We start from the raw sequence: 230686 nt of genomic DNA on the forward strand, positions 1-230686 counted from the left end.
TACATCGACGGGCCGGTGCAGACCCTGATGCGCCACACCGGACCTGCGCTCTCGCCGTTCAACGCGTGGACCCTCCTCAAGGGACTCGAGACGCTGAAGCTGCGCGTCGACGCCTCGGTGGCCTCGGCGCTGCGGATCGCGGAGTTCCTGGACGCCGACCCGCGCGTGCGGTGGACCAAGTACCCGTTCCTCACCTCGCACCCGCAGTACGAGCTGGCGACCGCGCAGATGTCCGGCGGTGGCACGGTGGTGACCTTCGAACTCAACGATCGCGACGGCATCGACGGCAAGGAGCGCGCCTTCGAGGTCCTCAACGCGCTGCGCGTCATCGACATCTCGAACAACCTCGGTGACTCCAAGTCGTTGATCACGCACCCGGCGACCACCACACATCGGGCCATGGGTCCGGATGGGCGCGCCGCAATCGGGTTGAGCGACTCCGTCGTTCGGCTCTCGGTGGGTCTCGAGGGGATCGATGACCTGCTGACGGATCTGGATCAGGCGCTGGGGTAGCTCGGCGTGGGGGTGTCGTGGGTGGAACTGGTCGGGCGCAATGCGGCGTCCGGCTCGGTGACGGTCTCGGGAGTCCTCAGATCTCTTGGCTCGGATCGCGGAACCGAACTCGACGAGTCCTATCGGTTCTGGCACGCTCCGACCAATCGGTGGCGTATCGAGATCGATGGTGAGCCGGTGTATCTCAGCGGTCGCGACAGATCGCTGGTGCGCATCGACGGCCATATGACGCTGCTGGACGGCGACATCAGGTTGCCGATACTCGGTCGCGGGGTCAGCCCGTTGCAGCTGCTCGGTCAGAACTCATTGCTGCACAGTATGAGTCGTGACGTCGTCGTTCGCGACGAGCCACGAGCATTGGATGTCGGTGACCGTCGCGCCTGGGCGGTTGTGCTGGGGGACCGCTCCGGGAAGAACGGTGAGATCTCCATCGACGAGTCGACCGGGGTGATCGTGCGGCTTTCGATGTCCGGCGGTTCGGGATCGTCGGAAGTCGTCGAGCTCACCGAGCATGCCTCGCTCCCGGACGGACTCTTCGAGTGGGATGGACTGGTCGTCGAAGCGCCTTCGCCGCGCGGGCGCCGGGCACGACCGGATCCTGGGGTCGAGAGGCAGGAACGATCAGAGGTGTTGCGTGCCTGCGTGACAGCGCTCGATCGTTCGGCAGATGTTCTCTCGCTCATGCAACGTGCGGAATCCGAGGAGGACGCAATCCGGCGACTGGTGTCGGAACTCGGCGTGACGACAGTCGGAGCGCAGGCGATCGCGGCGATGCAGATGTCGAGGTTCCGACCGGATATGGCGGACCAGCTTCGTCGAGCGCTGGCCGACGACGAGAACAACCGTCGACACTGATTCGCCGAGCCGCCGACGCGCTCCCGGTGGGGCGGGTGCACGGGCGTTCGGAGGACGCGCTGAGCATTACACCTTGACGACGAACCTCGACCAGCGGGGGAAGGCGCCCATCCTGGTGGTCGAGGTGCCGAGGAGCGCTAGCGACGAGCCTCGAGACCTGTTGTGCTGAGCGGTTTCTGGTCCATGGTGGTACGGTTCCAGCCTGCTGCAAGCGGTCTCGAGGCTCGCCGCACGCGGCTCGCACCTCGACCAGCGGGGGAAAACGACTCGCCGCGGACGGATGTTGATGCCTTCCTGCCCGACGATCGGATACTCGGACGCTCCCCACCCCGATGGTCGAGGTGTCGAGGAGCGCCTGCGACGAGCCTCGAGACCCCTTGTGCCGATGGGCATCCGGTCCACGGTGGCCCGGTTCCAGCTCTGCTGCAAGTGGTCTCGAGGCTCGCCGCACGCGGCTCGCACCTCGACCGTCGGAGGGTCGTTCCCACCCCGGGCGTCGTGCCCGATGGCCGTCCCATCCCGATGGTCGAGGTGCCGAGGAGCGCCTGCGACGAGCCTCGAGACCCCTTGTGTCGACAGGCTTCCGGTCCACGGTGGTTCGGTTCCAGCTCTGCTGCAGGTGGTCTCGAGGTTCGCCGCACGCGGCTCGCACCTCGACCATCGGGTGGTGACCCCCGCCCTCCGGGGGTCACCACCGTGGGATTTCACTATGGAGTTCTCAAACAACAGATGCGGTCCCGGCCGGCCGGGTGCAGGAATCAGGTAGTGGGGCAGCGTAGGTCAGGCTGCTGTGTCGTCGAGTGGCATGGTGCGTCGGTGATAGGACGGTACGGGTTGTCGTTTCGGGTCGATGCTGGCGGGTGGGATCAGCCAGGGGTGTCGGTCGTATCCGATGATGATGTCCCAGCCGTGGTGGTGGACGTCGTCGTGGCAGCTGGTGCAGAGTAGGCAGCCGTTGTCGAGGTCGGTGGGACCACCGTCGGCCCAGTGGTGCACGTGGTGTGCTTGGCAGCGGCCGGCGTGGGCACCGCATGTGATGCATCCGCGATCCCGCACCAGCAAGGCTTTGCGTTGGCCGGGTGTGAAGAAGCGTTTCTCTTCACCAACACTGAGCGGTACACCGTTGGGGTCGAGCACGATTTTGGTGATCGTGGTGTCGCACGACAACAACTTGGCGGTCGCTTCGGTGATCGGACCCATGTTCTGCAACTCGCCGCCGAGGGCCGGGTTGTCGGCCGACCAGGTCCACAACAACCCGTTGGTGGGTTTCGTCGAGAACGTGGTGTCGGCCAAGCCTTGTGCCGCGAGTTCGACGATCGTTTCGAACGCGGCGGCACAGATCTGTTCGGGTGTCCGCGGATCGGGTGACCCGTCGGGTTGAGGCTTGGGCGCCGACAGGGTTTCCATCAGGGTGCGGGTCTTTTCCCCGGCGATGATGTCGAGGTTCGCCGAGATTTCCAGCCGTCCGTCGTCGGTGATGCGGTCGGTGTAGGAGTTGATGTTCTTGTCCTCGGCGGCTGGTAACCCGCCAGGTGTGTCGGCCGCCAACTCGTTACCCAGCTGCCGTGCGTAGAGGTTGATTTCGGCGGGGGTGAATCCGGCGAAGTAGTGTGACAGCAGTTTCCGGAGATATTCACACCGGTGGACGGTATCGAGGGGTTCGGGGCATCGGGTGTCGATGTGGGCCAACCCGCGGACGATGGCGTCGGTGTGTTCGAAGGAGATGGACCCGTCCGCGGCATGCGCCAACAACAGATCGACATCGGTAGTGGCCGAGATTCGCACGTACCGACCTGCGACCGAGGGTGCGAAGCCCATGCTGATCAACAGTTCTCGTAGCCGGGTGGTTTTGTGGTCGGCGACGCCCAGTCGGTCCAGTTCGCCGGCGAGGGTGGTGGCGTGGTGATCAACCAGGTTCCGCAACAACAGGACTTGTTTCATCGCACCGAAGGCTTGGGGTCCGGTCATCTCCGGGTTCCATTGCAGGTCGCCGAGTTGGGTGACGATGGTGGCGAAGACTGCTTCGGCGTCAACGGTTTCCGCGTCAAGAATGGTAGTGGATTCGATCATGGGCCCCTCCCCGGTGGCTGATCGGTGTGAGGGGTCCAGTGTACATCGCCAGGGTGTTCGATGCAAGGGGTATTTTGGTCAATTCTGGTTGTGGACAACGTGTTTCGGCGCCGATTTTCTGTCGGTGGGGTGTGGTAGGGGGTGCGGGTTTCGTTTGCCAAGCTGTCGATGTGGTTGGGGGGCTTGTTGTCTCGCCGGGTCTCGAGGCTCGCCGCACGCGGCTCGCACCTCGACCATCGAGGGGGAAGGGTGCTCGACCATCGGGGGGGGGTGACTGTCGGGATTGATGAGTTCGCGGCTCCACTGTGCGGACGCGGCTGGTGCAGCGGGGGCGTTTGCGAATTCGACTCGCGTTCAGGTCGTGCGACGGTCGATGGGGAGGGGTTGCTCGGGTACGGGGGTTGTGCGTATGGATCATCGATGGGGAGAGGATGCTGAGTGTGGGGGCCTGGATCGTCGATGCGGCGGGGATGTCCGGGTGCGGGGGTGCGCATGGACCATCGATTGGGGGGGATGCTCGAGCAAGCTTCGACCACCGGGGGAGGTGGCCTGCTGATCAGCGGTTGTCGATTCCCAACGCCCGCAACACCGTTTGCAGTTTGGCAGTGGTCTCGGCGAGTTCGGCTTCGGGATCGGAGTCGGCGACGATGCCGCCACCGGCCCACGTGCGAAAGGTTTGTCGGTCGGCGTCGAGTTCGAGGCAACGAATGGTGACCATCCACTCGCCGTCGCCGTGTGCGTCGGCCCAGCCGACGGCGCCGGCGTAGAGCCCGCGGGGTTCCTCGTGATCTCGGATGAACTGCGAGGCAGCCTCGGTCGGTGTTCCGCACACCGCGGGGGTGGGGCTCAGGGCGAGGGCCAGGTCGAGTGCGCCGACATCCGGATCGGTGAGCCGGGCGTGTATCGGTGTGGCCAGATGCCACATCTCGCCGGTGGAGAGCAATTGAGGTCGGGTCGCGACGGAAAGTTCGTCGCTGATCGGCGCCAACCGTTCACGCAGATGCTCGACGACGAACGAGTGCTCGCGATGATCCTTGTCCGACGCGGCGAGTTTCTCCCGGGCTTCGCGATCGGCTTCCGGGTCCGACGAGCGAGGAGCCGAACCGGCATACGGATGACAGGTGACCTCGCGGCCGCTCTTGTGCAGCAACAACTCCGGGCTCGCGCCGAGCAGCCACGAGTGGCGGGTGTCGACCACGAACGCGTTGCGTTCGGAATTGCCGTGCGCCAGCGCCTCGAGGAGATCGCCGATCTCGACCGGTGAATCAAGAACCGCACCAACGGTTCTCGCGAGCACCACCTTGTCGAGGTCGCCGACACCGATGGCGGCCACCGCCCGGCGCACCCGCTCCCGATGTGTGGCGGCGTCGGGGATCTCGACGAGGTGGGTCAGTGAATGACGGACGGGGGCGCGCCCACCCAGCGCCTGTTCCCGACGCAGCCGCGTGGGTGCGAACAGCGCGGCCGGATCGGCGGGGTCGAACGGGAGTGCGCCGACCACCGACGCCACCGCACCGGATCGCAGTGCCTCGGCGGCGTCGGAGACCGCGGTGAATCGTCGCGCAACGCCCTCGGCCCGAACCGCTCCGTGCGGACGCGACAACACGAACGGGGCAGGCCCCGTTCCCTCATCTCCCACAGGTTCGCCGCTCACCCGACCAACCTAGCGCCGGACGACGCCGGGATTTCGCCCACGCTGAGTGAAAATTGACACCCTCGGACGTGATAGGCCACCCTTGGTGCAGGTCATGAGTGCCAGTGACAAGCCCCGGCTCGCTGGTCGGCAACCCTCCTCCGCGGTGGGGTGCTCCGGGTGACGACCTGGCCGTGTACCACCCGGACACGGCAAGCGTGGATTCCCAAGGAGATTTTTCGATGACTGCTGTCGTCACCCCCGCATCGATCGCCGCCACCGTGTGCGCAGATCCGTCGTCCTTCGAGCCGCTCGCCGAGGTCGTCGGCGCAGGACAGCCGGTGCAGCTCGCCGACTGGAACGAAGTGGCCTACGCCAACCTCGACTACGCCGCGAGCGCCCCCGCCCTGACCGCGGTCGCCGACGCCGTCGCCGCGTCGCTGCACCAGTACGCCAGCGTCCACCGCGGTGCGGGCCATCTGTCCCAGGTCACCACCCGTCGCTACGAGCAGTGCCGGGAGACGGTGCGGCGCTTTGTGCGTGGGCGTGCCGACGACACCGTTGTGTTCACCCGTAACACCACCGACGCCATCAATCTGGCGGCCCACTGCACCCCCGGCGACGTCGTCGTCCTCGACATCGAGCACCACGCCAATCTGCTGCCGTGGGTCTCGCGCGACTCCGGGACTGCCCGCATCGTGACCGCGCGTCCGGGTATCGAGGACACCCTCGTCGCGCTCGAATGTGAACTGGCCGCGGCACCCGCGGCGTTGCTCGCGGTGACCGCGGCCTCCAACGTCACCGGTGAGGTGCTGCCGATCGGTCGCCTCGCCGCCATCGCGCATCGACACGGCGCGCGCATCCTCGTCGACGCAGCCCAGCTCGTCGCCCACCGGCCGGTGTCGATGGTCAGCCACGGTATCGACTACCTGGTGTTCTCCGGTCACAAGGTCTACGCGCCGTTCGGGGCGGGAGTGCTCATCGGACGAACGGACTGGCTCGACGCCGCCGACCCGTATCTCGCCGGCGGTGGCGCCTCGGCGCAGGTGAGCGTCGTCGACGGGCCCGACGAGAACTGCGCGGCCACCGCCTGGCACACCGGTGCCGCGCGGCATGAAGCAGGGTCGCCGAATGTGTTGGGCGCCATCGCCATCGCCGCGGCCTGCGAGGCGATCACCGAGATCGGCTTCGAGGCGATCGGCCTGCACGAACACGAATTGCGTTGCCGTCTCGATGACGGTCTCGCGCGGATCGACGGCGTCGAGGCACTCCGCATCTTCGACGACATCACCGATCGCGTCGGGATCGCCGGGTTCGGCGTCGACGGCATTGCACCGCGCGCCGTCGCCGAATACCTCAGCGACGAACACGGCATCGGCGTGCGCGACGGAAAGTTCTGCGCCCACCCGATCCTCACTCGCCTCGGCCATCCCGACGGCGCCGTGCGCGCGAGCTTCGGCCTCGGCACCGGGGCCGCCGACATCGACCGCTTGATCGACGCTCTGGCACAACTCATCTCGACCTCACCCGGAGGGAACCCGGCATGACCATCGAACTCGATCGCATCAGCATCGGACGGCCGTCGCTGCGGGTCGCGCTCGCCGACGACGTTCCTGCCGAGCCGTCGGCCATCGTCGTCCGTCGACCCACGCTGCGTGACGCCCAGCGGGCCCGCTCGCTGCTGCGGGCCGGTACCCGCGACACCGCGAACTTCTCCGTCGCACTCGAGGTGGAGGTGGCGATCGCGCCCAGCGCCGCGTCGGCGCGGGCGGCGGTCGCACACATTCCGGACGAGATCAACGGCGGCACCGTCCGCTATGTGGGTACGCCGAGCGGTCTGGTGACCCTCATCCGCGACATCTACGCGGCCGAGGTCGCCGACGCGGTGATCCTGGTGCCTCTCGACGGCTCGGCGACGAGTCGCCGTGTGCGCGAGCTGGTGTTGCCGTCGTTCACCGATCGGCGCGCCGCCTGAATCAACCGGCGCTGACCGACATCCCGGCGGCCAGGCGTGCTCAGGCTTCGCCGCGCTCCCACTGCTCAACGAGTTCGGTCTGCGCCTCGTCGGTCAGCAGGCCGTACAGCTTGACTCGGGCCATCCCGCCGTCGGGGTAGACATCGATGCGCGCCTCGGTCATCGGGCGGTCGAGATCGATGACGAACCGGTGCCGGGTGTCGGGCTGTAAGTCGGTGCGGCCCAACACCTCGAACCACTCGCCGTCCTCGCCGTCGCGGCCGCGGACCATCGCCGCGCCGGGCGCGTTGCCCAGGAAGTAGCTGGTGTCGAGTTCGACGAGACTCACCCGGCCCTGTCCGGCCAGGCGTACCTGCACCCAGTCGTTGCCGTCGTCGCGCCGACGCGAGGTCTCCCACCCCTCGCCCATGTGCCGTGCACGGCCGGGCATGAGCAGGTTGTTGGGCGAGCTGTAGAACATGTTGGAGCAGGCCGTGATCAGGCCACCGTTCTCCAACGCGGCCAGGTCGAAATGGCCGTAACGGAAGAAGTGCGGGTTGGGTACGCCGCGCCCGTGCACCCGGAATCGGGCCACACCGCCGTCGGGATGCATCGTCAGGCGCACGTGGGTGAAGCGATCCTTCGCGTCGACCCGGAACGGATTGCGGGTGTCGCCGTCGACGGGGCTCTTCTCGACGATGGTGACCCACTCGGTGTCGGTCAGCAGTTCGTCGACGGAGACGACGCCCTCCTTGGCGGCGGCCTCGACGGAGATGAACGGCGGATAGTTGCCCCTGAACCACGCCGTGTCGACGACGACGCCGTAGATGACACCCGGCGCGCCGAGCCGCACGATCGCCTGATCGACTCCCGCTTCTCGACGCCGTCGCGTCTCCCAGCCGTCGTAGATCTGTCCCTTGTGGCCGAACGTTGCGGGCTGATACTGCGCCGGGGGCGTCTTGATCAGGTTCTGCGCCTCGGCGAAGAGATCGTCGTTGGTCCACACGACGGCGCCGCCCAGGTCCCGTAAGGCCAGGTCAGGCATGGAAGTGAAGTGTGGACGGCTACCCGATGACGTCGGTGGGGGTACAGGGGTCACGACCGTCGATCCTAATGGGATTTGCCATGACGACGAACTCGAGCGCATACTTGCGGCCGTCAACTACATGCACTCAGCAACTAGTTGTACGCGGCAAGGAAATCGGACATCCTCATCGATCGGGGAATCGGCATGCTCGACGATCGCGACATCGATCAGCTCTTCGACGCACTCGCGCGCTACATCCGTATCCGCGACCGCGCGGTCCACACGACCTTCCGCACGCCCGACGGTGAGTTCGAGACGGCGGCCTTCAAAGGCCTGTTCCATCTGGTCAAACGCCCGATGCGCTCACGAGAGCTGGCCGCGGAACTCGGCGCCGATCCGTCGACGGTCAGCAGACACGTCAGTCAGCTCGTCGATCTCGGGCTGATCCGGCGCGAAGCCGACCCGCACGACGGACGCGCGACGCTGCTGGTCGTCACCGACGCCGGACGTGAACGCGTCGAGTCGATGCGGTCGGGGCGCCGCACGGCGGTGAACTCCGCCATGAGCGAGTGGTCGTCCGACGAGCTGGCGACGTTGGTGACGCTTCTCACCCGCTTCGTCGATGCCACCGAGACCCTGGTGCCCCCGGCGTGCGAACGTCGGCCATCCGAGACGGCACCGGCGTCCGAATCCCCACGTATCCCCCCAGCCCCTACGACCTCGAGGACCCCATGACCAACGACAACGTCACCGCCTCGGCGGTGAGCCCCCCGGAGGAGCACGCCGGAGCGGGACTCTCGCACCGGCAGATCCTGACCGTTCTGGCCGGTCTTATGCTCGGCATGTTCCTCGCGGCACTCGACCAGACGATCGTCTCGACCGCGATCCGCACGATCGCCGACGATCTGCAGGGCTACGACATGCAGGCGTGGGTCACCACCGCCTACCTGGTCACCTCGACCATCGTCACACCGCTCTACGGCAAGCTCTCCGATCTCTACGGACGTAAGCCGTTCTTCCTGCTGGCCATCTCGATCTTCGTGATCGGTTCGCTCGCCTGCAGCATGGCGACCTCGATGTACGAGCTCGCCGCGTTCCGCGCCTTCCAGGGCATCGGTGCCGGCGGTCTGTTCACCTTGGCGCTGACGACCATCGGCGACATCGTCCCGCCCCGCGAACGCGCCAAGTACCAGGGCTACTTCCTGGCCGTGTTCGGCACCTCCAGCGTGCTGGGACCGGTGCTCGGCGGACTGTTCGCCGGCCAGTCCTCGATCCTCTGGGTCTCCGGCTGGCGCTGGGTGTTCCTGGTCAATGTGCCGATCGGCATCCTGGCCCTCGTCGTGGTCTACAAGGTGCTCAACTACGACCAGAACAAGGGCATCGGCGGCCGCACCGACTACTGGGGTGCCACCGCGCTCGCGGTGACCGTCGCGCCGCTGCTGATCGTCGCCGAACAGGGTCGCGAGTGGGGATGGCTGTCGGGCTGGTCCTGGCTGTGCTACATCGTCGGCGCCGTCGGGCTCGCGGTGTTCGTGCTCATCGAGCACCTGATGGGTGAAGACGCGTTGATCCCGTTGCGCGTCTTCAAGAATCGCGTCTTCGCGCAGGGCATCGTCGTCTCGATGATCGTCGGTGCGGTGATGTTTGGCGGCATCTCGATGCTGCCGCAGTACTTCCAGGTGCTGCGCGGGTCGAGCCCGATGGTCGCCGGCCTGCAGATGCTGCCGATGGTGCTCGGGCTGATGACCGGGTCGGTGCTCTCGGGTCAGCTGATCTCGCGGACCGGGCGGTACAAGATCTTCACCATCGTGGGCTCGATCCTGATCACGGTGATGATGTTCCTGTTGCACACCGTCGGACTGTCGACACCGGTGTGGCTGGTGATGATCTACGCGTTCTTCCTCGGCTTCGGACTCGGCAACCTCATGCAGCCCATCACCCTGGCCATGCAGAACATCCTGCCGCCCAAGGACATGGGACTGTCGACGGGTACCGCGACCTTCTTCCGGCAGATCGGAGCGACGCTCGGTGTGGCCGTGTTCTTCTCCATGCTGTTCAGCCTGATGGGCCCCAACATCAAGGACGAGATGGTTGCCGCGGCGGCGGCACCGCAGTACCGCACCGCGGTGATGACCGCCGCGTCGAGTCCGGACCCGCAGGTCAGCGGATTCGCCAAGGGCCTCATCAGCGCGTCGCAGAATCCGGGTGGCGGTGGCGGCTCGGCATCGGAGAGCGTGATGTCGGATACCTCGGTGATCAGCAAGCTCCCCACCGAACTGGCCCAGCCGATCAAGCAGGGCTTCGCCAACTCGATGGACCGGGTGTTCCTGACGGTTTCGATCATCTCGCTGCTCGCGATCATCGGCACCCTCACATGGAAGGAATTGCCGCTGCGCAAGGGCAAGCCGCTCGGCGACCCGGAATCCACCGGCCCGGGGCTGTAGATACCGGCATCACGAAAACGGCGCCCGCCCCCGCGATCGGGGGACGGGCGCCGTTTCTCGTATTCGCCTGACCGCGGTCAGCCGCGTGAGGGCTCGTTGGCCTCGTGCGGCTGCTTCGCGAGACGTTCGATGGCCTCCTGGGCCACCTTCTCCGCCTCGGCCGTACCGACCCAGCCACCCGGGTTCACGTGCTTGCCGGGCTCGAGGTCCTTGTAGTGCTCGAAGAAGTGCGCGATGGCCTTGAGCTCGTACTCGGGGACGTCACCGACGTCCTGGATGTGATCCCAGCGCACGTCCTTGGCCGGGACACACAGCAGCTTGTCGTCGCCGCCGGCCTCGTCGGTCATGGTGTACATGCCGACGATCCGGGCACGCACGATCACCCCGGGGTACACCGACTCCGGCAGCAGGACCAGGGCGTCGAGCGGGTCGCCGTCCTCGCCGAGGGTGTTGTCGATGTAGCCGTAATCGGCGGGGTAGCCGAACGCGGTGTAGAGGTAGCGGTCGAGATAGATCTTGCCCGTCTTGTGGTCCACCTCGTACTTGTTGCGGCTTCCCTTGGGGATCTCGATGGTCACATCGAATTCCACGCGTCCTCCTTGATCGTGGCACTGTCGTTGGGGTGAGCGCGGCCGCCGCTGCCCGAAACGCCGGATGCAGGTATCGGCTCATCGTGCGAGTCGGCGGCGCGAATCGCCTCAACGATACTGTTAGGGCCACACGAAGGAACGTCGAGACCCGGAGGTTGTGTGGGTGCACATCACGGAAGCGCTGCGGTGAACCGGCCGCGGACGCGTCGTCGGCGCCTCATCTGGTCGTTGCTCTCGGTCGTTCTGGTCGCGGTCATCGCGGTCGGCGGGGTGTTCACCTACCTGCAGCTGACCAAGCCCGACCCGCTTCCGCCGGGCACCCCCGGCCGGCCGGCCCCGATCGCCTTCACACCCGCCATCGATCCGGTGTCGGCGAACGCGCCCGAACCGACCGCGGCCGGCGTCCGGCGAGCCATCGCCGCGTCGCTCAAGGCGCCCGCACTGGGCACCCTCACCGGCCAGATCAGTGACGCGCTGACCGGAACCGTGCTGTGGTCGCAGGGCGCCGATGAGCCGCGCACCCCGGCGTCGAACGCGAAGATCCTCACCGCGGCGGCGGTCCTGCTCGCGCTGCCCCACGATCAGCGCATCACCACCACCGTGCTTGCCGGGCCCGACGGGCAGATCATCCTCAAGGGCGCAGGCGACCCGACGCTCAGCGCCCAGCCGCCCGGCACCGACACCTTCTACACCAATCCCGCCCGGATCTCGCAGCTCGCCGACCAGATCAAGAACGCCGGGATCGACGTGCGGTCGGTGGCCGTCGATGTCAGCGCGTTCACCGGACCGTCGATGGACCCGACGTGGGATCGCGCCGACATCGCCGGCGGCGACATCACCCCGATCCAGCCACTCATGGTCGACGGTGGTCGCACCGCGCGTCCGCTCGACGAGTACTCGCCGCGCGTCGCCGATCCGGCCATCACCGCGGGCAAGGCGCTCGCCACGGCCCTCGGGGTGTCGACCGACGTCACCGAGACGACCGCGCCGGCGGGTGCGCAGACCCTCGCGAAGGTGTCCTCGGCCCCGCTGCTCACCCGCGTCGACGACATGAACCGCTTCTCCGACAACGTGATGGCCGAGGCGCTGTCCATCGAGTTGTCGGTGTCCCAGGGTGGTCCGGCCACCCTGTCCGGCGGTGCCGCAGCGGTGGTGAAAACTCTGCGGGACAACGGTTTCGACACCTCCGGGGTGACGCTGCACGATTCGTCCGGGCTGTCGTATCAGAACAAGATCCCGGCCGCGTTCCTCGACACCCTGATGGGCGCCATCAGTGGTCCCGACGATCCGAACAGCCCCAACGGTGCCCGCAATGCCAAATTACGTCCGATCCTCGAGGGCCTGCCGATCGCCGGTGGCACCGGGACCCTCGCCGATCGCTTCGACGAACCGGACAACCCGGGAGCGGGCTGGGTGCGGGCCAAGACCGGAACTCTGACCGGCGTCAGTTCGTTGACCGGCATAGTGCAAACCGTCGATGGGCGGGTGTTGTCGTTCGCGTTGATGTCGGGGGGAACCTCCCCGGCCGACGCCCGCCCGGCACTCGACGCCATCCCCGGCGACCTGAGGGAGTGCGGATGTCGATAGATCACGCAGAACACGATCTGGAGTCGGTGGGCGCCAGGATCGATTGGGATCTCGCGTCGACGGTGGGCAAGAAACTCTCGCGCCCCGGACCGAAGATGACCGACTACACGCGGATGGCCGCCCGAGTCGAGCTCGCCGACGCCGCGGTGCGCGCCGAGGCGCCGGTTCGCGAGGTCACCGGTCTGGCCGACGGGCTCGCCGTGCCCGCGGCCCGCGTGCTCGAACGCGACGAATGGATCGACGCCGCAGGACAATCCATGCGATCGATGCTCTCGGGGCCCGGTGACGCCGACGCCTCGCCCGGGCTGAGCGGGCGCATCGGCGGACTGCAGGCCTCGGGTCTGCTGGCCTTCCTCTCCACCGCGATCCTCGGACAGTACGACCCGTTCTCGCCGCCGGAGGAGCCGGTGTCGGGGACCGCCGACGACCCGGGTGTGTTGATGCTGGTGCTGCCCAACATCGTCGGCGTCGAGCGGACGCTGAAGGTGGTGCCCTCGGACTTCCGGCTCTGGGTCTGCCTGCACGAGGTGACCCACCGGGTGCAGTTCTCGGCCAACCCGTGGCTGCGGCAGTACATGCTCGACAACATCGAGGTCCTCACCTCCGACGCCGGCGAGTCGATCTCCGACGTCGTCGAACGCATCACCGGCGCACTCAAGGGCGGCAAGCCGCGGGAGAAGGGCGTGATCGGTGCGATGCAGTTGTTGCAGACGCCCGAACAGTACGACGCCTTCAATCGGATGCTGATGCTCGGCACCCTGCTCGAGGGTCACGCCGATCACGTGATGGATGCCGTCGGTCCCGCGCAGGTGCCCACTGTGGCGTCGATCCGTGCGGCCTTCGACAAGCGGCGCACCGGCCCGAAGAATCCGGTGCAACGCATCATCCGTGCCCTCATCGGTATGGATGCCAAACTGGCCCAATACATTCGGGGTAAGGCCTTCGTCGACGAGGTGGTCTCGACGGTGGGTATGGAGCGCTTCAACGCGATCTGGACCTCGCCGGAGACGATGCCGTTGCCCGCCGAGATCGACGAGCCGGCGAAATGGATAGCGCGGGTGCTCTGACCCGGGCGGTCGAGCGATTCGCCGCCGACCACCTCGACGGACACCGGCAGGTCTGCGTCGGACTCTCCGGCGGTCCGGATTCGCTGGCGCTGACCGCGGCCGCCGTGCGCGCCGGGTTCGAGGTCCGTGCGCTCGTCGTCGACCACCGGCTCCAGCACGGTTCGGCGCATGTCGCCGACGCCGCGGCCGAGGCGGCGCGCGGGCTCGGTGCCCGCGCGCAGGTGATCGAGGTGAGCGTCGGTACCGCGGGCGGGATGGAGGCAGCGGCCCGGGCCGCCCGCTACGACGCGCTCGAGGAAGCCCGGGACGGATGCCCGGTGCTGCTCGGCCACACCGCCGATGATCAGGCCGAGACCGTTCTGCTCGGACTGGCACGTGGCTCGGGTGCCCGCTCGATCGCCGGGATGCGGGCGTGGTCGGCGCCGTGGGGTCGGCCATTCCTGGGCATCCGGCGTGCGCAGACCGTCGGTGCCTGCACCGAACTCGGGTTGGCTCCGCATGCCGATGCGCACAACCGTGATCCCCAGTTCACCCGGGTGCGTCTGCGTTCGGAGGTTCTGCCGCTGCTTGACGACGTCCTGCACGGCGGTGTCGTGGAAGCGTTGTGCCGCACGGCCGATGCGTTGCGCGTCGACACCGACGCGCTCGACGCGCTCGCCGAGGAGCATCACCGTGCCGCTCGCACGGCCGAGGGCCTGGTGATCGCGCCGGTACGCGATCTCGCCACCGCGTTGCGCACGCGGGTGATCCGGCGGTGGCTGCTCGACGTCGGGGCCACCGAGCCGACGAGCCGGGTGATCGGTGCCGTGGACGCGTTGGTCGTCGATTGGCACGGTCAGGGCGGCGTCGCGGTCGGCGGCGATGGCGGGTCCCGACGTGAGGTCGCCCGGGTCGGCAACGTTCTCACGGTGCGGGACTCACCGCGCTGACGTCGCCGGACCCGGGCGTGCGGGGTTGGACCGGCTCACTTCTGGGGTGGGCTGGTCCGGGGTGGGACGAACGGGGAGTTGATGGTCTGCAGGTACTGGATTCCCGCGACGACGAGGGTGCCGCCACCGCCGACGATCGTGCCCGCGACACCGCCGAGACCCGCTGCGGGGACGACCGCCACCAGGCAGCCGATGACCGCGGCGGCCAGTCCGATCGCGCAACCGATGACGCCGCCGACGATCGCGCCGATGATGGTGCCGATCAGCGTCCCGACCGTGGTGCCTGCGCCGAGGATTTGCATGAATTGCGCCAATGCCTGATTGTCGCGTTCTTGTCGGGTCGTCGGGGCGTCGACGAGTTGCTTTCCGGCGGCGACGCGAACGGGTTCCACCAATTGTGGATCGATTGATCGTGAATCGGCCACGCGGCGTGACGGAGTGAGTGTCACCGAATTGCCGGAGATCTGCGCCGCAATCGGGTACTCCCGGTCCTCGAGGCGGTAGCTCAATGGCATTTGGAAAACCGCCGAACCGGCATTGTCGACGATTGCCAGGGTGTTCTGGCCGCGCTGGAATGTGCCGTGCTGCAACGTCAGGGTCAGCGAGGTGCTGGTACTCGACAGCGTGTAGCCCACGGGGGTCGATGGGGCTGCATTGGCCGGAGTTCCGCGCGAAATCAACACCAGTGCAAGAGAAATGGCGACCATCAGGATGATCCCGCGGTGCCGAGATCTGCCGCCGGGGCTCCTGCGGTCGGTGGGTGACGGCGATGAGGTGTGCATGGGGTATCCATTCGGCGGGTCGGTCCGATCCGGGCGACGAGGAATGCCGGGGTGGCACCCGTGGACGTCATCGTCCGGGCGGAAGTATGAAATCCGGACGCTGCCGAGGCGAGTCCGGGTTTTCGGTGCACAGGGTCTTCTTACTGCTGTGAAGATTGTTCAACTTGAATGCGTCAGAAGTCCAAAAAAACGCGTGAGTTGTGACCGCTGTGGCGTCGCGTTATCGAGTTGTGATGTTTTGTCATCGAATGACGGACAAAATGCACGCCCGCGCCATTCTTCATCGGCGTTGGACGGCGCTCACCGACGTCGGATCCACTCAGGCTGCCGGGCATGACAAGCTAGAGGCCGTGGCGAACGAGATCGAACACCTTTACGGCGACGACATCGAAGCGGTGCTTATCACCGAGGAACAGATCAAACAGCGCACCGCCGAGCTGGCCGAGTCGGTGGCTTCGCGCTACGCCGACATCGAGGACGATCTCGTCCTCATCGGTGTGCTCAAGGGCGCGATCATGTTCATGACCGACTTCGCGCGGGCGTTGCCCATCCCGTCGCAGATGGAGTTCATGGCGGTGTCGAGCTATGGGTCGGCGACCTCGTCGTCGGGTGTGGTCCGCATTCTCAAGGACCTCGACCGCGACATCGCCGGTCGGGACGTCCTGATCGTCGAGGACATCATCGACTCCGGCCTCACCTTGTCGTGGCTGATGAAGAGTCTGGCGACCCGCTCGCCGAAGTCGTTGGAGGTGTGCACGCTGCTCCGCAAGCCCGAGGCGGTTCGCTCGCCGGTCGACGTCGCCGAGGTCGGCTTCGACATCCCCAATGAGTTCGTCGTCGGGTACGGCCTCGACTACGCCGAGCGTTATCGCGACCTGCCGTTCATCGGCAGGCTGCGCCCGAGCGTCTACCAGGGCTGAGCACGCAGTTGCTACGCCGGAGCGCACACCGTGGTCCGCGTTCGGGCCGGCGAGGAGCACAGCGACAAAGCCCCGCACCTGCGACGCCGGAGGCGGCGCCAACAAACAGGGAACGGTTTTCCCTGCGCGATCGTTGACCGGTAGCCTTATCACAACGATCACGGTCGATGCTCGGCGTGCGTCTGCACGTTTTGTCCGCGTCAACTCGGCTTGTTGTGGTCACGAATCGATGGGAAGGACCAACGGGACCGGTCGGGTGTCACCACCGCCGACCAACCCCTCACTGGCATGAACCGCAAGACAGTCTTCCGCAATCTCGCCATCGTGGCGGTCATCGTGCTCGCCTTTTGGGGCTGGAGCGTGTGGCGCGACAATGATCGCGACTACACGGCCGTCGACACCTCGGTCGCGTTGACGCAGCTCAACACGAAGAACACCAAGTCGATTCAGATCGACGATCGTGAGCAGCAGCTGCGTATCGAGACCAATACGCCGGTCAAGGTCGGCGACGACGAGTCGACCAAGATCTCGACGAAGTATCCCTCTGCGGCGAGCGAGGAGATCTTCAACGATGTCAAGGCGACCGGTGCGCCGTATCAGACGAATGTCAACGAGCAGTCGGTGTTCTGGCAGATCATGATCTTCCTGCTGCCGATGTTGTTGCTGTTCGGTTTGTTCTTCTTCGTGATGAGCCGCATGCAGGGTGGTGGTCGCGGCGGCGTGATGGGCTTCGGTAAGTCGCGTGCCAAGCAGCTGACGAAGGACATGCCGAAGACCACGTTCTCCGATGTCGCCGGCGCGGATGAGGCTGTGGAGGAGCTCTACGAGATCAAGGACTTCCTGCAGAATCCGACGCGTTATCAGGCGCTCGGCGCGAAGATCCCGAAGGGCGTGTTGCTCTACGGCCCGCCGGGTACCGGTAAGACGTTGCTGGCTCGGGCGGTCGCCGGTGAGGCCGGGGTGCCGTTCTTCACGATCTCGGGTTCGGATTTCGTCGAGATGTTCGTCGGTGTCGGTGCCTCTCGTGTGCGCGATCTGTTCGAGCAGGCCAAGAACAACAGTCCGTGCATCATTTTCGTCGACGAGATCGATGCGGTCGGACGTCAGCGTGGTGCGGGTCTCGGCGGTGGTCACGACGAGCGCGAGCAGACGCTCAACCAGCTGCTCGTCGAGATGGATGGCTTCGGTGACCGGCAGGGCATCATCCTGATCGCGGCCACCAACCGTCCCGACATCCTCGATCCGGCGTTGCTGCGGCCGGGTCGGTTCGACCGGCAGATCCCGGTCGGCAATCCCGACATGGCGGGGCGTCGCGCGATCCTGCGTGTGCATGCCAAGGGCAAGCCGATCGATTCCGACGCCGATCTCGATGGTCTGGCGAAGCGGACGCCGGGTATGTCGGGTGCCGATCTGGCCAACGTCGTCAATGAGGCGGCGTTGCTGGCCGCGCGCGAGAACAAGCACACGATCACCGCGGAGATGCTCGAGGAGGCCGTCGACCGTGTGATCGGTGGGCCGCGACGCAAGAGCCGCATCATCAGTGAGCACGAGAAGAAGGTCGTCGCCTATCACGAGGGTGGGCACACGCTGGCCGCGTGGGCGATGCCCGATCTCGACCCGATCTACAAGGTGACCATCTTGGCCCGTGGGCGTACCGGCGGTCATGCGCTGGCCGTTCCCGAGCAGGACAAGGACATCATGACCCGCTCGGAGATGATCGCCCGGCTGGTGATGGCGATGGGTGGTCGTGCCGCCGAGGAGTTGGTGTTCCACGAGCCGACGACGGGCGCGTCGTCCGACATCGATCAGGCGACGAAGATCGCGCGCGCGATGGTCACCGAGTACGGGATGAGCGCCAAGCTCGGTGCGGTCCGGTACGGCCAGGAGCAGGGCGATCCGTTCCTTGGCCGTTCGATGGGCAACCAGACCGATTATTCGGCCGGGGTGGCCGGAGAGATCGACGAGGAGGTGCGCCGGCTGATCGAGGCCGCGCACACCGAGGCGTGGGCCATCCTTTCGGAGTACCGCGACACCCTCGATGTGCTCGCCAGTGAGTTGCTGGAGAAGGAGACGCTGACCCGCAAGGATCTGGAGAAGATTTTCTCGCAGGTCGAGAAGCGGCCGCGGATCACCACTTTCAACGATTTCGGTGAGCGCACGCCGAGTGACAAGCCGCCGGTGAAGACGCCGGGTGAGCTTGCGATCGAGCGTGGTGAGCCCTGGCCGCCGCCGGAGCCGGTGAAGGTTCCCGAGCCGGTCGGTGCGGGCGGTCCTCCCGGAGGGCAGCCCGGTGCGCCGGCGTATCCGCCGCAGGCAGCGCCCGGATATCCGCATCCGGGTCAGTTCCCGCCGCAGCAGAATCCGTATCCGCCGCAGTCCTATCCGCCCCAGTCCTATCCACCGCAGTCGTATCCGCCCCCGTACCCGCCGCAGGGGCAGCCGCAGCCGGGTCATCAGGCCGGTACGTGGCCGGATTATGGCGCCCCGCGTGATTGGTCGGCGCCGGGTTGGCCGCCGCGCGAGCAGGGCCCCGGGGTCAACGGCGGCACCGAGCCCAATGGCGCAAACGGCTACGGGGGCAACGGGAATGGCTCGGGAACGAACGGGCATTCCGGGACGCCGGGCGAGACCGGCAAAGATGTGAACGGTACCGGCGCCTGAGTCCGGTGACGACTCGAGGCGATCGAAGGGGACGGAAGTGACGACACTCGACCAGCGGGGTCCGGAATCGGCTGCGGAGCCGGTGCGGGAGTTCGATCAGGCTCGGGCCGAGGCCGCGGTGCGCGAATTGCTTCTCGCGATCGGCGAGGATCCTGATCGGGAAGGGTTGCGGCGCACCCCGACCCGTGTGGCGAACGCGTATCGGGAGATGTTTGCCGGGCTCTACACCGATCCGTCGGAGGTGCTCGCGACGACGTTCGACGAGGACCATGACGAGCTGGTGCTGGTCAAAGACATCCCGCTGTATTCGACGTGCGAGCATCACCTGGTGTCCTTTCACGGGGTGGCACACATCGGTTACATCCCGGGTGTCAGCGGTCAGGTCACCGGCCTGTCCAAGTTGGCGCGATTGGTCGACCTGTATGCCAAGCGTCCGCAGGTGCAGGAACGTCTCACCAGTCAGGTCGCCGATGCTCTTGTGCGACGGCTCAATCCGCGCGGTGTGATCGTCGTGATCGAGGCCGAGCACCTGTGCATGGCCATGCGCGGCATCCGTAAGCCGGGGGCGCGGACCACCACGTCGGCGGTTCGTGGCCTGTTCAAGACCAGTGCGGTCTCGCGGGGCGAAGCGCTCGACCTCATCACCCGGTGAGTTCCGCGCCGACCCAGGTGATGGGCATCATCAACGTCACCGCCGATTCGTTTTCCGACGGTGGCCGTTACCTGGATCTCGACGCCGCGCTCGCGCACGGGCAGCAACTGCTCGATGACGGTGCCGATCTCATCGATGTGGGCGGTGAGTCCACCCGGCCCGGCGCTGTTCGCGTCGATCCGGAGATCGAGACGGCACGGGTCGCGCCGGTGATCTCCGCGCTGACCGATCTCGGGGCGACGGTTTCGGTCGACACGATGCGCGCCTCGGTCGCCGCGGCTGCGATCGAGGCCGGTGCGCGCATCGTCAACGACGTCTCCGGTGGCCGTGCCGACGCCGACATGGCCCGTGTGATGGCTGATGCCGGACTGCCGTGGATTCTCATGCACTGGCGTCCGGCCGGGGACGATTCCGACGCCGGACGTCGCTTCACCCACCGGGTCGATGACGTGGGTGGCTATCACGATGTGGTCGCCGAGGTCAGCCGCGAATTGCTCGGTCAGGTCGATGCCGCCGTCAGTGCGGGCGTCGATCCGGACCGCATCATCCTCGACCCGGGTCTGGGGTTCGCCAAGACCGCCGATCACAATTGGGCGCTGTTGCACGCGTTGCCGACGTTCGTCGGTCTGGGCTTCCCGATCCTCATCGGCGCCTCCCGTAAACGATTTCTGGGCACGTTGTTGGCTGTCGGCGGCGCCGACCGGCCACCTGCCGGTCGGGATGTCGCGACCGCAGCGGTGTCGACTCTCGCCGCGGCCGGTGGGGCGTGGGGGGTGCGGGTCCACGATGTCGCGGCGAGCCGTGATGCCGTGCTCGTGGCCGCGGCCTGGCGAGCAGGTCGATGCGGGCGGGTACACGCCCACGTACAGGCAGGGGAGCGCTGATGGCCGATCGGATCGAGCTGAAGGGCCTGCGGGTCCGTGGCAATCACGGTGTCTTCGAGCATGAACGCGTCGACGGTCAGCTCTTCATCGTCGATGCCACATTGTGGGCCGACCTGCGTGCCGCGGCGGCCAGTGACGACCTCGCCGACACCGTCGATTACGGTGCTCTGGCTCATCAGATCCACTCGATCGTCGCAGGCCCGGCGCGGAATCTGATCGAGACGGTCGGCGCCGAGATCGCCGATGCGGTGATGGACGACGAGCGAATCCTGGCCTGCGAGATCGTCGTTCACAAGCCGTCGGCGCCGATCCCGTTGGCCTTCGACGACGTCGCCGTGGTCACCCGTCGGTCACGGAAGTCGGTCAAGTGACCGTTCTTCGGACTCCGTTACCGGCAGGCCACAGCCGTGCGGTGCTGTCCGCGGGGTCCAACGTCGGTGATCCGATGGCCACTTTGCGGATGGTGCCCGATGGGTTCGCCGCGGCCGGCCCCGATATCCGCGTCGTCGCCGTGTCCGACGTGTACGCCACCGCACCGTGGGGCGGGGTCGAGCAGGACGATTTCTGCAACATCACCGTGGTGGTGGAGGGCAAGCGCGAGCCGCGCGACTGGCTACGGATCGGTGCCGGGTTGGAGCAGCGCGCGCACCGCACCCGCGAGGTGCGATGGGGGCCCCGCACCCTCGACGTCGACGTCATCACCGTCGAGACCGCCGACGGGGCCGTCCGCTCCGACGACCCCGACCTCGCGCTGCCGCATCCGCGAGCTCATCAGCGGGCGTTCGTGCTGCTGCCGTGGCTGCAGATCGACCCCGACGCCGAACTCCTCACCGAGACCGGTTCCCGGCGGGTCGACGAGTTGTCGGCTGCGCTGCCCGCCGACGAGCGTGACGGGGTCCGCCGGATCGGGCCGCTGGCGAGAAGCGAAGTGCGATGAGCGAGCCCTCTGCCCCCAAGAAGGACGACGACGAGCATCAGGGGATGGGTCCGACCAAGCCCCTCGATCTGGCCCTCGTGGCCGTCATCGTCGGCGTCACCGCGTGGATTCTGGTGCGCTACAACTACTCCAGCGTCCCCCCGATCCCGGCGTTGGCCGGCATCGTGCTCTATGTCCTCGCTGTCATCGAGGCGGTCACCGGGTTCATCGTGCGCGCGCGTGTCGAGGGCAAGCAGGTCGGCCGGGCCCGAGGGCAGTTGCACCCGCTGACCGCGGCGCGGGTGGTCGCGCTGGCCAAGGCATCGGCGATTCTCGGGGCGATCGCCACCGGATTGTGGGGCGGGATGCTCGTCTTCCTGCTGAATCAGACCGGCGTGACGGCAGCCGAGCACGACACCCCGGCCGCGGTCGTCGGACTCATCGGGGGTGTGCTGCTCACGGTCGCCGCGCTGTGGCTCGAATACTGTTGTCGTGCGCCCGACGACCCCGACGACAATTCCGTCAACGGCAACGGTCACACGCGACCGGGCCCGGCCTGACAGTCCCCGGCGGCACCGGCGTGCGCGACGGGTGACGGTCACGCCGCCATAGCGCATCGACGATTCGTGACTCTCCGCCGGGCTTGTACACCCAAAGACAGGTCAACGGGTAAGTTGCACAGATATGACGACCTCCACCGGCCGCTCCTCGGACACCCGGCGCGCCGGCCGCTCGGTCGGCCAGTGGCTGCTGGGGCTGCTGATCGTGCTGGCCCTGGCGGCCAGCATTCTGATGATCTTCACCGACAATCTGTCGATCTCGGGCAGCCTCGCGGTCATCGCGGCACTGTGGGCCGCGGTCATCGGGGCGATCCTGGTGACCCGATTCCGCAAGCAGGCCGAGACCGCCGAGGCCAAGAGCCGTGATCTGAGGCTCGTGTACGAACTCCAGCTCGAACGGGAGATCGCTGCGCGTCGTCAGTACGAACTGGACGTGGAGACCACCATCCGCAAGGAGGTCGCCGCCGAATCCGGTGCCGAACTCGCCTCCCTCAAGGAGCAGGTGATTTCGCTGCGCGCCAGCCTCGAACGGCTGCTCGGCGAGGCACTTCCCGATGACCAGGTCGCGCTGCCCAACGAGAAACTGCGCGAACTCGCTTCCGGCCTCGGTGGCGGCGGGCTCGACCCCAACCAGTACGCGGCACCGTACGGGAATTCCGGACGTGGTGACTCGGCCTTCGGCGGCCATGGTGGCGCCTACGGCTCGCAGGGGTATGTGCCGGACCAGTACCGTCCGGAAGGCTTCGGCGCCGCGGACTTTCACGCCCGCGACGACGGTGTCGTCGCCGCACGCGACTTCGCCGAGACCGTTCCGGCCGCCGACGACGGCCGTCACGTGGAGCGCACTGCCGACCCCAACGAGATGACCGAGGTCATCCCCATCGTCACCGACGACCCGCTGTCGGGGCGGTTCGGCACATCGACGGCCGACCGCGGACAGGAGTCCGCGACGTCGGAGCAGTCCGGTCCCGATCAGCCGGGTCCCGAGCAGTCCGGTCAGGAGGCTGTCGCAGAGCCCGCGGCGTTCGTCGACGAGACCCCGACCGACGAATGGGATCGGCCCGCCGAGGTGTCCACGCCCGCGGCGGGGGCTGCCGAGGCTCCCGGGAACCGGGCTGCCGATGCGTCCGGCCCGATTCCCGCGTGGTCGCCCGGTCGGCACGAAACCGCCGGCACGGCAACCGCATTCGGTGGCGGAGGGCGCCGACGACGCCCCGAGGAGCAGCCGGAGCCGGTGGCTGTCGAGGATCCCGCCGACGACGCGGACAGCGCGCATTCCAACGGACTTCCGGTGTCGGAACTGCTCAAGCAGCTCCGCGACACCGACGCCGCGGGCGGCGGGCGTCGCCGTCGTCGCGACTGATCGCGTTCTCCGCAACACCGCGCCTGTTGTTCGACTCCGCGCGGTGAGCCCCGTCACACGAGATGGATCCGGGCTGTCGAGAACGCCTACCCTGACTCTGCAACGTCCGGTACCCGGCCGTCGCGGCACCCCACACCCGCTGTGGATGCCGCCCGGCAGCCCTCGGGACTGGAACGACCCGGAGGACAGTGGTGACCTCGTCGAACGATGACGCCCGTGCGGCGTCTGCCGACCCACCCGGATCGAGAGGATCCGGGCACGCCCACCACAGCGCCCCGATACCCGGGATCAGCAACCTCCCCACCCCCGCCCGACTGACCGTCGGCATCGTGTCCGCCGGACGAGTCGGCACGGCGCTCGGGGAAGCGCTCGAACGTGCCGGACACGTGGTCGGTGCCGTCGTCGCGCGTTCACCGCAATCGCGCCGCCGGGTCGAGCAGCGGCTGCCGGAGTCGGCGATCCTCGACCTCGCCGACGTGGTGTCCCGGTCCGAACTCCTCCTCATCTCGGTGCCCGATTCCGTCCTGCCGACCGTGATCGCCGACATCGCCGCCACCGGAGCGTTGCGTCCGCGCACCCTGGTGGCCCACACCGCGGGGGCGCACGGCGTCGGCATCCTCGCCCCGCTGACCGCGCTGGGCGCAACCGGACTCGCGATCCACCCGGCGATGACCTTCGTCGGCACGGCCGACGACACCTCGCGGCTGGCGCGGGCGTGCTTCGGGATCACCGCGGGCGACGAGGTCGGTGACGCGATCGCCGCGGCCCTCGTCATCGAGATGGGCGGTGAGCCGGTGCGGGTGGCCGAGACCGACCGCACCCTCTATCACGCGGCGCTCGCCCACGGTGCCAACCATCTGGTCGCACTCATCAGCGATGCGGTGACCGCTCTCAACCACGCGATCGCCGGTCCCGCGGGCACGGGACAGTCGACTGCGACCGTCGATGGGAACCCGGTGCGCCTGGCCGAACGCATCCTCGGGCCGCTGGTGACCGCGTCACTGCACAATGTGCTCGACCTCGGTGTGTCGGCGTTGACCGGCCCGGTCGCGCGCGGGGACGCCGCCGCCGTCGACGCACACCTCGCGGCCCTGCGGGCACTGCCCGGTGCCGATTCCGATGCCGACGGTGCAGTTACCGAAGACGATTCGATCGCGGAGGCCTACCGCGTACTGGCCCGCCGTGCCGCCCACCAGTCGGATGCGCCGCAGGCGGTCTTCGATGCCCTGAGGCCCAGATGAATACGGAGCAGCGATGAGTGCCCATGTGATCGCCGACGAGGCGAACCTCTTCACCCCCGGAACCCTGACGGTGCACCGCGATCCGGCGGCGCTGCACCGGGTGAGCGCAGCACTGCGCAGCACCGGACGCCGTGTCGCCCTGGTGCCGACGATGGGTGCCCTGCACGCCGGGCACCTCGAGCTGGTCCGCACGGCCAAGGAACGCGGCAACACCGTCGTGATCGTGTCGATCTTCGTCAATCCGCTGCAGTTCGGCGCCGGCGAGGACCTCGACGCCTACCCGCGGACCTTCGACGCCGACCTCGAGCTCCTGGCGCCGCTGGGGGTGGAACTGGTCTTCGCCCCCACCGAGGCGGCGATGTATCCCGACGGCCGGCGCACCATGATCCATCCCGGACCTGCCGGTGACATCCTCGACGGCGCCTCGCGCCCAGAGCATTTCGCCGGAATGCTCACCGTCGTCAACAAACTTCTGCACATCGCGTCGCCACACGCGGCGTACTTCGGGGAGAAGGACTACCAACAACTGGTGCTCATCACCCAGATGGTCGCCGACCTGAACATGGACGTCGAGATCGTCGGCGTGCCCACCGTCCGCGAGGCCGACGGCCTCGCGATGAGTTCCCGCAACCGCTACCTCTCCGCCGAGCAGCGGGAACTCGCCACCACCCTGTCGGCCGCGCTGACCGCGGGCTCGCACGCCGCACCCAAGGGCGCCGACGCCATTCTGGCTGTGGCACAGGAGGTTTTGTCTTCGGTGCCCGACATCGAACTCGACTATCTCGCCCTGCGGGGCCGTTCGTTGGAAGAACCGCCGGACAAGGGACACGGGCGGTTGCTGGTCGCGGCCCGCCTCGGCGCGGCGCGGCTGATCGACAACGTCGGCGTCGCGATCGGACTGAGCCTCGAAGAACGCGAGGCCAGGTCCGAATGACCAGTCGACAACCGTTCTGACACACGAGATCCCGTCTCTGACACCCCTGCCCACGACTCCGGAGGAACCGCACATGCTGCGCACCATGATGACCTCGAAGATCCACCGCGCCACCGTGACCCAGGCCGACCTGCACTACGTCGGATCGGTGACCATCGACGCCGACCTGCTCGAGGCCGCCGACCTGCTCGAGGGTGAGCAGGTCACGATCGTCGACATCACCAACGGGGCCCGCCTCGAGACCTACGCGATTGCCGGTGAACGCGGTACCGGGGTCATCGGGATCAACGGGGCCGCAGCACATCTCGTCCATCCGGGCGACCTGGTGATCATCATCGCCTACGGCATCCTCGACGAGCGGGAGGTCGCCGAGTACGCACCGCACGTCGTCTTCGTCGACGAGCACAACCGGGTTCTCGAGCAGGGCACCGACCCGGCCCGCGCACCCGAGGGATCGGGATTGCGTGATCCCCGGCATGCCGACGACCTCGCCGCCACGCATGCGTGACGTCGGCCACCTTCTGACGGTCGGCACCCGCTGATGCTGCTCACCGTCGAGATCGGCAACACGAATACCCATCTCGGTGTGTTCGCCGGCGCGGGCGCTCATGCGCGGTTGGTCCGTGACTGGCGTCTGCACACCGAACCCGCACGCACCGCAGACGAATTGGCGTTGCTGATCCAGGGGCTCCTCGGCTCCGACATCGAGCAGGTCACCAGCGTCGCGGCCTTGTCGACGGTTCCGTCGCTGCTGCGCGAGGTGCGGGTGATGGTCGGCCGGTACTTCGACAACCCGCACAACGTCATCCTGGAACCCGGTGTGCGCACCGGGGTTCCGCTGCTGGTCGACAATCCCAAAGAAGTGGGGACCGACCGCGTCGCGAATTGCCTTGCGGCCTATCACACCTACGGCGGGCCGACCATCGTGGTGGCGTGCGGGACGGCGACCGTGGTCGACGCGGTGTCGGTCAAGGGCGAGTTCCTCGGGGGCGCCATCGCACCCGGCGTCGACCTCGGAGTCGAGGCGCTCAGCGAACACACCGTCACCGTGCGCAAGGTGGAGTTGATGCCGCCGCGCAGCGTCCTGGGCAAGAACACGGTCGAGGCCCTGCAGTCGGGCATCCTGTTCGGATTCGCCGGTCAGATCGACGGCCTGGTGAACCGCATCCGCAGCACGGTCGCCGGTTTCGACGGCGACGACGTCACCGTCGTGGCGACCGGTTATCTGGCACCGCTGATGTTCGACGAGTGCTCGACGCTGACCACCCACCACACCCATCTGACCCTCGAGGGCCTGCGCCTGGTGCACGAACGCACCAAGGCGGCCGTGCGACGCAAATAGCGCCGACGGCGCCCACCACAGCGCCGACGGCGCCCACCACTGCGTCGACAGCGCCTACCACAGCGCCGACAGCGCCCGTCACCCCGTCGACAGCGCCTACGCGAGGCAAGCAGATCGACTTTTGCTCGCCCGGTGCACAAAACCCCGCTGACCCTGGACCGCCGGCGTTCACTGTGGCAAACTGTCCGACGTGATCAAGAGCTGTCAGGAGTGTTGTCAGGGCTGAGTCCGCATCTGCGGCCGCCCTCCTTCGCGCTCCCCGCTCACTTTTCGATCACTCGAGGTTTTCTCACCATGACCGCATCGGTCCAGGTTCTCGCACCCGTCTCTGCCCCCGCACCCAACGGTCCGCTGTCGCTGCAGGTCAGCCACTATGCCGAGGCTGTCGCATCGGGAGCTGTTCCCGTCGACATCCGCAGCCACCGCAAGCGTCAGGCCGACGGGGCATTGATCGGGGCACTCGCACTCGACGCCGCCGAGGCACTCGATCTGCTCACCCCCGGATCGCCGACGGCACTGCGCTCGGCCACCCACGACGCCCGCTGGATTCTCGTCTCCGACGACGGCCACGAAGCCGAATGGCTGAGCTGGCATCTGCAGGCGCGCGGGGTGAGCGGAGCGGTCTTCGTGGTCGGCGGTCACCGCGGCCTGCGACGGGCCGGGATCAACGGCCGGATCAGCCAGGCCGAGCTCGACATCTTCTCCGTGCACTGACAGCGGGGCACTGACAGCGGGGCCCTGATGGCGGGCGCACCGAACGGGCAGCTCGCCGAACTTGGTGGACGCCACCGCCACCGAATACGCTCACGGACGTGAGTGACGCGCCCGACGAGACGATTGCCGACGAGCAGACCCCCGAGCAACTCCGCATCCGGCGGGAGAAGCGGGAACGGATTCTCGACGAGGGCCGTGAGGCCTACCCGGTGGCGATCCCGCGCACGCATGCACTTTCGGAGATCCGTGCACAATTCCCCGACTTGGAGGCCGGCACCGAGACCGGTGAGATGGTCGGCGTCGCCGGCCGCGTCATCTTCCTTCGCAACAAGGGCAAGCTCTGCTTCGCCACGCTGCAGGAGGGCGACGGCACGCAACTGCAAGCGATGATCTCCTTCAACGGCGTCGGTGAGGAGTCGCTCGGGCGCTGGAAGGCCGAGGTCGACCTCGGCGACATCGTCTTCGTCCACGGTCAGGTGATCAGCTCCCGCACCGGGGAGCTGTCGGTGATGGCCGACGCCTGGGAGATGGCGTCGAAGTCGTTGCGTCCCTTGCCCGTCGCGCACAAGGAGATGAACGAGGAGACCCGGGTGCGGCAGCGCTACGTGGACCTCATCATGCGGCCGGAAGCGCGCTCGATCGCCCGCACCAGGATCTCGGTGATGGCCGAACTGCGTGCAGCCCTGGGCAAGCGCGGATTCCTCGAGGTTGAGACGCCGATGCTGCAAACCCTGCACGGTGGCGCCGCGGCCCGGCCGTTCGTCACCCATTCCAACGCCTTCGACATCGACCTCTACCTGCGGATCGCGCCGGAACTGTTCCTCAAGCGCTGCATCGTCGGCGGTATCGAGCGCGTTTTCGAGATCAACCGCAACTTCCGCAACGAGGGCGCCGACTCCACGCATTCGCCGGAGTTCGCGATGCTCGAGACCTATCAGGCCTACGGCACCTACGACGACGCCGCGGTCATGACTCGTGAACTGGTCCAAGAGGTTTCGCAGGGCGCCTTGGGAACGCTGACGCCGACGATGGCCGACGGCGAGCTCTACGACCTCTCCGGCGAGTGGACGTCGTTGCAGATGTATCCCTCACTGTCGGAGGCGCTCGGGCAAGAGATCGTGCCCGACGGTGGCGCCGATCATCCCGGCACCACCGTCGACGAGCTGCTGGACATCGCGGCAAAGGTCGGTCTGGAGATCCCGAAGGGCAAGGGCTACGGGCACGGCAAACTCGTCGAGGAGTTGTGGGAGCACATGGTCGGCGAGAAGCTCTCGCAGCCGGTGTTCGTCCGTGACTTCCCGGTCGAGACCTCGCCACTGGTCCGTGCGCACCGTAGCGTTCCCGGCGTCGTCGAGAAGTGGGACCTCTACGTCCGCGGATTCGAGCTGGCCACCGGCTATTCCGAGCTCGTCGACCCGGTCATCCAGCGTGCGCGCTTCGTCGACCAGGCACGTCTGGCCGCCGCCGGCGATGACGAGGCCATGCGCCTCGACGAGGAGTTCCTCACCGCCATGGAGTACGGCATGCCGCCGACCGCGGGCACCGGCATGGGCATCGACCGGCTCCTGATGGCGCTGACGGGTCTCGGCATCCGTGAGACGATCCTGTTCCCGCTGGTCAAGCCGATCAGCTGAGAAGTAGGGGAAGAGTGTTCTTCCCCTATTCTTTCGTTCGTCCCCGGGAGATTTCCTGCGGACGAACGGAATTCTTCAGGAAGAACGACGGGTCGGCGTGCGCGTCGACGTGGGTCCACTCATCCGGCGGTTCGAGTGTCGCGGTCTGCCGCCTCGCCACTTCCTCGTCGGCGTCGGAGGCGTCGGGTCCTCGATCGACGATGCGGGAGATGCGTTCGGCCTCATCGAGTTCCAGCCACCATCCGGTGAAGTCGACGCCGGTCTCGGTGGCCACCGCGGCGATCGCCCGCTGCTGGGCGGCACTGCCGAAGACGGCGTCGGCGACGACGCTCATGCCGCCTGCGAGATCCGTTGTGGCCAGCCGGTTCAGCTCGTCGTAGACCGCCGCCCGGGCCTGCGGTGTGTAGGCCGAGTGCGGGAGCTTTTCGGTCTCGCCGACACCGGCGAGCCGCTTGCGCAGGACGTCGGTGCGCAGGATTCGTACACCCGGCGCGGGCTCGAGATCGCCACCGATCGCGCGGGCGACGGTGGTCTTCCCGGTGCCCGACCCACCGCCGATCGCCATCAGCCGCGGCGCGACCGGCTCGGTGAACCCCAGGGCGAGCGACAGGTAGCGCGTGACGTCGTCGACGGCGTCCGCGGCCGCGCTGACGTGCGCACGGACCGTCGCCCGCACGGCGAGCATGATCGGCAGCAGACAGAATCCGTCCTCGTCGTCGGGGGAGCGGTCCAGGTACTGGTTCACGACGACGTTCGCCTCATGTCGTAGGTCCCGCGCCCACAGATCCATCAGCAGAAACGCAAGGTCGTAGAGGACGTCGGTGGTCGCCATCTCCTCGTCGAACTCGAGGCAATCGAAAGGGACGGGACGGTCATCGATGATCGCGATGTTGCCCAGGTGCAGGTCACCGTGGACACGTCGCACCCGCCCTTGGCGGGCCCGGGCGTCGAGAATCGAGGAGCGCTCGGCGATCATCGCGGTGATCCGGCCCGTCAGACGCTGCGCCGCAGCGGGATCGATGACGTCGGGGAACGCCGACATGCTCGCCAGGTTCCCGTCGACGACCTCCTGCAACCGGGCTGTACCGTGCGGATCGCCACGGATCGGTGAGGTCGCATGGAGGTCGACGACGCTCTCGGCGAGGGTTCGCAGAAAGGCGTCGTCGAGGTTGCCGGGCGCGGCCCGGTGGACCAGAAGTGCGTCGTCGTCGAAGCGCGTCATCTCGAGGACCCAGTCGACGGTCTCGCCGGGTCCGTCGAGCGTCACCGACCCGTCATCGGCACGTCGGATCGCATGCACCGCCCGATAGACCTCCGGCGCGAACCGGCGATTGAGCGTCAGCTCCTGCTGCAGGACGTCGTGGCGCAGTTCAGGGGTGGAGAAGTCGAAGAACCGCAGGCGCACAGGGCGTTTGATCTTCCACGCGCGGGTGCCGTTGAGGAAGACGACGGCGCCGTGGGTGACGATCCGATTGGTGGGCAGGTCGGGGTCGAGAGCGCCTGCCGCGGTGAGGAGCTCGGTCGTGGGGTCGGGGTTGGTCGACACAGTCCCATCCGACCACAGTCGCTCGGATCGTGCCGAGCGGGCCCTCGCGCGGTTCTTCCCCTACTGTTCGGTTCTTCCCCTGGAAATCTCCAGGGGAAGAACTGAAAGGTAGGGGAAGAACCCTCACCCCAACTCGCGCTTCAGGATCTTCCCGGCCGCATTCCGTGGGAAGGCGTCGAGGAACACCACCGACCGCGGTACCTTGAAGTTCGCCAGATGTTCACGGGCGTAGGCGATCACACGGTCGTCGTCGAGGTCGGCGTCGTCGCGGACGGTGAGATAGGCCCGGCCCACCTCGCCCAGTCGGTCGTCGGGGACGCCGATCACCGCGGATTCGGTGACACCGTCGAGGCGGGCCAGGGTCTGTTCGACCTCGGCCGGATAGACGTTGAAGCCGCCGCAGATGTACATGTCCTTGAGGCGGTCGGTGATCCGCAGGTTTCCGCGCTCGTCGATGGTGCCGATGTCACCGGTGTGCAGCCAGCCGTCGGCGTCGATCGCCTCGGCCGTCGCCTGGGGGTTGTCGAGGTAGCCGCGCATGACCATCTTTCCGCGCGCGAGTACCTCACCCTGCTCTGACACCGCGATCTCCATGCCCTCGAAAGCGCGCCCGCAGGTGGTTGCGACGGTCTCGTCATCGTCGTCGGGGGTGCAGGTGGAGACGAACCCGCTGGCCTCGGTCAGCCCGTAGGCGGTGATGACGGTGTTGACGCCGAGGTCACGCTGGATGCGTTCGACGAGGACCACCGGAACTATCGCGGCGCCGGTGACCACCAGCCGAAGTGACGAGAGATCGAGGCTCTCGCGGGCGGGGTCGTCGAGGATGGTCTGGAAGATCGTCGGCGCTCCCGGGAAGACGGTGATCCGTTGCGCAGCAACCTGCTTCATCGCCTCCGCGGGCGAGTACACGGCTTGCGGGAACATCGCCGACCCGAACAGCACGCATGGCAGGATGCCGGCCTTGTAGCCGAAGGTGTGGAAGTACGGGTTCACCATGAGGTAGCGGTCGTCGGGGGACAAGCGGCCGTTGGCGCCCCACGCGTGTGAACCCGCGATGGTCTGCTGATGTTCGGCCAGTACGCCTTTGGAGATGCCGGTGGTTCCCGAGGTGAACAGGATGTCGGAGAGGTCATCGGGTGCGACGGCGTCGGCGCGCGCCCGGGCCTGCGCGCGGGTCTCGTCGGTGGCGAGGTCGAGGAAATCGTCCCAGTCGAGTGCGCCGTCCGGCGCGGCGTCCTTGTCCGACAAGCCAATCCGGACCACGAGCGCGGGCATGGCGTCGCGATGGGTGGTCATGAGTTCGGCGGCGTGATCGGCTCCGAGGAACTCGCCGGAGACGACGACGGCACGCACCCCTGCCCGCGCGATCACGTCGACGGCCTCGCCGGCGGTGTAGCGGGTGTTGAGTGGCACGAGTACCGCACCGGCGTAGTGGATGCCGAGCGCCGCGACCGGCCAGTGATGACTGTTGGGTGACCAGACCGCGACCCGATCCCCGTGCTCCACGCCCGACGCGATCAGGGCGGCGGCCGTATCGACGACCCGATCGTGCAATTCCGACCACGAGTACTCGACCGGACTGCTCCACTGGGTATCGACGAGGGCGAGACGATCCGGCCACTCGCGGGCCGCCCGACGCAGCGCGGACGGGGTCGTCGAGACGCTCTCCATGCTCCCCAACCTAGCACTTGCTTGGTGGGTTATGCTAGCGGCCATGACCTCGATCGATCTCGCCGACAGATCCCTGGATCTCGGCGAATGGGCAGCTCGGACGCCCGACGCCGACGCGGAGTTCGCCGCGGCGGTCCGGGGGTGGCTCGAGGCGAACCTCGTCGGGAGCTTCGCCTCGTTGCGTGGTCGGGGTGGTCCCGGCAGTGAGCATGAGTTCTTCACCGAGCGCCTCGAGTGGGATCGTTACCTCGCGCGCGCCGGATGGACCTGTCTGGGCTGGCCGACGCGCTACGGCGGGCGCGGTGCCACGCTGGCCCAGCGCATCATCTTCCACGAGGAGTACGCGCGCGCCGACGCGCCCGCCCGGGTGAACCATCTCGGCGAAGAGCTTCTCGGGCCGACGCTCATCGAATTCGGGACCGAGGAGCAGAAACAGCAATTCCTGCCCGGCATCGTCGACGTGACCGAACTCTGGGCGCAGGGCTACTCCGAGCCGGGCGCCGGCTCGGATCTTGCCGGCGTGGCGACCACGGCGAGTCCGGCCGACGGACGGTGGCAGATCAACGGACAGAAGATCTGGACGTCCTTGGCGCACGTTGCGCAATGGGCGTTCGTGCTGTGTCGCACCGAGCCCGGCTCGACGCGGCACAAGGGGCTGAGCTTTCTGCTCGTCCCCCTCGACCAAGAGGGAATCACCGTCCAGCCCATCCAACAACTCACCGGCACATCGGAATTCAACGAGGTGTTCTTCGACGACGCGGTCACCGATGCCGACAACATCGTCGGCGAACCCGGCGACGGCTGGAAGGTCGCCATGGGGCTGCTGCAATTCGAGCGCGGCGTCTCCACGCTCGGCCAGCAGGTCGGTTTCGCGCGCGAGCTCGACGCCGTCACCGATGTCGCGCGCGGCAACGGTGCCCTCGACAACCCCGAGATCGCCACCCGCATCGCGCGCGCCGGTATCGGCCTGCGGGTGATGCGAGCCCATGCGCGGGCGGTGCTCGACGGTGTCCCCGGTGCCGACTCGGTCGGAAAACTCTTGTGGTCCAACTGGCATCGCGATCTCGGTGAGCTGGGAATGGCCGTGCGCGGAGCGTCGGCGTTGATCGGACCCACCACGACAGCCGAGGGTGCGACCAACGACCTCACCGATCCCGAACACGTCGAACTCGACGAATGGCAACGGCTGTACCTGTTCACCCGCGCCGACACGATCTATGGCGGCTCGAATGAGGTGCAGCGCAACATCATCGCCGAGCGCGTGCTCGGTCTACCGCGAGAGGCCCGTGCATGACCACCCCGGACACCGAGAACCGTCGTTCACCGTTGGCCGACCCGCCGGTGGAGACGCCCGGACACGGACTCCTGTTGGGCCGCAAGGTCGTGGTCACCGCGGCCGCGGGGACCGGCATCGGATTCGCCACCGCCCGAAGGGCACTGCTCGAAGGCGCCGACGTCCTCCTCAGCGACTGGCACGAACGCCGGCTCGGCGAGGCCGCCCAGAAACTGTCCGAAGAGTTCGGCGACCGGACGGTCGCGCAGGTGACCTGCGACGTCTCCGACACCGCGCAGGTGGACGCGTTGATCACCCATGCCGCAGATGAACTCGGCCGCATCGACGTCCTGGTCAACAACGCCGGGCTCGGCGGCGAGACGCCGGTCGCCGATATGACCGACGAACAGTGGGACCGCGTCGTTGACATCACCCTCAACGGCACCTTCCGCGCCACTCGTGCTGCCCTGCGCTACTTCCGGGCCGTCGAACACGGCGGCGTCATCGTCAACAACGCCTCGGTACTGGGCTGGCGTGCCCAACGCGGACAAGCCCACTACGCCGCCGCCAAGGCCGGTGTGATGGCACTGACCCGTTGTGCCGCAGTCGAAGCCGCCGACTACGGGGTGCGCATCAATGCGGTCGCGCCGTCGATCGCCAAGCATCCCTTCCTGGCGAAGGTCACCAGCGACGAACTGCTCGACGAGCTCGCCGCGCACGAAGCCTACGGGCGTGCCGCGGAGGTCTGGGAGGTCGCGGCCACCATCGCGATGCTCGCCAGCGACTACACCACCTATCTCACCGGCGAGGTCGTCTCGATCTCCAGCCAGCGAGCCTGAACCCCGATCACATACCAGGAGAACCGATGTCACCCCAGGCCTACATCGTCGACGCCGTCCGCACGCCGGTCGGCAAGCGCAACGGCTCGTTGGCCAAGACCCATCCCGCCGACCTCGGCGCCCACGTCATCACCGCGATCCTCGAACGCACCGGCATCGATCCCATGATCGTCGACGACGTCGTCTTCGGATGCGTCGACGCCATCGGGCCGCAGGCGGGCAACATCGCCCGCACCGCGTGGCTCGCCGCCGGTGGGCCGCTCGCCATCCCGGGCACCACCGTCGACCGGCAGTGCGGATCCTCGCAGCAGGCCATCCATTTCGCCGCGCAGGGCGTGATGAGCGGTACCCAGGACGTGGTGCTCGCCGGCGGCGTGCAGAACATGAGCGCCATCCCGATCAGTCAGGCCATGATCGCCGGCCAGGAGTTCGGATTCACCACGCCGACAGCCGAATCCGTCGGCTGGCGGGAACGCTTCGGTGACGCCGAGATCTCACAGTTTGCTGGCGCCGATGCGATGGCGGAGCGCTGGGACATCAGCCGCGAGGACATGGAGGCGTGGGCGCTGCAGTCACATCAGCGTGCGCGAGCGGCCATCGCCGCGGGTCATTTCGACAACGAGCTCGCGCCGCTCGGTGACTGCGTCGTCGACGAATGTCCGCGCGAGACGTCGCTGGAGAAGATGGCCGGACTCGCGCCGTTGGCGCAGGGCTCGCGCCTGACCGCCGCCGTCGCCTCGCAGATCTCCGACGGCGCGTCGGCCGCGCTCGTGGTGTCCGAGAAGGCGTTGGCCGACTACGGGCTGACCCCGCGGGCCCGCATCCATCACCTCTCGGTGCGCGGCGACGACCCGGTGATGATGTTGTCCGCACCGATCCCAGCGACCGCATACGCACTGGAGAAGACCGGCCTGTCCATCGACGACATCGACGTCGTCGAGATCAACGAGGCGTTCGCCTCGGTGGTGCTGGCCTGGCTCAAGGAGACCGGCGCCGACCCGGCGAAGGTCAACCCCAACGGCGGTGCCATCGCCCTCGGCCATCCGCTCGGAGCGACCGGTGCCAAGCTCGTCGCCACGCTGCTGAACGAACTCGAACGCACCGGCGGCCGCTACGGCCTGCAGACGATGTGCGAGGGCGGCGGCACGGCCAACGTGACCATCATCGAGCGGCTGGGCTGACCCGCAAACCCGCCCGACCCGCCGACAGCGCCCGCCACGACGCCGAGAGCGCCCGCCACGACGCCGAGAGCGCTTTGCTGGGCGCTGTCGACGCCACGCCGAGCGCTGTCGGCGCAAACTCGAGCGCCGTGGGCGCAAAATCGAGCGCTGTCGGCGATGTGAGGAGCGCTGTCGCGAGGGATCTGGGAACACGTGTAGCCACATCACTGTGACGTGACGCATACTATGGAGGAACGAGCGAGCGAAAACGTCTCAGCGACGGTCGCGAGACGCCGCTCGACCTTGGGAGGGTGGCGAATGACCAAACCTGCTGACGTGACCAGCAAGATCGAGGGACGTGTCTCGTCCGAAGCGCATTCGATGACCGAACTGCTCGAGATCCAGCGTGCGGCCTTCCTGCGGGACGGCATCCCGGACGCGGCGACCCGCATCGACCGCATCACCCGGCTCTCGTCGCTGCTGCTCGATCACGGTGACGAGATCGCCGAGGCGCTGACCGTTGACTTCGGTTCGCGGCCACGGGAACTGAGCATCGCCGCGGACGTCGCAGGCTGCATGATCGACCTGACCCACCAGCGCCGCGGGGTCAAGGAGTGGATGGCCGATTCGGTCTCGGCGCGGGTACAGGGAGCTCTCGGCTTCAAGCAGCGGGTGCGTCATGATCCGCTGGGCGTCGTCGGCATCATGGGCCCCTGGAACTTCCCGCTGCAGCTGACCTTCGTGCCCGCGGCGTCGGCGTTCGCGGCCGGTAACCGTGTGCTGATGCGGCCGTCGTCGATCACCGCGCGCACCACCGGCGTGATCGCCAAGTACGCCCCCGACTACTTCTCGATCGAGGAACTCGCGGTCATCACGCCCAAGCACGGGTCGGGATCGGATTTCGCGAAACTCAAGGTCGACCACATGTTCTTCACCGGCTCGCCCGAGGTCGGTTCCTCGGTGGCCCAGGAGGCCGCCAAGAACCTGGTGCCGGTCACCCTCGAGCTCGGCGGCAAGAACCCGGCCGTCGTCGACGTCTCCGCCGACATCGACAAGGCGGCGAAGATGCTGGCCGACGCCCGCATGGTCAATGGTGGTCAGGTCTGCCTGTGCCCCGACTACGTCTTCGTGCCGGAGGCCAAACTCGGTGAGTTCACCGACAAGGTGATGGCCCGCTGGACCGCCAACTTCGCGACGATCTACGACAACCCCGAGTACACCTCGACGATCAACCAGAAGAACTACGAGCGGATCGTCGGGCTGATCGACGACGCGGTCTCACTCGGTGCCGAGAAGCGACAGGTCGTCCCCGGTGGCGAACCGTTGCCGTCGGCCGAGCGTCGCAAGATCCCGCCGACCCTGCTCACCGGGGTCAAGTCGGGGATGAAGATCACCGAGGACGAGGTCTTCGGTCCGGTGCTGACGGTGTACCCGTACCGGGATCTCACCGAGGCGATCAGCTACATCGCCGGCCACCCGCACCCGCTGACGATGTACTGGTGCGGCGACGACAACGACAACTTCGCGCGGCTGGCCGACAACACCCGCAGCGGGTCGATCAACGGAAACGATTTCGCGCTGCACATGTTCGGTGCCGAGCTGCCGTTCGGTGGCATCGGGCGCAGCGGGATGGGCAGTTATCACGGCAAGACCGGTTTCGAGACCTTCAGTCATGCACGCGCCGTGGCCTTCTCGACGATGCCGTTCACCGTGGCCGAGATGATGTCGCCGCCGTTCACCAACCGCGACAAGAAGATGGCCAACGGCCAGCTGAAGCTGTGGACCAAGCTCAACGCGCGAGCGCAGAAGAAGGTGCGCAAGCGCTGAAACCTCTCACGGGAGCCACCCTCGTACCCAAGCGCTTGCTAGGGTACGGGGGTGGCGCCACGTAACGGAACTTCCCGACGCGACGAACTGCTGACGACGGCGAGTCGGATGTTCGCGGAGCAGGGTCTGCGGTCGACGACGGTGCGCGACATCGCCGATGCCGCAGGTATTCTCTCGGGGAGTCTCTATCACCACTTCGATTCCAAGGAGTCGATGGTCGACGAGATCCTGCGTGGCTTCCTCGATGGTTTGTTCGCCCGCTATCAGCAGATCGCCGACGCCGATCTGTCGGCCGCCGAGACGTTGCGGCAGTTGGTGATTGCCTCATTCGAGTCCATCGACGCAGATCACCATGCGGTGGCCATCTATCAGGACGAGGCCAAACGGCTTGCGCCGCAAGACCGTTTCTCCTATATCGGTGACCGCAATGAGGAGTTTCGCGGTCTGTGGCATTCGGTGCTGACGCGCGGGGTGGCCGATGGCGAGTTCCGTGCCGATCTCGACGTCGAACTCGTCTACCGCTTCTTGCGTGACACGGTGTGGGTGGCGGTCCGCTGGTATCGGCCGGGCGGATCGCTGAGCGTGGAGCAGATCGCCGACCAATACTTGTCCGTGGTCCTCGACGGGATACTCCCGCGCTGAGGCTCCCTCTCAACTTAGGTAACCCTTGCTCCGGGCGTCGGTCCGCGTTAACGTACGCGTATGACAACGGTGGAGGGGTCCACGGAGGACCGGACGGAGCTGGACCGGAGCGCGCTGCGTGAGTTGTTGCAGCCTGTACGCGCCCGCATTCGGGTGGCTCAGCTGCTGCAGGTGATCGCCTCGGCGGCAACTGTCGTCCCGTTTGTCGGGATCGTCGAACTGGGTCGGACCCTGCTGCTCGACGGACCGGTGCAGACCGCGCGGGTCTGGTGGATCGTGGCGATCGTGATCCTCGGCCTGATGGCACGGGCGGTGTTCGGCGGTGCGGCGCTCGGTGTCACCCACTACGCCGACGTCGACCTGCAGGTGATACTCCGTCGTCGGATCACCGCCAAGCTGGGTCGGCTCCCGCTCGGCTGGTTCGGGACGACGAGCTCGGGTCGGGTGCGTCAGACCGTGCAGAACGACGTCGGTGAACTCCACTACCTCGTGGCCCACGCAGACGTGGAAACCACTGCGGCAGTGGCCACCCCGTTGTTCGCGCTCATCTACTGCTTCGTGCTCGACTGGCGTCTGGGCCTGCTGGCCGTCGCGACCCTCCCGCTGTATGCGATCGCGTACGCCTGGATGGTGCGCGACATGACCACGCAGCAGGCCAAGATGAACGCAGCACTGGCCCGCATCAGTTCGACCATCGTCGAATTCGTCACCGGCGTCGCCGTCGTCAAGACCTTCGGCCAGACCGGACGGGCGCACAAGGCGTTCCTGCGCGCCGCCGACGAGTTCAACGACGACTTCGCGGGGTATGTGGGGCCGATGCTGCGTATCGAGGCGCTCGCGGCGATGATGCTCTCCGCGCCGCTGATCCTGCTGGTCAATCTCGCCGGTGGGTACTGGTTCGTGGACGCGGGCTGGGTCGGGGCGATCGACGTCCTCGGTGCCACCCTCATCGCGATGGTGCTGCCGTCGACACTGATGGCGGCGATGATGGCCATGCACAGCAGGCAGGGCGCGGCGGCTGCGGCCGGCCGCATCGTCGGATTGCTGACGTTGCCCGAACTTCCGATGACCACCGAACCGGCTGTGCCCGAGAGCAATCGGATCGAGATCGACGAGGTGCACTACTCCTATCCGACCGAGGGATCAGCCTCCGGTACGCGCGCCCTGCAGGGCGTGAGCATGACGCTGGAGCCCGGCACCCTGACCGCGCTGGTCGGTCCGTCGGGGAGCGGCAAATCGACTCTGGCGACCCTGATCCCGCGGTTCGTCGACCCCGACGCCGGGGCGGTACGCATCGGTGGGGTCGACGTCCGTGACATCGACCCGCAGGTCTTGTATCGACATGTCGGCTTCGTGCTGCAGGATGTCGCGCTGCTCGACATGAGCGTCGCCGACAACATTGCGCTCGGTCGTCCCGACGCCACCCGCGCCGAAGTGGAGTCGGCGGCGCGCGCGGCGCGGATTCACGATCGGATCACCGAGCTGCCCGGCGGCTACGACACCCGGGTCGGTACCGACGCCCACTTCTCCGGCGGTGAGGCACAGCGTGTGGCGATCGCGCGAGCACTGTTGTGCGACACCCCGATACTGATCCTCGACGAGGCCACCGCGTTCGCCGACCCCGAGTCCGAAGCCGATATCCAGCAGGCGATCTCGTCGTTGATCGCCGGCCGGACGGTACTCGTCATCGCGCACCGGCTCGGCTCGATCACCCACGCCGACACCATCGTCGTCCTCGACGAGGGTCGGATCGTCGAGCGGGGACGTCACGACGATCTCGTCGCTGCCGGTGGCACATACGCCACCATGTGGCGGGCCTGGCAGGGCCACCCCGCATCAGGCCCTGCAGGCACTGCCGCGACAGAACCGACAAGAGCTCTCCGATGATCCGTGGTTACCTGCGCATTCTCGGTGACGAGGCCGGGCGCATGTATGTCTTCCTCGCGTGGGCGATCGTCTACGGACTCGCCCAGGGCGCAGCGATGTTGCTGATGGTCCCCATCGCCCGCGACCTCTTCGACGGTGACCTCGCCGGCGCCGGCCACTGGCTGTTGGTATTGGTGCCGGTCGTGGTGATCTGTTGCGTCACCTTCTATCTGCAGTCGCTGATGGCGATGCGGATGGCAGTACACACCATGCGTTCCCTGCATCACCGGCTCGGTGATCATCTGGTGACGTTGCCGCTGGGGTGGTTCACCCGCGACAAGACCGGATCGGTCTCGCAGATCGCGGTCAAGGGAACGATGTTCGTCGGCAGCGCGGGTGCGCACCTGATGACGCCGGTCGTCACCAACCTCGTCGGGTCGGCGACCGTCGTGGTCGGCTTGTTCTTCTTCGACTGGCGTATCGGAGCGACCGCCGCGCTCGGCGCGGTGGTCCTGTGGGTGGCGGGCCTTCGTGCGAGTGCGATGATCGCCGACGCCGAGGCGCAGAATCACGGCACCGCGGTCGAGGTCAACAACCGGGTTCTCGAACTCGCCCGGTATCAGCCGACCCTGCGTGCGTTCGGGGCGGCGGGCTCGGACTACCAGCCCCTCGAGGACGCGCTGGACCGTCAGCATCGGGTGGGCCGGAAGATGATGGGTCGCTCGGTCCCCGGTCTGCTGCTCAATGGTGTTGCCGTACAGGCGGTGTTCACGACCATCCTGATCGTCGGCGCCGCTCTCGCGGTCACCGGTCACGTCGAGGCCGCGTTGCTGATGGCGGTGTTCGGGTTGGCCGCGCGCTTCACCGACCCCATTTCCGAACTGGCCGAACTGGGGTCGGCGATGCGGATGTCGACCGCCGAGATCCGGCGCATCACCGACATCCTCGACACGCCGCCGATGCCGGCGCCGCCGAGCCCGGTCGCCCCCACCACGCGGGGGTCGCTCGAATTGTCCGGCGTCGATTTCGGTTACGGCAGTGCTGACGACGACCGGTCCCCGAAGACGTTGCACGGCATCAATTTCCGAGTTCCGGCCGGATCGATGACGGCGCTGGTCGGCCCGTCCGGGTCGGGTAAGACCACGATCACCCGGCTGATCGCACGGTTCTACGACGTCGACGCGGGAACGGTGCGGGTCGGTGGCGTCGACGTCCGAGAGCAGGACACCGCAACCCTGATGGCGCAGCTGGCGTTGGTCTTCCAGGACGTGTACCTCTTCGACGACACCCTGTGGGAGAACATACGTGTCGGACGGCCCGACGCCACCGACGACGAGATCCGGGCGGCCGCAACGACTGCCGGGGTCGATTCGGTGGTGGACCGTCTTCCCGGCGGCTGGGATACCCGGGTCGGGGAGGGTGGCTCGGCGCTCTCCGGTGGCGAGCGCCAGCGTGTGTCGGTCGCCCGGGCGTTGGTCAAGAGCGCACCGATCGTGCTGTTCGACGAGGCCACCAGCGCGCTCGACCCGGAGAACGAGGCGCATGTGGCGGCATCGATCCGTGAACTCGCCACGCAGAGCACGGTTTTGGTGATCGCGCACAAGATCTCGACCGTACTCGCCGCCGATCAGATCGTGGTGCTCACCGCAGACGGTCGCGTCGACGACATCGGCCGCCACGACGAACTGTTGGCGCGCGGTGGCACCTACGCCGAGTTCTGGACGCGACGCAACGCCGCGGCGGGGTGGACGATGACGGTCTCAGCCGACGTGTGAGTTGCCGGCGGTCACCTCGTCGAGCCAGGCGCGGGTGACCTTTCCGGTTGCGGTGCGGGCGATCTCGCCGACGAAGACGATGTCGCGCGGGACACGTGAGCGCGACAGTTCCCGGCCGATGTGTTCCTGGAGCGCCGCGTCGTCGACGTCGTGGCCCGCGCGGCGGGCGACCACCGCCGAGAGCCGTTGACCGAAGTCGACGTCATCCACGGTGAAGACCGTGGCGTCGGCGACACCGGGGTGGCGGTGCAGTGCGAGTTCGACCTCTTCGGGGTAGACGTTCTCGCCGCCAGAGACGATCATCGAGTCCGATCGACCGCGGATGTACAACCGGCCGGCGCCGTCGAGGTAACCGGTGTCGCCGGTGGCAACCATGCCGTCGACGCTGTGTGTGGAGCTTCCGTCGGTATACGAACGCATCTGGGCTCCGGTGCGAACGTAGATGTCGCCGACCCGTCCGGGGCCGACGGGCGTGCCGTCGATGAGGATCGCCACCCGGACACCGAGCGGAGCGGACCCGGCGCAGGACGGGTCGTGCGCGAGGTCGGCGGGGGTGGCGATGGTGATGTAGGAGACCTCGGTGGCGCCGTAGAGGTTGTGCAACACCGGGCCGAACCGGTCGGTGACGGCGGTGACGAGATCGGGGTCGAGTCGTGCGCCGCCCGACCCGATGATGCGCAGACGACCGGAAAGTGGTTGCAGGACCGCGTCGTCGAGATCCATGATCCGCTTCAGCATGGTCGGTACCGCGACGAAGGCGGTGCAGTTCTCGGCGAGCATCGTTGCCACGGCACGCTCGGCGGAGAACCGCCCGTCGAAGACGAGGGTGGCGCCGGCGAGGAGGCCGGTGAGGGTGGCGATCAGGCCCCATCCGTGAAATGCCGGTGGCGCCAGGTAGATCACGTCGGATCGCTGTAGCGGGATCTTCTCCAGCAGGCCGGCCAGTGTCGAGAGCATGGTCAGCGGAGAACTGCTGCGGGCTGCGCCGCGGGGTACACCGGAGGTCCCGGAGGTGAGGATGACCAGCTCGGGATTGCCATGCGCGCGTGGGGGAATGGAGTCGTCGGCGGCGGCGAGCACCGATTCGAGGTCTTCGGTGCGGATGGTGCGTACTCCCGTGAGTTGAGAGAGCCGGCCGGTGAATTCGTCATCGTGGAGCAACAGATCGATGTGCTCGCGCTCGCATACGGTCGTCAGCTGCACAGAACCCATGTCGGTGTTGAGAAAGACCACCCGAACACCGCCGGCGAGAGCTCCGAGCAGGGCGATCACCAGCTGCGCGCTGTTGCGGCACATGATGCCGACGGTCGGGCGGTTGCCGGTGGTGTCGAGCTCACGCAACACCGTGATCCACCGGCGGGTGGCGGTGGCGAGGTCGCGGTAGGTGAGCGGAACCCCGCGGTCGACGACGGCGACCGAATCGCCGTACCGGGCGGTGAGCACCTCGGTCAGCATCGCCCCACCTCCGGTGCGCGCGGCTCGCAGTGTGGCGGGTAGCTCGGCCGGGCCGGGCAGGATGCCGGCGCGGGCGAGCCTGCCCGCGGCGCGGAGTTCGACGGCGATCCGGCGCAGGCCGGCGAGGCTGGGGGTCACCGACAGAATTCTGCCTCAAAGAAACGAATCGATCAATGTGTGCCAACGATGGAGCGGATGGATGGCGATCGGTTCCCCATGGTTGGACGACCTAGTAATTTGTGAGGTCGACAACACCCCGCGGGCAACGGAGGCAGTGATGGGACCGGAATTCAGCGAATCGACCGAGGCGGCGATCCGGACGGCGCGCGAACACTCGATCGGCGCGTTGCTGCATCGCAGCGCCCAGCGCAGCCCCGACAAGATCGCGATCATCGACGGGGACACGGAACTGACGTTCGCCGAGTTCGATGCCGCGGTGAACCGGTGCGCCAACACCCTGACCGCGCGGGGTCTGCTACGCGGAGATCGATTGGCGCTGATCAGCCACAACTGCTGGCAGTTCGGCGTTCTCAACTTCGCGACCGCCCGCCTCGGGGTGATCCTGGTACCCATCAACTTCGGGCTCGGCGCCGAGGAGATCGCGTTCATCCTGACCCACAGCGGGGCACGCGGCGTCGTCGTCGAGGACGCTCTCGGACCGACGGTCACCTCGGCGATCGACCTCGCCGCCGCCGCGGTCGACATCCGCGGATGGATCGCGCTGTCCGGTGCCGCGCCGGCACACGGCTGGGAGGACGCGACGGCGTGGATGACCACCGGCGACGCGACGGCTCCCGGCATCGTCGTCGGCGACGACGAGCCGGTGCGGATGATGTACACCTCCGGCACCGAGTCCCGACCCAAGGGGGTGCTGCTGTCCAGCAAATCGCTGATCACGCAGTATGTTTCGTGCATCATCGACGGTGGCATGTCGGGTGAGGACGTCGAGATCCACTCGCTGCCGATGTATCACTGCGCGCAACTCGACTGCTTCTTCTCCACCGACATCTACCTCGGGGCGACCAGTATCATCCTGCCCGCGCCCGATCCGGCGACGATCCTGGCGACCATCGAGTCCGCGCGTGTCACCAAACTGTTCTGCCCGCCGACGGTCTGGATCTCGCTGCTGCGTCATCCCGACTTCGACACGCGCGACCTGTCGTCGCTACGCAAGGGGTATTACGGCGCCTCGCCGATGCCGGTGGAGATCCTGCGCGAGTTGTCACGCCGGTTGCCCGAGGTGTTGTTGTGGAATTTCTACGGCCAGACCGAGATGTCGCCGCTGGCAACCATTCTGCAGCCGCATGAGCAGATCGACCGGGCCGGGTCGGCCGGGCGGGCATCGGTGAACGTCGAGACCAAGGTCGTCGATGATGACGACAATCCGGTGCCGGTGGGGCAGGTCGGCGAGATCGTACACCGCAGTCCCCATGCGGCACTGGGCTATTACCACGACGAGGAGAAGACCGCTGCGGCATTCCGCAACGGCTGGTTCCACTCCGGCGACCTCGGCGTCATCGACGCCGACGGCTACCTCTCGGTGGTCGACCGCAAGAAGGACATGATCAAGACCGGTGGGGAGAACGTCGCCTCACGGGAGGTCGAGGAGGCCATCTACCTGCTCGACGGCGTGGCCGAGGTCGCGGTCTTCGGTGTGCCACATCCGAAGTGGATCGAGGCGGTCACCGCCGTCGTCGTCCCCAAGGACGGCGCGACCCTCACCGAGGAGGCCGTCGCGGCCCACCTCGAGCCGATCCTCGCCGGATACAAGCGGCCGAAGTACATCGTGTTCGCCGACGCCCTGCCGAAGAACCCGAGCGGCAAGATCCTCAAGAAGGATCTGCGCGTCGAGCACAACGCGATCGCGTCGGCGTAGCACCAAGGGTGATCGGGCCCGGGGCCGGCTCACCTGTCGGGACGTTGATGTGCCAGTTCGCGTTTGACGAGCTTGCCGGTGGGTGTGCGGGGTAGTCGGTCGGTGAACTCGATGCGTCGGGGAAGTTTGAACCCGGCCACCTGCGTGCGTAGGTGATCGGTGATCGCCTCGGCGAGTTGCTCGGTGTCGATCTCGTCGACCGGAGTCACCGGCTGGATCACCGCGACGACGGCTTCGCCCAGGTCGGGATCGGGCTCGCCGATCACGGCCGCGTCCAGCACATCCGGATGGGTGATGGTGGCGTTCTCGATCTCCTGCGGATAGATGTTCACCCCGCCGGAGATGATCAAGAAGGTGCCGCGGTCGGTGAGGAACAGGTATCCGTCGTCGTCGAGGTACCCGACGTCGCCGGTGGTCGTCCAGGTCGGATGGTCGGGATGGATTGCTGCCCGGGTCTTCTCGGGATCATTGTGGTATTCGAAGGGCAACTCGTCGCGTTCGAAGTAGATGGTTCCGATCGTGCCGGGCGGAAGTTCGGCGCCGGATTCGTCACAGATGTGGGCGACACCGAGGACGGGTGTCCCCACCGTCCCGGGCTTGGCCAACCGTTGCGGTGTGTCGACCAGGGTGAGTCCGTTGAGTTCGGTGGAGGAATAGTATTCGGAGAGAATCGGTCCCCACCAGTCGATCATCTGGTGCTTGACCTCCACCGGGCACGGCGCAGCCGCGTGGACCGCCACCGCAAGACTCGAGACATCGTACCGGTCACGCACTGCTGCAGGAAGTGTGAGCATCCGCACGAACACCGTCGGGACCCACTGGCTGTAGGTCACCCGATGGCGTTCGATGTATTCGAGAGCCTTCTGGGCGTCGAATCGCGACATCACCACGACGGTGCCGCCGAGAGCCTGCACGGCGGCACAGGTCCGCAGTGGGGCAGCGTGATACAGCGGTGCGGGCGAAAGATACACCGTCTCGGCGGACACGTGCCAGATCGTCCGGTTCATCTCGATCATCGTGTCACCGGCGTCGCGGATCTGCCGTGCCGGCAGTGCGGGTTTGATTCCCTTGGGGCGTCCGGTCGTTCCCGACGAATACAACATGTCCGCACCGCGGGGCTGATCGTCCGGTGGTGTGTCGGACTCGCGGGCGGCAGCCGCATCGAGATCGTCGTACCCGTTCACCGTCCCGCCGAACGACAGTCGGACACCGACTTCGGGAATCGACGGGACGAGCGTGGTCGCGACATCGCCGAGTGCGGCGTCGACGATCAGGGTCGACGCGCCGCAATCGTTGACGATGTAGGCGATATCCCCGGGCGTGAGATGCCAGTTGACCATCGTCAGATAGACGCCGGAACGCATGGCCGCCCAATAGATGTCGAACACCCGGGCCGTATTCGTCGCCAGAACGGCCACGTGCGCTCCGGCGCGCACCCCGCGCGTGCGAAGCGTGCGGGCAATCCGGACGGACTGCGATTCCAGTTGGGCGAACGTGGTGACGACACCGGTGTCGGCCATGATGACGGCAGGTTTGTCCGGGGTGTCGAGGTGCGCGCCGGGGTACATGGTCGGGGCTACTCCTGGTGGGGGTGCGGTGGGCGAGGGATCGGGACAGGTTGAGAAATCAGTAGAGGTAGTCTTCGCCGCTGGCGCGGACGGTGACATCGGAGAGGCTGATACCCCACGGCTGATCGATCACGTGGACAACCGCATTCGCGAGATCGTCCGGCGTGATCAACCAGTACCGGATCGAATCGACGTCGGACAGCTCGGCCGACAACCGCCCCTCGGTCAACGCGGTGACATGCTCGCCGTATTCGGCCGCACGCTGCCCGACGAGACCGAAGATCGCCGAGTCGTTGACGATCCAGCTCGCCAGATTGGTGCCGGTGACGCCGGTGGGCTTGACGGTGGTCACCTTGATCTTGCCCTTCGACTCGATGCGCAGGGAATCGGAGAGCACGGTGACGGCGGCCTTGGTGGCGCTGTAGACGCCGGACCCCGCGATCCCCGCGTTGCCGTAGATCGATGAGATGTTGACGACCTGCCCGCGTCCCTGCGCGATCATCTGGTCGTAGACCGCCGAGATCCCGTTGACAACACCTTTGATGTTGATGTCGATGGCGCGGTGCCACTTGTCGGCGGCCCGTTCGTGATCTGCGAAATACGCCAGCGGCATGACTCCGGCGTTGTTGACGAGCACGTCGATGGCGCCGTAGGCCTCGACGGCATGCTGTGCCGCCGAACGCATCTGGGCGAGGTCGGTGACGTCGGCGGTCTGTGCCATCGCGTCATGACCGGCGTCGCGGATCTGCGCGACAACGGAATTCAGGTCGTCGGCGTTGACATCGATCCCGACCACATGTGCACCTCCGGCAGCGCACTTCTCGGCGATGAGCTTTCCGAAGCCACTGGCCGCGCCGGTGACGATGATGGTCTTGTCCTTCAGATGTTCGGACATGCGTGATCTCCTGTGAGTGTGTGGGGCAGTGAATGGTTGGGGCACCCAGCGAGGTGGGGTGGGAGCAGGGTTCGGGATCAGACGATGTCGATACGGTCGAGCACCCCCGCCACACGCGCGCGGTCTCCGGTGATGTCGACGGCGGAGCGCCAGGCAGTCCGGCGAGTGGCCCAGCGCGTGAAGTCGAGTGCGTCGCTGTTGGCGACATGGTCTGGGAGGTCTGGGGTTTCGGTGACAACCACGCCATCCTCGATCCGCTCGATCCGGAAGCTGCGATCGGTGACGCCGGTGAGGTGGAGCCCGACCGGGGCGTCGAGCGCAGCGGTCAGCACATCGCCACACATGGCGGGTAGCCCGGCCATCATCCAGTCGATCGCCGGGTCGATCGCCGCGCCCACCGCAATGGCGAGGTCGGTGCTGACCGGACCGAACGGAGCGAGGAGATCCGCGGTCAGGTGGACGAGATGGTCGAAGGCCAGCGCATCGGCCAGCTGCGCCAGATGATAGGTGCCGAGATCAAGCAGATCGACTGTCGCCGAACTCATCTCGGGTGCCGGCAAGGCTTCGAGTGCGCCGAGTCCGGCCGCCGACTGAACCCGGTAGTACTCGACGACCTCGGCGGGTTCCCAGTCCGCGCGTTCGATGACCGCGGCGTCGTTGAGACGCTCGGACCGGCCGCTGGGATTGTCCGGCAGGTCCAGCGTCGGATCGGCGATGAAGTTGAAGAAGAAGCCCATATGGCAGATCAGATCCTGGACCCGCCAACCACGGCACGCGGCGTCGGCGGCCCAGTCCTCGGGATCGAAGGTCGTGATGAGATCGGTGGTGACTGCGGCCAATTCGCGGGCCGCGGCAACTCCGGCGTCGGACATGATGAATTCTCGCTCTCTGGTGATCAGGCTGTGAGGAAGACCGACTTGGTGCGCTGGTAGGCGGCGAGCCCTTCCGGGCCGAGTTCGCGGCCGATGCCGCTGGCCTTCACCCCGCCGAACGGTGAGCCCCAGTCGAGATTGAAGGTGTTGACCCCGAACGATCCGGTGTCGACGCGACGTGCGACGTCGAGCCCGCGCTCGTCGTCGGACGTCCATACCGTCCCGCCGAGCCCGTAGTCGGAATCGTTGGCCATGGCGATCGCCTCGTCGACGTCGCGGTAGCCGAGTACGGTCAGTACCGGGCCGAAGATCTCCTCACGGGCCAGGGTGCTGGTGTTGTCGAGACCGCTGAAGACGGTCGGTGCGACGAAGTATCCCTGGTCGATTCCGTCCGGAGCCCCGCCTCCGGTGGTGACGGTTCCTCCGTCGGCGCGGCCGCGTTCGATGTAGGAGAGCACCCGGTTGCGCTGTGTGTCGCTCACCAGCGGCCCGATGGCGGTGTTCTCGTCGAGTGGATCGCCGATCGGTAGTGCGGCGGCCATGGCGCTGATCGCATCGACATATGTCGGATAGATGTTGTGGGGAACCAGGATTCGGGTCGACATGTAGCAGGTCTGGCCGGTGTTGAGCAACGACGCGGTGGCCAGGCCGCCGACGGTGGTCTCGATGTCGGCGTCGTCGAGGACGATGGCGGCCGATTTTCCGCCGAGCTCGAGTGTCACCGGACGGATCATCTCCCCGCACACCCGGCCGATCTGTCGTCCCGCCGCGGTCGACCCGGTGAAGGCGACCTTGTCGATGCCCGGATGTGCCACCAGGTATTCGCCGACCGCGGCACCTCCGGTGACGATGTTGAGTACCCCCTCGGGCAGCCCGGCGTCGATGGCGGCCTCGGCCAGTACGTAGGAGTCCAGCGTGGTCTCGGGCGCCGGCTTCAGCACCACGGTGCAACCGGCGGCCAGTGCCGGGGCGATCTTGAACATCGACAGGATCGCGGGGAAGTTCCACGGTGCGATGGCGGCGACGACGCCGACCGGTTCGCGTCGAACAACGGTGGTACCCGGCATCGGTTGGCTGCTGCGTCGCTCCTCGACGGGCAGGGTGCCGATCAGGCCCGCGTAGTAGCGCAGCAGTTGCACCGGCGCAGCACCTTCGGCGAAGCGGGAGAGAGTGATGGGCATGCCGTTCTCGGTGCTCACGGCGGTGGCGCGGGAGTCGGCGCGGGCCTGAAGTGCGTCGGCAAAACGGTTGAGGATCGTGGCTCGCTCCGCCGCGGGCATCGACCTCCACCCCGACGACGCGAACGCGGTACGGGCGGCGTCGACCGCGGCGTCCACATCGGCGGTGATCGACTCGGGAACGGTGCCGATCTGCTGCTCGGTCAGGGGTGAGATGACCGGAAGGGTTGCGGTGGAGGCGGGGGCGCGAAAGCGCCCACCGATGAACAGCTCCGTACGCGTGGTCGGTTCGACGGTCGTCATGGGTGCCTCCTCGTTGAGGCGGTGTCGCGGTGGTGAGACCGCCGCGAGTGTGTGTGGCGGATCGGTGTGAACCACCTACTGTGTCCATCGTCATAGCTGACTGCCGAAAATTCTTGACATCTGGTGACGACTTTTTTACTTGTGGACACACGTGTGCTACGGGAGATCTGCGGTGGCGAGTGATCTCATCAGTGCTGCACTCACGCAGATGCAAGAGCTGGTCACCGAACTCGGAGGGGATCCTCGTGCGCTGGCCGACCGGGTCGGCATCGATCTCGCCGTGGTCGGCGCGCACGATCGCTTCGTCGCGTTCAGCGCGGTTGCGGCACTGCTCGGGCTCGCCGCCGCGGAGCTGGGTGTGGACGACTTCGCGTTGCGACTTGCCGGTCGCCAGAGCCCGGACATCCTCGGACCGGTCGCGATCGTGGCGCGCAACACCGCGACCGTGGGCGCGGCGTTGCAGTCGATCATCGAGTACTCACACGTCTACAGTCCGGCGATGGCGACACATCTGCACCGCCATCCGACCACGGTTGAATACGAGTTCCGTACGTTGTTGCGTCGCTTGCCATTTTGTGAGCACATCGTCGAACTTGCGCTGGGTGTGACCCTGTCCGCGTTCACGATGCTCGCGGGGCCCGGATTCCATCCGGCACGGGTGACATTCGTTCATCCGCCGTTGTCGGACCGCTCGGTGTACACCGACCGCTTCGACTGTCCGGTCGACTTCGAGCAGGAACGCAACGCGATGTACTTTCCCCAGGGTCTGATGCACCGGGCCCTACCCGATGTCGACCCACTTGCCCGCGATCTCGCCGTGCGCTTCATGGCCGGCTCGGACCGCCGGGATTCGCTTGCCGACGCTGTCGCCGAGGTGGTCAAACGGTCGCTGCCGGTCGGTGCCGCGACGCTCCCACGGGTGTCGCACCTGATGGCAATGCACCCGCGTGCTCTGCAACGCCAATTATCGGAGTCCGGAACGACTTTCGAGGAGATCGTCGACCAGGTCCGGCGAGACATGGTCGACGGTCTCCTCGCGAATCGTTCGGTGTCCCTGTCGGCGATCGCGCGGCAGCTCGGCTATACCGAGCAGAGTTCGCTGACCCGTAGCGTGAAGCGGTGGTTCGGCACCACCCCGATGGCCCGGCGCCGCGAGTTGCGGGACAATCCCGGGGTCAGTACAGGTAGTCCTCGCCACTCGCACGCACGGTGACGTCGGAAAGGCTGATGCCCCAAGGTTGGTCGATCACATGGACGACGGCGTCGGCGAGTTCGTCGGGTGTGATCAACCAGCACTCGACGGAGTCGGAATCGGTGAGTTCGTCGGGAAGCGTGCCCGCGACCATCTGCTTGGTGTGCTCGGCGTACTGTGCCGCGCGTTGCCCGACCATCCCGAAGATGGCTGCGCCGTTGACGATCCAGCTGGCCAGGTTGGTGCCGGCGACCCCGGTGGGGCGCACCGTGGTGACCTTGATCCTGCCCTTGGTCTCGATGCGCAGAGAATCCGACAGCGCGTTGACCGCCGCCTTGGTCGCGCTGTACACCCCGGACCCGGCGACGCCTGCGTTGCCGTAGATCGACGAGATGTTCACCACGTGGCCGCGGCCCTGCTCGATCATCTGGTCGTAGACCGCCGAGATGCCGTTGAGCACGCCCTTGATGTTGATGTCGATGGCCCGATGCCAGCGGTCGGCGGCCCGCTCGTGGTCGGCGAAGAACGCCAGCGGCATCACGCCGGCGTTGTTGACGATGACGTCGATCGCCCCGAACTCCGCGACGGTTTGTGTTGCCACATCTCGCATCTGGGCGAGATCGGTCACGTCCGCGCCGATCGCCAATGCCTGCCCGCCGGTGGTGCGGATGCCGTCGACAACGGCTCCGAGGCCGGCCTCGTTGACGTCCACCCCCACGACGCGCGCGCCGCCGGCCGCACACTTCTCGGCGATGAGCGCGCCGAAGCCGCTTGCGGCACCGGTGATGATGATGACCTTGTCGGTGAGATGTCCGGACACGCGAGCCCCCTCTGGCGCCGACCGAGTTGCCGCCGATGCGGCAAATCGGTTCGGATGCTACACCGGCACCGCGCCTGGGCGTTTCGGGCCCTCGGCGGTTCGGCACTCGGTGCAACCGGCCGCCCGGGCCGCCCGGGCCGCCGGAGAGGCCGTCAGTGCCCGGTGGTGAATCGCTTGCGGACGTGCGCGCGCTTCTCGATCTCGTCGACGAAGGCGAGTGCGTAGTCGGTACCCGAGATCTCCGAGCTGCCATCGTCCTTGGTCACCAGGAGATCGTCGTCGGTGCGATAAGTGCCGGTGGTCTCGCCGGGTGCCCAGGACCCGAACAGGGCGGCCGGGGAGACATAGAACCAGTCGAGTTCGTCGGGGCCGGCGCGCAGTGCGTCGAGCACATCCGCGTGGGCCAACGCCTCCGGCTTCCATTCGTCGTTGAAGTCCGGAGTGTCGACCAGTCGTGGGCCGCCCTCGGCGACCAGCGAACTACCGGCGCCACCGACCACACCGACACGTGTGTGGTGCGCAATTGCTGCCGCGGTCACCGCCGGGATGAGGTCGACGAGTGGTTTCCCATCGACGTCGGCGCCGTGGACCGCGATCACCACGACGTCGGCGGTCTCGGCGACGCGATTGACCAGATCGGTATCGGCGAGCGATCCGACGTCGTAGGTCACGCCGTCGACGGGGTCTGCGGTTGCGCCGTTTCGGCTGTAGGAGGTGACCCGATGACCGCGGCGAACGGCCTCTGCGGCGATGTGACCACCGGCGTACCCGGTGCCTCCGAAAATGGCGATGTGAGAACTCATACCGGGTGCAACCGGACCGTGGTCCGGAGTTATTCCGGCGGGTCCGAGACGTTGCACCACGCGGTCGGTCATCCGTCCGACATGACTGGGCGGGTCGAGTACGGCGCCCTACGCTGACCGTCGTGACCTATGACGATGCCGAGTGGCACACGGATTCGGTGATCGACCTCGGCCTCGATGAGTCCGCGGCCGCCATCCACATCGCGGCCTTCATGGGCTGGGCGTGTAGACGCGGGTTGGTGCCCGCCGACGGCCATGCCGACGCGATCGCCGACGCCATCTCCAGAACCGATCACCCCACCGGGTTCGTGGCGACACACTTCGTCTCGCAGATCAACGTCAACAACCTCACTCCGCGTGGAAATCTCTTCGCCGAGCAGTGCTACGACGCGTATCTCCGGGCCTTACCCCACACCGAGCTGATGGCCCGGTACGACAACGACTATCGCGTACCCGACACCTGGGACACCGTGGAGGAGATCGGCGCGCTGCTCGACGAGTTGTACGCGGCGTGGGAGTCACCCGGCGGCGGACTCGCCGAGCGTTGACAGTCTGCTCGTCACGCGGGCCCGCGACATGGGATCCATTGCGGCGCAATGGCCGAATTCTGTTCTGTTGAGCGCACACTCGATGTTCAGTTCCGCCTCCTGGTCATAGAGGATGTCGACGAGGTGGACGAAGCGACGGGCACTCTGGCGGTCGGTTGTGGCGAGACCGGGAACGCCGCTGACGGTCCACGAACGGTATCGGTGAGCAAGGCGAAGATAGTCGGCGGCACCGAGCGGGCGGCCACAGATCTCCTCGAACGTCACCCCGATGTGGTCGCGAGTCGAGTCCCACACGGAGATGGTTCGTCCGTTGACCGACGTGGGCTGCGAGACCCGTTGTGGTGGTGTGCCGTTCACGGTGATCCACAGACCGCCAGCGAAGCCGTGGTCGCGGCGCGCGTTCGGACGGTGAATCGTGCGGTAGTCCGTACCGCCATCGAGTTCTATCGCCATGCAGTGTGTTTCGATGAAGTCGATGGTCGGCAGGAAGGTGGCGTGCAACAGCGGGTGGGGCATCAGAGCCGAAGGCCGGTGATTGGACGTGATGATCAGGCGGACGCCGCGCTCGATCGTTCGCCGGATCACCGCGTCGACGTAGATCCCGTCGGCGCGGTCGTCGACGCTCAATTCATCGAAACACAGGACCCGGATACCCGACGTGATCGTCGCCAGTGCTCCCTCGACGCCGTGATCTTTGATCAACGCATCGAGATCACGCCCGAACTCGTGCCAATGCAGCCGCCGTACCCACTTCGGGGGCAGTGCGCCGAGGTAGGTGTCGACAAGCCACGTCTTCCCTCGACCCACCGGCCCGGAGACATACAGATGATCACGGCCCGAGAGATGCTGTGCCGCAACGAGTTGGGTTGGATCGAGTCGAAAGCCGGCCCGGGTCGCGGCCTCGACGACAACGTCGTCACCCACCAGCGGCGCGGACTGCTTTCGGCGACCGAACATTCCCAAACTCTATCATCATAGAGTCTGGCTATCATGTGACGTGTGCCCCGTCCCGACCGCCGCCCACGAATCGCCGATGCCGCGCTGGAACTCGCGGCGTCCGGGGGTACACACGCGCTCACGCATCAGGCGATCGATCGTCGGCTCGACTTACCGAAGGGATCGACCTCGTATTACTTCCGCACTCGCGAAGCGCTCTTGTTGGCCGCCGCCGACCGGCTGATCACCATCTCCCGTGAGCGGTTCCGCGGCACGCTCGAAATGTCCGCCGGACAGACCCATCCGGTTGAGGTGATCAGCGACTACGTGACCGAACTCGTCACCGACCGCGTGGCCGAGGTGAGCGCGCGTCAGGCGCTGTTGCTCGACGCCGAAATCGGGGATGACGTCCGCGGGCGCCTGCGCCGCTGCTTCTTCTCCGAGGACGCTGCCGCAGGGCTGATGCAGTCGCTGGGGTCCGCGCAGCCGCAAGCCGCAGCCCGCAGGCTGGTGACCGTCCTGGAGGGAGTCGTCCACAGCCACACGCAGGGTCTTTACTGCGACGAGCCCCAGTCCTCACGGCGCGAGCTCGTCGCCGATCTCGTTGAGCGAACGCTCCTCACACTGCGCTGACCGGTGCGGCGAGTGCGTGTAGACGCTCGTGGGCCTGCGTCATGACCGACTGGATCAACTCGTCGCAGCTGGGCAGGTCATCGATCATGCCGACGACCTGACCCGAGGCGAGGACCCCCGCGCGGGTGTCGCCCTCGACGAGTCCCGCGCGCAACAACATCGGGGTGTTGCCTGCCATGATGATCTGCTGCCAGGTGCGTTCCCCGGAGCGTCGCATGGCGCGCCCGTCGCGCAGCATCGTCGTCCAACGCATCCCGGTCAGCTGCTTGAACTCGTTGGCGTTACGGGCGGCGGCGACAAGGGCTTTGACGGCGCTACCGCTCTCCAGCGCCTCGACGAGCGGGGTGCGCAAGACCCGATGCGGCATCCCGTCGACCTTCACCGACACCACCGTGTCGCCGAGGCCCCGGGCCAGATACTCCTGCTTGACGGCGTCGGGCACCGCCGAATCCGAGGTCAGCAGGAACCGCGTCCCCATCGCCACACCCTGCGCGCCATACGCCAGGGCCGCGGCCAGCCCGCGACCGTCGAAGAAGCCGCCGGCCGCCACCACCGGCATGTCGGAACCGTTGTCCGCGAGGGCATCGAGTACCGACGGCAGCAGCAACGTGGTGGCCACCGGTCCGGTGTGTCCGCCGCCCTCGCCGCCCTGCACGATTACCGCGTCGGCGCCCCAGGAAGCCACCTTCACCGCGTGTTTGGCTGCACCAATCGACGGGATCACCACCACACCATGCTCTTTGAGCTTGGCGATCAGCTCCTTCTTGGGCGCCAACGCGAACGACGCGACCTTGACGCCCTCGCGGATCAGTAGGTCGATCCGCTGCGGTGCGTCGGTGGCGTCGGCGCGGATGTTGACGCCGAAGGGCTTGTCGGTCAACGCTTTCGTCTTGGTGATGGCGGTCTCGAGCTCGTCGTAGGTCATCGTCGCCGACGCCAGGATTCCCAGTCCACCGGCGTTGGCCGTCGCCGATGTCAGCGACGGCCCCGACACCCAGCCCATCCCGGTTTGTACGATCGGGTACTCGACGCCGACGAGGTCGGTGAAGCTCGTCCGCAGGGGCGCGGCGCGCCCAGCGTCCGTTGTGTCAGAGCCGGTCATCTCATCGCACCTCTTTGGCGCGAACAACCTTGGGGTCGAGCACATCCCGGATCAGGCCGAGTTCCTCCTCGGAGGGTTCCCGGGTCGCCGGCGCCTCGTCGAGCCCGGCGATCTCGAAGGAGCTGTTCTCGGCGACCTCCTCGGCACTCACCCCGGGATGCAGCGACAGTGCACGCATCGTGTGGTCGGGCCCGCCGAAGTCGAAGACACCGAGATTGGTGACGACGCGAGCGATGTCGACGTCGTCGAAGGCGGGATTGTCGGGGTCGACCTTGTCGAAGCCGAGTCCGCAGACGATGTCGACGGCGTCGACGAACACGCGTGCCGAATGCCGGGGCACCCAATAACTCGTCGGATGGTTGATGGTGTTACCGGGCGCGCCCCGGGCGCCGAACATCTGTCGGGTCGGGTGTTGCAACGGGCCGAACGCCGACAGGTTCTGATTGCCGAAACGGTCGATCTGGTTGGCGCCCATCACCACATGGCGCCGGCCCGAGGCCACGACGTCGAACACCTTGGAGAACGGCATCCACCCCTCGATGGGACCCGTCTTGCCGATGGCCGGTGTGTCGGCGAGGATCAGCGCCTCTCCGTCGGTGATGAGCAGATCGGGCGCGAAGCTCAGGCGCGCCAAGCGTGCTCCGAGCAGCGGGATCGGGGCCATCGGCGACGCCATGATCTCGCCTGCGCCACGGAAGATCTCGGCGCAGGAGACGACGCAGTACTCGGCCCGGGTGACTTCGGTGGTCGCGGTGGTCACTTGCGGTCCTCCTGTTCGGCACGCCAGGCGGCGACCTCACGTTGGTAGGTGGGTTCGTCGACATCGAGGAAGCGCGTGCGGAACGCGGCCCAGGCGTCGGCGTCCTTGGCCTGCTCGACGTAGAACCGCTGGAACGCGTCGTCACGACCGTAGTCCCCGGCGAAGGAGTGGTGCGCGCCGTTCGGCGTGTGCACCACCCGGTCGACATTCATCCTGTTGAGCAGAAGACGTTGCACAGGAACGGATTTGACGAGAACCTCGGTGTCGACCAGCTGATCGGTCTCCAGATACCGGCGCGCTGCGGCGGCACAGAACAGGTCGTCCATGTACGGGTCGACACCGGTGTAGGCGGCGTTGCCGCGAGTATCGGCGAGATCGAGGTGGACGAAGGCGGCGTCGAGTCGCAGGGCGGGCATCGCGATGAGTGTCTGCGTGCGGCCGTCGGGGTCGGGATACGGGGACTCGATGGTCTTGAGCTCGCCCTCCCAGAACGCCGGCACATCGGAGCCGAGTCCGGCCCGGATCGGCAGGAACGGCAACCGGGCCGCGGCGGCCTGCAGCCCGCACTTGATCATGCCCTCGTCCATCTCGCGTGCCTCGATGGCGCCGGTGGTGCGGGCGTGGGCGAACCAGGGATCGTAGAACGGGGCGGAGTCCAGGGAGACGAAGCCGTAGTAGGCGCGCCTGACTTTGCCTGCAGCACAGAGTAGTCCGAGATCGGGCCCGCCGTAGGTGACGATGGTCAGGTCGGTCACCGCAGAGCGGGCCAACGCGCGGACGAGTGCCATCGGCTTGCGCCGCGAACCCCAGCCGCCGATACCGATCGTCATCCCGTCGCGCAGCTCGCCGATGACGTCGTCGAGCGTGCTCGTCTTGTCGGTGGGTGTGGCTGCAGTGGGTGTGGCTGCCATGTCAGGCGTGTCCTCCCGTGTTGAGGGCCTTGCCGGTCGCCACGAACTCATCGCGGTGTTCGTCGGCGACGCCGGCCAGATTGAGTTCGAAGGTGTATCCCTGCTCGAGGCGGTAGCTGGCCTTCACGTCCACCGGGTCGATGTGGTTGATCGCCGACTTCGCCGCGCGGATCACCCTGGTGTCCTTGGCGGCGATCTTCTCGGCGACATCGAGTGCCGCGGCATCGAGGTCGTCGGCGGCCACCACGCGATGGACCGAGCCGAAGTGCAGGAGTTGTTCTGCGGTGACGTTCTGGGCGGTGTAATACAGGGTGCGCATCATATGCTGGGGAACCAGACGTGCGAGATGTGTTGCGGCGCCCAGTGCCCCGCGATCGACCTCGGGAAGACCGAACACGGCGCCCTCGGAGGCGACGATCACGTCGGCGTTGCCGACCAGCCCGATTCCGCCACCGACGCAGAAGTTCTTGACCGCGACGACCACCGGGACGGCGCAGTCGTAGACCGCGCTGAACGCCGCGGTGCATCCGTGGTTGGCGGCGATCAACGCCCCGAATCCCTCGGTGGCCTGCATCTCCTTGATGTCGACACCGGCGTTGAAACCGCGGCCCTCCGCCCGCAGGATCACCACGTGTGTTTCCGGGTCGTTGCCCGCGGTGGTGATGGCGTCGGCGAGGTCGAACCACGCCGACGACGGCAGCGCGTTGACCGGCGGGTAGTCGACGGTGACGGTGACGACCCCGCCATCGGTGCGGGTAGTGGTGATCGGCACGCGTGCTCCTCTCGGCGAAGCGCTCGAAAAACCAACCAAGCAATTGCTTGGTTATTTGGTAGGGTAGCACCCATGACGACGACCGCACAGGTGACCGGACGGCCGGGACGCTACGACCTCGGGCTCGCCGGACGGGTCGTGTTGGTGACCGGTGGGGCCCGAGGTGTCGGGCTCGGCATCGTTGCCACCCTTGCCGACCTCGGCGTGACGCCGGTGGCCTGTGCTCGGCATTCGAACGACGAGCTCGAATCCATTTCCGCGGCAACATTTCTTCCGTGCGATGTGCGCGACGAGGACGCGGTGGCCGCCACTCTCGCGCGAATCGTCGAGACCCACGGGCGGATCGACGGCGTGATCAACAACGCGGGCGGGTCGCCGTTCGCACTGGCGGCCGACGCCTCGCCGCGCTTCGCGAGCAAGATCGTCGAGCTGAATCTGCTTGCCCCGCTGATCGTCGCGCGTGCGGCGCAGGCCGTCATGCGGGGTCAGGAGGGCGGTGGCGCGATCGTCAACATCTCGAGCGTGAGTGGCCGCCGCGCGTCGCCGGGAACGTCGGCATATGGGGCCGCCAAAGCCGGACTCGACAGTCTCACCGCCTCACTCGCCGTCGAATGGGCGCCCAGGGTTCGGGTGAACTCCATCGTCGCCGGACCGGTCGAGACCGAACAAGCGCACCTGCACTACGGCGACGACGCGGGTATCGCCGCGGTCGGCCGGACGATTCCGATGGGCCGCATGGCCCGCCCCGCCGACGTCGGCGCCGCCGCGGCCTTCCTGCTCTCACCGCTGGCCGGCTACATCACCGGCGCCACCCTGACCGTCCACGGCGGAGGCGAACTCCCGGCATTTCTCGCCGCCGCCAATGCCGGCAACGACGTCTGATCTGCAACCGAACGAACCGCGAGCTGTGAACCGAAACATCTGAGAGGACAACAACAGTGGCTGAGAGTGCGTCCAATGCCGGTCGTGTGGTCGTGGTGACCGGCGCCGGGCAGGGTATCGGCCGGGCGCACGCCCTGGCCTTCGCCGCCGACGGTGCCAAGGTGGTCGTCAACGACTTCGTGGCCGAGGCCGCGGACGCGGTGGCCGACGAGATCCGCACCGGTGGCGGTGACGCCATCACCGCCGCCGGCGACGTCGCCGACTGGGACACCGCGGCCGGCATCGTCGCCACCGCCGTCGACGAATTCGGCGCGCTCGACGCCCTGGTCAACAACGCGGGATTCGTGCGTGACCGCATGCTGGTCTCGATGGCCGAGGACGAGTGGGACGCCGTGGTCCGGGTACACCTCAAGGGCCACTTCGTGATGTTGCGCCATGCCGCCGCCCATTGGCGTGCAGAGGCCAAGGCCGGCAACCCGCGCATCGCCCGCGTCGTCAACACCTCGTCCGGGGCCGGCCTCTACGGCTCGGTCGGGCAGGGCAACTACGTCGCCGCCAAGGCCGGTATCGCGGCATTGACGGTCCAGGCCGCCGCCGAGATGGGCGGTTACGGGGTCACGGTCAATGCGATCGCACCGGCGGCGCGCACCGCGATGACCCTCGGTGCCGGCGAGGCGATGGCCGCGCAAATGGCCGCCCCCGACGACGGCTCCTTCGACGCGATGGATCCGGCGAACATCTCACCGCTGGTGTGCTGGCTCGCCTCTCCGCAATCAGGGGAGGTCACCGGACGGGTCTTCGAGGTGGAGGGCGGCAAGATCTCGATCACCGACGGCTGGCAGCGTAGCGTCGAACGCGACAAGGGCGCGCGCTGGGAATCGTCCGAACTCGGCCCGGTGATCGCCGAGATCATCGCAAAGGCGCCGGTGCCGATGCCGGTCTACGGAGCGCGCTGACACCGTTGGGTCGATACCTGTGGGGAGAGCCATGACCGACGCCGTGGCGGCGACCCGTGTCGCGGCGGCACGGGCCTACGTCGATGCCCTGGTCAGTCACGATGCGAGCGCGGTCGACCTGCATCCGGACTGCACCCGAGTCGAATTCGGCGTCAAGACCGGGCGCAACGGACCGCATATCGCGCGCAGCCTCGAACGCGGGCCACAGTTCCGGCTGATCCACCGCGTCAGTGCGTTCGAGGCCACCGTCGACGGACACAGCGTCACCACCCGCTACCTCGTTCACGTCGCACCGAAGATGCTGGGGCTCGCCGCGCCGGTGTCGGAGACCTTCGTCATCGACGAGGACACTCGGATTCGCGCGATCGTCGCCCGCTTCGGGCTGCCCCGGCGGGTCGGCTGAGCGCACCGACCCGCGCCAGGTGATCGGTCAGGCGCCCGGCGCCCGAACCACCATCGGCACACCCGGGAAGTAGGCGGCGATCTCCGAGCGCGACTTGCGCAGGGCGGCGGTACCGTAACCCTTCTTGCGATGCTCGGGATGAATCCAGATCCGCACGTCGACCTCGCCGGCGGTCAACTCGCCGAAGACGAAGCCCACCTTGGAGTCTCCCTCGATGGCGACGAGCCAGACGGCCTCCTCGTCGTCGACGCGTGCGGTGGCCTTGCTCAGTTCGTCGGCCAGATCGCCCGCGGGAGCACCCGAGCCGTCGCCGGCCACGCCGAGTTCGGAGGTGCGGGTGGCGAAGAGGTCGGCGTCCTCCTCCGGGGAGAAGGGGCGCAGGTCGAGGGTGTCGCCGCTGGATGCGGGCCGTTCGGCGAGGGTGAAGGTGAGCGCCGAGTTCAGGTCGTCGAGTTCGGCCTGGTTCTTGCGGCGCTCCTCCTTGGTGAGCTGATCGAGTTTCATGTCGAGGATCGCCTCGGCGCCGAGCTGGGACTTGTCCAGCAGTTCGGCGATCGCGGCGACGGCATCGGTGTGATTGTCGGCCTCGACGATGGTGTCGAGAACCTCATGGCGCCGCTCGAGAGCGGTCAGGAGTGCGTCGGTGATGTCGCGACGGGAGGTCGCCAGGTCCAGGTCAGTCATGCCTCGATCCTAATGCGGAGTGGTCGACCATGAGGGCAGACCGAATATGGAACACGTTCTAGTATGTAGAGGTCGCCCAGAACGCGACATCTGTGCATGTCATCGACGAATTCCGTCCACGGCCTTCCTCAGTTCTGAAACACGTCCTAGTCTGGACACATGACTGAGGACAGCTCTGTGACCGAATACGACCCGCTGCGCAGCGGGGTCCATCTGGGGGATCTCATGGTCGCGGCCCTGCGACGCCATCGCGACCACAAGGTGCTCGAACTCGGCGACACCGAACTCACCGGGGGTGAGATGGCCGACGCGGTCAGCCGGTACGTGCAGGCCTTCGAGTCGGTCGGCGCGGGATCGGGAACCGCCGTCGGGCTCCTGGCGCTCAACCGTCCGGAGGTGCTCCTGGTGATCGGTGCCGGGCAGACCCAGGGCTGGCGGCGCACCGCGCTGCATCCGCTCGGCTCGCTCGACGATCACGCCTACGTACTCTCCGACGCCGGGGTCACCACACTGGTCATCGATCCGGTGCCGATGTTCGTCGAGCGTGCGGCGGCGCTGGTGGACCGCGTCGAGAATCTCGAGCAGGTCCTCACCCTCGGGCCGGTGCCGGAGGAGCTCTCCGCATACGGTCGCGACATCATCGCCGAGGCCGACACGTTCTCGCCGCGCCCGCTGACCGCGGCGCCGCTACCCGGCGATCACATCGTGTCGATCACCTACACCGGCGGGACCACCGGAAAACCCAAGGGCGTCATCGGAACCGCGTCGGCGATGGCGACGATGACCCAGATCCAGCTCTCGGAGTGGGAATGGCCGGAGCGACCACGATTCCTGATGTGCACGCCGCTCTCACATGCCGGTGCCGCGTTCTTCGTGCCGACGCTGATGAAGGGCGGCACGATGATCGTGCTGTCGAAGTTCGACCCCGCACAGGTGCTCGCGACGATCGAGAATAAGAGGATCAGCGCCACCATGCTGGTGCCCTCGATGCTCTATGCGCTTCTCGATCATCCCGACTCGAAGACACGTGACCTCTCGTCACTGGAAACCGTGTATTACGGTGCCTCGCCGATCAATCCGGTGCGGCTCGCCGAGGCGATCGAACGTTTCGGCCCGATCTTCGCCCAGTACTACGGGCAGTCCGAAGCCCCGATGGTGATCAGCTACCTCGGTAAGCACGACCATCCGAAGCCGGGCGAGGACACCCGCCGACTGTCGAGCTGTGGCCGGCCGTCGGCCTTCCTTCACACCGCGCTCCTCGGCCCCGACGACGCGCCCGTCGCACCGGGCGAGCCCGGCGAGATCTGTGTGGCCGGACCGCTTCTCGCCGGCGGCTATTGGGGCCTGCCCGAGCAGACCGCGGCGACCTTCCGGGACGGTTGGCTGCGGACGGGCGACGTCGCGCGCGAAGACGACGACGGCTTCTGGTACATCGTCGACCGCACCAAGGACATGATCGTCACCGGCGGCTTCAACGTCTTTCCGCGGGAGGTCGAAGATGTTGTCGCCGAACACCCTTCCGTCGCACAGGTCGGTGTGATCGGGGTACCCGACGACAAATGGGGTGAGGCGGTCACCGCGGTCGTGGTGTTGCGTGCCGACGCCACATCCGACGACCACGGACGGGCGCGGATCGCCTGCGAGATCCAGGGCGCGGTGAAGGAACGCAAGGGTGCGGTGCAATCGCCCAAGCAGGTGATCTTCGCCGACGCGTTGCCGCTGACCGCGCTGGGCAAGCCCGACAAGAAGGCGCTGCGCGCACAGTTCTGGGAGTCGGCCGGCCGTGGGGTCGGCTGAGCGGCATCGACCGACAGCGTTCAGGTGCAATCACAGTCGCAGCAGTCGCAGCAATCCCCGCAGTCGTCGGTGCAGCAGGGGCTGGTGAATTTGTCGCTGCAGTGATTCCAGTGGTCGGTGCAGCACGCCCGGCCCGTGCAGCCGGTCCACAGGAATGGGCCGAGACGATCACGAAATCGCCGGTTCGGTGGGAATGGCGGGGGATAGGGCCAGGAGTCAGGGAAGTCCGGTGGTCGCGTGGCGGGCCACCGGGTCCGCGCATGCATCCGGCGGGCGATGGCGTGCCGCAGACCGTCGAGGAGCACCGCCCGCAGCAACCGGTCGTCGTCGAGTCGGAGCCGTGAATACCGCTTGGTGATCCGGTCGCGTCGGTCGCGGCACTCGGTCAGTGCTGCGGTCACCTCGGTTCCGGTGGCGCGCAACGGATTGAACGCACCGGAGAGAGCGTCGGCGTGATAGTCGTCCACGGCGTCGAGCAGATGGGCGATCGTCCCGAAGTCGTAGCCGATGGCTTCGAGGTCGGCACGGTTGTCCGACGCGCCCGAGGCATCGGCGGTCGCAGCGAACACCTCGGCGCACGCCTGGCCGCTGGGATCGGTGATCTCACCGAGAGATGTCGCAGTGCACTCGATCTCGGGCTGACGGTGCAGGGTGTGCAGGATGCGCTCGACGTCGAGGACCGGTGCATTCGAGGCCGCCGCATGTAACCGGGATCCGATCACCCGGGCGGTTGCCGACCTCATCGGTGAGCGCGGCGCGAGTCGCAGGCGCTGCTCGGCTCGGACGTCGTCGGCCTTGGCCGCGGCCAAGGTGAGCGACGCGCCGGCCGCCAGCCGCATACCCGGGTCGGTGGCGGTCACCACCGTGGCCGTGCGCAGTGACCGAAGTGGGCACCGCCCCGCTCGTGCGGTCGCCGCCCCACCGCTGCGCTGGGCTTCGGTGAGGATCGAGATCATCACCGCATCGGTGTTGGTGGTCAGCCGCGCGGCCTGACCGTGACCGTCGCGCAGCGCCAGACACAACCCGCACAGGTGTGCGCGCCACCGGTCGGCGAGTTCGTCTCCCAGACGGTGACGACATGGTGTGAGGACCCCGAACATGCCGCCATCCAAGCATCACGCCCCGGTTCGACACCACCGGAGTGGCCGCCGTGTCCTTCAGGCGGTCGACACCGGGCGGTCGACGCTGGTCGGGGGCCGACGCCGTTCGGGGTCGGCACCGTCAGGCCATGGACGCCGCGGCGTTGGTGATGATCTCGCACGCGGCGTCGACCGCATGATTCAGGGGAAGGAGTCGCTCGGAGATCCTACGTGCGGCCGCTTGCACACCCGGGTCGGTCAGCGCCGACAGGTCGGCAGCGGTCATTCGACTCAGGCGATTCCCGGTACCGGCACCGCACCGGCGTAGTGCGGCAGCCCAGATCGGTTGATCGGCACTGAACCATCCGACCGTCGACGGAATACCCGCCCGTAGAACCGAACCCGTTGTCCCGGCACCACCGTGGTGCACCGCCGCGCGGCAATGCGGAAGCAGTGCTTCGTGATCCACCGTTCCGGATACCCGGAACAGGCGCGAATCCGCCACCGGGAGATCCAGATCGGTGTGGGCGATCACGCGTAGACCGTGATCGAGCAGGGTGGTCACAACGAACTCCATCCGATCCCCGGGCGCTCGCATGCTGCCGAAACCGACATAGACCGGCGGCGGCCCCGAGCAGGCGAAACCGATGGCCGCATCGGTCCGGTCCAGGCCGTCGTTGATCGCCGCACGGATCTCCTTGTCCGGGCACAGGAATCCGACGAAGGGACGCTGCGGTCCCCACTCGTGTGGCAGGTCGGAGAACAGGGCAGGGTCGTACACCTGGACCTCGGGGATGCCGTCCTCGCGTAGACGTCTGCTGAACGGTCGCCGATCCGGCGGCAGCCCCAGACGTGCGCGCAGGCGGCGGTCGGCGCCGCGGGTCGAGAGCCACATGATCCGGTCGGCGAGCGTCCACACCATGCGTGAGACCGCTCGCGGCACAGTGCGATACGTCGGCGACACCGACCCGGAGACACGCACCGGGCAGTAGTGCAGCGGCACGAAGGCGATCCCGCGGCTCTCGGCGACGGTCGCGGCCCGGTCCTGCGCGAGCAGACCGGTGACGAGGACGTCCGCATCGTCGGCGAGCTCGGCCATCACCCGCTCGGACTGGTCCACCCCGTACGCGCTGACCTCACGCAACGCCCGGAAACGGGTACGCGGATTCAGTGACTTGAGGTCGTTGCGGATCAGTGGACTGGCGAGCAGATCCGCCGTCGATGGACAGAGTTCGGTGGTCGGAATCGCCGTTCGTGCAAATGGTTCCACCAGATCGGCCGCTACGGCCAGCCGCACCGAATGACCACGCCGCACCAATTCGGCGGCCACCGCGGCCGCCGGTTGGACGTCGCCGCGGCTGCCGTGCAGCGCGAAGGCGATTCTCATTCGCCCCACTCGCTCGCCTCGAGTTCCCATCGCTTCAACTCGGCGCGCACCAGGACCGCCAGGGCGGCGTCATCGGCGGCCAGCCGCGGATCGAGCGACGTCACCGCCAACCCGATCGCGCGCGGACCGACGCCGAACCATCCGCTCACGCCGCCACCGAAGTCGGCCGTGCCCGCCGGCCGACCGGTGAAGGCGCGCACCGCGATCTCGGCATCGAGTCCGCTTCCCAGACTGCAGAATTCGGGCGACAACTCGCCGAGGTTGGAGGCCAGGCACATCGGCGTCGAGCCGTTGGCGGCCAGGCGTCGCACCGGTCGGTCGCCGAGCGCCTGGGCAACCTGCGAGAGGTGGCCCATGGAGGACGTGCCGGCGTGCACGCTGCGGTAGGCCTCCTTGCAGGCCACCCGGATCGCGGTGAGATCGTGGTAGCGGTCGTCGGATACCCGGATCTGCGCGGTTGTCCCGGTGGTGGCGTTGGCCCGGCGGTCCCCATCGGGGTGCATCGACACCGGAATCGACACGGGAACAACGTCATCGGGTCCAACGATGCCGGCCTCGGCGAGCAGTCCGACCATGATCGCGACGAACAACGCGTTCGCGCTGCCCTGCGCACGGGCAAACGCACGCGCGTAGTCGTCGGCGGGGATGCTCAGCAGGATTCCGCAGGGGTCCTCCGCGATGAGTCCCGGTGGTCGCACCGGACCGGTGGGGGTGGGCCCGCGCCGGGACCTCACCGTGCCGGCGATGAGCCGACCCGCGGCCAGCGCGGCTCGCGCGGCGGTCCGCACACCGTCGACGACGTCGTCGAGCGCACCCACCCGCTCGGTGGTGACGGCGTAATCGGTTCCGAGAACGGCTTCTTCGACCGCCGTCACCATCGACCACCCGTCGGCGACGGCGTGCGCGGCGATCAGCGAGACGAAGGTCGTTCGTCGGTCCGCCGAGTACGCGGCGGTCAGTCGCCACGCCGGTCCGGCGACGCTGTCGACCCCGCGCTCGGCCTGCCGTCGTGCCCACGCCACGGCGTCATCCTCGGCGACGGGCTCGTCCTCGAAATGGGTCATCCCGGCCGCCGGTGTGTACTGCCAGCGGTCGCGGACCGGGGGTGGACGGCGTCGTGCCAGGCGGGACAGCCGCCCGTACCGCAGTCGGGTTGCCAGGGCGGACAACACATCCGGATCGAGACGTCCGTCGAATCGCCACAACCCCTGGTTGATGACACCGAGTCCGAGGGCGTGCTCCATGCGGATGAACAGGTCGTCGTCGGTGCCCAGACGCTCGGTGCCCAGACGCTCGGAGCTAGGGAGTTCGGAGCTGGGGCGTTCGGTGGTAGGACGTCGGGTGTCCTTGTCGTGGTTGGTCATAGGCGTGTGAGGTAGGCGCGCAGGGTGGCGGGGGCGAAGATCACCAGGATCACACAACAGCAGAGGAGGGTCCATCCGACATCCGCGGTGAACTGCCCATGATTGGCGAGCGCACGAAACGACGAGATGAGGTGTGAGATCGGGTTGATCTCGGCGATCACCCCGAGCCACCCGGGCATCGTCGAGGTCGGCACAAAGGCGTTGGAGGTGAACGTCATCGGCATGAGGATCAGCATCGAGATGCCCTGGATCGCCGATACCTTGGACAGCAGCACACCCATGAGGGCGAAGATCCAGCTCAACGAGAACGCAGCGAAGACGACGATGATCACGCCGAGTAGTACGCCGAGCGCGCTGGTCGGTCGATATCCGATGGCCAGACCCACCGCCAGGGACACCGTGGTCGCGATGAGATAGCGTGCCGTGTCGGCGATCAGCAGTCCCGCCAGGGGAGCGACGCGAGCGATCGGCATCGACACGATCCGGTCGAAAACACCGCTGTCGATGTCTTCGCGCAGTTGGGTTCCGGTGACGATGGACGTCGTCACCGACACCGACACCAACACACCGGGAACCAAGAGCTGCAGGTAATTCCCGACGCCACCGGCGACCGCACCGCCGAAGATGTTGGCGAACATGACGGTGAAGACGATCGGTACGACGACGACGTCGATGAGGCCCTGCGGCGAGTGGCGCATCCGCAGGAAACCCCGCCGCGCCAGGGCGAGGATCTGCCGTAGCGCCTGCGTGAGCGGCACTCGATCGAGCGGGGTGATCGGCCATTCGATCCCGGCCGCCGGGGTCGGTGCCACGTCGATGGCGTCGTCGGTCTCGAAGGTGCGGGCACCCAGCACGTCTTCGGTCATGAGGCGTCCGGCCACGAGATCTCGTTTCCGGCAGCGTCATGTGTCGCCGGGTCGCCGGTGAGGGCGAAGAACACATCGTCGAGTGTCGGGCGCTGAACCGAGAATTCGACGATGCCGACCGACGCGGCCTCCAGATCGGCGACGGCCCGTGCGGCCAGCCCGGGATCGGTGATCGACGCCGACAGCCGTGCCTCGCCGCTGACCTGCGCGACCTCGGTACCCAGGCTGTGCTGCACGACCCCGGCCGCTCGTGAGAGCTGTGCGGGGTCGGTGATGATCACGTGCAACGACTTGGTACCGATGCGTTCCTTGAGGGTATCGGCGGTGCCCTCGGCGACGACCCGTCCCGAATCCATCACGACAATCGAGTCCGACAGCTTGTCGGCCTCGTCGAGATACTGCGTGGTCAGCAGGACTGTGGTGCCGCCCGAGACGAGCTCACGCACGGCCTGCCACACCTGCGCCCGGGTCGCCGGATCCAGGCCGGTGGTGGGCTCGTCGAGAAACAGCAGCGGGGGCGCGGTGATCAGGGAACACGCCAGATCCAGACGGCGGCGCATTCCGCCGGAATAGCCGGAAACCGCGCGCCTCGCGGCGTGGGAAAGTCCGAATTGTCCGATCAGATCATCGGCGCGCGAACGCGCGCGGGCCTTGCTGAACCCGCGCAACTCGGCGAACAATCGCAGGTTCTCCTCGGCGCTGAGGTCTTCGTCCAATGACGCATATTGACCGGTCAATGCGATCAGGGAGCGCACCGCGGTGCCCTGCGTCGCCACGTCGCGACCGAAGATGCGCGCGCTGCCCCCGTCGGGACGGAGAAGTGTCGAGAGCATGCGGACGGTGGTGGTCTTACCTGCACCGTTGGTGCCGAGCAGCCCGCACACCGAGCCGGTCGGGACCGACAGGGACACCTCGTCGACCGCGGTGACCCGCCCGAACGTCTTGCGCAACGACGCGGCCTCGATGGCGGTCGGAGGCAAAACGACCATGCCGGGCTCCTTTCTCCACGCGATTGTGGTTCGTAGCCTACCGAGATCTCGGCGATTCCGTGCCATTCAAAGTCAGCTTTGGTCTGAAACCGCGCGCGGTTTCACAGGAATCTCGCAGAAAGAGCCACGTGGTTCGACAACGTAATTCATTGATCCGGAGAAAGAAATTGTGACGAAAACCGCGGATTCGGGTTATCTTGAGCGTGCTGGCGGTCTATCTGAGCCACATTTCTCGGTTGTTCACTGTTCGTGAGGTGCTGATTTGTCGGGTGATTCTGGTCGCCGTTCGCGGCGTCGTTTCCGCGTTTACGCGGGTCTTCTGGTTGTCGCTGCGGCGGTGATGACCGGGGTCGTCGGTGACCCGGGGTCGGCTCATGCGGCGCCGCAGAAGGCGACGATCGAACGGACCGCGTCGGAGGGGACCGACCTCACCGCGCTCTATGTGTACTCCCCGGCGATGCGCAAGACGATCAAGGTGCAGGTGCTCACCCCGGCACACGCCGACCGGCCACGTCCGTCGCTGTACCTGCTCAGCGGACTCGGTGAAGAAGATCCGCAGAACAGCATGTGGTTACGCAAGACCGACGCCCGGCGTTTCTACGCCGACAAGAACGTCAACGTCGTGATGCCGCTGGCGGGTAACGGCAGTCTGTACACCGACTGGGAACGTGACGATCCCAAACTTGGTCGCTACCAATGGGAAACATTCCTGATCGACGAACTGCCACCGCTGATCGACGAAGCATTCAACGGAAACGGGAAACGCGCAATCGCGGGCATCTCGATGGGTGCGGGAGCCGGGTTGGTGCTCGCCGCACGTCATCCGGGTTTCTACCGCGCGGTGGCCTCCTACAGCGGCTGTTACACCACCACTGGCCTGGCCGGACAGGCCTATCCACGGGGTATCGTCACCGCATTCGGCGGAAACCCCGACAACATGTGGGGCCCGCCGAACGATCCCCGATGGGCCGCGCACGATGTGGTGTCGCTGGCCGGCAATTTGCGCGGCACGACCGTCTACATCTCCAGCGGTACCGGGATGCCCGGCAAGTACGACGAGCCGGGGTATCCGGGTAACGGTGACCCGGCGAATCGCCAGGTCGTCGGGGGTGGAATCGAATTCGGTACCTACCTGTGTACGCGGGAATTGCAGTCCCGACTCGTCGCCTCGGGTATTCCCGCGACGATTCGGTACGTCGATCCCGGAACGCACTCCTGGCCGTACTGGCGCGACCAGCAGAGGCAGAGTTGGCCCACCATTGCTCACGGCCTGAACAGTTGATGCGCTTTCAATAATTGCTCCGTCCCGTTCACACGATCATTACCGGAGGTTTCGATGGAATACACAGAACTCGCCGACTATCGGATTCCCGGCGGTCGGGTGACCGCGTGGGAGCCGACCGCCGACGCCACCGCCTGGCAGCCCGATCCGCGGCGGCTGTCCTACATGCACCTCGAGCACGCGCGTCGTGCCCAGACGATGGGCGACGACTGGTACAGCGAATGGATCGGCACGGCGTTCATGATCGACCGCCCCCTCGATCGACAGGCACTCGCGGCCGCCATCGAGGAGTGGTACCGCAGGCATGAGGCGTTCCGGTCGTCGGTGCGCACCGATGCCGGTACCGGACCAGAGGACGATCTGACCAGGATCACGACCACACCCCAGGCGATCTCGGTCCGTACGAGTGCGCTCGGTGACGCCATGACGGCCGACGAGGCACAAGCCTGCGTCCAGGAGTACTTCAACAGCACCGTGTCACCGCTGCGCTGGCCCCATTGCGTTGCGGTCACCGTCGAACCGGGTGACGACGATCGCTTTCTGCTGATCTTCGCCGCCGACCACACCGTGATGGACGCCTACACACAGGTCTTCGCGATCCGCGAGCTCACCACCCTGTACGAGGCCGCGCTCGACGGGACGCCGCACAATCTGCTGGACTACGGCAGCTACCTCGACTTCGCCGACGCCGAACGCGATCTCGGCGAGCAGATCGATGCCAACAACACCGCGGTCACCCTCTGGCGTGAGTTCTTCGAGACCGCGACATCGGTCGCACAGCCCGGACCCATGCCGACCTTCCCGCGTTTCGAGGTTCCCGCCGGCCATACCCCGACGATCACCTGCCCCCGCAGCCCCGACGAGGGATACCAGTCGAGCCTGTCGACCTATCTGCTCGACCCGGCCCAGACCAAGGCGTTCGACGCGGTGTGCAAGGCCGCGGGCGCCTCGATGGCCGTCGGTGTGTACACGGCGCTGACGATGGCAGGCGCGGCCTGCAGCGGAGCCGACGATCTACGCTTCATCAGTCCAGTCCACACCCGCACCGGTCCCCAGTGGGGTGAGGCGGTGGGTTGGTTCGTCGGTGTGATCCCGATGCACGCCCGATTGGGTGGTGCCACCACATTCGGTGCGGCCCTGCCCGCCGTGGCGGCGAGTGTCGGGCGGTACCGCGACGCCGGCAGCGCCCCGTTCGCCCCGATCGCCGACCTGATCGGCGGCGACGTGACCCCGCCGGGATTCGTCATCTCCTACATCGACCTGCGACGCGCCGAGAGCGCCGATCAGTGGGACGCGCGCAATGCTCGCGTCCTGCGCAGCGCCACCGCCGACGCCGACGAGGTCTACTTCTGGATCAACCGAATCCCGGACGGCCTCAACGTCTCCGCGCGGTTCGCCGCCGGTCCTCAGGGTGCTGCGGTCGAGACCTTCCTCTCGACGTTCCACGCCATACTGCGCTCGGTGATCGCCGACGGCGACTGCCCGGTCGTCCTCGCCGATGCCTCCGCACTGACCGGCCGGCGCCGGTGACGGTGCGGTTCTCACCACCCGGTGAGCTCGGACCGCTTCTGCGCGAGGCGTTTCCGGGTGGGTCCGTCGTGGAGTGGACCATGCGCTCCCCGGATCGGGCCAGACTCGGCTCGTCGCCCTCGGGTGCGGGAACCTTCCTGCAGTCCGATCACCTCGCGACCGCTGTCGCCGCTCGTCTGCGCGGGGAACCGCATCGGGCGATCATCGGTTCCCTCACTCGATTCGACGAGCCGCTCGACGCCGAGGCGATGGCGCAGGCGCTCACCGACTTCGTACGCCGTCACGAGGAACTGCGTGCGCATTACGTCGTCGACGAGTCGGGGATCACCCGCGTCGTCGCGCCACCGGACTCGGTCGAGATGATCACCACCGTGCCGGACCCCGACCTCATCCTCGACGATGCATCGGTCGGCGAATATGCGGCGCAACGCATCACGTCGCTGACCGACTTCGATTCGGTACCCGCCATGGCATTCGGGGCAGCAGCGGGTGAGCGGGGCTTCACGTTCTATGTCGGGGCCGACCATGTCCATGGAGACGGATACTCGGTGTGGCTCGCGCTCGCCGAGATCGTCGCGCTCTACCGGGCACGGGTGCATGGCGAGTCCGCGGATCTGCCGTCGGTCGGCAAGTACGCGGACTTCATTCGGGCCGAGGCGATGTCGGCCGGGTCGGTCGCCGCCGATGACGACAGCGTCCACACCTGGCGGACGGCACTGCGGGCCAAGGGCGGTGTTCCGACCTCGCCGCTGGACCTCGGACTCGACGGCGGCACCGCCGCGGTACCGGCGGTCCGCGCCCGCCGCGATCTGATCGACGCCGCCGACGCCACCCGGATCGACGAGCGACTCGCCGGAACCGGCCAGACCTTCACCGGATGTCTGTACGCGGCAATGGCATCGGCGCAGTTCGCGGTGACCGGTGACCGCCTGTTCTGCACGACGACCGCCCTGGCGACGCGTCCTCCCGGGCACGAACGGACCCAGGGCTGGCTGTGTAATTTCGCCCCGATCTGCTTCGAGGTCGACCCCGACGCCGACTTCGTGTCGCTGATCGGAGCGGCCACCGACGCCGTCCGCCACGCGCGGTCTGCTGCAGCCGCACCGGTGGGTGCGGTACTCGGGGTGTTGGCGCAGGCCGGTGAGTTGCCGCCGATCACGGGTTCGCCACAGATGGTGACCTACATCGATCATCGTCGCCTACCAGGGGTCGAGGACCCGACGGTGCGAACCACGGTCGGCTTTCCCGGTGTCGGAAAGACCAAGAACGCCAACCTCTGGGTGAGCCGGATGACCGACTGCGTGACGGTCGAGACGCAGATCCCGGACAACGAGACCGCCCGCAGGAACGTCGGCGCCTACCTCGACGCGATCGCCGAGATCCTGCACGACTTCGCCGCCGGGGCCGAGCGCTCCGCACAGCCCACCGGATCGACCGGGATGACGGCATGAAACTGGCGAGCCTGGAACACTATTCGGTGAAACCGGGACGCTTCGTGCAGTGGGTGCCGGAGACCGGGGCGGCGAGTGGGTCGGCGGTGGCCGGCGCACCGGCTGTCATGGCGGTCTCGGAGAATGAGCGCTTCCATCTCGACTCGGTGCGGGCCGGGCATCTGGGCTGGATGACCCTGGTCATCGATCTGCCCCGGTCGGTGCCCCGGGAACTGCTGTGGCGCATGGCATCGGAGGTGATGTCACGCCACGACGCGCTGCGCAGTCATTTCGTCGCCGGGGACGACTATGTGCGCCATCACCATCGGGATGTCCCGGCGGTGGTCGACGACGAGATCGATGCGCGTCATTGGGACCCACAGGCACTCACCGCCGAGGTCTTGCGACGGACCGCATCGGCGTGCAATCCGCTCCGTCCCGGCGGACATTTCTTCTCCGCCGTCTGCCGGCCGGATTCGACGACGGTGATCTGTGCCTTCGACCACGCCTACGTCGACGCCCGGTCGTTGACGGTGATCGCCGCCGACATCACCGATGTTCTCGCCGCACGCCCCCTGCGACCTGTCACATCGGGTCTCGACGAGGTGCGCGCCCACATTCGACAGCCGGCGGTGCCGGCCGACGATCCGCGTCTGGCCGGGTGGGAACGCTATCTCGAGCAGTCCGACTGGCAGATACCGGATTTCCCGTTGGATCTCGGTGTCGGCCCGGGGGAACGCAAGCCGATGCGCACCGCGATGCGCACGCTGGTGTCCGCCGACGACGCCCCCGAACTCGGTGCCGGCATCCGGCGCCACGGCGGCCGGACGCTCTCGGCGCTGCTGACCGCCATCGGAGTGGCCGTCCATCGGTCCGGAGGCCCGGAGGAGATGTCGACGATCATCCCGGCCGGACCCCAGACGGACCGACGCTTCGTCGGCTGGGTGGTCGACAACATCCCGATGCGCGTCGCATGTAGTGGTGATCCGATGGAGCTCAGCCGGATCAACGCGCGTCGGCTGGCCGAGGCGACACCGTTGGCCGAGATCGGATTGACCCCGGTCTACCAGACCTTCGGAGATCGGTTGCGCCGCAGCCGCGACGATGTGTTCATGCTGTCCTACGTGGACTACACCCGCTGGTACACACCGGCCGACGGCGTCGAGGTCCGTCAGCTCTCCGGTGACCACGACACCGACAATGCGCAGTGGTGGCTGTGGCGCGACGAGAGCGGCATCCATGTGCGTGTTCGCTATCCCGACACCGATCAGGCCGAGAAGATCATCGACGCCGTTCTGTCCGAGACGGTTTCGGTGATCGGCGAAATCTCATCGAGGCTCGGCTGCTCGGATATCGGCGGTGAGTCCGCTCGAGGCACGGTTGCCTGAGTACCACTTGATGGTGTCTCGCACGCCGAACGCCTGCTGCCGACGTTGCGAGGTGAAGACGATTGCGTGCTTCTGCAAAGCAATTCCTTTGGAGCCGACCAATTTTCGAACTCTCGCCTGGAGCACTGCGTCTTCGTCGGTATCGTCTATCCGCGTCCGCGGGAAGCCTCCGGATTCGAGATACATCTCGACGTCGATGGCCATGTTGTTGCCCACCACCGCAAAACTGCGGCGGGCGACGGCCGGTCCGCGGGCGGTCCTCAGGTACTCCACGGCATGACCGACCCGCCAGAGCTTGCCGACCGCGTTGAACAGAAACGGTGAGACGTCTTCGTCGTCACGGGCTTTCACCCGGCCACCGACGAGCCGTTTCCCGGCGAACAGCGGGATCAGCAGGGTGGCGAGCCAGTCCGGCGCCGGATGCGAGTCGGCGTCGGTGCGTGCGATGTAGCGAGCTCCGGAAGCGATGGCGTGACGCGCGCCGGTGTCGGCCGCACAGCCCGAACCCTTCTCGGTCTCGGAGATCAATTCGGTGGGGAACCGGGTTCCTGCCTCGATGAACTCACGGACGAGGTCCGGCGTGCGATCGGTGCTGTTGTTGTCGACCACGACGACACGGAATCCGTGCAGAACCTCGCGATGCAGTGGGGCGTCGAACTCCTGATCCTGCAGGGCCTGCAGGGTGTCGACGATCAGACGTTCCTCGTTGTATGCGGGGATGATCACCGCGACTGCGGGCGTCGAGGGGGAGAGGTGGTCGGCTGTGGAATAGAATTCGTCGGCCATGGACGAAAGTCTATGTGCCCTTTCGCGTGGTGGCCACCGAGCGTCAGGGACCAGGCACCCGGGAGAGGGTGCCGTAGTCCACCGGGAGATCCTTGACCCCGTTGAGCCAGCCCGATCGGACCCGCCGCATCGGCCCGACCCGCGAGATGTCGGGCAGCACGTCGGCGATGGCGTCGAAGATGAGGTTCAGCTCGAGGCGGGCGAGGTTGGCCCCGATGCAGAAATGTGCCCCGTTCCCGCCGAACGCGAGATGGGGATTGGGGTCACGGAGAATGTCGAAGGTGAACGGGTCGGAAAAGACGTCCTCGTCGTAATTGGCCGAGCTGTAGAAGAGTCCGACCCGCTGTCCTGCGGTGACCGCGACGCCACCGAGTTCGGTGTCGGCGAGGGCGGTTCGCTGGAAGGCGTTGACCGGCGTCGACCAGCGCAGGATCTCATCGACCGCCGAAGCGGGCCGTTCACGGCGAAAGAGCTCCCACTGGGCGGGATGATCGAGAAACGCATTCATTCCGTGCGTGGTGGCATTTCGGGTGGTTTCGTTCCCGGCGGTGATCAGCAGGATGACGAAGAACCCGAACTCCATCTCGTCGAGGGCCTCGCCGTCGATGTCGGCCTGCACCAGGGTGGTGACGATGTCCTCACGCGGATTGCGTCGCCGATCCTCGGCCATCTGGTATGCGTAACCCAGCAATTCGGCGTTCGCCGTGGTGGGATCGATCAGCTGATCCGGATCGTCGGAATTGATGATGGCGTCGACGAGTTCGTGAATCCTCGGACGATCGGCGGTGGGCACACCGATGAGGTCGAGGATCGCCTGCAGCGGGAGGTGGACGGCGACGTCGTCGACGAAGTTCCCGCAATGGCGTTCCGCGGCCTCGGCAACCACCCGGCGTGCCGACTCCTTCAACGTGTCGGTCAGCGCACCAACGGATTTCGGCGTGAAGATGCGCGAGACGATCTTGCGTAGTCGGGTGTGCGACGGCGGATCATGGTTGATGAGAAGGGCTTTGGTGAACTCGATCTGATCGGCCGTCACATACTCGGGCAGGCGGATGATCGCGCCGTTGGCGTTGGTGGACCACAGCGCGTGATTGCGGGAGACCTCGCGGACGTGTGCGTGCTTCGAGACCACCCAGTATCCGCCGTCATGGAATCCGCCGCCCTTTCCCTCCTCCTGGGCGTTCCACCACACCGGCGCAGTGCGGCGCAGATGTGCGAACTCGGCGAGGGGCACGCCACGTTCGAGGAGGTCCGGGTCGGTGAAGTCGATACCCGGGTCGAACGGACGGGTCGATGTGGTCTGCATCACCACACCATACACCAGAAGAATATCTGTATGGTCGTTCATCTCGAGCTCGGTCGCCGATTAGGCTGAAGCCTCATGACGCGCGAGTGCCCGGTGAGGGCGATCGACCACGGGGCACGCTGATGCGTACGCACGGTTGGGCCGGCGCGGTGCCCGCCACCGACGAGGAGGCCGTCGCGCGCATTCTCGCGACCACGCGTGAGGTCATCGACGAGCAGGGAGAGGCCACCCGTCTGGCCGACGTTGCGCGACGGCTCGGCGTGACCCGTCAGACGGTGTATCGCTACTTTCCGAGCACCGAGGCACTGCTTTCGGCGACCGCCATCGACGCCGTCGGAGCGTTCCTGGACCGCATCGCCGACCGCCTGGTGGGGCTCACCGAGCCGGATGTGGCCGTGATCGAGGGTGTTTCGGCGGTACTGGAGGTGCTCGCCGACGACCGCTACATGGGCATCCTGCTGTTGCCCGGGCACCAGAGCCTGCCGGTGATCGGACAGATCACCTCGGAGAACGCCCGCGTGTTCGCGCGCAGCATGATCGAGCGGATGGACGTCGACTGGACCGCGCGCGGTTACCGCGACGAGGATATCGAGATCCTCGTCGAAATCGTCTTGCGCACACTGCAATCACTGATCATCGATCCCGACCACGGGTACTCGGCCCCTGATCGCCGAGTGTTCCTCGACCGCTGGTTGGGCTCGGCGATCCGTGCGCTCGCGAGTGGGGGTCGGTGAGCCTGCCGACGGTCGTGGAGGCGGTGTCAGTCAGTGGCGGGCTCGCAGATGACCACCGGGATCTCACGCTCGGTCCAGGCGTCGTAGGTGTCGAAATCGGCATACACATCAACGAGTTTCGGCCACAGGCGTGCGCGTTCGGCCTCATCGGCGGTGCGGGCCAGCAACTCGTGCCGATCGCGCCCGACCTCGATGGTCACCGCCGGATCGGCGCGCAGGTTGAGATACCACGCCGGATGGTGCGCCAGTCCGCCCTGTGAGGCCACCACGACGAAGTTCTCGCCGTCGCGCAGATAGAGCAACGGTGCGGTTCGGGGCTTGCCCGTCTTGCGGCCGGTCGTGGTCAACAGACACACCGGAACCGGCTTGTGCAGCGCCGCCCCGACTCGCCACGTGTTGCCCAGGCGACCACCCGTGGCCCGGTAGACCATCGTGTTGAGCCGCGAGCCCACCTTGATCAGTCGCGCGACAACGGGTGAATCGAGCTGGCGCGGACGATTGTTCGCGTCCACGGGTTCAGATGCGTTCCAGGATGGTGCCGGTGGCCATTGCGCCGCCGGCACACATCGTGATCAGGGCGGTCTGTGTGTCGGTGCGTTCGAGTTCGTGCAGGGCGGTGGTGATGAGCCGGGAACCGGTGCTGCCCACCGGATGTCCGAGCGCGATCGCACCGCCGTTGACGTTGACTTTGTCCATGTCGGCGCCGTGCACCTGAGCCCAGCTGAGCACCACCGAGGCGAACGCCTCGTTGATCTCGACGAGATCGATGTCCGACAACGACATTCCGGCCTTGCTCAGTACTCGTTCGGTGGCCTGGACCGGACCGTCGAGATGGTAGTGCGGCTCGGCGCCGACGAGCGCCTGGGCGCGCAACCGAGCCCGGGGGGTCAGGCCCAATTCTTTTGCGCGTCCCTCGTCCATCAGCAGGATCGCCGCGGCGCCGTCGGAGATCTGCGACGAGGTCCCGGCGGTGTGGATGCCGCCCTCGATCACCGGCTTGAGGCCGGCCAGCGACTCCGCGGTCGTCTCGCGCAGCCCCTGATCGCGGACCACGTCGAGGATGTTGCCGGTGAGTTCACCGTCCTTGGTGCGCTCGGGTGCCTTGAGGGCGAGCACCTCTCGGTCGAAACGTCCTTCGTCCCAGGCGATTCGCGCACGCTGCTGACTCCGCAGGCCGAGCGCCTCGATGTCGGCGCGGGTGATGCCGCGTCGGCGCGCGATGCGTTCGGCGGCCTCGAACTGGTTGGGCAGGTCGATGTGCCACGAATCGGCATGGTAGGGGCCGGCATTCGTCCCGACGTTGGCACCGAGTGGTACCTGGGTCATCGTCTCCACGCCGCAGGCGATGCCGACTTCGATCGTGTCGGTCGCGATCAGCCCGGCGATCAGGTGGTTGGCCTGCTGCGCCGACCCGCACTGACAGTCGATCGTCGTCGCGCCGGTGTGTTCGGGCAGGCCCGCCGACAGCCAGGCCTTGCGGGTGATGTTGCCGGCCTGGGCGCCGGCCTGGGTGACACAGCCGCCGATCGCCTGCTCGACCAGCGCGGGGTCGATGCCCGCCCGCTCGATGAGGCCGCGCTGGGTCATCCCGAGAAGTTCTTCGGCGTGCAGACCCGACAGCCAGCCGGCGCGCTTTCCGATCGGCGTCCGCACTGCTTCCACGATCACCGGAACACCCATGGTGGTTCCTCTCCTACGAGGTTCGCTGCCGTCTGATGACCGGCACTGTCCTGCTCAAATTAGAACATGTTCTCATTTGCGTCCAGCCTCGGGCTCGATATGGCAGGGCTGGTGGGGCAGAGAAGGGATGAAAGCGGCAGTTTCCTGGACATCGGTCCAGAAAAGTCGAAGTGGGACGGTCGCCCAACACTCCAATCGTGGCGTGGACTGGGGCGACCGTCCAGAAAAAAGTAGAACAGGTTCTCGTGAAGCCCTCGATTCTTGTGTACCGTGGATCACACAAGTGAGACCGAAATCCGTTCTCATCTCACTACAGGTAACGACAGGTGGTGTGACAGTGGTCAAGACCGTCAACGTTTCCGCGGGGGAGTCGCCGAGCGGGGCGACGTCGTCAACGGAAGACGCGCGCAGCAGCCCGTTCATGACGCAGGAGGGATGGGATTTCACCAACCCCGACCTGCTCGAACAGGGAATCCCGGTCCAGGAGTTCGCAGCCCTGCGTTCGACGGCTCCGGTGTGGTGGAACGCGCAGCGCGAGGGCAAGGGCGGCGGATTCCACGACGGCGGCTACTGGGTGATCTCCAAACACGCCCACGTCCGCGAGATCTCCAAGAACAACGCCGACTGGTCGACGGCGTCCAATGGCGTCATCATGCGATTCGACGATGAGATGACCCAGGAGCAACTCGACGTCACCAAGGCGCTGCTGATCAACCACGATCCGCCGGATCACACGCGGCTGCGCAAGCTGGTGTCGAAGGCCTTCACGCCGCGCGCCGTGCAAGCGCTCGAGGACAAGCTCGACGGCGCGGCGCGGACGATCGTCACCCACGCGGCCGAACAGGGCACCGGCGACTTCGTTCACGACGTCGCCGTCGACCTCCCGTTGCTGGCCATCGCCGACCTGCTCGGTGTGCCCGAGGAGGACCGGGTCAAGCTCTTCAACTGGTCGAACAACATGATGAACTACGACGACCCGGAGTTCGGCGAGGACCCGCAGATGGCGTCGGCCGAAATCCTCGGCTACGGCTACAACATGGCCGAGGCACGCCGCAAGAATCCGGTCGACGACATCGTCAGCGTGCTGGTCAATGCCGACCTCGACGGCCAGTCGCTCGACGAGGCCGAGTTCGGCTTCTTCTTCATCCTGCTGACCGTCGCCGGTAACGAGACCACGCGCAACGCGATCAGCCACGGCATGAACGCCTTCCTCGAACACCCCGATCAGTGGGAGCTGTTCAAGCGGGAGCGGCCGGCCACCGCGGTCGACGAAATCGTCCGCTGGGCCACGCCGGTCAACTGCTTCCAGCGCACCGCCAAACGCGACACCCAGGTCGGCGGCGTCGACATCGCCGAGGGCGAGCGCGTCGGGCTGTTCTACGGCTCGGCGAACTACGACGACGAGGTCTTCGAGAGGCCCTACGAGTTCAACATCCTGCGAGATCCCAACCCGCACGTCGGTTTCGGCGGCAACGGTGCGCACTTCTGCGTCGGCGCGAACCTGGCGCGGATGGAGATCAACCTGATGTTCAACGCGCTCGCCGACCTGGTGCCCGACATCAGCAGGCTCGAGGCACCGCGTCGCCTACGGCACGGCTGGATCAACGGGGTCAAGGAGCTCCGGGTCGACTACGGGACGAAATGACCCACTCCGAAACCGCACCGGCGTATCTGAACATCGATCGGGAGAACCATCCGGCGGTACTCGCCGGACGGCGCTCGCGTGAGTTCGTCGAGGCCAGGGACAAGCAGGCCTGGGTGGACAATTTCGCCACCGACGCGAAGGTCGAGGACCCGGTGGGGCCGTCGATGTTCGACGCCGAGGGCATCGGATTCACCGGGCATCAACGGATCTCGGAGTTCTGGGATCTCTCGATCGCGACCACCGAGAGCATCGAGTTCGTCTTCGACGACGAGATCATCTGCGGCAACGAGGTCGCCTACGTGGGCAAGATCGTCACCCACATCGCCGGCCACGTCTCCGAAGCCCACGGTGTGTTCACCTACCGCGCCGATGAGAACGGGAAACTCTCTGCGCTGCGGGCATTCTGGGAGGTCGAGAAGACGATCAACTCGGTGCGTCCGGCGTAGCGGCTCCTCTCACCCGCGCGACAGGCACGAACCACGAAAAGTAGGGGAAGAATCTTCTTCCCCTACTTTCTCGTTCTTCCCCGCGAAATTTCCTGCGGAGGAGCGGATTTCTTCGGGAAGAAGCGCCAGGCGTTCAGCTCACAAGCCCGGCACGACGCAGGGCGGTCAGCAGCTTACGCACGAACGCCTGTGGGTCACGCAGCTCCTGCCAGGTCCACCGCACAACCACGATCCCGCAGTGCCGGATCGCGTCCTCGCGCAACTTCTCCGCGTAGATGACGTCCTCGGCGAGTCGGTGGCCACTGGCCGCCGAGAGCCGGTGGTACTTGAACCTGCCGTCGAACTCCCCGACGACGCGCACTCGACCCTCGGCGTCCCGCCACCCGAAATCACAGCGCTTCATCGAGCCGTCGGCCACGACGACCTCGACCTGGAGTTCGGGCCGCGGCACGGACCGCGACTCTACCATGACACCGCGGCTCAGCGATTCGCCGATACTCTCGGACCGATCGTCGGCAAGGGGTAAGGCGCTGCGCAGCACGGCGATTCCGTGTTGACGGCGCATCGCGGCGGCGCAGGCGGCCACATCGACCGGAACGCCGCGCTTGCGACCCTGGAAGAGGCCGGAGTCGAGCGCGCAGAGCGCTTGGCGAAAGGACCCCTCACGCGCAACGTCACAGACCGTGCGTGCGATCGATGTCACGAGGATGCCGTCGACGTCGATGAGATCGTCTGGGATGATTCGGCTTTGGTGGACCACCAAGCGTTCGGTGATGCGCCCCGACGTCGGTGAGGTAAAATGAACTGTCGAGGTGTCTTTGTCCAGCAACGGAACCCCGAGGAGCGTCGCCGCTGACTGATGGCTTGGGTAGCGACGCTCGCCGCCGATCCGAACGGCCGCGAGGACCGAATCGCGGTACCGCCGCTCTCGGGCCGCGAACTCGTCGAGCTCCCCGTCGCCGGGCACCGGAACGTAGCCACCCCACCCGACGCGCTCGAGGGTTCCGCCTCGAAGAGCCCGTGTGATGTCGGCGTCGGTGATGCCCTGTGAGAGTGCGTTGCGCCGCAGGATCAGACGGTCGCCGGAGTTCATGGCGACGAGCATGCCTCCCGCAAGGACACATGCCGCCACGCTCATCCACAGGTGTGGACAACCGGCTTGCCACCGCGGCCTTCACCTGTTCTTCCCCAAGAAACTCATTCCTCCCCTGACAATTTCCAGGGGAACAACGAAACCCTTGGGGAAGAACCGGAGCTGAGTCAGTGCTGGGGTTTGTCGGCCCCCACCAGCCACATCGAGAAGTATTGCGAACCACCGCCATACGCGTGGCCGAGGGCTTTGCGGGCGTCGGGAACCTGGTGCGCCCCGGCCTTGCCCATCACCTGGATCGCGGCCTCGGCGAAGCGGATCATGCCTGACGCGCCGATCGGATTCGACGACAACACGCCGCCGGAGGCGTTGAGCGGGATGCGCCCACCGATCTCGGTCTCGCCGGCCTCGGTCAGCTTCCAGCCCTGGTTCTCCGGCGCGAAACCCAAGTTCTCCAACCACATCGGCTCGAACCAGGAGAAGGGTACGTAGATCTCGGCGGCGTCGATCTCCTCGACGGGGTTGTCGATGCCGCCGGCCTTCCACAGTGCCGCGGCGGCATCCCGACCGGCCTGCGGGCTGACGACGTTGCGGTGTGCGAAGGCCAACGGCTCGGTGCGCATCGCGGTCGCGTGAATCCACGCAACGGGATTGCCCTGTGCCACTGCGTCGTCGGCGATCTGCTCGTCGCCGATGACCACGGCGCACGCCCCGTCCGACGACGGGCACGTCTCGTCGTAACGGATCGGGTCCCAGAGCATCTGCGACGCCATGACCGACTCGGTGGTGATGTCGGGCTGATGCAGGTGTGCCAGCGGATTGAGGGCGCCGTTGCGACGGTCCTTGGCCGCGACCATCGCACCGATGTGCTCGGGCGCACCGGACTGCCGGATGTAGGCGCGCACGTGGGGGGCGAAAAACCCCCCTGCGCCTGCGCCCACCGGCTTGGTGAACGGCACCGGAATCGACAATGCCCACATGGCATTCGACTCCGACTGCTTCTCCCACGCGACGGCCAGCACCCGACGGTGCACCCCGGCGAACACCAGCGACGCCGCGACATTGGCGGTGGAACCGCCGACCGAACCCGCGGTGTGCACCCGGATCAGTCGTTTGCCGACGGCGCCGAGCGCCTCCGCCATCGCCAGCTCCGGCATCATGGTGCCCTCGAAGAGATCCGGGGCCTTGCCGATGACGATGGCGTCGATCTCGTCGATCGAGACCGTCGCGTCGGCCAGCGCCGCATCGATCGCCTCCCGACACATCCCGGCCATCGTCACGTCGTGCCGTTTGGCGACGTAGTGGGTCTGGCCGGTGCCCAGAACCGCCGCCCGGTTGTTGTGTGCCATCAGTTCTCGTCTCCCGCGGTGTCGGCGCCCAAGGTGACCACCATGTTCTGTTGCAGCAGTGGACCGCTCGTCGCGTGCGCGAGCGCGGTCTGCGCGTTGCCTCCGAGGATCTCGTTGGCGGCGTAGCCGATCCGCTGCAATCCGGCCGAGAACAGCGAGTTCCCGGCGAGGACACCGCCCGACGGATTGATGCGCACCGACTCCGGCAGGCGTAACGCGTTGCGCACGATCAGCTCTTGATGGGTGTAGGGGGCCGCGATCTCGGCGACGTCGACGGCGCGGCTCCGCTCGCCGAACGCGGTATCGCCGGCCAGGGTCGTCGACGGCGACACCGTCAGGTCCCGCGCGCCGAAATTCGGGGTGTCGATGCGATGATCCCACCCGGTGATGAACGCGGGATTGGCCACCAGCTCACGTGCCCGACGCTCGGAGGCGATGATGACCGCTGCTGCGGCATCGGTGTAGGGCGCGACGTCGTGGGCGCGCAGGGGATTCGCGACGTAGTCGGTACCCAGGAGGTCGTCCACCGAGGCGCCGGTGGTCCGCGCGGCCACCGCCGCCATGTCGGCCTCGGTCCACGTTCCGGCATCGAGTCCCGCGCGGGCCTGCAATGCGGCGAGCGACTGGGCCTGTGGCCACAGCGGTGTCACCGTGTACGGGTCGGTCTGCAGCGCCAGGGTCAGATCCATGTCGCCGGCAGTCGATTTGCCGAAGCCGTAGGCCAGGGCCAGATCGACCTCGCCGGTGGCGATCTTCACCCAGGCCTCGTAGAGGGCCCACGCCGCGTCCATCTCGACGTGCGACTCGTTGATGGGCGGCATCGCGCCGATCGAGTCGATGGCCGAGATGAACGAGAAGGCGCGTCCGGCAAGGTAATCCGACGATCCACTGCACCAGAATCCGATGTCGGTCCGGCTGATGCCGAGTTCGGCGTAGAGCTTGGAGAAACAGGGGATCAGCATCTCCACGCCATTGGTGGTGCCGTGGGTCCCGACGACATTCGGGCTGTGGGCGAACCCGACGATCGCGATCCGGGGGAGGGTCATGACGACATGTCCTTTGTGATGGGCGAGAAAGTGCTGGGGCTCAGAGGAATTCGCGGTAGGAGGCGTAGTCGGCGTCGGGCTCGCCGGTCGGCCGGAAGTGGCTGATGCTGCCCAACGAGAGTTCACGCTCGTCCTCGGGGACCCACACTGCCTGCACGCGCATCCCCATGCGGACCTCGTCGGCCGGGCAGTCGAGGATCAGGTGCAGGAACGGGATGTCGGTGCCGTCGAGCAGCACGTAGGCGGCCACGTACGGCGGCTTGATCCGTTGTCCTTGAAAGGGGACGTTGACGATGCAGAAGGTGGTGACGGTACCGGTGTGGGCCAACTCGACCCGCTCCACCGCGCGTGCCCCGTCCGACGGGCTGACCTTACGCGGCGGGAAGTACACCCGACCGGCGTCGACGCCCGAACCGATCCGGGAGCCATAGAGCTTGCCGGCCTTGAGTCCCTCCAGGTACCAGGATTCCTCCTCGGTGGCCGAGTGGGTGATCGTGGTGGTGATCGGGGTCGTGATGACGACCCGCTCGCCGGAGTCGACCTCGGCGGTATTCGGTTCGGCCGGTGTTGCGGTCTCCCCCGGGGCGAAATGGCTGATGTCGTCGATCCGGCCGGTCCGTGCGGCGCGCCAGACGGCGTGCACGCGCAGCCCGGTCGTCACGTCGTCGGCCGAATCCACCAGCAGGGCGTGCAGGAGTGCGGTGTCGGCGCCGTCGAGACGGATCAGCGCCCAGGCGAACGGCACGTCGAGCGGCTGGGGCGAGGCGGGTTGGTCGACCCACGTCCACGAGACGACGGTGCCGATGGTCGCGACGTCGACGAGATCGGTGGTCGGGGCACCGGATCCGGGGTCGAACTCGACCGGGGGCACCGAGATCGTGCCGTCGGCCGCGCGTGAGCCGACGATCCGGCCGTCGCGCAGACCGAGCGCGAACTGCGACAGCACCGGACCCAGCGACCGGGTGTATCCGAAGGTGTTGGTCAGCGGTGCGGTGAGGACGGGGGTCTCGGGTTCGGGAACGACCGCCACCGGGTCGGGGACTCCGGGACGGTCACTGGTTGCGATGCTGCTCACACAATCGAGTAGAACACGTTCTAGTATTGGGCACAAGGCGCACGTCGGCGCGCCACGGAGCGACAACCCCGAGAGGACGGCATCGACCGTGAAACTGGCTTTGCAACTGGGATATTGGGGAGCCGGTCCCATCGCCGGCGCAGCCGAACTCGTCACGGCCGCCGAGGCCAACGGCTTCAACGCCGTGTTCACCGCCGAATCGTGGGGTTCGGACACCTACACCCCGCTGGCATGGTGGGGATCGTCGACGTCCCGCATCCGACTGGGTACCGCGGTCTCACAGCTGTCCGCCCGACCGCCGACCTCGCTGGCGATGGCCGCGCTGACCCTCGACCACCTCTCCGGCGGCCGCCACATCATCGGGCTCGGGGTGTCGGGACCACAGGTCGTGGAGGGCTGGTACGGCGAGCCGTTCGCCAAACCCCTTGCCCGGACCCGCGAATACGTCGAGATCGTCCGCGCGGTGCTGGCGCGCGAGGCGCCGGTGCGCAGCGACGGGCCGCACTACCCGCTGCCGTACCCGGCACACGCGCCCGGGTCGACCGGCCTGGGCAAGCCCCTCAAGCCGATCACCCATCCGCTGCGCGCCGACATCCCCATCTGGCTCGGTGCCGAGGGTCCGCGCAACGTCGCGCAGACCGCCGAGATCGCCGACGGCTGGCTCGCCATCTTCTACAGTCTCGCCCTGGCAGATCAGTACGAGCAGTGGCTGGCCGACGGCTTTGCGCGACCCGGTGCTCGGCGCACGCGCGAGGAGTTCGAGGTCGCGGCGACGGTACAGGTCGTCATCACCGATGACATCGCCGCCGCCGTCGAGCGTTATCGTCCGTCGACGGCACTGTACGTTGGCGGAATGGGAGCCGAGCAGAAGAACTTTCACGCCGAGCTCTACACACGGATGGGCTACGGCGACGCCGTCGAAGAGATCGGACGACTGTTTCGTGCGGGCCGCAAGGAGGAGGCGATCGCGGCGGTGCCCGACGAGATGGTCCGCGAAACCCTGATCGCCGGCACCGCCGACGAGGTACGCGCGCAGGTCTCCTTGTGGGAGGCCGCCGGAGTCGACATGCTGATGGTCACCGCGCGTGACGTCGCGACCATCGAGACCCTGGCCGGGCTGGTCTGAACCGTGCTCAACCCGCGGTCGCCGACACCCTGCGCTCGCTCAGCGACAAGTGAAAATCCTTGGGCACCATGGTCAGACGCTCGTCGACGGTCAGCTCGTAGTCGGGGTCGGCCCGCAGGTCGTATCGGTGCAGCAGGCTCGCGAGCACCAGCACCGCCTCGTGCAGCGCGAACTGGCGACCGATGCAGGAGCGCACCCCGGTGCCGAACGGCTGGTAGGTGTGGGCGGGCCGCTTCTTGATGTTCGCCGAGAGAAACCGGTCCGGATCGTAGACGTCGGGGTCGGTCCACACCTGCGGATCGCGGTGTACCAGGCCCAGCAGGACGATCGCCCAATCCTGCGGCCCCATCCGGTATTTCCCGCCGATCACGGTGTCCTCCCGCGGGCTGCGGGCGAAGGCGGGCACTGTCGGCCAGATTCGCAGCGCCTCGTCGAGACAGCGTCGGATGTAGCGGAACTTCGGCACCTGCTCGAACTCCGGCATCGCCGTCGGGTCCGCGCCGAGGATCTCGTCGGCCTCGGCCTGGGCACGCGCGAGGCACTCCGGGTTCCGGGAGAGGTAGTACAGGGTGAATGACAATGCCCCGGAAGTGGTTTCGTGCCCGGCGACCAGGAAGGTGAGGATCTGATAGCGGATGTTGAGCATCGAGAGCTTCTCGCCCGTCTCGGGGTGGGCGACGTTGAGCATGATGCCGAGCAGATCGTCACGGTTCGGATCGCCTGCGCGGGCGGCGATCACCTCGTCGAGAAGCGAGTCGACGTACTCCTGGTGCTCGGCGTTGCGGCGGTCGAGATAGCGCATCAGGAATCGTCCACCCGGAGCGGTGCCCAGACCACCCTTGCGCCGGCCGGTCTCGAGGGCGCGGATCATCGCACCGATGAACGGATGCGGCTGCGCCGAGGAGAACGAACCGAAATCCTGACTGAAAGCGGTGCGTGTCAACGTCTCCAGGGTCAGCTTGGTCATGTCCCGGGTGACATCGGTGTCTCCGCCACGACGGTCCCAATAGTCGAAGAGTTCACTCGCGGTGGAGATCATCGTCGGGTGGTAGGAGCGGATCGCCGACTTGGTGAATGCCGGGATCAACAACTCGTGCGCCAGTTGCCAATTGGGCTCGTCGTTACGCGCGGTGAACAAACCGTCGCCGGCGTACTGGCGCAGCGCGGTGATCGCCGGCGGCAGCGCCTTGCAGAAACGGGTCTCGTCACAGAGTTCGGCGGTGAGCTCCGCCGACGCGACGAACACGAACTTCTGCCGGAAGATCTGCATCTCGAAGATCGGGCCGAGACCCGGGCCCCACTCGAGGATGCTCAACACCGGACTACGCGGATCGGAGACCCCGAGGTCGCCGATGACCGGGCGCCGGGTGCCGGCATGCGGGAATCGTTGGCCGGACCAGTCGTTCTTCAGCGGGCGTCGCAACACATCCTCGACGATGCTCGTCGCGGGCGGTGGTGTCAATGTCTCGCGACGTCACTCACCGGTGAAAACCGGCCTCTCCTTGGCGGCGAACGCTTTCGGGCCGACCTTGGCGTCCTTGCTCTGGAACACCGAGATGCCGATCGGGGCCTCGATGGCGAAGGCGTCGAGTTCGTGCATGCCCTCGGTCTCGCGGATGGTCCGCAGGATCGCCTGCACGGCGAGGGGTCCGTTGGCGCAGATCGCGTCGGCGAGTTCGAGGGCTTTGTCGAGGGCGGCACCGTCGTCGACGACGTGGCCGATCAAACCGTATTCCTTGGCTTCGTCGGCGGTGATGTGTCGGCCTGTCAGGAGGATGTCGCAGGCGACGGTGTAGGGGATCTGGCGTACCAGGCGCACGGCACTGCCGCCGAGTGGGAACAGCCCCCAACGCGCTTCGGACACACCGAATCTGGCACTTCGGCCGGCCACCCGAATATCGGTGCCCTGCAGGATCTCGGTACCGCCGGCGATCGCCGGCCCCTCCACGGCGGCGATGAGAGGTTTGCTCAGACGCCGGCCCTTGAGCAGCGCGGGCAACGACGCCGGATCCCAGGTGCCCTGTTTGACCGTGTCGCCGGGAGCGTTGCGTGACATGGCCTTGAGATCCATGCCGGCGCAGAACGCGCCTCCTGCGCCGGTGAGGATTGCGGCCCGGATCTCCGGGTCGGAGTCGACCCGGTCCCAGGCCTCGGTCATGATCGCCATCATCTCCGAGGACAGCGCGTTGCGGGCCGCGGGACGGTTCATGGTGACGATCAGGACGTGCCCGCGTTGCTCGACCAGACAGTGTGGTGCGTCGTCGGTGGCGGGCGCGGCATGCGACGTCGTGGTCATCTCGACCCCCAGATCGGTGGAAGTGGCATGTGAAGAGAACGTGCTCTTGCCGGAAACGATAACACGTTCTAGTTTTGTGTCATGGCTTTCACCATCGGGGACCTCATCGAGCATGCGGTCGACCTCATGCCGGACCGCACCGCCGTCGAATCGGGCGATCGCTCGCGCACCTACGCCGAACTCGAGGCCCGCAGCAACGCCCTCGCCCACCACCTCCGTTCACTGGGTGTGCAACCCGGTGACAGAGTCGGCCTGTACAGCCGAAACACGATCGAATCCATCGAGGCGATGGTCGCGATCTTCAAGGCGCGGGCGGTGATGGTCAACGTCAACTACCGCTACGTCGAGGCCGAACTCGACCACATCTTCTCCGACTCCGGAATGACCGTGCTCATCCACGAACGCAAGTACTCGACGCGCGTGTGTAACGTGTTGTCGAATCGCGACGGGACCGGTGGTGTGCGGCCGGTCGTCGCCCACCGCGTCGTCATCCCCGACGGCAGTGACGTCGAGATCGGGACGCTCGCCGCCCCGGTCCTCTACGACGACGCGATCGCAGGCGAATCGATCGAGCGTGACTTCGAGGAGCGCTCCGACGACGACCTGTACATGCTCTACACCGGCGGCACGACCGGCCGACCCAAGGGTGTCGTGTGGCGGCAGGCCGACGTATGGCGGGTTCTCGGCGGTGGTATCGACTGGTACACGGGCGAGCCGGTCACCGACGAGTGGGAGCATGCGCGCACCGGCGCCGCGGGTGGACAGCTCGTCCGATTCCCGATCCCGCCGTTCATCCACGGCGGCTCGCAGTGGGCGGTGTTCCAGGCACTCTTCGGCGGCGGAAAAGCGGTGGTGTATCCCGATTTCGACGCGCACGCCGTCTGGGAGGCGGTCGGCCGGCACGGGGTCAACGTCATGTTCATCACCGGAGATGCCATGGGGCGCCCGATGATCGAGGCGCTCGGTCAGCGCGACTACGACACCTCCACACTCGTATCCGTGGCATCCTCGGCCTGCCTGTTCTCGCCGAGCATCAAAGAGCAGTTCCTCGAACGCTTCCCCAACGCCGTCATCATCGACGCGATCGGGTCGTCGGAGACCGGATTCGGCGGAATGGCCGCCGTCGTCAAGGGTGAGTCGCACGTCGGGGCGCCACGAGTCAACGCCGACAAACAAACCCACGTGTTGCGCGAGAACGGCACCCAGGTGGAGCCCGGCACCGGTGAGGTCGGGGTGCTCGCGCGCACCGGACACATCCCACTGCGCTACCACAACGATCCGGAGAAATCGGCCAAGACGTTCAAGGAGTTCAACGGGATTCGCTACTCCATCCCGGGGGACTTCGCCCGGGTCGAGGCCGACGGCACCATCACCATGCTGGGCCGCGGATCGGTGTCGATCAACACCGGCGGCGAGAAGGTCTATCCCGAAGAGGTCGAGGCGGCACTCAAAGCACATCCCGACGTCTTCGACACCGTTGTCGTCGGGGTCGCCGACGACCGGTTCGGGCAGCGCGTCGCCGCGGTGATCGCCGCGCGTGACTCGGCGCGGCCGACGCTCGGGGAACTCGCCGACGTGGTGCGTAAAGAACTGGCGGGCTACAAGACACCGCGCAGCGTGTGGTTCGTCGACGAGATCAAACGATCACCCGCGGGCAAGCCCGACTACCGGTGGGCGGCGTCGGTCACCGAGCGCCGCGCGGCCGATGAGACAGCAGACACAGAGATCAAAGGGGCCACTCGATGAAGACGGAACTGGCAACACGATTCGGGATCGACTACCCGATCTTCGGATTCACACCGAGCCAGCATGTGGCCGCGGCGATCAGCCGGGCCGGCGGCCTCGGCGTCCTGGGGTGCGTGCGGTTCAACGATCCCGAGGAACTCGACGAGGTCCTCGAGTGGATGCACGACAACACCGACGGCAAGCCCTTCGGCGTCGACATCGTCATGCCCGCCAAGATCCCGACCGAAGGCAGTCATACCGACCTCGACTCGATGATCCCGCCCGAGCATCGCGCATTCGTGGAACGCACGCTTGACGACCTCGGTGTTCCGCCGCTGCCCGACGGAGACCGGGTCAACGCCGGAGTACTCGGATGGCTGCATTCGGTGGCGCGTTCGCACGTCGACGTCGCGATGACCCACGCCGACAAGTACGGCCAGATCAAGCTCATCGCCAACGCCCTCGGGTCACCTCCCGCCGACGTCATCGCCGCCTCCCATGATCACGGTGTGTCGGTCGCTGCGCTGGCGGGTGCGAAAGACCATGCGCTGCAACATGTCGATGCCGGGGTCGACATCGTCATCGCCCAGGGATACGAGGGTGGTGGTCACACCGGCGAGGTGACGTCGATGATCCTGTGGCCCGAACTCGTCGACGCCGTCGGCGACCGGGCGCCGGTGTTGGCGGCCGGCGGTGTCGGCAGCGGCCGGCAGATCGCGGCCGCGATCGCCCTTGGCGCGCAGGGTGTCTGGATGGGCACCTACTGGCTCACCGCCGCCGAGTACAAACTCGGGATGCCCGAGGGGCAGGAGGGGCCGTCGACCGTCCAGCAGGCGCTGCTCGACGCGAGCTCGCGGGACACCGTGCGCCGGCGCATCTATTCCGGCAAACCCGCTCGACTGCTCAAGACCAAGTGGACCGACGCGTGGGACGCCCAGGGTGCACCGGAGCCGCTGCCGATGCCGTTGCAGAACCTCCTGGTCTCCGAGGCGCACGCCCGGATCTCCGCGTCCAGCGACCCCGGGGTCGTGGCGATGCCCGCCGGTCAGATAGTCGGACGTCTCAACGCGATCACCCCGGTCGCCGAGCTGATCGCCGACATGGTCGCCGAATACGAGGAGTCCGTCGCCCGGATGCAGAAGACGTTGGAGGGGTAAGCGCTTCGGTACGAATCCAGCGCTGGTGCAGGTGGTCTCGAGGCTCGCCGCACGCGGCTCGCACCTCGACCAGCGGGGGGAGACGCCCATCCCGGTGGTCGAGGTGCCGAGGAGTGCTAGCGACGAGCCTCGAGACCTCGTGTGCCGACGGGATTCCGGGCCACGGGCGGCACGACCCCTCGGCCATAGGGGAGGTCTCTATGGAGTTCTCAAACAACAGATGCGGTCCAGGCCACGCCGGGTGCGGGAATCAGGCTGCTGCGTCGTCGAGTCGCATGGTGCGGCGGTGATACGACGGCACTGGCCGTCGTTTCGGATCCACGCTGGCGGGTGGGATGAGCCAGGGGTGTCGGTCGAATCCCATGATGATGTCCCAGCCGTGGTGGTGGACGTCGTCGTGGCAGCTGGTGCAGAGGAGGCATCCGTTGTCGAGGTCGGTGGGCCCGCCGTCGGCCCAGTGGTGCACGTGGTGTGCTTGGCAGCGTCCGGCGTGGGCACCGCATTTGATGCATCCGCGATCCCGGACGAGTAGTGCTTTGCATTGGCCGGGGGTGAAGAAGCGTTCCTGGCGTCCGACGTCGAGGGGTACACCGTCAGTGTTGAGGGTGATCTTGGTGATCGTGGTGTCGCACGACAGCATTTTCGCGGTGGCTTCGGTGATCGCGCCCATGTTCTGTAGGTCCCGCCGAGGGCCGGGTTGTCGGCTGACCATGTCCACAACAGTCCGTTGGTCGGTTTGGCGGAGAAGGTGGTGTCCGCAAGTCCTTGTGCCGCGAGTTCGACGATCGTTTCGAACGCGGCGGCACAGATCTGTTCGGGCGTCCGCGGATCCGGGGACCCGTCGGGCTGAGGCTTGGGCGCCGACAAGGTTTCCATCAGGGTGCGGGTCTTTTCCCCGGCGATGATGTCGAGGTTCGCCGAGATCTCCAACCGTCCGTCGTCGGTGATGCGGTCGGTGTAGGAGTTGATCGTCTTGTCCTCGGCGGCCGGTAGCCCACCGGGTGTGTCGGCCGCCAACTCGTTACCCAGCTGCCGTGCGTAGAGGTTGATCTCGGCGGGGGTGAAGTCGGCGAAGTAGTGTGACAGCAGTTTCCGCAGGTATTCGCACCGTTGGACGGTGTTGAGGGGTTCGGGGGAGCGGGTGTCGATGTGTGCCAGTCCGCGGACGATGGCGTCGGTGTGTTCGGAGGAGATGGACCCGTCGGCGGCATGCGCCAACAACAGATCGATATCGCTGGTGGCCGAGATACGCACGTACCGACCTGCGACCGAGGGCGCGAAGCCCATGCTGATCAACAGTTCTCGCAGTCGGGTGGTTTTGTGATCGGCGACGCCCAGTCGGTCCAGTTCGCCGGTGAGGATGGTGGCGTGGTGATCAACCAGGTTCCGCAACAGCAGGATTTGCTTCATCGCGCCGAAGGCTTGGGGTCCGGTCATGTCCGGATTCCATTGCAGGTCGCTGAGTTGGGCGACGATGTCGGCGAAGACTGCTTCGGCGTCAACGGTTTCCGCGTCAAGGACTGTGGTGGATTCGATCATGGGCCCCTCCCCGGTGGCTGATCGGTATGACGGGTCCAGTGTACCTCGCCAGGGTGTTCGATGCACGGGGCGTTTTGGTGAATTCTGCTTGTGGACAACGTGTTTCGGTGCTGATTTTCTGTCGGTGGGGTGTGGTAGGGGAGTGTGGGTTTCGTTTGCCAAGCTTTCGATGTGTTTGGGGGGCTTGTTGTCTCGCCGGGTCTCGAGGCTCGCCGCACGCGGCTCGCACCTCGACCATCGGGGGGTCCGGCGGCTGGGGTGGTGTTCGCCTCGACCGTCGGAGGGGAAGGCGCGGCGGCTGGGGGCGTTCACCTTGACCCTCTCGGACGTCAGGGCTGGTAGCGGCCGTTGATGCGGACCCAGGTCGGCGGCTCGGTGGATTCCCGCAGCCGGCGCTTCAGGGTTTTGAAGGTGGCCGTCTCCGGTAGGGCATCGACGATGCGAATCCGGTGCGGCCACTGCTTGGGCCCGAGATCGCTTTGCGCGGAGAGGAAATCGGTGAACTCAACGGGGTCGAGATCACCGCCGGTCACCAGCACGGCCTCGATCTCATCGCCGATCTCGACGGGGACACCGAAGACGGCGGCCTGGCGGATGCTTTGATGGCGCAGCAGAATTCGCTCGATTGGTCCGGTTCCCAGGTTCTCGCCGTCGACGCGCATCCAGTCGCCGAGGCGCCCGGCGAAATGGAGGTAGCCGGCGTCGTCGACCCAGGCCAGGTCGCCGGTGTGGTAGACGCCGCCGCGCATCCGCTCGGCGGTCGCATCCGGGTCGTTGTGGTAGCCGCTGAACAGGCCCGGCCCCGAGGTGTTCACGATCTCCCCGATCTCCCCGATGCGCGTCGGCGCGCCGGTATCCGGGTTCACCACCGCGACCGGAGAGTGCATGGGGCCCAGCGCATCCGGGGGAGTGTCTGGGGTACGGGTGATCGCGACACCGCCCTCGGTGGAACCGAAGCCGTCGATCACGCGGCAGCCGAAACGCGCGGCGAAGCGTTCCCGATCGGTCGCCGACGCCTCGTTGCCGTACATGATGCGCAGACTCGATGACGCGTCGTCGGGCGACTCCGGGGTGGCGAGGATGTAGTTGAGCGGCTTACCGACATAGTTGGCGTAGGTGACCCGGTGACGTCGCACGTCGGCGACGAATCCACTCGCGGAGAACCTGCGGCGCAACACCATCGACGCGCCGCCGGCCAGCGCCACCGACCATCCGGCGATCATCGCATTGGAGTGGAACATCGGCATCGACAGTCCGACGACGTCGTCGGGGCCGATCCCGAACCGTTCGGCGAGCATCACCCCGGCCGCGGCGAAGGTGCGTTGGGTGCAACGCACGGCCTTCGGGTCGCCGGTGGTGCCCGAGGTGAAGATCAGCATCAGCAGCTCGTCCGGGGATGCCTCTCGGGGAATCACGGGCGCCGCGGCCCATTCGGGCTCGGTGTAGCGGCTCACCCGGTGTACCGGGACATCGAGCGCAACGTCGGCCAACAACGGTGCGGTGTGGTCGTCGACGAGCACGAACCGACAGTCGGCGCGGGCGATGTCGGCGGCCAGCGCGGCACCGCGCCGGGTGGTGTTGAGGCCGACGATCACCAGGCCGTCGAGCGCGGCGGCGGCCACCAGGATGCTGAAGTCGACGACGTTGTCCAGCAGTACCCCGACATGGGGAGTCGTGGTGTCGCCCAGCTGATCGCGCAGGCGCCGCGCGCAGCCCGATGATCGCTGCAGATGCTCCGCATACGAGAGGAAGCCGCCCTCGTGCTCGATGCCACGGTCGTCGACATCGGTCAGCGCCAGCAACAGTGAGGTGATCGTCGCGGTCGACGACCCGAGGGCGACCGCGGCCGACGGCTCGGTCATCGGCCTGGTTCGGTCATCACGCCGGTGCCGCTGCCAACGCGTCCCCGATGGCGGCGAGTGTGACCGGTGCGGATCCGAGGGTGTACTCGTTCTGCTTGGCGCGCAGGAAGTACCGGTGGACCGGATGTGTGGTGTCCAGGCCGACGCCACCATGGATATGGACCGCGGTGTGTGCCACGCGATGTCCGGCGTCACATGCCCAGAACTTGGCGGTCTGTACCGCGACGTGCAGACCGCCGTCGTCGTTGTCCTCGCCGGCATCGGTGATCCGGGTGAACTGCCAGGCGGCGGCGAGCGTGGTCAGCGACAGTCCCTGGGTGTCGATGTAGCCGTCGGCGAGTCGCTGGGCGACCGCCTGGAACGCGCCGATCGGCTTACCGAACTGCTCCCGCTCGACGGCATAGGCAGCGGTGAGTTCCAATGCACGGGAGAGGGTTCCGGCCTGATCGGCACAGACGGCCAGGGTTGCGCGGTCGACGATGTCGGCGACGGTGTCCGCTCCACCGTCCAACACGTGGTCGTCGTCGACAACCACACCGTCGAAGTCCACGATGAAGCTCGGTGTCTTCCCGGTGGCCGGAGTCGGGGTGAGTCGCACCCCGGCTGCGTCGGCGTCGACGACGACAGCGCGAACCCCATCCGGTGACATGGCATTGACCACGATCGCCGTGGCGGCACCGGCATAGCCGACGTTGACCTTGGACCCGGTCAGGGCCCAGCCGTGTTCGGTGCGGCTCAGCAGGGTCTGCGGATGACCGGACCCGGTTCCGAGATCCTCTTCGAGGGCGACGGTGAGCACGGCCGCGCCGGTCGCGGCATCGCCGACGAGATGTTCCCGAAGCGCTGCCGAACCGTGCGTCGCGATCGCGGGAAGCGCGGCGACCGCGTGCAGGCCGTAAGGGACCCGGGCGAGCCCTCGGCCCAATTGCTCGGCGACGGTGATCGATTCGAGGATCTTCTGGCCTGCACCAGCGTCGCCGGCAACTTCCGACCCCACCTCGAGGCCGAGCAGCCCGGCCGCGCCGAGTTCGCGCCACAACACATCGTCGAGTGCGGCGTCGTCGGCTTCGAGGCGCGCCACGCGGTCGTCCGTGCTCACTTTCTCGGTGATGTCACGGGCGAGCCCGCGCAGATCCTGAGTCACTTCGGGAAGTGTGAAATCCATTGTGCTGCTCTCGCGTCGGTGTGGGTGGGCGGCGGTCAGCGTCGCTGATGGGGCAGGCCGAGGGCGGTCATCGCGATGATGTCGCGCTGGACCTCGTTGGTACCGCCACCGAAGGTGAGGATCAGCGAGGTGCGCTGGAACCGTTCGAGCCGGCCGAGGAGGTGCGCCCGTGGACTACCGGCCCGGATGGTCGCGGCGGGACCGACGACCTCCATCAGCAATCGGTAGGCCTCGGTGGCGAATTCGGTGCCAAAGACCTTGGTGGCCGAGGCATCGGCGGGGCTCGGCGCGCCACCGGAGCTGGCCGCGGAGGCGATCTTCCAGTTGAGCAGCTTGAGGAATTCGACCTTCGCGTGCACCCGCGCCAGATTCTGACGAACCCACTCGGTGTCGACGAGGCGGTGTCCGTCACCGGTTTTCGTCTGCTGCGCCCAGGCCAGCGTTTCCCGCAACGCGGTCTGGATAGGGGCGGCACTGCACAGCGCCACCCGTTCGTTGTTGAGCTGATTGGTGACCAGCGACCAGCCCCGGCCCTCCTCACCGACCCGCGAACTCACCGGCACCCGGACGTCGGAGTAGTAGGTGGCGCTGGTGTCGACGCCGGCCATGGTGTGCACCGGGGTGTAGGAGAACCCGCCGGCGTCGGCGGGCACGATCAGCACCGAGATGCCGTGATGGCGTTTGAGTCCGCGGGCTCGTCCCTCGTCGGTGAGGGTCGCCGGGTCGGTGCGGCACGCGAGCCAGATGTAGTCGGCGTAGGCGATCAACGACGTCCACATCTTCTGCCCGTTGATGACATAGTCGTCACCGTCGCGCACGGCCGTGGTCCGCAGCCCGGCGAGATCGGTGCCGGCGCCGGGCTCGGAATAACCGATGGAGAAATGCAATTCACCCGCGGCGATGCGCGGCAGGAAGAACGCCTTCTGCTCGTCGGTGCCGTAGTGCATGATCGTCGGTGCCACCGAGTTGATCGTCAGGAACGGCACCGGTGCCCCGGCGATCGCGGCCTCGTCGGTGAAGATCAGCTGATCCATCATCGACCGGTTCTGGCCGCCGAACTCCGTCGGCCACCCCAGGGCGAGCCAGCCGTCGGCTCCCATCTGGCGCACCACGTCGCGGTAGGCGTCGCCCTCGCCGAGTTCACCGTCACCGCCGGTGAGTGCCGCCCGCCGGTCCTCGGTCATCAGATCGGTGAAGTAGGCCCGCAACTCGCGCCGCAGCGCCGATTGCTCGTCGGTGTAGGCAATGCGCATGGGGTGGACTCCGTCGTGGATCGATCGGTCGGGGACTCGCCAATATCTGAAACACGTTCTAACCTGTTTGGCACAGCCCGTCAACCAGCGGGCACGCTGAGGAGGAGCGAGTCGATGCATATCAAGGCAGATTTCGACCTGTGCGAATCGAACGCGATCTGTGTCGGGATGGCGCCCGACATCTTTGACCTCGATGACGACGACTACCTGGTCATTCTGAAAGATGAGGTACCCGAGGGCCGCGAAGAGGAGCTTCGTCAGGTCGTCGCCAACTGCCCCAAGTCGGCGCTGTCGATCGAGGAGTGAATTTCGCCGAAACCGCCCCGGCGCGACTCCCCGACCGGCTAGCGTGTTAGAACAGGTTCTAGTTTTCGTTCACACCGCGTTCGGCTGGAGGGGTTGGCAGTGACTGCTGGATCGTTGGAGGGGCGCGTCGCGGTGGTCACCGGCGCGGGTGCCGGATTGGGTCGGGCCGAGGCACTCGGGCTCGCCGCACAAGGTGCGACGGTCATCGTCAATGACCTCGCGAACGCACTCGACGCGAGCGACGTGATCGACGAGATCGCCGCGTCCGGCGCAACCGCGGTACCGGTACCCGGTGACATCTCGGACTCGGCCACCGCCGCCGAGATCATGCGCACGGCAACCGCCGAGCTCGGCGGACTGCACATCGTGGTGAACAATGCCGGGGTCGTTCGCGACAAGATGCTCTTCAATCTCACCGATGACGACTGGGATCTGGTCATCCGGGTCCACCTGCGCGGCCATTTCCTGCTCACCCGCAACGCGGCCGCCCATTGGCGAGCCGAATCCAAGGCCGCCGGCGGTCCCGTTTACGGACGCATCGTCAACACCTCCAGCGAGGCCGGATTACTCGGCCCGGAGGGCCAGGCGAACTACGGCGCGGCCAAGGCCGGCATCACCGCGCTGACACTGTCGGCATCAAGAGCGTTGGGCCGCTACGGGGTTCGCGCCAATGCGATCTGCCCGCGGGCTCGCACGGCGATGACCGCCGGGGTCTTCGGTGAGGCGCCCGGCGAGGGCGTCGATCCGCTCTCGCCCGAACACGTCGTCCGACTCATCACCTACCTCGCCGGCCCGGACGCCGATTCGGTCACGGGGCAGGTATTCGTCGTGTACGGTCCCCGAGTCATGGTGATGGCCGCGCCCACCGTGGATGAGGTCTTCACCGCGGAGGGGGATGCATGGGACGACGGGGATCTCGCCAAGACGCTGAGCAGCTACTTCGCCGATCGCGACCCGCGTCGGACGTTCTCGGCTCGCGACCTGATGTCCTGACCGATTGTTGTGGGTCAAGTGTCCTAGTATTGACCGAACCCAGTGATTTTTTGCGCGTGAGTTCCAAGGCTTGAGGAGTGCTGTGCTGAGCAGGCTGGCGGGACCCCTCGACGGGGTGGGCGACTTCGTCGCACTCGGGGTGGACTCGGTCCGGGAGCTGTTCCGCCGCCCGTTTCAATGGCGGGAAACGGTTGAACAGTCCTGGGCCATCGCCCGTGTGTCGATGGTGCCGACGCTGCTCGTCGCGATCCCCTTCACCGTGCTGGTGAGCTTCACCCTCAACATCCTGCTGCGCGAGATCGGTGCGCAGGATCTCTCCGGCGCGGGCGCCGCCCTGGGCACGATCACCCAGATCGGCCCCATCGTCACGGTGCTCATCGTCGCCGGCGCCGGGGCGACCGCGATCTGCGCCGACCTCGGCGCCCGCACCATCCGCGAGGAGATCGACGCGATGAAGGTGCTCGGCATCAACCCGGTGCACCGCCTCGTCGTTCCTCGCATCATCGCCTCGACCGGTGTCGCCATCCTGCTCAACAGCCTGGTGTGCACCATCGGCATCGGCGGCGGCTTCGTCTTCTCGGTCTATCTGCAAGACGTCAACCCCGGCGCGTTCATCGCGAACCTGACGCTGCTCACCGGATTCGGTGAACTGATGATCTCGATGGTCAAGGCGGCGTTGTTCGGCCTGTTCGCCGGCATGGTCGGCTGCTATCAGGGACTCAACGTCAAGGGCGGCGCGAAGGGCGTCGGCGACGCGGTCAACGAGACCGTCGTGTACTCCTTCATGGCGTTGTTCGTGGTGAACGTCGTGGTGACCGCGGTCGGTCTGAAGGCGACGGCGGGGTAAGCGATGGTCCTTCCGTTCACCACCCGGCTGCGCACCGCGCGCGTTGCGGTCAAACGCGCAGGCGAGGACTGGAACCAGATCGGCGATCAGGCACTGTTCTACTGGGACAGCGTCGTGTCGATCCCGCGTGCGGTCCGCCTCTACAAGAAGGAGACGCTGCGGCTGATCGCCGAGATCTCCATGGGTACAGGCGCTCTCGCGATGATCGGTGGCACCGTCGTGGTCGTCGGCTTCCTCACCCTGTTCACCGGCGGCACCATCGCCGTACAGGGCTACAGCTCGCTGGCCAACATCGGTGTCGAGGCGCTCACCGGCTTCTTCTCCGCGTTCATCAACGTGCGCATCGCGGTCCCGGTGATCTCCGGAATCGCCCTGGCCGCGACGATCGGGGCCGGTGCCACAGCACAATTGGGCGCGATGCGGGTCAGCGAGGAAATCGACGCCCTCGAGACCATGGCCATCTCCTCGATCCCGTACCTGGTGAGCACCCGCATCGTGGCCGGGATGATCGCGATCGTCCCGTTGTACTCGCTGGCCTCCCTCGCCTCCTTCCTCGCGAGCCGATTCGCGACGGTGTTCATCTACGGACAGTCACCCGGCGTCTACGACCACTACTTCGACACCTTCCTCATCCCGTCGGACATCCTGTGGTCGTTCGTGCAGGCCATCTGCATGGCCATCGCGGTCATGCTCATCCACACCTACTACGGCTACAACGCCACCGGCGGTCCCGTCGGCGTCGGCGTGGCGGTCGGCAACGCGGTGCGCGCGTCGCTGGTCGTTGTCGTCGTCATCACCCTGCTCACCTCGTTGGCCATCTACGGGTCCGACGGCAAGTTCAATCTGGCGGGCTGAGTGATGGCGAGTCGAGGAGAACGCAGCAACTGGGTACGCAAGCTCGCCGCGGTCATCATGGTGGGCGGGCTGATCGCGATCATCGCCGCCGCCTCCGGGTCGTTCCTCGGTTGGTTCGCCTCCACCGAGCGGGTGACCCTGCAGGCCCCCCGCGCCGGCCTGGTGATGAGCCCCGACGCCAAGGTTCGCCTGCGCGGGGTGCAGGTGGGCACCGTCAAATCGATCACCGAGACCGGTGACCATGCCGTCCTCGCCCTCGACATCAACTCCGATCAGATGTCGCAGATCCCCGGCAACGTGACCGCGCAAATCAAGTCCAACACCGTCTTCGGGGCCAAGTCGGTGTACTTCGAGGTGCCGCCGACGGGACCGAGCGGACAGTTGCAGCCCGGCCAGAACATCGACACCCAGCACGTCGTCGTCGAACTCAACACCGTCTATCAGCAGCTGGTTGCGGTACTCGCCGACATCCAGCCCGACAAACTCAACGCCACCGTCGGTGCGGTCAACACGGCGCTGTCCGGTCGTGGCGCCGACATCGGCAATTCGCTGGGCACGCTGTCGGGGCTGCTCGGCAAGACCAATCCGCATCTGCCCGAACTCGACGAGCTGATCCGACAGACCGCCACGGTGACCAATGTCTACGGCGATGTGATGGGTGATCTCATGCGCACCATCGACAACGCGGTCTACACGGGGAACACGTTGCGCGACAACGCCTCCAACTTCGATGCGCTGTTGATCAACGTGACCGGCATGGCCAACACGATCAACAACGACGTCCTGGCCCCGTCGAAGGCCGACCTCATGGCGACGCTGTCCCAATTCGGCCCGGTGTCACAGCTTCTCGGCTACCAGGCCCCGGGTATCTCGTGCTTCCTGCGCACCACGGCGATCGGTGCCGACATGGCCAAGCCCTACGAGGGCGGAGAGAACGGCATGTTGAAGCTCTACGCCGGACTGCTGCCGGGCAAGGAGCCCTACACGTATCCGAACAGCCTGCCGCGGGTCGACGCCCAGGGAGCCCCGACCTGTGCGGGCGGGCTGAGCAATCCCAATACCACCGAGCACTCGAAGTTCTACGTGACCGACAACGCGCAGGTGCCCTACCAGCCGCGGATGACACCGAAGGTCAACCGGGAGAAGCTCTTCCAGCTGCTGTTCGGGGAGCCCGGCCTTGGATAACCGCGCACGCGCGTTCCGCGCGACCGTCATCAAACTCGGCGCCTTCGCCATCGTGATGGTGCTGGTGTTCATCGGTCTCGTCGTCGTGTTCAGCAACTACCGATCCGGTAGCTCCGACGACTACCGGGCGCTGTTCTCCAGTGCCTCGCAGATCAAGTCGGGCAGCAAGGTCAAGATCGCCGGCGTCGAGGTGGGCTCGGTCGACAACGTCTCGCTGACCCCCGACAACGAGGCGCTGGTGAAGTTCTCCGTCGACGACCAGTACAAGCTACCCAAGTCGGTGCGCGCGTTGATCCGCTACGAAAACCTCACCGGCGACCGATATCTCGAGCTGCAGCAGGGACCCGGCGACCCCGACGACACGCTCGCGCCGTCGGATACGATCCCGGCCTCGCAGACCGAGCCGGCACTCGACCTCGACAAGCTCCTCGGCGGGTTCAAGCCGTTGTTCCGTACCCTCGACGCCAACGAGGTCAACGAACTGTCGACCTCGCTGGTGGCCGTCTTCCAGGGGCAGGGTCCGGCGCTGAACAAACTTCTCGCCGACACCGCCTCGTTCACCAACGCCCTCGGCGACCGGGATCAGTTGATCGACAGCGTCATCGACAACCTGAATCAGATGCTCGGCACTCTCGACGGCGACCGCGGCGGCCTCGACACCAGCCTCGACCAGATGCAGATGCTCATCACCGGATTGTCGGCGCAGCGCGGCACCATCGGCAACTCACTGACCCAGACCGCACAGGTCACCGACGGACTCGCCGACCTGCTGTCCTCGACCCGGCCCGGCCTCAAATCCACCCTGACCAGCATCGGCGTCGCCTCGGACAATGTGCTTGCGGCCGAGCCGTTCCTGCGGTCGCTGCTGCCGCGTCTGCCCAACGACTACAAGAAGCTGTCGAATCTGGGTAGCTACGGCGCCTGGTTGCAGATCTACTTCTGCCGGATTCGACTGTTGCTCAGCGGTCCGGACGGCAAACAGTACTTCTTCACCTCCAACGACGTCATGGGGGACACCACCAAGGCCGGGGGGAGGTGTTCGTCGCAATCATGAGTACGTCGGGTACGAGTAGGGGTCCGTTCGGGAATCTGTTCCGCAGCAACCGGTCCGGGTCGGACGAGGCCGATGTGGCCCGCGAGAACAAGCGTGGCGGGCGGACCCGCAGGCAGATCGGCCTGATCGGCATCGTGGTGACCGCGATGGTCGTCGTGGTGGCCCTGCAGATGGACAAGCTGCCGCTGATCTCCCCGATCAGCACCTACACCGCCTACTTCGACGACGCGGGCGGTCTGGTCACCGGCGACATCGTGACCGTCGCCGGGGTCAATGTGGGCACCGTGGAGGGCATCCGCCTGGCGTCGACCGACGCCGGAACCAAGGCCGCCGTCAGTTTCCGGATGAACGACACGGTCTCGATGGGTACCGACACCCAGGCCGCGATCAAGACCGAAACCGTGCTGGGCCGACGGAATCTGACGATCCTGCCGCACGGGACCGGGCGGATCGAGCCGGGAGGGGAGATCCCCAACCGCAACACCGTCGCCCCGTACTCGCTGACCGACGCCCTCGACAATGCGACCGACACCCTCTCGCAGACCAACACCGCCGAACTCAACAAGGCGCTCGACACGCTGTCGGTGACGTTCTCGGCCACCCCGGATCAGGTGCAGGGAGCCGTCGACGGTGTCGCGAAGCTGTCCAAGGCGGTCGCCGACCGTGACAACGCGCTACGTGAGCTGCTCGCGAAGGCCTCCGGGGTCACCCAGGTCATCGGTGATCGCAGCAAGCAGCTCAACCAACTACTCCTCGACGCCAACATGCTGCTCGGCGAGTTGCAGTTCCGGCGTGCCGCGATCGCCCAGCTCATCAGCGGCACACGCGACGTCGCCGCGCAGATCAGCGGTTTCATCAACGACAACAACACCCAGCTGACGCCGGTGCTCGACAAGTTCAACAAGGTGCTCGACATCCTCAACGACAACGAGAACAACCTCAAGGAGACCGTCGACCGGCTCGGGCCGTTCGCCAACGCCCTCGGCGAATCGGTCGCCAACGGACCCAACTTCGACTCGCTGGTCGGCGTCAGCACCTTCGGCGACTACACCGCCACATTCATGAAGGTGTTGCAGCAGAAGTATCCCGAAGTCGCGCAAGCCTTCTCGTATTCGGGATTCCCGTTGCTGCCCAACGCGTGGAGCCAGGCACCGGGCGCCAACCCCCCGCCCCGCACCCCGGTACCCTCGCCGACGATTCCCACCCCGCCGCCCTCGACCCCGACGACCAGGCCGGGTGGTTGAGATGACCGGACGTCTCGGAATCGGCAAGCGCGCATGGCAGATCATCGCGCTGCTGGTATTGCTCGCACTGATCGTGGTGGCCGGATACATCGGCTACAACCGGGTCACCAACACCCGGCTGACCGCGTACTTCGCCACCACTACCGGCCTCTACAACGGCGACCCGGTGCGGGTGCTCGGCGTCAACGTCGGTCACGTCACCTCGATCACCCCGCGCAGCGGTGACGTCAAGGTCGAGATGGATGTCGATCGCAGCGTCAAGATCCCCGCCGATGCGCGCGCGGTCGTCGTCGCCCAGAGCCTGGTGTCGGGCCGCTTCATCCAGCTGACCCCGGTGTACTCGTCGGGCCCGCAGATGACCGACGGCACCGACATCCCGATGGAGCGGACCGCCGTCCCGATGGAGTGGGATCAGGTCAAACAGCAACTGCAACGGCTGACCGATGCGGTCGGCCCCAACGGCGCCGACCCGGGTGCCGCGGCGCGCGCCATCGACGTCGGCGCGCAGAACCTCGACGGCGCAGGGCAATCCATCAACAACTCGATCACCCAGCTCTCCGACGTGATGGGCACGCTGGCATCGGGACGGGACGACCTGTTCACCACGATCCGCAACCTGCAGAAGCTGACCGACGCGCTCTCGTCGAGCCACGAGCAGATGGTGCAGTTCAACGGACGCATCGCGTCGGTGTCGAGCGTCCTCGCCGACAACACCGATCAACTCAACGGTGCTCTGCACAACCTGGATTCGGCGATGACCGACGTCCAGAACTTCATCAACACCAACCAGAACTCGTTGACCGGCGCGGTGTCGCGGCTGGCGCAGACCACCGGCATCCTGGCCGCCAAGGACGAACAGATGCGCGGGCTACTGCATTCGGCGCCCAACCAGCTCGCCAACTTCTACAACATCTACAACCCGCTGACCGGATCGTTGTCCGGGGTGTTCGGACTCGGTATGGGCAACAACCTGATCACGCTGCTGTGCGGGACGATGGAGGCCAACAACCGGCCCGGCCAGAGCCAGGTCGACATCGACAAATGCGTCGACACCCTGGCGCCCGTGCTGCAGTCCATCGTCGTCGCCTACCCGCCGTTCATGTCCAATCCGGTCAACGGCATCAACGCGACACCCGGCCAGGTGACCTACCAGAACGCCGACGTGGCCGCGCGCGCCCAGCAGGGCATCCGGAACCAGGATGCGGCGACCCGACGCGCCAACGGCGGTGGGCCGCTCGCCGACCTGCTCGTCCCGTGGGGCGGTGCGGGCTGATGCGCCGGCTGCGGTGGCGTGACCTACGCCTGATCCTGCTCGTCGCCACGGTGACGGTGCTGGCCTCGGCGTGCGGCTTCAACGGCGTCAACAGCCTGCCGGTACCCGGCGCGCAGGGCACCGGCGACGGTTCGTACAAGATCAGCGCCGTCATCCCGAGTGCTGCGGGCCTGACCAACAACGCGCCCGTGCTCATCGACGACGCCACCGTCGGCAGCGTCGGAGCGATCAGCGTCGCACCCGGATGGAACGCCAAGGTCGAGATCCGGCTCAACCCGGGCGTGAAGGTGGCCGACGGATCGCACGTCATGGTCGGGATGACCAGCGTGCTCGGATCGACCCACCTCGAGATCGTCGAGCCGACGGGGACCGCCACGGGCTACATGCAGGCCGGCGATCAGATCCCGCTGCCGAAATGCCCGAAGGTCGACAACATCGCCCAGCCGACCGAAGCCGCTGTCGCCGACATCAATTCGGCCCAACAGGTGGCCGGTTGCAACTATCCGACCACCGAGCAGGTCCTCAGCGCGTTGTCGGTGGTACTCAACGGCGGTGGACTGTCGCAGTTCGGCGACATCGTCCACGAGATGAGCCAGATCTTCGACGGCCACGATCAGCAGATCCGGGCCCTGATCCCGCAGCTGACCACCCTCGTCGGAGACCTGAACAGGCAGACCGACAACATCATTCGCGCCGGCGAGGGCCTCGACCGACTCACCGTCGCGGTCAATCAACAGACCCCGACGCTGCAGAAGGCGTTGCGCGACGGCCCGCAGATCCTCAAGCTCCTCAACGATCAACGTCAGCAGTTCGTCAACGCCCTCGACGCGGTCGGGCGTCTGTCGTCGACGACCAACGATGTCCTCGACGCGAATTCGCAGGACATCAAGACGATCGTGGCCAACATGGCCAAGGCGTTCCAGGGTCTGGCCGCCGCCGGCCCGGCACTGCCGGGTTCGCTGCGCCTGCTCCTGACCTTCCCGTTCCTGGAGGAGGAGATCCCGACGATGGTCAAGGGCGACTACATCAACTCCGACCTCGTCCTCGACCTCACGATCCCCAAGCTGCAACGCAGCATCCTGCGGTCGGTCGGCGTCGTCGGCCCCGAGGGTGTCACCGGCCAGCCCGCCGGCGCAGCCGGACGTGGCCTCAACCCGTTCACCTCGCCGCTGCAGCCGGGTGACGAAACCCGCTCGGAGAACGCCCCTCCCATTCCGGCCACCCAGAACACCCCGGGATCGAACGGAGGCGGCAACTGATGAAGATCACCCGTTTCGTCCGCATCCAGCTGATCATCTTCGCGATCGTCACCTTCATCGCGATCGTCGCGATGGCCCTGTTCTACGTGCGCATTCCGGCGATGTTCGGAGTCGGACGGTATGCGGTGACCCTCCAGCTGCCCAACACCGGTGGGCTGTACGAGAACGCCAACGTGGCCTTCCGCGGCGTCAACGTCGGCAAGGTCAAGTCGGTGCGGCTCACCGAGAACGGGGTGGCGGCGACCCTGTCCATCGACAGTGGCACCAAGATCCCCACGAATTCCGCGGCGTCGGTACACAGCGTGTCCGCGGTCGGTGAGCAGTACGTCGAATTCACCCCGCCCACCGGCGATTCCAGCTCCGACTACCTCGCCGACGGTGCAACGGTATCGACAACCGATGTGCCGGTGGAGATCTCGTCGGTCCTCGACCAGGCGACCGCCCTGCTCAACCGCGTCGGCGACAGCAATCTGCGCTCACTCATCGACGAGGCCTTCGACGCGTTCAACGGCACCGCCGAAGACCTGCGGCGCCTGATGGACTCGATGATCCTGCTCGTCGATGACGCCGACAAGAACTCCGACGTGACCATCGATCTCGTCAAACAGGCGGGACCGTTGATGGCCACCCAGTCGGCCACCGCCGATCAGATCCGGGCGTGGACCGCCGACGCGGTCAAGGTGACAGATCAGTTGCGCGCCAACAACCCCGAGATCACCGACCTGCTTCAGAAGGGACCCTCGGTGGCGTCGTCGGCGCAGAAGCTGTTCGCCTCGATGGACCAGTCGCTGCCCCTGCTGCTGGCCAACCTCAACACGGTGTCGAAGACGACGGCGGTGTATCTGCCGAACCTGCAACAGGTCCTGGTGATCTATCCGCGTCTGATCGACACCCTGCTGACCGCGTTGAACGCCGGCGACCCGCGGTACGGCCCGAGCGTCGAATTCTCGCTGGGTTTCCAGGATCCGCCGCCGTGCACCATCGGCTACCTGCCGCCGTCGCAATGGCGCAGCCCCGCCGTGCAAACCGCGCGCGACCTGCCGCCGGGCATGCTGTGCCGGGTACCGCAGAACTCGCAGATCGCCGTGCGCGGCGCACGCAACTTTCCGTGCGCGGAATTCCCCGGCCGGCGGGCCCCGACCCCCGAGGAATGCCGCACCGGGTACAAGCCGATCAGCAATCGGGTGGTGCCGTTCCCCAACGGCATTCCGGGCATCCTGCCCGCACCCGCCGGATATGTCACCCAGGGGACGCCGACCGAACAAGAGGACGGTCCCGCGGTCTACGGCACCACGTACGATCCGGAGTCGGGTGACTTCATCGGCCCCGACGGACGCACGTACAACGCCGGCACCGGTACCGGCACCGACAACGATCAGCAAGGACAAAGCAGCACATGGCAGAGCCTGATCACCGGAGCGGTGGACGCCCAGTGACGCCGGCTTCGCAAGCCCGGACCCCGGTCCGGTCGGCGCCGCTGCGCCGACGTCGTACGCCGAGCAAGCCCGACGAGGCACCACAGGTCGAGGCACCGAAAGTCGAGGCACCACCGGCCGAGTCCGCGCCGACTCCGCCCGCGACGCCCGAGCAGCCGTCGCCGGCGGTGAATCTGACCACACCCGAGCGCACCGGCCCGGTGGCCGACCCGGACGAGTTGGTCTCCTCCCTGAGCTATCGCGAGCGGCGTCAACGCCGGATGGCTGCCGCCCCGGGTGGCGACGATGCCGCACCGGTCACCAAGGTCTCCGCGCTGCGGGCGCGATCGGATCGCTCGATCCTGGCGTGGGTCGCGACGGGACTCGCGGTGATCGTCATCGTCGGGTGCCTCGTCGCCTCGTCGGTGTTCGCGATCGCACTCGGACGCATCGACCATCAGCGGAATTTGCGCGCCGAGTACTCCTCGTTCGCCCAGCTGATGACGGTCACGATGACCAGTCTCAATCCGGGCAACGTCGACGCCGCGATGAAGACCATGGCGGACAAGACCAGCGGCACCGCCCAGCAACGACTCAACGAGTCCATGGGGCAAGCGGTCTCGCTCATCCGGGACCAGAAACTCGACGTGCAGTCCACCGTCATCAGCGACGCCGTCACCAAGGCCGACGACGACGAGGGCACGGTGATCGTCGTCTACGGCTGGCAGATGAAGCCGACGGATCCCAAGGAGCAGACCATCGTCCAGACCTTCCGGTGGCGGGTCGACATCACCCGGATCAACGGCGAGCTGAAGATGACCGATTTCGAGTGGGTGACGTGATGCGGCTCTCGGTTGCGCAGGTCCTCGCCGGCGTCCTCGCGTTGCTGGTCGTGGCATCGGTGGCGCTCGCCGGGGTACTCGGCTACCGCTACCTCGACGCCCGATGGACCGAACAGGCCCGGGACTCGTCGCTGGATGCGGCGAAGTCGTACGCCACCACGATGTTCGGCTACGACCCGGGCAACGTCGAAGCCCACGTCAACAGTTCGAAGTCGGTGGTCACCGGGGCGGCGAAGTCCCAGTACGACAAGCTGATCACCAATCCCGTTCAGGGACAGGACATCGACTTCGTCGAGGGGGTGAAGAAGCAGCAGGTGGTCTCCCAGGCCGTCATCCAGGATGCCGGGGTGGTCACCAACACCCGCGACTCCTCGACGGTCCTGATCTTCATGAATCAGTCGGTCAGCCGCGGCGGCAAGGATCTGGTGCGCGTCGATCCGAGCCGCTTGACGTTCGCGATGGTCAAGCAGGACGGCCGCTGGATGATCCAGAACATCGACGTCATCACCGACGATTCGTTCCGCAGCCGGATTCAGCAGGTGTCGACCCCGCCGCCGGGAGCGGTACCGTTGCCTGGACCGAGTGATACGTCCACCCCGGCACCCGATTCCGCTGCACCCGATTCTTTGGCACCCGATTCTTCGGCACCACAGACGAGTGCGCCCGCGCCATCGGTGGTGCCGACCCCGTAGACCCCAGGGAGGCGACGCTGTGAGCGATCACATTCTGACCGATGAGCAGATCGACGCCCTGAGTGCCGACGACCGTCGCGACCTGATCGGACGCCTCGCCCGACCCCTCGACGACGTGCTGCCCGATCCGGCCAAACGCAATCGGATTCGACGTGCCCGCATCGGGCTCATGGCCGGTGGTGCGATCGGCCTGATCCCGTGGATCGTCTTCCTGGGGTTGAGCCTTCCGGTGGACTACGTCGCCCACAACTGGTCGATCACCTGGGTCGGTTTCGACGTCCTGCTCGTCGCGATGATGGCCACCACCGCCGTCCTGGCGTGGCAGCGCCGGCAGATGCTGGTGCTCGCCGGCTTCGCCACCGGACTCCTGCTGATCTGCGATGCATGGTTCGACATCATGACCGCCGCACCGGCCGACCGCTGGATCTCGTTGCTGACCGCGGCCTTCGCGGAACTCCCGCTGGCGGCCCTGCTGATCGTCGGCACCATGCGATTGATCCGCCTGACCGGGGTGCGGCTCTGGCTCATCGAGCCGCACTCCCGGCTGTGGCATCTGCCGATGCTGTTCACCTGAGTCGCGTTCGGGCAACCCGGGCGTCACCGGCTACCGTGTGGGTTCGTACCCCATCGGCAGCATGGTCGACTTGTGCTCGACGAAGGATTCGAGTCCCTCCGGCCCGCATTCGCGGCCGATTCCGGAGTTCTTGTAGCCGCCGAACGGTGATCCGGGATCGATGGCGTAGAAGTTGATGCCGAAGGTTCCGGTGCGGATCCTGCCGGAGATCTCGATGCCGCGTTCGACGTCGGAGGTCCACACCGACCCGGCCAATCCGTAGTCGGAGTCGTTGGCGATCGCGATGGCCTCGTCGACGTCGTCGTAGTCGATCACCGAGAGCACCGGACCGAAGATCTCTTCCTGCGCGATCGTCATGTCGTTGGTGACGCCGGTGAAGATGGTCGGGGTGATGAAGTGGCCGCCATCCAGATCGGCGGGGCGCGTGCTCTCCAATACCGCTGTGGCTCCGGCCTTCTTGCCCGCCTCGATGTATCCCTCGATGCGTTGCAGTTGGCGCTCGCTGATCACCGGGCCGAGTTGCACCTCCGGATCCGAGGGCAGGCCGACCTTCATCGCCTTGGCCGCCTCGACCATCACCGAGACGATCTCGTCGCGGCGGTTGCGCGGTACCAGGACCCGCGTCTGCGCGACGCACGCCTGCCCGGTGTTGAACAGACCCAGGAACACCAGCATGCCGAGGTTGGCGAGGTCGACGTCGTCGAGGACGATGGCCGCGGACTTGCCGCCGAGTTCCAGGGAGCACCGCTTGAGGCTCTGCGCGCAGGCCGCGCCGATCGCCTTGCCCGCCGCGGTCGAGCCGGTGAAGGTGATCTTGTCGACGTCGGGGTGGTTCACCAGGGCCTCGCCGGTGGCGGTCGCGCCGGGCACCACCGAGATGACGCCCTCGGGTACGCCGGCCTCGGTGAAGATCTCCGCGAGCACGTTGGCCGTCATCGGGGTTTCCGGTGCCGGCTTGAGCACCACCGAGCACCCGGCGGCCAGCGCTGCCCCGAACTTGTTGCACACCAGGAACAGTGGGACGTTCCACGCGGTGATCGCTCCGACCACCCCGACGGGTTCACGGGTGACCACGGTGGTGCCGAACAGTCCGGTGCGGTACTCCTGCCACGGGTAGTTGCGGGCGGCGTCGGCGTAGGCCCGCAGCACGCCCGTTCCGGGCAGTTTCTGCAGCATGTCGATGGCGCTCGGCGGTGCGCCCATCTCGGCGGAGACCACGGCGCCGATCTCATCGAAGCGGGCATCGATCAGGTCGGCGACGCGCTCGAGGACCTCGGCGCGTTCGGCGGCCGGTCGTGACGACCACACACCCGAGTCGAATGCGGCGCGCGCCGCGCGTACGGCGGTGTCGACGTCGGTCTCGTCGGCCAGCGGAACCGATCCCACACGTTCTCCGGTGGCGGGGGAGAAGACCTCGAGAGTTTCGGTGGAATGCGGTGCGACCCAGGTTCCCCCCAGGTACAGGCTGGTCTGGTCGCCCCCGACGCGGGTGCCGGCCTCGACGGTCTCGGTCATGAGAGATGCTCCTCGGTCCTGCGGGCACATCGCCGGACATGGCGAGGCGCGCGTGTGAATGCCTTCACCACCGATACTAGAACACGTTCTAATTGTCCACGTTCTGATTGCCGCCGACGGTCTCGCCGAACCCGCTCAGGCGCCGAAGTGGATCCGGGCTTCCATGGTCGCCACGGCCTCGTCGAACACGTGGCACCGGGCGGGATAATCGGCGGCCTCGAGCAGTTCCTGGCGGTCGGCCGGCCCGATGGGGAGCCGGGCCGCCCAGCCGAAGAGTCCGACGGTGGCCAGGTCGGCGGCGTCGAAGAGCGGGACGTCGTCGTCGAGGGGAACCCCGCGCGCGGCGAACGACTCCTCGACCAGCGCACGCACGCGCGCGCCGATACCGGTGAGTCGCTGCACCGACGCGTCGTCGAGCGACGGTTCGGACAGCGGGCGGATGAGCGCGCGCGGATAAGGGTCGTCGGGGAGCCAGTCGACGACCCGGAACCGCCACGTCCCGGTACACGAGATCATGGCCTGACCGTCGGGTTCGGTCACGGCGGTCTCGATGTCGGCGAAGGTTCCGACGTCATGCCGGACGTCGCCACCACCGACCTCACGGCCGCGTGCGATCAGCACGACACCGAACCCGGACACCGGTGGGTCGTCGGTCGAGTCGTCACCGGAGAGGCAGTCGCGCAACATCTGCCGGTAGCGCGGCTCGAAGATGCGCAGCGGCAGACTTTCTCCCGGGAGTAATGCCGCCCCGAGCGGGAACATCGGCGCCGGTCGCGGTTGCGCGCCGGCGAAGTGTTCGGGTCCGGTGGACGTCAGGAGCTCGGCTTGGCGTCGAGGACCACCTCGAACTCGAGGAGGTCGGCTCCGGAGGCGACGGGCTTGGCGCGCTCCCCGGCGTGTGCCTCGCGAGCCGGGCCGGCGGCCCACGCCTGGAAGTCCTCCTCGGATTCCCACTGGGTCACCACGAAGTACCGGTCGTCACCCTTGACCGGGCGCAGCAACTGGAACCCAAGGAAGCCCTTCGAGCCGTCGACGGAATGGGCCCGGTGGGCGAAGCGCTTCTCGAGTTCGGGCCCGGCGCCCTCGGGGACGTGGATTGCATTGATCTTCACAACAGCCATGGCGCAAAGCCTAGTCCCCGCAGCGAGTCCGAATCGCACGGCGAGCGCAGATCTTCGGCGCATCGGGCGCCGGAGGTAATCTCGTCGGTTGTGACGCGAGGTGTGGCTGGCCGGGGGCTGCTCGATCGGGGGTTGCTCGACTACGGGGGACTCGGCGCCGACGACCCGGCCCAGGGAGTGGGCCCGATCGTGCTCGTCCACGGTCTGATGGGCCGGGGCCGCACGTGGCGTCGGCAGGTGCCGTGGCTACGGCGCTACGGTCGGGTCTTCACCTTCGACGCGGCGTTTCACACCGGTGCCCCCGATGCCGTTCTCACCGATCCGGGCCAGGTGTCGACCGAGCGGTTTGCCGCCGACCTCGCCGAGATACTCACCTGGATCGACCTGGGTCCTGCTGTGCTGGTTGGTCATTCGATGGGCGCGCTGCACTCGTGGTGTGTGGCCGCCCGGTACCCGGAGTTGGTGTCGGCGCTCGTGGTGGAAGACATGGCCCCGGATTTCCGCGGCCGCACCACCGAGAACTGGACCCCGTGGTTCTCGTCCTGGCCGGAGCGGTTCGACTCACCTGCCGAGGCGGTCGCGATGTTCGGTCCGGTCGCGGGCCGCTACTTCTATGAGGCCTTCGACGACGGACGGCTGCACGGCGACCTGGATACCTGGACCGCGATCGCCGACGAGTGGGGTCGGCGGGACTTCTGGGCGCAGTGGTGGAAAGTCGGCGTACCGAGTCTGGTGATGGAGGCCCAAGCCGGCGTCACCCCGCCCGGTCAGATGCGAAAGATGGCGTCGGGCAACGACTTCGCGACGTATCTACTCGCCACCGGGGCCGGTCATCTGATCCACGACGACGCACCCGACTTCTATCGTGGGGCGGTCGAGGCGTTCCTCTCGGGTTTGTCGTCGCGGTTGCGGTAGAGGGCCGCGCAACGCCGACGCCCGCCGCCACCGTGAGGTGACGACGGGCGTCGGCGTTTTATTGGGAGGGCGGTGCGGAGAGGGGCTTTCGCCTACACCGGTGCCGGAGCGACATATCCACCGGTCAACCGGCGGTAGCAGTGCGCGTAGAACAGCTGCCCGAGCGGCCACGTCACGATCAGGCCGATGTAGCAGAGGATGGTGCCGATGTAGGAGAGCACGTAGGCGACCACGAGCGTCAACAGCGAGTTCGACACCGATGAGCGCGACAGGTTGGTCGATGCGCTCATCGCGGCACCGAGGCCGAGCTTCTTGTCGATGACGAAGAAGATCGAGAACTGCAGCAGGAAGATCGCGATCAGACCGGGAATGATGCAGAGCACCAGGCCGACCGCGGTGATCAGGCCGACGACGATGGCGGTGCCGACAACGGGGCCGAAGCGATCCGGCTTCAGGAAGGTCGCGACGGAGACCGGCTGACCGTCGGCCACGCGGAGCGCGCCGGTGATCATCGATGCCGACAGATACATGATGGCGACGAAGACGACCACGTACAGCACGATTCCGAGGAGCAAGCCACCGGCTCCGAGATTGCTGGTCTGCACGTTGTAGCTGTAGGTGCCGCCGTATCCGTTGTCGAAGGTCTCGGTGGTCGTCGACGTGGACAGCGCGATGATCGCGAAGTACACGCCCACCATGACACCGCCGATGAGGAACATGATCAGTCCCGGCACGATCATCGGTCCGGGGTTGGCCTTGAACTGGGCCCACGCCCAGCTCAGCGCCTCACCGATGTTGACCTGCTGCGGAGCACCCGTCGGTGCCCCGGGGGCTCCGGGTACCCCGGCACCGGGTGCACCGTACGGCGGAGGCGTGGCGCCCGGCGGCACCGCGCCGTATCCGCCTGCCGGAGCACCGGATTCGGGTGCACCATAACCCGGCTGCTGTCCGTACGGCGGGGGTTGCTGACCGTATCCGGGAGGCTGCTGTCCGTAGGACGGGGGCTGCTGGCCGTAGCCCGGCGGCTGCTGCGGGGGTGGTGTCTGCCCGTACTGGGTGGAGCCGTAGGGATCGGGGGTTCCCGGGCCCTGCGGATTCGGCGGACCGTATCCGGGCTGCTGCGGCTTGCTGAAGTCAGGACCCTCGTTGGGTGGCTCTGTCATGGGGGACAAGTTAGCAGGTGAAAGCCGCAATCAGGTGAAGTTGCGCGGACGGTGTCATCCGGTCTGTAGAGGTCTGGTCATCCGGTCGGCGCAGATGTCTTCCGGAGGCGGAGTCTGCCCTCACGATCCCTCGCCCGCCAAGCAGTACCGACCGTCGGCGGTGAGCTCGACGAGTCCGTCGGTGAGCAAGGAGTCCAGCGCGCGGTCGCGCTGGGACGTATCGGTGATCCACACCGCGTCCAGGAGTGTCCGATCGACCGGGAAATCGTTGTCGCGCAACACGTCCAGGAGTAGTCCGCGTACCTGGCGGTCGGTACCGGCGAACTTCTGCACCCGACGACGCGGGCCGACATGGGCGGGCCGGCCCAGCTTCACCCAGGCACAACCGGTGATGGGGCAGTCGTCGCAGCGCGGGTTGCGCGCGGTGCACACCAGCGCGCCCAACTCCATCAGCGCCGCCGAGTAACGGGGCGCGGTGCGGGCGAACGATCCACGCGGGGTCCGCGGGAGCAGTGCCTCCGCGTCGGCGAGGTCCGAGCGCGACGGATTGCCGGGCTCGGCGCGGCCGTGCACCGCCCGCGCGATGACCCGCCGCACATTGGTGTCGACGACGGGGACCGCCTGCCCGTAGGCGAAACAGGCGACCGCGCGGGCCGTGTAGTCGCCGATGCCCGGCAGGCCCAACATGGTGGCGACGTCCTCGGGGACGCGGTCATCGTGGTCGGTGGCCAGCACCTTGGCGCATTCGTGCAAGCGCAACGCACGCCGGGGATAGCCGAGCTTGCCCCAGGCGCGCAGCACGTCGGCCGGACTCGACGCCGCCATCGCCGACGGTGCGGGCCAGCGCTGCACCCATTCGGTCCACGGGCCGATCACCCGGGACACCGGGGTTTGCTGCAACATGATCTCGCTGATGAGGATCTGCCAGGCCGGAAGCCCGGGCGCACGCCAGGGCAGATCGCGTTCATGGCGATCGAACCATGCGAGAACGGTGGTAGGTGGCAGACTGGTTCCCATGATCGGACTCACCCCGAAACGTGCATGGCAGGTACTCCTGGAGGGCAACCGGCGCTTCGTCGCCGGAGAATCGCAACATCCCAGCCAGGGTATCGAGGACCGTCACCGCCTCGCCGCCGGGCAGAACCCGCACGTCGTGCTGTTCGGATGCGCGGATTCACGCCTGGCCGCCGAGATCATCTTCGATCAGGGCCTCGGCGACATGTTCGTCGTTCGCACCGCCGGTCACGTCCTCGACTCCGCGGTCCTCGGCTCGCTCGAGTACGCAGCGGAGGTCCTCGAGGTGCCGCTGATCGTGATCCTCGGTCACGACAGCTGTGGTGCGGTCAAGGCGACCCTCGACGCGCTCGACGACCTGCAGATCCCGGGCGGCTACATCCGCGACGTCGTCGAACGCGTGACGCCCAGCATCCTGGCCGGTCGCAGCGAGGGCCTGACGCGCGTCGATGAGTTCGAGGCCCGGCACGTCGTGGAGACAGGTCAGCTGCTGATGCAGCGCAGCCGGATCATCGCCGACCGTGTCGCCGCGGGAAAGCTGGCCATCGTCGGGCTGACCTACGCCCTCAGCGAGGGTGCCGTTCAGCTGCGCGGGGTATACGGCGACATCGGCGTGAGCGGTCAGGCCGTCCTGCCGGTGCAGCACACCGAACTCCCCGACGCCGAATCGGCCTAGGTTCCGTGGCCGCGGTGCGCGCGTGATGCCCGTTACCCCACCGGCCCCGTTACCTCACCGGCCCCGCAAGTTTCATGCGACACGCCGACCGACCTCGCCGAGGGCGGTCGGCGTGGCCGTTAGCGTTGGGGCGTGATCGAACCGCAAGGGCCACTCCCACCCGAAATCTATTGGCGACGCCGCATCGTCGCCGGTGGAGTGCTGGTGGCTGTCGTCGCCCTGGTGGTCGGGCTGGTCGTGTGGGCGCAATCGGGTGGCGGTGACGACACGTCGAATACCGCGTCCAAGGCGACCCCCTCGTCGACGACACCGTCGACCGCGACGACCAACGCCTCGGTCGATCCGTCGCAGGCGCCGTCCGGTGGCGGCACCGGCGGTGGTGGTGGCGGTGCGCCCGCCGACAGCAGTGCCAACCCGAGCGCGCCTCCGTCGGGCTCGGCGGCCGTGCCGGCGCCGGGCGGAAATCCCGCGGCAGCAGACGCGAACATGCCACTGTGCCCGGACAACTCGATCGCCGTCGTGCTCTACACCGACAAGCCGACCTACACCACCGGGAGCCAGCCGGTGTTCACCATCGTGGTGACCAACGCGGGACTGTCCGCATGTGCGCGCGACGTCGGCAAGGCCGCCCAGAACGTGATCGTGCGCACCCTCGACGGCACCCGCACGCTGTGGACCGCGAGCGACTGCTCGCAGATCAACACCGCCAACAATCAGGTGTTGCAGCCGCAGCAGCAGGTCAAGGACACCATCACGTGGTCCGGCACCACCAGCAACCCGGGCTGCGACAAGCCGCGCACCCCGGTGCCCGCCGGCTCCTATCAGGCAATCGGAAAGCTCGGCGAGAAGGAGTCGGCGCCGATCACGTTCAACTTCGTGGCGCCGGCCCAGCCCTAACCGGTCCCGCGCACCATCAATTCGACGGGTAGGAGCACCGATTCGACCTCGCGCCCCTCGATGAGATCGAGCAGGCCACGAGCCGCCGTCGCACCGATCCGGCGCGCCGGGGACGCAACGGTAGTCAGCGGCACCGGGAGTTGGGCGGCGATGGGGATGTCGTTGTAGCCGACGAGCGCGAGGTCGTCCGGGGTCTGCAGGCCGAGATCGCGGGCCACACCGAGCACGCCGATGGCGATGGTGTCGGAGACGGCGAAGATCGCGCGTGGTCGGTGGGGACCGTCGAGCAGTTGGCGACCGGCTGCGATACCGCCATCGACGTCGAAAGCCGACGCCACGATCCTGTTGGGCGGCAACTCGATTCCCGCCTCACCGAGACCGTCGAGGAATCCGGCGAGCCGGTCGGTGGCGGTGGTGGCGTGTGCGGGTCCGCCGATGACGGCGAGGTCGGTGTACCCGCGATCGATGAGATGTCGTGCCGCGAGCCGGCCACCGCCCCGGTCATCACCACCGACGAAGGGCAGTCCGGCGTCGGCATGCCGGGTGACCGTCAGCATCGGGACGTTCACGGTCAGTGACTCGATGAATTCGGCTGCCGGAGCGTGTAATCCGCCAAGGAGTAGACCGTCGACCCGGCGACCGACGAGCAACTCGATGGCGTCGCGCTGGGCGTCGGCGTCATCAGGTGGGCTCGCCAACAGCACCGAATAGCCTGCGCGCGTGGCGGCTTCGTCGATGCCCTGATAGGTGGTGGCGACGACGCCATCGGTCAGGCGGGTCATCACGACCCCGAGAGTCGTGGTCTTGCGGGTGCGCAGGCTGGCCGCCCAGACGTTGCGCCGGTAGCCGAGTTCCTCGGCGGCGCGCCGCACCCGCTGGGCCGAGGGCGACCAGCCGTCGACCGGCTCGGGCTGCCGCAATACCCGCGACGCCGTCGACACGTGGACCCCGGCGTGCTCGGCGATCTCCTTGAGCGTCGGCGCCCGGTGGCCACGCGTCGGCCGGCTGTCTGACGACTGTCCTGGCATCGGCGGTGGTGGTCCTTCCTCGGGTCGGCGCGCTTGTTGACGGATGCGGCGATGCGCCATAGCCTACGTGATGCAAACGATCGTGCAAACGTTCTCACAAACGATTGCACACGGTTCTCGCACCCGCCAGGAGGATGCCCATGCCCGCTCAGGACCTCACGCAACTGTTCGCCCTCGACTCGCTGCTCGACGCCGACGAGATCGCCATCCGCGACACCGTCCGCAAGTTCGGTCAGGAGCGGCTGCGGCCGCACATCGGTGACTGGTTCGAGAAGGGTGCGCTGCCGGCGCGCGAGCTGGCGAAGGAACTCGGTGCGCTCGGCGCCCTCGGCATGCACCTGGAGGGATACGGCTGCCCGGGGATGAGCGCGACCGCCTACGGTCTGGCCTGCCTCGAACTCGAGGCCGTCGATTCGGGCATCCGCAGTCTGGTCTCGGTACAGGGATCGCTGGCGATGTTCTCGATCCACCACTGGGGCAGCGAAGAACAGAAGCAGGAGTGGTTGCCGCGCATGGCCGCCGGCGAGGCCATCGGATGCTTCGGGCTGACCGAACCGGATTTCGGGTCGAATCCCGCGGGCATGCGCACCAACGCCAAACGCGACGGCGACGACTGGGTGCTGAACGGCACCAAGATGTGGATCACCAACGGGTCGATCGCCGATGTCGCGGTGGTGTGGGCGCAGACCGATCTCGAGGAATCCCCGCGCGGCATCAGGGGATTCGTCGTCCCGACCGACACCCCGGGGTTCTCGGCGCCGGAGATCACCAAGAAGATGTCGCTGCGGGCCTCGGTCACCTCCGAGTTGGTGCTCGACGACGTGCGACTACCGGCGTCGGCGATGCTGCCGGAGGCCGCCGGGCTCCGCGGGCCGCTCACGAGCCTGGGCGAGGCGCGTTTCGGCATCATCTTCGGTGCGATCGGTGCCGCCCGCGACTGTCTGGAAACAGCCGTCGAATACTCCCAGTCCCGCGCCGTGTTCGACAAACCGCTTGCGGCATACCAGATCACGCAGACAAAGATCGCCGACATGGCACTCGAGGTGGGCAAGGGACATCTGCTCGCCTATCACCTCGGGCGGCTCAAGGATCGTGGCGAACTACGCCCCGAACAGGTCAGCACCGGCAAACTCAACAATGTGCGTGAGGCCATCGCCATCGCACGCGAGTGTCGAACCATTCTGGGCGCCAACGGGATCACCCTGGAATACCCGGTGATCCGGCACGCCAACAACCTCGAATCGGTACTCACCTACGAGGGCACCTCGGAGGTGCATCAACTGACCATCGGCAAGGCATTGACCGGGGAGGGCGCGTTCCGGTGACGGGCGCCCTGGACGGGCTGGTCATCGCCGACTTCGGTCGGGTCCTGGCCGGTCCGTACGCCACGATGCTGCTCGCCGACCTCGGCGCCGAGGTCATCAAGGTCGAGAGACCCGGCACCGGCGACGACACCCGCAGTTGGGGTCCGCCGTGGGTCGGTGAGGAGTCGTCCTACTTCCTGTCCGTCAACCGCAACAAGGAGTCGGTGGCCCTCGACCTCGCCGATCCCGCCGGCCTCGCCACCGCCCGCGAGCTGACCGATCGGGCCGACGTCGTCGTCGAGAACTTCCTGCCCGGCACGCTGGACCGGTTGGGTCTCGGATACGACGCTGTCGCACAACGTAATCCGAACATCGTGTACTGCTCGGTCACCGGCTTCGGCGGCAACAATCAGCTACCGGGCTACGACCTGTTGATCCAGGCGGTCGGAGGCCTGATGAGCATCACCGGCCCCGATGCCGACACCCCGACCAAGGTCGGCGTCGCGATGGTCGACGTCATCACCGGCCTGCACGCCGCGGTGGGTATCCTTGCCGCGCTTCGTCATCGGGACGCGACGGGGAAGGGGCAGCGCATCGAGGTGAACCTGCTCTCGTCGTTGTTGTCGGCCCTGGTCAACCAGTCGTCGGCGTATGTGGCCGCGGGTGTGGTGCCGCACGCCATGGGAAATCGGCACCCGAGCATCACGCCGTACGAGGTGTTCTCGACGGCCGATCGGCCACTGGTGCTCGCCGTCGGCAACGACCGGCAGTTCGCCGCGCTCGCCGAAGCGCTGGGGCAGCCCGATCTTGCTGCCGACGAACGCTTTTCGACCAACAAGGCCCGGGTGGCACACCGCGATGAGCTGGTCGGGCTGCTCAACGAGGCACTGTCACACGACACCGCCGACGCCTGGTTCACCGTGCTCACCGCGCGTGGCGTGCCATGCGGACCGCTCAACGACGTCGCCGATGCGATCGCACTCGCCGAGCGACTCGGGCTCGCGCCGGTCGTCGAGATCGATGATCCCCGGCGCGACGGTCCGATCACCCAGATCGCCAACCCCATTCGGATGAGCGCGACGCCACCGACCTACCGAACGGCGCCGCCGCGGTTGGGCGAGGACGACCGGTAGGCGAGGACCGGCGTGGCTAGTCGTAGCGCTCGATGCTCGACTCGGCCAGCCGCGACAGCCCCTCGCGGATGTGGCGAGCCCAGATGCTGCCGATACCCTCGACGGCCTGCAGGTCGGCGGCCGAGGAGGCCAGCAACGCCTGCAGGGTGCCGAAGCTGCGAACCAGACGATCGACGTGGGCGAACTGCAGTCGTGAGATCCGGGCCAGCATGCGGTAGCCGCGCGGGCTCATCGCGGTGTCCTGGGCCTCGATGGTGGTCGGGTAGCCGAAGGCGCCGGCCAGCAGTGTGAGATCGAGGAGGTCGGCGTCGGAGAGCGCCTCGACCGTCTCCAGGGTGTGGTGCACCTCCTCGGTGGTCGCCGGCTCGGGGCTGGCGTAGTAGTCGCGGACCAGCAACTCGCGGACGGTGTCGTTCTCGGAGATCAACTCCTCGAGCTGCAGACTCACCTGTCGTCCGTTGGTGCCCAGTTCCAGGACGTACTCCTCGATCTCGACACCCACCCGGCGGACCATCTCCATCCGCTGCGCCGTCGACATCGCGTCACGCAGCAGAACGTAGTCCTCGATCTCGGCGCGGCCGAGTGCCGAGATCACCTCATCGAGGCGAGCCTTGTAGCGCTCGAGTGTCGACAGCGCCACGTTGGCACGCGAGAGGATCGGGTCGGGGCTCTCGACGACGCGTCGCACCCCTTCGGCGTAGACGCTGACGATCGACATCGACGCGCTCACCGAGATCACCGGATACCCGGTCTGGATGGCAGTGCGTTCGGCGGCGCGGTGGCGGGTACCGGACTCCTCGGTGGGAATCGACGGATCCGGCACCAACTGCACGTTTGCCCGGACGATGCGTTTGCCGTCGGTGGAGAGCACCACGGCGCCGTCCATCTTGGCGAGCTCCCGCAGTCTCGTCGGCGCGAATTCGACGTCGAGCTGGAAGCCGCCGTCGCAGATCTTCTCGACGTCGGAGTCGTGGCCGAGCACGATCAACGCCCCGGTGCCACCGCGCAGGATGCGTTCGAGACCGTCGCGCAGCCCGGTGCCTGGCGCCACGCGGGCCAGTGTTTCCTTGATCAGTTCCGAGCGCCCGGCGTCGGTGCGCCCGTACTGGTCGGTTCTGGCTCCCTCGACCATCGTTGTCCCTTCGTGCGTCATCGCGTCCGATCACCTGACACGTGCGGGAATCGGCATGACTAGGGTAACGGGACGTGAGCACCCCCTCTCGTCCCGATCGCCCCGGTGGATTCGTCGTCCCCGCCGACCTCGAGGCCATGACGCGTCATCCGAAGGCCGCCGGACCGGGTGAGCCCATCCGCATGCACAACCCGATGTGCCTGGGATGCGGCGAGGATGCGCCCCGCGGGCTGCATCTGGTGGTCCGGGCGGGGGAGGGTTTCACCGTCGAGACCGAGATGGACGTCGAACCGTGGATGGAAGGCGGTCCCGGCGTCATCCACGGCGGTGTGCTCTCGACCGCGTTCGACGAGGTGATGGGTACCGCTCCGCTTCTCGTCGGGCCGTCGGCGGTGACCGTGCACCTCGAGGTGGACTTCCTCGCGCCGGTTCCGGTCGGCTCGCGGCTGCAGATGAGCGCCCGGTTGCTCGGCCGTCAACGACGCAAGATCTACGTCGAGGCGCTCGGTCACATCGGCGATCCGGAAAGGCCGGTCGCCGTTGGTCATTCGATCTTCGTGTCGATCAACGCGCGTGAGCACTTCGCCGACCACGTCGAGCGCAGCCAGATGTCCGAGGAGCACAAGCAGCGGCTCTCGAGGCCGTGACGGGGCGCCCGCTCAGCCGTTCTTGAACCAGCCCGCGTTGTAGATGTTCCAGATCGCCTGCTGCCAGTAGCCCCAGGCGTGGGTGCCGGTCAGCGGGAAGTCGGTGCGCAGCTTGACGCCGAACGCCGGGGCGGCGAGGGCGAAGGTGCGGCTCTGCTCGCCGGCAACCGATTCGATCGCCGTCGAGTTGAGGCCGGTGATGAAGAAGTCGGTGTTGTTGGCGCCCGGGGGCTGGTGGTCGCCCCACACGCCCGTGCCCGCATACATCCATAGGTGCAGGCCGTTCATCGACGGCAGGTTCTCGGTCGGGGAATGCTGGAATGCCTGCAGATTCGGGAACCAGCCCCACATGTCGTTGAGGTCGTAGTGCCCGGCATCCCAGGCGGCGCCGCGCATCATCGTCTGCATTCCGGTGGCGACGATGTTCATGAACCCCGACATCGAGACCACCCGCGAGTACAGGTCGCGCCGCTCGTTACCGATCATCACGGCCTGGCTCGCCGACATCGACAGCCCGACGAGGGTGCGGTTGTGGAAGCCGTGGGCGTCGAGGAATTGCGGCAGGCTGTTCTTGAGCACCGTCTCCCAGCGGTACGGGTGCACCTGGCCCGCCGTGGGGCTCGGGGCATTCCAGTCGGCGTAGAACGAGGACTGGCCACCGATCGGCATGACCACGTTGTAGCCACGCTGCGACAGGTAGGCGACGTTGGTTTCGCGTTCCCACCCGTTGTAGTCATTGGTGGCGCGCAGGCCGTCGAGGAAGATGATGGTCGGCGCCTTCGACGGCGCGGTGGTCTGGGACGGCCACGCCCGCACCCACACCGGATGATCCATGCCGTAGTTGTTGATCGTCGCGTTGATGAAACCGCGGACCTGCGAGGCGGGCGGCCCCCATGCCGACGCGGTGGACGTGCCCGCGAGCAGGGCGCAGGCGGTGAGCAGGGCGGTCAGCAGAACCGACGCGATTCGCCTCGAGGACATTCACAACTCACTTCGACGAAGAGGGATGGAGCGACACGAAATCACAGGTGTGACGATTCGACACGCTACCTGCACTGTTATGATCTTGTTACTCGTCCATACCCGGCAAAACGCCCAAACTGCCGCACGCAACCCGGTGATCAGGCATTTTCGGTGTCAATTCTCAGACAATTCTCAATGTGCATTTCGGTGCATTTGTCAAAAAGGTGCGTCGACGACGCGCAGTGTCGCCGTGAATGCCGCCGCCGACGCCTCGGCGAGTGTGGCGACGCGGGTGACCTTGATGCCGCCGGGGATCTTCTCGGTGGTGCCGGTGGGGATCAGTACATGCTTGAATCCCAGTCGCTCGGCCTCCCCGACGCGGCGCGCCACCGCGGAGACGCGTCGTACCTCGCCGGCCAGCCCGACCTCGCCGATGACGGCGGTGGTCCGGGGGATCGGTCGCTTGGTCATCGACGAGAACACCGCCAGCGCGATGGCGAGGTCGGCGGCGGGTTCGGTCACGCGCATGCCGCCGACGGTCGCCGCGTACACCTCACGTTCGTGGACGGGCACCTCGAGTGTGCTCTGCAGGACCGCGAGGATCATCGCGACGCGAGGCGAGTCGAGCCCGGAGACCGCGCGGCGTGGGGTGGCCATGTTCGTCGTCGTGGTCAGTGCCTGGATCTCGCCCGCGAGCGCCCGCTTGCCGTCCATGGTGACCAGGGTTGCCGACCCATTGACATCGGAATCATGTTGGTGGACAAAGATTCCCGAGGGATCGCTGACCTGATGGATGCCGTCGTCGCGTTGTTCGAAGCATCCGACCTCGTCGGAGGCGCCGAAGCGGTTCTTGATGCCGCGCACCATCCGCAGCGACGAGTGCCGGTCGCCCTCGAACGACAGGACCACGTCGACGAGGTGCTCGAGCGACCGCGGGCCCGCGACGGCGCCGTCCTTGGTGACGTGGCCGACCAGGATGATCGCCACACCGCGATTCTTGGCCAGCGACACCAGTGCGGTGGTGACCGCGCGGATCTGGGTGACACCGCCGGTCACGCCGTCGGTGCCGGTGGCCACCACGGTCTGTACCGAGTCGACGATGACCAGGGACGGGGCGACGTCGTCGACGTGGCCGAGGATGGTGGCGAGGTCGGATTCGGCAGCGAGGTAGATGTTCTCGTGCACCGCGTCGGTCCGTTCGGCGCGCATGCGCACCTGCCCGGCGGATTCCTCGCCGGTGATGTAGAGCGCTCGACGGCCACTGGCCGCCCAGTGCTTGACGGTTTCGAGCAGCAGCGTGGACTTGCCGACACCCGGCTCACCGGCGGCCAGGATCACCGAGCCGGGCACCACCCCGCGCCCGAGGACGCGGTCGAACTCGTCGATCCCGGTGGGGATCGCCGTTGACGTGGCGGCATCGACGGCGGTGATGGGTACGGCCGGGCTGGTCGGGGTGACCGTCGTGGTGGCCCCGCCGGGTGCACTGATGGTGGTGACCTCGTCGAAGGTGCCCCACGCGCTGCATTCGGCGCAGCGTCCGACCCATTTGGGGACCTGATGACCGCACTCGCTGCAGCGGAAGCTCGACTTCGGTTTTGCCACGGAGGTCAGCCTACGGGCGGGGTCCGACAGAACCGGGGTCCGACAGAATCGGCGCGCCTCGCGGTCGTTGCGGACCGGCCGCAGGTCACCGGATCACCTCACGGTGGCCGGCGTCGAGACGACGGGTCCAGCCGCGCGCGTCGAGGTGTTCGAGCAGCGGTATCACCACGCGGCGGGTGGTGTGCAGCGCCTGACGGGCCTCGCTGGTGGTGAACGGCTGCGGCAGTCGTGCCAGGCTGCGCATGGCCAGGGCGGGTGCGGTCGGCGCGAGCACCACACCCGATCCGAGGCGCAGCAGGCGGCCCGTACGTTCCGCGGCGGCGAGTTGGCGGTCGCCGAGGCCGAGCGCGGCGAGGTCGTCGGCCTCGGGTGCGGCGAACGGATCGTCGGCGAGGCGTCGTTCGACGGCCGAGATCGCCGGCTCGGCGGGGCCGAGATCGGTGCTCCGGTCGGGCATCGCCAGATAGCCGTGTGTCGTCTCGACGCCCGCCGCGGAGATCACCGCGTCGAGGAGTGCGGCGTCGTCGGGCAGGCCGAGAAGATCCGGCGTCGCGGCGCGAGAGACACCCGCAGCCAGCGGGTCCTCGCGGTGTAGGGCCTGCACCGCTTCGCGCAGTCGGCGTGCGCGGGCAGCGAGGTCGTCGGCATCGACCCAGCGGTCACCGACGACGAGCACGCCCTCGGGTGGTGTGCCCGGTTCCGCGACCGGATCGAGCAGGCCGAGTCGGCGCAGGTGGCCGACGGTGACCGAGCCGCGTCGGGTGACCTCGGAACGCAGGTCATCGGTCGGTCGTCGGGCCGCCAGGCTCGCGGCGCGCCGGGCGGCGTCACCGCGGCGGCTCAGCGGTGGCGGCTCGGCGTCGACGACCTGTCCGCCGCCGACGATGCGGGTCCCCGGGTCGCGCAACACGATCCGGTCACCGACGATCAACGGGAGTGGCCGGTCGAGGGTGAGACGCCCGTGGTCGGTGCCGAGCGGGCGCAACCGTACCGGCAATGCGGCGCTGCCGATGTGGGCGGTGAGATGTGTTGGTGCATCGGTGAACTCGTCACCGCTGACGCGTCGGACGTCGACGACGTCGGTGCGCCGCCAGGTGTCGGGGGAGAGGAGGACGTCGCCGCGGGTGATCTCCTCGGAATCGATGCCGCGGAGATTCAGTGCGACCCGGCTGACCGGCCCGATGCGGGGCAGGGGCTGCTCTTCGCTGTGGATGGTGCGAACGGTGACGCGTCGGATGCGGTGCGCTGTCAGGAGATCGAGGGTGTCGCCGACCGTCACGGTCCCCGCAGAAAGCGTTCCGGTGACCACGGTGCCTGCGCCGGAGACGGTGAACGACCGGTCGATCCACAACCGGATCGGGGTATCGGTCGGTGCTGCTGGTGACCCGGTGAGAATCTCATCGAGTGCGGCGCGCAGTTCGGTCAGCCCGGTGCCCCGCACGGCCGAGACGGTCACCGCGGGCGCGTCGGCGAGTCCGGTGTCGGCGAGTCCGGCGCGCGTCTCGGCCAGGGTTTGTGTGATCCGTTCGGGCGCAGCGAGATCCGACCTGGTGAGCACGACCAGACCTCGGGTGATGCCGAGTGCGGCGATCGCATCGCGATGGTCGTCGGATTGCGCCTGCCAGCCCGCGTTGGCGGCCACGACGAACAGCACGACCGGCGTGGGACCGAGGCCGGCGAGCATGTTACCCAGGAAACGCTCATGGCCGGGGACGTCGACGAATGCGACGTTACAACCGGAAGACATTGTGGTCCAAGCAAATCCGAGGTCGATGGTCAGGCCTCGGCGGCGTTCCTCGGCCCATCGGTCAGGTTCGATCCCGGTGAGCGCCCGGACCAGTGTGCTCTTGCCGTGGTCGACATGACCGGCGGTGGCGACAACGAACACCTGTGTGGCCTAAGTGTTTCCGTCGATATCGGCCGTGCGGGTGGTGGCATGCACGGCCGAGCGGACGGCGGTGAGGATGGCGTCGTCGTCGGCCTCGGGAATACACCGCAAGTCGATCAGACAGGCACCGTCGTGCACACGGGGCAGCACCGCCGGGTCGCCGGTCCGCAGGTGGAATGCGAGGTGTTCGGGTAGCCGGATCGCCCAACCTGGTAGCGCGACACCGGGGGCGCCACCCCCGCCAACCCGACCGTCGTGGGCGACGACGGGTGCGTCGATTTGTGCCGCAAGGTGTTCGGCGCGGCGGCGGAGGTCGTCGGGGTCGGCGTGCAGTGCGGTGGTGACGGGCGGGGTCGGCCCGTCGAGGGTGGCCTCGAGGGCGGCGAGGGTGAGCTTGTCGGTTCGGACCGCCCGCGCCAGGGGATGTCTGGAGAGTCGGGCGATGAGGTCGGCGTCACCGAGCATGATGCCGGCCTGCGGGCCACCGAGAAGTTTGTCGCCGCTGGCGATCACGAGATCGGCGCCGGCCCGTAGCGCCGAGGTCGCGTCGGGTTCGTCGGGTAGCAGGGGATCGGGATGCAGGAGTCCGGAGCCGAGGTCGGCGACCAGCGGGACGCCGCGCTCGGCGCAGATCTCGTGCAGCTGCGGCAGGCTCACCTCGCTGGTGAATCCCTCGACCCGGAAGTTGCTCGGATGCACCTTGAGCACGCAGCCGGTGTCGGGGCCGATGGCGTCGAGGTAGTCGCGCGCGTGGGTGCGATTGGTGGTGCCGATCTCGCGTAGGCGCGCGCCGGTGGATGCCATCAGGTCGGTGAGCCGGAATCCCGCACCGATCTCGATCATCTCGCCGCGGCTCATCACCACCTCACGTCCGAGCGCGAGCGCGGTGGTTGTCAGGACCAGTGCGGCGGCCCCGTTGTTGACGACGAGGGCGTCGCCGGCCGCCGGGCAGGCGCGGAGCAGGGCCTCGCGGGTGGCGGTGCCGCGTCGTGATCTGGCGCCGGTGGCCAGATCGAGTTCGACGTCGACGTACCCGGCGGATGCCGCCACCGCCTCCCGGGCCGCGGCCGATAGCGGCGCGCGCCCGAGGTTGGTGTGCACGATGACGCCGGTGGCGTTGAGGACAGGCCGTGCGCTCGACGGGCGACGTCGGCGCAGGGACTCGATGAGAGAACCGGCCACATCCGTGGGTGCGATCTCGCCCCGGCGTGCAGCGTCCTGTGCTTCACGAATGGCCTCGCGAACAACTTTGTCGCCCAGACGAGTTCGATCCTGCGTGATGTCCGGGTCGGCGAGTAGGTGATCGGTACGCGGGATGTGTCGACGAGGATCGGGCGATCCCATGGACACCTCCTCGAGTCCGGTCGTTCGGTCGGCGCGGTCGTTCGGTCGGCACGGCGGAGGCGGACGGGAATCGAACCCGCCAGACCGAGATACTCGATCTCACCGGTTTTGAAGACCGGGGGGCCCACCAGGAACCCATACGCCTCCGTGCCGTCCGGCAGCCGCCGATTCGGATGCCGGTGTAACCAACCTAGAGCACCATGCACGCTGGGCGGGAAGGGCGGGGCGAACCGGGAGTCACCGCGGGTAGGTGACGATGATCTGCCCTGTGTGCCGGTTCCGCCACTCCACCCTCCGGTCGGTGTAGAGCGTCGGTACCCATTCGGCGAGGTGTTTGCGCTGGTGATCAGCCCGACACAGCGGGATCAGATCACCGAGCACCGTCCAGCCACCGGCCTCGGGGTCGGCATGGTTGAAGGGTCGCCAATGGTCGAGGTCGCACAGGTGTGAGAGCATCCCGCAGTACGGAAACCGGCACCACGCATCGTTGGCCAACACCTCAGCGCTGCAGTGTCGCGCTGGGTGCATAGGTCAATGCCCCAAGGGGTGGCACGGTGTGACCACCGTGTCCGGTCGGATCCGCCGGCGGGGCTTGGGGCCGGTCGGAGATTTGCGGGATCAACGGTCCAGCCGCACGTACGGATTCCGGGTAGTGGATGGTTTTCGCGACGTCGGCGAGGGTGGCCGCGTAGTCGGGGTCGATGGGTCCGTATCCCTGCAATCGGGGTACGAGAATCCCGTCCGGGTCCGTCACCACCGTCAACACAGGTGCGCCAGGTACGACCAGGGCCCGCCCGAACGCCACCCGGCACCTCATCCGGGGTAAAAGGTTCAGTCGGGTCCGGGATCTCTGGTTCGGCGACCGGCTCGATCAACTCGACGTCGGGAGCGTCGGCGTCGATAGGTTCGGGGAACAGGTCGTCCCACGCTGCGGCGTCGTCGGCGTCGGCGGGTGTTTCGGCCGACCCGTTGCTGTCGGTGCCGCTACCTCGTTTCGGGCAATCATCTTGTCCGCATGCGCAGTCGAGGTGCGCTCCCGGGACGCCGGTGATCTCTCCGAGTGCGATGACCCGCAGTGATCCCACGCGGCGGGGGTCTTTGCGGCAGGTCCGTTCACCGACCAGGGCGTTGATCTGGGCGGTGAGGAACACCCCGTAGTGCGCGGGGACGACCGCATCCAGAGCGGAGTGTCCGGCGACGTCGGGGGTGATGGTGACGTGTCCCACCAGGTCGGTGATGGTGTCGCGGTCCTCGATCACGCTGTCGGGGTTCATCGAGATCAGTGCGGCATCAAGCTGTTGGGACAGCACCGGATCGGTGGTGGCGCGGGACCCGTAGTCCAGGACGATCTCTTCGAACGTCATCTCCTCGTTGTCACCGGCCTCGTCACCGCCGTTGCTGTCGGTGTCGGTGTCGGTGTCAATATCCCCGCCACGCTGCGCGGCCCGCGCCATGATCGAGACCCGGTTGGTGGAGAGTTCCCCGTTTAGGTAGGCGGCACGGATGAGCGGGAACTTCTCCAACAGATCCGCCAACGCCACCCAACTCCCGGCCTTGCTACGGGAGACCGTGAACTGCAACGACACCTCGGCGCGGCCGAGTCTCTCGGCATGCTCGATCACCGAACCCCACACACCGCTCTCGGGCCGCCCGGCCAGATGCTCACGAAACACCCGCTCCGCCAACGCGGCAGCAGTCAGGACTGTCCGGGCCTCGTACTTGCGCGATTGACGCAACAACTCAGGGCCGGTCTCGGTGAGCTCATCCCGTGTCATGGCTGCGATCGCGGCGGCATCGGCATCCGGATCGGTGAACGTCAACGTCGTCGACACCAAGTACCTCCCCTCCCGCGATCGGTGATCCAACCTATGGGCACAAGTGTACGAAGAGGTACCGACAAAACCGGTCCGACGAACGCCAGACCGGGGAAATCTGTGGACAACCATTTTTCCACTCGTCGAGTGGGCGTCGATGTGGTTGCGATACTTGTCATCTCACCGGGTCTCGAGGCTCGCCGCACGCGGCTCGCACCTCGACCACCGGGGGGACGGAGCAAGCGTCGGGAGGTGGAAGCGCTCCACCGTCGGGGGGAAGGGTGACAATCGGTCAGGAAGCGCTCCGGCGTTCTACTCCGATGGTCGAGGTGCCGAGGAGCGCCAGCGACGAGCCTCGAGACCCATCTCGCCGACGGTGTCCGCACCACCCGCGAGCCGAACCAGCTCCGGCGCAAGCGGTCTCGAGGCTCGCCGCACGCGGCTCGCACCTCGACCATCGGGGGGCGGAACGAGCATCGGCGGGGTAAGGGGTGAGCATCGGCGGTGGAAGCGCTCGACCATCGGGGTAAGGTGGCGAGCATCGGCGTTGGAAGGGTTCCACCATCGAGGGAAGGGGCGAGCATCGGCGGTGGAAGGGTTCGACCATCGGGTGGCTAACGTGAGTGCGGCGAACATGCGGGACGCCGGCTTCCGCGACGGTAGGATCGGCGCATGTCGAGAGTGCGCCTCAACGGTTCTACGACCCTGCACGACGGTGGTTTTCCGTATAGTTCGACGGTGTCGCCGGGACCGTTGCTCTTCACGGCCGGGATCAGCCCGCTGGATGAGAACGGCGCGGTGATCGCGCCCGGTGATGTGGTCGCGCAGGTGCGCGCGTGCCTGGGGAACCTGGCGGCGGTACTGGGCGAGCAGGGGGCGACGTTCGGTGACGTGGCAAAGTTGACAGTCTATGTGGCAGAACATCTTCAGGCGGATCTGTACGTCGCATGGGAAGCCGTGAGCGCCGAATTCGACGCGGTACCGCCGACGATGATGATGGGTGTGTCGGTTCTGCCGTACGACGGGCAGGTCGTCGAGGTCGATGCGGTGGCCGCGCCGCCGCAGTCGTGAGCGGGGGAGCGACCATGAGTGGTGCGCGACCACGGATCACCGATACTCAACGCCGAAACCGGTTGCTGCGCAGGCACTGCCTTGTGGGAGGACATCACGCTGCGTCGGTGGTCGAGGCTGCGGCTGCCGTCGTCGGACTGCATGCGACGACACCGTCGACGGTGTATCTCTCGGCATGGGCGCGGATCGACGGTTTCAGTACCGACACCATGGATGCGGCTCTGTACGGTGACCGCACGCTGATCAAGCAACTGGCCATGCGCCGAACGCTTTTCGTGTTTCCTGATGGCATCCTTCCCGACGCGGTCGGGGCGATCGGCGCGCGGGTCGCGGCCTCCGAGCGAACCAACATGCTGCGTGACCTTCGCCGCGCCGAGGACGTCGCCGATCCCGAATGGTGGATCGATGACGCGCGTGCCGCGGTGCTCTCCGCGTTCGCCGACGGCACCACGATGACGTCGGCGGAACTACGTGCTCGCGTGCTGGAATTCGATCGACAGGTCATCGTCAGCCCGGGCAAGTCATACGGCGGTCCGAGTCCGCTGATTCCGCGAGTTCTCAACATGTGCAGTGCTGCAGGAGAAGTCGTACGCGGTCCCAACAACGGGGGCTGGCACGTGTCGAGGCCGTCGTGGTCGGCGATGGACCGCTGGCTCGGCAGACCGCTCGACGTCCCCGATCCCGCCACCGCACACATGGCACTCATCCGGCGATGGCTCGCGCGATTCGGTCCGGGTACCGAGACCGACCTCGTCTGGTGGCTGGGTTCGACCAAACGCGATGTGCGTCAAGCACTGGCATCGCTCGACGTCGTCGAGGTCGATCTCGACGACGGCTCCGTCGGCTACGTCCTCGCCGATGACCTGCCCGGCGGCCCCGACGATGATCCGGTGTCGCCCGAAGCCCTCCTGCTGCCCGAACTCGACCCGACGACCATGGGTCACAAGGTGCGCGACTTCTATCTCGGCCCGCATGTCGATGCCATCTTCGATCGCAACGGCAACGGCGGTCAGACGGTGTGGTGGGACGGGCGGATCGTCGGCGGCTGGCATCGAGAGGCTGGCACACGGGTAGAGGTCCACCTCTTCGAGACGTTGCCCGCGGCTGCTCGTCGAGCCGTCGCCGCCCGCGCCGACGCCCTGTCCGAGTGGCTCGGTGAGGTGCCCTTAAGGCCCGGCTACCCACCGCCCTACCTGCGCGAACTGCGGGCGCGATGAATTCCGGTGCCGTCGCCGGTCAGTCTCTGGAGGTCCGCGCACCCACACCGCGCACACCCACACCCAGGAGGTTCCGATGACCGCACCAACCCACCCGGAAGCCGACCGAGGTCTACCGCCCAGAATCTCGACATCTTGCCTGGGGGATCGAAGCTTGAGGAATTGGAGGACATCCTCATAGGGCGCTCGCGTCGAGCAGGTAGCGACGGCAGCGTACTCGCCGAGTCCCTGGCACCGATCGCTGACGACTACGACGACCTCATCATCATCGACACCCCGCCGACACGCCCTTACCTTTTGAGCCTCACGCTCGCCGCCACCCGGTGGATCTTGATCCCCGGGATTAGCCTCGATGTTTCGCGGGGTGACGCTCGCCGCGTGAGTTGGTCCGGGTGGTTGGTCTGAGGACCGGATTCCGGACCGGGGCCGTGAGTGTGTGGCCGAGCGTCGGTGGGCGTCGGGGTTCACGGCCCCGAAGTGGGTTGTCCTTTCAGTCGTGGGTCAGGCTGGCCGGGGGTCAGCCGGGGTCGGGAAGTGCTGCGAGTCGGGTGAGTCCGTCGAGCAGCAACTGGAGGTGGGGTGCGGTGGCGGCGAGTTTGAGTCGGGTTCGCCGCGCGTGGCGGGTCAGTCGGGCGGCGATCGAAAATAGTTGTAGTCGTAGCCGTTTGGGTTCCCACCGCCGGGCGGGGGTGGTCGTGAAGGCGAGCATCTGCGTCCAGGCGATCAACTCACACGCCACCGCGATGATGGCACACCAGATGCGGTTCTGATCGAACCCGTGCAGCGGAAGGTTCGTCAGTCCGCAGTCTTTGGCGGTGCGGATGCGGTCCTCGCAACGCGCACGCCGCCGGTGGCGCAGTTCGAGCTCGGCCAGCTGGCCGCGGGGTGTGTTGGTGGCGAACGCGGTCAGTCGCATGCCGTCGGAGTCGGTGAACCGCAACTGCGCTCCCGGATGCGGGCGCTCCTTTCTGACGATCACCCGCATGCCCTCGGGCCAGCCCGAAAGGTCCAGCATGCCCGTCAGTTCCGCGACCCACGCCCCGTCACGTTCGACCCCGTCGGCGTCGTAGGCCGGGGTCCACGCCTCAGGTAGTAGTCGGTCGATGATCTCGGCGATGGCCTCGGTGAGTCCGAATCCGACCGAGTAGGCCAACCGCCGCCTGGTCAGATACTCCAGGAATTCGTGGGTGCTGCCGGCCGAATCGGTGCGGATCAGCACCGTTGTGCCGACCCGATAACCATCGATGCCGGGTACTTGGGCCAGGGCCTGTTCGACGACGGTGATGTGATCAGCAGCGGTGTTCGACCCGGCGTTGCCGGGCCGCAACATGATTGCGAGTGGTTCACCGGTGCCGGCGGCTTGGTGATCGACGAACGCGCACAGCGGGTGAAACCCGAAGCCTTTCTTCCAGTGTGGCGTCGCCTGCTCTTTGTCGGAGTGTGCGGTCACCAAGGTGGCGTCGAGATCGATGATCAACGGATGCCGCACATCGCGGTCGTGGTTGGGGGCTGCGGTGCCGGCGGCGGTCCACGCCTGCGCGCGGGCTGCGGCGCGGGCGGCGTTGATAGCCGACAAGGCTGCCGGTGCGTCGGCGGCCAGCGTGGAGATCAGTCGCGACACCGTCGGATCCGAGGCCACCGGCCCGAACACGCCCGGGTCGGCACGCACCTGGTTGATATCAGCCAAGCAATCGCCGCCCAGGGCGACCGCGACGGCGAGGTCAAGCACAATCTTGCCCGGATCGTGAGTGGCCAAAGGTTTGCGCCACGACGCCAACCCGGTCGACAAGTGCCTGCTCAGACCGGTTTTCTCGGCCGCCCGCAGCAGGACCGTCGCCCCGGCGTGCGACACCACCCCGGTTCCGGAGCCATCTACAGACAACGACGGGTAGCACGACGTAGACTTACTCACCTGAATGGTGCTCCTCGAACTGCTCTGATTGTTACCTTCGCAAGTTCAATCATCGCAGGTCAGGGCACCATTCTTTATTCACGACACGAAATCACCGTGAAAGGCCGAGGCTAACGCCATGCTCATAGATCTTCCTCTCACTGACGAGCAACGGACTTACACAGACCATCTGACACCACCTTGCGCGCACCAACCGACCACACGTCGAGCACGCGACCTTCGGCAGGCCGCAGCATCCTATAGACAGTCCGCAACAGAGTGGACTTCCCGCTTCCATTGGGGCCGACGACACCGACGATGTTCGCGTGCGCCGACAGCGAAATGCTGCCGACGATTCGCCGCCCGGCGATATCCACGCCGACACCCACCAAATCCAGCGCGGCCCGGTCTGATCCATTCATCGCTCACGCTCATCGTGTCCGGATCTGCGCAACAGCCACAGGAAGTAGGGCGCACCCACCACAGCGGTCAGCATGCCGACAGGGGTCTCACTGGGCGCGAGGACCAGCCGCGCACCGATGTCGACCACGACAAGGAGCAGACCACCGGCAAACGCTGAGGTCGGCAGCACCCAGCGGTGATCGGACCCGACAAGCATCCGGACCGCATGCGGGACAACGAGCCCAACGAAACCGATCGCACCGCTCACCGCGGCCGCGGCCCCTACGAGCAACGAGGTGATGATAAAGAGCGCCAACCGGATGCGCGCCACGTCAACTCGGAGACTCGCCGCCGTCTCATCTCCGATGAGAAATGCGTTGAGGACGGAGCTGGACTTCTTGGTTGTGCGGTCACGACACCTCGGTGAATGAGTCATAGATATCGATCGAACTGATCGTCGGCGCCGGACAACCCTGATCAAGCTCGCGAACTCGATGGTCGGCCACCTCGAGATGCTCCACGTCATGCAACAACGCCACCCTGCCCTCGGCATACGGGCTCGGCCAGCGCTCGAACGGCTTCATCAATCCAGGGCCATCGGGGCGCGGTGTCATCACCCGGACCTCACCGTAAACCTCCCGCTTCTCCGGCACGCCGCGGTCACCGACCGGAGAGCCCTTTGACCGGAAGGGAAAGGGCCACTTCGAATCCGCCGTCCGGTCGAGGTCCGGCGTCAAAGGTCGCGCCGAGCAGCTCGGCGCGTTCTCGCAAGCCGATCAGCCCCTCCCCGGTCCCCGGGAGGTTCAACGCGGGCCGGGCGGACGGGCGGTTGACAATGCTCATGCACACACTGTTCGGATCGCTACGAAAGCTGATCGTCGCGGAGGCGCCCGGCGCGTGCTTGCGGATGTTGGTGAGGGTCTCTTGAATCGTCCGGTAGATGGCGCGTTGCCACGCAGCCGGAAGCTGCTCGGGCAGTTGCCCATCCACGTCGACGTCGATGCCCGATGTGGAGATCAGTGAATCCACCTGGTCGAGGCTGGGCTGGGGTCGTGTATCGGACCGTGAACCCCCGGAGGCGCGCAGCACGATCACCAGATGCCGGAGTTCGTCGAGCGTGGCCACGGCCAGCCGACGGATGGTCGTCGCCTCCGTCCGCACCCGATCGTCGATATCGCCGACGAGCATGGTGGCGGCACGAACCGCGATGAGACTCACGTGGTGCGACACGACATCGTGCATCTCGCGGCCGATCTGCGCTCGCTCACGCGCAAGTACCGTCTGCGCGTAGAGCTGACGTTCGTGCTCTTGCGCCTCTCCCACCTCGACCAGCTTCTGACGCAGTTCGCTTTGCACCATTGTCAGTCGGCCGAGTAACGCCGGAGCTGCCGAGCCCGCCAAGAAATACGCGAAATCGACGATGTTGCTGATCTCCATCGTCGGCGACGACGTCGGCAGAGATCCCGCGAGCGCAGCGACCACCGCGCTGGCAACCACCAGCCATGTTTGCGTTCCCACCGCAGCCACACAGAACAGGGTGATCGCCGGCGCCGCAATCGCTCCCACGACGCTCAGCGCGGGAAGGCTTGCGACGAAGGCCACCAGTGGCCAGCGGTGACGTACCAGGACCGCGGCACCGGCGGCGGCACCGCTGGCGATCGTCGGCAACGTTGGCGCGGTGTCACTCCCGATAAGCGCGTAGGCGAAGTCCGCGGCGGTGATCGCCAGCAGTCCCACCGTCACCACGATTGGGTGCACCCGCTGCCACCGAATCCCGAAAGGCGCCGTGGCGGTCATCGATCGGGGCTCTCGTCGAGCAGTCCGGCACGCTGTGCGAGCAATGCGATCTCGACTCGACTACCGACGCGCAGCTTGGTGAGGGTGGCGCTGATGTGGTCCTTGACGGTCCCGACGCTCAAGTGTAATTGCTGACCCACTTCGGCATTGGTCATCCCTCGCGCGACCAGCCGTACGACGTCTCGCTCGCGCGCGGTCAGCATGTCCACCCGGGCGATCTGCGGGTCTTCGGTCTGCGATGTTCCGTGGTCGGTGGCGCGCAACAGTGCCGCGTTCGCCGCAGCGGAGAGCACCACACCCCCGGAGGCGAGAGTACGTACGGCGTCGGCGAGGTGATCGGGGTCGGTGTCTTTGAGGATGAATCCCGCGGCGCCGGCATGTAACGCCGTCAAGATGTAGTCGTCGGCGTCGAATGTCGTCAGCATGGCGACGGTCGGTGCGTGATCGAGTCGGCGCAGCTGTGGGAGCACCTGCAGTCCGTCGATGTCGGGCATGCGGATGTCGAGCAGTACCACGTCCGGGCGGGTTCGCGACACCACAGCCACCGCGTCGGCGCCGGTCGCGGTGCCGACGACGTCAATGCCGGCGTCGGCGTTGAGGATGAACTCGAATCCCGATCGGATCAGTGCCTCGTCGTCGATGACGACGACCCGGATAGAGGCGGGTTCGCTCGACGACTGCAGCGATGACACCGCTTCTCCTCGTGTGTTGTTTCGATCCGTTACGGCAGATTACCGCGCCGGTCTGTATCACCGTGCCCGACTCAGCCCCACGGGTCCAGAGTGTGCGAGGCGAACCCGCTACTCGGCGGGGGTAGGTCTAGCCGATCGGCCGAGTTGGTTTAGCTCGCGGACGGTTACGACGTCCAACGGTGCCGAACAATACTCGGTGACGCGTCGGCCGAAGGGCCGCAGACATTGTCCCCGTGAGCAAGGACGGTCGCTGGTGACCACTCTCGCAACAGAATGCGTGCGGTACCTCGGCGTACCTCGTCGGCGTCGCGTCATCCAGGTCGCGCTGACCGCACTGCTGGGCATCGCTGTCGCCGTGCTGGTCGAGGGCTGTGTCGCGCCGACGGGCGAACGCTCACAGACCGGGCCGCTGCGGCCAGGGTCGGTCAGCACGGTCGATTACCTCCCCGGAGGTGATCCATCGCAGAATATCGGCACGCTCTATCTTCCGAAGACGGCCTCAGCCCGAACGCAGGTTCCCGTCATCGTGCTGATCCATGGCGGCGGTTGGAAGGCCCGGGTGGGCAAGGACGTCCTCGATGCCAACGCGCGCGATCTCCGGGACCGCGGAAATGCGGTGTGGAACATCGAGTATCGCCGAGTTGGACGCGGCGGGGGTTGGCCGACGACGTTCAGTGACACCGCATATGCCGTGGATCACCTCGTAGAGCTCAAGCGCCGTGCCCCGATGTTGAACCTCGATGACGTCGTGGTCGTCGGGCACTCGGCCGGTGGACAACTGGCCGTCTGGACGGCATCACGCGGTCTGCATTCCGAAAGCGGACCCGGGCCGGCGCCACGCATCGTCCCCAAGGCCGTCGTCTCGCTGGCCGGCGTGCTGAACATGGCCAGTGACCGCACCCGGATCACGCGTAATTCCGGCGATGCGCTGGGCGGTCCGCCGAGTCGATTCGCCCGGCGGTACGCACTGGTGAATCCGATCGAACGGATCAATCCGGAGGTGCCGGTGTTCGTGGTGCACAGTCGCGACGATGCCGTGGTGCGGTATCCGGTGGCAACCGAATACCGCGACCGAGCAGTGGCCGTCCACGCTCCGGTCACCCTCGTCACGGTTGATCATGTCGGCCATGGTGGCCTCGTCTCGACGCAACGTGGATGGTCCTCGACATTGTCGGCGATTCGTGCAGCCCAGTCGGTCGCACACTCAGGCAAAACAGTGACGGTGACCACCTCTGCTGTGCGGGGTCGTCGATAGTGCAGGGCGGTACCCGCGATGGTCACTGACAACCTCGCCGTCGTCGACCTTCCGTTGCTCTCACCGTGGATCACCCCCGCCGTTCTGATCGTGGCGGCCGTGGTGCTCGTGATGGCAATCTGGCGGCGTTCGAACCGTTGGCTTCGCTACTGGTCGATCGGCGCGGCATCGCTCGCCGTCGCTGGGGTCGCGGGAGTCTTCGCCATGTTCCAAGACAGCGGGATCGGCTATCGCAACGCGCCGTTCCCGTTCTGGATCTCGGTCGGGGCGGTGGGTATCGCGGTGGTGACCGCGGTGGCCGGAGTGCCGCGCGGGCGATGGTGGCAGCGGCTGTCGGCCGCCGGCGCCATTCCTGTCGCGGTGGTTGCGATGTCATTGGTGAGCAATCAGTGGTTGGGCTACTTCCCCACCACCGACAAGGCGTGGGCGACGATCTCGGGGCAGCCGGTGCCCCGGCAGGTCGAACTCGCGGATCTGACAAAGCTGCGCGGCACCATGCCGGCCAACGGGCGAATCCTGCGCCTGCCGAACAAACTCGGCCCCAGCGGTTTTCGTCACCGTACCGAGTACGTCTACCTGCCGCCGGCGTGGTTTGCCGGTAACGAGCGGCTGACTGCGGTGGTGATGGTCGGCGGGGTGCTCACGACACCCACCGATTGGATACGTGCAGGCAATGCGGTCGATGCCGCCGACGCCTACGCTCGCACCCACCGGGGCGTCGCCCCGATCTTGATCTTCGTCGATCCGACCGGCTCATTCGGCAACGACACCGAATGCGTCGACAGCCCGCGCGGCAAAGTCGAGAGCCACATCGTCACCGACGTTGTGCCCTGGGTGGCAAGGAATCTGGGTCAGCCTGCCGGGTTGCGCTTCATGATGGCCGGATGGTCGATGGGCGGCACGTGCGCGGTGACGCTGGCATTGCGCTCGCCGGAGGTCTTCGGCGGCTTCGTGGCGATCTCGACCGACCGTCGGCCCGCGGTGGGCGACAAGGCAACCACGGTGCGCACTCTGTTCGGCGGCGACGAACACCGCTGGGCCGAACACGATCCGATGTCCGTCATGCGGTCGAACCCACGACGGCTGCGCGGGATGTCGGCGTACTACGCCGCCGCAGGTGACAAGATGCGCACCATTCGTGGGGTGCGCACCTGGTCGTCCTCGGAGATCGACACCGCACGCGATCTGGCCGATGCCGGACGCACTGCCGGGCTCACCGTCGCCACGTACTTTGTCCGTGGCGGGCATACCTGGCCATTTGCCGCCCAGGCTTTCGCGTCGGCATTACCGTTCCTCACTCGCCCGGACCCACGCTGAGACATCCGTCGAGCTGAGTCACCGAGCATGCCGAGACTTCTCACACCGCGATGCGGAGTGCGGCGACGAGCTCGCGGTAGAGAGCATCCTCGTCGACGAGTTGTCGGTGAGTTCCTCGCGCGCGAATGCGGCCGTGCTCCAGAACGACGATCTCGTCGGCATCGATGACGGTCGACAAGCGATGCGCGATGGTGACAACAGCTCGATCGCGGGCGATCCGCTCGATCACCGCATGCACGGCAGCCTCGGTTCGGCCATCGAGTTGTGCGGTGGCCTCGTCGAGCAGCAGGATCTCGGGGTGACCCATCAGAGCGCGCGCCAGCGAAAGACGTTGCCGCTCACCGCCCGACAAGGTCGTAGCAGCGATCTCGGTATCGAGCCCCGCACGAAGCTTCTGTACCCGCTCCGCCAACCCCACCTGCTCGAGCGCTGCACGCATGGACTCATCGGCGGCATCGGGGACGGCGACCGCGAGGTTATCGCGCACCGTCCCCGGGATAACTGGGGTATCTTGCTCGACGTAACCAAACCTGCGACGCACCGCATCGAACGACAACGCCTCGTACGGTTGTCCGTCGAGTAGCAATTGTCCTTCGCTGGGCTCGAGGAAGCGCAGCATCAGGCTCATCATCGTCGTCTTGCCCGATCCCGACGGTCCGACGATCGCGACATGACCACTCCGGCCGATCGACAAGTCAATGCCATCGAGCACCCGTGGCCCCTGCGGTTGGTAACGGGCTCCAACACCACGGAATTCGAGTACTGTCGGGCCCTCGGCAGCCGACGCCGCCCGCCCGCCCCGCACGCGCGTGGTCGGTGCAGTCCCGGTCGATATCGATCCATGCTCGACGTCGATCTCACGGGCCTCGCCGATCCGGCCGGCCGCGGCAATACCGGCCTGCAACTGGGTGACGTTCGTCGTCATCTCGGTGACCGGCTCGACGAGCTGAAAGGCGTAGAGCAAGAAGGCCACCAGGCTCGACACGGCGAGCGCACCGGCCTCAACACGCCACGCACCGAAGGCCAGCACGAGGATGACCGCGAACTGGATACCCGAACCGGCGACGGTCCATGCGATCGCCTCGATGCGCACGGCCCGAATCCCCTGTCGCGCCGACTCTTCGGCATCAGCGGAGAGCCGGTCGATCTCGCGCTGCTCGGCGCGGGCAATCTTCACCGTCCGGATCGCGCGGAGTCCGCCTTCCAATCGGCCGCCGAGGCTGCCCAAGGCACTCTGCGCCGACTGCTGGGCGACGGCGATGCGCGGCATTAGCACAGCCACGACGAAGCCGACAACCACCACCGCCCCCGCGGTCACCGCCAAGAGTGTCACGTCCAGGAATGCCATCACCACCACCGACCCCGCGATCGCAATAGCACTGTTGACGATGTGGATCAGGCTCGAGGACCCTGCCTCGCGCAGCAACGTGGTATCGGAGGTGACGCGAGTGACCAGTTCGCCGCTGGATCGCCCGCTCAGCGACTGCACCGTGGCACGAAAGAACCTGGTAATCAGCGAGATCCGGGCTTTCAAGACGACCTCTTCGGCCAACGTGCCCAGCAGAACCCATTGGCATAGTGCCAGTGTCGCGCCGACGACCAGTAGCGCCACCAGTACTCCGACGGCAACCGCGGTGGAATCACTGTGCCCCGAGACGCTGTCGAGCACGCGTTTGATTGCCAGCGGTGTGGCCAGCGCACTGCCCGTCGCACCGAGGCCGAGGACCAGCGCGAGGATCAGCTTGCCGCGGAAGGGCGCCACCAGGCTCAACAGCAGCGACAAGCGCGGCAGCCGTCGCTGCGGGGTCTCATCGATAGTCACTGCACCATGCGTCATTTCGGCCGTGCCAACGTCCGAACTCGTGGTCATGTTCGACTCCCTGCCTGCTGGTCACTGCGAGTACGGCGGCGACGTCGGCGATCTGTCGGTGTGGTGGCAGGGCCGTAGAGTGCCCTGATGACTATCGGCGCGCCCATGCCGTGAACAAGCAGGCTGCCCAAGACGATGATGCATGTGGCCGAGAGCACCGCGATTCCGTCGTCACCCGGCAGCGCGTTGAATGCGATAAGCCCGAACACGATCGAGGCCGCGCCGCGCGGTCCCATCGTTGCCATGAACGTGCGGTCGCGCCAATTCACGCGGCTTCCGGCCAGCGACAACAGCACTGGAACCATCCGTCCGAGCGTGAGCACGAAGCCTGCCAACACGATCGCCGGCCACCAGTCCAGCGCACCGGCGAGCAGCGCCACCGATGCCCCGCCGAATGCCAACCACAGGATGAGGTTGGTCAGTTCCGCGACGTCCTCGGCCAGCCGGAAGTCCGTGCGCACTTCGCTCTCCGATCGGTTCCGCGACAACGCGATCCGCACCGCCACGCCACACACGAAGGACGAGACGAACCCGTTGCCATGTGCGAGGACGGCAAGGGCAAAGGTGAACATCGGCAAAGCGAGGATGCCGAGCCGGGTACTGCGCTCGTCGCTCCATCCTCGGGCGGCTGCCAGACGGAACAGCCATCCCGCGGCGGTGCCGACCACCAGGCCGACACCGACGGCGATCGCCCCCGACGGTGCCGCCTTGAGAAAGACACTGATCGCCTGGTCCCCGGGGTCTCCGCTCGTTATCGCCAGCGCCAGTGCCGCGAGCAGAAAGGGTGAGACGAGTCCATCGTTGTACCCGCTCTCGATGGTCAGCCAGCGTCGGACGGACTCCGGAATTCGCCGATTGCGGATGAGCGAGATCTCGGGCGAGAAGTCAACGGGCACGGCCAAGCACGAGATTGCCAGTACCGCAACAACCGACAGCCCCAGCGGCAGCGAGAGTCCGACAATGACCACGAACAGTAACGACAGCGGCAGAGCTATCGCCAACAATCGGATCGGGACAGCGGTGAGATGTGAGCGCACAGAACCACGGACGTCGATGGCGTCGACGAACAGCAGCAGCGCGAGAATCACCTCGGCGAGGTACAACGCAAGCTTTGAGTCGAAGAATGACAAGGCCCGCTGGTGGAACAGCCAGCCGGCACAACCACCGATTGCCACCATCAACAGCGGACCGGTGATCGTCAGGCGCAGCAGCAGTTGGTGACCGGCCGCCCACACGAGCAGAGAGCCCGCAACGATCAACACAACGGTGGTCATCGGGACGGACTCTCCAGGTTGCACGCACCGCAGAAGGGCACATGATGGGTCGGACGGCTCAGCGGCACAGGGATATCGCTGGTTGCGAGACTACCGGGGCGGAAGTGCTCGCACGGTTGTTCTCCGCACCTACCCGCCGACCGACGGGGGAAGTTCCGCCATCTGGCGGGGGTCTGACCGCCGGATTGGAGGGGAAACTACTCGCCAACCCACAAGCCCCCTAACACCGCCAGCTCGATGATTGATCCGCTCCGGCGTTTCCGGAGAGCTCAGGTTGTGAGTGCCCCCTCCGGATTGAGGGTGCGCATGTGATCGTAATGGAGTCGCTCAGCGTGGTCGGGGGTGAGGTCGTCGCAGTAACTGTGTGGGCGTTCACGGTTGTAGAACGCCACCCATTCGGCCGTGCCCAGTGACAGTTCGGTCGCGCCGTGAAATCGCGGCTGGTTGTCGACGAGTTCGTTCTTGTAGTCAGAGTTCACCGACTCCGCGAGCGCGTTGTCGTAGCTATCCCCAACGCTGCCAATAGAAGCCGCGATGCCTTCCTCGGCCAACCGCTGCCCGAACACAATCGCTGTGTACTGCGATCCCGCGCCTGAATGGTGTATGAGTCTCGTTAAATCAACTACACCGCAACGCTTTCGGTTGTCTATCGGGTTGTTGATGGCATCGGTAATCAGGTTCACTGTCATTTCCGAGGCCACTTTCCAGCCGACAATCTTGCGGGCGAACACATCGATAACGAACGCCGTGTACGCCCACCCCGACTCGGTGCGGCAGTAGGTAAAATCGGCTACCCACAAACGATTTGGTGCCGCAGCATAGAACTGTCTGTCGACCAGATCCGCCGGCCGCGACGCTGCCGCATCAGGGATGGTCGTACGCACTCGCTTCTTCTTACTCCCGCCATGCCATCCCATCTCCCGCATCACTCGTTCAACAGTGCATCGAGCAACATCAATACCACTGCTGCGCAATACTATCCATGTCTTGCGTGAACCCAGAACCCGCATCAGCGGTCGCTTCCGGCGCAAAGCGAAGATCGCATCGATGACCTGCGCATCGGCGAACATGCGGGCGCTCGGCCCGCGGTTGATGTGATCATAGTAAGTGGACGGGGCGATGTGGATACCATGCTCGCAGAGCACGGCGCACATCGAATCGACGCCCCAGACAAGGCCATCCGCACCCACCTGGTGTCCCTGGTGAGTGCGGATGAACTCCACAATTAGCGGTGTGGCCGGTCGATCTCGGCCGCGAAGAAAGCCGACGCCGCCTTCAGGATCCCGTTCGCTCGTTTGAGCTCGGCCACCTCGCGCTTGAGTCGTCGAATCTCCTCGCTATCGGCCTTGGCTGGCGCGCTGGCGGCGCCCGACGGCGCCTTGCGCACCCACTGGCGAACCGTCTCCGCCGAGCCGACTCCGAGCAAATCCGCAGTCTTGCCCATCGCCGCCCACTCGGTGGACCCCTGAGCCACCAACTGCTCGACCATGTCCACCGCGTCGCGCTTCAACTCATCCGAGTATCGCTTCGATCCTGCCACTGCCATAGGTTTCATTCTCCCTTGAGACGAACCCTCCGGAAACACCGGGACGGATCACAGGCCTGCACACGCCACGGGTTGCTGCGCTCGATGGGCGAGACCGGTATCTGCTGGGATAACGCCGGCGCAGAGTCGTTGTGGTCGACGGTCAAGCACGAATACTATAAGCGACACGCCTTCACCACTCGCGCGAATCTTACTGCAGGACTGAACAATTACGTCCGTTTCTACAATCATGACAGGAGGCACAGTTCGTTAGGGATGATCTCACCCATCAACTTCGAGATCAGCTCGCACGCAAGTCAGCAATCAAGCTAACCGTGTCCATTTTTTCGGGGGAACCCCAGACTGCCGTCGGGGCGGTCGGCTCAGCCAAAGCCGCCACATTGCGCACCCTCAGCGAACGATCCCAGCATGTGTAGTCGCGTAGTTGTCCGTCACCAGGTGCAGCTCCTGTTGCGCATCTTCGGTGACTCCGCCGCGCGCGCTTCAACTCAGCCGAGTACCGCTTCGATCCCGCCGGGAGGGGATCAGGCGCTGCCGGTGGAGAGTCTATGTACACACACCTGGCACAGGCGCCGCCAGGTGTCTTCGTCGATTCCTGCGAAGGAATCGTAGGTAGCCAGGATATGTCGTAGCCGTTCGAAGTAAGTGAGCTCCGAAATGCCGAACGTCACGAAGATCTCGTCGCTGCTGCCGCCGCCGAACGGAGCCCACTGCACTGCGAACGCGACTATTTCGTCCTGGTCCTCGTGTTCGGAATTCTCGCGCTTCACCACCTGCGCATGATCGCGCAGTCACAGCGTGTCGGAGGTACTTTTGGGGAATCTGCTAATCAATCCCATACCCCCCCAAACCGTCCTCAGCGAACCGACGGCGCCACGCCCGCACCGTCGCCGGACGCACCCCAACCTCCTCCGCGATCACCGTGTTCGCCACGCCATCACCGGCCATTGAATCGTCCTGGGTCTGGTGGAGACCGTGATCTCACCAGGAGAATACGGATATGGGAGCACCACGGAAGTTTGATCAGGAGACCCGGGAGCGGGCGGTGAGGATGTATCGGGATCGGCTTGCCGAGCCCGGCGAGTCCAAGTCAGGAGCGCGTCGTCATGTCGGGGAGTTGCTCGACATCAATCCGGTGACGCTACGCAACTGGATCGAGAAGGACACTCCGATCGTCTCCGGATCGGGGACGACGGTGGCCGCCCATGACGCGGAATTGCGTGAACTTCGGCGGGAGAACGCCGAATTACGCAGAGCCAATGAGATTGTGAAGACAGCGTCGGCGTTTTTCGCCGCGGCGGAGATCGACCGCCGACTTCGTTGATCGTCGAGTATATCGACGCTGGCCGCGCCCAGTTCGGGGTCGGTCCGATCTGCCGGGTACTCACCGAGTACGGAATGCAGATCGCCGGAGTCCACCTACTACGCCCACAAACAGCGGGGCACGATCTCGGCAGCGACACTGTCCGAGGCGTATGCCGCGCACGCCGTCTACCAGCAGTGTGAGAAGAACCGCAGTGTGTATGGGGTGCGCAAGATGTATCACGCGATGTGGCGTGCCGGTCACATGATGGGACGCGACCAGATCGGCCGGCTGGCGCACGGTGACTGACACCTGGGCGCCGGCCCGGATCGCGGTGGTGACCGTGCGGTGACCGTAGAACGCAGAATCCGCCCGCAACAGAACCGGTCCCGACGCGTCGTCGGATCGCAGCCGCGCGAGGGTGGCCAGGGTGTCGGCGATCAACCGGTGCGCCCCGCGGGCGGAATTGCAGGCCCCTTTACGCAGCCGTTGAGCCGCGATCACCGGAGCGCCCTGGTCGGTGGTGAGGGTGGTGATCGCCGAGTTCAACCCACGCACCTTCGTGTACCCGAACCCGGCACCCTGCTTGGCTGGGCCGTGGACTTCGATGATGGAGTCGTCGATATCGACCATCACCGGCCCATCGATCCCGGCCAGTACCGGAGTGCGGGCATGCAGGCCGGCCAACACGCGTGTGGCGATCGCATCCATTTGGCGGACATGACCGAACCGGAACTCCCGCAAAAACGATCCCAGCGTCGACGGGGCATACGGGTGGTCGAACACCCGGCCCATCGCCCCGTGCCGCAGTACTGCCATGCCGTCGATGCTGTCGGCACCGGCCACCATGCCCGCGACCAGCGAGAACACCTTCCGATCTGGGTTGGCGCCCTTGTCGGTCGGCACGCTCAGATGCTCGTGCGCCAACCCCAACAGACCAGCCTGTTCGGCCAGCGCCATCACCGGCACCAACCCGGCCGCGCCGAGCAGATTCGGGTCATCACACAAGGCAGACCGGACCGGATGGCTATGAGACAATCGCATCTACGAGATGCCCTTCTGCGTGTACCGATGGAACCCTAAGCAAGTCCCATTCTGTCACCCAGACAGGGCATTTCGTCTCTCCCTCACCGCCCACTTCCACACAAATCGGTGGATCGAGGCTAAGGCGTCCAATGCGAGGTCGGTGTGCATCGTGGTCGAGACCTGCCAGCCGACGACCATGCGCGAGTACACGTCGAGGATGAACGCCGCGTACACCCAACCGGAGTGGGTGCGGATGTAGGTCAGGTCCGCCACCCACAGCGCGTTGGGTGCCTGCGCGGTGAACTGCCGGCCGACTCGGTCGGCCGGTTGCGGGGTTTCGGCGCCGTCGCTGCGGGTGGTCCTGCGTGTCTTCAACCTCGGTATCCCGTGCAGTCCATCGGCTGTCATCAATCGTTCGACGGTGCAGCGCGCCACGTCGATATCCTTTCTGCGTAGTTCGGCGTAGACCTTGCGGGCACCGTAGACGCCGAGATTGTCGGCGTGCACGGTGCGAATCTCGCCGAGCATCTCCCGGTCACGCACCGTGCGTGGCGCCTCGGTCTTGTTCGCACTCAGGTGGGCTCGTACCGTGGACGCAGCGATCTGGGCGGCCGTGTCGCGTAGGGCCGCGCAGATCGGATCGACTGGCGTGTTCGTCGCGAGAAGCGGCGACGAACACGCACGATCAACGCTGTGGGCGGTCGATCTCCGCGGCGAAAAAAGCCGACGCCTGCTTCAAGATCGTGTTCGCCCGCCGCAGCTCGCGGTTCTCCCGCTCGAGCTGCGCGATCCGCTCGGAATCGCTGCTCGTGGTCCCCGGCCGCTGCCCGCCATCGATTTCGGCTTGCTTGACCCAGGTGCCTAGCGCCTCCGGGTGCGCACCGAGTTGATCGCCGATCCGTGTGAACGCTCCCGGCCGTGTGGCCGGGTCCTTGCGGGCTTCCACCGCCATCCGCGTCGCTCGCTCCTTCAGCTCAATGCTGTACTTCCGAGGTGCTGCCATGCTCTCCATCCTTCACAGGTTCGAGAGCCTCCGACGAACCCGGGGCGATTCACAACATGACGACCGCGGGACCGGCAACTACGCCGCTGCCAACCACCAGGCAGGCCGCTTGCTCATCGAACTTGACGCCGCGGACTTTTTTGGCTGGGGCGACGCCGGGATCGGCCACCTATTCGGCGACCCGTCCGAGATCGCCTCCGGAAACACGACAACACTCCGATACCACTGGGACTGCACATGAACCGATAACATCCACTCACCGTCACCATGAACCGCTGGCAGGATCGGTGTCGCCGTCCTGGTTGAGTGTGACTCGTGAATGGCCTGGCCCCTGTGAAGGGTGCTCTTCTCAGGATCTGTCCACTTGGCCGAGGGCGGCGGCGGCCCGGTCTTGCTTCGGTGGCTTGATGAGAAGCCTGCCCGACTCGTTGCCGCGAGTCGTGGCCCGTGACAGGCCTGCCTCGACCTGCTCTTTCCGGGCTGACGCCGCCCAACGACGTCGTCTACGGGAAGGAATCAACGTCGCCATGCCCATCGTCGCAGAGCAGTATGCGGCATTTGTTGGCTCTTCCGGATTCAGAGTGCGTCCAGGTGTTCTGCGAGCTGTCTGAGTGGATGAGTGACCGCAAGATGTAGTGGGTGAGGTTGCGGAAGCCCAGGGCGATGCCGCGGAGGTGTTCGAGTCGGTCGTTGATCGCTTCGACGGGGCCGTTGGAGGCGCCGGTGTCGAAGTAGGCCAGGATCTCTTTGCGTCGAGCCCACAGCGATCGGCCGAGCTGGGCGAGTTCGGCCAGACCGGCCGGCAGGCCGGTGTGGATCTTCTTGAGCACCTTGTACATCAAGATCTTCCCGTCCCGCTTGCGTTCCTGGTCGTAGGCATCGATCAACTCTTGATAGATCGCGTAGGTGACCGAGACGGCCAGATGCTCCTCGTGAGCGTCAAGGCCGGTACGCAGTCTGGTCTTCTGCTTGTCGGTGAGCAACCCGATGCGGGTGAGCAGAGTCCGTCGGATACCGAACAACGGATCCCCGGACCGGCCACGGTGTCCGCACGTAACCTGTTGCACGCGTTGACGACATAATGTGAGTTTCTCTGCGGCGAGGTGGATCACGTGGAACGGATCCATCACCGGGCGCGCCTTGTCGAGCGCTTCATCGGTGGCTGTGCGATAGCCGGTGAACCCGTCCATCGCGACGACCCGGATGCGGTCGCGAAATGACTGATCGCGGGCACCGAGCCAGGCCTTCAAGACGGCTTTCGACCGGCCAACGACCATATCCAACAACCGGGCCGCCCCGGTGCCGTCAACGACCGGGGTGAGGTCGACCAACACGGTGACGAAACTCGAATCGCCCTTGCCGCGAACATGTTTCCACTTGTGCTCATCGACCCCCAAGACTCGCACTCCGGCCAGACGGGCCGGTACCGACGCCAGGGTGTGGGCCGCATCGAGGGCCAGAGTGTTGACGGTGTTCCAGCTCAGCCCGACCGAGGCAGCGACAGCCGACACGCTCATCTTGTCGAAGATCATCGACCGCATGATCCAGGCGGTGGTACGGCGAGTGACCTGGGCTCGCGGCGCCGCGATCGTACTGATGTCGGCTCGGAAGACCGATGTTGTGCACTCGGCGTTGGTGCAAGCGTAACGCGGCACTTTCAGGTGCAGGCGCGTCGGATGCCCGACGATCGGCAGATCAGCAACCTCACGGTCCACGTGATCACGCAGTCGACCGGCCTGCCCGCACGACGGGCACGCGTCTTTCGGGGCCACGACCTGGCAGAACAGGTGTGTCTGGTCTTCGGCATCGATCGCGGCGTCGGTGATCGTCACGCCAAGTTCGATGGTGCGGCAAATGGTGTCGGCAATAGCGCTACGCTGCGTCATGGGTCGGTCCTGTCGGTGTCAGGCTGGTTGTGTCAGAGCTTTCATCCTCACACCGCAGGACCCGCCTACACCTTCAGCCACACCACCCGCCCACAGCGATGCTTGATCACCCCTACATCTTGTGGCCACAAGAACCCGTTCTACGCACCGTCATTCCGGAAGAGCCCATCTGTTGCCCGCCGCCGCGCCGAGGGCCGCACCACCAAAGAGATCATGCGCTGGCTCAAGCGCTACATCACCCGACAGCTCTACCGAACCCTGACCGCGGCACATCCGGTGCCCGCAACGCCTTGACGCGATATAGAAGCATCCCGGATTGATGGAGCCGAGTTGCTTTGTTTCGGACCTCTCCGGCGTGCTGTCGTGCGGTGCTGTAACACTCGTGGCATGGCAGTGAACTTTCATGACATCGGCGGGCGGTTCTCCCTGACGTTTGAAACCGGGGTGAATGGCGAGGCAGATGAGGCGGTCTTCGCTTCTGGTCATGAGCCGAACGGCTACTTCTGGGAGGGATTCGCCCAGTTCGCCTGGCCAGAACTCTCAGGGCGAGTGAGTCTCGACAGCGAGGCGGGAGCCTTCGTCGCCTACGGCGACGACAAAGAGGCGCTGCGTTCATTCCAGGCGATATGGGAGGCGACCGTCGTCGACCCTCAGAAGATCTCTGAGATCATTGCACGTGCCGAGGCAGAGGGATTCGAGTTCGACGACTGAGGGCCTTGACCCCGGATGGTAGACACGGGAATCGAACAGCCGGGCGCGCCAACGGACTGACCGATTACTCAGATCGGGCTACGACCGATCCGTGCGGCCAGTGCCCCGGTCAGCCGCTTCGCGGGAGGCGCGGCCACCGGCACCAGCAAGCCAGGCGTAGAACGAGGAACGCGCGACGCGCGACCTCGACGAATCGCGCACAGCCACTTCACCGGGTCGGCATCGAGGTGGTCGGCGAACACCTGGGGGCCAGGCCCCTCTAGCGATATGTCTGCCCTTGTCGTGGGCTGCACCGGATTTGTCCGGCCCACCGTCGGTCGCCATCGACGCGTGCGCCATCCGCTGAGGCCCGGCGAGCTGTAGCCGGCGGCGGATGACAGAGCGGGAGACTCCGAGGTCCGCCGCCTACAACCAGACGTGGAAACAAGGCTGGGTCGCCAGCGTAGAGACCGACTCGGGACGCACAGAGAGACCGGTTCAGCTGTTGTTGGCGATGCTATATCTTGTCCGTGGAACGACTCGAGCCGGGTTCTCCGTCTTGAACTTGACCCTCGCCCACTGCAAGACACTATCCCGCCTACTGCGCCCCCAGCGTGCCGGGCAGAGATTCGCTTCGGTCGCCGCTACTGCTTAACAGAATGTGAGCAGGCCGCCCGAGTCGACAGCTATGGTTTGCGTATGCGACGGACCCCTCAAGAGCGGAAGCGTCTGAGTCTTGAACGGGATCACCGGAACTCATACGGTGCGAACGATAGGGCTTCGCGCAAGGCTATCCCGCTTGCGAAGGCCAGGGTGAACCGAGCGAACCGAAAGCAAGATTCCCAGGAACTATCCAGGCTGATTGGATCACCATCCGAAGACGCTGCTACGGACGCTGAATCGTCAGTTATCGGCCGACGACAAAAGTCATGGCGCAAGTACCCCGACGAACCATTAAGAACAAGACTGGCACGCCGTCGAAGATAGTTGTCCCACTTTGGCCCGACTGACCTCGCTGCCGTGGGTGATGGCGTGGATGTTCATGTTCGTGCCGGGGAACGGGGTTGTCCGACAGGACGAAGCGAGGCGCTTTCGGCATCGGAGTTGTGTCTCTTCACAGGTTTCCGTACTGCCGCTCGACCGTGAATCGGTAGAGCACGGCGCCCTCGGTCGCGAGTATCCCCTCAAGGGTGCTGTTGTCCAGTCCGAGGTGGTGGCTGCGGTCGCTGTGGTAGTCGAGTGGGCCGAAGGGGCGCCCATCGCGAATGCGGAAGTAGCGCACGAGCCTGCGAGCCGCCGTCTCACCGTCGATGATCTCGACGCTCACATCGAGGGAGTGGCGTGTCCCCCGTGAACCGGTCCGGGTGGTTTTAGAGTCCTGATTGCCCTGATGAGGGCACGAAGGGACGATAGGGATCATGGTAGGACGGAAGCGTCACTCGGCCGAGGACATCGTGCGCAAGTTGCGCCGGGCTGATGAGTTGGCGGCGGAGGGAAAGACCGGCGAGGAGATCGCCGCCGACCTCGAGGTGTCGGCCGCAACGTTGTACAACTGGCGCCGCCAGTACGGCGGCATGGACGCTGATGCCGCCAAAGAGCTCAAAGAGCTGCGTGAGCAGAACAGCAGGCTCAAGCGATTGCTCGCCGATGCGGAGTTGGAGAAGGACGCACTGCGGGAGATCGCGAAGGGAAAATTCTGAGCCCGACCGCCAAACGCGCCGCCATCGACATGCTCAAAGACGTGATGAACATGTCAGAACGTAAGGCGTGCAGGGTGGTTGGGCTCGCCCGCTCGGCCTATCGCGAGTTACCGCAGGCGCAGACCCCGGCTGATCCGGACGCCGGCCTGCGGGAGCAGCTACGGACTTACGCCCGCAAGAACCCACGCCACGGGTTCCGTCGGGCCTGGGCGTGGCTGCGGTTCGATGAGGGCGACACGGTGAACAAGAAGAAGGTGCACCGGCTGTGGAAGGAGGAAGGTCTGCAAGTGCGTCGGGCACCGCGACGTAAACGGGCTGGCCAATCGTCGGTGCCGATCGTGGTCGCGGATGCACCGAAGGTGGTGTGGGCATTGGACTTTCAGTTCGACTCCACCGTCGAGGGACACAAGATCAAGATCGCGTCGATGGTCGATGAGCACACCCGCATGTCGTTGCTGAACATCGTGGACCGCTCGATTCCCGCCGAACGCCTGATCGAGGAGTTGGAGAAGACGTTCGCGATCTGGGATGGCCCGCCGATGGTGCTGCGCATGGATAACGGGCCTGAGTTCATCTCCGAGGCCCTCCAAGCGTTCTGTGCTGGTTCGGTCGGGATTTCCTACATCCCGCCGGGCACGCCGTGGAACAATGGGTTCATCGAGTCGTTCAACAACCGGTTGCGCGACGAGTGTTTGAACCGCAACTACTGGCCCACCCAACTCGAGGCCCGCGTGGTCATCGAGGACTTCAAGGACGACCACAATCACCGACACCGGCATTCGGCACTGGGCTACAAGACCCCGGCCGAGTACGCTGCCGGATGCACCCACCAACATCACCCCGTGGGCTGCGAGATCGACTGATCGACTGCAAGTAGCAACTGGCTCTAGAACTGCCTGGACCGGCTATCGGGGACCTGCCACGGGGGCGCATACGGTATCCGGCGGGTGCGCGCGACTCTGTTGAACGATTTCGACATTGTAGTCAACCGCAAACTCGTCCGATCGTTGATGAGGGAACGCGGACTGGCCGGTCTGCCGAAGCCGAGACGGCGTAGACCGAACCTGGCAGGCCTCTGCACACCCTCTGACCTGGTCGAACGTGCGTTCACTGCGGACGCCCCCAACACGTTGTGGTGCACCGATATCACCGAACATCCCGCTCGCGACGGGAAAGCCCATTGCTGCGCAGTAATCGATTGCTTCTCTCGCAAGATCGTTGGCCGAGCGTTCTCCACCATCGCCGACACCACATTGATCAATAACGCGGTGAACATGGCTTTTCGTGAGCGATCACCCAGTGGCGCAACAGTTTTACATGCCGACCACGGAACGCAATTTCACGTCCTGGAGCTGGGGTGAGAACCTGCGGCGGTCCGGGTTGACGCCATCATTCGGGTCAGTTGGCGACTGCTTCGACAACGCCGCGATCGAGGCCTTCTGGGGACGCATGCAAGTCGAACTGCTCAACACGAAGAAATGGGCCACAACCTTCGAACTCGTAGTCGCGATGGCCAACTGGATCGACACGTTCTACAACACCGAGCGGCTTCACAGCTACGTCGGTAACATCAGTCCCGACCAATATGAGGCCCTGCGGGCCCCAACCGAACCCTTCGAACTCCAATAGCCCACGGTCAAAGCATGGGGTACACATCAAGGCAGTTCTAGAGCCAGTTCCTTGTTGTGATCGTCAGTCGATCTCGCAGCCCACGGGGTGATGTTGGTGGGTGCATGCGGCAGCGTACTCGGCCGGGGTTCGGTAACTCAGTGCTGAGTGCCGATGTCGGTGATTGTGGTCGTCTTTGAAGTCCTCGATGACCACGCGGGCCTCGAGTTGGGTGGGCCAGTAGTTGCGGTTCAAACACTCGTCGCGCAACCGGTTGTTGAACGACTCGATGAACCCATTGTTCCACGGCGTGCCCGGCGGGATGTAGGAAATCCCGACCGAACCAGCACAGAACGCTTGGAGGGCCTCGGAGATGAACTCAGGCCCGTTATCCATGCGCAGCACCATCGGCGGGCCATCCCAGATCGCGAACGTCTTCTCCAACTCCTCGATCAGGCGTTCGGCGGGAATCGAGCGGTCCACGATGTTCAGCAACGACATGCGGGTGTGCTCATCGACCATCGATGCGATCTTGATCGTCTTCCCATCGACGGTGGAATCGAACTGAAATTCCAGCGCCCACAATACTTTCGGTGCATCCGCTCCGGCCGGCGAGGTGGGGAACACGGCCTCGTCAATGATGGCGCCATTGGTGGCGTTGATCAGCGCAAACGAGTGGGTGGCGGCGTGGGTATCGACTCCGATGACACACGCATACTGCTCTGCGACGATGGGCATGGCGACGTTGATTCCTTCCCGTAGACGACGTCGTTGGACGGCGTCAGCCCGGAAAGAGCACTTCGAGGCAGGCCTGTCACGGGCCACGACTCGCGACAACGAGTCGGGCAGGCTTCTCATCAAGCCACCGAAGCAAGACCGGGTCGGCGCCGCCGCTCTCGGCCAAGTGGACAGATCCTGGGAAGAGCACCTTCACAGGGGCCAGGCCATTCACGAGTCACACTCAACCAGGACGGCGACACCGATCCTGCCAGCCAGCCGCGCAAATACTTACAAGCGATTCAAAATCCACTTACACCGGTCTCACGACATTCCCGCGCAGCACATCCGGGCGCAGGCGCGAGTGTTGGCGAACAAAAGTGTCGCACAACAGTACGGGTGTGGTGCGTGCACACGAAAGATGATGTGGAGGAGTAGAGGACAGCCGCCCCCCTGGGCAACGGATACGAGGAGAGAGCATGTCGAGAGCTACAGTGACGGCCGGGGACACGGACGTCTTTGTTGAGGGTGAGTGGATGAGGGCTACGTCGGGTACGTCGTTGACGGTGGTCAATCCCAGTAGCGGCGAGCAGATCACCTCGATCGATATCGCCGGTCAGCGCGAGGTCGACCTCGCGGTGCGGGCGGCGCGCCGCGCATTCGACAGTTCTGCGGGGTGGGCCGCGTGGCCGCCTTCGGAGAGGGCCGACGTGCTACGCCGATTCGCTGACGAAATCGAATCTCGTGCCGATCAGATCGCCACCACCGTAACGTCTCAGAACGGAATGCCGATCGGATTGGCGCGCACGTTGGAATCCGCTTTTCCCGCTTTACTGCTGCGGTATTACGCGGGCCTTGTGGAGCAAGAATCGGTCGACCGGCGGGATGGAATGCTCGGTGGTCAGCTTGTAGTCCGGCGGGTTCCTACCGGTGTCGTCGCAGCGATCGCGCCGTGGAACTACCCGCAGACACTCAGTGCGATGAAGTACGCTCCTGCACTCGCGGCGGGGTGCACGGTGGTTCTCAAAGCGCCGGTTGAGTCACCGTTGGACGCGCGACTGGTCGCCCACGCGGCTATTGCGGCTGGGCTTCCCGCCGGCGTTCTGAACATCGTTGCCGGTGGCGTGGATGCCGGGAAGGCATTGGTGGCGCATCCAGGTGTCGACAAGGTCGCCTTTACCGGGTCTACCAAAGCGGGGCGAGAGATCGCCCGGACCTGTGGTGAAGTGCTACGGCCTTTCACCTTGGAACTGGGCGGGAACTCGGCCGGGGTAATCCTCGACGACGCCGACCTGGCTGGATGCGCCGACGCGTTGTTCGGTGCCATCTTCATCAACAACGGCCAGACCTGTTTTCGAAGCTCCCGCATTCTCGCTCCGGAGAGCAAGTACGCGGAGGTTGTGGAATTGTTGGCTGAACTCGCACGCTCGGCCGTGATCGGTGACCCGCTCGACACCGGCACCGCCATCGGACCGCTGATCAATCGTCCAGCGTTGCAACGTGTTGCCCACATAGTCGAGAGGGCAAGTCAGAGCGGCCGAATCGTCACGGGAGGTCGAGTGCTCGACAGGCCCGGATACTTCCTCGAACCAACAGTGATCGCCGACATCGATCCCTCGTCGCCGGTATGGCAGGACGAAGTGTTCGGGCCGGTGGTCAGCGTGCATCCCTACTCTTCCGAAGACCACGCCATAGCACTGGCCAATGATTCCGTGTATGGACTCGGCGGAACAGTCTGGTCGGCCGACCACGATCATGCCGTCGCGATGGCCAGTCGAATCCATACAGGCACTGTGGGGATCAATGGTTATGTACCAGACCCCGCCGGACCGTTCGGCGGGATGAAGAACAGCGGCATCGGACGCGAGTTCGCGGCCGAGGGACTCGCGAACTTCCGTCAGTCACAGACGATCTACCTGGGCTGATCCGCACCGATACCTCAATCGGCAACCTCCGGTTACCCGAAAAGATGGTCGTGGGTACGGCTCACCGACGTCACTCGATCGCCGCTGTCCGGCTCGGATCCCGACGCCCGAGGTGTAACGAATCGCTACACCTCGGGGTCGTCTGTCGTGTGATACTGACCATAGCCGGGTGTGGAGCTGGGCACTGTATTGGGAGGTGGGGAGGGAGTGGCATCAGAGGATGGAACTCTTCTCGTTCAGTCGTGGCGGCGGTCGGAGATGTGCGGAGTAGACCCGCGCACGTGCTTGCAGGAGGATCGCACCATCGAGCCGGTCAATCCGCAGAACAGACTGCGTACTGCCGCCGCGCCGGTGCTCGATCGTGTTGCCGAGGCGCTGGACGACAACGAATTTGCAGTACTGCTGGCTGATCGTCAGGCGCGAATCGTGGATATCCGTGCTGCCGGTCGAGGAGTGCGGCGGCGTATCGATTGCAGTGGGGTGATCGAAGGTCGATCGATGGCTGAGGATGCCGCTGGAACCAATGCCATCGGCACCGTTCTCGAAGAGAAGCAAGGGATTGCCGTTCGTGGTGTGGATCATTTCGCTGAAGCCCTGCGAGGCTTCAGTTGTTACGGGTATCCCATTGTCAATCCGATCACTCGCCGCATTGCGGGAATTCTGGATATTTCATGTGCAGTTGGAGTGGAGAATCCGTTGCTAGCTCCATTCTTGATCACCGCTGCTCACGATATTGAGGATCGCCTGCTCGACAGTGCGACGTCCCCGCAGCGCGGGCTTCTTGGTGAGTTCGAGAAGGCGGTGTACAGGGCCCGGGGCTATCCTGTCATCGCCATGGGTGAGGATGTGTTCCTGGCGAACGTCGAGGCGACGAACCTTCTGACCCCGCTGGACCATGTGGCGCTTCGCGCCGCGAGTGAGCTGGCTGTCGACGGAGTGCAAGTGACGCAGGATCTTGTTCTCTCCCAGGGAGAGACGGTCGAGTTGACGATTGCTGGCGAGCGTGTCGGGGCAGTCATGATCCTGCGGACCAAGGACGGCACGGGGCAACGCGTTCGGAAACCGACAAGCACTCCACCGGCTTCTGCGTCGCCTGTGGTTCTCGTGACCGGCGAACCCGGCAGCGGCAAGAAGGCGACGGCGCGAGCACTACTTCGGGGTAGGTCCATCCATCTCCATTCGGGTCATCTGATTCGTGAGGCAACCGCGAGTCGGCAGATGCGAGAGATTGTTCGTACTCTCGAGGGTGACGACGCAGTCATCGTCACCGACGTTCACCTGTTGCCGGACGTGGCAGCGCGGCGCCTTGCCGAAGCTCTCGGATCGAGCACTCGTAGCGCGCCCACGGTGTTAACCAGCCCTTCGCCGGATTCTCTTTGTGGAGAACGCGCCAGGATTCTCAGGCTCGTCGATGACGTCCGTGTGCTGAAGCCTCTACGCGCCCGCCGTCATGAGATCCCGCGCCTGGTTGCCGAGATTCTATCGGGTGATGGTGCGAGCGGGCTCGCGGTCAGCGCCGAGGCGATGCAGATCCTTGTCGACCAGCCGTGGCCGAACAACATCAGTGATCTCGCCGCGACGCTACGTGCTGCGGCCAACTCGAGAACATCAGGCGTCATCGCAGTCGAGGATCTGCCCAGGAGGATGTCTTCGTCATTGCCGCGCGCCCTGTCACCTATCGAGCAGGCGCAGCGTGACACCATCGCCGAAGCCTTACGGGAGACCGGTGGCAACAGGAGTGCGGCGGCCGAGGCGGTGGGTATCAGCCGTACGACGCTGTACCGAGCGATTCGCCGATATCGGCTCACATAGCGCGACCTATACGTGCCCGCGGGATTGTGTGAACTATTGAAACACTGATCACACTCAGTTGGTGGAACCATGGGCATGGATCACCTACGAGAATCAGGAGTATTCCATGTATCGGGTTAATGTGCTCTATGGGCCACCGGACGATCGCGAACAGTTCATCTCCTATTACGAGAATACTCACCTCCCGCTGGCGAAGGCGATTCCGGGGTCACGCAATCATGCCTTCGCGTTTAATGTTTCGTCGTTAGGTGAGGAGTCACCGTTCTTTGCAGTATTCTCGGCCGATTTTGAGTCGTTCGATAAATTCGAAGAGGGCATGGCGTCAGCCGAAGGGAAGATGGCAGCCGCTGACATTGCCAACTTCGCTTCCGGAGGGGCCACAATTATCCATTATCAGGTCATGTCCGTTGGGTTGGAGTAGCAGCACCCGCGTTGATATTTAGAGTTCGATGCGCCGGGTTCGCGGCGATGAATATCATCGCTGTCGTGGAGCCCTAGGCTGAGTCTTGGTCACCATTTTATGTGTGCTGTGTTCGTCATTCTTGGTTACGTGATGGAGGAGTGTTAGAGATGATTCGTCGATCCACCCGCTCAGGGTTGTCGGACCGGGCTTTCGGTGGCCGATGTTGGCAACGGACTCTGAGGAGTCTACTTTTTGCGGCCATCTGCCTTATGGTTTCGAGCTTCGTTATGGCTCCTTCTGTCCCGGCTTCGCCCACTCGCCCCGATGGCAATTGGGAACCAACCAGTTATGACACCAATCCCGGGGACTATCCGGTTCGGGTGGCCACGCCCGCCGACTCGGCGTTGACTCGTAACAAGTTCGGTGATGTCGGGATCTCATGGTGGTGGCTTAAGGATCCCGCGAATCCGCAGCGGATGATTGTTGTCCTCGAAGGTGAGCCATTCTGGGGTGATCGCAGTACCGGCCGCGGCGGTGTCTTCGGCGGGAAACAGGGTGGATTATTTGGTTGGGGAATTCTTCAACTGTCTTACGAGCTGCAACCGCAGTTCCCCTTCACCAACGGCATCGTCACGTTCAAGAAGGGGCTACCTGCCGGCCTATGGCCCGATGTGGCGACCATGGATGACCAACCTGGCATGCGTTCGAACACTTACAATATCGACTACAACTCCAGGGCCAACTCGTGGCGAGTGAAGGGCCAAACGCCTCTCGCGGCAGCAGACTTCACAGCCACCGATCCGGTGGCGGGTCCTCATGGCCTCATCAAGGTTGGCGGCGATCCCGGTACGGATTCGCTTATGGACGAGATTGTCCTGAACAGCCGCGCCGCCGGGTCGGTCACGATCGCCGGCCGCCGCATAGATGTGACCGGGTGGCGTGCGGGGTACTGGCGCATGCGCATGTTCGGTAGCCTCGCCGATAGTCTGCTGAATCCGACGCGATCGTGGGGTGGGTGGGAGTATGCCCCGGTGATGGAACCGGATGGCGGTGCGAGCGAGTTCTACGGCATCATGAACAACAGTGGCCGATACTCCGGTCCACTCATCGACGCGCGCCCTTCCGGAACTCGGATATGTTCCAAGACCACACTCGATTTCGGTCCGTACCGACCGGGTCGGCCACTTCTCGGCGAGCTCACCCCACCATTTGCGGTGCATACCATCCCTGAGTGGATCAAGGTCAGATGTGCTCCGGGCCAACCATTCTCCATGGAGAAGACATTCTATCCGGATTCGACAGATTATGGGTCGGCTGGAATTCTGGACGGGACAGAGATGCCGGTTCACACCGTTCCCGGATCGTTTGGGACCTACGAGCACTTCCGTTGGGGGTATTACAAGCTCAAGGCCGTGGGCAGCTGAGGTTAGTTCATTGACACGGCGGTCAACGTACCTCGCGAACTGGGTTGCAACTTCACTTCGCGTGGTCACACGTGCCAGAAGACAGAACTTTTGACAGGACCAAAAATGGGAGTGAAATCGTTGAAGGATGAGCAGCCACCAGTCCTCGGTACGAAGGCGGTGGGGAACCGGGGAACCATGGCCACGCGGAGGCAAGTGCTTACCGGGATCGGCGCAGCGGCCGCACTGGCTCCGGTGTCTGCGTTGCTTGGACCCGGGCGGTCGGCCGCCGACCCTGCCCGCGGCCGCAGGGTGGCCGTCTTTGGCGGTGGTCCGGGCGGGATGGCCGCCGCACACGAGTTGAGCACACGGGGATTCAAGGTCACAGTATACGAAAGGCACTCCCGCCTCGGAGGAATGGTGCGCGCCTACACCAATCCGCTCGGCACCTCTGCCAATCCCTTTGAGATGAGTGCTCAGCACTTCGTGCTGCCCTCCTACGCGATCGTGCCGGAGACGCTTCGCTCCATTCCCAATGGCCGTGGGGGGACTGTCTTCGACAGCCTCGCGCTTATCCCACGCAATCCGAATGTGGGAGCCGGCAATCAGGGCCAGAGAGCTCCCGTCACTGTCGGCACCACCCAGTTCATCGCGCCACTACCGCTGACGCCGGAAGCTGTTCGGTCGGCTCCCATCGAACGCTATCCTCAATACATCAGTGATGCGCTCGGCCAACTGGGCAAGTACACCCCCGCCGACACCGCGCTCCTTGCCAGCAAGTTCGCCGCGTGGGTGACATCAGGCCCACGCCGCAGCGTCGGGCAATTGGACAAGATGACACTCCGGCAGTTCTTCCGCACAGATCGAATGTCGGCGAACGCTGCGTGGCTGCCGTGGACGATCGAGCACGTCCTGGGCAGCGACGCCAAGGACGTCGGTGGATCTGCCGAGGCGCTCAAGGAGTTCTTCGTCGATCCACTGTTTCGCACCCTGGAGTCCCGGGACCGGTACTACTGGGGCCTCAACATCGATGCGGAATCCGCACTACCGCTCGGCATCTGTTTCGACGGACCGGAGACCGAGGTGTGGTTCGACCCCTGGGCGCGTCACATGCGGACTCTGGGGGCCGAATTCAAGGTGAATCACACCCTCACCCAGCTGAGAACCGACGGCGGTCAGATCACCTCAGCCATCGTTCGTGACGAGCGAGGCCGGGCTGTGGAAGTGACGGCTGACTACTATGTCCTCGCCGTGCCGGGTGACCGTATGCGAACTCTGTTCACCCCCGACATCACCAGGGCGGACCCGGGCCTTCGTGATGCCTGGAATGTACTGCCGGCCTACGAAACCGGATTCCAGCTGTGGTTCCGGGAACTCGATATCACACTTGGTCTCGTCGCGCCGGAGAACGGTTGGTACACCTTCCTTGGGGGCGTGAATACGATCTGGCAACGGGACCTGAGGAAATTTGGTTCTGGGCAGGTCGGCGGTGCGCTGGACATCGAGATCTTCTCCAGCTCACTCTTCCAGGTACCGGGGCGTCTTTTCGGTAAGCCAATGCTACAGCTGACGAAAGAACAGACCATCGCCGAACTGAGGGACCATCTGATCCGTCATGCAGGCATGGCAGAGGCCTTCCGGCCCGGTAACTTCCTGGGATGGACGCCGCACACCACTCTGCAGTGGACCAACACCGGATGGGATGTCACCGACGTACGGGCCGGTGACGCACCAGGCAACGCAGGCCGACGACCACGACCTTCGCCCACGGGGGCGCTACGAAACCTGTTCTTGGCGGGCGGGTCCGTCCGGAACTCGACATTCGTCGACTCCCAGGAAAGTGCGATGGAGACCGCCAGGCGTTCCGTGAATGCCATACTTGAGCGTTCCGGTGTGAACGAACCCAAGTGCTGGCTACCCGACTACTCGCCTCCCAAAGCCCTGGCCGGAGTGCGCGCAGACGATGATCGACGCTATGCGGCAGGGCTGCCCAATATCTTCGATGTCATCGCGCCTGCGCCACGACTGTAGTGCCGCTCTGCCAGAGGATGGCGGCAGGCCATGAAGGGGTCGGTTCGATGTCGGTTCCCCTTCCCGGCCTTCGCCGTCAATTTCGTGTCATGAACGAAACACATGTGGTCTGATCTGGTGAGACACACGTTCGCCGCGACAACGGAGGCAGTGATGGGACCGGAATTCAGCGAATCGACCGAGGCGGCGATCCGGACGGCGCGCGAACACTCGATCGGCGCGTTGCTGCATCGCAGCGCCCAGCGCAGCCCCGACAAGATCGCGATCATCGACGGGGACACGGAACTGACGTTCGCCGAGTTCGATGCCGCGGTGAACCGGTGCGCCAACACCCTGACCGCGCGGGGTCTGCTACGCGGAGATCGATTGGCGCTGATCAGCCACAACTGCTGGCAGTTCGGCGTTCTCAACTTCGCGACCGCCCGCCTCGGGGTGATCCTGGTACCCATCAACTTCGGGCTCGGCGCCGAGGAGATCGCGTTCATCCTGACCCACAGCGGGGCACGCGGCGTCGTCGTCGAGGACGCTCTCGGACCGACGGTCACCTCGGCGATCGACCTCGCCGCCGCCGCGGTCGACATCCGCGGATGGATCGCGCTGTCCGGTGCCGCGCCGGCACACGGCTGGGAGGACGCGACGGCGTGGATGACCACCGGCGACGCGACGGCTCCCGGCATCGTCGTCGGCGACGACGAGCCGGTGCGGATGATGTACACCTCCGGCACCGAGTCCCGCCCCAAGGGGGTGCTGCTGTCCAGCAAATCGCTGATCACGCAGTATGTTTCGTGCATCATCGACGGTGGCATGTCGGGTGAGGACGTCGAGATCCACTCGCTGCCGATGTATCACTGCGCGCAACTCGACTGCTTCTTCTCCACCGACATCTACCTCGGGGCGACCAGTATCATCCTGCCCGCGCCCGATCCGGCGACGATCCTGGCGACCATCGAGTCCGCGCGTGTCACCAAACTGTTCTGCCCGCCGACGGTCTGGATCTCGCTGCTGCGTCATCCCGACTTCGACACGCGCGACCTGTCGTCGCTACGCAAGGGGTATTACGGCGCCTCGCCGATGCCGGTGGAGATCCTGCGCGAGTTGTCACGCCGGTTGCCCGAGGTGTTGTTGTGGAATTTCTACGGCCAGACCGAGATGTCGCCGCTGGCAACCATTCTGCAGCCGCATGAGCAGATCGACCGGGCCGGGTCGGCCGGGCGGGCATCGGTGAACGTCGAGACCAAGGTCGTCGATGATGACGACGATCCGGTGCCGGTGGGGCAGGTCGGCGAGATCGTACACCGCAGTCCCCATGCGGCACTGGGCTATTACCACGACGAGGAGAAGACCGCTGCGGCATTCCGCAACGGCTGGTTCCACTCCGGCGACCTCGGCGTCATCGACGCCGACGGCTACCTCTCGGTGGTCGACCGCAAGAAGGACATGATCAAGACCGGTGGGGAGAACGTCGCCTCACGGGAGGTCGAGGAGGCCATCTACCTGCTCGACGGCGTGGCCGAGGTCGCGGTCTTCGGTGTGCCACATCCGAAGTGGATCGAGGCGGTCACCGCCGTCGTCGTCCCCAAGGACGGCGCGACCCTCACCGAGGAGGCCGTCGCGGCCCACCTCGAGCCGATCCTCGCCGGATACAAGCGGCCGAAGTACATCGTGTTCGCCGACGCCCTGCCGAAGAACCCGAGCGGCAAGATCCTCAAGAAGGATCTGCGCGTCGAGCACAACGCGATCGCGTCGGCGTAGCACTTCCGGGGACCTGCCACGACCTCATCGCCGATTGGACAACTCTCATGTCTCACGCCCAGGCGCCGGCGACTATGCGGCTGTGAGGAAGCCGCCCTGTAGCCACGCAGTCGGCGACCGTGAGCTCCAGATCAGCGGGGCTGTCTTGTACCACCGCGGTTGTTGTCCGCGCAGCCTCGCGCGCGAGCTTGTCAAGTTGTCTGTGTGAAAGTGACTCCTGATTTCTTCTGTCCGCTTCCGGGCTAGTTGAGGCGGGGTTCGATGCGGTCGGGGTAGGCGAGGGCGAGTTGGCCGAGGGCCTGTTTCCAGTTGGTGACGACCTGGCCCTCGACGTCACAGATCGCCAGCCGCAGCAGTTTGCGGACCGCGACGTCGGTGGGGAAGTGGCCTCGGTTTTCGATCACCTTGCGGAGTTGGTAGTTCAGCGACTCGATCGAGTTCGTGGTCTAGTGGTGCGCGTTGTAACTGTTTGAACGGTTGGTTTGCTGCGATAATGAGGTATGGCGAATCGTCCTGCTGCGGTGAACCGCCCGGGCGTGTCCGGAGATTGAATCGTCCTGGGTCTGGTGGAGACCGTGATCTCACCAGGAGAATACGGATATGGGAGCACCACGGAAGTTTGATCAGGAGACCCGGGAGCGGGCGGTGAGGATGTATCGGGATCGGCTTGCCGAGCCCGGCGAGTCCAAGTCAGGAGCGCGTCGTCATGTCGGGGAGTTGCTCGACATCAATCCGGTGACGCTACGCAACTGGATCGAGAAGGACACTCCGATCGTCTCCGGATCGGGGACGACGGTGGCCGCCCATGACGCGGAATTGCGTGAACTTCGGCGGGAGAACGCCGAATTACGCAGAGCCAATGAGATTGTGAAGACAGCGTCGGCGTTTTTCGCCGCGGCGGAGATCGACCGCCGACTTCGTTGATCGTCGAGTATATCGACGCTGGCCGCGCCCAGTTCGGGGTCGGTCCGATCTGCCGGGTACTCACCGAGTACGGAATGCAGATCGCCGGAGTCCACCTACTACGCCCACAAACAGCGGGGCACGATCTCGGCAGCGACACTGTCCGAGGCGTATGGTCAGTACACGTCGTTGGCGTTCACCGCCGCCTTGACCGAGGCTAACATCACCGGTTCCATCGGATCGGTGGGTGATGCTCTCGACAATGCGCTCATGGAATCGGCGATCGGCCTCTACAAGACCGAGTTGATCGACACCGGCCGCACCTGGAACGATCGGGGCCACGTCGAACGAGAGACCGCCGCCTACGTCCACTGGTTCAACACCGAGCGATTGCACTCGTCTCTGGACTACTGCCCACCCATCGAGTACGAGACGCGCTACCGTGACACCGTCGCCTCCGAGGCGGAGGTGGCCTAAACCGGCCTAAACCAGGTCTCCATCCGATCCAGGACGGTTCAGAGTGGCCAACCCGCCGGTCGGTTCACACACAACCGAGGGTGCATGAAACCCGGGACGCTTCACCTAACCGACACGCCCGAACGAAGGATCAGCCTGTACATTACGCCAAAGGACTTGCCTAGGCGTTGACCCACCGCGTACGACGTCTCGTCGTTGTTTGCCACAACGTCGATCTTGCCGGAACCGCAAAAGAGGGTGCAAGATTTCTGGCGATCGGCGCACACTGACGTTCCCACGACCACGAGTAAGGGGATCGCCGCAGACATGGATACCTCCGTCGACAGTTCAGTCCGTTCCGATGCAGAAGCGTTCTGGGAGAATCATTACCGATCTCGATCAGCGAAGGCTCCGACCGTGAACCCGGTTCTGAGTGAACTCGCACATGCCATGACACCCGGCCGGGCTCTCGATCTCGGGTGCGGCAACGGAGGCGACGCCCTCTGGCTTGCCGGCCCGGGGTGGTTGGTGACAGCGACCGACATAGCCCGCACCGCTGTCGAGAACCTCACTGTGCGTGCCGACGAACAGGGACTCGCTGCACGGTCGCAAGCAGTGCAGCTCGACCTGTCCAGGTCATTTCCCGCCGGTGAGTTCGACCTGGTCAAGGCCCACTATCTCCATACGCCATTTGCGTTCCCGCGAACACGCATCCTGCAACGCGCAGCTCAAGTGCTGGCACCAAACGGACTGCTCCAGATCTTCGACCATGGCAGTGCAGCACCGTGGTCGTGGAGCAGCGACACCGAGGGCCCAGTTCCCGAGCCCGCACGAGGTCGTCGACGAGTTGGCACTCGACACCGTTCTGTGGGTCATCGATCGCGCCGAGGCATCCAGCCGTCTTACACCGGACCCGGCGGGCCGCGCGCCGAGGTCACCGATCACATCGTTCTGATCAGACGCTTACCCCATCGCTGACCGTATCGATTCAACAGCCAAGTCCCATCGCACATCTACATCTCACACAAGAAGGACTCCGATCGACATGACCTCACCACACCCAAACCGAACGCGCAGGAAGGACACCCCACCACCGAGCACCGGAGCGTCCGAAAAAGAAGTCCTCACTGGCTTTCTGAACTATCTGCGCCAGAGCGCAGCCGGCAAACTCCGAGGCCTCGACGAGGAGGCCGCGCGCACGACCCACGTTCCCTCGGGGACCACACTTGCCGGGCTGATCCAGCACCTCGCCTACGTCGAACGCGCTATGTTTCTCGGTGAGACCGTCACGAGCTGGCCACAGACTTTTCGCGTGCCACCCGAGGCGAAGATCGACGACATCGTCGATAGCTATCGCGCGGTGGTCGGTCAGGCGAACGACGTCATCGACACCTACGACGACTTGTCCCTCCCGGCGCCACGCCTGGAGGGCCGCACGAGCGGACCGTCGATGCGGTGGGCGTTGACACACATGATCGAAGAGACCGGACGTCACGTCGGCCATCTAGACATACTGCGCGAGCTCACCGACGGGACGGTCGGCCGATGACCTCGCTCCTTTCCTACCTCCGCCGCCGTACCCAACGCAGCTCATCGAATCGGCGCGTGACCGTCTTCATCCACCCCTGCTGACGCCCCATCCAAACACCCTCTCTCCCTAGGCTAAGGGTGTTGCGTCCACCGGTTGAACCCGGTCAGTATCGAGCGATTCGTTACACCGAGCGTCTCGCCGAAGCTGAAGCGGTGACTTCTGTTGGTTCCAAGGGTGATTCGTACGACAATGCGATGGCTGAGGCGTTCAACTCGTTATTCAAGGCCGAGTGCATCCGCAACCCGATCATGCGCCCGAAGAGCGGGTGGGGCGGTGTTGGCGAGGTCGAGATCGCGGTCGCGGAGTACATCGAATGGTTCAACCACCGACGGTTGCACGGCGAGATCGGGCATGTTCCACCCGTCGAGTACGAGGCCACCTACTGGTCGGCCCACACGGTCACCAGCTACCGTGAGAACCCGGTCCCAGCAGAAGCTGGAACCAACTAACCGAGCCTCCAGCAAACCCGGGGCGATTCAACCTGTCGTCGGGTGTTTGCAGGTCGAGCTTGGTCCATTCCATGTCAGACAGGGCCGCTGGGCCTCCGAGGACCCATGCCCACAGGTGTCCGGGGAGTCGGTCGGGGTCAGTGACGGTAGCGAAGTGGCGTTCAGCAGAGCCGTCGCGGTACTCCAGGTCGAAGCGGCCGTCGTCTCTGACGCGTGTTTGTGCATAGACCTCGCTGTCCCGTTCGATGATCAGGAACGGGTGGGGGTCAACGAGGCGGCCGATCAGCGTGTCGAGCATTCGGGGGCCGAGCATAGGGAAACGTCCCACAGTGCCGTGGTGAACAGAGATCGGGACGGCGTGCTCTGTGTCGATATAGAGGTTTTCCTGGGGGTCGTAGACATCGAAACCCCAGACGGCTGCTAACGGGATTACCACCTCGCGGCTACGCTCCGCATCCGGCCACGCGGCAGGAACATAAGTTCCCACCCTTAGGGGCTCGGGTGGCTCGTGCTCGATCCCACGTTGGCGTTGCCTGTCGATGATCTGCGCGATCACAGCAACAAGTGGCGAGTCTGCAGAATGGCGGCCAGCCGCCGCACCCGTTTGGCAGTCTTCCCGCATGACCCGCTCTGCGGAGTCGTTATCCGTGGCGAGGTGCCACGGTAGAACGTACAGGTCATAGCTCACGAAATCTCACCTTCGTCGACTGACCCCCTCGTGGTGCTCTCCAGCTGTGCCTCCCCGGTCTGCTCCGAAATCGCTGGTGCCTCCGGCGTCCCCTGTCCCCTGCAGATTGGCGGTGGGAGTACAACGACGTGGGGTCGGTAATTCCCGACCGGGTTAACGTGATAGCCGCCAATCCCAACCACCGTCTTATGCGATCTCATAGAGAAGGTAGTAGTCCTCGCCCGTAGCTGAAATTTTCGCAAAGAACTCCTTCAGGAAAACAAACCACGATTCGATATAGCCGAAATCGCTTTCATCAAAATGGCGGCCAAATGGGTAGAGGTCGGCGCGGGCAAGTTCCGGGGCGGTGGCGTTACCCCGGAGATCGGCGAAGGACAATCCGTCGAACATCTGCGCACAGGCCATCACCATCGCAGGATCGAGCACATCCACACCTCCATTGGCTAGCTCGATCGTGTCACCGGTGCCGGCGAACGGGTTCGGTGTGAGTCCTGAACGCTGCCAGAGAAACGCCATCCCATCCCACGTCTGGTCGAGCCCTTCACCTCTCGGAACCCCACTCTCATCGGCCTCTTCGAGGGCTTCCAGGTGGTCGTATGTATCTTCCGGAGCAAAGGTTCTCAGCGTTGCCAACTCGGCCGGCGAAAGACGGGTAAAGCCAGCAGTCACACTCATAATCGGCACTCTATCCACGCATCAACGACACAGGCCACCCTCGGTCATTCAGGCAGCAGTCGCGAAACCCGCGAGACTGATGGCGTCCCAGCTCGAGAAGGCCTGTGACGGAATGATCAAGACCTGTGGATCTGGAGGGCGCGTTACCGACCGACGACCGCTGAACCTCATCGTCGTACGACGTAGAAGAACGCCAATCCTGCTGGTTCTCAGCAACGACGTTTACAGTTCCATCAGTGATAGATGGTGGTCTTGCAGTGCGCGCACGACTAGTGCCGCTTTGGTACGCGCGGCCCTGCCTGCCGAGGCGTATTTGGTCCGAATCCGCGAAATGTGGGTATTGACGGTCCCTAGGGAAATGCCAAGTTCGGCAGCGGCCGCGGTCTTTGAGTCGAGTAGCAACCAGGCACGAAGCACCTGAACTTCCCTCTGCGTCAAGCCGGGGTCCGCGTAGTCGGTCTTGCTCACGTCAAGCCGGTCGTCGTGTGGTGGATCCGCGTGGTCGGCGCTGAGCGACCGTATGTTCTGCGACATCCGCGCTAGGGCTGACGGCTGCCGAGCAAGATCAACCGGCCACACCCCCGGTATCGGTTGCCGACACGACAACCGCAATAGCGCCTCTTTGTTCCTCTGCGCCGAATCAACACCAGACCTGCAGGTTGACTCGCCGGTGAACGGTGCAGATGTCATACCCCACCCTCGCTAGATAGTAAACTATAGATCAGATTTATCATACTAACTAGATGTGTGCCAGGCTGTCCATGGCCGTGGGCCTCTCCAGTGGTGTCCCGGTCCGGGTCCCCGGTGTGGCGGGGGTATCGTCGCAGACCGGTATGCGAGTGTGGCTGCGCGTCACCAGCATCGGAAGAATCGCGAACTGGTAATGGCGACAAGGGCATCAGACCACCGGCATCGTTGCGGACGCGCTCTTGAGCGATGGATCGGCTGGCCGGTGGAACTTCTCCGGTACTCCGGGCTGGACTGCCGAACGCGATGGATCATCCTTGAGGACGGTCAAGTCAAGTACCGCTTCCGCCCTTTTCGGGGGGAACTCCGTTGAGCGGCCGTCGGGCCGAGCGGCCTGTTCGACTCACAGTCGAGGAGCACAGCGTACGAGTTGTTGTGCATCCTGCGCCTGAACCCAGAGAGAGTGCTCTATAGCGTTCTCACGATGAGTCCGCGTCGGTGGCCTTTGTGGTCGTGGCGGGGAGATTCCGTCGGGCGCGGAAGATCGTGATCATGTCGTTGATGACGTCGATGTCTTCCTGAGGCAACCCCGCCAGCCGGAAGGCAGTGTGCTCGATGCCTGCATCGTGCAGGACATCGCCGGCACTGACGGTGGGTTTGTTCGGGGCGAAGAACGAAATATCGACGTCGAAGGCGGCTGCGATTCCCTGAACGACATGGAAGGAGGGCGACTTCACTCGGCCTGTGCGCAGGTGCGAGAGGTAGCCCTCCGTGATCTTCACGCCGGCCAGTTTGTGTGCCTTCTTGACGATCGTGGACTGTGTCAGTCGCTTGCCGTCAGGCTGACGGACGGTTCTGAACAAGAAATCGAGCTTGTCGGCAAAGGTCTCATCGAACTGGTCGGTGTGGGCCATCTCGAGGACCTCCCCTCTCGCGGACATGCGGGTTGTCGATGATGTTTGCTGACGATGCTATAGCTTCAGACAGATGTGGCGGAAACCCGACGCCGGTCACGCGGTGCTGCTTCCACTACCGCGAACTGACGCACGATTCCGTAGGCGACTGATTGCTCACCGCACTCGACGAGCTCTGCGGCTCATGACCGCAGACCGATCAACAACACCCGATCAGTTGGCTCTCAAGATCGCTGCGCAGTTGGGTACCCAGGTCGAGTTGATCCCTTACGATTTCCCGGCGCGGGGGCCGTACGGTGCGACTTTTGCCGACCGCGATGGATACGTCGTGTTCTATCAGCGACAGACAACGCCCACCCATCGCGCACATCACATCGCCCACGAGCTCGCGCACATACTCACCGGGACTGTCGAGCGAGTCGGGCAGGGACCACCAACCCCGGATGTGGAGGCCGATGCGGAGTTGGTGGCTTCGGTCATCGTCTGCTCGACGGGACTGCGAGCTGACAGAGCTCGTCGGGAACCGCAACCGACCGACACCCTGACCCGGCTCGCCTCGGTTCTCGACGATTATGTCGAGCGGTGGTAGAGCGATGTCCCCTGCGGTCCAATCGGTCCTCGTGCCGGTTATCGCCATTGTCTTCGTGTGGCGTCTTGCCCGACTTCTTCTGCAACGTTTAGCGGTAGCCCGCCAACCGCTCGATCGCACGCACACCTCCATCACCATGGTGTATGGGTCGTTGACCGTGTTTGCTCTCGCCACCTACTTCGGCACTGAGTCAGATGGGCGCGAGGTCTTCACCATCCGCGTCTGGCTCGTGTGGTTGGAATATCTGGCGATCATGGCCGCAGCACGGGCGCTGGCACAGGCATTCGGTGCGAAGAGCCACCGCGGTGGAATCGTGATTTCCGGCGTTGCCATGATCGGCGGATGCCTGGCAGCTGCAACACCAGCAGCGTGGACGGGCACATTCGTCAATGCCCCGGCTACCCTGCTGTGGCTGTACTTCGTGTGCACGGCCACCTACATTCCCGCATGCCTTGGTTCGATCGCCGTTTCTATCGCGCGGCACCCGAGAGCGCAAGGAAGCCTCCTGCACACCACAGTGATGATCGGTGTCGGTGCCGCCGGGCTGTCATTGGGGATAGCCCTCAACGCCGTGGAATTCGCCATATACCTCACAGGCCACCGCTTGCCGCCACTCATTGAGACCGTATCGCGTGCACTACTCGACGCCGGTTTGCTCCTCCTCGTCATAGGCACCCTTGCGCCAGGGATCCTTGGCAGGCTGGCGTACCTGAAACGGACGTTCAATCTCACTCGCGAGTTGCACGCCATGAGCGCACTCGATGCCGCCCTAAGTGACATCCTGCCGTCCACACTCGGTCCACCTCAGCAACGAGTCCTTCTGACTCCAGGGAGTATCCGACTCGCGCATTACTGCCGCTACATTCGGATCCGAGACGCGCTCACGCTACTCAGCCCCGCCATCGACGACCCGGAGGATCCCCGACAGCTGGCCGAGCAACTTGTGCACCTCCTCAAGAATCCGATCGCCGCTGATAGCGGTCCCGCACAACCCATCTTGTCCGGAGACGATAATGACGATTGGGCCCCAATCATCACACTCAGTAACAGCTACCGTGCAGCACATAAGGCCCGACATTGCAGCAGATGGCAATCGTTGGCAGATGCGAGGGACTGCGTCAGGACGGTAGAAGGCTGCCGAGCGCGCCGTCGAGGAACGGATAACGAAACGTGAAGCCGATGTCGTCGAGCACTTGCGAACGCGCCCGGCGTCCGGTCAGCCCGAGCGCGGGGTCGGTGCGTAACCCGAGTGCTCCCAACTTCAGCACCACCGCAGGAGTTGGTGGTGCGGTAGGACGATGCACGGCACGACGCACTGCTGCCATGAGGTCGACGTTTCGGACGGGGTTCGGACTCGCCGCGACGACGACACCTGACGGTAGCGAACGAGCCGGGTCGAGACCGAAGGCCAACCGTGCAACAGCCAGCCAGTCCTTGAACCGTCCTGGGTCTGGTGGAGACCGTGATCTCACCAGGAGAATACGGATATGGGAGCACCACGGAAGTTTGATCAGGAGACCCGTGAGCGGGCGGTGAGGATGTATCGGGATCGGCTTGCCGAGCCCGGCGAGTCCAAGTCAGGAGCGCGTCGTCATGTCGGGGAGTTGCTCGACATCAATCCGGTGACGCTACGCAACTGGATCGAGAAGGACACTCCGATCGTCTCCGGATCGGGGACGACGGTGGCCGCCCATGACGCGGAATTGCGTGAACTTCGGCGGGAGAACGCCGAATTACGCAGAGTCAATGAGATTGTGAAGACAGCGTCGGCGTTTTTCGCCGCGGCGGAGATCGACCGCCGACTTCGTTGATCGTCGAGTATATCGACGCTGGCCGCGACCAGTTCGGGGTCGATCCGATCTGCCGGGTACTCACCGAGTACGGAATGCAGATCGCCGGAGTCCACCTACTACGCCCACAAACAGCGGGGCACGATCTCGGCAGCGACACTGTCCGAGGCGTATGCCGCGCACGCCGTCTATCAGCAGTGTGAGAAGAACCGCAGTGTGTATGGGGTGCGCAAGATGTATCACGCGATGTGGCGTGCCGGTCACATGATGGGACGCGACCAGATCGGCCGGCTGATGGGGATCTGCGGAATCTCCGGCGCGGTTCGTGGCTCGCATCGCATCACCACCACCCGTCGCGACGAGACGGCACCGCGCTTCCCTGATCATGTTGAGCGGCAGTGGAATACACCCACACATCCCGATCAGTGGTGGGTCGCCGACTTCACCTACGTGTGGACATTGGCCGGGTTCGTCTACGTGGCGTTCCTCGTCGATGTGTTCTCACGGCGCATCCTCGGATGGCGGGTCATGACCAGCAAGCACATACCGTTGGTGACCAGTGTGGTCGAACAAGCACTGTTCACTCGACGGAGATCCGGATTCGCTTTTACCTCAACGGGTTTGGTGCATCACAGCGATGCGGGAAGTCAGTACACGTCGTTGGCGTTCACCGCCGCCTTGACCGAGGCTAACATCACCGGTTCCATCGGATCGGTGGGTGATGCTCTCGACAATGCGCTCATGGAATCGGCGATCGGCCTCTACAAGACCGAGTTGATCGACACCGGCCGCACCTGGAACGATCGGGGCCACGTCGAACGAGAGACCGCCGCCTACGTCCACTGGTTCAACACCGAGCGATTGCACTCGTCTCTGGACTACTGCCCACCCATCGAGTACGAGACGCGCTACCGTGACACCGTCGCCTCCGAGGCGGAGGTGGCCTAAACCAGGTCTCCATCCGATCCAGGACGGTTCACCTCTACGTGAATCCAGCTAAACCATCGGCGCCCAGAGCCGATACGCCCCCTAAGCCCCATCGTGCCAGGTCAGTCAGTCGGCATGGCAGGTCCCCAATAACCGGTCCAGGCAGTTCTAGAGCCAGTTGCTACTTGCAGTCGATCAGTCGATCTCGCAGCCCACGGGGTGATGCCGGTGGGTGCATCCGGCAGCGTACTCGGCAGGGGTCTTGTAGCCCAGTGCCGAATGCCGGCGCCGATGGTTGTGGTCATCCTTGAAGTCGCCGATGACCACACGGGCCTCCAAGATGGTGGGCCAGCAGTTGCGGTTCAAACACTCGTCTCGCAACCGGTTGTTGAACGACTCGATGAACCCGTTGTTCCACGGCGTGCCCGGCGGAATATAGGAGATCCCCACCGACCCGGCACAGAACTCCCGCAAGGCCTCTGAGATGAACTCCGGGCCGTTGTCCATCCGCAACACCAGCGGCGGGCCACCCCAGATCGCGACCGTCTTCTCCAACTCCTCGATCAATCGCTCGGCCGGGATGGAGCGGTCCACGATGTTCAGCAACGACATGCGGGTGTGCTCATCGACCATCGACGCGATCTTGATCCTGTGTCCATCGACGGTGGAGTCGAACTGAAAGTCCAATGACCACACCACTTTCGGCGCGTCCGCGACCACGATCGGTACCGAGGACTGGCCCGCCCGCTTACGGCGAGGAGCGCGCCGCACCTGCAAACCCTCCTCCTTCCACAACCGGTGGATCTTCTTCTTGTTGATCTCGATGCCGTCGTCGAACCGTAGGTGCGCCCACGCCCGACGAAATCCGTGACGGGGGTTCTTACGGGCGGCGTAGGTGCGCAGTTGCTCACGGACCGCCACGTCCGGGTCTGCCGGCGTCTGCGCTAACGGCAGCTGCCGATAGGCTGAGCGGGAAAGCCCAAAAACCTTGCACGCCATCCGTTCTGATATGTTCATCACGTCTTTGAGCATGTCGATGGCGGCGCGTTTGGCGGTCGGGCTCAGAATTTTCCAGTCATGATGGTTACAGGCCTACCGCCGAGCGGTCCTGACCCTGAATTTTCCTGGCCCACTCGGTGCCTTCCGAAGGACCGGTCGGTCCGATCGGCGGTAGGCCACCGCATCCATGCGGTGCAAGGAGTAGTGACCTGATAGGAGCCTGCCGCTCGAACGGCCCGTAACTGGCCTGTCCGCCCTTGCTCATCCCGGCCAGGGAGGGAAGGACACTACATTGACCGCCGGCCCGAAATCACCAATGATCTACGCAGGTGTGGACACTCATGCCGATACCCATCACGTCGCGATAGTCGACGCCAACGGCCGAGAAGTGGACGACCGCGAATTCCCCGCCACCACGGAAGGATATCGACTCATCCTTGAGTGGCTGTCATCGTGCGGGACCATCGTCGACGTCGGGATCGAAGGGTCAGCATCCTACGGGGCAGGACTTACCCGCTATCTGCACAACGCGGACATCTCCGTATCTGAAGTCCCGCACCCCAGCCGCCGATTGCGTCGGGCAAGCGGCAAGAGCGACGAACTCGACGCCTACGCAGCAGCACGGGTCGTTCTGTCCCGCCACCAGCTGTCGACGCCCAAACGCGGTGACGGCGCGATCGAGGCGATACGAGCACTGCGTGTGGCCTCAACCAGCTCAACCAAGGCAGCCACCGCGTCAATGAACACGCTGCGGGCGTTGATCGTCACCGCACCCGACGAGCTTCGCGAACAGCTACGGGGCCTGAGCGCCGCCACGTTGCTCACACGATGCGTCGACCTGCCGACCGATGCTGAACGCCTCAGCGATCCCGCTGAAGCGACCAAGATGGCATTACGCTCGCTGGCCACCAGGTCCAAGCTATTGCGCAGCGAAGCAACACAACTGAAGAAGAACCTGGCCGCCTTGGTGGCCGACGCAGCACCGGCAACATCGGCAGTCTTCGGACTGGGTACCGATACCGCTGCCGCCCTACTCATCACCATCGGCGACAACCCCGACCGGCTCCGCTCCGAAGCATCCTTTGCCCACCTCTGCGGAGTCGCCCCAGTACCCGCATCCTCAGGCAAGACTCATCGGCACCGACTACACCGCGGTGGGGACCGACGCGCCAACCAGGCACTGCATACCGCCGTGATCGTACGGCTCCGCTACCACAACGGCGCCCGCGAATACGCGAATCGCCGCACCACAGAGGGCAAATCGATGCCCGAGATCATCCGATGCCAAAAACGCTACCTCGCCCGAGAAGTCTTCACAGCCCTCCGGACCGACTACCGCGATCTCACGCCTTGACATCTATAGGAGCGTCGACATCTATAGGAGCGTCCTTCGCGATCTCCCGCAGTGCGTCCTTCTCCAACTCCGCATCGGCGAGCAGTCGCTTGAGTCGGCTGTTCTGATCGCGCAGTTCTTTGAGCTCTTTGGCGGCATCGGCGTCCATGCCGCCGTACTGGCGGCGCCAGTTGTACAACGTGGCGGCCGACACCTCGAGGTCGGCGGCGATCTCCTCGCCGGTCTTTCCCTCCGCCGCCAACTCATCGGCCCGGCGCAACTTGCGCACGATGTCCTCGGCCGAGTGCCGCTTCCGTCCTGCCATGATCCCTATCGTCCCTTCGTACCCTCATCAGGGCAATCAGGACTCTAGAACAGCCCGGACCGGTTCACGGGGGACACGCCAGGCACATTGCCGACGCTTGACCGTCCATGACGATCGAGGTGCGCACGATCACCACGTGGTCGGCGTTCGCACCGTCGACCGAGAGTTCCCACGGCACCGCCACCCCGGTCATCTGAGGTAACCCTCCGATCACCGGTGTGTTTTCGGTGCACCAGGCATCGCCGGTGTCGCTCCAGATTGCGGTGGTACTCGCCTGCAGCCAGTGCGAGACCGAGGTCGGCCGCCCTGCTGACGCGGCCACCAACGCTCGGGTCGCCTGCACACGCGACTCACGTAAAGCTGCGACCTGTCGTCTACTCGGACGACAGTCGACCAGCTTGCCCGCAAGATTGACCACGGCCAGGTGCTCGGTGTCACTGAACAGGCGTGCCCACGCACCGACTGTGCGGCCATCCCAGACGACTTGCTCGTAGGGTAGGCGTTCGTTGACGTGCCGGGTGAGAATCACCGGACGGTGGCCTCTGCAGGTGAGGTCGGCAAGGTGCCTTCCGAGAGCTCCGCTTCCGCCAGCAATGGCGACGGTCAACGAGTCGGTGGCAACGGTGCCGGCGAGCCGGGCGAGCCGGGTGAAGTCGCCGCGATCGGTCAGGTGCGGGACAGCCGAGAGAATAAGCCGAGCGATCGGGTCCGATGCTGCAGTGGCGGTGACAGTTTCGCTGACCAGGCACCCACCGTCAACGTCATCGATCCGGTACTCGATCACGCTGACACCCGCAGGCTCTGGCTGGGTGATCTGCAGGTACCGATCAACAGGGCGTCTGGTCAGCGTGAACGGCGGTGCGAGCCGACGGTGCCCGGCAGCAAGCAGCGGCCGCGCGGGCTCGAACGATCCGCGGGCTCCGGTATCGGGCACTGAACAGGTTGTCGCTGAACACTCTTCGACCGAAACAACACGATATCCACTGTGCCACTCAGGAAGCCGCCGAACATCACCGACAACCGACCACACCTTTGCCGGGGAAAGGGCTACGAACTGCGTATACGACCGTGTGCTCGGCATGTCACCACGGTATGCCGAACAACACGATAAACGACAGTCACGATCATCACGTCGAATGTCTCGGTTCGCGACATGGTCAGGTGTGTATATCCGAGTCCGCCCGGTGAACGCGACGTGTGGGGGTACTCCATGTGAATGAAACCTAGCTGGGCGTTTCTCGCTCAGCGCCTCAGGGTCTATGTTCTATCGGTGCTCGCCGACTACATTACTGAGGTCAGTGATTCTCACCCCGAGCACCGCGAAGCGAGTGCGACTATCGCCTGAAGCTGGCCTTTGTGGCTGTCAATCAGCGCCGGTCGTGCTCTGCGTGCGTGAGTCGGCGCGGTGGCCTGAAACCGCGGGTTCGATGATCGAGGAGGCACGTTGTGAATACCTCAAGGCCTATGTTCGGCGAGTCCGAACCTGGCCGTCCGGCGCAGAGCACACCACAGAACTTTGGGCAGCCATTCGGGCAGCCTCAGAATTCTGCAGCAGGACGGATGAATCCGATCCCGGGTGCCTATCATCCGGGCGGTGGCCAGGGCGCGCCGCCGGTGCAGGCGGGTCAGCAGCAGGGTGTCGCCATCGACGCGAAGTTCTTCCCGTTGATGTGGTTGCTGTTCTTCATCAAGCCGAAGATCGTCGTCGACGGCCACGAGTTTCCCGGCACGTGGGGCCGCAACGAGATCCCGCTGCCGCCGGGACAGCATCACGTGCACGTCCACGTTCCGTACTTCCTGCCCCCGCGGATCGGGCCCGCCGATTTCCCGGTGCTCGTGCAGCCCGGACAGGGCGTCGAGCTGGAGTATCGCGCGCCGGTGTGGGCGTACTCCCGCGGTTCGCTCGGCCCTGCGCCACAGCAGTACAACGGCGTCGGTCTGGCGATCGCGATCTCGGTCATCCCGATCGTGCTCATCATACTGATCGGACTGCTCGCCATCTTGTGAGCAACACAGCAGCGCGCGGCGAAGCGCACCTCGGTGGGCAGAGCCTCGCCCGCCCAGTCGGCGTTGGTCGAACATGCACTGCAGGACAAGAATCTAACGCCCACGGAGCTGAATACTCTTGCTGTCGCGAATTGGTGAAGCGGGCCAGCATTGCCACGTCTTGGAAAATGCCCCTGGGTTCCGCGCTGGTGATCGATTCACAATCGCATTACACGAAGTGCGATTCGGCTTTCGGTTTCTTCTACACACACGAGGATTTCTAGTGAAAACATTGCTATGTAGGCGCAGAATCGGTGTTGCACAGCTGGGGCTGATCGCTCTGACCGGTTTGGTGTTAACAGGATGTTCAGCATTGCCATTCGGGGATTCGACACCGGTTTCGTCGGTGTCGGAAAGTCAGGACGCTGGTGGTGATGTTGACTTCGCTGCCGAGATCGGCCAGTGCGTGTACTTGTCCGGGACAACACTGGAAGCGAATATCGCACATGCGACCTGCGGGCGGGCACCTGCGAACTACGTGGTCGTTGCCAAGGCGCCAACAAAAGAAGCCTGCCCCTCTGATGTCGACCAGACGTACTACGTGACTGAGGCGGGCAGGCAGCAGGGCGCTCTGTGTCTTGACACTGACTGGCTGGTAGGCGAATGTATGACATTACCCAAATCGAGCGACAGTGATCCGGCGCACGTCCCATGCACAACTACTGATCCCGACGCCCGGCGGATACTTGCAGTTGTTCCAGGAACAACAGATGACACCAGATGCCCGGACCGCACCACAAACTACTTCACCTACGATCAACGGCATAAAATTGTTTGCGTGGAGAAGCTCAACTGACCCAGAGCATCGAGGTGGAGCAGCCGTACACCTGGCAGGTCCCCGATAGCCGGTCCAGGTGAATTGCCCCGGCGTGTCCGGAGACTCTGCTCCTTGGGAAGGATGGAGTTATGTCAGGGAGTACGTCGAAGAGGTACCCGGCCGAGCTGCGTGAGCGGGCGGTGCGGATGGTCGCCGAGATCGGGCCGGAGCACGATTCGGAGTGGGCGGCGATGAGTAAGGTTGCGCAGTTGCTCGGGGTCGGGACGGTGGAGACGGTCCGCAAGTGGTGCCGCCAGGCGCAGATCGATGCCGGTGACCGGCCAGGGGTGACATCGGAGGAGTCGGCGGAACTGAAGAGGTTGAAACGTGAGAACGCAGAACTTAAGCGTGCCAACGCGATTCTGAAGTCTGCGTCGGCTTTCTTCGCGGCCGAACTCGACCGGCCACAGCGTTGATCGTGGCCTACATCGACGAGCATGTCGGCGGGCGTGAGGGCGAGGATGGTCTGCGGTGGGGTGTCGAGTCGGTCTGCGCCCAGCTCACCGAGCTGGGCGCGAAAGATCGCCCCCGCGACCTACTACGAACACCGATCACGCACACCCACCTCCCGGGAGGTCCGCGACGAGGATCTGAAGCCGAGGATCGCAGCGGTGCACGCCGCGAACTACGGCGTCTACGGAGCCCGGAAGGTGTGGCTGACAGTGAACCGTGAACGCCCGCAAGAGGAACCGCCGATCGCACGTTGCACCGTCGAAAGATTGATGCGCGAGCTCGGCCTGGAAGGTGTGGTCCGCGGGAAGACCAAACGCACCACGATCAGCGACCCGTCATCGCCGAAACCATCAGATCTGGTCGGTCGCCGATTCGCACCGCTGGCCCCGGACCAGTTGTGGGTTGCCGACTTCACCTACGTCTCGACGTGGTCGGGCTGGTGCTACACCGCGTTCGTCATCGACGCCTACGCCCGCCGGATCGTCGGCTGGGCGGTGGCAACGTCGATGACCAGCAAGCTTGTCCTCGACGCGGTCGAACAGGCGATCTGGACCCGCCGCCGCGAAGGCCGTGACCTCACCGGCCTGATCGCCCACCACGACCACGGAGTGCAGTACATGTCGGCGACCTATTCCGAACGCCTCGCCACCGCCGGAATCAGGCCCTCCACCGGGGCTGTGGGCTCCTCGTATGACAACGCTCTGGCCGAGACGATCAACGGGCTCTACAAGACCGAACTGATCAAACCCCGCCGGCCGTGGAAAGGCCTCGACGACCTCGAAATCGCCACCGCGGAATGGGTCGACTGGTTCAACCACCGCCGACCCTACGAGTATTGCAACGACCTCACCCCGGTCGAAACCGAGCAGGCGCACTACGCTCACCACCAGACCCCAGCAGCAGCTTGATCCGTCCCGGTGTTTCCGGAGGGTTCGTCTCAAGGGAGAATGAAACCTATGGCAGTGGCAGGATCGAAGCGATACTCGGATGAGTTGAAGCGCGACGCGGTGGACATGGTCGAGCAGTTGGTGGCTCAGGGGTCCACCGAGTGGGCGGCGATGGGCAAGACTGCGGATTTGCTCGGAGTCGGCTCGGCGGAGACGGTTCGCCAGTGGGTGCGCAAGGCGCCGTCGGGCGCCGCCAGCGCGCCAGCCAAGGCCGATAGCGAGGAGGTTCGACGACTCAAGCGCGAGGTGGCCGAGCTCAAACGAGCGAACGGGATCCTGAAGGCGGCGTCGGCTTTCTTCGCGGCCGAGATCGACCGGCCACACCGCTAATTGTGGAGTTCATCCGCACTCACCAGGGACATCAGGTGGGTGCGGATGGCCTTGTCTGGGGCGTCGATTCGATGTGCGCCGTGCTCTGCGAGCATGGTATCCACATCGCCCCGTCCACTTACTATGATCACATCAACCGCGGGCCGAGCGCCCGCATGTTCGCCGATGCGCAGGTCATCGATGCGATCTTCGCTTTGCGCCGGAAGCGACCGCTGATGCGGGTTCTGGGTTCACGCAAGACATGGATAGTATTGCGCAGCAGTGGTATTGATGTTGCTCGATGCACTGTTGAACGAGTGATGCGGGAGATGGGATGGCATGGCGCGAGTAAGAAGAAGCGAGTGCGTACGACCATCCCTGATGCGGCAGCGTCGCGGCCGGCGGGTCTGGTCGACAGACAGTTCTATGCTGCGGCACCAAATCGTTTGTGGGTAGCCGATTTTACCTACTGCCGCACGGAGTCGGGGTGGGCGTACACGGCGTTCGTTATCGATGTGTTCGCCCGCAAGATTGTCGGCTGGAAAGTGGCCTCGGAAATGACAGTGAACCTGGTTACCGATGCCATCAACAACGCGATAGACAACCGAAAGCGTTGCGGTGTAGTTGATTTAACGAGACTCATACACCATTCAGACGCGGGATCGCAGGGCGGATTCAACCGGTCGTCGCAACACTTGACTGTGTCTGCGACTGTAGCAGTTCGTTGAATGCCTCGGCCGGTGTTCGCCATCCGAGAACCTTGCGCGGCCGGCTATTGAGGGCAGCTGCGACCGCCCCGATCTGGCTTCGATCCCAGCGAGCTAGATCGGTGCCCTTCGGAAAGTATTGCCTGAGCAGGCCGTTGGTGTTCTCGTTGGTGCCTCGCTGCTACGGGGAGTGCGGTTCGGCGAAGAACACCGCGGTACCAGTCTCGACGGTGAACTGAGCGTGTTGGGCGAGTTCTTTGCCTTGGTCCCAAGTCAGCGACTTTCTCAACTGCAATGGCAGAGAACCCATGTGATCTGTCAAGGCATCTCGCATCGCCTGTGCGCCGTAGCCGCCCAACGCCGGCCCGTTCTTCACAGGAGCGTCGATACCGTAGCCAGGCAGACGTGGGAGATGGATCAGCATGGTGAACCGCGTGCTGCGTTCGACCACCGTGCCGATCGCCGACCGGTTCAGGCCGATGATCACCTCGCCTTCCCAATGCCCCGGCACGGCGCGATCAGCAACCTCGGCAGGTCGGGCACTGATCAACACCTCCTCGGTGACGTGTCCGGTGGCCTTACGACGCGAACGCGCCCGCGGCACCCGCAATGCCCGGCCGGTGCGCAGGCAGGTCACCAACTCGCGCTTGAGTGCACCACGGCCCTCGATGAACAGGGACTGATAAATCGCCTCGTGAGAGATCCGCATACTCTCATCATCCGGGAAATCAAGCTCAAGGCGATGGGAGATCTGTTCGGGACTCCACGCCACCGCCCACCGCCGATCCTCACGACGAGGCTTGTTGCGGCCCTTCCACTCTCGCGGTTTCGGGCCGCTGACTACCTGCCCATCCTCATCGCGCACCACACCCTCGAGACGGTCCTGCACATACTCACGCAACCGTGGGTTGGCCACCAGTTTGGCCTCCTTCGGTCGACGCGCCATCAGCTCCGCTTTCCACTGCGCCACCGAGGCGCGGTACTGCACCTTGCCGCTACGCGTGGCCGCGTTACGACGCAACTCGCGTGAGATCGTTGACGGCGAGCCAGCATCTGTGCGATCGCGCGAGCGCTCTCACCGCGGTCGTGTGCCAGCGCGATCTCCTCACGCTCGGCGAACGACAAATACCGACCGGACCCGCTGCGCAACTCAAACGGTGCCATGCCCCCACCCTGGCGGAACCAGCGCGACCCAACCGCCTGCGACACGCCGCACGCGGCCGCAGCGTCGTCACTCGTCAAGCCTTCAGCAATCTTGGCCCAGAACCGGCGTTCGACATCGCGGCGATACGGCGGACGGCCCGGCGACCGCATCGCGGGCCTACCCGTCACCGTCACCATCCAACCGTCCGGACGACCCATACAAACACCCTCTCTCCCTACGGGTGTTGCGTCCACCGGTTGAACCCGGTCAATTCACCAGCCATGACATGGCACAGGCCTGCACACGCCACGGGTTGCTGCGCTCGATGGGCGAGACCGGCATCTGCTGGGATAACGCCGGCGCAGAGTCGTTGTGGTCGACGGTCAAGCACGAATACTACAAGCGACACGCCTTCACCACTCGCGCGAATCTTACTGCAGGACTTGACAATTACATCCGATTCTATAATCATGACAGGAGGCACAGTTCGTTAGGGATGATCTCACCCATCGACTTCGAGATCAGCTCGCACGCAAGTCAGCAATCAAGCTAACCGTGTCCATTTTTTCGGGGGAACCCCACTCCCCGGACGGCTGGCCGCAGCGCCCCACCTACTCCGGATGGGCGGGTAGCGAGCAGATCGCCGACAGCTATGGAGAGGGCACGCGATGAGTGCCAATCGCACCCAGCCCGACACCCCCGATCAGCCCGACACCGAGTCGATGACCGTCACGCGTCACGTCGACGCCTCTCCGCAGGCGGTCTTCGCCCTACTGTGCAACCCGGTCCGACACCAGGAGACCGAACCGACGGACTGGGTGCGCGACGCCATCGACACCGCGCCGATCACCCGGGCCGGACAGATCTTCGCGGTCAACATGTTTCTCGAACAGGCCGGCGGGCACTACGTGATCCACAACCTGGTCACCGCATACGAACCCGACCGGGTCATCGCGTGGCTGCCCGGGCAACTCAACGACTCCGGCGACCACGAATCCGGCGGCTGGTGGTGGCGTTACGAGCTCTCACCCGACGACGACGGCACCCTGGTGCGGCTCACCTATGACTGGACGAACACGCCGTCGGCCTTCCGCGAGCAGGTCGGCGGCATGCCGCCCTTCGGCCGTGGCTTTCTCGAGCAGTCTCTGGCCAGTCTCGACGCCGCGCTCTCCCGGACCTGAGCGGTCGCCCGCAGTCTGCCCCATCACCGCTGGTCAGGCCTCACAGAAAGCTCCCAGCCGGATGCCAGCCGCGTGGCAGACTGGAGGCGGAAGGTGATACACGTGAGCGAAACGGGTCAGGGAGCGAAGGTCCTCGTCGTCGACGACGAGGCGAACATTCGTGAATTGCTGTCAGTGTCATTGAAGTTCCAGGGCTACGAGGTGGAGACCGCCTCGGGCGGCCCCGAGGCCATCGACCGATGCCGCAACTTCAAACCCGACGTCCTCATCCTCGACGTGATGATGCCGGGGATGGACGGATTCGGACTACTACGGCGCCTGCGTGCCGACGGGATCTCGGCGCCCGCGCTGTTCCTGTCGGCCAAGGACTCCGTCGAGGACAAGGTCAACGGACTCACCGTCGGCGGCGACGATTACGTCACCAAACCGTTCAGCCTCGAAGAAGTGGTGGCCCGGCTGCAGGTCCTGTTGCGGCGCAGCGGTTTCGACGAGCGGGCCAAAGAGGTCTCGCGGGTCACCTTCGCCGACCTCGAACTCGACGACGAAACCCACGAGGTGTGGAAGGCCGGCAAGCTGATCTCGTTGTCGCCGACCGAGTTCACCCTCCTGCGCTACTTCATGGTCAACGCGGGCACCGTGCTGTCCAAGCCACGCATCCTCGACCACGTCTGGAACTACGACTTCGGGGGCGAGGTCAACGTCGTCGAATCCTATGTCTCCTACCTGCGCCGCAAACTCGATTACGGTGTCACACCGCTGATCCACACCTTGCGTGGCGTCGGATACGTCATGCGGGAGCCGCGGTGAGCCCGAACCCGCATGGCCCGAACCCGCACGGCCCGAACCCGCATGACGCGGACCGGACCGATTGCGGCACGGTATCCCCATGAGTGTTCGCACCCGATCGGCGGCGCCGCCGGCCGAGCTGCCGGCAGGTGCCCCGACCCCACCGGCAACGAAGGTGGCAAAGACCCGCACACGTGGTGTTCCACTGCGTATCTCGCTGGTTGCGCTCACCATGGTGCTGGTGGCGTTCGGGTTGCTGGTGTCGGGAATCGCGGTGACCTCGGCGATGCGCTCGGATCTGCTCTCGCGCACCGATCAGGGCCTGGTGTCGGCGGTGGGGACGTGGGCCAAACCCCGCAACCCGGACATGGATCAGACGCAGGGCCCGCCCATCGGACCGCGCCGGCCGCCGTCGTCGTTCTTCGTGATGACCACCCTCAACTCCGGGCAGGTCATCTCCAACGCCAACGATTTCACCCACACCCCTGACCTGAGCGGACTGTCCGACGGCAACGTCTCGCCGACGACGGTCGGCTCGCAGGACGGCGACGGACCCCAGTGGCGGGTCATCAAACACATTGGTCCCGATGGGGTCTCGGTGGTGGCCGTCCCGCTCTCCGACGTGAACAAGACCCTGTCCCGACTGATGTGGCTGCAGTTCGGCATCGGCGCGGGCGTGGTCGTGGTTCTCGGCGTGCTCAGCTATCTGGTGGTCCGGTCGAGCCTGCGGCCACTGCGGCGGGTCGAGGAGACCGCCCACGCGATCGCCGCGGGCAACCTCAACATGCGGGTGGCCCCGGGCCCACCCAACACCGAGGTCGGTAGCCTGTCCGCCTCGCTCAACACGATGCTCGGCCAGATCCAGCACGCCTTCGCCACGACTGCCGCCTCCGAACAGCAGGCCCGGCATTCCGAGGAGAAGATGCGGCGCTTCGTCGCCGACGCCAGTCACGAACTGCGCACCCCGCTGACCTCGATCAAGGGGTTCGCCGAGCTGTATCGGCAGGGCGCGGTCGCCGACCCGGGCGATGCGATGCGCCGGATCGACGACGAGGCCGCCCGCATGAAACTCCTCGTCGAGGATCTGCTGATGCTCGCGCGGCTCGACGCCCACCGGCAGCTCAACGCCGAGCCCGTCGACATGCTGATGCTCGCCGCCGACACCGTGCAGGCCTCGCGTGCCGCAGCCCCCGACCGTGAGATCCGGCTACAGGTGTCGCCGTCGGACGAGCCGCCCGTCGTGCGCGGCGACTCGGCGCGGCTGGTGCAGGTGATCCGCAACCTCGTCAACAACGCCGTCGTCCACACCCCGCCGGAGGCGACGATCACCGTCGGCGTCGGCGTGCTCGACGGGGTCGGCGACGTGCTGGTCACCGTCACCGATACCGGTCAGGGACTCACGCCCGACGAGCGCTCACACGTGTTCGAGCGCTTCTATCGTGGCGACAGTTCGCGATCGCGGGGCGAGGGCGGCGGCAGCGGACTGGGCTTGTCGATCGTGGCCGCGCTGGTCGACGCCCAGGGTGGCCGCGTCGGGGTCGACTCGACGCCGGGTGAGGGCGCCTGCTTCTGGGTGCGGCTGCCGCGACTCGCGGACTGACCACACCGTCACCCCCACGTCACCCGGAGTTCGCGGTCCCGTCGCTGTGATGGGTGATTCTCACACCATGACCACACGATCTGCCGGCACCCCCACCCGACGCGAGTTGCTGCGCGCGGCGGCTGTCGGTGCGCTGGTGCTCCCTGCCGGTTCGGCGATGGCCGGCCGCGCGGGTGCCGCACCCGCCTCACCGGGTCTGCTGCGTCCGCGTCCACGCCTGACCCACGGGGTGGCCGCGGGCGATCAGAGCGCGAGCGGCGCAGTGGTGTGGGCACGCTCGGACTCGCCGGCCCGAATGATCGTCGAGACCTCGGCCACCGAATCCTTTCGCAACACACGGACTTTCGCCGGGCCGCTGCTGACCCCGCTGACCGACGGCACCGGCCGGGTGCGGGTCGCCGGCCTCCCATCGGGGCAGACCGTGCACTACCGGGTTCGCCTCGAAGGCCCCACCGGCGCGGTCGGCGAGCCGGTCACCGGCATGTTCCGCACCGCCCCGGTCACCGCCGCCGACGTGCACTTTCTGTGGTCGGGTGATGTCGTCGGGCAGGGCTGGGGGATCAACCCCGACATCGGTGGGCTCCCCGTCTTCGGGGTGATGGCCGACCGCGCACCGGACTTCTTCATCCACTCCGGCGACGCCATCTACGCCGACAACACCATCGACCCGACCCAGAAGCAGAACAACGGGCAGCTCTACCGCAACGTCACCGCCCCCGCCAAAACGCATGTGGCACAAACCGTCGACGACTTCCGCGGCAACTACGCCTACAACCTGACCGACGGAAACTACCGGCGATTCGCCGCAAGCGTGGGCCAACTCATCCAGTGGGATGACCACGAGGTACTCAACAACTGGTACCCGGGGGAAAACCTGACCGGCCAGAAACGAGACGGTTACACCCAGACCGACGTCGACACCCTGGCCCGCAACGCCCGGCAGGCCTGGCGCGAATGGCAGCCGGTCTCCGAGTCCACCGGAAACCGTGTGTACCGCAAGGTGTCCCACGGTCCGCTGCTCGACGTCTTCCTGCTCGACATGCGCACCTACAAGGACCCGAATCCGGCCAACTGGTCGAGCACCGACGACGGTGGCATCCTCGGCGCCGAACAGACGCGCTGGCTCATCGACTCCCTGCGATCGTCGAGGGCGACCTGGAAGGTGATCGCCAACGACCTGCCGATCAGCATCGTCGTTGCCGACGCACTGTCCGATCCACGCCACGGCCCGAAGTCGATGGAAGCAGTGGCACAAGGAGATCCGGGCGCGCCCCGCGGCCGGGAGATCGCCTTCTCGAAGGTGCTCTCGCAGACCAAGAACGTCACCGGCAAGGTGTTCCTCACCGCCGACGTCCACTACACCGCGGCCATCTCCTACGAGCCCGACCGCGCCACCTTCCGCGATTTCTCCCCGTTCTGGGAGTTCGTCAGCGGACCCCTGCACGCCGGCGCGTTTCCGGTCAGCCCGCTCGACGCCACGTTCGGCCCGCGCTACGAGTACGTCCACGCCCCGCAGAAGGCCAACACCTCACCGGCGGAAGGCTTTCAGCACTTCGGGGAGGTCCGCATCGCCAAGGACACCAAGGTCCTCACCGTCGACCTCTGCGACTCTCGCGGACAGGTGTTGTACACCAAAGAGTTGACGCCCTGACTCCGACGCGCGTCGACGAGCCGATCGGGTGCGCTCAGATCAGCCGGCGCAACCGCGCGAACTCGGTGACGTCGGCGCGGAAACGGTCGAGGGTGACCAAGGTGTACATGCCGTCGATCTGCCGGTCCACCCACAGCTGGTGGATGCGGCGCAGATCGGCCTGGCGGGACTTCCAGCCGATCCCGTCGATCACCGCGAGGACCAGCTGCCGCGGCAACCGCACCTCGGCCATCTCCTCGATCTCCCGGACCGCGTCGGTGAGCTTGGAGCCGGTCGAATCGAAACCCTTTGCCGCGACCACGATGTCGGGTGCGTTCGGATCACCGACGATCAGATCTGCCGGTGCGGTGCGTCCGTTGCGGCCGGAGAACCGGGAGCGGGTCACGTAGTCGAGGCCCAGATCGCGGGCGATGTCCTCGATGTGGTCCTCGATGCGGCGGCCCGACGCACCCGCGCGTGTTGCGGTCAGTCGGGTGCCGGCGCGGGCGACGAGGATGTCGGCGAAGGCGTAGGTACGGTCCATCTGGGCGGTGAGCATGCGCACCAGGTCGAACTCCTCATCGAGCCACGTGATCAACTCGACGGGCCGTTGCCGCGCCAGACCATGCCACCCGGAGGTGTCGAACCGGTCGCGCAGAACGTTTTTCAGCTTCTCCTGCGACAACCCGATGGCCAGACCCAGCACCGGGACATCACCGGGATTCTCACGTACCCAGGCCGCGAGACCCGCGATGTCGGTGGCCATCAGCTCACCGAGTCCGGCGGTGGCGGCCGCGATGTGCTCGGCCTCGGGTGTCGACGCCGTCGGGTCGACGTGAGAGGTCAAGCGTCCCAGCGTCTTCAGGTACTCGTCGAAATCGGGCGCGTCAGCCATCGGCTCGGTCCCGCTCAGTCCCGACCGATGAACAAGAACTCGCTGACATCACGCCGCGCCGCGGCGGCATGGGTGCCGAAGCTGTACTTGTGGTCGATCGCGATGACCTCGACATGTGGTTTGACCTTGCCGAGCAGATCGACGATGCGATCGGGGCCGGGGAGCGCGTTCGATGAGTACGACAGCACGATCGCGCCGGCATCGGTGAAGTGGTCGAAGGTCCGCACCAGCGCGTCGTCGATGGAGTGTTTGTAGGCGAACGGGGTGTACCGCTTGGGCAGCTTCTTGGTCTTGGTGTTCTCCATGATGGTCATGCCCTGCCAGTAGGCCGAGAGCCCCTCGAGGAAGTGGTAGCGCTTGATGTAGTCGTTGTCGTCGGACGGCGGCGCGTACGGCGGATCGAGGTAGACCAGATCCGGCGCACCCCCGAGCACGCCGGTGGCGTCGAGGTCGAAGACGTCGCCGCATGAACTGTGATGCCGTGAGCCGTTGCTGAACACCGTCGCGTTGTAGTCGGCGGCGGCGCGCAGCCGGAAGTGGTCGCGCAGTGACATCCGCAGGTCACGGCGTCCGTCGGCATACCGGCTGGAATCGGTGAAGGTGAACACCCCGCGCGGTTGCTTGCGCGCCGCGGACAACACCAGCGCGGAGATCGCCAGATCCCGCCGATAACCGCGCAGCCGGTCGATGTGCGACCACGCCGAATCCAGGAACGCGCGATCGGCCGCGTCGAAGTACAGGCCGTCGAAGGTCGAGGAGATGAAATCCCGGTCGTCGGCGGGCGGCCCGCAGATCTCCTCGATGAGGTCGGCCTCGAGCCGCACCGACGAGTTGACGACCGTGGCGCGGGTGATGACGTGCGGGAAATTGAGGAAGTCGTTGGTGGCCACCGTGAATCCCTGCGCCTTGAGCAGGTAGGACACGACACCCGACCCGGAGAACGCGTCGACGGCGGTGGTACCGCCGATCTCGGCGAAGGTGCGCTCGAGATGCGGCAGCAGACGGTACTTGGAGCCCATGTACCGCAACCGCGGAAAGCGCTGCGCGGAGGCGACGATGTCGGTGGAGGCGACACGTCGAGATGATGCGGTGGGGGACTCGGCGTGACTCACAGCAGCAAGGATGTCACGGGCCCCCGACAGTCTGACGCCAACACGGCGGTTGGCCGACACGGTGGTGAACATCTTGGCTGCGCCCGGGTCCCCGCGGGCGGCCCGCACCCTAGACTGAGGTGCATGTCGTCGGTTTTCACGAAGATCATCAACGGAGAGCTACCCGGTCGATTCGTCTGGCAGGACGGACAAGCCGTGGCGTTCCTGACCATCGAGCCGGTCACCCCTGGACACCTGCTGGTGGTACCCCGCAAAGAGGTCGATCACTGGGAGCAGATGGATACCGCGTCCTTCACCCACCTCACCGACGTCGCGCAGAAGGTCGGGCGTGCGGTCAAGGAGGCGTTCGACGCTCCGCGGATGGGATTGCTGATCGCCGGCCTCGAGGTGCCGCATGTGCACATCCACGTCTTCCCGGCGCTGAGCATGGAGACCTTCGACCTGTCCAACGCCCGCAAGGACATCACCCCCGCCGAACTCGACGCCGATGCCGAGAAGATCCGGAACGCGCTGCGTTCGACGGGCTACAGCGAGTACGTGAACGACTGACACGCGCGCCCCGGACCTCTCACGGGTTCCGGGTCACTGGGCTCCGGCGTCGGCACCCCCGTCCGAGGTCGAGCTCTGCGTCGCCATCTTGTAGGTCATGTACGCCGCGCCTGCCAAGCACGCGCCGATGATGAGTCCCGCTGCTGCTCCCATGGTGTTCTCCTTGTCGGTCGGCCCACCTCCGGTGGGCCGGTGGATGTCCTGGAGTGGACACACTCACCATCGCCGGACGGCGCCCGCGGCGAACGCGTAGCGCACTACCTGAATTGCCGGACTCCATCGATCAGTTGACAGGTAATCGGCTACCCCGGCGTCGATCAGTATGACGTTTCGCCCGGATTCCGGAGGAAACGTCATACTGATCGCGTCGCCCCCTCACACCGTCCGATGGATCAGCAGGGGCAGCACCGCGGTCGCGCCCGCATCGCGTAAAGCGCTCGCGGCCAACGTGATCGGCCAACCCGACCGGGACTCGTCGACGACCAGCAACACCGCACGGCCCGCCACCTCGGCCGGCGGCTCGCCGAGCCGGGCCTGCCAGAACGCGGCCTCGGCGGCACCGGGAGCGTCCCGGGGTGGGCCGTCGCCCATCTGCACCGGCATCGCCACGCCCTCGCGTTTGCCGACCGAGCACAGGTGCGCTGCGAGACTCTCGGCCAGGGTGGTGCCGGTCAGACGCAGCGAACAGATGAGATCCGGCCGGATACCGGACTCGCGGCCCCACGCCGACAGCGTCGCCACCGCCGCGTCACCGAGGTCGGCGAGCGCCTGCGCATCGTGATCGCGTGCGGCGGCAAGCAACTCCGACCACTCCGGTGCGTCGGCGTGGGCGAGTACTCGACCAGGCTCGGCCAGACGTGCGGCGGGAATCCGTCCACGCCCGACCTCACCGCCCGGCCACATCTTGCGGGGCTCGAGGACCTGCGCGGCCCGCCGTAGCGAGATGGTCACCGAGCGCACCACCGCCGGGTCGACGGCGTCGTCGAGTGGCTCGGTGAGATGGCCGAGGCACACCGAACACCGGCCGCACGCCCCGGCATCCGGATCGTCGAGCGACTCGGTGAGCAGTTGCATCAGGCAGCGTCGCGAGGAGATGTAGTCGCGCATGATGTCGGCCTCGCGGCGGCGCACCGCGAGCACACCGTCGTAGTGCGCGGCGTCGAAGGACCACGGCCGACCAGTCGTCGACCAGCCGTCGGAACCGCGTTCGGTGGCGCCGTCGACGGCGAGTTGCTTGAGCATCAACTCGATTCGGCCCCGCCGTACACCCGTTTGCGCCTCGAGTGCGACAACGCTCATCGGCTCGTCGGCCTCGCCGAGCGCGTCGAGGACCACCTGCATGCGCTTGGGGTCGGGGATGGTCGCGGTGGCGAAATGCTCCCAGATCGCGTCGTCGGTGGCCGAGGCGAGCAGCATCACCACGGCCTCGTCGAGCGCACGCCCGGCGCGACCGACCTGCTGGTAGTAGGACACCGGCGACGGCGGTGACCCGACGTGTACCACGAAACCGAGGTCGGGTTTGTCGTAACCCATGCCCAGCGCCGAGGTGGCCACGAGTGCCTTGACGTCGTTGCGCAGCAACGCATCCTCGAGCTGATGGCGGCGATCGGCATCGAGCTGCCCGGTGTAGGCGGCGACCGGGAAGTCGTCACCATGGACCGCTCGGATCGCGCCCACGAGCCGGTCGGCATCGGCGACGGTGAGGACGTAGACGATCCCCGACCCCGGCAACTCCGGGAGATGCTGCGCCACCCACGCGTACCGCTGGATGGGGGAGAGGCCGTCGATCACATTCAGGTGCAGCGACTTTCGTGCCAGCGAACCGCGCAGCACCAAGGTCTGTGTACCGGCGCCACCACCTGCGCTCAACTGCGCCGCGACGTCGGCGGTGACCCGCTCGTTGGCGGTGGCCGTGGTCGCCAGCACCGGCGTGTCCGGGTTGAGCGTGCGCAGGACATCGGCGACGCGCCGATAGTCCGGCCGGAAATCGTGCCCCCAGTCCGAGATCGCATGCGCCTCGTCGATGACGAGAAGGCCCAGCCGCCCCGCCATCGCGTCGAGCACGCGACGCCCGAACCCCGGATTGGCCAGCCGCTCCGGCGACACTAACAGCACATCGAGATCGTCGGCGCGCAATGACGCCTCGATCTCACTCCACTCCGACACATTCGACGAGTTCAGCGTCGCCGCGCGCAGGCCGGCCCGCTCGGCCGCCGACACCTGATCGCGCATCAACGACAACAGCGGCGAGACGATCAGCGTCGCGCCGTGCCGACGCTGCCGCAGGATGGCCGTCGCCGCCCAGTACACCGCGGACTTGCCCCATCCGGTGGCCTGCACGACCAGCACCCGCGCGGCCGCAACCGTGGTCAGCCCCGCGATCGCCTCGAGCTGATCATCGCGCAGCGCGGCGCCCGGCCCGGCGAGGCTGGTGATGACCGCTTGCGCGGCCGCGAGATCAGGTGAGTTCAGCGTCTGGGTGCCCGACATGGGCCCAATCTATCGTCCTGCGCCGACAACGCCCTGACCTGCGCAGATCCGGCATCGCGGGCGCGGTGCGCAGGGGGTGTCGGCTCACAGGTAACTGGCAGGTCGAGCGCAGAGTGGGGTCAGCCGGGGCCGCGAAGCTTATGGGCATGACGACAGAAGCGATCCCGCAAGCCGCCGCCCCGATCATGGTGGTCGCCGACAGCTCCGCCGCTGCCCCCGTCCTCGACATCGTCGTTCCCGTGTACAACGAGGAGAACGACATCGCCCGATGCCTGCAGCGGCTGCACGAACACCTCCGTACCAACGTGCCATTCTCGGCGCGAATCACCGTCGCCGACAACGCGAGCACCGACTCCACGGTCGCCATCGCCGCGGGCATCGCCGACGAGCTCGACGGCATCCGCGTCGCCCATCTCGATGAGAAGGGACGCGGCCGCGCGCTCAAGGCCGTGTGGTCACGCAGCGACGCCCAGATCGTCGCCTACTGCGACGTCGATCTGTCCACCGATCTCAACGCGCTGATGCCGCTGATCGCCCCGCTGATCTCGGGCCACTCCGACGTCGCGATCGGCACCCGGCTGTCGAAGGACTCGCGGGTCGTGCGTGGGCCGAAGCGCGAGTTCATCTCCCGCTCGTACAACCTGATCCTGCGAACCACGATGCGCGCCAAGTTCTCCGACGCCCAGTGCGGCTTCAAGGCGATGCGCACCGACATCGGCCGCCAGGTGCTGCCCTACATCGAGGACACCGGCTGGTTCTTCGACACCGAGCTGCTCGTCATCGCCGAACGCATCGGGTTGCGGATCGCCGAGGTACCGGTCGATTGGGTCGACGACCCCAACAGCACCGTCGACATCGTCTCCACCGCCGTCGAGGACCTCAAGGGCTGCGCGCGGGTCGGCTATGCGCTCACCTCCGGCAAACTGCCGATCGCCGACCTGCGCACCACGGTCGGCCGCGAGCGTGCGCCCGGCCCGGCGATCGCGGGCGTGCCGCACGGCATGGTCGGCCAACTCGTGCGGTTCTGCGTCGTCGGCGTCATCTGCACGATCGCCTACGCCGTCCTCTACCTGCTGTTGCACTCCTTCCTGGGTGCGCAGGTGTCCAACTTCGTGGCGCTGGCGGTGACCGCCGTCCTCAACACCGCGGCCAACCGCCGTTTCAGCTTCGGTGTGCAGGGGCGTGAGGATGCGGTCAAGCATCAGTTCTTCGGATTCGGGGTGTTCCTGTTCGGCTGGGCGGTGACCGCGCTGTCGCTGTTCGGTCTCGATCACTTCGCCCCCGGCGCCGGTAAGCACGTCGAGTTGCTGGTGCTCGTGATCGCCAACCTGGTCGCCACCGCCACCCGATTCGTCGGACTACGGTGGGTGTTCCGCTCGCATCTGCAGCGTCGCCCGGCCACCGGAACCGCGCAGCCCTGACTCCGGCGAGCAACCGACACAACCGCGCATCACAACTCCCCCGCGCAGCGGGCCGGTGAAAGAGACCATGAGCGAACCCGACAAATCCTCGATCCCCGAGAATTCGCCCCCGACCAGCACCACCCCAGTTACGGCCCCGGATGAGAACTCCCGGGGCCGTAGCCCTGTCTCGGTACCCGCCGATCCGCCGGCAGTGTGGAAATGGTCGACGCTGGCCGCGCTGATCGTGGTGACCGCGATCATCGACCTCTGGCACCTGTCGCTCAACGGATGGGCCAACTCCTTCTACTCGGCGGCCATCCAGGCCGGTTCGCAATCGTGGAAGGCGTGGTTCTTCGGTTCGTCGGACATGGCGAACTCCATCACCGTCGACAAACCCCCTGCCTCGCTGTGGATTCCGGCGATCTCGGTGCGCATCTTCGGGCTCAATTCCTGGGCCATCCTGGTGCCCAATGCGTTGATGGGTGTGGCGTCGGTGGCGCTGCTGTACGGGGTCACCCGCCGCTACCTCGGGCATTGGGCGGGCATCCTCGCCGGCGGCGTGCTGGCGCTGACGCCGGTCGCGGCGATGATGTTCCGCTTCAACAACCCCGAGGCGCTGCTCATCCTGCTGATGATCGCCGCTGTCTGGGCGTGTCTGCGCGCGGTCGAGGACGGCCGGCTGCGGTGGATGATCCTGGTCGGTGTCTTCGTCGGATTCGGCTTCCTCACCAAGCAACTCCAGGTGATGCTGATCGTGCCGCCGCTGGCCCTGACCTACCTCGCATTCGGGCCCCACGGGTGGGTCAAACGCGTCGGACATCTGGTGGCCGCGCTGGCCGCTCTCGTCGTCAGCGCGGGCTGGTGGATTCTCACCGTCGAGCTGTGGCCGGCGTCGTCGCGGCCCTGGATCGGCGGGTCGCAGAACAACTCGATCCTCGAACTCACGTTGGGCTACAACGGTTTCGGCCGACTCTCCGGCGATGAGACCGGCAGCGTCATGCCCGGCGGTGGACGCGGATATGACCGTGGTGCCTTCGGTGGCATGGGCTTTCCCGGTGGTGACTTCGGCGGACCCGGCGGACCCGGCGGTCGAGGCGGCATGTGGGGCGAAACCGGGATCTGGCGGATGTTCCAACCCGCCCAGGGCGGCCAGATCGCCTGGCTCATCCCGAGCGCGTTGATCCTGGGTGTCGGTGCGCTGGTGATCCTCGGCCGCTACCGCAGCACGGCGCGCACCGACCTGCGTCGCGCCTACCTCTCGGTGTGGGGGCTGTGGCTGCTCATCACGATGGCGGTCTTCAGCTTCATGGCCGGCATCTTCCACAGCTACTACACCGCAGCACTCGCACCCGCGGTGGCGGCGGTTCTCGCCGGTGGTGCGGCCGTGGCCTGGCGGGCGCGCGAGAGGTGGTGGGTGCGCATACTGCTCGCGGTCGCTGTGTGGTTCGGCGCGATCTGGGCGTTCGTGTTGCTCGGGCGCTCACCGGATTTCGTGCCGTGGCTGCGCTGGATCGTCCTGTTCGTCGGAGTGGTCGGCGGTGCGGTGATGCTCCTCGCGCACCGTGTCTACCTCTCGGCGCTGGCCCTGGTGCTGGCGCTCGTCGCGAGCCTGGCCGGTCCGCTGGCGTACACGATCGACACCATCACCACCGCTAAACAGGGCTCGATCATCAGCGCGGGACCCCGCGTCGAGGGTGACGGACCCGGTGGATTCGGCGGTCCCCGACGCGGCAACCGTCGCTGGCAGATGCCCGGCGGTATGGGTCAGACGCCCGGAATGGGACAGGGACAGATGCCCGGCGGCATGGGACGGCTGCCCGGCACGGGCCAGATGGCCGGCGGATTCGGCGGGCGCACCGGCGCCTACGGCGCAATGGGTGGCATGGGCGGTCCGGCCGGCGGATTGCTGATGGGCTCGACGCCCAGCGCCGAGATGGTTGCGACGCTCCGAAAGAACGCCGGCGACTTCACCTGGGTGGCCGCGGCCATCGGGTCCAACACGGCGTCGGGATATCAACTCGAATCGGGCCACTCGGTGATGCCGATCGGCGGCTTCAACGGAACCGACCCGTCGCCGACCCTCGCGCAGTTCCAGAAGTTGGTGGAGCAGAAGAAGATCCACTACTTCATCGGTGGCCGCATGATGATGGGTGGGCGGTCGGACGGCCCGTCGGCCCAGATCACCGAGTGGGTGGAGGGCCATTTCACCAAGTTGACGATCGACAATGTCACCTTGTATGACCTGACGTCACCGACCTGATCCGTTAGGGTGCCCTGGTGACTTCACGGATCGGGCATCGGCTCGCACAAATGACCGGCCGCGATCCGCACCAACCGGGGCGGGCCGCGACCAGTCTGGAATTGTTTTTCGACCTCGTCTTCGTGGTGGTGTTCTCCGTCGCGGGCACCCAGATGGCGCACTACCTGGCCGAGGGTCATTACCGGACAGCGGTGTTCGGCTACGTACTGTGTACCTTCGCCGCGATCTGGGCGTGGATCAACTTCAGTTGGTTCGCCTCGGCGTTCGATACCGACGACTGGTTCTTCCGCGGTGTCGTACTGATCCAGATGATCGGCGTCGCCATCGTGGCACTGGGAGTTGCGCCGGTTTTCGGGTCCATCGAACATCACGAGCACGTCGACATCCGGGTCCTCGTCATCGGGTACGTGGTGATGCGTGTCGGGCTTCTCACTCAGTGGATCCGCGCGGGTCTGCAGAGTGCGGAATATCGGCGTACCTGCTTCACCTACGCCGCGGCGGTGCTGGTCGCGCAGGTGGCCTGGGTGATCGTCGCGATCGTCGACCTCGCCCTGTGGCCCACCATCATCGCGATCGCCCTCTGCGCGTTCATCGAACTTCTCGGTCCGATCGTCGCCGAGAACTTCGTCAAACCGACGCCGTGGCACCCGCACCACATCGCCGAGCGGTACTCGTTGCTGACGATCATCACCCTCGGCGAGGGGGTGGTCGGCACCGTTGCGGTGATGCAGGCGGCCGTGGAAGCACAGGGGTGGTCGGTGCAGACCGCGGTCTTCGGCGTCGCCGCGATCGTCGTCACCTTCGCGATGTGGTGGATCTACTTCGTCATCCCGGTCGGCGACCGACTGCATGCGCGCCCCGACAAGTGCTTCCCGTGGGGCTACGGGCACATCGTCATCTTCATGGCGGCCGCGGCCACCGGCGCGGGTCTGGAGGTCGCCGCACTGTGGACCGAACACGAGGCCACGATCAGCCCGGGCGTGGTCGTCGCGACCGTGGCTGTGCCGCTGGGCATCTACTGCCTGGCCATGCTCACCATGTACGACTATCTGCTGCCGTTCGACCCGGTCACACTGCTGTGCGGGGCGGGAACGGTCGCCTTCCTCGTCGGCGGGGTCTGGGCCGCGGGCACAGGGTTGTCACTGTCGGCGGCGGTGGTGTTGGTGGCGTGTGCGCCACTGTTCATCGTGGTGGTCGACGAGATCTTCGGGACGACGCGACGCGCCAATACCCTCGGCGTGCCCGAGGCGGCGCCGACCCGGAATCCGGACTGTCCGATCGATCTCACCGATCGGTGACCGCCGGTGGCTGAGAATCCCGCGCGGACCGGCCGGGTACCGACGAATTAGAGTCATACACGTGCGCGTACTCGTGATCGGCTCGGGCGGCCGTGAACATGCCCTGCTCCTCGGTCTCGCCGACGACCCTTCGGTCACCGAACTCCATGTCGCGCCCGGAAACGCCGGCACGGCGGCAATCGCCACCAACCACGGCGTCGACGTGGCCTCGGCCGACGAGGTGGTCGCCCTGGCGCGGACCGTCGCCGCCGACCTGGTGGTCATCGGCCCGGAGGTGCCGCTGGTGCTCGGCGTCGCGGACGCCTTGCGCGCGGCCGGTTTTGCGACATTCGGTCCCAGTGCCGACGCCGCCCGCATCGAGGGGTCCAAAGCGTTCGCCAAGGACGTGATGGCCGCGGCCGGGGTGCGTACCGCCCACGCCGAAGTCGTCGACAACCCGGCGAACCTCGACGCCGCACTCGATCGCTTCGGGCCGACCTGGGTGGTCAAGGACGACGGACTCGCCGCCGGCAAGGGCGTCGTGGTGACCACCGACCGGGCCGCGGCGCGCGACCACGCCGCCGAATGCCTGGAGAGCGGTCACCCGGTGCTGCTGGAGAGCTTCCTCGACGGCCCCGAGGTTTCGCTGTTCTGCCTGGTCGACGGGGAGACCGTGGTGCCGCTGATCCCCGCCCAGGACCACAAGCGCGTCGGCGACGGCGACGCCGGCCCCAACACCGGTGGCATGGGCGCCTATACGCCGTTGCCGTGGTTGCCCGAAGAGGTCACCGCCCGAATCGTCACCGAGGTCGTCGAGCCCGTCGCCGCCGAGATGGTGCGGCGGGGTTGCCCGTTCAGCGGGCTGCTGTACGCGGGGCTCGCGATCGGCGAGCAGGGGCCCGCGGTGGTCGAATTCAACTGCCGCTTCGGTGACCCGGAGACCCAGGCCGTGCTCGCCCTGATGAAATCCCCTCTGGGACAAGCGCTTAACGCGACAGCGACTGGCACTCTGGCCGACTTGCCGCCGCTCGAATGGGCCGACGGTGCCGCCGTGGTGGTGGTGATCGCCGCCGAGAACTATCCGGCGAGCCCGCGAACCGGTGACGTGATCACCGGCGCCGAGGGACCCGGTGTGCTGCACGCGGGTACCAAACGCGACGCGGAGGGCAACATCGTCTCTGCGGGTGGACGAGTCCTCGGAATCGTCGGCGTGGGCGAGGATCTCGCGGCGGCACGCGCGCAGGCCTACGAGCGGGTCGCCGGTGTCAAACTCCCCGGTTCGCATCATCGCACCGACATCGGTCTGGCCGCGATGGAAGGCCGGATCTCGGTGTAGTCGCCAGGCTTCGGGGATGTCGGGGTTCCACTCTGCCGATGGTTACGATATGTTGGTCGGTATCGACGTATTTTCATGCCAATATTCGGTGAGTGCAGGGGCTGGACGTGGACGGGACAGATCAGCAGAGTAGGGAGCTGGTCTTCGCTGCGCTTGCCGATCAGGTCCGTCGGCAGATTCTCGACACCCTGGCGTCCAACGGGGAATGTAGCGCGGGTTTCATCAGTGATCAGATCTCCTCGGTGGGTCGCACCACGGTGTCCACGCATCTCAAGGCCCTGAAGATGTCGGGGATGATCGTCGAGCGCCGATCGGGCAGGCATCGATACTTCTCCATCGACCCGGCTGGACCGGCCAACGATGCGTTGCAGTTCCTCCGTGATGTTCTCGAGCGCGCGCTGGTGTCCTCGGGCGAGGTGTCGGACCGTACCGATGAGCTCGACGTCGATGATCGCTCTGTCAGAGGTGCATCGGCACGCCGCCGAGCATAGTCTGGTGCACATCAGCCCTACACGTCTTCGGGGTGCTGCGTGCCTGCGCTTTCGGTAACCGCCCAGATCTCGACGGCGGACGCACCTGAGATTGCCTTTGCGCGTTTTGCCTCGGGCGGCATCCTTGATCTCGAGTGCACCCGATTCGCCGTCGGCGCGCCCGTATCGGTGTCGCTCCCGGTCGGTGACGGTCCGGGTGCGGCGGGTCTGCCGATCACGCTGTTGGGTCACATCTACTCCGTTCGCCACGGTCGTTCCGTGGTTATCACCCATCATCAGCCGTGGCGTGGTTTGCTGAAGGTCCGTTTCTTCGCCGCAAGCGGTGGAACACGCATTGTCGTGGAATCGAGTCTGGACCAGGACGGAGTGACCTGGCTGGCGCATCGTCGCGGATTCGATCCGCCCGAGCCCGTGCGACACGACCGCCATCGGATCGGATTGCTGGTGAGCAAGTCGGGCTCGGCGGCGGTGTTCGCGCAGGCAACCGAGGCGCTGGCACAGCTGGCAGTGGACGAGATCAATGGCGATGGCGGTATCGGCGGCATGCCCGTCGAGTTGCTCATCGGGGACGACGCATCGGACTCGCTGACCGGTGGGCTCGCGGCGGGCAGGCTCGCGCGCTCGGGCTGTCGGACGATCTTCGCCTGTGTCACCTCGGCGACGTTCAATGCGGCCGCGTCGACGCTGAGGGACACCGACGCGCTCGTGATACACACCGTCCTGAACGAGGGTGGTCGGCCGAGTGCGGGAGTGGTGCGCCTTGGTGAACGACCGACTGCCCAGGTGCGTGCGGGTGTCCCGACACTGATGGCCGAGACCCGCGGCCGCCGGTGGTTCTTCGTCGGACATCGCTACTCGTGGTCGTTCGGTGCCCACTGGGCCGCACGACGTGCCGTTGCCGAGAACGGTGGATCGGTCCACGGCGACGTCTATCTGCCATTGGGCACCAACGACTTCTCGGACACCATCGAAGCGATCAAGGACTCCGGGGCCGAACTGATCCTGTCCTCACTGGTCGGGCACGACGAGGTGGTGTTCGAGCAGCAGTGCGCCGCGGCGGGTCTCCGGGACACGACGAAGACCTTCGCACTGGTTCTGGACGAGGCGACGCACCAACTGATCGGACAGAAGGCCGCCGACGGGGTGTGGACCGCATTCGCCTATTTCGAGAATGCGCTCGACACCCATCGCGATCTGGAGAATCGCTACCGGCGCGCGCTCACCGGCCCTGCGCCACCCATGAGTTCCCTCTCCGAAACCACCTACGAGGCTATCAAGTGGTACGGACAGGTGATGGCCTCCGATCCCGACTGTGACCGGGATATGCTGCGACGAAGGATGATTCAGAGCTCGGCGGCACCCGACGGCGGTCTGTCCCGACCCATCCTGCTCGCCGAGTCGCGCGGTGGACGCCTGCGACCTCGCTGACTCAGGTGTTGACGCGTCGACACCTGTTGACATGTCGGCTAACGCCCTATTACTCTCACCTAGTGTGATCCAGGACACGATCGGACGACGAGGCCGCGTGTGACGGGCGTTGGTCCCGACCGAGTCCGTTGATTGCATGGCTCGTGGCTGTGCCGAAAATCGCTGTGCCGCAGCAGATTATGTGCACGGTTGAATTGCTGTGGGCGCGAAACCTGGACGCAACACATACTTAACAAGTGTATATGTCGGTACGTATTGACGTATCGACTACACGCCTCGTAGGTTGGGCAACGAACAGCGGCACCGCAATCCGGAAGGGTTGGGCCGCCCTGGGAGACAAAGGAGATCTGATGGTCGTTCAACGTCCGGATGCCGACGCAATCGCCTCGGCCGCAGCACATTACGGGCTCAACTTCAGCGCGTCCGAATCGACGGAGTTCGCCGGTCTGGTCGACGGAGCGTTGGGCTCCTACGACGTCGTCGACACCCTGTACGCGGATCTGGTCGCGCCGGTCGCCCCGAATCGTGAGTACTCCCCGGCCACCGACGACGGGTCGAACCCGTTGGGCGCCTGGTACGTGCAGACCTCGATCGTCGCCGACGCCCCCGCGGACTCACGGTTGTCCGGCCGTCGTGTCGCCATCAAGGACAACGTGGCCGTCGCAGGTGTTCCAATGATGAACGGTTCGCGGTCGCTGGAAGGCTTTGTGCCGTCCCGCGATGCGACGGTCGTGTCGCGGTTGTTGGCCGCGGGTGCCGAGATCGTCGGCAAGGCGGTCTGTGAGGACCTGTGCTTCTCGGGGTCGAGCTTCACCCCGGCGTCCGGGCCCGTGCGTAACCCGTGGGACCCCAGCCGCGAGGCCGGCGGGTCGTCGGGTGGTAGTGCGGCGCTGGTTGCCAGTGGCGCGGTCGATCTCGCGATCGGCGGCGATCAGGGCGGATCGATCCGGATCCCGGCATCATTCTGCGGAGTGGTCGGGCACAAGCCGACCTTTGGTCTGGTGCCCTACACCGGCGCATTCCCGATCGAGCGAACGATCGACCACCTCGGTCCGATCGCACGGACGGTCGCCGACGCCGCACTGATGTTGTCGGTGCTGGCGGGTCGTGACGGTCAGGATCCGCGGCAGCCCGATTCGCTGGTGGCGGCCGACTACCTGACCGGCCTCGACGCCGGCGTCGTGGGGCTTCGGATCGGTGTGGTCGCCGAGGGATTCGGTCACGACGCGTCGCAACCCGAGGTCGACGAGGCGGTGCGCGTGGCGGTGCGCCGGTTCGCCGAGGCAGGTGCGACCGTGGAGGACGTCAGCATTCCCTGGCATCGGGACGCCATGCACGTGTGGAACGTGATCGCCACCGACGGTGCGGCGTACCAGATGCTCGACGGGAACGGCTACGGGCTCAACGCGGCCGGTCTCTACGACCCCGAACAGATGGCGTTCTATGCAGAACATCGTGTCGCCAACGCTGATCAGTTGTCGGAGACGGTCAAACTCACAGCGCTGTGCGGTTATCACGGCTACACCGCCCTGGCGGGAACAGGTTATGCCAAGGCGCAGAACCTGGTGCCGCTGATCCGCGCCGCCTACGACGAGGCGCTGTCCAGATACGACGTCTTGGTGATGCCGACGCTGCCGTACGTGGCAAGCGCACTGCCGGACGTGAGCGCCATCGACCGCGTGACCTACCTGACGAAGGCGCTCGGGATGGTCTCCAACACCGCGCCGTTGGATGTGACCGGCCATCCGGCGTTGACCGTTCCGGCCGGAACGGTCGATGGACTCCCGACCGGAATGATGATCGTCGGAAAGCACTTCGACGACGCCACGGTGCTGCGAGCGGGTCGTGCGTTCGAGGACATCAGCGGCGGATTCCCCGCGCCTGCACGTCACGTGGACGTCGTCGCCCCGGCCTGATCCATCGGCTGAGCGTCGCCGCCACACGGCTCCGCTCGTGCAGATCGTTCCGGCGCCCCGCCGCTCGAGGTCTCCCATCCAGTCATCTCATCCAGCCCTCCTTCATTCCGACACAGCCCTGAGAACAAGGACGCCACCAATGACAAGTACGCCGGAAACACAGAATGACGACGCCCTGTATTACCGCCTCGGCGGCCTCGATACGGTCAAATTCCTGGCTCAGATCCTCGTGAAGCGAGCGATGCTGAATCCGACGATCGGTCATATCTGGAACCACAAGACCGAATCGGAGGTGCAAGAGGAGATCGCCGGATTCGTCGAGTTCCTCGGAATGCACTGGGGCGGACCGCACACCTACGAAGGTCCCGACATGGTTACCGCCCACCGGGGGATGGGTGTCACCGAGGAGTACTGGAACGCACTCTTCGACGACATCGTGACCCCGGCGTACACCGAGTTCGGCCTGCCGGAGCGGGAAGCGAAGGAGATCGACGACTTCCTCCGCTCGTTCAAGTCCGTGATCGTCGGCAGTCCCACGTTCAAGGAGGTCCTCGAAGCGAACCCGGACATGGACGTCATGGACGGAATGAAGAGTGTCGGAGTGATCTGGCCCGCCACCAGCGCGTGAGTGCCGCGACATCCATGAGCGAAAACGTCGACTCCGCGTCCGGACCACCGACGTCCGGTACAACACCGGCGGATCTGCCTGCAATCGAGGTGTCGCGGCGGTGTATCGGCGCCGGAATGTGTACCGCTGTGGCACCCGACCACTTCGAGTTCACCGCCCATGGTCGCGCCGAGGTCGTTGATCGATCCACGTGGAGCAACCACGACATCGCACAGGTCGAGACAGCGGCCGGTGCGTGCCCTGCGGCGGCGATTACGGTCACCCGTTGTCCCACCCCGCCGAATCCCCACCCAGCGCAGATGTGAGGTGCGTCAGTGCATAGCGAAAGGTCTTGATAGTGGGCTCAGAATCAGCCATCGACACCCATCTGGTGTGTCCCCGCAGTATCTCTCGTCGCGTCCCCGACGACTACCAGCCGCCATTCCCGATGTTCGTCGGCCGAGCCGATCACCAGATCCAGCAGGTGACGATGGGTTACCTCGGAGTGCAGTCGAAGGGCGATGATCAGCGGGCCGACGCGCTGGCGGCGCTGAAGACGATCGTGGGCAGCCTGGACCGGTACGCGGGTCCGATCCACCACGACATCACCCATCACGTCGACAACCAGGGATACGACAACTACATCGTCGTCGGGTACTGGAGCGATCCGGACACCTTCGGCCGCTGGCTGAGCACGCCAGAGGTCGACGGCTGGTGGTCGTCGGAGGACCGTCTCTCCGAGCCGGTCGGCTACTTCCGTGAGATCGTGTCGCCGCGAGTCGATCAGTTCGAGACCCTGTACGCGTTCACCGATCAGTTGCCCGGCGTCGGCCGGTTGATGGACGGGATCTCCGGCGAGATCAACGAGCACGGGTACTGGGGCTCGATGCGCGAGCGGTTCCCGCTGTCGCAGACCAGCTGGATGCAGCCCGGCGCCGAGGACGAACTGCGGATCGTCGCAGGCGATCCGGCCACAGGCGGACGCGTGGTGGTTGCCGGACACGACAACATCGCGCTGATCCGGTCCGGACAGGACTGGCGTGAGGCCGGCGATACCGAGCGGTCGCTCTATCTCGACGAGATCCAGCCGACCCTGCAGGCCGGCATGGACTTCCTGCGCGACAACGGAGCCGACGTCGGCTGCTACAGCAATCGGCTGGTGCGCAACATCGAGATGGACGGCACACCGCTCGACGAGACCTACAACATCGGACACTGGCGGTCGCTGGAGAAGCTGGAACGGTGGGCCGAATCCCATCCCACTCACCTGAGGATCTTCACGACCTTTTTCAAGGTCGTCGCCGATCTCGACAAACTCCGCCTGTATCACGAGGTGTCGGTGTCCGACGGCAAGAACCAGATCTTCGAGTACATCAATTGCCACCCGATGACCGGCATGATGCGCGATGCGCGGCCGGCCGTACAGCAGTGAGGAGAACAGTATGAATGGGGTATTCGATCTCGGGGGGACCGACGGACTCGGTCCGGTACCGATCGTCGAGGACGAGCCGGTCTTCCGTGCCGAGTGGGAGAAACCGATGTTCACGATGTTCTCCGCGTGCTTTCGCGCGGGGTACTTCGGAGTCGACGCCTTCCGCCACGGCATCGAGAAGATGGACCCGGCAACCTATCTGAAGGCGCCGTACTACGAGCACTGGCTGTTCACCATCGCGAACGCCGGAATCGCGGCCGGAGACATCGATCCGGCCGAACTCGATCGCCGCACGGAGTACTACCTGCAGAACCCGGACGCTCCGCTGCCCGAGCACGAGCAATCCCAGGAACTGATCGACTTCGTCAACGCCGTTGTGCCCGCCGGCGCGCCGGCCAAGCGGGACACCGACAAGGTTGCACGCTTCTCGGTCGGGGACGTCGTCCGCGTCGGAGACACCAGCCCCTACGGTCACACCCGTCGCGCACGCTACGTGCGCGGCAAGGTCGGGGTGGTCATCGCCCACCACGGCTCGTTCATTTATCCCGACACCGCCGGTAACGGCCTCGGGGAGAATCCCGAGCACGTCTACACGCTCAAGTTCACCGCGGAAGAACTGTGGGGTGCCGAGGCAGCCGACCCCAACGGCACGGTGTGCTTCGACGTCTGGGACCCCTACATCGAACTGGTCAACGAAGGAGTACACGCATGAGTTTCTCGACCCCCAGCCAGGAAGAGATCGCCGCCCGCGTCAAGGCGCTGGAGTCGATGCTGATCGAAAAGGGTGTGATGACCACGTCGATGGTCGATCGCATCGTCGACATCTACGAGAATGAGGTCGGTCCTCAGCTCGGCGCCAAGGTCGTGGCCAAGGCGTGGGCCGATCCCGACTACAAGGCGCGCCTGCTCGAGGACGCCACCGAGGCATGCAAGGAACTCGGCATCAGCGGTCTGCAGGGCGAGGACATGGTCGTCCTCGAGGACACCGACACCCTGCACCACGCCATCGTGTGCACGCTGTGCTCGTGCTACCCGTGGCCGGTTCTGGGCTTGCCTCCGAACTGGTACAAGGAGCCGCAGTACCGTGCGCGGATCGTGCGCGAGCCGCGCAAGGTGCTCGCCGAGGACTTCGGCTACTCGGTGCCCGAATCGGTCGAGATCCAGGTCTGGGACTCCAGTTCCGAGATGCGCTACTGGGTGCTGCCCCAGCGTCCGGCGGGCACCGAGGGCTGGACCGAGGAGCAACTGGCCGAACTCGTCACCCGCGACGCCCTGATCGGCGTCGGCCCGGTCAAGGAGGTCGCGGCATGAGTGCCGCGCCGGTCGAGTCCGAAAGCCGTTCCGCCATAGAGGATCTGGTGTGCGATCTCCCCGGAGCCCGCTCCGGCGAGATGTCGTTCGACTCGCCCTGGGAGATCCGGGCGTTCGCACTCGCGGTAGCCGCGCACCAGAATGGCCAGTACGACTGGACACAGTTCCAAGGAGCCCTCATCGCCTCGATCCAGGAATGGGAGGCCTCGGTGGCCGACCTCTCCGACGACTCGTGGTCGTACTACCAGCACTGGGTGACCGCGCTCGAGCAGGTTCTCTCCGAGAGCGGCAAGCTTGGAGCTGCGGAGTTCGAGCAGAAGACCGCGGAGATCCTCGCCACGCCGCCGAATCGCAACCATCACAAGGCGATCCTCGAGCCGATCGCCATCGACAAGGCCTCCGCCTGACTGATCAATCCGTGGGGATCCGCTCTGCGCCGGTACGCCGCGGAGCGGATCCGCACAACCCTCTTCAAGGAGATTCCGACATGAGTTACAACGCTGCAGTACAACAGAATCCGGTCGCGCTCGGCCTGTCCGAGCTGAACACCGACGCGATGAGCCTGGCACTCTGGCTTACCGGAACGATGGTCCTGGCCGTCATGGCCTACTACTTCCTCGGCTACGACCAGGGTGCGGTGTCGGTGTTCGGATCCGACACGCACGTGCACGAATTCGTGCACGACGCCCGCCACTTCCTCGGCTTCCCCTGTCACTGATCCCCACACCGACGTTCCAGGAGAAGGTGGAGCAGACACCATGGAAAAGAAGTTCATCGGGGCCGGACTGGGATCGGGACTGATCGCCGGCGTCATGGCATTTGTGTTCGCCCGGTTGTTCATCGAGCCGCAGGTGGGTAAGGCCATCGACTATGAGGCCGGACGTTCGGCCGCCAAAGAGGCGCTCGAAGCCGGAGCCGCGCACAGCCACGGCGGTGGCCACTCGCATGAGGGCGGGGAGGTGTTCACCCGCACCGTTCAGGAGAACATCGGAGCGGGTGTGGGGACTGTGGTCTTCGGACTCTGCATGGGCGCCTTTTTCGCTGTGGGGTTCGTATTGCTGTGGTCGTATATGCGTGGTCGCTATCCAGGCACGGACCCCCGTTGGGTGGCAGCGGCTTTGGGAGCCATCGGCTTTGTCGCGATCTATGCCACGCCGTTCTTCGTCTATCCGGCCAACCCGCCCGCAGTGGGGGAGGAGGACACCATCGGTGCGCGATCGAGTGCGTACCTGGGAATCACGGTGGCGTCGGTGGTGGCGGCGATTGTTGCCGTCGTCGTCGTGGTGGTGTGGCTGCGTCCGAGAATCGGCGCACTGTACTCGGCGATCGTCGGCGCCGTCGGCTACCTTGTGGCGGCGACCGTGGTCGCGCTGGTGTTGCCGTCGTTTGATGAGGTGCCCAAGCCGCTGGTCGACGGAGAGCATGTCGCGTTTCCCGGGTTTCCCGCCGATGTGCTTGGGTACTTTCGCATCTACTCGATTGCCAACCAGGCCATTCTGTGGATCACCCTGACCACTGTGTTCGCAGTGCTCCTCGGTCTACTCAGCCGGGCCGGCGCCAAGTCGTCCGGTCGGGTGTCGCAGCCCGCTCACAGTTTGTGATCCGAAAGCTACACCGATCACTGATCGTTACCACCGAGAAGGACGTCCTATGAAGGCGATGAAGGTGCTCTACACGACTGACGCCTTGGCCTCCGGCGACGGCCGAGACGGGCACGGAAGGTCGAGTGATGGTCGTCTGGACGTCGCGCTCAGGCTGCCCGCCGAGATGGGCGGGTCCGGCGACGGTACCAACCCCGAGCAATTGTTTGCCGTCGGTTACGCGGCCTGTTATCACAATGCACTGCGTCTCGTTGGTCGAGATGCCAAGGCCGACATCAGCGATTCGGCGGTGGGTGCTCAGGTGACACTGGGCATCACTGACGCCGGCGATTACCAGCTCGCAGTGGTTCTGGAGGTGTCGTTGCCGAATGTGGTCGACGAGACGGCCCAGCAGTTGGCAGACAAGGCCCACGCGATGTGTCCGTATTCCCGTGCCACGCACGGGAATATCGATGTGCAGATCGTCATGGCGCGCGACTGACTATCTGCCTTTCGTGTGGTAGCGATGGCCGGTGTTCGTCCGTGAGGACGAGCACTGGCCATTGTGGTTGTCGCAGAGGTGCAGTCGGGCGTCCGTCGCACGACAGCCCGCCGCAGAACAACGGCCGGTGAGCGCCCGTGATGAGCGCTCACCGGCCGTCGACAGCCTAGGTCAGGCCGTGACTCCCGATGCCGAGAACATCGGGTCGTAGTCTTCGCGCTTCATCAGATTGTGCAACTGCCGCCGACGTACACCCATGTTGCCGCCGTCGTAGACCGGGAAGCACAGAACGTCTTCCATGATTCCGGCGATCGGCGTCTTGTCGGTATAGGCGTCGACGCCCACCAGACGCATCGCGTCGTAGACGACCTGTACAGAGGTCTCCGAGGCGTAGATCTTGACCATATGACCGATTTCCTCGTCAGCGCCGTTGGTGTCGTCGAAGAGCTGACATCCCTTCCACGTCAGGTACCGCGACGCTTCGATCCGCATCTTGATGTCGACCAGCATGTAGCCGACGTTCTGGTACTCGATGACCGGCACCGGTCCGGAACGCTTGTCGGTCAACGCAAAATCGTAGGCGTAGTCGAATGCGGCACGCATCCGTCCGACGCATGCCGCTCCGATGGCCGACGCCGTCCAGTTGAATGCGCGCGCCACGATGGCCATGCCGTCGCCCGGCGACCCGATGATGTTTCGCGCGGGGATCCGCACATTGTCGAAGTGGATCCGCGGGGAAATCGTTGCGCGGTGACCGATGGTGTCGATGTAGGAGTCGACGGTGATACCGGGACTATTGCCGGGGACGATGAACACTGCGAGCGATTCTTGCGGAGGTGCGCTCGAGTCAGTGCGCGCCACCACCGTGATCAGCTCGGAACCGTCGCCGTGCCAGCCGCTTCCGTTGGTCGTGTAGTGCTTCTTACCGTTGATGACCCACTCGTCGCCGTCGAGGACCGCGAAGGTCTGTACCCCGGCCTTGACGTCGGGGGTATCGAAGTTGGCGCCCCCGGCGACCTCGGTGAAGGCGAACGCCGCGAGTAGGGGCTGGTCACCGCAGAAGCGCGGCAGGAACTCCTGCTTCTGCTCCTCGGTGCCGAAGCGGATGATCGGTTGCAGTCCCAAGCCGGTTCCAAGAAGTGTTGTGGGAGTGTTGATATCGACCCTGCTCAGTTCCTCCGCGGCAACCGCGAAGTTCACCGAGGTGAACTCGGTGCCGCCGTAGGCCTCGGGGATCAGGGCCTTGAGGAAGCCCGCGTTGACCATTTCCTGGTAGAAGGGCTTGATCTGCTCGAAGCGTTCCTCGGGCTTGTGAAACGATGCGATCGTCTCGGCGACCTTGGACAGCACGGTGTCGGCGAAACCTCGTGCGGCCTCTTGGAGCGCGAGCTGATCCGGGCTGAGAGTGAGATCGATTGCCATGGGTGAGTCATCCTCGTGGTATGGGGGCATGGTGAATGGAGCCGTTCGTGAGAACGGGACTGAATCCACTGACATCGTGACAACTGTGTGCGTGGCTGAGCTTGGATCCGTCGGTCCGCTGAGTTGGATCGGGGCGCCAATGACGAATGAACAAGAATGTCACGCAAAGGAAACCGCTGGACGGCAGCAGCCTGCAAGGATATCCCGACACTGCACTTACGTCGGAATTCGGAGGTCGAGAACATGGGGTACTGGTCTACTGCAGGGATGAGTGCGTCCGACCAGTCCGGCTTCTGGGCCGACGTCGTCTGCCAGGCTTTCACGCCGCTGGTGCCTCGTCGAGCTCGCTCGCACATGGCGACCAGCATCGCCCCTGAAGGGATGCCGGGATGGGTGTCGTCGGCACCGCTGGATGGTACCAACTGTGCCGAGATCGCCGCGTGCACACAGCTGCTCACCCACGGTTCGTCCGAGGTTCGTCGATCCACCGACGACGTGTTGTTCGTGAACCTGCAACTGGAAGGTACGTGTCAGGGAGAGCAGGACGGCGAGCGGTGCACCGTGACGCCGGGGTCCTTCGCGGTGTACGACACCACTCGCCCATACTCACTCGAGTTCCGCGAAGATGACCATAATCTGTGGCGTGCGTTGTCGTTTCGAGTTCGGCAGGAGGATTGGTTCGCTCTGACCCGGCAACGTCCGCGCACGTCGGCAGCGGTGAACGGACGGAACGGCCCCGGGGCGATCGCCGCATCGATGATGGTCTCGCTCTGGAAGCAGCGCACCCATTTTTCGTCCGACTCTGTGCCGATGTTGGACCGCGCATTCACCGAGGTTCTGATCTCGGCGATCGGCAGCCCAGAGTCTTCGGGTGACATCGAGGCCGCCGTCGACTCGCTTCCGGTGCAGGAACACGTGATCGAGATGGCACGCAGACACATTCGATCCGCACTGCCACTCGGTCGAGTCACCGCCGGCGAGGTGGCTCGGGCGTCGTGTGTGTCGGTTCGGTCGCTACATCGGTCGTTCGAGTCGTCGGGAACCACCTTCGCCGAGTGCGTTCGGACAGAGCGTTTTCTTGCCGCTCGGCGGGATCTGCGTGTCACCGATCGTGCCGTGCCGATCTCGGAGATCGCCGCACGGTGGGGTTTCTGCGACAGTTCGCACCTCACGCGTACGTTCCGCGCGATGGAAGGCTGTACTCCGTCGGAGTTCCGTGAGCGCACCGACGGCGACCCGCGGCCCGTCGCTGTTGCCTCAACCGGGCCGTCGGTGTGTGCGCCGGTCCGGGATCAGCGTCGGCCGAACAACTTCCGGCGTGGGGCGTCGGGATGACCGGGGCACCATTGCGCCGCGGGCACCGAGGCCTTCACCTGCGCGACATGCCGGCCGCATCCCGACCAGGTGGTCTTGCCGCAGTCGCGGCATCGGACGGCGTGACACATCAGGCGACCTCCGCCAGATTGGGTGGTCCGGACCGCGGGCGCTCGACCTGCGCGAACGCCGACGTCCCGGCCAGGGTGGTCAATGCGTCGAACAGGCGGTCGGCCTCGTCGCGGCCGGGAATCCCGGTGAGCACTGGACCGAAGTAAGCGCGTCCGCCGAAAACAGTGATCGGACTGCCGCCGGTGCCACCGAGCGTCTCCTGGCTGACCTGGTGGGCGTGGCGAACCGCATCGTCCCAGACGGAATCGTCCATGGCGGCAACCAGATCGGCGGGCAGTGCACATTCCTGGAGTGCCTCGCCCACCAGGCTTGCCGACAATGCGCGCCCCTCGCCGTGGAGTCGACGACCGAGAGCGAAGTACAACTCGCGCATCGCCTCGTCTCCCGCGGCTGCCAACAGCCGGCCCGTGCGGCGCGAGACGGTCATCCGCTCGGCGTGGGCGCCGCCGACCTCTCGGTCCTCGTTGAGAACGACCAGACTCATCGGATGCCAGGTGGCGTGTATGCCCCGACGCTCGGCGACGCCGGCCAACCACCGGGACGCGGCCCAGGCGAACGGGCATGCGGGATCGACGTAGATCTCCACGCTGCCGGCATCGGCATCGGCATCGGTTGTGGGCGAGGCGTTCATGAGTGCACGCTATTGCTCAACGAGTCGATGGCGCCGCGGAGTTTCGTGGCGGCTTTCGCGGCGACCTCGGGGAGACCGGGTGCGTCCGCGACGGCGACCATGAGGTCGGGATTCATCGCCTCGACAATGATCGAACCCTCGCGCGAGGTGTCTTCACGTACCACCACGTTGCACGGCAGCAGCAGGCCGATCTGCCGGTCGACGCCGAGTGCGGCGTGCGCGAGCGGCGGATTGCAGGCACCGAGAATCAGATAACGTTCCATCTCCTCGCCGAGTTTGGCCTTCAGCGTCGCGGTCACGTCGATCTCGGTGAGTACGCCGAATCCTTGTTCCAACAGTGCTTCTCGGGTGCGCGTCACCGCCTCGTCGAAGCTCGTATCGGGCAGTGTGGTGGCTATGGCCAGATCCATCGGGATTCCTTTCTCTCGTCCTCGGAGCTCGTGTGACCAGACTCGTGGTCAGGCGAGTGCGAGGAACAGCTTTTCCAGTTGATCAGTGGTCATGGGCTCGCTGGTGGGTTCGTCGCCGGCAATGCACTCGCGCAGACCGGTGGCGACGATCTTGAAACCCGCCCGGTCGAGTGCCTTGGACACCGCGGCCAGCTGCGTGACCACATCCTTGCAGTCGCGGCCCTGTTCGATCATCGTGATGACACCGGCGAGTTGGCCGTGTGCCCTGCGGAGTCGGTTGAGTACGACCGCAATTGCTTCTTCGTCGCCGACCATGTGGAGTCCCTTCGCTGTGAATCTACTTACTCGCATAATACCCCTTGGGGTATATGCCGAAACGGGCGGTCAGTGGCCGAACGAGATCGCCGGCAGCAACCGATCGAGCCACCGGGGTGTCCACCAGGCCCGGTGACCGGTGATCCGCAGCAGCACCGGGAGCAACACGAGGCGGATGAGCGTGGCATCGAGCAGGACCGCGACTCCCAGGATGATGCCCATCTCCTTGGGCGGAAGTGGCTGGGCCAGGGCGAAGGTGAAGAACACCGCCACCATCACCGCAGCGGCCGCGAAAATGATGCGACCGGAGTAAGCGAGCCCGTCGATCTGCGCGGTCCGCGGATCGCCAGTGCGCTCGTAGTGTTCCTTGGCAGTTGCCAGCAGGAAAACTGTGTAGTCCATGGCGATCGCGAAGATCATCGCGAAGAAGAACACCGGTCCCCACCCGTCGAGGAAGCCCTGCGGGGTAAACCCGAGTAGACCCGAGCCGTGACCATCTTGGAAGATCAATTTGGCGACGCCGAAGGCTGCACCCGTCGACAGCAAACTGACCAGGGTTCCCAGCAATGCGATCACCGGGGCTCGTAGTGCCACCAGCAGGAGCAGGAAGCCCAATGTCAGGATGACGGCAACGATCACCGGGAACCACGTGTTCAGCGCGGCCTGCAGATCGAGGTTCTCCGCCGCGGCGCCACCGACGAGGGCACTCGCAGGAACCCGCTCACGTAGATCGGTGAGTATGCCGTCCATCTTCGGTGAGGACGGATCGACCGACGGAATCGCCTGCAGCATCGAGTATCCGGAGTTGTCCGGCGCGGCCTGGACCGGCGTGACCATAGCGATGCCGGGCGTCTGAGCGGCAGCGGTGGCGGTTGCCGGAGCGGACGGGGTGGGAACGATGATCTGCAGTGCCCCGGGTGCTCCCGGACCCATGTTGTCGGCAACGATCTGATAGCCCTGCCGGACCGGCGCGTCGGCGGGAACGACGGCGATCGAGGGCATCGCCACCTTCAAGCCCAGCACCGGCAGTGCCAACAGGATCAGGATGGCGAGCGAGACGACGGCGAATGGCCACGGGTGGCGATGCAGCAGTTCTCCCCAGCGTCCGAAATGGTGCGATCGGTGCTCCTGCTTCTTCGCCCATGGCAAGGACCCGGCATTGACCTTGGTGCCGAGGGCAGACATCACTGACGGCAGCAGGGTCATGGTGGCCGCGAGGACAAAGACGACGGCGAGCATGATCCCGACGGCCATTGTGCGCACCGCGGGTGCTGGAACCATCAGCACGGCAGACAAACTCACCAACACGGTCAGACCCGAGAGCAGCACTGCCTTGCCCGCGGTCTCCATGGTCTCGGCAACAGCGTGTTCCGGTGTCTCGCGCAGCGCCATCGCCGCACGAAAGCGTGACACCATGAACAGGGCGTAGTCGATACCGAGCGCCAGTGCGAACATCATCGCAAAGTTCATGGCCCACACCGAGATCGGGGTCACTGTGTTCAGTAGCACCAGGCCACCGGCCGAGGCGACGAGTCCGGCGATCGTCAACAGCAAGGGGAGTCCTGCGGCCACGAGCGAACCGAATGCGATCACCATGATTGCCAGCGTGATCGGCCAGGAGAACATCTCGGCCTTGATCATCGCCTCGTGATTGGCTTTGTTGAAATCGCTCCACAGCGCCGAGGCCCCCGTTGGATACACCTGTATTCCGTTGCCCGACAAGCCGGTCAGCGCGGCCTTGTGATCATCGACCGCCTTGACCATCGCGTCGGTGTCGGCAGCGGCGCCGATGATGACGATCGCGGTGTGGCCGTCGCGGCTGACGGTCATCCCCGGTGTCGGGGCGATAACCGGACCGAAGCGGGAGTCACTGCGCGCGATGTCGGTGATCTCGGCGATCACATGCCCGACGGCGGGGCCGGTCACCTGCTGGTCGTCGGAGTGGATCACCACTTGCACCGCGGCCGACGAGTTGCCGCCGAAGTGCTGTTGCGCGAGCTCGCGGACTTGCACCGACTCCGATCCGTTGGCTTGCCATCCGGCTCCGGCGAGGGAGCTAAACACGCTCGGCGCCGCGGCGCCGAGGCCGATGATGAGCAGGAACCAGATGCCGAACACCCAGCGTCGGTGTGTGGCGGTCCAGATCCCGAGACGTCCCATCGGGCCAGGCCGTGTGTCGTCTCTCGCCGCGGGTGCAGGGCCGTCGGCAACGGTGGTGGAGTGGTCGGTCGAGTCCACGGAGAGTTCTCCCTCGCATCGTCAGATACCCAGAGGGGTATTGGTCGGTGACGACGAATATACCCATGGGGGTATCTGACCGCAAGAATGAGTCAGGCGGGCAGCGCGCGCTCCAGTGGGCGGCCGTTCACGTCGAACGACAGCGCCAGGCTCGACCTCTGGTCGGTGAGGACGCACAACGAAATGCCGGAGACCGCGTCGGTAGGGGTCTGAAATTCGTTGGGGCGCTGCCACATCACGTGCCAACCGAGCCGGACCGCCAAGCCGTGCAGGGCGACGCGATGATCGCCGACGGCCACCTCGCCGAGAAGTGTGGGCAGCGTCGCGACGAGGTCGGTGAAGGTCGGTTCGGCAAGTGGCAGGCCGGTCACCTGGACGATCTCGAACCCGCCGTCGGCGTCGTCGATGCGCACGACCGGCCCCGCGCCGCTCAGTTGGGCGGCAACGGCACCGAGGGTCGCGGCGATCAGATCCGCGTGCTCCGACTCGGGGTCGTTCGTGCCGGGCACGCGCAATTCCGGGGAGATCAGGGCGGCGACGCCGAGACGTTCGCCCGCACGCCGCATCTCGGCGAGGCGCAGATCGGTGGGCAGGTCGCGGGAGGCGTCGGCCCAGGCCCACCGGATCAGCCAGCCCGCGGCTCCGGCACGTCGCACCGAGGCCACCGGCGATCGGTGGGCGCGGATTTGCCGATGCGGATCGGTGGTCGCGGTGAAGACCACCGCGGTGCCCTCGACCGTGGGTGTGTAGCTGCCGAGGCGCTGGGTGAGGTAGGTATGCAGCGCGACGCGGCGCAGACCGGCATACCAGGCGCCGCAATTGGCGACAGCGCGCAAACCGTCGAGATCCATGCGGGTCACGCTAGTGCCGGAATCGGCACTGTTGCCCCATCTGTCAGGTGATCGAACGACCGGTCCTTCCCGGTGGCTGATCCGCCGAAAAAGGGGTGGTGACCCAGGTCACCCTGGCAGCATGGTCGCCATGACATCGGCCGCCACCCCGAAGGGAACGAGGCGGCGGACTCGACTCATCGAGGCCGCCGGTGCGCTCCTGCTCGAAGGGGGTTTCGACGCCGTCCGCCATCGTGCGGTCGCCGACCGGGCCAACCTGCCACTGGCCTCGACGACCTACTACTTCGCCTCGCTGGAAGATCTGATGGCCGAGGCCGCCATGTACGTCACCCGAAGCGCCGACGAGGCGATCGCGGCCCGCGGTGCGGCATTGACCCGGCGACGACGCGGAGTCGGGGCGACCGCGGAAGCGCTCTCGGAGGTCTTCATCGGGGCGCAGACCCCCATCGAGGATCTCGCCGCGCGCTACGAACTGATTGCGCTCGCGCCCCGGTACCCGCTGCTCCGCGACGTCGTCGAGGAACGCAGGCACCACGTCTCGGCGATGCACGCAGAGGTACTCGAGAAGTCCGGCCGCCGCTCCGACCCGCATCACGTCGGCTGGTTGATCGCGGTCGAGGACGGTGCCGTCGTCGGCACCCTGGGCTGTGCCGAGACCTCGCCGTTCGAGGCCGCACGCGCCGCGCTGAATGGTGTCGTCGACATCCTGGCACCGCAAATGTGAAGACCCGCAACCGAAATCAGGGGTCGGGGAGAGAAAGGTGAGTCATGGGGGAGCATAGGGGTTCGATGCGCCGGTGGGCGGCATCGCTGGCGGCGGGCGCGGCGGTGGTCGCCGGAGTACTGGCGGGAACCGGGTCGGCGTCGGCGGCACCGACCGGGCCGGTCGACGCGGGTGTGCCGTTCTCGTCGGTGGTTTACGGCACCGGCTGCACCTACAACCTGACGGTGCCGGTCAACTCCGTCGGCGTGGTCTCCTTCTACGAGCAGCGTCGGGGATTCGCCCCGATCTTCATCGGCAGAGCGCCCGCGTATCAACTGATCGCGACGGTCAATTGGACGCCGCGCCGACTCGGCGACCGGATGCTCTATGCGGTGCAGAACGGCGTCACGTCGCCGATCACCCTCGCCCGGGTGCACCAGGGGTACGGCTCCGGGGGCCTGTGCTTCGCCCTGTAAAGACGCCGACGGCACGCAAACTACACTGTTGACGTGTCGAAACCTGCCATCAGCAACGTCCTCGCGAGCCGCTATGCGTCGACCGATCTGGTCGAGATCTGGTCGGCGACCAACAAGATCGCCGCCGAACGCCGACTCTGGATCGCGGTCCTGCGGGCCCAGCGCGACCTCGGGATCGACGTGCCCGACAACGCCATCGACGACTACGAACGGGTCGTCGACGACATCGACCTCGGGTCCATCGCCGAGCGTGAACGCATCACCCGCCACGACGTCAAGGCGCGGATCGAGGAGTTCAACGCGCTCGCCGGTCACGAGCAGATCCACAAGGGGATGACCAGCCGCGACCTCACCGAGAACGTCGAGCAGCTGCAGATCCTGCAGTCGCTGCGGCACGTCCACGCCCATGGCGTCGCCGTGCTCGCACGGCTCGTCGAACGGGCCGCCCGGTACTCGTCGCTGGTGATGGCCGGACGCAGCCACAACGTGGCCGCGCAGGCGACGACGCTGGGCAAGCGATTCGCGTCGGCCGCTGACGAGTTGATGATCGCGCTGACCCGACTCACCGAACTCATCGACCGCTATCCGCTGCGCGGCATCAAGGGGCCGATGGGCACCAGCCAGGACATGCTCGACCTGCTCGGCGGTGACGCCGGCAAGCTCGCCGACCTCGAGTCGCGGGTCGCCGGGCATCTCGGCTTCTCCCGGTCGTTCACCTCCGTCGGGCAGATCTACCCGCGCTCCCTCGACCACGACGTCGTCTCCGCACTCGTCCAGGTGGCCGCGGCACCGTCGTCGCTGGCCCACACGATCCGGCTGATGGCCGGACACGAGCTGGTCACCGAGGGTTTCCAGCCCGGCCAGGTCGGGTCGTCGGCGATGCCGCACAAGATGAACACCCGCTCCTGCGAGCGGGTCAACGGCCTGGCCGTGGTGCTGCGCGGCTACGCGTCGATGACCGCCGAGCTCGCCGGCGCGCAGTGGAACGAGGGCGACGTCTTCTGCTCGGTGGTGCGTCGCGTGGCGCTGCCCGACGCCTTCTTCGCCATCGACGGCCTGATGGAGACGTTCTTGACCGTGCTCGCCGAATTCGGCGCCTATCCGGCCGTGATCGCCAACGAGCTCGACCGCTACCTGCCGTTCCTGGCCACCACCAAGGTGTTGATGGCGTCGGTACGCGCGGGCGTCGGGCGTGAGACCGCGCACGAGGCGATCAAGGAGAATGCCGTGTCCGTGGCGCTGGCCATGCGCGAGGAGGGGCGCGAACCCGATCTGCTCGACCGGCTCGCCGCCGACGACCGCATCCCGCTCGATCGGGCACAGCTCGATGCATTGCTCGACGACAAGGAAGCCTTCGTCGGTGCGGCGGGCCGCCAGGTCGCCGACGTCATCGCCGCTGCCGAGAAGATCATCGCCGAGAACCCGCAGGCAGCGGCCTACACCCCGGCGCCGATTCTGTAACGAGGACACTGGCTGTCCGCGGTGTGGGGAACCATGTCGGCATGAGTATCGACTTCCAGGTGACCTTCGACTGTGCGGACCCGGCAGCGCTGTCCGCGTTCTGGGCCGAGGTCCTCGGCTATCGGCTCGCGCCCCCGCCGCCGGGTTTCGCCACGTGGGACGACGCGCTCTCGGCGATGGGCATCGCCGAGGATCGGCGCAACGACGCCTCGGCGCTGGTGGATCCGGCAGGTGCGGGGCCGCGCGTCTTCTTCCAGCGGGTCCCCGAGGGCAAGACCGTCAAGAACCGCGTCCACCTGTGTGTTCGGGCGGCGCCCGGCTTGTCGGGCGAGGAGCGGATGGCCGCGCTCGAGCGTCGATGTGCCGAACTGATCGACGCGGGCGCCCGGCGGCTCGCCCGGCACGAACCGGCGCCGCCGCTGGCGGGCGGGCACCTCGTGATGGCCGATCCGGAGGGCAACGAGTTCTGTCTTGACTGACTCGCCGGTCCGGGTGAGCCGCCCGTGGCTAGCCCGCCTCGGGATCGGCGGGCGTACGGTCGGCGTGCCCCAACGACCAGTCGGGCAGCACCGAATCGCGGACGCGGCGTTTGAGTTCGGCGGCGTCGGGGAAACCGCCGTCGCGCTTGCGTTCCCAGATCCGCTCGCCGTCGGCCTCGATGACGAAGACACCTCCGGTGCCCGGGCGCAGGGTGACCGAGCCGAGGTCGGTGCCGAAGGTCGACAGCAGTTCCGCCGCCATCCAGTTGGCCCGCAGCAACCAATTGCATTGCGTGCAGTAGGTGATGGTGATCTGCGGTGCGCCCATGACGACCCAGACTGCCAGATCACCCCGAGTCACCTCACCCCGAGCGTCGGGCCACCCAGACTGCCGGCCACCCAGACTGACCCTGCCGACCTGCGCACACTATGGTCGAGGGCATGCGTCCGGCTCTCGACACGTACACCTTTCTCGCCTCCGGCAAGGTCCGCGAGATCTATCAGATCGACAACGACACCCTGCTGATGGTGGCCAGCGATCGCATCTCGGCCTACGACCACATCCTGAGCCCGGCGATACCGGACAAGGGCGCCATCCTGACCGCCATGAGTTTCTACTGGTTCGATGCGCTCGGCGTGCCGAATCATCTGGCGGGCGGACCGACCGACGAGCGCATCCCCGACGGGTGTGTGGGCCGCTCGATGGTGGTGCGCAAGCTGCCGATGGTGCCGGTGGAATGTGTGGCACGCGGCTACCTCACCGGCTCCGGGCTGATCGATTACCGCGCGACCGGTGCGGTGTGCGGGGTGGCATTGCCCGACGGCCTCGACGAGGCCGACCGGCTGCCCGAGCCGATCTTCACCCCGGCCACCAAGGCCGAACAAGGTGACCACGACGAGAACATCAGCTTCGAGGCGGTGGCCGCGCAGGTCGGGGCCGAGTTGGCCGACGATCTTCGCCGCACGACCCTCGACATCTACCGGCGCGGCGCCGAACTCGCCGCACAACGCGGAATCATCTTGGCCGACACCAAGTTCGAGTTCGGGCGCGACTCCGACGGATCACTTGTCCTCGCCGACGAGGTGCTCACGCCGGACTCCTCGCGCTACTGGGAGGCCGCCGGCTATACCCCGGGTCGGGTGCAGCCGAGCTTCGACAAGCAGATCGTCCGCAACTGGCTGACCTCACCGGAATCCGGCTGGGATCGCGCCTCCGATGCGACCCCACCCGCCCTTCCCGCCGACGTGGTGACACGCACCCGGCAACGATACATCGAGGCCTACGAATGGATTTCGCAGAAATCCTTCGCCGACTGGCCGCAAGGATAGGAGTCACGTGACCGACGCAGCAGACACCGACGCCGCAGGCAACACCGACGCAGTGGCCGCCTCCGCGCCGGTGGCGAAGAAGGTTCCCCTCGAGCGAACCCACCACGGCGACACCGTCATCGACAACTACGAGTGGTTGCGCGACAAGGACGATCCCGAGGTGATCGCCTACCTCGAGGCGCAGAACGCCTACACCGAGGCCCACACCGCCGCGCTGGCGGATCTGCGGGCGACGATCTTCGACGAGATCCGTTCGCGCACCAAGGAAACCGACATGTCGGTGCCGTCGCGGCGCGGTAAGTACTGGTACTACGCGCGCACCCTCGAGGGCAAACAGTATGCGATGCAATGCCGGTGCCCCATCGTCGATCCCGACGACTGGACACCGCCGACGGTGTCCGAGGATGCGCCGCTGCCGGGCGAGGAGGTGCTCTTCGACGCCAACGACGAGGCCGAGGGACACGACTTCTTCAGCGTCGGTGCGCTCACGGTCAGTCACGACGGCAACTGGCTGGCCTACAGCACCGACGTGGTCGGCGACGAGCGGTACACGTTGCGATTCAAGGACCTTCGGACCGGGGAGCTGTTGCCCGACGTCATCGCCGACACCGCGGGCGGGGCCGTGTGGTCGACCGACACCAAACACGTCTTCTACCAGACCGTCGACGCCGCGTGGCGTCCGGACACGGTGTGGCGCCACGACATCGGCGCCGGCACCCCCGACGTCAAGGTCTTCCACGAGCCCGACGAACGCTACTGGGTCGGCATGGGATCGACCCGCAGCGACAAGTACCTGGTGATCGCCGTCGGCTCCAAGATCACCTCCGAGTGTTTCGTCCTGTCCGCCGACGACCCCACCGGCGAATTCCGCAGCGTCGCACCCCGGGTCGACGGCGTGGAATACAACGTCGAACACGCCGAGATCGCCGGCACCGACTATTTCCTGATCGTGCACAACGATGTTCGTGACGGTGAGAAGGCCGAGGACTTCGCCGTCGACATCGCCCCCGTCGACGATCCGGCCGCCCGAACCGAGTTCATCGGGCATCGCCGCGGCTTCCGGATCGAGGACGTCGACGCGTTCCGCGACTATCTCGTGCTCAGCTACCGCGCCGACGCCCTGCCGCGGGTGGCCATCGCCGATCTCCGGCGGATCGACGGCATCCCGGTCGCCGAGGACTTCATCGAGGTCGCCGTCGCGCAGGAGCTGTTCTCCCTCGGCCTCGGCGGCAACCGCGAATGGGCCACGCCACGACTGCGATTCGGGTACGGCAGCTTCATCGAACCGTCGGAACTCTTCGAGCTCGACGTGACCACCGGCGAGCGCATCCTGCTCAAGCGTCAGCCCGTCCTCGGCGACTTCCGCCCCGAGGACTACGTGCAGTCGCGTGAATGGGCCACCGCCGCCGACGGTACCGAGATCCCGTTGTCGATCGTGCGCCACAAGTCGGTGGCGGCACCCGGCGACGAGGGTGCGGCGCCGGCCCCGTTGCTGCTCTACGGATACGGCTCCTACGAGGCCAGTTTCGACCCGTCGTTCTCGGTGTCACGACTGTCGATGCTCGATCGCGGTGTGGTCTTCGTCCTCGCCCATGTGCGCGGCGGCGGCGAGATGGGCCGGCACTGGTACGAGACCGGCAAGACGCTGACCAAGAAGAACACCTTCACCGACTTCGTGGACTCGGGTCGCCATCTCGTCGAACGCGGTTGGACGACGTCGGAACAGATGGTCGCCGAAGGCGGTTCGGCCGGTGGACTGCTCATGGGTGCGGTGGCCAATCTGGCCCCGGAGCTCTTCCACGGGATCCTCGCCTCGGTGCCGTTCGTCGACGCCCTCAACTCGATCCTCGACCCGTCGCTGCCGTTGACGGTCATCGAATGGGACGAGTGGGGTGACCCGCTGCACGATCCGACGGTCTACGAGTACATGAAGTCGTACTCGCCGTACGAGAACGTCGAGGCGCTCCCGTACCCCGCGATCCTCGCCCAGACCTCGCTCAACGACACCCGTGTGCTTTTCACCGAGGCGGCGAAATGGGTTGCCCGCCTGCAGGAGTTGAGCACCTCGGACAATCCGATCCTGCTGAAGACCGAGATGTCGGCGGGCCACGGCGGTGTTTCCGGGCGCTACAAGCAGTGGGAAGAGGTCGCCTTCGAGATCGCGTGGATTCTCCAGCAGACCGGAGCCGTCACGCCGTAGTCTTCGGCACCAGGGTCTGCGCGACGATCCCACCGTCGAAGACGGCGGTGTCGATGAGATCGAGGTCGAGTGGTTGCGTGAGGTCGCTGAACAGCGGCTGCCCGCGGCCCAATGCGATCGGTGCGATCACCAGCCGGTACTCGTCGACGAGTCCGAGTGAGACGAGGCTGCGCGCGAAGCACACCCCGCCGTTGACGAGGACGACGCCTGTGGTGTGTTCCTTCAGACGCTCGACGTCGGTGACGAGGTCGCCGTCGGCGAGGTAGGGCGATTCCCACGTGCCCGCTCCCGCGAACGGAAAACCGCCCGGCCTCGGTGCCGATCCCGAGGAGAGGGAGTGCGACGCGACGACCTTCGGGGTGTCGTTCATGGCCGCGGCCATCGGCCCCTGCGCCGACGACCAGAAGGCGGCGACCCCGTCGCGGAATCCCCGCCCGACCAGATGGACGTCGGCCTCCTGCAGGGTGCGCAGCACCCAGGCGGTCGAGTCGTCGCTGCGTGCGGCCATGGCCCAGTCCATCTCACCGTCGGGGCCGGCGATGAAACCGTCCAACGACATCGACATCTTCAGTACCAGTGTGCTCATGCAGGGACAGACCGGCGCGGCGTTCAGAACTCATTGCTGCAGCGGCCCGGGCCGCCGAATGCACGAGGCCCGCACCCGAGATGATCGGGTGCGGGCCTGGTGTGTTGGTGCCGTGGAGGCTCAGTGCAGCAGCGTCGGCGTGCGATCCATGTCCTCTTCGACGAGCGGGGAGGCGATCTTCTTGCGGGGCAGGAAGATGGCGGGGATCACGGTCACCGCGACCAACACCGTCGCCACGATGAACGTGGTACCGAAGGCTTCGGCCGCCCAGGAGAACCACTGATCCGGCGGGTTCGCCGGAAGTGCCGCAGGGGTGTTGGCGCTCGCCTGCACGGCCTGCGCGTACTTCTCCGGTGCGGCATTGGAGCTGATCGCGAGCAGCGACTCGGGATGCGATTTGAACATGTTGGCCAGGACGACCGAGATCACCGCGGTACCGATCGACGACGCGGTCTGCTGCACCACGTTCATCAGCGTCGAACCGTCGGGAACCTGCTTGTTGTTCAGGGTGGCCAGCGCCGCGGACATGATCGGCATCATCGTCATACCCATGCCCAGGCCCTGGACGAACAGTGCCAGGCACACCGCCCAGTAGGGGGTGTCGGCGCCGAGGAAGACGAAATAGCCCATGCCGCAGAAGATCAGCACGATACCGCCGAGGACGAACTTGCCCGGACCCATCTTGTCGGTCAGGCGCCCGGCGATGGGCATGGTGAGCATCGCGCCGAGACCCTGCGGGGCGAGCAGCAGGCCGGCCATCAACGTGGACTCGCCGCGAACACCGATGAAGTACTGCGGATAGAGCAGTGCCGCACCGAAGAACGCGATCATGAAGGTGGTCATCGTGACCACCGCGATGGCCAGCGTCTTGTTCTTGAACAGGCGCAGATCCAGCAGCGGATTCTTCGCGCGCAGCGCGTGGATGATGAATGCGACGATCAGTACGGCGCCGATGATCGTGGTGACGAGCACCTTCGTGTCCATGAAGGTGCCGGCGTCGGTGGACGAGGAGATGCCGTAGAGGAACAACGCCAGACCCGGTGAGAGCATCAGCAGACCGACGAAATCGATTGTCGGGCGCTGTTTCTCCTCGTCGTCACGCAGCACGAGCCAGGCGTAGACGAGGGCGACGAGACCGATCGGGACGTTGATCAGGAACACCCAGTGCCAGCTGGCCTTCTCGATGAGGAGACCGCCGAGGATGGGTCCGGCGATGGGGCCCAACAGCATCGGGATACCGAGGACGGCCATCACCGAGCCGACGCGTTCGGGGCCGGCGGCCTTGGTGAGGATCATCATGCCGATCGGCATCAGCAGACCGCCGCCGAGTCCCTGGACGACGCGGAAGGCCACCAGCGAACCGATGTTCCAGGCGACCGCACACAGTGCGGAACCGATGAGGAACAGCACCAGCGAGGTCATGTAGACCTTCTTGGTGCCGAATCGTGCTGCGGCCCAGCTCGAGAGCGGGATGACCGCGGCCAGCGCCAGCGTGTAGCCGGTCATCGTCCACGCGGCGCCCGCGGCGTTGGTGTTGAAGGTCTCCTGGAAGGTGTTCTGCGCCACCGACACCACGGTCACGTCGAGGATCGACATGATGGCGCCGAGCACGACGACGCCGGCAACGGTCAGCACGTGCCGGTCGAGTGTGGTGTCCGGTGGGCCGGCGTGGGCCGTCCCGCCGGCGGAGGTGGAACTCGTCATGAGTGCACTTTCTGGTCGTGGGTCCGATGGGTGTCGAGCGTGGGGTGGGTCAGGTCGAAGTAGTCGGTGTCGGCGTCGACGATGGGCCGCAGCGCATCGGTCAGCGCGTCACGGTGTTCGGCGGGCAGGCCGGCGACGAAGTCGCTGATGATCTCCTGGCGCACGCTGAGCTGTTCGTCGACGAAGCGTCGACCGCTCGCGGTGAGGCTGACGCGTTTGACGCGGCGATCGGCGGGATCCTCGCGGCGGTCGACGAATCCGAGCCGCACGAGGCGATCGACGGTCCGGCCGGTCGCGGCCAGTGACAAGCCGATGGCCTCGGCGATCTCATGGACCGACATCGGTGCCTGGGCCTCACCGGCCACGAACAACACCCGGATCTGGGAGAAGGTGAGGTCGGTGGTGGCGAGGTCGTCGACGGCGGCGGCCTTGCTCAGGCAGGTCAGTCGATCCAGGAACTCGTGCAGGGCACGGGACGCGGAATCGATCGAAGTGGACACCTGAAAATGCTAACGGCGACGCAACTATCGCGCGAACACAATTATCGGCGATATGTGCCATAGCGCAGAAAAGTCGGTGATCTGCACCACCGCGCCCGGGGCGATTAGGGTCGGGAGCCATGAGCAATGTCAAGGACATCCCCGTGGCCGCACTCGACGGATCGGCGCTGTCGCTGTCCGACTTCACCGGACCTTTGCTGGTCGTCAACGTCGCCAGCAAATGCGGCCTCACGCCCCAGTACACCGGACTGGAAGAACTGGCCAAGACCTACGGAGAGCGCGGACTGACCGTCGTGGGTGTGCCGTGCAACCAGTTCATGGGCCAGGAACCGGGCAGCGCCGAGGAGATCGCGACCTTCTGTTCCACCAATTACGGCGTCACGTTCCCGCTGCTGGAGAAGACCGACGTCAACGGCGACGGACGGCATCCCCTCTACGCCGAGCTGACGAAACTCGCCGACACCGAGGGCGAGGCCGGTGACATCCAGTGGAACTTCGAGAAGTTTCTCGTCGGCGCCGACGGCGAGCCGGTCGCCCGCTTCCGTCCGCGCACCGAGCCGACCGCACCCGAGGTCGTCGCGGCGATCGAGGCGGCGCTGTAGCGCCGGCGCACCCAACGCGCTCCGCACGGGACCGCTCCGGCGAACCCGGTAAGGTAACCGGTGTTCAGCCAACCTCCGGACGTCCCTCGGACGGCCTGGAGATATTCGATAGGGAGCTATTGCCGATGGCACGAGTGGTGGTCGACGTGATGCCCAAGGCCGAGATCCTCGATCCCCAGGGTCAGGCGATCGTCGGCGCACTGGGCCGTCTGGGATTCTCCGGCATCGCCGATGTCCGCCAGGGCAAGCGTTTCGAACTCGAGGTCGACGACTCCGTCGACGACTCCACATTGGAGCGGATCGCCGAGGAGTTGTTGACCAATACGGTGATCGAGAACTTCAACGTCTCCCGGGTTGCCGAGTAGGCAGCGGAGACGACTGTGAGCAACGCACGCATCGGGGTCATCACCTTTCCCGGCACCCTCGACGACGTCGACGCCGCCCGCGCGGTCCGTCTCGCCGGAGCCGAGGCCGTCGAGTTGTGGCACGGCGATGCCGATCTCCAGGGCGTCGACGCCATCGTCGTGCCCGGCGGGTTCTCCTACGGCGATTATCTGCGCGCCGGAGCGATCGCCAAGTTCGCCCCCGTCATGGGTTCGGTCATCGAGGCCGCCGGCAAGGGTATGCCGGTTCTGGGCATCTGCAACGGTTTTCAGGTCCTGTGCGAGGCCGGCCTGCTGCCCGGCGCGCTGACCCGCAACGAGGGACTGCACTTCATCTGCCGCGACCAGTGGCTGCGTGTCGAGTCGACCACGACCGCCTGGACCACCCGGTTCGAGCGGGGCGCGGAGATCCTCATCCCCCTCAAGTCGGGGGAGGGCCGCTACGTCGCCCCGCAACGCAAACTCGAGGAACTCGAGGGCGAGGGACTGATCGCGTTCACCTATGCCGGCGGCAATCCCAACGGTTCGGCCCTCGACATCGCGGGCATCAGCAGCCCCGACGGCCGGATCGTCGGACTGATGCCCCACCCCGAACACGCCACCGAGGCGCTCACCGGTCCCAGTGACGACGGCCTCGGCCTGTTCTACTCGGCGATCGACGCCGTCCTGGCCAACGCGTGACGACACGGCGGTGACGACATGAGTGGGCCTCGCCTGACCACCTCGGCCACCGCGAAGGGGCTCGGTGCTTTCATCGACGCCTCGCCGTCTCCGTTCCACGTCTGTGCGACAGTGGCGGCGGAATTGGAGGAGGCCGGATTCCGGCGTCTGTTCGAGGAGCGCGAGTGGTCTCTGGACGCGCGTCGCTTCTACGTCATCCGTGGCGGTTCGATCATCGCGTGGGATCTCGGTGACGGCGATGCCTTCCGGATCGTCGGCGGCCACACCGACAGCCCGAATCTGCGTCTCAAGCAACGCCCGGATCGCGTCAGTGCCGGTATCCGCACGATCGCGCTCGAACCCTATGGCGGCGCCTGGCTGAACTCCTGGCTCGACCGCGATCTCGGGTTGTCCGGCCGACTCGCCTATCGGTCGGGCAACTCCGTCGAGCACGTGCTGGTGCATGTGACCGAGCCGGTGGTCCGCGTGCCGCAGTTGGCGATTCACCTCTCCGCCGACCGCAAGGGCGTCACCCTGGATCCGCAACGACACCTCGACGGGGTGTGGGGGATCGGTGCCGACGTACCCGACGTGCTGGACTGGGTGGCCGAATATGCCGGTATCACACCGGATTCGGTGCTCGGCTGGGAGTTGATGACCCACGACGTGGCACCGTCGCGCCTGATCGGAACCGACGAAAGCCTGCTCAGCGCACCGCGTCTGGACAACCAGGGCACGTGCTACGCTGGGCTGCGGGCGTTGCTCGACGGCTCGCCCGCGATCGCGACCCGGGTGCTCGCGCTGTTCGACCACGAGGAGGTCGGCAGCGGTTCCGAGCGCGGCGCGGCGTCGGACTTCCTGTCCACCGTCCTCGAACGAATCGTGTTGTCCCGCGGTGGAAGCCGGGCCGACTACCTGCAGGCGATGGCGTCGAGCATCTGTGTGTCGGGCGACATGGCCCACGCCACCCACCCGAACTATCCCGAGCGGCACGAGCCCACCCACCAGATCGCCATCGACGGCGGTCCGGTGCTCAAGGTGAACCAGAATCTGCGTTACGCCTCGGACGCGATCGGGGAGGCCGTCTTCGCGCTGGCCTGCGACACCGCGGGGGTTCCGATGCAGCGCTACATCCACCGCGCGGATCTGCCCTGCGGATCGACGATCGGGCCGATCACCGCCACGCGCGCCGGTCTGATGACCATCGACGTCGGCGCACCGCAGCTCGCGATGCACAGTGCCCGCGAGCTGATGGGTGCCGCCGACGTGCCGATGTATTCCGCTGCGCTACAGGCGTTCCTGAGTGCCGAAGCCTGAGCGCGGGAATCTGAGCCGGTCGCGTCAGACCGGTCGGAATCCCGCGCCGACGCCGCCCTGTGCATTGAGGTCGGCCAGGATCGCGGTCATCTTGGTGGCAACCAGCGGGCTGTAGATCGGGATGGCCGGATTCACGCAGCCGATCGCGCCCTTGATGGGGGTGCCGGGGATGCCGAGGATGAGGCCGCCGTTGAGCATGCCGACGACTCGATCACCCATGACGATCGGGCCACCGGAGTCGCCGTGGTTGGCGCAGACATAGCTCAGGCTGTCGGTGCTGCTGGTCTGCAGGACCGGCCCGCAGCTGAACCCGGTGGTGCGTCCGGCCTTGCAGACGTTGGCACCGGCGGGCGGGAACGCCCCGACGCTGCGGATGGTTGCGCCTCCCGCGGTGCGTACGGCGCTCACCCGGTTCGGGTCGAGGGCGATGACCGCGTAGTCGCCCGGTTCGCTCGTGCGCGCGAAACGACCGATCACACCCGCGGCGGGATTGCGCTCGAGGGAGACCTTTGATCCGACATGACCGCAGTGCCCGGCGGTCAGGCCGACGAGTCGTCCGGCGCGATCGTGCCCGACCGTGGTCATCGTGCAGGCGAATCGACCGTCGATCACGATGGCGCTGCCGCCGCCGACGGTGGCTCGCGGTGCTGCCTGCGCCGCATAGGCGGGCGCGAGTGCGAGCAGGAGCCCGACGAGCATGGTCAGGACGCGCAGGGTACGACGCAACGTGCTCTCCGATCGTGGTGACAACAGGTCCGGGAGAGTTCGCGATAGCGAATCCGCCCTCGGTGCTCCGCCACCCTATCCGGCGCGGACGCCCGGTCAAACAACCTCGGTAGAAGCGCCTCAGTAGCTGCGGGCGAAGCCGAGCACGTTGTCGACGTAGGCCATCGAGTTGTTGTAGCGCAGTACCGCGGCCGTCTGTCCGGCGATGTCGCGCAGGTTCAGCCCGCCGTCGCACAGGTAGCGCGCGGTGGTCAGCGCGGCGTCGTAGATGTTCTGCGGGTCGGCGATGCCGTCGCCGTTGCCGTCGGCGGCATATTTCTTCCACGTCTGCGGGATGAACTGCATCGGTCCGACCGCCCGGTCGTGGACCGGGTCGCCGTCGATGGCACCACCGTCGGTGTCGGTGATGACCTGGTTGCCGGCCAGCGAGCCGTCGAGGGTGGGCCCGTAGATCGGGGTCTTCAGGCGGCCGGACGGGTCGACGTCGCCGTTGTCGGCGTGGTGGGATTCGACCTTGCCGATTCCGGCGATGAGCTTCCAGTCGATCCCGCAGACCGGTTCGGTGCGTGCGATGGTGTCGGCGGCCTGCTTGTAGGCGCGGTAATTGATGGCCGGGACCTGGCCGTCGGTGACGCTCACCGGCATCGGTGGCGGCGGTGGTGTCGCGCGGACGGGGGCCACCGTCAGATCCCGGGCCGGACGGGTCGGCAGCGACGTCGGGGTGTTCGAGCGGGCCGGTGCCGGATGACTCGTCGTGGCCGGTTCGGGTGCGGCCGCGGTGGTCGGCGACGCGGCGGGAGCCGCGGTGACCTGGGCGTCGTCGGTGGCCGCAGCGGCGGCCGCGGCACAGACGCCGACCATCGGGATCAGCGCGGTGGCCAGCATCGGCTTACGGGAACGCGGCAGCAACGGTGAGCGCGTTTTGGAGTGTTTCCCCAACTTTCGGACCTCACTACAGACTCGGGTACATCGGCCACCCAACGCCGCGATGCGCGTCGACTGCGGTGGTCGTCGACCTCTGCGGGGCGGTGGGCCGCGGACGAGGCTACCGATTTCCGCGACCGAACCGTTATCTGGCCGTTACCGAAACCTGGGAGTCGGCTGAGCGTCGTCGGTGCCGTCGCAGGTCATGCGAGGACCAAAGTCCCGGATGTGACTCCGGCCATATGTCGTAAGCGGGGTCAGCGCGGCGCGAACACCCGGAGGCTGGTGCCCTCGACGGCGGCGAGGAATCCGTCGACATCCTTCACCTGGCCGTTCACGTCGACCGTCCACACGAAACCGCCGGCCGACGGGTCGACTGCGCTGATCCTGCTGTTGCTGGTGAGCACCAGGAGATTGCCGCTCGACCCGACGCAGGTGAGGTTGTCGAGGTTCGCATCGGGATCGTCGAAGCCCGGCGCGGGCAACGAGCCGAGGTGCTCGGCGTCGGCGAGGGAGTAGATCGACCGCGACCGGCTCTTCAACGCGAACGCCACCGCGGTACCGCACGGTCGGGTGTTCGCCTTGGACAGCTCCTCGTCGGAGATCTGCCACAGCGCTCCCGGCTTGGCCGGATCGACGACGACGTAGGTGCCCTGCATCGCCTCCATCTGCGCGGTCCCGGTCTGGGTC

The 230686-nt window shown here is 66.0% G+C and carries 214 protein-coding genes, 1 tRNA gene, 12 pseudogenes, 1 riboswitch and 3 other annotated features (2 of these 231 cut by a window edge); of the genes and pseudogenes, 131 read left to right on the plus strand and 96 right to left on the minus strand.

Translation table 11 applies throughout. From position 1 onward, the window contains the following. Window positions 1–513: the final stretch of an O-succinylhomoserine sulfhydrylase gene (locus tag QNM97_RS00810; protein ID WP_283821170.1), read on the plus strand. 687 nt of this gene lie to the left of the window's left edge; only the last 513 of its 1200 coding nucleotides appear in the window; the start codon falls outside the window, past its left edge; it ends in the stop codon at window positions 511–513. Between the two features lie 21 nt (window positions 514–534). Beyond that, complete coding sequence (locus QNM97_RS00815; protein ID WP_283821171.1) at window positions 535–1368, plus strand: hypothetical protein; 834 nt, start codon at window positions 535–537, stop codon at window positions 1366–1368. Window positions 1369–2148: 780 nt separating this feature from the next. Here the strand turns inward: QNM97_RS00815 and QNM97_RS00820 are convergent. Further along, the gene (locus QNM97_RS00820) at window positions 2149–3438 is read right to left on the minus strand and encodes an HNH endonuclease (RefSeq protein WP_283821172.1); all 1290 of its coding nucleotides are present in this window, start codon (window positions 3436–3438) and stop codon (window positions 2149–2151) included. A gap of 556 nt (window positions 3439–3994) precedes the next feature. Next, window positions 3995–5092 (minus strand): isochorismate synthase, encoded by a 1098-nt coding sequence (locus QNM97_RS00825; protein ID WP_283821173.1) that lies wholly within the window; start codon window positions 5090–5092, stop codon window positions 3995–3997. Window positions 5093–5182: 90 nt separating this feature from the next. Then, a riboswitch (SAM riboswitch) is annotated at window positions 5183–5296 on the plus strand. Between the two features lie 17 nt (window positions 5297–5313). Here QNM97_RS00825 and QNM97_RS00830 point away from each other — a divergent pair. Beyond that, window positions 5314–6618, plus strand: coding sequence for an aminotransferase class V-fold PLP-dependent enzyme (locus QNM97_RS00830; RefSeq protein ID WP_283821174.1), 1305 nt, complete (start codon window positions 5314–5316; stop codon window positions 6616–6618). Beyond that, on the plus strand, window positions 6615–7046 hold the full coding sequence (locus QNM97_RS00835; RefSeq protein ID WP_283821175.1) for a hypothetical protein: 432 nt from the start codon (window positions 6615–6617) through the stop codon (window positions 7044–7046). The genes QNM97_RS00830 and QNM97_RS00835 overlap by 4 nt, the downstream gene beginning before the upstream one ends. Before the next feature lie 40 nt (window positions 7047–7086). Here the strand turns inward: QNM97_RS00835 and alc are convergent, their stop codons facing one another. Further along, the gene (gene alc, locus QNM97_RS00840; protein WP_283821176.1) at window positions 7087–8070 is read right to left on the minus strand and encodes an allantoicase; all 984 of its coding nucleotides are present in this window, start codon (window positions 8068–8070) and stop codon (window positions 7087–7089) included. A gap of 186 nt (window positions 8071–8256) precedes the next feature. Between alc and QNM97_RS00845 the strand changes: the two genes are divergently transcribed. Then, on the plus strand, window positions 8257–8787 hold the full coding sequence (locus QNM97_RS00845; protein WP_283821177.1) for a MarR family winged helix-turn-helix transcriptional regulator: 531 nt from the start codon (window positions 8257–8259) through the stop codon (window positions 8785–8787). Continuing rightward, the gene (locus QNM97_RS00850) at window positions 8784–10496 is read left to right on the plus strand and encodes an MDR family MFS transporter (protein ID WP_283821178.1); all 1713 of its coding nucleotides are present in this window, start codon (window positions 8784–8786) and stop codon (window positions 10494–10496) included. Before QNM97_RS00845 ends, QNM97_RS00850 begins: the two co-directional genes overlap by 4 nt. Window positions 10497–10573: 77 nt before the next feature. On the opposite strand, the gene QNM97_RS00855 is transcribed toward QNM97_RS00850, so the two are convergent. Continuing rightward, the gene (locus tag QNM97_RS00855; RefSeq protein WP_283821179.1) at window positions 10574–11086 is read right to left on the minus strand and encodes an inorganic diphosphatase; all 513 of its coding nucleotides are present in this window, start codon (window positions 11084–11086) and stop codon (window positions 10574–10576) included. Window positions 11087–11245: 159 nt separating this feature from the next. Here QNM97_RS00855 and dacB point away from each other — a divergent pair, with 159 nt between their 5' ends. Genes dacB through tilS form a run of 3 tightly spaced genes read left to right on the plus strand, consistent with a single transcriptional unit; the run spans window position 11246 to window position 14669 of the window. Beyond that, window positions 11246–12673 carry a D-alanyl-D-alanine carboxypeptidase/D-alanyl-D-alanine endopeptidase gene (gene dacB, locus QNM97_RS00860; protein ID WP_283821180.1) on the plus strand — a complete coding sequence of 476 codons (1428 nt, stop codon included), beginning with the start codon at window positions 11246–11248 and terminating at the stop codon, window positions 12671–12673. Beyond that, window positions 12664–13740, plus strand: coding sequence for an Rv3626c family coenzyme F420 biosynthesis-associated protein (locus QNM97_RS00865; RefSeq protein ID WP_283821181.1), 1077 nt, complete (start codon window positions 12664–12666; stop codon window positions 13738–13740). The genes dacB and QNM97_RS00865 overlap by 10 nt, the downstream gene beginning before the upstream one ends. Beyond that, window positions 13719–14669, plus strand: a complete 951-nt coding sequence (gene tilS, locus QNM97_RS00870; protein WP_283821182.1) for a tRNA lysidine(34) synthetase TilS — start codon at window positions 13719–13721, stop codon at window positions 14667–14669. Before QNM97_RS00865 ends, tilS begins: the two co-directional genes overlap by 22 nt. A 35-nt stretch (window positions 14670–14704) precedes the next feature. Here tilS and QNM97_RS00875 read toward each other — a convergent pair whose 3' ends face one another. Continuing rightward, complete coding sequence (locus QNM97_RS00875; RefSeq protein ID WP_283821183.1) at window positions 14705–15451, minus strand: DUF8020 domain-containing protein; 747 nt, start codon at window positions 15449–15451, stop codon at window positions 14705–14707. Window positions 15452–15801: 350 nt separating this feature from the next. Here QNM97_RS00875 and hpt point away from each other — a divergent pair, with 350 nt between their 5' ends. From hpt to lysS, 14 genes are all read left to right on the plus strand, one after another. Beyond that, window positions 15802–16371, plus strand: a complete 570-nt coding sequence (hpt, locus tag QNM97_RS00880; RefSeq protein WP_283821184.1) for a hypoxanthine phosphoribosyltransferase — start codon at window positions 15802–15804, stop codon at window positions 16369–16371. Window positions 16372–16659: 288 nt separating this feature from the next. Further along, a complete protein-coding gene (gene ftsH / locus QNM97_RS00885; protein WP_283821185.1) occupies window positions 16660–19032 on the plus strand; it encodes an ATP-dependent zinc metalloprotease FtsH in 2373 nt (790 codons plus the stop codon). 37 nt (window positions 19033–19069) lie between these two features. Continuing rightward, window positions 19070–19684, plus strand: coding sequence for a GTP cyclohydrolase I FolE (folE, locus tag QNM97_RS00890; RefSeq protein WP_283821186.1), 615 nt, complete (start codon window positions 19070–19072; stop codon window positions 19682–19684). Then, on the plus strand, window positions 19681–20568 hold the full coding sequence (folP, locus tag QNM97_RS00895; protein ID WP_502874970.1) for a dihydropteroate synthase: 888 nt from the start codon (window positions 19681–19683) through the stop codon (window positions 20566–20568). Before folE ends, folP begins: the two co-directional genes overlap by 4 nt. Next, window positions 20568–20939: a dihydroneopterin aldolase gene (gene folB, locus QNM97_RS00900; RefSeq protein ID WP_283821187.1), complete on the plus strand. Its 372-nt coding sequence runs from the start codon at window positions 20568–20570 to the stop codon at window positions 20937–20939. Before folP ends, folB begins: the two co-directional genes overlap by 1 nt. Window positions 20940–21013: 74 nt before the next feature. Next, window positions 21014–21505 carry a 2-amino-4-hydroxy-6-hydroxymethyldihydropteridine diphosphokinase gene (gene folK, locus QNM97_RS00905; RefSeq protein ID WP_283821189.1) on the plus strand — a complete coding sequence of 164 codons (492 nt, stop codon included), beginning with the start codon at window positions 21014–21016 and terminating at the stop codon, window positions 21503–21505. Then, complete coding sequence (locus tag QNM97_RS00910) at window positions 21502–22044, plus strand: DUF3180 domain-containing protein (protein WP_283821190.1); 543 nt, start codon at window positions 21502–21504, stop codon at window positions 22042–22044. Before folK ends, QNM97_RS00910 begins: the two co-directional genes overlap by 4 nt. Window positions 22045–22168: 124 nt before the next feature. After that, complete coding sequence (locus QNM97_RS00915; protein ID WP_283821191.1) at window positions 22169–23407, plus strand: DUF6779 domain-containing protein; 1239 nt, start codon at window positions 22169–22171, stop codon at window positions 23405–23407. Between the two features lie 191 nt (window positions 23408–23598). Continuing rightward, entirely contained in the window at window positions 23599–24648 is a 1050-nt protein-coding gene (locus tag QNM97_RS00920) for a Rossmann-like and DUF2520 domain-containing protein (RefSeq protein ID WP_283821192.1), read from the plus strand. Between the two features lie 13 nt (window positions 24649–24661). Further along, window positions 24662–25582, plus strand: coding sequence for a pantoate--beta-alanine ligase (panC, locus tag QNM97_RS00925; protein ID WP_283821193.1), 921 nt, complete (start codon window positions 24662–24664; stop codon window positions 25580–25582). Between the two features lie 73 nt (window positions 25583–25655). Then, entirely contained in the window at window positions 25656–26090 is a 435-nt protein-coding gene (panD, locus tag QNM97_RS00930) for an aspartate 1-decarboxylase (RefSeq protein ID WP_208792740.1), read from the plus strand. A 33-nt stretch (window positions 26091–26123) separates the two neighbouring features. Next, window positions 26124–26924, plus strand: a complete 801-nt coding sequence (locus QNM97_RS00935; protein WP_283821194.1) for a type III pantothenate kinase — start codon at window positions 26124–26126, stop codon at window positions 26922–26924. Window positions 26925–27218: 294 nt separating this feature from the next. Further along, window positions 27219–27638 carry a hypothetical protein gene (locus QNM97_RS00940; RefSeq protein WP_014361545.1) on the plus strand — a complete coding sequence of 140 codons (420 nt, stop codon included), beginning with the start codon at window positions 27219–27221 and terminating at the stop codon, window positions 27636–27638. Between the two features lie 98 nt (window positions 27639–27736). Next, a complete protein-coding gene (gene lysS / locus QNM97_RS00945; RefSeq protein ID WP_283821195.1) occupies window positions 27737–29272 on the plus strand; it encodes a lysine--tRNA ligase in 1536 nt (511 codons plus the stop codon). A 25-nt stretch (window positions 29273–29297) separates the two neighbouring features. Here the strand turns inward: lysS and QNM97_RS00950 are convergent, their stop codons facing one another. Both QNM97_RS00950 and QNM97_RS00955 read right to left on the minus strand, forming a co-directional pair. Then, a complete protein-coding gene (locus tag QNM97_RS00950; RefSeq protein ID WP_283821196.1) occupies window positions 29298–30818 on the minus strand; it encodes a bifunctional aminoglycoside phosphotransferase/ATP-binding protein in 1521 nt (506 codons plus the stop codon). 123 nt (window positions 30819–30941) lie between these two features. After that, window positions 30942–32489 carry a FadD3 family acyl-CoA ligase gene (locus QNM97_RS00955; RefSeq protein WP_208792735.1) on the minus strand — a complete coding sequence of 516 codons (1548 nt, stop codon included), beginning with the start codon at window positions 32487–32489 and terminating at the stop codon, window positions 30942–30944. Window positions 32490–32532: 43 nt separating this feature from the next. Between QNM97_RS00955 and QNM97_RS00960 the strand changes: the two genes are divergently transcribed. The 7 genes from QNM97_RS00960 (at window position 32533) to QNM97_RS00990 (ending at window position 41871) form a co-directional block, all read left to right on the plus strand. After that, window positions 32533–33783 carry an acyl-CoA dehydrogenase family protein gene (locus QNM97_RS00960; protein WP_283821197.1) on the plus strand — a complete coding sequence of 417 codons (1251 nt, stop codon included), beginning with the start codon at window positions 32533–32535 and terminating at the stop codon, window positions 33781–33783. After that, window positions 33780–34601 (plus strand): SDR family oxidoreductase, encoded by an 822-nt coding sequence (locus QNM97_RS00965; RefSeq protein ID WP_208792733.1) that lies wholly within the window; start codon window positions 33780–33782, stop codon window positions 34599–34601. Before QNM97_RS00960 ends, QNM97_RS00965 begins: the two co-directional genes overlap by 4 nt. Window positions 34602–34627: 26 nt before the next feature. Further along, on the plus strand, window positions 34628–35782 hold the full coding sequence (locus QNM97_RS00970) for an acetyl-CoA C-acetyltransferase (protein WP_283821198.1): 1155 nt from the start codon (window positions 34628–34630) through the stop codon (window positions 35780–35782). 297 nt (window positions 35783–36079) lie between these two features. Beyond that, complete coding sequence (locus QNM97_RS00975; RefSeq protein ID WP_208792731.1) at window positions 36080–37588, plus strand: aldehyde dehydrogenase family protein; 1509 nt, start codon at window positions 36080–36082, stop codon at window positions 37586–37588. A gap of 108 nt (window positions 37589–37696) precedes the next feature. Next, the gene (locus tag QNM97_RS00980) at window positions 37697–38230 is read left to right on the plus strand and encodes a TetR/AcrR family transcriptional regulator (protein WP_283823063.1); all 534 of its coding nucleotides are present in this window, start codon (window positions 37697–37699) and stop codon (window positions 38228–38230) included. A 60-nt stretch (window positions 38231–38290) separates the two neighbouring features. After that, on the plus strand, window positions 38291–40117 hold the full coding sequence (locus tag QNM97_RS00985) for an ABC transporter ATP-binding protein (protein ID WP_283821199.1): 1827 nt from the start codon (window positions 38291–38293) through the stop codon (window positions 40115–40117). Then, complete coding sequence (locus tag QNM97_RS00990; protein WP_283821200.1) at window positions 40114–41871, plus strand: ABC transporter ATP-binding protein; 1758 nt, start codon at window positions 40114–40116, stop codon at window positions 41869–41871. The genes QNM97_RS00985 and QNM97_RS00990 overlap by 4 nt, the downstream gene beginning before the upstream one ends. On the opposite strand, the gene QNM97_RS00995 is transcribed toward QNM97_RS00990, so the two are convergent. Beyond that, a complete protein-coding gene (locus QNM97_RS00995) occupies window positions 41857–43464 on the minus strand; it encodes an AMP-binding protein (protein WP_283821201.1) in 1608 nt (535 codons plus the stop codon). The genes QNM97_RS00990 and QNM97_RS00995 overlap by 15 nt on opposite strands. 139 nt (window positions 43465–43603) lie before the next feature. On the opposite strand from QNM97_RS00995, the gene QNM97_RS01000 reads away from it, so the two are divergent. Then, on the plus strand, window positions 43604–45202 hold the full coding sequence (locus tag QNM97_RS01000; RefSeq protein ID WP_283821202.1) for an acyl-CoA synthetase: 1599 nt from the start codon (window positions 43604–43606) through the stop codon (window positions 45200–45202). A 29-nt stretch (window positions 45203–45231) separates the two neighbouring features. Here QNM97_RS01000 and QNM97_RS01005 read toward each other — a convergent pair whose 3' ends face one another. The 4 genes from QNM97_RS01005 to QNM97_RS01020 form a co-directional block, all read right to left on the minus strand. Beyond that, window positions 45232–46770 carry an acyl-CoA synthetase gene (locus tag QNM97_RS01005; RefSeq protein ID WP_283821203.1) on the minus strand — a complete coding sequence of 513 codons (1539 nt, stop codon included), beginning with the start codon at window positions 46768–46770 and terminating at the stop codon, window positions 45232–45234. 58 nt (window positions 46771–46828) lie between these two features. Then, window positions 46829–47665 (minus strand): SDR family oxidoreductase, encoded by an 837-nt coding sequence (locus QNM97_RS01010; RefSeq protein ID WP_283821204.1) that lies wholly within the window; start codon window positions 47663–47665, stop codon window positions 46829–46831. A 77-nt stretch (window positions 47666–47742) separates the two neighbouring features. After that, on the minus strand, window positions 47743–48537 hold the full coding sequence (locus tag QNM97_RS01015) for a maleylpyruvate isomerase N-terminal domain-containing protein (RefSeq protein ID WP_283821205.1): 795 nt from the start codon (window positions 48535–48537) through the stop codon (window positions 47743–47745). A gap of 23 nt (window positions 48538–48560) precedes the next feature. Then, entirely contained in the window at window positions 48561–50018 is a 1458-nt protein-coding gene (locus QNM97_RS01020; RefSeq protein ID WP_283821206.1) for an aldehyde dehydrogenase, read from the minus strand. A gap of 172 nt (window positions 50019–50190) precedes the next feature. On the opposite strand from QNM97_RS01020, the gene QNM97_RS01025 reads away from it, so the two are divergent. After that, complete coding sequence (locus QNM97_RS01025) at window positions 50191–51231, plus strand: AraC family transcriptional regulator (RefSeq protein WP_283821207.1); 1041 nt, start codon at window positions 50191–50193, stop codon at window positions 51229–51231. Here the strand turns inward: QNM97_RS01025 and QNM97_RS01030 are convergent. Both QNM97_RS01030 and QNM97_RS01035 read right to left on the minus strand, forming a co-directional pair. Further along, complete coding sequence (locus tag QNM97_RS01030) at window positions 51194–52030, minus strand: SDR family oxidoreductase (RefSeq protein WP_283821209.1); 837 nt, start codon at window positions 52028–52030, stop codon at window positions 51194–51196. The two genes, QNM97_RS01025 and QNM97_RS01030, sit on opposite strands and share 38 nt — an antisense overlap. Window positions 52031–52182: 152 nt before the next feature. Next, window positions 52183–52833 (minus strand): NAD(P)-dependent oxidoreductase, encoded by a 651-nt coding sequence (locus tag QNM97_RS01035; RefSeq protein ID WP_283821210.1) that lies wholly within the window; start codon window positions 52831–52833, stop codon window positions 52183–52185. 122 nt (window positions 52834–52955) lie between these two features. On the opposite strand from QNM97_RS01035, the gene QNM97_RS01040 reads away from it, so the two are divergent. Continuing rightward, entirely contained in the window at window positions 52956–53381 is a 426-nt protein-coding gene (locus QNM97_RS01040; RefSeq protein ID WP_283821211.1) for a DUF7832 domain-containing protein, read from the plus strand. Here QNM97_RS01040 and zapE read toward each other — a convergent pair. Further along, window positions 53352–54338: a cell division protein ZapE gene (gene zapE / locus QNM97_RS01045; RefSeq protein ID WP_283821212.1), complete on the minus strand. Its 987-nt coding sequence runs from the start codon at window positions 54336–54338 to the stop codon at window positions 53352–53354. The two genes, QNM97_RS01040 and zapE, sit on opposite strands and share 30 nt — an antisense overlap. A gap of 42 nt (window positions 54339–54380) precedes the next feature. Between zapE and QNM97_RS01050 the strand changes: the two genes are divergently transcribed. Then, a complete protein-coding gene (locus QNM97_RS01050; protein WP_283821213.1) occupies window positions 54381–54950 on the plus strand; it encodes a TetR/AcrR family transcriptional regulator in 570 nt (189 codons plus the stop codon). Here QNM97_RS01050 and QNM97_RS01055 read toward each other — a convergent pair. Genes QNM97_RS01055 through echA20 form a run of 4 tightly spaced genes read right to left on the minus strand, consistent with a single transcriptional unit; the run spans window position 54937 to window position 58495 of the window. After that, window positions 54937–56052, minus strand: coding sequence for an NAD(P)H-dependent flavin oxidoreductase (locus QNM97_RS01055; protein ID WP_283821214.1), 1116 nt, complete (start codon window positions 56050–56052; stop codon window positions 54937–54939). The two genes, QNM97_RS01050 and QNM97_RS01055, sit on opposite strands and share 14 nt — an antisense overlap. 1 nt (window position 56053) lies before the next feature. Further along, a complete protein-coding gene (locus QNM97_RS01060; RefSeq protein ID WP_283821215.1) occupies window positions 56054–56812 on the minus strand; it encodes a CoA-transferase subunit beta in 759 nt (252 codons plus the stop codon). Next, the gene (locus tag QNM97_RS01065) at window positions 56809–57723 is read right to left on the minus strand and encodes a CoA transferase subunit A (RefSeq protein WP_283821216.1); all 915 of its coding nucleotides are present in this window, start codon (window positions 57721–57723) and stop codon (window positions 56809–56811) included. The genes QNM97_RS01060 and QNM97_RS01065 overlap by 4 nt, the downstream gene beginning before the upstream one ends. A gap of 1 nt (window position 57724) precedes the next feature. After that, on the minus strand, window positions 57725–58495 hold the full coding sequence (gene echA20 / locus QNM97_RS01070; protein ID WP_208792718.1) for a (7aS)-7a-methyl-1,5-dioxo-2,3,5,6,7,7a-hexahydro-1H-indene-carboxyl-CoA hydrolase: 771 nt from the start codon (window positions 58493–58495) through the stop codon (window positions 57725–57727). A 72-nt stretch (window positions 58496–58567) separates the two neighbouring features. Between echA20 and QNM97_RS01075 the strand changes: the two genes are divergently transcribed. The 3 genes from QNM97_RS01075 to QNM97_RS01085 are packed head-to-tail and all read left to right on the plus strand — an operon-like array spanning window position 58568 to window position 60736. Continuing rightward, complete coding sequence (locus tag QNM97_RS01075) at window positions 58568–59377, plus strand: SDR family oxidoreductase (protein WP_283821217.1); 810 nt, start codon at window positions 58568–58570, stop codon at window positions 59375–59377. A 56-nt stretch (window positions 59378–59433) separates the two neighbouring features. After that, on the plus strand, window positions 59434–60333 hold the full coding sequence (locus tag QNM97_RS01080; RefSeq protein WP_283821219.1) for an SDR family oxidoreductase: 900 nt from the start codon (window positions 59434–59436) through the stop codon (window positions 60331–60333). A gap of 31 nt (window positions 60334–60364) precedes the next feature. Next, window positions 60365–60736 (plus strand): DUF8021 domain-containing protein, encoded by a 372-nt coding sequence (locus QNM97_RS01085; RefSeq protein WP_283821220.1) that lies wholly within the window; start codon window positions 60365–60367, stop codon window positions 60734–60736. A gap of 27 nt (window positions 60737–60763) precedes the next feature. On the opposite strand, the gene QNM97_RS01090 is transcribed toward QNM97_RS01085, so the two are convergent. Next, window positions 60764–61420 (minus strand): GNAT family N-acetyltransferase, encoded by a 657-nt coding sequence (locus QNM97_RS01090; RefSeq protein ID WP_283821221.1) that lies wholly within the window; start codon window positions 61418–61420, stop codon window positions 60764–60766. 159 nt (window positions 61421–61579) lie between these two features. Here QNM97_RS01090 and fadD8 point away from each other — a divergent pair, with 159 nt between their 5' ends. Next, window positions 61580–63217 carry a fatty-acid--CoA ligase FadD8 gene (gene fadD8, locus QNM97_RS01095; protein ID WP_283821222.1) on the plus strand — a complete coding sequence of 546 codons (1638 nt, stop codon included), beginning with the start codon at window positions 61580–61582 and terminating at the stop codon, window positions 63215–63217. Between the two features lie 20 nt (window positions 63218–63237). Here fadD8 and QNM97_RS01100 read toward each other — a convergent pair whose 3' ends face one another. The 5 genes from QNM97_RS01100 to QNM97_RS01120 all read right to left on the minus strand — a co-directional run bounded on the left by QNM97_RS01100 (window position 63238) and on the right by QNM97_RS01120 (window position 68902). Continuing rightward, window positions 63238–64317: a DUF5685 family protein gene (locus QNM97_RS01100; protein WP_283821223.1), complete on the minus strand. Its 1080-nt coding sequence runs from the start codon at window positions 64315–64317 to the stop codon at window positions 63238–63240. A 121-nt stretch (window positions 64318–64438) separates the two neighbouring features. Beyond that, window positions 64439–65683 carry a glycosyltransferase gene (locus tag QNM97_RS01105; protein ID WP_208792711.1) on the minus strand — a complete coding sequence of 415 codons (1245 nt, stop codon included), beginning with the start codon at window positions 65681–65683 and terminating at the stop codon, window positions 64439–64441. After that, window positions 65680–67047: a hypothetical protein gene (locus QNM97_RS01110; protein ID WP_283821224.1), complete on the minus strand. Its 1368-nt coding sequence runs from the start codon at window positions 67045–67047 to the stop codon at window positions 65680–65682. The genes QNM97_RS01105 and QNM97_RS01110 overlap by 4 nt, the downstream gene beginning before the upstream one ends. After that, window positions 67044–67913, minus strand: a complete 870-nt coding sequence (locus tag QNM97_RS01115) for an ABC transporter permease (RefSeq protein WP_283821225.1) — start codon at window positions 67911–67913, stop codon at window positions 67044–67046. The genes QNM97_RS01110 and QNM97_RS01115 overlap by 4 nt, the downstream gene beginning before the upstream one ends. Further along, complete coding sequence (locus QNM97_RS01120; RefSeq protein WP_283821226.1) at window positions 67910–68902, minus strand: ATP-binding cassette domain-containing protein; 993 nt, start codon at window positions 68900–68902, stop codon at window positions 67910–67912. The genes QNM97_RS01115 and QNM97_RS01120 overlap by 4 nt, the downstream gene beginning before the upstream one ends. A gap of 262 nt (window positions 68903–69164) precedes the next feature. Between QNM97_RS01120 and QNM97_RS01125 the strand changes: the two genes are divergently transcribed. The 4 genes from QNM97_RS01125 to QNM97_RS01140 all read left to right on the plus strand — a co-directional run bounded on the left by QNM97_RS01125 (window position 69165) and on the right by QNM97_RS01140 (window position 74532). Continuing rightward, window positions 69165–70184 carry an alpha/beta hydrolase gene (locus tag QNM97_RS01125; RefSeq protein ID WP_283821228.1) on the plus strand — a complete coding sequence of 340 codons (1020 nt, stop codon included), beginning with the start codon at window positions 69165–69167 and terminating at the stop codon, window positions 70182–70184. A 54-nt stretch (window positions 70185–70238) separates the two neighbouring features. Next, window positions 70239–71714, plus strand: coding sequence for a condensation domain-containing protein (locus QNM97_RS01130; protein ID WP_283821229.1), 1476 nt, complete (start codon window positions 70239–70241; stop codon window positions 71712–71714). 80 nt (window positions 71715–71794) lie between these two features. Beyond that, complete coding sequence (locus QNM97_RS01135; protein WP_283821230.1) at window positions 71795–73165, plus strand: condensation domain-containing protein; 1371 nt, start codon at window positions 71795–71797, stop codon at window positions 73163–73165. Further along, window positions 73162–74532 carry a condensation domain-containing protein gene (locus QNM97_RS01140; protein WP_283821231.1) on the plus strand — a complete coding sequence of 457 codons (1371 nt, stop codon included), beginning with the start codon at window positions 73162–73164 and terminating at the stop codon, window positions 74530–74532. The genes QNM97_RS01135 and QNM97_RS01140 overlap by 4 nt, the downstream gene beginning before the upstream one ends. Here QNM97_RS01140 and QNM97_RS01145 read toward each other — a convergent pair. After that, window positions 74473–75318 (minus strand): glycosyltransferase family 2 protein, encoded by an 846-nt coding sequence (locus QNM97_RS01145; protein WP_283821232.1) that lies wholly within the window; start codon window positions 75316–75318, stop codon window positions 74473–74475. The two genes, QNM97_RS01140 and QNM97_RS01145, sit on opposite strands and share 60 nt — an antisense overlap. Window positions 75319–75361: 43 nt before the next feature. Continuing rightward, window positions 75362–76624, minus strand: a complete 1263-nt coding sequence (locus QNM97_RS01150) for a cytochrome P450 (protein ID WP_283821233.1) — start codon at window positions 76622–76624, stop codon at window positions 75362–75364. 122 nt (window positions 76625–76746) lie between these two features. On the opposite strand from QNM97_RS01150, the gene QNM97_RS01155 reads away from it, so the two are divergent. After that, window positions 76747–77358, plus strand: a complete 612-nt coding sequence (locus QNM97_RS01155) for a TetR/AcrR family transcriptional regulator (protein WP_283821234.1) — start codon at window positions 76747–76749, stop codon at window positions 77356–77358. 26 nt (window positions 77359–77384) lie between these two features. Here the strand turns inward: QNM97_RS01155 and QNM97_RS01160 are convergent, their stop codons facing one another. Further along, entirely contained in the window at window positions 77385–77870 is a 486-nt protein-coding gene (locus QNM97_RS01160) for a nitroreductase family deazaflavin-dependent oxidoreductase (protein WP_283821235.1), read from the minus strand. 4 nt (window positions 77871–77874) lie between these two features. Then, complete coding sequence (locus tag QNM97_RS01165) at window positions 77875–79038, minus strand: steroid 3-ketoacyl-CoA thiolase (protein ID WP_283821236.1); 1164 nt, start codon at window positions 79036–79038, stop codon at window positions 77875–77877. A gap of 337 nt (window positions 79039–79375) precedes the next feature. On the opposite strand from QNM97_RS01165, the gene QNM97_RS01170 reads away from it, so the two are divergent. After that, window positions 79376–80683, plus strand: coding sequence for a cytochrome P450 (locus tag QNM97_RS01170; RefSeq protein WP_502875042.1), 1308 nt, complete (start codon window positions 79376–79378; stop codon window positions 80681–80683). Then, window positions 80680–81129, plus strand: coding sequence for a nuclear transport factor 2 family protein (locus QNM97_RS01175; RefSeq protein ID WP_283821238.1), 450 nt, complete (start codon window positions 80680–80682; stop codon window positions 81127–81129). Before QNM97_RS01170 ends, QNM97_RS01175 begins: the two co-directional genes overlap by 4 nt. A 133-nt stretch (window positions 81130–81262) precedes the next feature. On the opposite strand, the gene QNM97_RS01180 is transcribed toward QNM97_RS01175, so the two are convergent. The 4 genes from QNM97_RS01180 to QNM97_RS01195 all read right to left on the minus strand — a co-directional run bounded on the left by QNM97_RS01180 (window position 81263) and on the right by QNM97_RS01195 (window position 85644). Beyond that, on the minus strand, window positions 81263–82222 hold the full coding sequence (locus QNM97_RS01180; RefSeq protein ID WP_283821239.1) for a type IV toxin-antitoxin system AbiEi family antitoxin domain-containing protein: 960 nt from the start codon (window positions 82220–82222) through the stop codon (window positions 81263–81265). Between the two features lie 167 nt (window positions 82223–82389). Then, window positions 82390–83568 carry a thiolase family protein gene (locus QNM97_RS01185; RefSeq protein ID WP_283821240.1) on the minus strand — a complete coding sequence of 393 codons (1179 nt, stop codon included), beginning with the start codon at window positions 83566–83568 and terminating at the stop codon, window positions 82390–82392. Next, a complete protein-coding gene (locus QNM97_RS01190) occupies window positions 83568–84614 on the minus strand; it encodes a thiolase family protein (RefSeq protein ID WP_283821241.1) in 1047 nt (348 codons plus the stop codon). The genes QNM97_RS01185 and QNM97_RS01190 overlap by 1 nt, the downstream gene beginning before the upstream one ends. Window positions 84615–84654: 40 nt before the next feature. Beyond that, window positions 84655–85644: a Zn-ribbon domain-containing OB-fold protein gene (locus tag QNM97_RS01195; protein WP_283823064.1), complete on the minus strand. Its 990-nt coding sequence runs from the start codon at window positions 85642–85644 to the stop codon at window positions 84655–84657. A 133-nt stretch (window positions 85645–85777) separates the two neighbouring features. On the opposite strand from QNM97_RS01195, the gene QNM97_RS01200 reads away from it, so the two are divergent. Further along, window positions 85778–86815 (plus strand): LLM class F420-dependent oxidoreductase, encoded by a 1038-nt coding sequence (locus QNM97_RS01200; protein WP_283821242.1) that lies wholly within the window; start codon window positions 85778–85780, stop codon window positions 86813–86815. Between the two features lie 7 nt (window positions 86816–86822). Here QNM97_RS01200 and QNM97_RS01205 read toward each other — a convergent pair whose 3' ends face one another. Both QNM97_RS01205 and QNM97_RS01210 read right to left on the minus strand, forming a co-directional pair. After that, the gene (locus QNM97_RS01205; protein ID WP_283821243.1) at window positions 86823–88277 is read right to left on the minus strand and encodes a cytochrome P450; all 1455 of its coding nucleotides are present in this window, start codon (window positions 88275–88277) and stop codon (window positions 86823–86825) included. 12 nt (window positions 88278–88289) lie between these two features. Continuing rightward, on the minus strand, window positions 88290–89111 hold the full coding sequence (locus tag QNM97_RS01210; RefSeq protein ID WP_283821244.1) for a crotonase/enoyl-CoA hydratase family protein: 822 nt from the start codon (window positions 89109–89111) through the stop codon (window positions 88290–88292). An 81-nt stretch (window positions 89112–89192) separates the two neighbouring features. Here QNM97_RS01210 and QNM97_RS01215 point away from each other — a divergent pair, with 81 nt between their 5' ends. Both QNM97_RS01215 and QNM97_RS01220 read left to right on the plus strand, forming a co-directional pair. Then, window positions 89193–90857: an acyl-CoA synthetase gene (locus QNM97_RS01215; protein WP_283821245.1), complete on the plus strand. Its 1665-nt coding sequence runs from the start codon at window positions 89193–89195 to the stop codon at window positions 90855–90857. Then, window positions 90854–91993, plus strand: a complete 1140-nt coding sequence (locus QNM97_RS01220; protein ID WP_283821246.1) for an NAD(P)H-dependent flavin oxidoreductase — start codon at window positions 90854–90856, stop codon at window positions 91991–91993. Before QNM97_RS01215 ends, QNM97_RS01220 begins: the two co-directional genes overlap by 4 nt. Before the next feature lie 250 nt (window positions 91994–92243). Here QNM97_RS01220 and QNM97_RS01225 read toward each other — a convergent pair. The 4 genes and pseudogenes from QNM97_RS01225 to QNM97_RS01240 form a co-directional block, all read right to left on the minus strand. Further along, window positions 92244–93532, minus strand: a pseudogene (locus QNM97_RS01225) (HNH endonuclease). A 329-nt stretch (window positions 93533–93861) separates the two neighbouring features. Further along, complete coding sequence (locus QNM97_RS01230) at window positions 93862–95394, minus strand: AMP-binding protein (RefSeq protein ID WP_283821247.1); 1533 nt, start codon at window positions 95392–95394, stop codon at window positions 93862–93864. 16 nt (window positions 95395–95410) lie between these two features. Then, the gene (locus QNM97_RS01235; RefSeq protein ID WP_283821248.1) at window positions 95411–96559 is read right to left on the minus strand and encodes an acyl-CoA dehydrogenase family protein; all 1149 of its coding nucleotides are present in this window, start codon (window positions 96557–96559) and stop codon (window positions 95411–95413) included. 35 nt (window positions 96560–96594) lie between these two features. Next, window positions 96595–97812 carry an acyl-CoA dehydrogenase family protein gene (locus QNM97_RS01240; RefSeq protein ID WP_283821249.1) on the minus strand — a complete coding sequence of 406 codons (1218 nt, stop codon included), beginning with the start codon at window positions 97810–97812 and terminating at the stop codon, window positions 96595–96597. 114 nt (window positions 97813–97926) lie between these two features. On the opposite strand from QNM97_RS01240, the gene QNM97_RS01245 reads away from it, so the two are divergent. The 13 genes from QNM97_RS01245 to QNM97_RS01305 all read left to right on the plus strand — a co-directional run bounded on the left by QNM97_RS01245 (window position 97927) and on the right by QNM97_RS01305 (window position 110351). Further along, window positions 97927–98118: a ferredoxin gene (locus QNM97_RS01245; RefSeq protein ID WP_006371993.1), complete on the plus strand. Its 192-nt coding sequence runs from the start codon at window positions 97927–97929 to the stop codon at window positions 98116–98118. 99 nt (window positions 98119–98217) lie between these two features. Further along, window positions 98218–99111: a 3-oxoacyl-ACP reductase gene (locus tag QNM97_RS01250; protein ID WP_283821250.1), complete on the plus strand. Its 894-nt coding sequence runs from the start codon at window positions 98218–98220 to the stop codon at window positions 99109–99111. An 82-nt stretch (window positions 99112–99193) separates the two neighbouring features. Next, on the plus strand, window positions 99194–99958 hold the full coding sequence (locus QNM97_RS01255; protein ID WP_006371995.1) for an MlaE family ABC transporter permease: 765 nt from the start codon (window positions 99194–99196) through the stop codon (window positions 99956–99958). A 3-nt stretch (window positions 99959–99961) separates the two neighbouring features. Continuing rightward, window positions 99962–100813: an MlaE family ABC transporter permease gene (locus QNM97_RS01260; RefSeq protein ID WP_283821251.1), complete on the plus strand. Its 852-nt coding sequence runs from the start codon at window positions 99962–99964 to the stop codon at window positions 100811–100813. A gap of 3 nt (window positions 100814–100816) precedes the next feature. Then, window positions 100817–101998 (plus strand): MCE family protein, encoded by a 1182-nt coding sequence (locus QNM97_RS01265; RefSeq protein ID WP_283821252.1) that lies wholly within the window; start codon window positions 100817–100819, stop codon window positions 101996–101998. Further along, window positions 101991–103052, plus strand: a complete 1062-nt coding sequence (locus QNM97_RS01270; RefSeq protein ID WP_208792683.1) for an MCE family protein — start codon at window positions 101991–101993, stop codon at window positions 103050–103052. The genes QNM97_RS01265 and QNM97_RS01270 overlap by 8 nt, the downstream gene beginning before the upstream one ends. Continuing rightward, window positions 103049–104296 (plus strand): MCE family protein, encoded by a 1248-nt coding sequence (locus QNM97_RS01275; RefSeq protein WP_283821253.1) that lies wholly within the window; start codon window positions 103049–103051, stop codon window positions 104294–104296. Before QNM97_RS01270 ends, QNM97_RS01275 begins: the two co-directional genes overlap by 4 nt. Before the next feature lies 1 nt (window position 104297). After that, the gene (locus QNM97_RS01280) at window positions 104298–105569 is read left to right on the plus strand and encodes an MCE family protein (RefSeq protein ID WP_283821254.1); all 1272 of its coding nucleotides are present in this window, start codon (window positions 104298–104300) and stop codon (window positions 105567–105569) included. After that, entirely contained in the window at window positions 105569–106828 is a 1260-nt protein-coding gene (locus QNM97_RS01285; RefSeq protein WP_283821255.1) for an MlaD family protein, read from the plus strand. The genes QNM97_RS01280 and QNM97_RS01285 overlap by 1 nt, the downstream gene beginning before the upstream one ends. Continuing rightward, window positions 106828–108264, plus strand: coding sequence for an MCE family protein (locus QNM97_RS01290; protein WP_283821256.1), 1437 nt, complete (start codon window positions 106828–106830; stop codon window positions 108262–108264). The genes QNM97_RS01285 and QNM97_RS01290 overlap by 1 nt, the downstream gene beginning before the upstream one ends. Next, entirely contained in the window at window positions 108261–109085 is an 825-nt protein-coding gene (locus QNM97_RS01295; RefSeq protein ID WP_283821257.1) for an Rv1363c family protein, read from the plus strand. The genes QNM97_RS01290 and QNM97_RS01295 overlap by 4 nt, the downstream gene beginning before the upstream one ends. Beyond that, window positions 109085–109777 (plus strand): hypothetical protein, encoded by a 693-nt coding sequence (locus QNM97_RS01300; protein ID WP_283821258.1) that lies wholly within the window; start codon window positions 109085–109087, stop codon window positions 109775–109777. Before QNM97_RS01295 ends, QNM97_RS01300 begins: the two co-directional genes overlap by 1 nt. A 19-nt stretch (window positions 109778–109796) precedes the next feature. Beyond that, the gene (locus QNM97_RS01305) at window positions 109797–110351 is read left to right on the plus strand and encodes a hypothetical protein (protein WP_283821259.1); all 555 of its coding nucleotides are present in this window, start codon (window positions 109797–109799) and stop codon (window positions 110349–110351) included. 30 nt (window positions 110352–110381) lie between these two features. Here the strand turns inward: QNM97_RS01305 and QNM97_RS01310 are convergent, their stop codons facing one another. From QNM97_RS01310 to mhuD, 3 genes are all read right to left on the minus strand, one after another. Then, on the minus strand, window positions 110382–111866 hold the full coding sequence (locus QNM97_RS01310; protein ID WP_283821260.1) for an aldehyde dehydrogenase: 1485 nt from the start codon (window positions 111864–111866) through the stop codon (window positions 110382–110384). Between the two features lie 135 nt (window positions 111867–112001). Then, window positions 112002–112628: an LON peptidase substrate-binding domain-containing protein gene (locus QNM97_RS01315; RefSeq protein ID WP_283821261.1), complete on the minus strand. Its 627-nt coding sequence runs from the start codon at window positions 112626–112628 to the stop codon at window positions 112002–112004. A 50-nt stretch (window positions 112629–112678) separates the two neighbouring features. Then, a complete protein-coding gene (gene mhuD, locus QNM97_RS01320) occupies window positions 112679–112987 on the minus strand; it encodes a mycobilin-forming heme oxygenase MhuD (RefSeq protein WP_208792673.1) in 309 nt (102 codons plus the stop codon). A gap of 102 nt (window positions 112988–113089) precedes the next feature. Between mhuD and QNM97_RS01325 the strand changes: the two genes are divergently transcribed. Then, window positions 113090–113902 (plus strand): alpha/beta fold hydrolase, encoded by an 813-nt coding sequence (locus QNM97_RS01325; RefSeq protein ID WP_283823065.1) that lies wholly within the window; start codon window positions 113090–113092, stop codon window positions 113900–113902. A 92-nt stretch (window positions 113903–113994) separates the two neighbouring features. Here QNM97_RS01325 and QNM97_RS01330 read toward each other — a convergent pair whose 3' ends face one another. Both QNM97_RS01330 and QNM97_RS01335 read right to left on the minus strand, forming a co-directional pair. Further along, the gene (locus QNM97_RS01330) at window positions 113995–115065 is read right to left on the minus strand and encodes a DUF2189 domain-containing protein (RefSeq protein ID WP_283821262.1); all 1071 of its coding nucleotides are present in this window, start codon (window positions 115063–115065) and stop codon (window positions 113995–113997) included. Window positions 115066–115185: 120 nt separating this feature from the next. Beyond that, complete coding sequence (locus QNM97_RS01335) at window positions 115186–116082, minus strand: iron-sulfur binding domain-containing protein (protein ID WP_283821263.1); 897 nt, start codon at window positions 116080–116082, stop codon at window positions 115186–115188. Here QNM97_RS01335 and QNM97_RS01340 point away from each other — a divergent pair. After that, entirely contained in the window at window positions 116081–116755 is a 675-nt protein-coding gene (locus QNM97_RS01340) for a carbonic anhydrase (protein ID WP_006372013.1), read from the plus strand. The two genes, QNM97_RS01335 and QNM97_RS01340, sit on opposite strands and share 2 nt — an antisense overlap. Window positions 116756–116887: 132 nt before the next feature. Beyond that, the gene (locus QNM97_RS01345) at window positions 116888–117652 is read left to right on the plus strand and encodes a hypothetical protein (RefSeq protein WP_094601077.1); all 765 of its coding nucleotides are present in this window, start codon (window positions 116888–116890) and stop codon (window positions 117650–117652) included. Here the strand turns inward: QNM97_RS01345 and QNM97_RS01350 are convergent. After that, the gene (locus tag QNM97_RS01350; protein WP_283821264.1) at window positions 117649–118680 is read right to left on the minus strand and encodes a LacI family DNA-binding transcriptional regulator; all 1032 of its coding nucleotides are present in this window, start codon (window positions 118678–118680) and stop codon (window positions 117649–117651) included. The two genes, QNM97_RS01345 and QNM97_RS01350, sit on opposite strands and share 4 nt — an antisense overlap. Window positions 118681–118820: 140 nt before the next feature. Between QNM97_RS01350 and QNM97_RS01355 the strand changes: the two genes are divergently transcribed. Then, window positions 118821–120005 (plus strand): acyl-CoA dehydrogenase family protein, encoded by a 1185-nt coding sequence (locus QNM97_RS01355; RefSeq protein WP_502874972.1) that lies wholly within the window; start codon window positions 118821–118823, stop codon window positions 120003–120005. Further along, entirely contained in the window at window positions 120002–121117 is a 1116-nt protein-coding gene (locus QNM97_RS01360) for a CaiB/BaiF CoA transferase family protein (protein WP_283821266.1), read from the plus strand. The genes QNM97_RS01355 and QNM97_RS01360 overlap by 4 nt, the downstream gene beginning before the upstream one ends. Before the next feature lie 16 nt (window positions 121118–121133). On the opposite strand, the gene disA is transcribed toward QNM97_RS01360, so the two are convergent. Continuing rightward, a complete protein-coding gene (gene disA, locus QNM97_RS01365; RefSeq protein ID WP_006372018.1) occupies window positions 121134–122249 on the minus strand; it encodes a DNA integrity scanning diadenylate cyclase DisA in 1116 nt (371 codons plus the stop codon). Window positions 122250–122323: 74 nt separating this feature from the next. On the opposite strand from disA, the gene QNM97_RS01370 reads away from it, so the two are divergent. Further along, window positions 122324–122896, plus strand: coding sequence for a PaaI family thioesterase (locus tag QNM97_RS01370; protein WP_283821267.1), 573 nt, complete (start codon window positions 122324–122326; stop codon window positions 122894–122896). Between the two features lie 12 nt (window positions 122897–122908). Here QNM97_RS01370 and QNM97_RS01375 read toward each other — a convergent pair whose 3' ends face one another. The 6 genes and pseudogenes from QNM97_RS01375 to QNM97_RS01400 form a co-directional block, all read right to left on the minus strand. After that, complete coding sequence (locus tag QNM97_RS01375) at window positions 122909–123877, minus strand: alpha/beta hydrolase (protein ID WP_079928787.1); 969 nt, start codon at window positions 123875–123877, stop codon at window positions 122909–122911. A 198-nt stretch (window positions 123878–124075) separates the two neighbouring features. Beyond that, complete coding sequence (radA, locus tag QNM97_RS01380) at window positions 124076–125461, minus strand: DNA repair protein RadA (protein WP_283821268.1); 1386 nt, start codon at window positions 125459–125461, stop codon at window positions 124076–124078. Between the two features lie 85 nt (window positions 125462–125546). Beyond that, entirely contained in the window at window positions 125547–127349 is a 1803-nt protein-coding gene (selB, locus tag QNM97_RS01385; protein WP_283821269.1) for a selenocysteine-specific translation elongation factor, read from the minus strand. Window positions 127350–127358: 9 nt separating this feature from the next. Further along, on the minus strand, window positions 127359–128693 hold the full coding sequence (selA, locus tag QNM97_RS01390) for an L-seryl-tRNA(Sec) selenium transferase (protein WP_283821271.1): 1335 nt from the start codon (window positions 128691–128693) through the stop codon (window positions 127359–127361). A 54-nt stretch (window positions 128694–128747) separates the two neighbouring features. Further along, window positions 128748–128840, minus strand: a tRNA-Sec gene (locus QNM97_RS01395). 90 nt (window positions 128841–128930) lie between these two features. After that, window positions 128931–130525: pseudogene (locus QNM97_RS01400) on the minus strand (HNH endonuclease signature motif containing protein). Window positions 130526–131179: 654 nt separating this feature from the next. On the opposite strand from QNM97_RS01400, the gene QNM97_RS01405 reads away from it, so the two are divergent. From QNM97_RS01405 to QNM97_RS01415, 3 genes are read left to right on the plus strand one after another with little or no spacing between them, the layout of a single operon-like run. Further along, a complete protein-coding gene (locus QNM97_RS01405) occupies window positions 131180–131578 on the plus strand; it encodes a RidA family protein (RefSeq protein ID WP_208792662.1) in 399 nt (132 codons plus the stop codon). 14 nt (window positions 131579–131592) lie between these two features. Continuing rightward, window positions 131593–132795 (plus strand): winged helix DNA-binding domain-containing protein, encoded by a 1203-nt coding sequence (locus QNM97_RS01410; protein WP_283821272.1) that lies wholly within the window; start codon window positions 131593–131595, stop codon window positions 132793–132795. A 6-nt stretch (window positions 132796–132801) separates the two neighbouring features. Continuing rightward, entirely contained in the window at window positions 132802–133200 is a 399-nt protein-coding gene (locus QNM97_RS01415) for an AAA family ATPase (RefSeq protein WP_283821273.1), read from the plus strand. A gap of 112 nt (window positions 133201–133312) precedes the next feature. Here the strand turns inward: QNM97_RS01415 and QNM97_RS01420 are convergent, their stop codons facing one another. From QNM97_RS01420 to QNM97_RS01445, 6 genes are all read right to left on the minus strand, one after another. Beyond that, the gene (locus QNM97_RS01420) at window positions 133313–134707 is read right to left on the minus strand and encodes an IS1380 family transposase (protein WP_283821274.1); all 1395 of its coding nucleotides are present in this window, start codon (window positions 134705–134707) and stop codon (window positions 133313–133315) included. A 137-nt stretch (window positions 134708–134844) separates the two neighbouring features. Next, the gene (locus QNM97_RS01425; RefSeq protein ID WP_283821275.1) at window positions 134845–135108 is read right to left on the minus strand and encodes an ATP-binding cassette domain-containing protein; all 264 of its coding nucleotides are present in this window, start codon (window positions 135106–135108) and stop codon (window positions 134845–134847) included. After that, entirely contained in the window at window positions 135105–135614 is a 510-nt protein-coding gene (locus tag QNM97_RS01430) for a FecCD family ABC transporter permease (RefSeq protein WP_349632343.1), read from the minus strand. The genes QNM97_RS01425 and QNM97_RS01430 overlap by 4 nt, the downstream gene beginning before the upstream one ends. Then, on the minus strand, window positions 135499–135741 hold the full coding sequence (locus QNM97_RS01435) for a hypothetical protein (protein WP_283821277.1): 243 nt from the start codon (window positions 135739–135741) through the stop codon (window positions 135499–135501). The genes QNM97_RS01430 and QNM97_RS01435 overlap by 116 nt, the downstream gene beginning before the upstream one ends. Before the next feature lie 7 nt (window positions 135742–135748). Further along, entirely contained in the window at window positions 135749–136885 is a 1137-nt protein-coding gene (locus tag QNM97_RS01440) for a sensor histidine kinase (protein WP_283821278.1), read from the minus strand. Further along, on the minus strand, window positions 136882–137577 hold the full coding sequence (locus QNM97_RS01445) for a response regulator transcription factor (protein WP_283821279.1): 696 nt from the start codon (window positions 137575–137577) through the stop codon (window positions 136882–136884). The genes QNM97_RS01440 and QNM97_RS01445 overlap by 4 nt, the downstream gene beginning before the upstream one ends. A 253-nt stretch (window positions 137578–137830) precedes the next feature. Between QNM97_RS01445 and QNM97_RS01450 the strand changes: the two genes are divergently transcribed. Together QNM97_RS01450 and QNM97_RS01455 are read left to right on the plus strand one after the other, a co-directional pair. Further along, window positions 137831–138832, plus strand: coding sequence for an alpha/beta hydrolase family protein (locus tag QNM97_RS01450; RefSeq protein ID WP_283821280.1), 1002 nt, complete (start codon window positions 137831–137833; stop codon window positions 138830–138832). An 18-nt stretch (window positions 138833–138850) separates the two neighbouring features. Further along, on the plus strand, window positions 138851–140149 hold the full coding sequence (locus tag QNM97_RS01455) for an alpha/beta hydrolase (protein WP_283821281.1): 1299 nt from the start codon (window positions 138851–138853) through the stop codon (window positions 140147–140149). 40 nt (window positions 140150–140189) lie between these two features. Here QNM97_RS01455 and QNM97_RS01460 read toward each other — a convergent pair whose 3' ends face one another. From QNM97_RS01460 to QNM97_RS01470, 3 genes are all read right to left on the minus strand, one after another. Further along, on the minus strand, window positions 140190–141971 hold the full coding sequence (locus QNM97_RS01460; protein WP_283821282.1) for an ABC transporter ATP-binding protein: 1782 nt from the start codon (window positions 141969–141971) through the stop codon (window positions 140190–140192). A gap of 44 nt (window positions 141972–142015) precedes the next feature. Further along, the gene (locus QNM97_RS01465) at window positions 142016–143293 is read right to left on the minus strand and encodes a cation:proton antiporter domain-containing protein (RefSeq protein ID WP_283821283.1); all 1278 of its coding nucleotides are present in this window, start codon (window positions 143291–143293) and stop codon (window positions 142016–142018) included. Between the two features lie 269 nt (window positions 143294–143562). Continuing rightward, window positions 143563–144833 (minus strand): IS3 family transposase gene (locus QNM97_RS01470; protein WP_283823066.1). Its coding sequence is split into 2 segments (ribosomal slippage): window positions 143563–144557 and window positions 144557–144833, totalling 1272 coding nucleotides; the frame shifts between segments, so codons are not numbered across the junction. 90 nt (window positions 144834–144923) lie between these two features. Between QNM97_RS01470 and QNM97_RS26560 the strand changes: the two genes are divergently transcribed. Then, a complete protein-coding gene (locus QNM97_RS26560) occupies window positions 144924–145151 on the plus strand; it encodes an integrase core domain-containing protein (RefSeq protein WP_502874973.1) in 228 nt (75 codons plus the stop codon). Between the two features lie 212 nt (window positions 145152–145363). Here the strand turns inward: QNM97_RS26560 and QNM97_RS01475 are convergent, their stop codons facing one another. Both QNM97_RS01475 and QNM97_RS01480 read right to left on the minus strand, forming a co-directional pair. Continuing rightward, window positions 145364–145612, minus strand: a complete 249-nt coding sequence (locus tag QNM97_RS01475; protein WP_283821284.1) for a hypothetical protein — start codon at window positions 145610–145612, stop codon at window positions 145364–145366. Window positions 145613–145664: 52 nt separating this feature from the next. Further along, the gene (locus QNM97_RS01480) at window positions 145665–145787 is read right to left on the minus strand and encodes a helix-turn-helix domain-containing protein (RefSeq protein ID WP_283821285.1); all 123 of its coding nucleotides are present in this window, start codon (window positions 145785–145787) and stop codon (window positions 145665–145667) included. Window positions 145788–145839: 52 nt separating this feature from the next. On the opposite strand from QNM97_RS01480, the pseudogene QNM97_RS01485 reads away from it, so the two are divergent. Then, window positions 145840–146436 (plus strand): annotated as a pseudogene (locus QNM97_RS01485) (IS3 family transposase); the annotation flags it as partial. Beyond that, window positions 146121–146250 (plus strand) — a sequence feature (AL1L pseudoknot). Its footprint overlaps the pseudogene before it by 130 nt. On the opposite strand, the pseudogene QNM97_RS01490 reads toward QNM97_RS01485, so the two are convergent. The 4 genes and pseudogenes from QNM97_RS01490 to QNM97_RS01505 form a co-directional block, all read right to left on the minus strand. Then, window positions 146437–147186, minus strand: a pseudogene (locus QNM97_RS01490) (transposase family protein); the annotation flags it as partial. Window positions 147187–147240: 54 nt separating this feature from the next. Continuing rightward, entirely contained in the window at window positions 147241–147711 is a 471-nt protein-coding gene (locus tag QNM97_RS01495) for an IS3 family transposase (RefSeq protein ID WP_283821286.1), read from the minus strand. A 142-nt stretch (window positions 147712–147853) separates the two neighbouring features. Beyond that, window positions 147854–148180, minus strand: coding sequence for a transposase (locus tag QNM97_RS01500; protein ID WP_283821287.1), 327 nt, complete (start codon window positions 148178–148180; stop codon window positions 147854–147856). 567 nt (window positions 148181–148747) lie between these two features. Further along, window positions 148748–150057, minus strand: a pseudogene (locus tag QNM97_RS01505) (ISL3 family transposase). Between the two features lie 171 nt (window positions 150058–150228). Between QNM97_RS01505 and QNM97_RS26565 the strand changes: the two are divergent. Beyond that, window positions 150229–150351 (plus strand): annotated as a pseudogene (locus tag QNM97_RS26565) (IS110 family transposase); the annotation flags it as partial. A gap of 93 nt (window positions 150352–150444) precedes the next feature. Beyond that, window positions 150445–150768 (plus strand): Imm51 family immunity protein, encoded by a 324-nt coding sequence (locus QNM97_RS01515; protein ID WP_283821289.1) that lies wholly within the window; start codon window positions 150445–150447, stop codon window positions 150766–150768. A 1093-nt stretch (window positions 150769–151861) separates the two neighbouring features. Here QNM97_RS01515 and QNM97_RS01520 read toward each other — a convergent pair. Next, window positions 151862–152074, minus strand: coding sequence for a hypothetical protein (locus tag QNM97_RS01520; RefSeq protein ID WP_283821290.1), 213 nt, complete (start codon window positions 152072–152074; stop codon window positions 151862–151864). Window positions 152075–152165: 91 nt separating this feature from the next. On the opposite strand from QNM97_RS01520, the gene QNM97_RS01525 reads away from it, so the two are divergent. The 3 genes from QNM97_RS01525 (at window position 152166) to QNM97_RS01530 (ending at window position 154076) form a co-directional block, all read left to right on the plus strand. Beyond that, window positions 152166–153310, plus strand: a protein-coding gene (locus QNM97_RS01525) for an IS3 family transposase (RefSeq protein ID WP_283821291.1) whose coding sequence is annotated in 2 segments (ribosomal slippage) — window positions 152166–152433 and window positions 152433–153310 — 1146 coding nt in all. Because the reading frame shifts where the segments join, the coding sequence is not laid out codon by codon here. Between the two features lie 84 nt (window positions 153311–153394). Continuing rightward, window positions 153395–153808 (plus strand): transposase, encoded by a 414-nt coding sequence (locus QNM97_RS26570; RefSeq protein WP_502874974.1) that lies wholly within the window; start codon window positions 153395–153397, stop codon window positions 153806–153808. After that, window positions 153732–154076: an integrase core domain-containing protein gene (locus tag QNM97_RS01530; RefSeq protein WP_283821292.1), complete on the plus strand. Its 345-nt coding sequence runs from the start codon at window positions 153732–153734 to the stop codon at window positions 154074–154076. The genes QNM97_RS26570 and QNM97_RS01530 overlap by 77 nt, the downstream gene beginning before the upstream one ends. A 63-nt stretch (window positions 154077–154139) precedes the next feature. On the opposite strand, the gene QNM97_RS01535 is transcribed toward QNM97_RS01530, so the two are convergent. Then, window positions 154140–154793 carry an integrase core domain-containing protein gene (locus QNM97_RS01535; RefSeq protein WP_283821293.1) on the minus strand — a complete coding sequence of 218 codons (654 nt, stop codon included), beginning with the start codon at window positions 154791–154793 and terminating at the stop codon, window positions 154140–154142. A 545-nt stretch (window positions 154794–155338) separates the two neighbouring features. On the opposite strand from QNM97_RS01535, the gene QNM97_RS01540 reads away from it, so the two are divergent. From QNM97_RS01540 to QNM97_RS01565, 6 genes are all read left to right on the plus strand, one after another. Beyond that, window positions 155339–156697 carry an aldehyde dehydrogenase family protein gene (locus QNM97_RS01540; RefSeq protein WP_349632356.1) on the plus strand — a complete coding sequence of 453 codons (1359 nt, stop codon included), beginning with the start codon at window positions 155339–155341 and terminating at the stop codon, window positions 156695–156697. Window positions 156698–156904: 207 nt separating this feature from the next. Beyond that, window positions 156905–158509 (plus strand): sigma-54-dependent Fis family transcriptional regulator, encoded by a 1605-nt coding sequence (locus QNM97_RS01545; RefSeq protein WP_283821295.1) that lies wholly within the window; start codon window positions 156905–156907, stop codon window positions 158507–158509. Between the two features lie 61 nt (window positions 158510–158570). Beyond that, the gene (locus tag QNM97_RS01550; RefSeq protein ID WP_283821296.1) at window positions 158571–158930 is read left to right on the plus strand and encodes an EthD family reductase; all 360 of its coding nucleotides are present in this window, start codon (window positions 158571–158573) and stop codon (window positions 158928–158930) included. Between the two features lie 362 nt (window positions 158931–159292). Then, window positions 159293–160336: a hypothetical protein gene (locus QNM97_RS01555; RefSeq protein ID WP_283821297.1), complete on the plus strand. Its 1044-nt coding sequence runs from the start codon at window positions 159293–159295 to the stop codon at window positions 160334–160336. A 321-nt stretch (window positions 160337–160657) separates the two neighbouring features. Then, a complete protein-coding gene (locus QNM97_RS01560; protein WP_283821298.1) occupies window positions 160658–162346 on the plus strand; it encodes an FAD-dependent oxidoreductase in 1689 nt (562 codons plus the stop codon). Window positions 162347–162499: 153 nt separating this feature from the next. Continuing rightward, window positions 162500–164098 (plus strand): fatty acyl-CoA synthetase, encoded by a 1599-nt coding sequence (locus QNM97_RS01565; RefSeq protein ID WP_283821299.1) that lies wholly within the window; start codon window positions 162500–162502, stop codon window positions 164096–164098. A 242-nt stretch (window positions 164099–164340) separates the two neighbouring features. Here QNM97_RS01565 and QNM97_RS01570 read toward each other — a convergent pair. Then, window positions 164341–164544 (minus strand): annotated as a pseudogene (locus QNM97_RS01570) (transposase); the annotation flags it as partial. A 154-nt stretch (window positions 164545–164698) separates the two neighbouring features. Here QNM97_RS01570 and QNM97_RS01575 point away from each other — a divergent pair. The 4 genes and pseudogenes from QNM97_RS01575 (at window position 164699) to QNM97_RS01585 (ending at window position 167497) form a co-directional block, all read left to right on the plus strand. After that, window positions 164699–165478: pseudogene (locus tag QNM97_RS01575) on the plus strand (integrase core domain-containing protein). Then, window positions 164980–165109, plus strand: a sequence feature (AL1L pseudoknot). It overlaps the preceding pseudogene by 130 nt. A gap of 306 nt (window positions 165479–165784) precedes the next feature. Beyond that, window positions 165785–166435, plus strand: a complete 651-nt coding sequence (locus QNM97_RS26575) for a class I SAM-dependent methyltransferase (protein ID WP_502874975.1) — start codon at window positions 165785–165787, stop codon at window positions 166433–166435. A gap of 67 nt (window positions 166436–166502) precedes the next feature. Continuing rightward, window positions 166503–167006 carry a DinB family protein gene (locus QNM97_RS01580; protein ID WP_283821300.1) on the plus strand — a complete coding sequence of 168 codons (504 nt, stop codon included), beginning with the start codon at window positions 166503–166505 and terminating at the stop codon, window positions 167004–167006. A 194-nt stretch (window positions 167007–167200) separates the two neighbouring features. Further along, a complete protein-coding gene (locus tag QNM97_RS01585) occupies window positions 167201–167497 on the plus strand; it encodes an integrase core domain-containing protein (RefSeq protein ID WP_283821301.1) in 297 nt (98 codons plus the stop codon). Here QNM97_RS01585 and QNM97_RS01590 read toward each other — a convergent pair. The 4 genes from QNM97_RS01590 to QNM97_RS01605 form a co-directional block, all read right to left on the minus strand. Next, window positions 167448–168185, minus strand: coding sequence for a hypothetical protein (locus tag QNM97_RS01590; protein WP_283821302.1), 738 nt, complete (start codon window positions 168183–168185; stop codon window positions 167448–167450). The two genes, QNM97_RS01585 and QNM97_RS01590, sit on opposite strands and share 50 nt — an antisense overlap. A gap of 186 nt (window positions 168186–168371) precedes the next feature. Continuing rightward, window positions 168372–168860: a DUF1877 family protein gene (locus QNM97_RS01595; RefSeq protein ID WP_283821303.1), complete on the minus strand. Its 489-nt coding sequence runs from the start codon at window positions 168858–168860 to the stop codon at window positions 168372–168374. A 222-nt stretch (window positions 168861–169082) separates the two neighbouring features. After that, complete coding sequence (locus QNM97_RS01600) at window positions 169083–169550, minus strand: response regulator transcription factor (protein ID WP_349632344.1); 468 nt, start codon at window positions 169548–169550, stop codon at window positions 169083–169085. A 476-nt stretch (window positions 169551–170026) separates the two neighbouring features. After that, window positions 170027–170461, minus strand: coding sequence for a helix-turn-helix domain-containing protein (locus tag QNM97_RS01605; protein WP_283821305.1), 435 nt, complete (start codon window positions 170459–170461; stop codon window positions 170027–170029). A gap of 184 nt (window positions 170462–170645) precedes the next feature. Here QNM97_RS01605 and QNM97_RS01610 point away from each other — a divergent pair, with 184 nt between their 5' ends. Continuing rightward, a complete protein-coding gene (locus tag QNM97_RS01610) occupies window positions 170646–171050 on the plus strand; it encodes an ImmA/IrrE family metallo-endopeptidase (protein WP_283821306.1) in 405 nt (134 codons plus the stop codon). 31 nt (window positions 171051–171081) lie between these two features. Further along, window positions 171082–172224, plus strand: coding sequence for a hypothetical protein (locus QNM97_RS01615; protein WP_283821307.1), 1143 nt, complete (start codon window positions 171082–171084; stop codon window positions 172222–172224). Here the strand turns inward: QNM97_RS01615 and QNM97_RS01620 are convergent. Then, a complete protein-coding gene (locus QNM97_RS01620; protein ID WP_283821308.1) occupies window positions 172169–172375 on the minus strand; it encodes a DUF1731 domain-containing protein in 207 nt (68 codons plus the stop codon). The two genes, QNM97_RS01615 and QNM97_RS01620, sit on opposite strands and share 56 nt — an antisense overlap. Before the next feature lie 162 nt (window positions 172376–172537). Here QNM97_RS01620 and QNM97_RS01625 point away from each other — a divergent pair. Further along, window positions 172538–173788, plus strand: a pseudogene (locus QNM97_RS01625) (IS3 family transposase). After that, window positions 172819–172948 (plus strand) — a sequence feature (AL1L pseudoknot). (Overlaps the previous pseudogene by 130 nt.) Before the next feature lie 174 nt (window positions 173789–173962). Here QNM97_RS01625 and QNM97_RS01630 read toward each other — a convergent pair. Further along, entirely contained in the window at window positions 173963–174799 is an 837-nt protein-coding gene (locus QNM97_RS01630) for an IS3 family transposase (protein ID WP_349632345.1), read from the minus strand. 259 nt (window positions 174800–175058) lie between these two features. Here QNM97_RS01630 and QNM97_RS01635 point away from each other — a divergent pair, with 259 nt between their 5' ends. Further along, entirely contained in the window at window positions 175059–176120 is a 1062-nt protein-coding gene (locus QNM97_RS01635; protein WP_283821310.1) for an IS110 family RNA-guided transposase, read from the plus strand. A gap of 34 nt (window positions 176121–176154) precedes the next feature. Here the strand turns inward: QNM97_RS01635 and QNM97_RS01640 are convergent. Both QNM97_RS01640 and QNM97_RS01645 read right to left on the minus strand, forming a co-directional pair. Further along, window positions 176155–176424, minus strand: a pseudogene (locus QNM97_RS01640) (transposase); the annotation flags it as partial. A 64-nt stretch (window positions 176425–176488) separates the two neighbouring features. Next, window positions 176489–177505, minus strand: coding sequence for an SRPBCC family protein (locus QNM97_RS01645; RefSeq protein WP_283821311.1), 1017 nt, complete (start codon window positions 177503–177505; stop codon window positions 176489–176491). Window positions 177506–177984: 479 nt separating this feature from the next. On the opposite strand from QNM97_RS01645, the gene QNM97_RS01650 reads away from it, so the two are divergent. The 5 genes and pseudogenes from QNM97_RS01650 (at window position 177985) to QNM97_RS01670 (ending at window position 181724) form a co-directional block, all read left to right on the plus strand. After that, window positions 177985–178431, plus strand: coding sequence for a hypothetical protein (locus QNM97_RS01650; protein WP_283821312.1), 447 nt, complete (start codon window positions 177985–177987; stop codon window positions 178429–178431). Between the two features lie 262 nt (window positions 178432–178693). Continuing rightward, window positions 178694–179266 carry an LppU family putative lipoprotein gene (lppU, locus tag QNM97_RS01655; protein WP_283821313.1) on the plus strand — a complete coding sequence of 191 codons (573 nt, stop codon included), beginning with the start codon at window positions 178694–178696 and terminating at the stop codon, window positions 179264–179266. A 110-nt stretch (window positions 179267–179376) separates the two neighbouring features. Continuing rightward, window positions 179377–180648, plus strand: a pseudogene (locus QNM97_RS01660) (IS3 family transposase). Between the two features lie 48 nt (window positions 180649–180696). After that, window positions 180697–181017: a transposase gene (locus tag QNM97_RS01665; protein ID WP_283821314.1), complete on the plus strand. Its 321-nt coding sequence runs from the start codon at window positions 180697–180699 to the stop codon at window positions 181015–181017. Window positions 181018–181019: 2 nt separating this feature from the next. Beyond that, window positions 181020–181724, plus strand: coding sequence for an IS3 family transposase (locus QNM97_RS01670; protein WP_283821315.1), 705 nt, complete (start codon window positions 181020–181022; stop codon window positions 181722–181724). On the opposite strand, the pseudogene QNM97_RS01675 reads toward QNM97_RS01670, so the two are convergent. Then, a pseudogene (locus QNM97_RS01675) lies at window positions 181672–183044 on the minus strand (IS30 family transposase). The gene QNM97_RS01670 and the pseudogene QNM97_RS01675 sit on opposite strands and share 53 nt — an antisense overlap. Window positions 183045–183172: 128 nt before the next feature. Between QNM97_RS01675 and QNM97_RS26580 the strand changes: the two are divergent. The 5 genes from QNM97_RS26580 (at window position 183173) to QNM97_RS01695 (ending at window position 188065) form a co-directional block, all read left to right on the plus strand. Next, the gene (locus tag QNM97_RS26580; protein ID WP_172398992.1) at window positions 183173–183400 is read left to right on the plus strand and encodes an integrase core domain-containing protein; all 228 of its coding nucleotides are present in this window, start codon (window positions 183173–183175) and stop codon (window positions 183398–183400) included. A gap of 115 nt (window positions 183401–183515) precedes the next feature. Further along, window positions 183516–184028, plus strand: coding sequence for an SRPBCC family protein (locus tag QNM97_RS01680; RefSeq protein WP_283821316.1), 513 nt, complete (start codon window positions 183516–183518; stop codon window positions 184026–184028). Window positions 184029–184130: 102 nt separating this feature from the next. Then, complete coding sequence (locus QNM97_RS01685) at window positions 184131–184835, plus strand: response regulator transcription factor (RefSeq protein WP_283821317.1); 705 nt, start codon at window positions 184131–184133, stop codon at window positions 184833–184835. A gap of 79 nt (window positions 184836–184914) precedes the next feature. Then, entirely contained in the window at window positions 184915–186414 is a 1500-nt protein-coding gene (locus QNM97_RS01690) for a HAMP domain-containing sensor histidine kinase (RefSeq protein ID WP_283821318.1), read from the plus strand. 49 nt (window positions 186415–186463) lie between these two features. After that, a complete protein-coding gene (locus QNM97_RS01695) occupies window positions 186464–188065 on the plus strand; it encodes an alkaline phosphatase D family protein (protein WP_283821319.1) in 1602 nt (533 codons plus the stop codon). A 34-nt stretch (window positions 188066–188099) separates the two neighbouring features. Here QNM97_RS01695 and QNM97_RS01700 read toward each other — a convergent pair whose 3' ends face one another. Next, on the minus strand, window positions 188100–188939 hold the full coding sequence (locus QNM97_RS01700) for a hypothetical protein (protein ID WP_283821320.1): 840 nt from the start codon (window positions 188937–188939) through the stop codon (window positions 188100–188102). A 14-nt stretch (window positions 188940–188953) separates the two neighbouring features. Further along, window positions 188954–189958 carry a DNA adenine methylase gene (locus tag QNM97_RS01705; protein ID WP_283823067.1) on the minus strand — a complete coding sequence of 335 codons (1005 nt, stop codon included), beginning with the start codon at window positions 189956–189958 and terminating at the stop codon, window positions 188954–188956. Window positions 189959–190174: 216 nt separating this feature from the next. On the opposite strand from QNM97_RS01705, the gene QNM97_RS01710 reads away from it, so the two are divergent. Next, a complete protein-coding gene (locus QNM97_RS01710) occupies window positions 190175–190600 on the plus strand; it encodes an HIT family protein (protein WP_283821321.1) in 426 nt (141 codons plus the stop codon). A 375-nt stretch (window positions 190601–190975) separates the two neighbouring features. Here the strand turns inward: QNM97_RS01710 and QNM97_RS01715 are convergent, their stop codons facing one another. Continuing rightward, entirely contained in the window at window positions 190976–193090 is a 2115-nt protein-coding gene (locus tag QNM97_RS01715; protein WP_283821322.1) for a RecQ family ATP-dependent DNA helicase, read from the minus strand. A 146-nt stretch (window positions 193091–193236) separates the two neighbouring features. On the opposite strand from QNM97_RS01715, the gene QNM97_RS01720 reads away from it, so the two are divergent. The 16 genes from QNM97_RS01720 to QNM97_RS01790 all read left to right on the plus strand — a co-directional run bounded on the left by QNM97_RS01720 (window position 193237) and on the right by QNM97_RS01790 (window position 208633). Continuing rightward, the gene (locus QNM97_RS01720) at window positions 193237–194511 is read left to right on the plus strand and encodes a bifunctional glycosyltransferase family 2/GtrA family protein (RefSeq protein ID WP_283821323.1); all 1275 of its coding nucleotides are present in this window, start codon (window positions 193237–193239) and stop codon (window positions 194509–194511) included. Window positions 194512–194578: 67 nt separating this feature from the next. Next, complete coding sequence (locus QNM97_RS01725) at window positions 194579–196753, plus strand: ArnT family glycosyltransferase (RefSeq protein ID WP_283821324.1); 2175 nt, start codon at window positions 194579–194581, stop codon at window positions 196751–196753. A gap of 50 nt (window positions 196754–196803) precedes the next feature. Beyond that, a complete protein-coding gene (locus tag QNM97_RS01730; protein WP_502875043.1) occupies window positions 196804–198051 on the plus strand; it encodes a low temperature requirement protein A in 1248 nt (415 codons plus the stop codon). Window positions 198052–198112: 61 nt separating this feature from the next. Continuing rightward, entirely contained in the window at window positions 198113–199366 is a 1254-nt protein-coding gene (gene purD, locus QNM97_RS01735; protein WP_283821326.1) for a phosphoribosylamine--glycine ligase, read from the plus strand. Window positions 199367–199473: 107 nt separating this feature from the next. Next, on the plus strand, window positions 199474–199857 hold the full coding sequence (locus QNM97_RS01740) for an ArsR/SmtB family transcription factor (protein ID WP_283821327.1): 384 nt from the start codon (window positions 199474–199476) through the stop codon (window positions 199855–199857). A 258-nt stretch (window positions 199858–200115) separates the two neighbouring features. After that, window positions 200116–201285 carry an ABC transporter substrate-binding protein gene (locus tag QNM97_RS01745; protein WP_283821328.1) on the plus strand — a complete coding sequence of 390 codons (1170 nt, stop codon included), beginning with the start codon at window positions 200116–200118 and terminating at the stop codon, window positions 201283–201285. 350 nt (window positions 201286–201635) lie between these two features. Continuing rightward, window positions 201636–203201, plus strand: a complete 1566-nt coding sequence (locus tag QNM97_RS01750; protein ID WP_283821329.1) for an amidase — start codon at window positions 201636–201638, stop codon at window positions 203199–203201. 139 nt (window positions 203202–203340) lie between these two features. Then, the gene (locus tag QNM97_RS01755) at window positions 203341–203829 is read left to right on the plus strand and encodes a group I truncated hemoglobin (RefSeq protein WP_283821330.1); all 489 of its coding nucleotides are present in this window, start codon (window positions 203341–203343) and stop codon (window positions 203827–203829) included. A 116-nt stretch (window positions 203830–203945) separates the two neighbouring features. Next, complete coding sequence (locus QNM97_RS26585) at window positions 203946–204134, plus strand: 4Fe-4S domain-containing protein (protein ID WP_502874977.1); 189 nt, start codon at window positions 203946–203948, stop codon at window positions 204132–204134. 32 nt (window positions 204135–204166) lie between these two features. Then, window positions 204167–205240 (plus strand): aliphatic aldoxime dehydratase, encoded by a 1074-nt coding sequence (gene oxdA / locus QNM97_RS01760; RefSeq protein ID WP_283821331.1) that lies wholly within the window; start codon window positions 204167–204169, stop codon window positions 205238–205240. 10 nt (window positions 205241–205250) lie between these two features. Further along, a complete protein-coding gene (nthB, locus tag QNM97_RS01765) occupies window positions 205251–205952 on the plus strand; it encodes a nitrile hydratase subunit beta (RefSeq protein WP_283821332.1) in 702 nt (233 codons plus the stop codon). Further along, entirely contained in the window at window positions 205949–206551 is a 603-nt protein-coding gene (gene nthA, locus QNM97_RS01770) for a nitrile hydratase subunit alpha (protein ID WP_283821333.1), read from the plus strand. Before nthB ends, nthA begins: the two co-directional genes overlap by 4 nt. Further along, window positions 206548–206958 carry a nitrile hydratase accessory protein gene (locus QNM97_RS01775; protein WP_283821334.1) on the plus strand — a complete coding sequence of 137 codons (411 nt, stop codon included), beginning with the start codon at window positions 206548–206550 and terminating at the stop codon, window positions 206956–206958. The genes nthA and QNM97_RS01775 overlap by 4 nt, the downstream gene beginning before the upstream one ends. A 149-nt stretch (window positions 206959–207107) precedes the next feature. After that, a complete protein-coding gene (locus QNM97_RS01780; protein WP_283823068.1) occupies window positions 207108–207269 on the plus strand; it encodes a CbtB domain-containing protein in 162 nt (53 codons plus the stop codon). A gap of 40 nt (window positions 207270–207309) precedes the next feature. Continuing rightward, window positions 207310–208152, plus strand: a complete 843-nt coding sequence (locus QNM97_RS01785) for a CbtA family protein (RefSeq protein WP_283821335.1) — start codon at window positions 207310–207312, stop codon at window positions 208150–208152. 58 nt (window positions 208153–208210) lie between these two features. Next, window positions 208211–208633 carry an organic hydroperoxide resistance protein gene (locus QNM97_RS01790; RefSeq protein ID WP_283823069.1) on the plus strand — a complete coding sequence of 141 codons (423 nt, stop codon included), beginning with the start codon at window positions 208211–208213 and terminating at the stop codon, window positions 208631–208633. Window positions 208634–208804: 171 nt separating this feature from the next. Here the strand turns inward: QNM97_RS01790 and QNM97_RS01795 are convergent, their stop codons facing one another. Beyond that, entirely contained in the window at window positions 208805–210055 is a 1251-nt protein-coding gene (locus QNM97_RS01795) for an acyl-CoA dehydrogenase family protein (protein ID WP_283821336.1), read from the minus strand. Between the two features lie 267 nt (window positions 210056–210322). On the opposite strand from QNM97_RS01795, the gene QNM97_RS01800 reads away from it, so the two are divergent. Beyond that, window positions 210323–211390, plus strand: a complete 1068-nt coding sequence (locus QNM97_RS01800; RefSeq protein ID WP_283821337.1) for a helix-turn-helix domain-containing protein — start codon at window positions 210323–210325, stop codon at window positions 211388–211390. Here the strand turns inward: QNM97_RS01800 and QNM97_RS26590 are convergent. The 6 genes from QNM97_RS26590 to QNM97_RS01825 form a co-directional block, all read right to left on the minus strand. Continuing rightward, on the minus strand, window positions 211348–211500 hold the full coding sequence (locus QNM97_RS26590; RefSeq protein WP_502260785.1) for a DUF8730 family Cys-rich protein: 153 nt from the start codon (window positions 211498–211500) through the stop codon (window positions 211348–211350). The genes QNM97_RS01800 and QNM97_RS26590 overlap by 43 nt on opposite strands. Continuing rightward, window positions 211500–212132: a mycothiol-dependent nitroreductase Rv2466c family protein gene (locus QNM97_RS01805; protein ID WP_283821338.1), complete on the minus strand. Its 633-nt coding sequence runs from the start codon at window positions 212130–212132 to the stop codon at window positions 211500–211502. The genes QNM97_RS26590 and QNM97_RS01805 overlap by 1 nt, the downstream gene beginning before the upstream one ends. Further along, window positions 212129–212542 carry a DUF302 domain-containing protein gene (locus QNM97_RS01810; RefSeq protein ID WP_283821339.1) on the minus strand — a complete coding sequence of 138 codons (414 nt, stop codon included), beginning with the start codon at window positions 212540–212542 and terminating at the stop codon, window positions 212129–212131. Before QNM97_RS01810 ends, QNM97_RS01805 begins: the two co-directional genes overlap by 4 nt. Window positions 212543–212590: 48 nt before the next feature. Continuing rightward, window positions 212591–212857, minus strand: a complete 267-nt coding sequence (locus tag QNM97_RS01815; RefSeq protein ID WP_283821340.1) for a metal-sensitive transcriptional regulator — start codon at window positions 212855–212857, stop codon at window positions 212591–212593. Window positions 212858–212926: 69 nt separating this feature from the next. Next, window positions 212927–215017: an MMPL family transporter gene (locus QNM97_RS01820; RefSeq protein ID WP_283823070.1), complete on the minus strand. Its 2091-nt coding sequence runs from the start codon at window positions 215015–215017 to the stop codon at window positions 212927–212929. 170 nt (window positions 215018–215187) lie between these two features. After that, complete coding sequence (locus QNM97_RS01825; RefSeq protein ID WP_283821341.1) at window positions 215188–215946, minus strand: DUF6882 domain-containing protein; 759 nt, start codon at window positions 215944–215946, stop codon at window positions 215188–215190. 121 nt (window positions 215947–216067) lie between these two features. On the opposite strand from QNM97_RS01825, the gene QNM97_RS01830 reads away from it, so the two are divergent. The 4 genes from QNM97_RS01830 to QNM97_RS01845 are packed head-to-tail and all read left to right on the plus strand — an operon-like array spanning window position 216068 to window position 219065. Then, entirely contained in the window at window positions 216068–216670 is a 603-nt protein-coding gene (locus tag QNM97_RS01830; protein ID WP_006369697.1) for a TetR/AcrR family transcriptional regulator, read from the plus strand. A 44-nt stretch (window positions 216671–216714) separates the two neighbouring features. Beyond that, the gene (locus QNM97_RS01835) at window positions 216715–217125 is read left to right on the plus strand and encodes a hypothetical protein (RefSeq protein ID WP_283821342.1); all 411 of its coding nucleotides are present in this window, start codon (window positions 216715–216717) and stop codon (window positions 217123–217125) included. A 33-nt stretch (window positions 217126–217158) separates the two neighbouring features. Beyond that, window positions 217159–218586, plus strand: a complete 1428-nt coding sequence (gene purB, locus QNM97_RS01840; protein ID WP_283821343.1) for an adenylosuccinate lyase — start codon at window positions 217159–217161, stop codon at window positions 218584–218586. A 41-nt stretch (window positions 218587–218627) separates the two neighbouring features. Beyond that, complete coding sequence (locus QNM97_RS01845) at window positions 218628–219065, plus strand: VOC family protein (RefSeq protein WP_283821344.1); 438 nt, start codon at window positions 218628–218630, stop codon at window positions 219063–219065. 28 nt (window positions 219066–219093) lie between these two features. On the opposite strand, the gene QNM97_RS01850 is transcribed toward QNM97_RS01845, so the two are convergent. Then, complete coding sequence (locus tag QNM97_RS01850) at window positions 219094–219393, minus strand: Rdx family protein (RefSeq protein ID WP_283821345.1); 300 nt, start codon at window positions 219391–219393, stop codon at window positions 219094–219096. Window positions 219394–219506: 113 nt separating this feature from the next. Between QNM97_RS01850 and QNM97_RS01855 the strand changes: the two genes are divergently transcribed. Both QNM97_RS01855 and QNM97_RS01860 read left to right on the plus strand, forming a co-directional pair. Further along, the gene (locus QNM97_RS01855; protein ID WP_283821346.1) at window positions 219507–220394 is read left to right on the plus strand and encodes a phosphoribosylaminoimidazolesuccinocarboxamide synthase; all 888 of its coding nucleotides are present in this window, start codon (window positions 219507–219509) and stop codon (window positions 220392–220394) included. Window positions 220395–220401: 7 nt separating this feature from the next. Continuing rightward, entirely contained in the window at window positions 220402–222594 is a 2193-nt protein-coding gene (locus tag QNM97_RS01860; RefSeq protein WP_283821347.1) for a S9 family peptidase, read from the plus strand. Here QNM97_RS01860 and QNM97_RS01865 read toward each other — a convergent pair. The 3 genes from QNM97_RS01865 to QNM97_RS01875 form a co-directional block, all read right to left on the minus strand. Continuing rightward, window positions 222584–223180, minus strand: a complete 597-nt coding sequence (locus tag QNM97_RS01865) for a dihydrofolate reductase family protein (RefSeq protein WP_283821348.1) — start codon at window positions 223178–223180, stop codon at window positions 222584–222586. The genes QNM97_RS01860 and QNM97_RS01865 overlap by 11 nt on opposite strands. Before the next feature lie 120 nt (window positions 223181–223300). Next, the gene (locus QNM97_RS01870) at window positions 223301–224884 is read right to left on the minus strand and encodes a DHA2 family efflux MFS transporter permease subunit (RefSeq protein ID WP_283821349.1); all 1584 of its coding nucleotides are present in this window, start codon (window positions 224882–224884) and stop codon (window positions 223301–223303) included. Next, on the minus strand, window positions 224881–225384 hold the full coding sequence (locus tag QNM97_RS01875; protein ID WP_283821350.1) for a MarR family winged helix-turn-helix transcriptional regulator: 504 nt from the start codon (window positions 225382–225384) through the stop codon (window positions 224881–224883). Before QNM97_RS01875 ends, QNM97_RS01870 begins: the two co-directional genes overlap by 4 nt. Before the next feature lie 119 nt (window positions 225385–225503). Between QNM97_RS01875 and QNM97_RS01880 the strand changes: the two genes are divergently transcribed. The 4 genes from QNM97_RS01880 to QNM97_RS01895 all read left to right on the plus strand — a co-directional run bounded on the left by QNM97_RS01880 (window position 225504) and on the right by QNM97_RS01895 (window position 228346). Beyond that, window positions 225504–225986 (plus strand): glutathione peroxidase, encoded by a 483-nt coding sequence (locus QNM97_RS01880; RefSeq protein WP_283821352.1) that lies wholly within the window; start codon window positions 225504–225506, stop codon window positions 225984–225986. Window positions 225987–226111: 125 nt separating this feature from the next. After that, window positions 226112–226351 carry a phosphoribosylformylglycinamidine synthase subunit PurS gene (purS, locus tag QNM97_RS01885; RefSeq protein ID WP_014361454.1) on the plus strand — a complete coding sequence of 80 codons (240 nt, stop codon included), beginning with the start codon at window positions 226112–226114 and terminating at the stop codon, window positions 226349–226351. A gap of 15 nt (window positions 226352–226366) precedes the next feature. Then, the gene (gene purQ, locus QNM97_RS01890; protein WP_208792635.1) at window positions 226367–227050 is read left to right on the plus strand and encodes a phosphoribosylformylglycinamidine synthase subunit PurQ; all 684 of its coding nucleotides are present in this window, start codon (window positions 226367–226369) and stop codon (window positions 227048–227050) included. Window positions 227051–227068: 18 nt separating this feature from the next. Next, the gene (locus tag QNM97_RS01895; RefSeq protein ID WP_283821353.1) at window positions 227069–228346 is read left to right on the plus strand and encodes a M18 family aminopeptidase; all 1278 of its coding nucleotides are present in this window, start codon (window positions 227069–227071) and stop codon (window positions 228344–228346) included. Between the two features lie 24 nt (window positions 228347–228370). Here the strand turns inward: QNM97_RS01895 and QNM97_RS01900 are convergent, their stop codons facing one another. From QNM97_RS01900 to QNM97_RS01910, 3 genes are all read right to left on the minus strand, one after another. Next, complete coding sequence (locus QNM97_RS01900; protein WP_283821354.1) at window positions 228371–229072, minus strand: S1 family peptidase; 702 nt, start codon at window positions 229070–229072, stop codon at window positions 228371–228373. A 120-nt stretch (window positions 229073–229192) separates the two neighbouring features. Continuing rightward, the gene (locus QNM97_RS01905) at window positions 229193–230011 is read right to left on the minus strand and encodes a lytic transglycosylase domain-containing protein (RefSeq protein WP_283821355.1); all 819 of its coding nucleotides are present in this window, start codon (window positions 230009–230011) and stop codon (window positions 229193–229195) included. Window positions 230012–230253: 242 nt separating this feature from the next. Next, window positions 230254–230686, minus strand: the final stretch of a protein-coding gene (locus QNM97_RS01910) for a hypothetical protein (RefSeq protein ID WP_283821356.1). 875 nt of this gene lie beyond the right edge of the window; only the last 433 of its 1308 coding nucleotides appear in the window; the start codon falls outside the window, past its right edge — the gene reads right to left on this strand; it ends in the stop codon at window positions 230254–230256.

The sequence above is a fragment of the Gordonia sp. L191 genome (assembly GCF_030077625.1).
Taxonomy (GTDB): Bacteria; Actinomycetota; Actinomycetes; order Mycobacteriales; family Mycobacteriaceae; genus Gordonia; species Gordonia polyisoprenivorans_A.

What these genes read in the sequence shown, in the direction of transcription:
- QNM97_RS01870 (WP_283821349.1), bottom strand. Translation starts at nt 224,884, where the DNA reads ATGACGAGTTCCACCTCCGCCGGCGGGACGGCCCACGCCGGCCCACCG.
- QNM97_RS01235 (WP_283821248.1), bottom strand. Translation starts at nt 96,559, where the DNA reads ATGGATTTCACACTTCCCGAAGTGACTCAGGATCTGCGCGGGCTCGCC.
- QNM97_RS01100 (WP_283821223.1), bottom strand. Translation starts at nt 64,317, where the DNA reads ATGTTCGGGGTCCTCACACCATGTCGTCACCGTCTGGGAGACGAACTC.
- QNM97_RS00915 (WP_283821191.1), top strand. Translation starts at nt 22,169, where the DNA reads ATGACGACCTCCACCGGCCGCTCCTCGGACACCCGGCGCGCCGGCCGC.
- QNM97_RS01845 (WP_283821344.1), top strand. Translation starts at nt 218,628, where the DNA reads ATGAGTATCGACTTCCAGGTGACCTTCGACTGTGCGGACCCGGCAGCG.
- QNM97_RS01440 (WP_283821278.1), bottom strand. Translation starts at nt 136,885, where the DNA reads ATGACCGCCACGGCGCCTTTCGGGATTCGGTGGCAGCGGGTGCACCCA.
- QNM97_RS00985 (WP_283821199.1), top strand. Translation starts at nt 38,291, where the DNA reads ATGACAACGGTGGAGGGGTCCACGGAGGACCGGACGGAGCTGGACCGG.
- ftsH (WP_283821185.1), top strand. Translation starts at nt 16,660, where the DNA reads ATGAACCGCAAGACAGTCTTCCGCAATCTCGCCATCGTGGCGGTCATC.
- QNM97_RS01230 (WP_283821247.1), bottom strand. Translation starts at nt 95,394, where the DNA reads ATGACCGAGCCGTCGGCCGCGGTCGCCCTCGGGTCGTCGACCGCGACG.
- QNM97_RS01120 (WP_283821226.1), bottom strand. Translation starts at nt 68,902, where the DNA reads ATGGTCGTTTTGCCTCCGACCGCCATCGAGGCCGCGTCGTTGCGCAAG.
- QNM97_RS01055 (WP_283821214.1), bottom strand. Translation starts at nt 56,052, where the DNA reads ATGACCGGCTCTGACACAACGGACGCTGGGCGCGCCGCGCCCCTGCGG.
- QNM97_RS01645 (WP_283821311.1), bottom strand. Translation starts at nt 177,505, where the DNA reads ATGCCGAGCACACGGTCGTATACGCAGTTCGTAGCCCTTTCCCCGGCA.
- QNM97_RS01310 (WP_283821260.1), bottom strand. Translation starts at nt 111,866, where the DNA reads ATGACCGAGACCGTCGAGGCCGGCACCCGCGTCGGGGGCGACCAGACC.
- zapE (WP_283821212.1), bottom strand. Translation starts at nt 54,338, where the DNA reads ATGTTCGGTCGCCGAAAGCAGTCCGCGCCGCTGGTGGGTGACGACGTT.
- QNM97_RS00965 (WP_208792733.1), top strand. Translation starts at nt 33,780, where the DNA reads ATGACCACCCCGGACACCGAGAACCGTCGTTCACCGTTGGCCGACCCG.
- QNM97_RS01245 (WP_006371993.1), top strand. Translation starts at nt 97,927, where the DNA reads ATGCATATCAAGGCAGATTTCGACCTGTGCGAATCGAACGCGATCTGT.
- QNM97_RS01650 (WP_283821312.1), top strand. Translation starts at nt 177,985, where the DNA reads ATGAATCCGATCCCGGGTGCCTATCATCCGGGCGGTGGCCAGGGCGCG.
- QNM97_RS01820 (WP_283823070.1), bottom strand. Translation starts at nt 215,017, where the DNA reads ATGGGACGTCTCGGGATCTGGACCGCCACACACCGACGCTGGGTGTTC.
- QNM97_RS00865 (WP_283821181.1), top strand. Translation starts at nt 12,664, where the DNA reads ATGTCGATAGATCACGCAGAACACGATCTGGAGTCGGTGGGCGCCAGG.
- QNM97_RS01075 (WP_283821217.1), top strand. Translation starts at nt 58,568, where the DNA reads ATGACGACGACCGCACAGGTGACCGGACGGCCGGGACGCTACGACCTC.
- QNM97_RS01500 (WP_283821287.1), bottom strand. Translation starts at nt 148,180, where the DNA reads ATGGAGAGCATGGCAGCACCTCGGAAGTACAGCATTGAGCTGAAGGAG.
- QNM97_RS00975 (WP_208792731.1), top strand. Translation starts at nt 36,080, where the DNA reads ATGACCAAACCTGCTGACGTGACCAGCAAGATCGAGGGACGTGTCTCG.
- QNM97_RS01725 (WP_283821324.1), top strand. Translation starts at nt 194,579, where the DNA reads ATGAGCGAACCCGACAAATCCTCGATCCCCGAGAATTCGCCCCCGACC.
- QNM97_RS01010 (WP_283821204.1), bottom strand. Translation starts at nt 47,665, where the DNA reads ATGTCCGAACATCTGAAGGACAAGACCATCATCGTCACCGGCGCGGCC.
- QNM97_RS00935 (WP_283821194.1), top strand. Translation starts at nt 26,124, where the DNA reads ATGCTGCTCACCGTCGAGATCGGCAACACGAATACCCATCTCGGTGTG.
- QNM97_RS01280 (WP_283821254.1), top strand. Translation starts at nt 104,298, where the DNA reads ATGACCGGACGTCTCGGAATCGGCAAGCGCGCATGGCAGATCATCGCG.
- QNM97_RS01465 (WP_283821283.1), bottom strand. Translation starts at nt 143,293, where the DNA reads ATGACCACCGTTGTGTTGATCGTTGCGGGCTCTCTGCTCGTGTGGGCG.
- QNM97_RS01565 (WP_283821299.1), top strand. Translation starts at nt 162,500, where the DNA reads ATGGGACCGGAATTCAGCGAATCGACCGAGGCGGCGATCCGGACGGCG.
- QNM97_RS01690 (WP_283821318.1), top strand. Translation starts at nt 184,915, where the DNA reads ATGAGTGTTCGCACCCGATCGGCGGCGCCGCCGGCCGAGCTGCCGGCA.
- QNM97_RS00980 (WP_283823063.1), top strand. Translation starts at nt 37,697, where the DNA reads ATGTTCGCGGAGCAGGGTCTGCGGTCGACGACGGTGCGCGACATCGCC.
- QNM97_RS01815 (WP_283821340.1), bottom strand. Translation starts at nt 212,857, where the DNA reads ATGGTCGGCGACGAAGAAGCAATTGCGGTCGTACTCAACCGACTCCGC.
- QNM97_RS01015 (WP_283821205.1), bottom strand. Translation starts at nt 48,537, where the DNA reads ATGTCCGACGCCGGAGTTGCCGCGGCCCGCGAATTGGCCGCAGTCACC.
- QNM97_RS01290 (WP_283821256.1), top strand. Translation starts at nt 106,828, where the DNA reads ATGAAGATCACCCGTTTCGTCCGCATCCAGCTGATCATCTTCGCGATC.
- QNM97_RS01895 (WP_283821353.1), top strand. Translation starts at nt 227,069, where the DNA reads ATGAGTGGGCCTCGCCTGACCACCTCGGCCACCGCGAAGGGGCTCGGT.
- QNM97_RS01350 (WP_283821264.1), bottom strand. Translation starts at nt 118,680, where the DNA reads ATGCCAGGACAGTCGTCAGACAGCCGGCCGACGCGTGGCCACCGGGCG.
- QNM97_RS26590 (WP_502260785.1), bottom strand. Translation starts at nt 211,500, where the DNA reads ATGTGTCACGCCGTCCGATGCCGCGACTGCGGCAAGACCACCTGGTCG.
- QNM97_RS26580 (WP_172398992.1), top strand. Translation starts at nt 183,173, where the DNA reads ATGGGCGAGACCGGCATCTGCTGGGATAACGCCGGCGCAGAGTCGTTG.
- nthB (WP_283821332.1), top strand. Translation starts at nt 205,251, where the DNA reads ATGAATGGGGTATTCGATCTCGGGGGGACCGACGGACTCGGTCCGGTA.
- QNM97_RS01580 (WP_283821300.1), top strand. Translation starts at nt 166,503, where the DNA reads ATGACCTCACCACACCCAAACCGAACGCGCAGGAAGGACACCCCACCA.
- QNM97_RS01165 (WP_283821236.1), bottom strand. Translation starts at nt 79,038, where the DNA reads ATGGGTGTTCCGGTGATCGTGGAAGCAGTGCGGACGCCGATCGGAAAG.
- disA (WP_006372018.1), bottom strand. Translation starts at nt 122,249, where the DNA reads ATGGTCGAGGGAGCCAGAACCGACCAGTACGGGCGCACCGACGCCGGG.
- QNM97_RS00820 (WP_283821172.1), bottom strand. Translation starts at nt 3,438, where the DNA reads ATGATCGAATCCACTACCATTCTTGACGCGGAAACCGTTGACGCCGAA.
- QNM97_RS01750 (WP_283821329.1), top strand. Translation starts at nt 201,636, where the DNA reads ATGGTCGTTCAACGTCCGGATGCCGACGCAATCGCCTCGGCCGCAGCA.
- QNM97_RS01850 (WP_283821345.1), bottom strand. Translation starts at nt 219,393, where the DNA reads ATGGGCGCACCGCAGATCACCATCACCTACTGCACGCAATGCAATTGG.
- QNM97_RS00955 (WP_208792735.1), bottom strand. Translation starts at nt 32,489, where the DNA reads ATGGAGAGCGTCTCGACGACCCCGTCCGCGCTGCGTCGGGCGGCCCGC.
- QNM97_RS01130 (WP_283821229.1), top strand. Translation starts at nt 70,239, where the DNA reads ATGGAATACACAGAACTCGCCGACTATCGGATTCCCGGCGGTCGGGTG.
- QNM97_RS01405 (WP_208792662.1), top strand. Translation starts at nt 131,180, where the DNA reads ATGTCGAGAGTGCGCCTCAACGGTTCTACGACCCTGCACGACGGTGGT.
- QNM97_RS01285 (WP_283821255.1), top strand. Translation starts at nt 105,569, where the DNA reads ATGCGCCGGCTGCGGTGGCGTGACCTACGCCTGATCCTGCTCGTCGCC.
- QNM97_RS01455 (WP_283821281.1), top strand. Translation starts at nt 138,851, where the DNA reads ATGGTCACTGACAACCTCGCCGTCGTCGACCTTCCGTTGCTCTCACCG.
- QNM97_RS01880 (WP_283821352.1), top strand. Translation starts at nt 225,504, where the DNA reads ATGAGCAATGTCAAGGACATCCCCGTGGCCGCACTCGACGGATCGGCG.
- QNM97_RS01715 (WP_283821322.1), bottom strand. Translation starts at nt 193,090, where the DNA reads ATGTCGGGCACCCAGACGCTGAACTCACCTGATCTCGCGGCCGCGCAA.
- QNM97_RS01085 (WP_283821220.1), top strand. Translation starts at nt 60,365, where the DNA reads ATGACCGACGCCGTGGCGGCGACCCGTGTCGCGGCGGCACGGGCCTAC.
- nthA (WP_283821333.1), top strand. Translation starts at nt 205,949, where the DNA reads ATGAGTTTCTCGACCCCCAGCCAGGAAGAGATCGCCGCCCGCGTCAAG.
- QNM97_RS01410 (WP_283821272.1), top strand. Translation starts at nt 131,593, where the DNA reads ATGAGTGGTGCGCGACCACGGATCACCGATACTCAACGCCGAAACCGG.
- QNM97_RS00845 (WP_283821177.1), top strand. Translation starts at nt 8,257, where the DNA reads ATGCTCGACGATCGCGACATCGATCAGCTCTTCGACGCACTCGCGCGC.
- QNM97_RS01175 (WP_283821238.1), top strand. Translation starts at nt 80,680, where the DNA reads ATGACCCACTCCGAAACCGCACCGGCGTATCTGAACATCGATCGGGAG.
- QNM97_RS01265 (WP_283821252.1), top strand. Translation starts at nt 100,817, where the DNA reads ATGGCGAGTCGAGGAGAACGCAGCAACTGGGTACGCAAGCTCGCCGCG.
- panD (WP_208792740.1), top strand. Translation starts at nt 25,656, where the DNA reads ATGCTGCGCACCATGATGACCTCGAAGATCCACCGCGCCACCGTGACC.
- QNM97_RS01865 (WP_283821348.1), bottom strand. Translation starts at nt 223,180, where the DNA reads ATGAGCACACTGGTACTGAAGATGTCGATGTCGTTGGACGGTTTCATC.
- QNM97_RS00940 (WP_014361545.1), top strand. Translation starts at nt 27,219, where the DNA reads ATGACCGCATCGGTCCAGGTTCTCGCACCCGTCTCTGCCCCCGCACCC.
- folK (WP_283821189.1), top strand. Translation starts at nt 21,014, where the DNA reads ATGGCCACTTTGCGGATGGTGCCCGATGGGTTCGCCGCGGCCGGCCCC.
- QNM97_RS01145 (WP_283821232.1), bottom strand. Translation starts at nt 75,318, where the DNA reads ATGGCCGACGAATTCTATTCCACAGCCGACCACCTCTCCCCCTCGACG.
- QNM97_RS01795 (WP_283821336.1), bottom strand. Translation starts at nt 210,055, where the DNA reads ATGGCAATCGATCTCACTCTCAGCCCGGATCAGCTCGCGCTCCAAGAG.
- QNM97_RS01830 (WP_006369697.1), top strand. Translation starts at nt 216,068, where the DNA reads ATGGTCGCCATGACATCGGCCGCCACCCCGAAGGGAACGAGGCGGCGG.
- QNM97_RS01595 (WP_283821303.1), bottom strand. Translation starts at nt 168,860, where the DNA reads ATGAGTGTGACTGCTGGCTTTACCCGTCTTTCGCCGGCCGAGTTGGCA.
- QNM97_RS01020 (WP_283821206.1), bottom strand. Translation starts at nt 50,018, where the DNA reads ATGACGACCGTCGAACCGACCACGCGTACGGAGCTGTTCATCGGTGGG.
- QNM97_RS01825 (WP_283821341.1), bottom strand. Translation starts at nt 215,946, where the DNA reads ATGGATCTCGACGGTTTGCGCGCTGTCGCCAATTGCGGCGCCTGGTAT.
- QNM97_RS01135 (WP_283821230.1), top strand. Translation starts at nt 71,795, where the DNA reads ATGCGCTCCCCGGATCGGGCCAGACTCGGCTCGTCGCCCTCGGGTGCG.
- folB (WP_283821187.1), top strand. Translation starts at nt 20,568, where the DNA reads ATGGCCGATCGGATCGAGCTGAAGGGCCTGCGGGTCCGTGGCAATCAC.
- selA (WP_283821271.1), bottom strand. Translation starts at nt 128,693, where the DNA reads ATGGGATCGCCCGATCCTCGTCGACACATCCCGCGTACCGATCACCTA.
- QNM97_RS01330 (WP_283821262.1), bottom strand. Translation starts at nt 115,065, where the DNA reads ATGACAGAGCCACCCAACGAGGGTCCTGACTTCAGCAAGCCGCAGCAG.
- QNM97_RS01155 (WP_283821234.1), top strand. Translation starts at nt 76,747, where the DNA reads ATGCGTACGCACGGTTGGGCCGGCGCGGTGCCCGCCACCGACGAGGAG.
- QNM97_RS01260 (WP_283821251.1), top strand. Translation starts at nt 99,962, where the DNA reads ATGGTCCTTCCGTTCACCACCCGGCTGCGCACCGCGCGCGTTGCGGTC.
- QNM97_RS01720 (WP_283821323.1), top strand. Translation starts at nt 193,237, where the DNA reads ATGACGACAGAAGCGATCCCGCAAGCCGCCGCCCCGATCATGGTGGTC.
- QNM97_RS26575 (WP_502874975.1), top strand. Translation starts at nt 165,785, where the DNA reads ATGGATACCTCCGTCGACAGTTCAGTCCGTTCCGATGCAGAAGCGTTC.
- QNM97_RS00910 (WP_283821190.1), top strand. Translation starts at nt 21,502, where the DNA reads ATGAGCGAGCCCTCTGCCCCCAAGAAGGACGACGACGAGCATCAGGGG.
- QNM97_RS01090 (WP_283821221.1), bottom strand. Translation starts at nt 61,420, where the DNA reads ATGACTGACCTGGACCTGGCGACCTCCCGTCGCGACATCACCGACGCA.
- fadD8 (WP_283821222.1), top strand. Translation starts at nt 61,580, where the DNA reads ATGACTGAGGACAGCTCTGTGACCGAATACGACCCGCTGCGCAGCGGG.
- QNM97_RS01140 (WP_283821231.1), top strand. Translation starts at nt 73,162, where the DNA reads ATGAAACTGGCGAGCCTGGAACACTATTCGGTGAAACCGGGACGCTTC.
- QNM97_RS01035 (WP_283821210.1), bottom strand. Translation starts at nt 52,833, where the DNA reads ATGAGTTCTCACATCGCCATTTTCGGAGGCACCGGGTACGCCGGTGGT.
- QNM97_RS26560 (WP_502874973.1), top strand. Translation starts at nt 144,924, where the DNA reads ATGGGCGAGACCGGTATCTGCTGGGATAACGCCGGCGCAGAGTCGTTG.
- QNM97_RS01705 (WP_283823067.1), bottom strand. Translation starts at nt 189,958, where the DNA reads ATGGGCTCCAAGTACCGTCTGCTGCCGCATCTCGAGCGCACCTTCGCC.
- QNM97_RS01425 (WP_283821275.1), bottom strand. Translation starts at nt 135,108, where the DNA reads ATGAATGGATCAGACCGGGCCGCGCTGGATTTGGTGGGTGTCGGCGTG.
- QNM97_RS01560 (WP_283821298.1), top strand. Translation starts at nt 160,658, where the DNA reads ATGGCCGCCGCACACGAGTTGAGCACACGGGGATTCAAGGTCACAGTA.
- QNM97_RS01105 (WP_208792711.1), bottom strand. Translation starts at nt 65,683, where the DNA reads ATGAGAATCGCCTTCGCGCTGCACGGCAGCCGCGGCGACGTCCAACCG.
- QNM97_RS01680 (WP_283821316.1), top strand. Translation starts at nt 183,516, where the DNA reads ATGAGTGCCAATCGCACCCAGCCCGACACCCCCGATCAGCCCGACACC.
- QNM97_RS01800 (WP_283821337.1), top strand. Translation starts at nt 210,323, where the DNA reads ATGAGTGCGTCCGACCAGTCCGGCTTCTGGGCCGACGTCGTCTGCCAG.
- QNM97_RS01755 (WP_283821330.1), top strand. Translation starts at nt 203,341, where the DNA reads ATGACAAGTACGCCGGAAACACAGAATGACGACGCCCTGTATTACCGC.
- QNM97_RS01180 (WP_283821239.1), bottom strand. Translation starts at nt 82,222, where the DNA reads ATGAACTCCGGCGACCGTCTGATCCTGCGGCGCAACGCACTCTCACAG.
- QNM97_RS01805 (WP_283821338.1), bottom strand. Translation starts at nt 212,132, where the DNA reads ATGAACGCCTCGCCCACAACCGATGCCGATGCCGATGCCGGCAGCGTG.
- QNM97_RS01700 (WP_283821320.1), bottom strand. Translation starts at nt 188,939, where the DNA reads ATGGCTGACGCGCCCGATTTCGACGAGTACCTGAAGACGCTGGGACGC.
- QNM97_RS26585 (WP_502874977.1), top strand. Translation starts at nt 203,946, where the DNA reads ATGTGTACCGCTGTGGCACCCGACCACTTCGAGTTCACCGCCCATGGT.
- QNM97_RS01220 (WP_283821246.1), top strand. Translation starts at nt 90,854, where the DNA reads ATGAAGACGGAACTGGCAACACGATTCGGGATCGACTACCCGATCTTC.
- QNM97_RS01005 (WP_283821203.1), bottom strand. Translation starts at nt 46,770, where the DNA reads ATGTACCCCGGCGCGCACCTCGACACCCCGGACAAACCTGCCGTCATC.
- QNM97_RS01315 (WP_283821261.1), bottom strand. Translation starts at nt 112,628, where the DNA reads ATGTTCCCGCTCGGGGCGGCATTACTCCCGGGAGAAAGTCTGCCGCTG.
- QNM97_RS01375 (WP_079928787.1), bottom strand. Translation starts at nt 123,877, where the DNA reads ATGTCCTCGAGGCGAATCGCGTCGGTTCTGCTGACCGCCCTGCTCACC.
- alc (WP_283821176.1), bottom strand. Translation starts at nt 8,070, where the DNA reads ATGCCTGACCTGGCCTTACGGGACCTGGGCGGCGCCGTCGTGTGGACC.
- QNM97_RS01430 (WP_349632343.1), bottom strand. Translation starts at nt 135,614, where the DNA reads ATGACGTGGAGCATCTCGAGGTGGCCGACCATCGAGTTCGCGAGCTTG.
- QNM97_RS01620 (WP_283821308.1), bottom strand. Translation starts at nt 172,375, where the DNA reads ATGGCAGCAGTGCGTCGTGCCGTGCATCGTCCTACCGCACCACCAACT.
- QNM97_RS01855 (WP_283821346.1), top strand. Translation starts at nt 219,507, where the DNA reads ATGCGTCCGGCTCTCGACACGTACACCTTTCTCGCCTCCGGCAAGGTC.
- QNM97_RS00970 (WP_283821198.1), top strand. Translation starts at nt 34,628, where the DNA reads ATGTCACCCCAGGCCTACATCGTCGACGCCGTCCGCACGCCGGTCGGC.
- QNM97_RS01150 (WP_283821233.1), bottom strand. Translation starts at nt 76,624, where the DNA reads ATGCAGACCACATCGACCCGTCCGTTCGACCCGGGTATCGACTTCACC.
- QNM97_RS01515 (WP_283821289.1), top strand. Translation starts at nt 150,445, where the DNA reads ATGGCAGTGAACTTTCATGACATCGGCGGGCGGTTCTCCCTGACGTTT.
- QNM97_RS01190 (WP_283821241.1), bottom strand. Translation starts at nt 84,614, where the DNA reads ATGACCCTCCCCCGGATCGCGATCGTCGGGTTCGCCCACAGCCCGAAT.
- QNM97_RS01480 (WP_283821285.1), bottom strand. Translation starts at nt 145,787, where the DNA reads ATGGCCGGTGATGGCGTGGCGAACACGGTGATCGCGGAGGAGGTTGGG.
- QNM97_RS01600 (WP_349632344.1), bottom strand. Translation starts at nt 169,550, where the DNA reads ATGACATCTGCACCGTTCACCGGCGAGTCAACCTGCAGGTCTGGTGTT.
- QNM97_RS01785 (WP_283821335.1), top strand. Translation starts at nt 207,310, where the DNA reads ATGGAAAAGAAGTTCATCGGGGCCGGACTGGGATCGGGACTGATCGCC.
- QNM97_RS01775 (WP_283821334.1), top strand. Translation starts at nt 206,548, where the DNA reads ATGAGTGCCGCGCCGGTCGAGTCCGAAAGCCGTTCCGCCATAGAGGAT.
- tilS (WP_283821182.1), top strand. Translation starts at nt 13,719, where the DNA reads ATGGATAGCGCGGGTGCTCTGACCCGGGCGGTCGAGCGATTCGCCGCC.
- mhuD (WP_208792673.1), bottom strand. Translation starts at nt 112,987, where the DNA reads ATGGCTGTTGTGAAGATCAATGCAATCCACGTCCCCGAGGGCGCCGGG.
- QNM97_RS01065 (WP_283821216.1), bottom strand. Translation starts at nt 57,723, where the DNA reads ATGGCAGCCACACCCACTGCAGCCACACCCACCGACAAGACGAGCACG.
- QNM97_RS01110 (WP_283821224.1), bottom strand. Translation starts at nt 67,047, where the DNA reads ATGACCAACCACGACAAGGACACCCGACGTCCTACCACCGAACGCCCC.
- QNM97_RS01780 (WP_283823068.1), top strand. Translation starts at nt 207,108, where the DNA reads ATGAGCCTGGCACTCTGGCTTACCGGAACGATGGTCCTGGCCGTCATG.
- QNM97_RS01210 (WP_283821244.1), bottom strand. Translation starts at nt 89,111, where the DNA reads ATGACCACGACGTCGCATGCCGCGCCCGCCACCGACGACGCACCACAC.
- QNM97_RS00990 (WP_283821200.1), top strand. Translation starts at nt 40,114, where the DNA reads ATGATCCGTGGTTACCTGCGCATTCTCGGTGACGAGGCCGGGCGCATG.
- QNM97_RS01240 (WP_283821249.1), bottom strand. Translation starts at nt 97,812, where the DNA reads ATGCGCATTGCCTACACCGACGAGCAATCGGCGCTGCGGCGCGAGTTG.
- QNM97_RS01340 (WP_006372013.1), top strand. Translation starts at nt 116,081, where the DNA reads ATGATCGGACTCACCCCGAAACGTGCATGGCAGGTACTCCTGGAGGGC.
- QNM97_RS01790 (WP_283823069.1), top strand. Translation starts at nt 208,211, where the DNA reads ATGAAGGTGCTCTACACGACTGACGCCTTGGCCTCCGGCGACGGCCGA.
- QNM97_RS01605 (WP_283821305.1), bottom strand. Translation starts at nt 170,461, where the DNA reads ATGGCCCACACCGACCAGTTCGATGAGACCTTTGCCGACAAGCTCGAT.
- QNM97_RS00960 (WP_283821197.1), top strand. Translation starts at nt 32,533, where the DNA reads ATGACCTCGATCGATCTCGCCGACAGATCCCTGGATCTCGGCGAATGG.
- QNM97_RS01185 (WP_283821240.1), bottom strand. Translation starts at nt 83,568, where the DNA reads ATGGCACACAACAACCGGGCGGCGGTTCTGGGCACCGGCCAGACCCAC.
- QNM97_RS01710 (WP_283821321.1), top strand. Translation starts at nt 190,175, where the DNA reads ATGTCGTCGGTTTTCACGAAGATCATCAACGGAGAGCTACCCGGTCGA.
- QNM97_RS00850 (WP_283821178.1), top strand. Translation starts at nt 8,784, where the DNA reads ATGACCAACGACAACGTCACCGCCTCGGCGGTGAGCCCCCCGGAGGAG.
- QNM97_RS01665 (WP_283821314.1), top strand. Translation starts at nt 180,697, where the DNA reads ATGGCAGTGGCAGGATCGAAGCGATACTCGGATGAGTTGAAGCGCGAC.
- QNM97_RS01115 (WP_283821225.1), bottom strand. Translation starts at nt 67,913, where the DNA reads ATGACCGAAGACGTGCTGGGTGCCCGCACCTTCGAGACCGACGACGCC.
- QNM97_RS01535 (WP_283821293.1), bottom strand. Translation starts at nt 154,793, where the DNA reads ATGCCCATCGTCGCAGAGCAGTATGCGTGTGTCATCGGAGTCGATACC.
- QNM97_RS01730 (WP_502875043.1), top strand. Translation starts at nt 196,804, where the DNA reads ATGACCGGCCGCGATCCGCACCAACCGGGGCGGGCCGCGACCAGTCTG.
- QNM97_RS01630 (WP_349632345.1), bottom strand. Translation starts at nt 174,799, where the DNA reads ATGCTCAAAGACGTGATGAACATATCAGAACGGATGGCGTGCAAGGTT.
- QNM97_RS00875 (WP_283821183.1), bottom strand. Translation starts at nt 15,451, where the DNA reads ATGCACACCTCATCGCCGTCACCCACCGACCGCAGGAGCCCCGGCGGC.
- panC (WP_283821193.1), top strand. Translation starts at nt 24,662, where the DNA reads ATGAGTGCCCATGTGATCGCCGACGAGGCGAACCTCTTCACCCCCGGA.
- QNM97_RS01215 (WP_283821245.1), top strand. Translation starts at nt 89,193, where the DNA reads ATGGCTTTCACCATCGGGGACCTCATCGAGCATGCGGTCGACCTCATG.
- purS (WP_014361454.1), top strand. Translation starts at nt 226,112, where the DNA reads ATGGCACGAGTGGTGGTCGACGTGATGCCCAAGGCCGAGATCCTCGAT.
- QNM97_RS01275 (WP_283821253.1), top strand. Translation starts at nt 103,049, where the DNA reads ATGAGTACGTCGGGTACGAGTAGGGGTCCGTTCGGGAATCTGTTCCGC.
- QNM97_RS00830 (WP_283821174.1), top strand. Translation starts at nt 5,314, where the DNA reads ATGACTGCTGTCGTCACCCCCGCATCGATCGCCGCCACCGTGTGCGCA.
- QNM97_RS01355 (WP_502874972.1), top strand. Translation starts at nt 118,821, where the DNA reads ATGCCCGCTCAGGACCTCACGCAACTGTTCGCCCTCGACTCGCTGCTC.
- QNM97_RS01335 (WP_283821263.1), bottom strand. Translation starts at nt 116,082, where the DNA reads ATGGGAACCAGTCTGCCACCTACCACCGTTCTCGCATGGTTCGATCGC.
- QNM97_RS00835 (WP_283821175.1), top strand. Translation starts at nt 6,615, where the DNA reads ATGACCATCGAACTCGATCGCATCAGCATCGGACGGCCGTCGCTGCGG.
- QNM97_RS01835 (WP_283821342.1), top strand. Translation starts at nt 216,715, where the DNA reads ATGGGGGAGCATAGGGGTTCGATGCGCCGGTGGGCGGCATCGCTGGCG.
- QNM97_RS01695 (WP_283821319.1), top strand. Translation starts at nt 186,464, where the DNA reads ATGGGTGATTCTCACACCATGACCACACGATCTGCCGGCACCCCCACC.
- QNM97_RS01300 (WP_283821258.1), top strand. Translation starts at nt 109,085, where the DNA reads ATGCGGCTCTCGGTTGCGCAGGTCCTCGCCGGCGTCCTCGCGTTGCTG.
- QNM97_RS01810 (WP_283821339.1), bottom strand. Translation starts at nt 212,542, where the DNA reads ATGGATCTGGCCATAGCCACCACACTGCCCGATACGAGCTTCGACGAG.
- QNM97_RS01000 (WP_283821202.1), top strand. Translation starts at nt 43,604, where the DNA reads ATGGGACCGGAATTCAGCGAATCGACCGAGGCGGCGATCCGGACGGCG.
- QNM97_RS01610 (WP_283821306.1), top strand. Translation starts at nt 170,646, where the DNA reads ATGACCGCAGACCGATCAACAACACCCGATCAGTTGGCTCTCAAGATC.